The organism is Streptomyces argenteolus (genome assembly GCF_042902585.1).
Classification (GTDB): Bacteria; Actinomycetota; Actinomycetes; order Streptomycetales; family Streptomycetaceae; genus Streptomyces; species Streptomyces argenteolus.
The window spans coordinates 319,506-544,971 of record NZ_JBIBEG010000004.1 but is presented as its reverse complement, the minus strand read 5'-3'; the positions used below and the strand labels follow the sequence as shown (position 1 = coordinate 544,971).

Annotated in this window: 181 protein-coding genes, 3 pseudogenes and 1 riboswitch (1 of these 185 running past the window's edge); of the genes and pseudogenes, 111 read left to right on the top strand and 73 right to left on the bottom strand. The window is 72.0% G+C overall.

Features of this window, described 5'->3' with window-relative positions; all coding sequences use genetic code 11:
• Nucleotides 1-151: 151 nt before the first annotated feature.
• Nucleotides 152-415 (bottom strand): DUF5133 domain-containing protein, encoded by a 264-nt coding sequence (locus ACFY8O_RS18340; protein WP_387903514.1) that lies wholly within the window; start codon nucleotides 413-415, stop codon nucleotides 152-154.
• Between the two features lie 149 nt (nucleotides 416-564).
• Between ACFY8O_RS18340 and ACFY8O_RS18335 the strand changes: the two genes are divergently transcribed.
• A complete protein-coding gene (locus tag ACFY8O_RS18335) occupies nucleotides 565-1,236 on the top strand; it encodes a DUF998 domain-containing protein (RefSeq protein WP_387903511.1) in 672 nt (223 codons plus the stop codon).
• Between the two features lie 64 nt (nucleotides 1,237-1,300).
• On the opposite strand, the gene ACFY8O_RS18330 is transcribed toward ACFY8O_RS18335, so the two are convergent.
• The 7 genes from ACFY8O_RS18330 to kdpF form a co-directional block, all read right to left on the bottom strand.
• A complete protein-coding gene (locus ACFY8O_RS18330) occupies nucleotides 1,301-2,116 on the bottom strand; it encodes an SAM-dependent methyltransferase (protein WP_387903510.1) in 816 nt (271 codons plus the stop codon).
• 182 nt (nucleotides 2,117-2,298) lie between these two features.
• Complete coding sequence (locus tag ACFY8O_RS18325) at nucleotides 2,299-3,288, bottom strand: polysaccharide deacetylase family protein (protein WP_387903508.1); 990 nt, start codon at nucleotides 3,286-3,288, stop codon at nucleotides 2,299-2,301.
• Between the two features lie 124 nt (nucleotides 3,289-3,412).
• Nucleotides 3,413-4,339, bottom strand: coding sequence for a glycoside hydrolase family 11 protein (locus tag ACFY8O_RS18320; protein WP_167526270.1), 927 nt, complete (start codon nucleotides 4,337-4,339; stop codon nucleotides 3,413-3,415).
• Between the two features lie 570 nt (nucleotides 4,340-4,909).
• Entirely contained in the window at nucleotides 4,910-5,587 is a 678-nt protein-coding gene (locus ACFY8O_RS18315; protein WP_387903506.1) for a potassium-transporting ATPase subunit C, read from the bottom strand.
• A gap of 21 nt (nucleotides 5,588-5,608) precedes the next feature.
• Nucleotides 5,609-7,708, bottom strand: a complete 2,100-nt coding sequence (kdpB, locus tag ACFY8O_RS18310; protein WP_387903503.1) for a potassium-transporting ATPase subunit KdpB — start codon at nucleotides 7,706-7,708, stop codon at nucleotides 5,609-5,611.
• Nucleotides 7,705-9,369: a potassium-transporting ATPase subunit KdpA gene (gene kdpA / locus ACFY8O_RS18305; protein WP_387903501.1), complete on the bottom strand. Its 1,665-nt coding sequence runs from the start codon at nucleotides 9,367-9,369 to the stop codon at nucleotides 7,705-7,707. The genes kdpB and kdpA overlap by 4 nt, the downstream gene beginning before the upstream one ends.
• 8 nt (nucleotides 9,370-9,377) lie before the next feature.
• Nucleotides 9,378-9,467, bottom strand: a complete 90-nt coding sequence (kdpF, locus tag ACFY8O_RS18300) for a K(+)-transporting ATPase subunit F (RefSeq protein WP_145811384.1) — start codon at nucleotides 9,465-9,467, stop codon at nucleotides 9,378-9,380.
• Nucleotides 9,468-9,795: 328 nt separating this feature from the next.
• Between kdpF and ACFY8O_RS18295 the strand changes: the two genes are divergently transcribed.
• From ACFY8O_RS18295 to ACFY8O_RS18280, 4 genes are all read left to right on the top strand, one after another.
• Nucleotides 9,796-10,365 (top strand): TetR/AcrR family transcriptional regulator, encoded by a 570-nt coding sequence (locus tag ACFY8O_RS18295; protein WP_387903498.1) that lies wholly within the window; start codon nucleotides 9,796-9,798, stop codon nucleotides 10,363-10,365.
• A 50-nt stretch (nucleotides 10,366-10,415) separates the two neighbouring features.
• On the top strand, nucleotides 10,416-11,600 hold the full coding sequence (locus ACFY8O_RS18290) for a GDSL-type esterase/lipase family protein (RefSeq protein ID WP_145811388.1): 1,185 nt from the start codon (nucleotides 10,416-10,418) through the stop codon (nucleotides 11,598-11,600).
• Nucleotides 11,601-11,852: 252 nt separating this feature from the next.
• The gene (locus ACFY8O_RS18285; protein WP_387903495.1) at nucleotides 11,853-13,148 is read left to right on the top strand and encodes an MFS transporter; all 1,296 of its coding nucleotides are present in this window, start codon (nucleotides 11,853-11,855) and stop codon (nucleotides 13,146-13,148) included.
• Nucleotides 13,149-13,348: 200 nt separating this feature from the next.
• The gene (locus ACFY8O_RS18280) at nucleotides 13,349-15,511 is read left to right on the top strand and encodes a SpoIIE family protein phosphatase (protein WP_387903492.1); all 2,163 of its coding nucleotides are present in this window, start codon (nucleotides 13,349-13,351) and stop codon (nucleotides 15,509-15,511) included.
• Nucleotides 15,512-15,911: 400 nt separating this feature from the next.
• Here the strand turns inward: ACFY8O_RS18280 and ACFY8O_RS18275 are convergent, their stop codons facing one another.
• Entirely contained in the window at nucleotides 15,912-17,357 is a 1,446-nt protein-coding gene (locus ACFY8O_RS18275; RefSeq protein ID WP_145811392.1) for a glyceraldehyde-3-phosphate dehydrogenase, read from the bottom strand.
• A gap of 388 nt (nucleotides 17,358-17,745) precedes the next feature.
• On the opposite strand from ACFY8O_RS18275, the gene ACFY8O_RS18270 reads away from it, so the two are divergent.
• Nucleotides 17,746-19,476: a pentapeptide repeat-containing protein gene (locus ACFY8O_RS18270; protein WP_387903488.1), complete on the top strand. Its 1,731-nt coding sequence runs from the start codon at nucleotides 17,746-17,748 to the stop codon at nucleotides 19,474-19,476.
• Nucleotides 19,477-19,582: 106 nt separating this feature from the next.
• On the opposite strand, the gene ACFY8O_RS18265 is transcribed toward ACFY8O_RS18270, so the two are convergent.
• The 5 genes from ACFY8O_RS18265 to ACFY8O_RS18245 form a co-directional block, all read right to left on the bottom strand.
• Nucleotides 19,583-20,122, bottom strand: a complete 540-nt coding sequence (locus ACFY8O_RS18265) for a MarR family winged helix-turn-helix transcriptional regulator (RefSeq protein WP_387903485.1) — start codon at nucleotides 20,120-20,122, stop codon at nucleotides 19,583-19,585.
• 82 nt (nucleotides 20,123-20,204) lie between these two features.
• Nucleotides 20,205-20,825 (bottom strand): SRPBCC family protein, encoded by a 621-nt coding sequence (locus ACFY8O_RS18260; RefSeq protein WP_145811399.1) that lies wholly within the window; start codon nucleotides 20,823-20,825, stop codon nucleotides 20,205-20,207.
• 36 nt (nucleotides 20,826-20,861) lie between these two features.
• Complete coding sequence (locus ACFY8O_RS18255; protein ID WP_387903482.1) at nucleotides 20,862-23,243, bottom strand: xanthine dehydrogenase family protein molybdopterin-binding subunit; 2,382 nt, start codon at nucleotides 23,241-23,243, stop codon at nucleotides 20,862-20,864.
• Between the two features lie 5 nt (nucleotides 23,244-23,248).
• Nucleotides 23,249-23,785 carry a (2Fe-2S)-binding protein gene (locus ACFY8O_RS18250; RefSeq protein WP_387903480.1) on the bottom strand — a complete coding sequence of 179 codons (537 nt, stop codon included), beginning with the start codon at nucleotides 23,783-23,785 and terminating at the stop codon, nucleotides 23,249-23,251.
• Nucleotides 23,785-24,654: an FAD binding domain-containing protein gene (locus tag ACFY8O_RS18245; RefSeq protein WP_387903477.1), complete on the bottom strand. Its 870-nt coding sequence runs from the start codon at nucleotides 24,652-24,654 to the stop codon at nucleotides 23,785-23,787. The genes ACFY8O_RS18250 and ACFY8O_RS18245 overlap by 1 nt, the downstream gene beginning before the upstream one ends.
• 161 nt (nucleotides 24,655-24,815) lie before the next feature.
• On the opposite strand from ACFY8O_RS18245, the gene ACFY8O_RS18240 reads away from it, so the two are divergent.
• Nucleotides 24,816-25,925, top strand: a complete 1,110-nt coding sequence (locus ACFY8O_RS18240; protein ID WP_387903475.1) for an XdhC family protein — start codon at nucleotides 24,816-24,818, stop codon at nucleotides 25,923-25,925.
• A 48-nt stretch (nucleotides 25,926-25,973) separates the two neighbouring features.
• The gene (locus tag ACFY8O_RS18235; RefSeq protein ID WP_387903473.1) at nucleotides 25,974-27,317 is read left to right on the top strand and encodes a TetR/AcrR family transcriptional regulator; all 1,344 of its coding nucleotides are present in this window, start codon (nucleotides 25,974-25,976) and stop codon (nucleotides 27,315-27,317) included.
• 36 nt (nucleotides 27,318-27,353) lie between these two features.
• Here the strand turns inward: ACFY8O_RS18235 and ACFY8O_RS18230 are convergent, their stop codons facing one another.
• Nucleotides 27,354-28,721 (bottom strand): MFS transporter, encoded by a 1,368-nt coding sequence (locus ACFY8O_RS18230; RefSeq protein WP_145811410.1) that lies wholly within the window; start codon nucleotides 28,719-28,721, stop codon nucleotides 27,354-27,356.
• A gap of 287 nt (nucleotides 28,722-29,008) precedes the next feature.
• On the opposite strand from ACFY8O_RS18230, the gene ACFY8O_RS18225 reads away from it, so the two are divergent.
• The 11 genes from ACFY8O_RS18225 to ACFY8O_RS18175 are packed head-to-tail and all read left to right on the top strand — an operon-like array spanning nucleotide 29,009 to nucleotide 39,048.
• A complete protein-coding gene (locus ACFY8O_RS18225; RefSeq protein WP_387903470.1) occupies nucleotides 29,009-30,490 on the top strand; it encodes an aldehyde dehydrogenase in 1,482 nt (493 codons plus the stop codon).
• A 29-nt stretch (nucleotides 30,491-30,519) separates the two neighbouring features.
• Entirely contained in the window at nucleotides 30,520-31,497 is a 978-nt protein-coding gene (locus ACFY8O_RS18220) for a VOC family protein (protein ID WP_387903467.1), read from the top strand.
• Nucleotides 31,494-32,291 carry an aspartate dehydrogenase domain-containing protein gene (locus ACFY8O_RS18215; protein ID WP_387903464.1) on the top strand — a complete coding sequence of 266 codons (798 nt, stop codon included), beginning with the start codon at nucleotides 31,494-31,496 and terminating at the stop codon, nucleotides 32,289-32,291. The genes ACFY8O_RS18220 and ACFY8O_RS18215 overlap by 4 nt, the downstream gene beginning before the upstream one ends.
• Nucleotides 32,288-33,094 carry an alpha/beta fold hydrolase gene (locus tag ACFY8O_RS18210; RefSeq protein WP_387903461.1) on the top strand — a complete coding sequence of 269 codons (807 nt, stop codon included), beginning with the start codon at nucleotides 32,288-32,290 and terminating at the stop codon, nucleotides 33,092-33,094. Before ACFY8O_RS18215 ends, ACFY8O_RS18210 begins: the two co-directional genes overlap by 4 nt.
• A complete protein-coding gene (locus ACFY8O_RS18205) occupies nucleotides 33,085-33,606 on the top strand; it encodes a cupin domain-containing protein (protein ID WP_073749699.1) in 522 nt (173 codons plus the stop codon). The genes ACFY8O_RS18210 and ACFY8O_RS18205 overlap by 10 nt, the downstream gene beginning before the upstream one ends.
• The gene (locus tag ACFY8O_RS18200) at nucleotides 33,599-34,354 is read left to right on the top strand and encodes an SDR family oxidoreductase (RefSeq protein ID WP_387903457.1); all 756 of its coding nucleotides are present in this window, start codon (nucleotides 33,599-33,601) and stop codon (nucleotides 34,352-34,354) included. The genes ACFY8O_RS18205 and ACFY8O_RS18200 overlap by 8 nt, the downstream gene beginning before the upstream one ends.
• A gap of 19 nt (nucleotides 34,355-34,373) precedes the next feature.
• Nucleotides 34,374-35,162: an SDR family oxidoreductase gene (locus ACFY8O_RS18195; RefSeq protein WP_387903454.1), complete on the top strand. Its 789-nt coding sequence runs from the start codon at nucleotides 34,374-34,376 to the stop codon at nucleotides 35,160-35,162.
• A gap of 12 nt (nucleotides 35,163-35,174) precedes the next feature.
• A complete protein-coding gene (locus ACFY8O_RS18190; RefSeq protein WP_387903451.1) occupies nucleotides 35,175-36,800 on the top strand; it encodes a thiamine pyrophosphate-binding protein in 1,626 nt (541 codons plus the stop codon).
• Between the two features lie 39 nt (nucleotides 36,801-36,839).
• Nucleotides 36,840-37,775, top strand: coding sequence for a PDR/VanB family oxidoreductase (locus tag ACFY8O_RS18185; protein WP_387903448.1), 936 nt, complete (start codon nucleotides 36,840-36,842; stop codon nucleotides 37,773-37,775).
• Nucleotides 37,776-37,804: 29 nt separating this feature from the next.
• Nucleotides 37,805-38,029, top strand: coding sequence for a recombinase-like helix-turn-helix domain-containing protein (locus ACFY8O_RS18180; RefSeq protein ID WP_145811426.1), 225 nt, complete (start codon nucleotides 37,805-37,807; stop codon nucleotides 38,027-38,029).
• Between the two features lie 2 nt (nucleotides 38,030-38,031).
• A complete protein-coding gene (locus ACFY8O_RS18175) occupies nucleotides 38,032-39,048 on the top strand; it encodes a Rieske 2Fe-2S domain-containing protein (protein ID WP_387903444.1) in 1,017 nt (338 codons plus the stop codon).
• Between the two features lie 130 nt (nucleotides 39,049-39,178).
• On the opposite strand, the gene ACFY8O_RS18170 is transcribed toward ACFY8O_RS18175, so the two are convergent.
• The gene (locus ACFY8O_RS18170) at nucleotides 39,179-40,831 is read right to left on the bottom strand and encodes an FAD-dependent oxidoreductase (protein WP_387903441.1); all 1,653 of its coding nucleotides are present in this window, start codon (nucleotides 40,829-40,831) and stop codon (nucleotides 39,179-39,181) included.
• Between the two features lie 14 nt (nucleotides 40,832-40,845).
• On the bottom strand, nucleotides 40,846-41,760 hold the full coding sequence (locus ACFY8O_RS18165; RefSeq protein ID WP_145811433.1) for an AurF N-oxygenase family protein: 915 nt from the start codon (nucleotides 41,758-41,760) through the stop codon (nucleotides 40,846-40,848).
• A 466-nt stretch (nucleotides 41,761-42,226) separates the two neighbouring features.
• Here ACFY8O_RS18165 and ACFY8O_RS18160 point away from each other — a divergent pair, with 466 nt between their 5' ends.
• The 3 genes from ACFY8O_RS18160 to ACFY8O_RS18150 all read left to right on the top strand — a co-directional run bounded on the left by ACFY8O_RS18160 (nucleotide 42,227) and on the right by ACFY8O_RS18150 (nucleotide 45,431).
• Entirely contained in the window at nucleotides 42,227-43,567 is a 1,341-nt protein-coding gene (locus ACFY8O_RS18160) for an extracellular solute-binding protein (RefSeq protein ID WP_387903437.1), read from the top strand.
• Nucleotides 43,564-44,526 (top strand): carbohydrate ABC transporter permease, encoded by a 963-nt coding sequence (locus ACFY8O_RS18155; RefSeq protein ID WP_387903434.1) that lies wholly within the window; start codon nucleotides 43,564-43,566, stop codon nucleotides 44,524-44,526. The genes ACFY8O_RS18160 and ACFY8O_RS18155 overlap by 4 nt, the downstream gene beginning before the upstream one ends.
• A gap of 80 nt (nucleotides 44,527-44,606) precedes the next feature.
• Nucleotides 44,607-45,431: a carbohydrate ABC transporter permease gene (locus ACFY8O_RS18150; protein WP_387903735.1), complete on the top strand. Its 825-nt coding sequence runs from the start codon at nucleotides 44,607-44,609 to the stop codon at nucleotides 45,429-45,431.
• 46 nt (nucleotides 45,432-45,477) lie between these two features.
• Here ACFY8O_RS18150 and ACFY8O_RS18145 read toward each other — a convergent pair whose 3' ends face one another.
• Nucleotides 45,478-46,365, bottom strand: a complete 888-nt coding sequence (locus ACFY8O_RS18145; protein ID WP_387903432.1) for a UbiA family prenyltransferase — start codon at nucleotides 46,363-46,365, stop codon at nucleotides 45,478-45,480.
• 119 nt (nucleotides 46,366-46,484) lie between these two features.
• Here ACFY8O_RS18145 and ACFY8O_RS18140 point away from each other — a divergent pair, with 119 nt between their 5' ends.
• From ACFY8O_RS18140 to ACFY8O_RS18120, 5 genes are all read left to right on the top strand, one after another.
• Nucleotides 46,485-47,543: a type III polyketide synthase gene (locus tag ACFY8O_RS18140; RefSeq protein ID WP_387903732.1), complete on the top strand. Its 1,059-nt coding sequence runs from the start codon at nucleotides 46,485-46,487 to the stop codon at nucleotides 47,541-47,543.
• A 13-nt stretch (nucleotides 47,544-47,556) separates the two neighbouring features.
• The gene (locus ACFY8O_RS18135) at nucleotides 47,557-48,084 is read left to right on the top strand and encodes an isoprenylcysteine carboxyl methyltransferase family protein (protein WP_387903429.1); all 528 of its coding nucleotides are present in this window, start codon (nucleotides 47,557-47,559) and stop codon (nucleotides 48,082-48,084) included.
• Nucleotides 48,081-49,094 carry an NAD(P)/FAD-dependent oxidoreductase gene (locus tag ACFY8O_RS18130; protein WP_387903426.1) on the top strand — a complete coding sequence of 338 codons (1,014 nt, stop codon included), beginning with the start codon at nucleotides 48,081-48,083 and terminating at the stop codon, nucleotides 49,092-49,094. Before ACFY8O_RS18135 ends, ACFY8O_RS18130 begins: the two co-directional genes overlap by 4 nt.
• Before the next feature lie 207 nt (nucleotides 49,095-49,301).
• Nucleotides 49,302-49,991 (top strand): YqjF family protein, encoded by a 690-nt coding sequence (locus ACFY8O_RS18125; RefSeq protein WP_387903730.1) that lies wholly within the window; start codon nucleotides 49,302-49,304, stop codon nucleotides 49,989-49,991.
• Between the two features lie 238 nt (nucleotides 49,992-50,229).
• Nucleotides 50,230-52,932, top strand: a complete 2,703-nt coding sequence (locus ACFY8O_RS18120) for a SpoIIE family protein phosphatase (protein ID WP_387903423.1) — start codon at nucleotides 50,230-50,232, stop codon at nucleotides 52,930-52,932.
• Nucleotides 52,933-52,944: 12 nt separating this feature from the next.
• On the opposite strand, the gene ACFY8O_RS18115 is transcribed toward ACFY8O_RS18120, so the two are convergent.
• Nucleotides 52,945-53,574, bottom strand: coding sequence for a class I SAM-dependent methyltransferase (locus ACFY8O_RS18115; RefSeq protein WP_387903421.1), 630 nt, complete (start codon nucleotides 53,572-53,574; stop codon nucleotides 52,945-52,947).
• Between the two features lie 457 nt (nucleotides 53,575-54,031).
• Between ACFY8O_RS18115 and ACFY8O_RS18110 the strand changes: the two genes are divergently transcribed.
• From ACFY8O_RS18110 to ACFY8O_RS18060, 11 genes are all read left to right on the top strand, one after another.
• The gene (locus ACFY8O_RS18110; RefSeq protein ID WP_145811450.1) at nucleotides 54,032-54,793 is read left to right on the top strand and encodes a DeoR/GlpR family DNA-binding transcription regulator; all 762 of its coding nucleotides are present in this window, start codon (nucleotides 54,032-54,034) and stop codon (nucleotides 54,791-54,793) included.
• Between the two features lie 168 nt (nucleotides 54,794-54,961).
• Complete coding sequence (locus ACFY8O_RS18105) at nucleotides 54,962-56,320, top strand: ABC transporter substrate-binding protein (protein ID WP_387903417.1); 1,359 nt, start codon at nucleotides 54,962-54,964, stop codon at nucleotides 56,318-56,320.
• Nucleotides 56,317-57,282, top strand: coding sequence for a carbohydrate ABC transporter permease (locus ACFY8O_RS18100; protein ID WP_387903414.1), 966 nt, complete (start codon nucleotides 56,317-56,319; stop codon nucleotides 57,280-57,282). Before ACFY8O_RS18105 ends, ACFY8O_RS18100 begins: the two co-directional genes overlap by 4 nt.
• Nucleotides 57,279-58,157 carry a carbohydrate ABC transporter permease gene (locus tag ACFY8O_RS18095; RefSeq protein WP_145811456.1) on the top strand — a complete coding sequence of 293 codons (879 nt, stop codon included), beginning with the start codon at nucleotides 57,279-57,281 and terminating at the stop codon, nucleotides 58,155-58,157. The genes ACFY8O_RS18100 and ACFY8O_RS18095 overlap by 4 nt, the downstream gene beginning before the upstream one ends.
• Nucleotides 58,157-59,146 carry a zinc-dependent alcohol dehydrogenase family protein gene (locus tag ACFY8O_RS18090; protein WP_145811458.1) on the top strand — a complete coding sequence of 330 codons (990 nt, stop codon included), beginning with the start codon at nucleotides 58,157-58,159 and terminating at the stop codon, nucleotides 59,144-59,146. Before ACFY8O_RS18095 ends, ACFY8O_RS18090 begins: the two co-directional genes overlap by 1 nt.
• On the top strand, nucleotides 59,143-60,060 hold the full coding sequence (locus ACFY8O_RS18085) for a PfkB family carbohydrate kinase (RefSeq protein WP_387903409.1): 918 nt from the start codon (nucleotides 59,143-59,145) through the stop codon (nucleotides 60,058-60,060). The genes ACFY8O_RS18090 and ACFY8O_RS18085 overlap by 4 nt, the downstream gene beginning before the upstream one ends.
• A gap of 121 nt (nucleotides 60,061-60,181) precedes the next feature.
• Entirely contained in the window at nucleotides 60,182-62,560 is a 2,379-nt protein-coding gene (locus tag ACFY8O_RS18080) for a SpoIIE family protein phosphatase (protein WP_387903728.1), read from the top strand.
• Between the two features lie 124 nt (nucleotides 62,561-62,684).
• Complete coding sequence (locus tag ACFY8O_RS18075) at nucleotides 62,685-63,107, top strand: DUF6221 family protein (RefSeq protein WP_387903407.1); 423 nt, start codon at nucleotides 62,685-62,687, stop codon at nucleotides 63,105-63,107.
• Between the two features lie 669 nt (nucleotides 63,108-63,776).
• On the top strand, nucleotides 63,777-64,310 hold the full coding sequence (locus ACFY8O_RS18070) for a lamin tail domain-containing protein (RefSeq protein WP_387903405.1): 534 nt from the start codon (nucleotides 63,777-63,779) through the stop codon (nucleotides 64,308-64,310).
• A gap of 159 nt (nucleotides 64,311-64,469) precedes the next feature.
• Entirely contained in the window at nucleotides 64,470-64,967 is a 498-nt protein-coding gene (locus ACFY8O_RS18065) for a peptidylprolyl isomerase (RefSeq protein WP_145811467.1), read from the top strand.
• Nucleotides 64,968-65,062: 95 nt separating this feature from the next.
• On the top strand, nucleotides 65,063-65,764 hold the full coding sequence (locus ACFY8O_RS18060) for a ribonuclease H family protein (RefSeq protein WP_387903403.1): 702 nt from the start codon (nucleotides 65,063-65,065) through the stop codon (nucleotides 65,762-65,764).
• Between the two features lie 18 nt (nucleotides 65,765-65,782).
• Here ACFY8O_RS18060 and ACFY8O_RS18055 read toward each other — a convergent pair whose 3' ends face one another.
• Nucleotides 65,783-66,376, bottom strand: a complete 594-nt coding sequence (locus ACFY8O_RS18055) for an ATP-binding protein (RefSeq protein ID WP_145811471.1) — start codon at nucleotides 66,374-66,376, stop codon at nucleotides 65,783-65,785.
• Between the two features lie 241 nt (nucleotides 66,377-66,617).
• Here ACFY8O_RS18055 and ACFY8O_RS18050 point away from each other — a divergent pair, with 241 nt between their 5' ends.
• The 4 genes from ACFY8O_RS18050 (at nucleotide 66,618) to ACFY8O_RS18035 (ending at nucleotide 70,177) form a co-directional block, all read left to right on the top strand.
• Nucleotides 66,618-67,475, top strand: a complete 858-nt coding sequence (locus tag ACFY8O_RS18050) for a helix-turn-helix domain-containing protein (RefSeq protein ID WP_145811473.1) — start codon at nucleotides 66,618-66,620, stop codon at nucleotides 67,473-67,475.
• A 125-nt stretch (nucleotides 67,476-67,600) separates the two neighbouring features.
• The gene (locus tag ACFY8O_RS18045) at nucleotides 67,601-67,858 is read left to right on the top strand and encodes a WhiB family transcriptional regulator (RefSeq protein WP_145811475.1); all 258 of its coding nucleotides are present in this window, start codon (nucleotides 67,601-67,603) and stop codon (nucleotides 67,856-67,858) included.
• 41 nt (nucleotides 67,859-67,899) lie between these two features.
• On the top strand, nucleotides 67,900-68,238 hold the full coding sequence (locus ACFY8O_RS18040; protein WP_145811477.1) for a YkvA family protein: 339 nt from the start codon (nucleotides 67,900-67,902) through the stop codon (nucleotides 68,236-68,238).
• Between the two features lie 37 nt (nucleotides 68,239-68,275).
• A complete protein-coding gene (locus ACFY8O_RS18035) occupies nucleotides 68,276-70,177 on the top strand; it encodes a rhamnogalacturonan lyase (protein ID WP_387903397.1) in 1,902 nt (633 codons plus the stop codon).
• A gap of 360 nt (nucleotides 70,178-70,537) precedes the next feature.
• Here the strand turns inward: ACFY8O_RS18035 and ACFY8O_RS18030 are convergent, their stop codons facing one another.
• Nucleotides 70,538-71,269, bottom strand: a complete 732-nt coding sequence (locus ACFY8O_RS18030; RefSeq protein ID WP_387903395.1) for a VOC family protein — start codon at nucleotides 71,267-71,269, stop codon at nucleotides 70,538-70,540.
• 224 nt (nucleotides 71,270-71,493) lie between these two features.
• On the opposite strand from ACFY8O_RS18030, the gene ACFY8O_RS18025 reads away from it, so the two are divergent.
• The gene (locus tag ACFY8O_RS18025) at nucleotides 71,494-73,929 is read left to right on the top strand and encodes a GH92 family glycosyl hydrolase (RefSeq protein ID WP_387903392.1); all 2,436 of its coding nucleotides are present in this window, start codon (nucleotides 71,494-71,496) and stop codon (nucleotides 73,927-73,929) included.
• A 172-nt stretch (nucleotides 73,930-74,101) separates the two neighbouring features.
• The gene (locus ACFY8O_RS18020) at nucleotides 74,102-77,443 is read left to right on the top strand and encodes a LamG-like jellyroll fold domain-containing protein (RefSeq protein ID WP_387903389.1); all 3,342 of its coding nucleotides are present in this window, start codon (nucleotides 74,102-74,104) and stop codon (nucleotides 77,441-77,443) included.
• Nucleotides 77,444-78,147: 704 nt separating this feature from the next.
• Here the strand turns inward: ACFY8O_RS18020 and ACFY8O_RS18015 are convergent.
• Together ACFY8O_RS18015 and ACFY8O_RS18010 are read right to left on the bottom strand one after the other, a co-directional pair.
• Nucleotides 78,148-80,499 carry an AbfB domain-containing protein gene (locus ACFY8O_RS18015; protein ID WP_387903386.1) on the bottom strand — a complete coding sequence of 784 codons (2,352 nt, stop codon included), beginning with the start codon at nucleotides 80,497-80,499 and terminating at the stop codon, nucleotides 78,148-78,150.
• A 127-nt stretch (nucleotides 80,500-80,626) separates the two neighbouring features.
• Nucleotides 80,627-81,349: pseudogene (locus tag ACFY8O_RS18010) on the bottom strand (hypothetical protein); the annotation flags it as partial.
• 461 nt (nucleotides 81,350-81,810) lie between these two features.
• On the opposite strand from ACFY8O_RS18010, the gene ACFY8O_RS18005 reads away from it, so the two are divergent.
• From ACFY8O_RS18005 to ACFY8O_RS17975, 7 genes are all read left to right on the top strand, one after another.
• Entirely contained in the window at nucleotides 81,811-82,896 is a 1,086-nt protein-coding gene (locus tag ACFY8O_RS18005; protein ID WP_387903383.1) for an ABC transporter substrate-binding protein, read from the top strand.
• A gap of 100 nt (nucleotides 82,897-82,996) precedes the next feature.
• Entirely contained in the window at nucleotides 82,997-84,604 is a 1,608-nt protein-coding gene (locus ACFY8O_RS18000; RefSeq protein ID WP_387903381.1) for a sugar ABC transporter ATP-binding protein, read from the top strand.
• The gene (locus ACFY8O_RS17995) at nucleotides 84,601-85,599 is read left to right on the top strand and encodes an ABC transporter permease (protein ID WP_387903378.1); all 999 of its coding nucleotides are present in this window, start codon (nucleotides 84,601-84,603) and stop codon (nucleotides 85,597-85,599) included. Before ACFY8O_RS18000 ends, ACFY8O_RS17995 begins: the two co-directional genes overlap by 4 nt.
• A complete protein-coding gene (locus ACFY8O_RS17990; protein WP_387903375.1) occupies nucleotides 85,596-86,645 on the top strand; it encodes an ABC transporter permease in 1,050 nt (349 codons plus the stop codon). Before ACFY8O_RS17995 ends, ACFY8O_RS17990 begins: the two co-directional genes overlap by 4 nt.
• 60 nt (nucleotides 86,646-86,705) lie before the next feature.
• Entirely contained in the window at nucleotides 86,706-87,743 is a 1,038-nt protein-coding gene (locus ACFY8O_RS17985) for a LacI family DNA-binding transcriptional regulator (protein ID WP_145813427.1), read from the top strand.
• Nucleotides 87,743-88,807, top strand: a complete 1,065-nt coding sequence (locus ACFY8O_RS17980) for an aldose epimerase family protein (protein ID WP_387903372.1) — start codon at nucleotides 87,743-87,745, stop codon at nucleotides 88,805-88,807. Before ACFY8O_RS17985 ends, ACFY8O_RS17980 begins: the two co-directional genes overlap by 1 nt.
• 144 nt (nucleotides 88,808-88,951) lie before the next feature.
• Nucleotides 88,952-90,982 carry a GTP-binding protein gene (locus tag ACFY8O_RS17975; protein ID WP_387903370.1) on the top strand — a complete coding sequence of 677 codons (2,031 nt, stop codon included), beginning with the start codon at nucleotides 88,952-88,954 and terminating at the stop codon, nucleotides 90,980-90,982.
• 74 nt (nucleotides 90,983-91,056) lie between these two features.
• Here ACFY8O_RS17975 and ACFY8O_RS17970 read toward each other — a convergent pair whose 3' ends face one another.
• From ACFY8O_RS17970 to ACFY8O_RS17960, 3 genes are all read right to left on the bottom strand, one after another.
• Complete coding sequence (locus tag ACFY8O_RS17970; RefSeq protein WP_387903368.1) at nucleotides 91,057-94,071, bottom strand: carbohydrate binding domain-containing protein; 3,015 nt, start codon at nucleotides 94,069-94,071, stop codon at nucleotides 91,057-91,059.
• A gap of 909 nt (nucleotides 94,072-94,980) precedes the next feature.
• Nucleotides 94,981-95,613: a YdeI/OmpD-associated family protein gene (locus ACFY8O_RS17965; protein ID WP_387903365.1), complete on the bottom strand. Its 633-nt coding sequence runs from the start codon at nucleotides 95,611-95,613 to the stop codon at nucleotides 94,981-94,983.
• A 118-nt stretch (nucleotides 95,614-95,731) separates the two neighbouring features.
• A complete protein-coding gene (locus tag ACFY8O_RS17960; RefSeq protein WP_387903363.1) occupies nucleotides 95,732-96,748 on the bottom strand; it encodes a LacI family DNA-binding transcriptional regulator in 1,017 nt (338 codons plus the stop codon).
• A 466-nt stretch (nucleotides 96,749-97,214) separates the two neighbouring features.
• Between ACFY8O_RS17960 and ACFY8O_RS17955 the strand changes: the two genes are divergently transcribed.
• The 23 genes from ACFY8O_RS17955 to ACFY8O_RS17845 all read left to right on the top strand — a co-directional run bounded on the left by ACFY8O_RS17955 (nucleotide 97,215) and on the right by ACFY8O_RS17845 (nucleotide 126,291).
• Nucleotides 97,215-98,135: a carbohydrate ABC transporter permease gene (locus tag ACFY8O_RS17955; protein WP_145812866.1), complete on the top strand. Its 921-nt coding sequence runs from the start codon at nucleotides 97,215-97,217 to the stop codon at nucleotides 98,133-98,135.
• A 3-nt stretch (nucleotides 98,136-98,138) separates the two neighbouring features.
• Nucleotides 98,139-99,080: a carbohydrate ABC transporter permease gene (locus ACFY8O_RS17950; RefSeq protein WP_145812864.1), complete on the top strand. Its 942-nt coding sequence runs from the start codon at nucleotides 98,139-98,141 to the stop codon at nucleotides 99,078-99,080.
• A gap of 156 nt (nucleotides 99,081-99,236) precedes the next feature.
• Nucleotides 99,237-100,577: an ABC transporter substrate-binding protein gene (locus tag ACFY8O_RS17945; protein WP_145812862.1), complete on the top strand. Its 1,341-nt coding sequence runs from the start codon at nucleotides 99,237-99,239 to the stop codon at nucleotides 100,575-100,577.
• 96 nt (nucleotides 100,578-100,673) lie between these two features.
• Nucleotides 100,674-102,749: a beta-galactosidase gene (locus tag ACFY8O_RS17940; protein WP_387903359.1), complete on the top strand. Its 2,076-nt coding sequence runs from the start codon at nucleotides 100,674-100,676 to the stop codon at nucleotides 102,747-102,749.
• Nucleotides 102,750-102,932: 183 nt separating this feature from the next.
• The gene (locus ACFY8O_RS17935) at nucleotides 102,933-104,117 is read left to right on the top strand and encodes a S8 family peptidase (RefSeq protein ID WP_387903357.1); all 1,185 of its coding nucleotides are present in this window, start codon (nucleotides 102,933-102,935) and stop codon (nucleotides 104,115-104,117) included.
• A gap of 362 nt (nucleotides 104,118-104,479) precedes the next feature.
• A complete protein-coding gene (locus ACFY8O_RS17930) occupies nucleotides 104,480-108,766 on the top strand; it encodes a discoidin domain-containing protein (RefSeq protein ID WP_387903354.1) in 4,287 nt (1,428 codons plus the stop codon).
• 385 nt (nucleotides 108,767-109,151) lie between these two features.
• Nucleotides 109,152-110,564, top strand: coding sequence for an extracellular solute-binding protein (locus ACFY8O_RS17925; RefSeq protein ID WP_387903352.1), 1,413 nt, complete (start codon nucleotides 109,152-109,154; stop codon nucleotides 110,562-110,564).
• Nucleotides 110,565-110,650: 86 nt separating this feature from the next.
• Nucleotides 110,651-111,613 (top strand): carbohydrate ABC transporter permease, encoded by a 963-nt coding sequence (locus ACFY8O_RS17920; RefSeq protein ID WP_387903349.1) that lies wholly within the window; start codon nucleotides 110,651-110,653, stop codon nucleotides 111,611-111,613.
• A 15-nt stretch (nucleotides 111,614-111,628) separates the two neighbouring features.
• Entirely contained in the window at nucleotides 111,629-112,579 is a 951-nt protein-coding gene (locus ACFY8O_RS17915; RefSeq protein ID WP_387903347.1) for a carbohydrate ABC transporter permease, read from the top strand.
• 108 nt (nucleotides 112,580-112,687) lie between these two features.
• On the top strand, nucleotides 112,688-114,316 hold the full coding sequence (locus tag ACFY8O_RS17910; RefSeq protein WP_387903345.1) for a glycoside hydrolase family 13 protein: 1,629 nt from the start codon (nucleotides 112,688-112,690) through the stop codon (nucleotides 114,314-114,316).
• A 32-nt stretch (nucleotides 114,317-114,348) separates the two neighbouring features.
• Nucleotides 114,349-114,666 (top strand): cupin, encoded by a 318-nt coding sequence (locus ACFY8O_RS17905; RefSeq protein ID WP_145812845.1) that lies wholly within the window; start codon nucleotides 114,349-114,351, stop codon nucleotides 114,664-114,666.
• A gap of 120 nt (nucleotides 114,667-114,786) precedes the next feature.
• The gene (locus ACFY8O_RS17900; RefSeq protein ID WP_387903343.1) at nucleotides 114,787-115,698 is read left to right on the top strand and encodes a YihY/virulence factor BrkB family protein; all 912 of its coding nucleotides are present in this window, start codon (nucleotides 114,787-114,789) and stop codon (nucleotides 115,696-115,698) included.
• Nucleotides 115,699-115,747: 49 nt separating this feature from the next.
• Nucleotides 115,748-116,440, top strand: a complete 693-nt coding sequence (locus tag ACFY8O_RS17895) for a GNAT family N-acetyltransferase (protein ID WP_387903340.1) — start codon at nucleotides 115,748-115,750, stop codon at nucleotides 116,438-116,440.
• Between the two features lie 5 nt (nucleotides 116,441-116,445).
• Entirely contained in the window at nucleotides 116,446-117,327 is an 882-nt protein-coding gene (locus tag ACFY8O_RS17890) for an ABC transporter substrate-binding protein (RefSeq protein WP_387903338.1), read from the top strand.
• 67 nt (nucleotides 117,328-117,394) lie between these two features.
• Nucleotides 117,395-118,021, top strand: a complete 627-nt coding sequence (locus ACFY8O_RS17885; RefSeq protein WP_387903335.1) for a helix-turn-helix domain-containing protein — start codon at nucleotides 117,395-117,397, stop codon at nucleotides 118,019-118,021.
• Nucleotides 118,021-119,460, top strand: a complete 1,440-nt coding sequence (locus ACFY8O_RS17880; RefSeq protein WP_387903332.1) for an MFS transporter — start codon at nucleotides 118,021-118,023, stop codon at nucleotides 119,458-119,460. Before ACFY8O_RS17885 ends, ACFY8O_RS17880 begins: the two co-directional genes overlap by 1 nt.
• A 100-nt stretch (nucleotides 119,461-119,560) precedes the next feature.
• Nucleotides 119,561-119,824 carry a type B 50S ribosomal protein L31 gene (locus ACFY8O_RS17875; RefSeq protein ID WP_145812833.1) on the top strand — a complete coding sequence of 88 codons (264 nt, stop codon included), beginning with the start codon at nucleotides 119,561-119,563 and terminating at the stop codon, nucleotides 119,822-119,824.
• Between the two features lie 114 nt (nucleotides 119,825-119,938).
• Nucleotides 119,939-120,895, top strand: a complete 957-nt coding sequence (locus ACFY8O_RS17870) for a carbohydrate kinase family protein (protein WP_145812831.1) — start codon at nucleotides 119,939-119,941, stop codon at nucleotides 120,893-120,895.
• Between the two features lie 38 nt (nucleotides 120,896-120,933).
• On the top strand, nucleotides 120,934-122,781 hold the full coding sequence (locus ACFY8O_RS17865) for an acyl-CoA dehydrogenase family protein (RefSeq protein ID WP_387903327.1): 1,848 nt from the start codon (nucleotides 120,934-120,936) through the stop codon (nucleotides 122,779-122,781).
• A 44-nt stretch (nucleotides 122,782-122,825) separates the two neighbouring features.
• Complete coding sequence (locus ACFY8O_RS17860; RefSeq protein ID WP_387903325.1) at nucleotides 122,826-122,963, top strand: hypothetical protein; 138 nt, start codon at nucleotides 122,826-122,828, stop codon at nucleotides 122,961-122,963.
• 126 nt (nucleotides 122,964-123,089) lie between these two features.
• Nucleotides 123,090-123,276: riboswitch (cobalamin riboswitch) on the top strand.
• Between the two features lie 101 nt (nucleotides 123,277-123,377).
• A complete protein-coding gene (locus ACFY8O_RS17855) occupies nucleotides 123,378-124,376 on the top strand; it encodes an ABC transporter substrate-binding protein (RefSeq protein ID WP_387903322.1) in 999 nt (332 codons plus the stop codon).
• Nucleotides 124,373-125,455, top strand: coding sequence for a FecCD family ABC transporter permease (locus ACFY8O_RS17850; protein ID WP_145812824.1), 1,083 nt, complete (start codon nucleotides 124,373-124,375; stop codon nucleotides 125,453-125,455). The genes ACFY8O_RS17855 and ACFY8O_RS17850 overlap by 4 nt, the downstream gene beginning before the upstream one ends.
• Nucleotides 125,452-126,291 (top strand): ABC transporter ATP-binding protein, encoded by an 840-nt coding sequence (locus tag ACFY8O_RS17845; protein WP_387903319.1) that lies wholly within the window; start codon nucleotides 125,452-125,454, stop codon nucleotides 126,289-126,291. Before ACFY8O_RS17850 ends, ACFY8O_RS17845 begins: the two co-directional genes overlap by 4 nt.
• A gap of 148 nt (nucleotides 126,292-126,439) precedes the next feature.
• Here the strand turns inward: ACFY8O_RS17845 and ACFY8O_RS17840 are convergent, their stop codons facing one another.
• On the bottom strand, nucleotides 126,440-127,444 hold the full coding sequence (locus tag ACFY8O_RS17840) for a PRC and DUF2382 domain-containing protein (protein ID WP_387903316.1): 1,005 nt from the start codon (nucleotides 127,442-127,444) through the stop codon (nucleotides 126,440-126,442).
• 319 nt (nucleotides 127,445-127,763) lie between these two features.
• On the opposite strand from ACFY8O_RS17840, the gene ACFY8O_RS17835 reads away from it, so the two are divergent.
• Both ACFY8O_RS17835 and ACFY8O_RS17830 read left to right on the top strand, forming a co-directional pair.
• Nucleotides 127,764-128,411 carry an adenosylcobinamide amidohydrolase gene (locus ACFY8O_RS17835; RefSeq protein WP_387903725.1) on the top strand — a complete coding sequence of 216 codons (648 nt, stop codon included), beginning with the start codon at nucleotides 127,764-127,766 and terminating at the stop codon, nucleotides 128,409-128,411.
• A gap of 49 nt (nucleotides 128,412-128,460) precedes the next feature.
• Nucleotides 128,461-129,357: an NAD(P)-dependent oxidoreductase gene (locus ACFY8O_RS17830; RefSeq protein ID WP_387903313.1), complete on the top strand. Its 897-nt coding sequence runs from the start codon at nucleotides 128,461-128,463 to the stop codon at nucleotides 129,355-129,357.
• Nucleotides 129,358-129,361: 4 nt separating this feature from the next.
• On the opposite strand, the gene ACFY8O_RS17825 is transcribed toward ACFY8O_RS17830, so the two are convergent.
• Both ACFY8O_RS17825 and ACFY8O_RS17820 read right to left on the bottom strand, forming a co-directional pair.
• Complete coding sequence (locus ACFY8O_RS17825; RefSeq protein ID WP_387903310.1) at nucleotides 129,362-130,621, bottom strand: sulfite oxidase; 1,260 nt, start codon at nucleotides 130,619-130,621, stop codon at nucleotides 129,362-129,364.
• 272 nt (nucleotides 130,622-130,893) lie between these two features.
• The gene (locus tag ACFY8O_RS17820; RefSeq protein ID WP_387903307.1) at nucleotides 130,894-131,766 is read right to left on the bottom strand and encodes an RNA polymerase sigma factor SigF; all 873 of its coding nucleotides are present in this window, start codon (nucleotides 131,764-131,766) and stop codon (nucleotides 130,894-130,896) included.
• A gap of 446 nt (nucleotides 131,767-132,212) precedes the next feature.
• On the opposite strand from ACFY8O_RS17820, the gene ACFY8O_RS17815 reads away from it, so the two are divergent.
• From ACFY8O_RS17815 to ACFY8O_RS17805, 3 genes and pseudogenes are all read left to right on the top strand, one after another.
• Nucleotides 132,213-133,016 carry a GNAT family N-acetyltransferase gene (locus ACFY8O_RS17815; RefSeq protein ID WP_387903304.1) on the top strand — a complete coding sequence of 268 codons (804 nt, stop codon included), beginning with the start codon at nucleotides 132,213-132,215 and terminating at the stop codon, nucleotides 133,014-133,016.
• A 30-nt stretch (nucleotides 133,017-133,046) separates the two neighbouring features.
• Nucleotides 133,047-134,264, top strand: a complete 1,218-nt coding sequence (locus tag ACFY8O_RS17810) for a PP2C family protein-serine/threonine phosphatase (RefSeq protein ID WP_387903722.1) — start codon at nucleotides 133,047-133,049, stop codon at nucleotides 134,262-134,264.
• Between the two features lie 349 nt (nucleotides 134,265-134,613).
• Nucleotides 134,614-134,877 (top strand): annotated as a pseudogene (locus ACFY8O_RS17805) (ABC transporter ATP-binding protein); the annotation flags it as partial.
• On the opposite strand, the gene ACFY8O_RS17800 reads toward ACFY8O_RS17805, so the two are convergent.
• On the bottom strand, nucleotides 134,841-135,347 hold the full coding sequence (locus ACFY8O_RS17800; protein WP_387903301.1) for an NUDIX domain-containing protein: 507 nt from the start codon (nucleotides 135,345-135,347) through the stop codon (nucleotides 134,841-134,843). The pseudogene ACFY8O_RS17805 and the gene ACFY8O_RS17800 sit on opposite strands and share 37 nt — an antisense overlap.
• Before the next feature lie 206 nt (nucleotides 135,348-135,553).
• Between ACFY8O_RS17800 and ACFY8O_RS17795 the strand changes: the two genes are divergently transcribed.
• Together ACFY8O_RS17795 and ACFY8O_RS17790 are read left to right on the top strand one after the other, a co-directional pair.
• On the top strand, nucleotides 135,554-139,045 hold the full coding sequence (locus tag ACFY8O_RS17795; RefSeq protein ID WP_387903298.1) for a phosphodiester glycosidase family protein: 3,492 nt from the start codon (nucleotides 135,554-135,556) through the stop codon (nucleotides 139,043-139,045).
• Between the two features lie 16 nt (nucleotides 139,046-139,061).
• A complete protein-coding gene (locus tag ACFY8O_RS17790; RefSeq protein WP_387903295.1) occupies nucleotides 139,062-139,214 on the top strand; it encodes a cellulose binding domain-containing protein in 153 nt (50 codons plus the stop codon).
• A 219-nt stretch (nucleotides 139,215-139,433) separates the two neighbouring features.
• Here ACFY8O_RS17790 and ACFY8O_RS17785 read toward each other — a convergent pair whose 3' ends face one another.
• The 3 genes from ACFY8O_RS17785 to dhaK all read right to left on the bottom strand — a co-directional run bounded on the left by ACFY8O_RS17785 (nucleotide 139,434) and on the right by dhaK (nucleotide 141,522).
• Nucleotides 139,434-139,844 carry a PTS-dependent dihydroxyacetone kinase phosphotransferase subunit DhaM gene (locus ACFY8O_RS17785; RefSeq protein WP_145812801.1) on the bottom strand — a complete coding sequence of 137 codons (411 nt, stop codon included), beginning with the start codon at nucleotides 139,842-139,844 and terminating at the stop codon, nucleotides 139,434-139,436.
• Nucleotides 139,841-140,458, bottom strand: coding sequence for a dihydroxyacetone kinase subunit DhaL (dhaL, locus tag ACFY8O_RS17780; protein ID WP_387903292.1), 618 nt, complete (start codon nucleotides 140,456-140,458; stop codon nucleotides 139,841-139,843). The genes ACFY8O_RS17785 and dhaL overlap by 4 nt, the downstream gene beginning before the upstream one ends.
• A gap of 71 nt (nucleotides 140,459-140,529) precedes the next feature.
• Nucleotides 140,530-141,522: a dihydroxyacetone kinase subunit DhaK gene (dhaK, locus tag ACFY8O_RS17775; protein ID WP_387903289.1), complete on the bottom strand. Its 993-nt coding sequence runs from the start codon at nucleotides 141,520-141,522 to the stop codon at nucleotides 140,530-140,532.
• 236 nt (nucleotides 141,523-141,758) lie between these two features.
• Here dhaK and ACFY8O_RS17770 point away from each other — a divergent pair, with 236 nt between their 5' ends.
• On the top strand, nucleotides 141,759-142,841 hold the full coding sequence (locus ACFY8O_RS17770; RefSeq protein WP_387903286.1) for an NAD-dependent epimerase/dehydratase family protein: 1,083 nt from the start codon (nucleotides 141,759-141,761) through the stop codon (nucleotides 142,839-142,841).
• A 24-nt stretch (nucleotides 142,842-142,865) separates the two neighbouring features.
• Here ACFY8O_RS17770 and ACFY8O_RS17765 read toward each other — a convergent pair whose 3' ends face one another.
• On the bottom strand, nucleotides 142,866-143,978 hold the full coding sequence (locus ACFY8O_RS17765; protein WP_387903284.1) for a sensor histidine kinase: 1,113 nt from the start codon (nucleotides 143,976-143,978) through the stop codon (nucleotides 142,866-142,868).
• Between the two features lie 4 nt (nucleotides 143,979-143,982).
• Nucleotides 143,983-144,753, bottom strand: a complete 771-nt coding sequence (locus ACFY8O_RS17760) for a response regulator transcription factor (RefSeq protein WP_387903281.1) — start codon at nucleotides 144,751-144,753, stop codon at nucleotides 143,983-143,985.
• A 123-nt stretch (nucleotides 144,754-144,876) separates the two neighbouring features.
• Here ACFY8O_RS17760 and ACFY8O_RS17755 point away from each other — a divergent pair, with 123 nt between their 5' ends.
• Genes ACFY8O_RS17755 through ACFY8O_RS17745 form a run of 3 tightly spaced genes read left to right on the top strand, consistent with a single transcriptional unit; the run spans nucleotide 144,877 to nucleotide 147,043 of the window.
• Nucleotides 144,877-145,608, top strand: a complete 732-nt coding sequence (locus ACFY8O_RS17755) for a glycosyltransferase family 2 protein (RefSeq protein ID WP_387903279.1) — start codon at nucleotides 144,877-144,879, stop codon at nucleotides 145,606-145,608.
• Between the two features lie 8 nt (nucleotides 145,609-145,616).
• A complete protein-coding gene (locus ACFY8O_RS17750) occupies nucleotides 145,617-146,264 on the top strand; it encodes a TIGR04282 family arsenosugar biosynthesis glycosyltransferase (RefSeq protein ID WP_387903719.1) in 648 nt (215 codons plus the stop codon).
• Nucleotides 146,261-147,043, top strand: coding sequence for a class I SAM-dependent methyltransferase (locus tag ACFY8O_RS17745; RefSeq protein ID WP_145812784.1), 783 nt, complete (start codon nucleotides 146,261-146,263; stop codon nucleotides 147,041-147,043). Before ACFY8O_RS17750 ends, ACFY8O_RS17745 begins: the two co-directional genes overlap by 4 nt.
• 310 nt (nucleotides 147,044-147,353) lie before the next feature.
• Here the strand turns inward: ACFY8O_RS17745 and ACFY8O_RS17740 are convergent, their stop codons facing one another.
• On the bottom strand, nucleotides 147,354-148,625 hold the full coding sequence (locus ACFY8O_RS17740) for a molybdopterin-dependent oxidoreductase (RefSeq protein ID WP_387903276.1): 1,272 nt from the start codon (nucleotides 148,623-148,625) through the stop codon (nucleotides 147,354-147,356).
• Nucleotides 148,626-148,788: 163 nt separating this feature from the next.
• Here ACFY8O_RS17740 and ACFY8O_RS17735 point away from each other — a divergent pair, with 163 nt between their 5' ends.
• A complete protein-coding gene (locus tag ACFY8O_RS17735; protein ID WP_387903274.1) occupies nucleotides 148,789-150,201 on the top strand; it encodes a hypothetical protein in 1,413 nt (470 codons plus the stop codon).
• 182 nt (nucleotides 150,202-150,383) lie between these two features.
• On the opposite strand, the gene ACFY8O_RS17730 is transcribed toward ACFY8O_RS17735, so the two are convergent.
• Together ACFY8O_RS17730 and ACFY8O_RS17725 are read right to left on the bottom strand one after the other, a co-directional pair.
• A complete protein-coding gene (locus tag ACFY8O_RS17730) occupies nucleotides 150,384-151,580 on the bottom strand; it encodes a glycoside hydrolase family 26 protein (protein ID WP_387903271.1) in 1,197 nt (398 codons plus the stop codon).
• Nucleotides 151,581-151,690: 110 nt separating this feature from the next.
• A complete protein-coding gene (locus tag ACFY8O_RS17725) occupies nucleotides 151,691-152,977 on the bottom strand; it encodes a cytochrome P450 (RefSeq protein ID WP_387903268.1) in 1,287 nt (428 codons plus the stop codon).
• A 192-nt stretch (nucleotides 152,978-153,169) separates the two neighbouring features.
• Here ACFY8O_RS17725 and ACFY8O_RS17720 point away from each other — a divergent pair, with 192 nt between their 5' ends.
• Together ACFY8O_RS17720 and ACFY8O_RS17715 are read left to right on the top strand one after the other, a co-directional pair.
• On the top strand, nucleotides 153,170-153,715 hold the full coding sequence (locus tag ACFY8O_RS17720) for a tyrosinase family oxidase copper chaperone (protein WP_387903265.1): 546 nt from the start codon (nucleotides 153,170-153,172) through the stop codon (nucleotides 153,713-153,715).
• An 18-nt stretch (nucleotides 153,716-153,733) separates the two neighbouring features.
• Nucleotides 153,734-154,594 carry a tyrosinase family protein gene (locus ACFY8O_RS17715; RefSeq protein WP_145812767.1) on the top strand — a complete coding sequence of 287 codons (861 nt, stop codon included), beginning with the start codon at nucleotides 153,734-153,736 and terminating at the stop codon, nucleotides 154,592-154,594.
• 98 nt (nucleotides 154,595-154,692) lie between these two features.
• Here the strand turns inward: ACFY8O_RS17715 and ACFY8O_RS17710 are convergent, their stop codons facing one another.
• From ACFY8O_RS17710 to ACFY8O_RS17670, 9 genes are all read right to left on the bottom strand, one after another.
• On the bottom strand, nucleotides 154,693-154,974 hold the full coding sequence (locus tag ACFY8O_RS17710; RefSeq protein WP_145812765.1) for a chaplin: 282 nt from the start codon (nucleotides 154,972-154,974) through the stop codon (nucleotides 154,693-154,695).
• Between the two features lie 110 nt (nucleotides 154,975-155,084).
• Entirely contained in the window at nucleotides 155,085-156,248 is a 1,164-nt protein-coding gene (locus ACFY8O_RS17705) for a GNAT family N-acetyltransferase (protein WP_387903260.1), read from the bottom strand.
• Entirely contained in the window at nucleotides 156,245-156,925 is a 681-nt protein-coding gene (locus ACFY8O_RS17700) for a YveK family protein (protein WP_387903258.1), read from the bottom strand. Before ACFY8O_RS17700 ends, ACFY8O_RS17705 begins: the two co-directional genes overlap by 4 nt.
• Nucleotides 156,922-158,064 (bottom strand): glycosyltransferase, encoded by a 1,143-nt coding sequence (locus ACFY8O_RS17695; RefSeq protein WP_387903255.1) that lies wholly within the window; start codon nucleotides 158,062-158,064, stop codon nucleotides 156,922-156,924. Before ACFY8O_RS17695 ends, ACFY8O_RS17700 begins: the two co-directional genes overlap by 4 nt.
• Nucleotides 158,061-158,831, bottom strand: coding sequence for a polysaccharide deacetylase family protein (locus ACFY8O_RS17690; RefSeq protein ID WP_145812743.1), 771 nt, complete (start codon nucleotides 158,829-158,831; stop codon nucleotides 158,061-158,063). Before ACFY8O_RS17690 ends, ACFY8O_RS17695 begins: the two co-directional genes overlap by 4 nt.
• Nucleotides 158,821-160,446 (bottom strand): lipid II flippase MurJ, encoded by a 1,626-nt coding sequence (locus ACFY8O_RS17685; RefSeq protein WP_387903252.1) that lies wholly within the window; start codon nucleotides 160,444-160,446, stop codon nucleotides 158,821-158,823. The genes ACFY8O_RS17690 and ACFY8O_RS17685 overlap by 11 nt, the downstream gene beginning before the upstream one ends.
• Nucleotides 160,443-161,843, bottom strand: a complete 1,401-nt coding sequence (locus tag ACFY8O_RS17680; protein WP_387903249.1) for an O-antigen ligase family protein — start codon at nucleotides 161,841-161,843, stop codon at nucleotides 160,443-160,445. Before ACFY8O_RS17680 ends, ACFY8O_RS17685 begins: the two co-directional genes overlap by 4 nt.
• 3 nt (nucleotides 161,844-161,846) lie before the next feature.
• Nucleotides 161,847-163,301 carry a sugar transferase gene (locus ACFY8O_RS17675; RefSeq protein WP_387903247.1) on the bottom strand — a complete coding sequence of 485 codons (1,455 nt, stop codon included), beginning with the start codon at nucleotides 163,299-163,301 and terminating at the stop codon, nucleotides 161,847-161,849.
• On the bottom strand, nucleotides 163,298-164,473 hold the full coding sequence (locus tag ACFY8O_RS17670) for a glycosyltransferase family 4 protein (protein ID WP_387903244.1): 1,176 nt from the start codon (nucleotides 164,471-164,473) through the stop codon (nucleotides 163,298-163,300). The genes ACFY8O_RS17675 and ACFY8O_RS17670 overlap by 4 nt, the downstream gene beginning before the upstream one ends.
• Before the next feature lie 585 nt (nucleotides 164,474-165,058).
• Here ACFY8O_RS17670 and pgm point away from each other — a divergent pair.
• A complete protein-coding gene (gene pgm, locus ACFY8O_RS17665) occupies nucleotides 165,059-166,705 on the top strand; it encodes a phosphoglucomutase (alpha-D-glucose-1,6-bisphosphate-dependent) (protein ID WP_387903241.1) in 1,647 nt (548 codons plus the stop codon).
• A gap of 358 nt (nucleotides 166,706-167,063) precedes the next feature.
• Here pgm and rho read toward each other — a convergent pair whose 3' ends face one another.
• The 5 genes from rho to ACFY8O_RS17640 form a co-directional block, all read right to left on the bottom strand.
• Nucleotides 167,064-168,203: a transcription termination factor Rho gene (gene rho / locus ACFY8O_RS17660; RefSeq protein WP_145807560.1), complete on the bottom strand. Its 1,140-nt coding sequence runs from the start codon at nucleotides 168,201-168,203 to the stop codon at nucleotides 167,064-167,066.
• Between the two features lie 352 nt (nucleotides 168,204-168,555).
• Nucleotides 168,556-169,563, bottom strand: a complete 1,008-nt coding sequence (meaB, locus tag ACFY8O_RS17655; protein ID WP_387903238.1) for a methylmalonyl Co-A mutase-associated GTPase MeaB — start codon at nucleotides 169,561-169,563, stop codon at nucleotides 168,556-168,558.
• Between the two features lie 11 nt (nucleotides 169,564-169,574).
• Nucleotides 169,575-171,818: a methylmalonyl-CoA mutase gene (scpA, locus tag ACFY8O_RS17650; RefSeq protein WP_387903235.1), complete on the bottom strand. Its 2,244-nt coding sequence runs from the start codon at nucleotides 171,816-171,818 to the stop codon at nucleotides 169,575-169,577.
• Nucleotides 171,818-173,674 (bottom strand): methylmalonyl-CoA mutase family protein, encoded by a 1,857-nt coding sequence (locus ACFY8O_RS17645; protein ID WP_387903232.1) that lies wholly within the window; start codon nucleotides 173,672-173,674, stop codon nucleotides 171,818-171,820. The genes scpA and ACFY8O_RS17645 overlap by 1 nt, the downstream gene beginning before the upstream one ends.
• 168 nt (nucleotides 173,675-173,842) lie before the next feature.
• Complete coding sequence (locus ACFY8O_RS17640; RefSeq protein WP_387903229.1) at nucleotides 173,843-176,227, bottom strand: ATP-binding cassette domain-containing protein; 2,385 nt, start codon at nucleotides 176,225-176,227, stop codon at nucleotides 173,843-173,845.
• 481 nt (nucleotides 176,228-176,708) lie between these two features.
• On the opposite strand from ACFY8O_RS17640, the gene ACFY8O_RS17635 reads away from it, so the two are divergent.
• Nucleotides 176,709-177,203 (top strand): SHOCT domain-containing protein, encoded by a 495-nt coding sequence (locus ACFY8O_RS17635; RefSeq protein WP_387903226.1) that lies wholly within the window; start codon nucleotides 176,709-176,711, stop codon nucleotides 177,201-177,203.
• Nucleotides 177,204-177,307: 104 nt separating this feature from the next.
• The gene (locus ACFY8O_RS17630; RefSeq protein ID WP_145807548.1) at nucleotides 177,308-178,105 is read left to right on the top strand and encodes a tyrosine-protein phosphatase; all 798 of its coding nucleotides are present in this window, start codon (nucleotides 177,308-177,310) and stop codon (nucleotides 178,103-178,105) included.
• A gap of 259 nt (nucleotides 178,106-178,364) precedes the next feature.
• Here the strand turns inward: ACFY8O_RS17630 and ACFY8O_RS17625 are convergent, their stop codons facing one another.
• Both ACFY8O_RS17625 and ACFY8O_RS17620 read right to left on the bottom strand, forming a co-directional pair.
• The gene (locus ACFY8O_RS17625) at nucleotides 178,365-179,006 is read right to left on the bottom strand and encodes a hypothetical protein (protein ID WP_387903223.1); all 642 of its coding nucleotides are present in this window, start codon (nucleotides 179,004-179,006) and stop codon (nucleotides 178,365-178,367) included.
• Entirely contained in the window at nucleotides 179,003-179,578 is a 576-nt protein-coding gene (locus ACFY8O_RS17620) for a hypothetical protein (protein WP_387903221.1), read from the bottom strand. Before ACFY8O_RS17620 ends, ACFY8O_RS17625 begins: the two co-directional genes overlap by 4 nt.
• Before the next feature lie 303 nt (nucleotides 179,579-179,881).
• Between ACFY8O_RS17620 and ACFY8O_RS17615 the strand changes: the two are divergent.
• Nucleotides 179,882-180,352 (top strand): annotated as a pseudogene (locus ACFY8O_RS17615) (GNAT family N-acetyltransferase); the annotation flags it as partial.
• Between the two features lie 68 nt (nucleotides 180,353-180,420).
• Here the strand turns inward: ACFY8O_RS17615 and ACFY8O_RS17610 are convergent.
• Nucleotides 180,421-180,807 carry a VOC family protein gene (locus ACFY8O_RS17610; RefSeq protein WP_145807621.1) on the bottom strand — a complete coding sequence of 129 codons (387 nt, stop codon included), beginning with the start codon at nucleotides 180,805-180,807 and terminating at the stop codon, nucleotides 180,421-180,423.
• A 300-nt stretch (nucleotides 180,808-181,107) separates the two neighbouring features.
• On the opposite strand from ACFY8O_RS17610, the gene ACFY8O_RS17605 reads away from it, so the two are divergent.
• Nucleotides 181,108-181,680: a DUF6328 family protein gene (locus ACFY8O_RS17605; RefSeq protein ID WP_145807542.1), complete on the top strand. Its 573-nt coding sequence runs from the start codon at nucleotides 181,108-181,110 to the stop codon at nucleotides 181,678-181,680.
• A 179-nt stretch (nucleotides 181,681-181,859) separates the two neighbouring features.
• On the opposite strand, the gene ACFY8O_RS17600 is transcribed toward ACFY8O_RS17605, so the two are convergent.
• The 3 genes from ACFY8O_RS17600 to ACFY8O_RS17590 all read right to left on the bottom strand — a co-directional run bounded on the left by ACFY8O_RS17600 (nucleotide 181,860) and on the right by ACFY8O_RS17590 (nucleotide 184,074).
• Entirely contained in the window at nucleotides 181,860-182,687 is an 828-nt protein-coding gene (locus ACFY8O_RS17600) for a VOC family protein (protein WP_387903218.1), read from the bottom strand.
• Between the two features lie 103 nt (nucleotides 182,688-182,790).
• Nucleotides 182,791-183,711 carry a cation diffusion facilitator family transporter gene (locus ACFY8O_RS17595; protein WP_145807538.1) on the bottom strand — a complete coding sequence of 307 codons (921 nt, stop codon included), beginning with the start codon at nucleotides 183,709-183,711 and terminating at the stop codon, nucleotides 182,791-182,793.
• Between the two features lie 27 nt (nucleotides 183,712-183,738).
• Nucleotides 183,739-184,074: a DUF6479 family protein gene (locus ACFY8O_RS17590; RefSeq protein ID WP_145807536.1), complete on the bottom strand. Its 336-nt coding sequence runs from the start codon at nucleotides 184,072-184,074 to the stop codon at nucleotides 183,739-183,741.
• Nucleotides 184,075-184,472: 398 nt separating this feature from the next.
• Here ACFY8O_RS17590 and fdh point away from each other — a divergent pair, with 398 nt between their 5' ends.
• From fdh to ACFY8O_RS17540, 10 genes are all read left to right on the top strand, one after another.
• Complete coding sequence (gene fdh / locus ACFY8O_RS17585) at nucleotides 184,473-187,745, top strand: formate dehydrogenase (RefSeq protein WP_387903215.1); 3,273 nt, start codon at nucleotides 184,473-184,475, stop codon at nucleotides 187,743-187,745.
• A complete protein-coding gene (locus ACFY8O_RS17580) occupies nucleotides 187,742-188,656 on the top strand; it encodes a 4Fe-4S dicluster domain-containing protein (RefSeq protein ID WP_387903212.1) in 915 nt (304 codons plus the stop codon). Before fdh ends, ACFY8O_RS17580 begins: the two co-directional genes overlap by 4 nt.
• Nucleotides 188,653-189,621, top strand: a complete 969-nt coding sequence (gene nrfD / locus ACFY8O_RS17575) for an NrfD/PsrC family molybdoenzyme membrane anchor subunit (protein WP_387903209.1) — start codon at nucleotides 188,653-188,655, stop codon at nucleotides 189,619-189,621. Before ACFY8O_RS17580 ends, nrfD begins: the two co-directional genes overlap by 4 nt.
• A gap of 11 nt (nucleotides 189,622-189,632) precedes the next feature.
• On the top strand, nucleotides 189,633-190,028 hold the full coding sequence (locus tag ACFY8O_RS17570) for a hypothetical protein (RefSeq protein WP_387903207.1): 396 nt from the start codon (nucleotides 189,633-189,635) through the stop codon (nucleotides 190,026-190,028).
• 38 nt (nucleotides 190,029-190,066) lie between these two features.
• Nucleotides 190,067-190,639 (top strand): 2Fe-2S iron-sulfur cluster-binding protein, encoded by a 573-nt coding sequence (locus ACFY8O_RS17565; protein WP_387903204.1) that lies wholly within the window; start codon nucleotides 190,067-190,069, stop codon nucleotides 190,637-190,639.
• A complete protein-coding gene (locus ACFY8O_RS17560) occupies nucleotides 190,636-191,631 on the top strand; it encodes an FAD binding domain-containing protein (protein ID WP_387903202.1) in 996 nt (331 codons plus the stop codon). Before ACFY8O_RS17565 ends, ACFY8O_RS17560 begins: the two co-directional genes overlap by 4 nt.
• 40 nt (nucleotides 191,632-191,671) lie before the next feature.
• Nucleotides 191,672-193,768, top strand: coding sequence for a xanthine dehydrogenase family protein molybdopterin-binding subunit (locus ACFY8O_RS17555; RefSeq protein WP_387903200.1), 2,097 nt, complete (start codon nucleotides 191,672-191,674; stop codon nucleotides 193,766-193,768).
• Between the two features lie 152 nt (nucleotides 193,769-193,920).
• Complete coding sequence (locus ACFY8O_RS17550; protein ID WP_145807520.1) at nucleotides 193,921-194,382, top strand: ATP-binding protein; 462 nt, start codon at nucleotides 193,921-193,923, stop codon at nucleotides 194,380-194,382.
• A 141-nt stretch (nucleotides 194,383-194,523) separates the two neighbouring features.
• The gene (locus ACFY8O_RS17545) at nucleotides 194,524-195,930 is read left to right on the top strand and encodes an NADP-dependent succinic semialdehyde dehydrogenase (protein WP_387903197.1); all 1,407 of its coding nucleotides are present in this window, start codon (nucleotides 194,524-194,526) and stop codon (nucleotides 195,928-195,930) included.
• 10 nt (nucleotides 195,931-195,940) lie between these two features.
• A complete protein-coding gene (locus tag ACFY8O_RS17540) occupies nucleotides 195,941-198,328 on the top strand; it encodes a phosphoketolase family protein (RefSeq protein ID WP_387903194.1) in 2,388 nt (795 codons plus the stop codon).
• Between the two features lie 71 nt (nucleotides 198,329-198,399).
• Here the strand turns inward: ACFY8O_RS17540 and ACFY8O_RS17535 are convergent, their stop codons facing one another.
• Nucleotides 198,400-198,807, bottom strand: coding sequence for a hypothetical protein (locus tag ACFY8O_RS17535; RefSeq protein WP_387903191.1), 408 nt, complete (start codon nucleotides 198,805-198,807; stop codon nucleotides 198,400-198,402).
• Nucleotides 198,808-198,918: 111 nt separating this feature from the next.
• Complete coding sequence (locus tag ACFY8O_RS17530) at nucleotides 198,919-200,034, bottom strand: baeRF3 domain-containing protein (protein WP_387903188.1); 1,116 nt, start codon at nucleotides 200,032-200,034, stop codon at nucleotides 198,919-198,921.
• 137 nt (nucleotides 200,035-200,171) lie between these two features.
• On the opposite strand from ACFY8O_RS17530, the gene ACFY8O_RS17525 reads away from it, so the two are divergent.
• On the top strand, nucleotides 200,172-200,666 hold the full coding sequence (locus ACFY8O_RS17525; protein ID WP_145807510.1) for a DUF1269 domain-containing protein: 495 nt from the start codon (nucleotides 200,172-200,174) through the stop codon (nucleotides 200,664-200,666).
• Nucleotides 200,667-200,712: 46 nt separating this feature from the next.
• A complete protein-coding gene (gene glsA / locus ACFY8O_RS17520; RefSeq protein ID WP_145807508.1) occupies nucleotides 200,713-202,065 on the top strand; it encodes a glutaminase A in 1,353 nt (450 codons plus the stop codon).
• 4 nt (nucleotides 202,066-202,069) lie between these two features.
• On the opposite strand, the gene ACFY8O_RS17515 is transcribed toward glsA, so the two are convergent.
• On the bottom strand, nucleotides 202,070-202,891 hold the full coding sequence (locus tag ACFY8O_RS17515; RefSeq protein WP_387903184.1) for an endonuclease I family protein: 822 nt from the start codon (nucleotides 202,889-202,891) through the stop codon (nucleotides 202,070-202,072).
• A 211-nt stretch (nucleotides 202,892-203,102) separates the two neighbouring features.
• Between ACFY8O_RS17515 and ACFY8O_RS17510 the strand changes: the two genes are divergently transcribed.
• From ACFY8O_RS17510 to ACFY8O_RS17495, 4 genes are all read left to right on the top strand, one after another.
• Nucleotides 203,103-203,315: a hypothetical protein gene (locus ACFY8O_RS17510; protein WP_145807504.1), complete on the top strand. Its 213-nt coding sequence runs from the start codon at nucleotides 203,103-203,105 to the stop codon at nucleotides 203,313-203,315.
• Nucleotides 203,316-203,395: 80 nt separating this feature from the next.
• Complete coding sequence (locus ACFY8O_RS17505; RefSeq protein ID WP_387903181.1) at nucleotides 203,396-204,553, top strand: methyltransferase; 1,158 nt, start codon at nucleotides 203,396-203,398, stop codon at nucleotides 204,551-204,553.
• A 234-nt stretch (nucleotides 204,554-204,787) separates the two neighbouring features.
• Entirely contained in the window at nucleotides 204,788-205,675 is an 888-nt protein-coding gene (locus ACFY8O_RS17500; RefSeq protein ID WP_387903179.1) for an oxygenase MpaB family protein, read from the top strand.
• Nucleotides 205,676-205,710: 35 nt separating this feature from the next.
• Nucleotides 205,711-207,972 (top strand): serine/threonine-protein kinase, encoded by a 2,262-nt coding sequence (locus ACFY8O_RS17495; RefSeq protein ID WP_387903176.1) that lies wholly within the window; start codon nucleotides 205,711-205,713, stop codon nucleotides 207,970-207,972.
• A 3-nt stretch (nucleotides 207,973-207,975) separates the two neighbouring features.
• Here the strand turns inward: ACFY8O_RS17495 and ACFY8O_RS17490 are convergent, their stop codons facing one another.
• Entirely contained in the window at nucleotides 207,976-208,602 is a 627-nt protein-coding gene (locus tag ACFY8O_RS17490; protein ID WP_387903173.1) for a DinB family protein, read from the bottom strand.
• Between the two features lie 141 nt (nucleotides 208,603-208,743).
• Here ACFY8O_RS17490 and ACFY8O_RS17485 point away from each other — a divergent pair, with 141 nt between their 5' ends.
• Nucleotides 208,744-210,318, top strand: a complete 1,575-nt coding sequence (locus ACFY8O_RS17485; RefSeq protein ID WP_387903170.1) for a phytoene desaturase family protein — start codon at nucleotides 208,744-208,746, stop codon at nucleotides 210,316-210,318.
• Nucleotides 210,319-210,328: 10 nt separating this feature from the next.
• On the opposite strand, the gene ACFY8O_RS17480 is transcribed toward ACFY8O_RS17485, so the two are convergent.
• The 11 genes from ACFY8O_RS17480 to ACFY8O_RS17430 all read right to left on the bottom strand — a co-directional run bounded on the left by ACFY8O_RS17480 (nucleotide 210,329) and on the right by ACFY8O_RS17430 (nucleotide 224,272).
• Nucleotides 210,329-211,303 carry an acetylxylan esterase gene (locus tag ACFY8O_RS17480; protein WP_387903168.1) on the bottom strand — a complete coding sequence of 325 codons (975 nt, stop codon included), beginning with the start codon at nucleotides 211,301-211,303 and terminating at the stop codon, nucleotides 210,329-210,331.
• A 4-nt stretch (nucleotides 211,304-211,307) separates the two neighbouring features.
• Entirely contained in the window at nucleotides 211,308-213,710 is a 2,403-nt protein-coding gene (locus ACFY8O_RS17475; RefSeq protein ID WP_387903165.1) for a polysaccharide lyase 8 family protein, read from the bottom strand.
• An 11-nt stretch (nucleotides 213,711-213,721) separates the two neighbouring features.
• The gene (locus ACFY8O_RS17470; RefSeq protein WP_387903162.1) at nucleotides 213,722-214,891 is read right to left on the bottom strand and encodes an SGNH/GDSL hydrolase family protein; all 1,170 of its coding nucleotides are present in this window, start codon (nucleotides 214,889-214,891) and stop codon (nucleotides 213,722-213,724) included.
• Entirely contained in the window at nucleotides 214,879-215,958 is a 1,080-nt protein-coding gene (locus ACFY8O_RS17465) for a DUF1565 domain-containing protein (protein ID WP_387903159.1), read from the bottom strand. Before ACFY8O_RS17465 ends, ACFY8O_RS17470 begins: the two co-directional genes overlap by 13 nt.
• Nucleotides 215,955-216,557, bottom strand: coding sequence for a hypothetical protein (locus ACFY8O_RS17460; RefSeq protein ID WP_387903156.1), 603 nt, complete (start codon nucleotides 216,555-216,557; stop codon nucleotides 215,955-215,957). Before ACFY8O_RS17460 ends, ACFY8O_RS17465 begins: the two co-directional genes overlap by 4 nt.
• A gap of 2 nt (nucleotides 216,558-216,559) precedes the next feature.
• Nucleotides 216,560-218,545, bottom strand: a complete 1,986-nt coding sequence (locus tag ACFY8O_RS17455; protein ID WP_387903153.1) for a hypothetical protein — start codon at nucleotides 218,543-218,545, stop codon at nucleotides 216,560-216,562.
• A 3-nt stretch (nucleotides 218,546-218,548) separates the two neighbouring features.
• Nucleotides 218,549-220,336 carry a heparinase II/III domain-containing protein gene (locus ACFY8O_RS17450; RefSeq protein ID WP_387903150.1) on the bottom strand — a complete coding sequence of 596 codons (1,788 nt, stop codon included), beginning with the start codon at nucleotides 220,334-220,336 and terminating at the stop codon, nucleotides 218,549-218,551.
• On the bottom strand, nucleotides 220,324-221,088 hold the full coding sequence (locus ACFY8O_RS17445) for an SDR family NAD(P)-dependent oxidoreductase (protein WP_387903146.1): 765 nt from the start codon (nucleotides 221,086-221,088) through the stop codon (nucleotides 220,324-220,326). The genes ACFY8O_RS17450 and ACFY8O_RS17445 overlap by 13 nt, the downstream gene beginning before the upstream one ends.
• Before the next feature lie 45 nt (nucleotides 221,089-221,133).
• Nucleotides 221,134-222,039, bottom strand: coding sequence for a carbohydrate ABC transporter permease (locus ACFY8O_RS17440; protein WP_387903143.1), 906 nt, complete (start codon nucleotides 222,037-222,039; stop codon nucleotides 221,134-221,136).
• Nucleotides 222,026-222,868, bottom strand: a complete 843-nt coding sequence (locus ACFY8O_RS17435; RefSeq protein WP_387903140.1) for a carbohydrate ABC transporter permease — start codon at nucleotides 222,866-222,868, stop codon at nucleotides 222,026-222,028. Before ACFY8O_RS17435 ends, ACFY8O_RS17440 begins: the two co-directional genes overlap by 14 nt.
• Before the next feature lie 135 nt (nucleotides 222,869-223,003).
• Nucleotides 223,004-224,272 (bottom strand): ABC transporter substrate-binding protein, encoded by a 1,269-nt coding sequence (locus ACFY8O_RS17430; RefSeq protein WP_387903139.1) that lies wholly within the window; start codon nucleotides 224,270-224,272, stop codon nucleotides 223,004-223,006.
• Between the two features lie 225 nt (nucleotides 224,273-224,497).
• Here ACFY8O_RS17430 and ACFY8O_RS17425 point away from each other — a divergent pair, with 225 nt between their 5' ends.
• On the top strand, nucleotides 224,498-225,466 hold the 5' portion of the coding sequence (locus tag ACFY8O_RS17425) for a LacI family DNA-binding transcriptional regulator (RefSeq protein WP_387903136.1). 192 nt of this gene lie beyond the right edge of the window; the window shows 969 of its 1,161 coding nt (coding positions 1-969); its start codon is at nucleotides 224,498-224,500; the stop codon falls past the right edge of the window.

The following is a 225,466-nucleotide window of genomic DNA, read 5'->3' as shown; positions in this document are numbered from 1 at the left end:
TCCCCGTGGGGCGGGGGCCCCCCACCCCCCCGCCGCCGCCCCCCCCCCGGGGGGGGGGCCCCGGGGGGGCCGGGGGCCCCCCCGGCCCCCCCCCCCCGGGGGGGGGGGCCGCGCCGCCCCCCCCCGGCGCCGTGGTGTCTGCTGCGACCGCTCAGGCGGTCTGGAGGCTGTCGTCCTGCTGGGGGCCGGGGTGCGCCCGCCCGGCCGGTACGTCCTCGGGGTGCACCCCGAGCAGGGTGTCGGCGACTCTCAGGGCCTGCGCGATCTCACGCGTGCCGGTCATCACACACAGGGTGTAGGTGGCGTCCTCGACGGCGCGGGCCGTGGCGTCGGTGGACCGGCGGGCGTCCTCGATGCGGGCGTCGGCGTAGCGGGCCAGAGCGATGCGCAGGTCCTGCGGAACAGGTGTCAGCACAGCAGGTTCTCCTCGGAGTTCGATCCACATCCGGTGCGGGGGCCACGCTTCCTCGGGTGGCCTCACGCGTGTACCCGCTCACGAGCGGAGTACGCCTCCGCCTGCGTGTGCACCACGGCTCCGCGGCCCCGGCGTTCTACCGTTCTCCGATGCGATCTGTCCCCTGGTGGGTCCTTCTCTCCTCGATGTCCGCCCCCGTCCTCCTCGTCGGCGGCTGGACGGTCTCGGCCGAGCTGCAGGGACCCGGCTACGACCCCGCGACCGCGACGATCAGCATCCTCGCCGCCGACGGGGCGGGCGGCTACTGGGTGATGACGTCGGCCCTGCTCGCCCTGGGCCTGTGCCACGTGGTCACCGCGTGCGGGCTGCGCCCGGCCGCGGCCTTCGGACGGGTGGCGCTGGCCGGCGGCGGACTGGCGGCGATACTGCTGGCGCTGTTCCCGGCGCCGAGCAGCGGTGGCTCCTTCGCCCACGGGGTGGTCGTGGCGGCCGGTTTCGCGCTGCTCGCCCTGTGGCCGGTCCTCGCCGTCCCACGCCACGCCTTCGCGCGGGGGAACGTACCCGGAGGAGGGACCACGTCCTGGACGCGCCCGGCAGGACCGCCGGCGAGAGGGAGGCCGCCGTGGGGACTGCGTCCCGTGCCGTCGGCCACGGCCGCCGCGCTGATGTGGCTGGGCGGCGGCTGGTTCCTGCTGGCCCTGTTCGTGCTGGACACCGCCGGGGCGGCCGAACGCGTCATCACCTTCCTCCAGTCGTTCTGGCCGCTCGCGGTGGTCGTCTCGTGCTTCCGCCACGACGACGGCGAACGGCGCACGGCATGACCCGGCCCCGCCGTCCCGTGGAGTGCGGGAGCCGGCGGGGCCGGGTCATGCGGCGCCGCAGGAGCTACGGCTTGCGGCCCACCGCCACGTAACCCGCGCTGACCACGTCGTCCTGGCCCGGGACCGGGTCGCCGAGTTCGGGATGCCACAACTCGGCTGCCACGATGCCCGGTTCGACGATGTCGAGCGAGGTGAAGAACCGGGCGAACTGATCGCGGCTGCGGGGCGCGAGAGTGAGGGTGTTCGCCTTGTACAGCTCGTCGACCTTGCGCGCCTCCGCCGGATGGAAATCGGCGGTGAGGTGCGAGATCACCACGTGGCTCCCCGGGGCGAGCACCTCGGTGAGCCGGTCCACCAGCTCGTAGGCGCCGTCCTCGTCGCTCACGAAGTGCAGCAGCGAGATCAGCGACAGCGCGACGGGCTCGGCGAAGTCCAGCGTCTTGCCCGCACGTTCGAGGATGGACTCCACGTCCCGCGCGTCCGCCTCCACGTAGTCGATGGCGCCCTCGGGCGTGCCCTTCAGCAGCGCCTCTGCGTGGGCCAGCACGATCGGGTCGTTGTCGCAATAGACGACGCGCGTGGTGGGGTCCTTCTGCTGGGCCACCTGGTGCAGGTTGGGCTCGGTGGGAATGCCCGTGCCGATGTCGAGGAACTGGCGGATGCCCTGGCTCGTCAGCCATCGGGTGGCGCGGTGCATGAAGGCCCGGTTCACCTTCGCCATGATCGGGACCCCGGGCTCGACGGCGAGCATCTGACGGCCCATCGCCTCGTCCACCGGGTAGTTGTCCTTGCCGCCCAGGAACCAGTCGTACATCCGCGCGGGATGAGGTCTGCTGGTGTCGATGCGCAGGGCGGGGGCATCGTGCTCCGGTCGGGACATGGCGGGCTCCAGGGTGTACGCGGCAGCGGATGATCAGCTGTCGAACAGAATAGGGAACGCGAGGCCCGGAAGGGCCGGGGAGGGCCCAACTTGACTGCCGCAGGCGCGTAACGGTTCGGACCTGGCCGGGGAAGAGGGGGCGGCGGACGGGACCGCCGCCCCCTGCGGTGCGGGTGGGGGTGTCAGCTCGCGGTGCAGGTGACGGAGGGCCAGGTCCAGTTGCCGTTGGCCTGGATGGTGGCTCCCCAGTTGTTTCCGCTGCCGTTGGGTTTGGCGGTGAGTACCTGGGAGCTGGGGTAGCTCGCGCTGATGTTCCAGGTGGAGAGGATCTTGGCGGGGGAGGGGACGTTCATGGTGACGGTCCAGTTGCTGGAGCCGGTCACGGCGACGTTGAGGTTGTAGCGGTCGCTCCACTTGCCGCCGGCGGACAGGGTCGCGGTGCAGCTGCCGGTACCGCCCCCGCCGCCACCGGTGCCGCCGCTGTCGGGCGCCACGGCGCGACCGGTCTGCGGGGAGATCATGCCGGAGCAGAGCCCCCGGCTCGCCAGGCCCTGCGCGATACGCGGAATGGCGGCGAGTGTGTTGGCGGCCCAGTCGTGCATGAGAATGACCTGCCCGTCGGTCAGTCGGGCGTTGGCCTGCACGATCGCGTCCGTGCTCGCGCCGTTCCAGTCCTGGGAGTCGACGTCCCAGGTCACCTGGGTCAGACCGTGCGAGGCGGCGACGGACTGCACCGTCGAGTTGGTCTCACCGTAGGGAGGACGGAACAGCTTCGGTGTGCCTCCTCCGCCGGCGGCGACGGCTTGCTGGGTGCGCGAGATCTCGGAGTCGATCTGCGCCTGGCTCAGCTGGGTCAGATGCGGGTGGGTGTAGCTGTGGTTGCCCACCCACATGCCGGCGTCCACCTGGGCGCGTACCTGCGCCGGGTTGGAGGCCGCGTACTGGCCCTGGTTGAACATCGTGGCCCGCAGGCCGTTCTGCTTGAGGGCGTTGAGCAGCCCCGGAGTGCTGGCGGACGGACCGTCGTCGAAGGTGAGCCCGACGTATCCGTTGCAGGCGGCGGTGGAGGCCGCGTGGGTGGGCGTGGCGGCCACGACGGCCGTCGCGGTCATCGCGGCGACGGCCAGCGTGGTGACCACGGAACGTACGGAGAGGTGCGGCACGGTCTGCATGGGGGGTGGATCCTCCTCGTCCTGGTGGGGCATCGGCAGGTCGCCCTGGTCAGGGCGCCGGCAGGTCGAAGGGACCGGAGGGGGCGGAGCCGAGGCCCCGCCCCCTCCGGTGCGGGTGGGGGTGTCAGCTCGCGGTGCAGGTGACGGAGGGCCAGGTCCAGTTGCCGTTGGCCTGGATGGTGGCGCCCCAGTTGTTTCCGCTGCCGTTGGGTTTGGCGGTGAGTACCTGGGAGCTGGGGTAGCTCGCGCTGATGTTCCAGGTGGAGAGGATCTTGGCGGGGGAGGGGACGTTCATGGTGACGGTCCAGTTGCTGGAGCCGGTCACGGCGACGTTGAGGTTGTAGCGGTCGCTCCACTTGTCGCCGGCGGAGAGTGTGGCGGTGCAGCCGCCGGTACCTCCACCACCGGTGTCGCCTCCACCGCCGGTGGAACTGCCCACGGTGATGTTGGAGTTACCGCTGCTCTGGTAGCCCTCGGTCGCCATGATCATGTAGTTGAAGGTGCCCAGGTTCATCCCGTTGCGGGCCCACGCGTCGAAGTGGTTGCCGGTGGTGATGGTGCCACCGGTCCTCTTCGACTGCCGGACGCTCCAGAACTGCTTGAACGTCTTGTTGCCCTCGATGGACGGGGCGTTGACCCGGGTCGTCTCGTAGATGTCGTACGTGCCGCCGTCGCTGGTGACGGTTCCCTTGAAGGTGCCCGTGGGCCGGTAGGTGCCCCAGTTGTCGACGATGTAGTACTCGACGAGCGGGTTTGTCGACCATCCGTAGAGGGTCAGGTAGGCGTTGCCGGAGGGGTTGAAGGTGCCCGAGTAGGTCACGCTCCTGCGCCCGCCGGTGCTCCAGCCCTTGCCGGCGACGAAGTTGCCGGTGTTGCTCCACGAGGTGCTGTAACTGCCCGCGGACGCGAGGTTCATCGAGACCGTGCCGGGGCTGTCGGTCCAGAAGGAGTAGTAGTAGCCGTTGTTAGTGCCGGTCTGGTTCGAGTTCACGACCGTGTCGGCGTTGGCGGTGCCGGGCAGTGCGAGCACGGCCACGGTGGCCATCGCCATGGCGAAGGCGTTGCGGATGAACCGTCTGAAGCGACTGCTCGTACGGCTCGTCGACTGTGCGGGTGCGTCGTTCATGTGCGTGCGTTCCTCCCTGTCCTCGTGGAGCCGGTGGGTTCCGGGCAGCGCGGGACACCCTCTGTGGGGCTGACGGTGAACAAGCGATGACGGCGATCGCGCGCCGGTGACGCGGAACCCGGCCGGAGTGCCGGGCCCGAAGTGGGCCTGGATCGACAGTGGTTGAGGTCTGTCAACGGCGAACAGTGTTGATCCGGGCCCAGGGGGTGTCAATAGTTTCGTCAAGGATTACGAAAGCGTCGGCGACCTTGCGACCAAAGGAGAGTTGCATCAATGCAGATCAGAGGAGCGCATCACCCAGTCCCGACGGGGAAAAACGATGGAGTCGGCGAATGTTGCGAAGATGCGCGACGGACGCTTTCGAAAGTTTCGATGATATTTTCGGGGTGGCCGGCCGTAGGGACGGAGCGGCCCGCGCGTGCGGGGACCGGGACGGGAACGCCGAAGGCCACCGCACATGTCGTGCGGTGGCCTTCGGCGTCGTGAGTGGCCCGGCTACCGGCCCGGGTCCCGGTTCAGATCCCGGAGCGCGGTGTTGAGTTCCAGGACGTTCACCCGGGGCTCACCCATGAAGCCCAGGACGCGGCCGTCGGTGTGCTCCGCCACCAGCCGTGCGACCTGGTCGACGGCGAGGCCGTTGCGCTCGGCGACCCGGTGGACCTGGAGATTCGCGTACGCCGGGGAGATGTCCGGATCGAGGCCCGAGCCGGAGGAGGTGACCGCGTCGGCGGGCACGTCCTCGGGCCGCACCGTGTAGGAGCGGGTGGAGTTGTCCGCCACGACGGCGGCCTTGGCGTCGGCCACCCACGCGACGAGTTCCTTGTTGTCCGCGGAGCGGTTGGTGGCACCGGAGAGGATGAGGGAGTACTCGGTGTTGACGCCGTTGGTGCCCAGGCCGTTCGACGGACGGGGCTGGAACCACGTCAGGTCCGGCTCCGCCGCCTCGTCCGCGTCTTTCGCCGGCAGGTCGTAGCGCTGCCCGATCAGGGACGAGCCGACCGTCCGGCCACTCGCGTCGGTGATCTCGGAACCGTTCGCCTTGTCGCCGAGGAACGCCTGGGCGACGCCGGTGACGGCGAGCGGGTAGAGGACTCCGCAGATGACGGTCAGGACGAGCAGGGCGCGCAGGCCCGCCCCGAGCAGCCGTGCGGTGTTCGTGAGGGAGGTGTTCATGATCGGTCAGCACGTTCCTGTTCAGGCGAGCCCGGGGATGAGGGAGAGGAGCAGATCGATGATCTTGATGCCGACGAAGGGGGCGATCAGCCCGCCGAGTCCGTAGATCCCGAGGTTGCGCCGGAGCATCGTGTCGGCGCCCGTCGGCCGGTACCGGACACCCCTGAGGGCGAGCGGCACGAGGGCCACGATGATCAGCGCGTTGAAGATGACGGCCGACAGGATCGCCGACTCGGGTGACGCGAGACCCATCACGTTGAGCTTGTCCAGGCCCGGGTACACCACCGCGAACATGGCCGGGATGATGGCGAAGTACTTGGCCACGTCGTTGGCGATGGAGAAGGTGGTCAGCGCTCCCCGGGTGATGAGGAGCTGCTTGCCGATCGCGACGATCTCGATGAGTTTGGTGGGGTCGGAGTCCAGGTCCACCATGTTCCCGGCCTCCTTGGCGGCCGAGGTGCCGGTGTTCATCGCCACGCCGACGTCCGCCTGGGCGAGCGCGGGGGCGTCGTTGGTGCCGTCACCCGTCATCGCGACGAGCTTGCCCCCGGCCTGCTCCCGCTTGATGAGGGCCATCTTGTCCTCGGGGGTCGCCTCCGCGAGGAAGTCGTCGACCCCCGCCTCCTGCGCGATCGCCTTGGCCGTCAGCGGGTTGTCGCCGGTGATCATGACCGTCCGGATACCCATTCGGCGCAGCTCGGCGAACCGTTCCCGCATGCCCTCCTTGATCACGTCCTTGAGGTGGACCACACCGAGGACGCGGGCGCCCTCCGCGTCCTCCACCGCGACGAGCAGGGGCGTGCCGCCCGCCTCGGAGATCCGGGCGGCGAGCGCGGCAGCGTCGTCGGCGACGGCGCCCCCGCGCTCCCGGACCCACGCCATGACCGAACCGGCCGCTCCCTTACGGGCCTTGAGACCGTCCACATCCACCCCCGACATACGCGTCCGGGCGGTGAAGGCGACCCATGCGGCACCGGTGAGTTCGTCCCGGTGCCGCGCCCGCAGACCGTACCTCTCCTGCGCGAGCACCACGATCGAGCGGCCCTCGGGAGTCTCGTCGGCCAGCGACGACAGCTGCGCGGCTCCGGCCAGTTCCGCCTCGCCCGTTCCCCGGACCGGCAGGAACTCCGCCGCCTGCCGGTTTCCGAGCGTGATCGTGCCCGTCTTGTCGAGCAGCAGCGTGGAGACGTCACCCGCCGCCTCCACCGCCCGGCCGGACATCGCCAGGACGTTGCGCTGGACGAGGCGGTCCATCCCCGCGATCCCGATCGCGGAGAGCAGCGCGCCGATGGTGGTGGGGATCAGGCAGACCAGCAGAGCGGTGAGCACGATCATGGACTGCCTGGCGCCGGCGTGGACCGCGAACGGCTGGAGCGTCACGACGGCGAGGAGGAAGACGATGGTCAGCGAGGCCAGCAGGATGTTGAGCGCGATCTCGTTGGGTGTCTTCTGCCGGGCCGCACCCTCGACCAGGGCGATCATCCGGTCGATGAAGGTCTCACCCGGCCTGGTGGTGATCCGGACGACGATCCGGTCGGAGAGCACCTTCGTGCCGCCGGTGACCGCACTGCGGTCGCCGCCCGACTCCCTGATCACCGGGGCAGATTCCCCCGTGATCGCCGACTCGTCGACGGACGCCACACCCTCGGCCACGTCGCCGTCGCCCGGGATGATGTCGCCGGCCTCGCAGACGACGAGGTCGCCGATGCGCAGCTCGGTTCCGGGGACCTCGACCTCCTTGTCGCCGTCCAGGCGCCGGGCCGTGGCGCCGGACTTGGCCTGGCGCAGCGTGGCGGCCTGGGCCTTGCCACGGCCCTCGGCGACCGCCTCGGCGAGGTTGGCGAAGATCGTGGTCAGCCACAGCCAGGCCGTGATGGCCCAGCCGAACCAGTCGCCGGGATCCCTGAGCGCCAGCACGGTGGTGACCGCCGAGCCGACGAGCACCACGAACATGACCGGCGACGTGACCATGACGCGCGGATCGAGCTTGCGCAGCGCGTCGGGGAACGACGCGAGCAGCTGCTTCGGATCGAAGAGGCCCCCGCCGACACGGCCCGGTGCGGCGGGACCGGCGCCGGTCATGTCCTCCTGCGGGGAACGGGTGGGGGTGACGGTGCTCATGAGGCGAGCCCTTCGGCGAGCGGACCCAGCGCGAGGGCCGGGAAGTAGGTCAGACCGGTGAGGATGAGGATGGTGCCGACGAGCAGGCCCGCGTACAGGGGCTTGTCGGTCCGCAGGGTGCCCGCCGTGGCGGGGACCGGCGGTTGCTCGGCCAGCGAGCCGGCCAGCGCCAGCACGAAGACGATCGGAAGGAACCGGCCGAGCAGCATCGCGATTCCGATGGTGCTGTTGAACCACTGGGTGTCGGCGTCGAGTCCGGCGAAGGCCGAACCGTTGTTGTTGGCACCCGAGGTGTACGCGTAGAGGATCTCGGAGAAGCCGTGTGCGCCGCTGTTGGTCATCGAGTCGCCCGGAGTGGGCAGGGCCAGGGCCACCGCGGTGAAGCAGAGGACCAGGGCCGGGGTGATCAGGATGTAGCAGGCCGCGAGCTTGATCTGGCGGGTGCCGATCTTCTTGCCGAGGTACTCGGGCGTGCGGCCGACCATGAGGCCGGCGATGAACACCGCGATGACCGCCATGATCAGCATGCCGTAGAGACCGGAACCGACGCCGCCGGGCGCGATCTCGCCCAACTGCATGCCCAGCATGGTGATGCCGCCGCCGAGCCCGGTGTAGGAGGAGTGGAAGGAGTTGACCGCACCGGTCGACGTGAGGGTGGTCGCCACGGCGAAGATCGACGAGCCGGCGATGCCGAATCGATTCTCCTTGCCCTCCATCGACCCGCCCGCGAGGTCGGGTGCCGGGCCGTGGTGGGCGAACTCGGTCCACATCATGAGCGCCGTGAACGCGAGCCAGATCGTGGCCATCGTGGCCAGGATCGCGTAGCCCTGCCGGAGGTTGCCGACCATGCGGCCGAACGTCCGCGTGAGCGCGGACGGGATCAGGAGGATCAGGAAGATCTCGAAGAGGTTGGAGAACGGGGTGGGGTTCTCGAAGGGGTGGGCGGAGTTGGCGTTGAAGTAGCCGCCGCCGTTCGTCCCCAGCTCCTTGATGGCCTCCTGGGAGGCGACCGCCCCGCCGTTCCACTGCTGGGTGCCGCCGGAGAACTGCCCGACCTCGTGGATGCCGGAGAAGTTCTGGATCACGCCGCAGGCCACCAGGACGACCGCACCGATCACCGAGATCGGCAGCAGGATGCGCGTGGTGCCGCGCACCAGGTCCGTCCAGAAGTTGCCGAGTTCCCCGGTGCGCGAGCGAGCGAACCCGCGTACGAGGGCCACGGCGACGGCCATGCCGACGGCGGCCGAGACGAAGTTCTGGACCGCGAGGCCGCCCGTCTGCACGACGTGGCCCATCGCCTGTTCGCCGTAGTAGGACTGCCAGTTGGTGTTCGTCACGAAGGACGCCGCGGTGTTGAACGCCTGGTCCGGGTCGATCGACACGAAGCCGAGCGAGCCGGGCAGGTGCCCCTGGACGCGCTGGAGCGCGTAGAGGAAGAGGACACCCACCGCGGAGAACGCGAGGACACCGCGCAGATAGGCGGGCCAGTGCATGGCGGCCGACGGGTTCGCGCCGATGGCTCGGTAGATCCACTTCTCCGGCCTGTGGTGCTTGTCGGAGGAGTACACCCGGGCCATGTGGTCGCCGAGCGGACGGTATGCCAGGGCCAGCGCGGCTATCAGCGCGAGCAACTGGAGCACACCAGCTGTTACGGGGCTCATATCGGTGCTCAGAACCTCTCCGGGTACACCAGCGCGAGGACGAGGTACGTCAGCAGGGCGACGGCCACGATCAGGCCGGCGATGTCATCGGCGGTCACAGCTTCGTCACCCCCCGTGCGACGAGTGCCACCAGTGCGAAGACCGCGATCGTGGTGGCGACGAAGGCCAGATCGGCCATCGTGAGCTCCTGTGTGAAGTGAAGGGAACCGAATCGGCCGGGGTGGCCGAACTAGAGCAAACCGCGAGGTCAGCCGCGCGTCGCACCCCCTTGACGGGCTCCATACGGACCGGGCGGACTTCTTGACGCGGTCCGTACGCACAGCACGCGCCCTCCGCGAGCCGCGACTCCATCTAGTGCCCTTTGGTATTTGCCTAAGTGGCCTAGGTAAATGCATAATGGGTTCAGTCGAAGGAGAGGGAGCCGGCGTGGCAAGGGTGGGACTGACGGCGGAACGCCTCACGAGGGCGGGGGCGGAGCTGGCCGACGAGGTCGGCTTCGACAAGGTGACCGTGGCGGCGCTCGCCCGGCAGTTCGGGGTCAAGGACGCGAGTCTCTACTCGCACGTGAAGAGCTCCCAGGACCTCAAGACACGGATCGCCCTGCTGGCCCTCGAGGAGCTGGCCGACCGTGTCGCGGCGGCGCTCGCGGGGCGCGCCGGCAAGGACGCGCTGGAGGCCTTCGCGCACGCGTACCGCGACTACGCCCGGGAGTATCCCGGCCGCTACGCCGCGGCGCAGCTCCGCCTCACCCCGGACGAGGCCGCGGCCAGTGCCGGCGTCAGGCACGCCCTGATGACCCGGGCGATCCTGCGCGGCTACGACCTCACGGAACCGGACCAGACGCATGCGGTACGGCTGCTGGGCAGCGTTTTCCACGGCTACATCAGCCTGGAGAGCGGCGGCAGCTTCAGCCACAGCGCCCCCGGTACGGAGGAGACCTGGTCCAGGGTCCTGGACGCGCTCGACGCCCTGCTGCGGAACTGGCCCGCGCCCTGACACGGCCCCTGGGCCCCGCACCGACGTACAGAACCGGAGAACAGCCGAAGATGAGCACCCACCCCGCGCTGATGACCACGCCCCTCACCGGCACGCTCCTGCGCGGTGCGCTCGACCTGGAGCGGACCGCCAACGGTCTGCTGCCGCACCGGCTGCCCGCCCGCGCCCGTGCCCAGTACACCGACGGCCAGCTGGCCATGGCCGAGGCCCAGCCCTCCGGAGTGCGGCTGGCCCTGCGGACCCGGGCGACCGTCGTGGAGCTGGACACGCTGCCCACCAAGCGGGCGTACACCGGTGCCCCGCCCCGCCCCGACGGCGTCTACGACCTGCTCGTCGACGGCCGGCTGGTGGGCCAGGGCACCGTGGCCGGTGGCAACACCCTGACCGTCGACATGGCCACCGGCTCGGCCGAGCTCCTGCCCGGACCGGTGGGCACCCTGCGCTTCAGCGGGCTGCCCGCGGATCCGAAGGACGTCGAGATCTGGCTGCCGCACAACGAGGCCACCGAGCTGGTCGCCCTGCGCAGCGACGCCCCCGTGGAGCCGGCGCCCGACCGGGGCCGCCCCGTGTGGCTGCACCACGGCAGTTCCATAAGCCATGGCTCCGACGCCGCGAGCCCGAGCACCACCTGGCCCGCACTGGCCGCCTCCCTCGGCGGTGTGGAGCTAATCAACCTGGGCCTCGGCGGCAGCGCACTGCTCGATCCGTTCACCGCCCGCACCCTGCGGGACACCCCCGCCGATCTGATCAGCGTGAAGATCGGCATCAACCTGGTCAACACCGATCTGATGCGCCTGCGCGCGTTCACCCCGGCCGTCCACGGATTCCTCGACACCATCCGCGAAGGCCACCCCGCCACCCCCCTGCTGGTCGTCTCGCCCATCCTGTGCCCCATCCACGAGGAGACCCCAGGCCCGAGCGCGCCGGACTTCAGCGCGATGAGCGCGGGCCGGCTGAGCTTCCGTGCCGCCGGCGACCCCGCCGAGACCGCCGCCGGAAAGCTCACCCTGGGCGTCATCAGGGACGAGCTCGCCCGCATCGTCGCGCAACGGGCGGCCGAGGACCCGCATCTGCACCACCTCGACGGCCGCGAGCTCTACGGCGAGGCGGACAGCGCCGAACACCCCCTGCCGGACGCCCTCCACCCCGATGCCGCCACCCACCGCCGCATGGGGGAGCGCTTCGCCGAGCTGGCGTTCCGCGCCGGCGGCCCTCTGGCCTTCGTGGCCGGCTGACCGCGCGGGGCTCCCGAAACCGCTGTCGCGCCCCGCCCTCCAGGCGTACTGTCCTGTGCGGAGAGTGACCCACGAGGAGCTGAGGCATGCCCGGTAGTCCGAGCACGCGCTGACGTCTCAGGCCGTCATCGGCCCGTCATCGCGTGCTGCCCCGTTGCGCGGCACAGCGATCCTTCCTGCCCCGGACCTCCGACGGTGCCCGCCGTCCGTCCGGGACGCGGGCTCCGTTCTCCGGCGCTCCCAGGGGTGTCCATGCCGTTCACGTCCTTTGCCGCCTCCGATTCCGGTTCCGGCCGCCCGGCTCTGCCGAACCTGTGGCGGGACCGCGACTTCCGCCGGCTCTGGGTGGGCCAGACGGCCTCCCAGTTCGGCGAGCACACGGGCCTGCTGGTCCTGCCGCTCCTCGCCGTACTGACGCTCGGCGCCGACGCCGAGCGGACCGGCGCCCTCCGGGCAGCAGGGCAGACGCCTGTCCTGCTGTTCTCGCTCCTCGCCGGCGCCTGGGTGGACCGATGGCGGACCCGTACCGTGATGGTGCTGACCGACATCGGCCGCACCCTGGTGTTCGCCGCCGCGGCGGCGGCCGGATTCCTGGGTCTGCTGGGCCTCCCCGCCCTGTTCGCCGCCGTCTTCCTCGCCGGGGCCCTGTCCGTCTTCTTCGACGTGGCCTACCAGGCGTCCCTTGTCCGTCTGGTCGACCGCGACCAGTTGCTGCGGGGCAACAGCGCGCTCGAAGGCAGCCGGTCGGCGGCCCAGTTCGGCGGCCCTGCCCTGGGCGGGGCGCTGGTGTCGCTCCTGTCGGCAGCGGCCGGCGCGGCGGCGGGCGCGGCCTTCTTCGCCCTGTCCTTCCTGTCGATCAGGAGGATCCGCAGCGGCGAACCCGTTCCCGCCCACTCGCGACGGCCCGCTCGGGTGCGGCGCAGCATCCGGGAGGGCCTCGCCTTCGTGGCCGCCGACGCCTCGCTGCGGAGCGTGGCTCTCGCCTCGGCGGCCTTCCAGTTCTTCTTCGCCGCCACCATGACGGTCCAGCTGCTCTTCCTGCCGCGTGGACTGCACCTCTCCGGTGCGGCCGTCGGCCTGGCGCTGGCGGCGACGGGGCCGGGCGCGGTGGTGGGCTCGCTGCTGGCCGCGAAACTGCCCCGCCGGTTCGGGTACGGCCCCGTGCTGGTGTGCGCGGCCGGAATCGGCGACGCGGTGCTGCTGAGCGTGCCCATGCTGCACGGGCCGCCCGCCATGACGGTTCCCGTGTTGCTGGCCGTGAACGCCGTGTTCGGTGTCTTCGGCCAGCTGGTGAACGTCACGGTCATGGCGGTGCGGCAGTCCGTCACCCCGGACCGGATGCAGGGCCGGGTGGCCGCGACGATCAACTTCGCCGGACTGGGCCTCGCGCCGCTCGGTTCCCTGCTCGGCGGCCACCTCGCGCAGGAGTGGGGGCTGCGCGGTGCCCTCCTGGCGGTGACCGCGGGCATACTGCTCTCCCCGGTGCTCTTCGCGTGCTCCCCACTCGCCCGGGTGGGACGCTCGCTGCCGCGGGCAGGCACGGCGTGAAGCCCTTCGCCGCTCGCCCCGGCCGGGTGCCACCGGACTTCCACAGCGGCGTCACGGGCGAGGTGCCGGCTGAGCCAAACGGCCGGGCGGGGGAGAGGGGCGGTTGAGAGCCGGAACCCGCAAGGGCATTCTTGAACAAAGGTCGCAAAATATGTGTTCGTGGGCGACCTGCCCAGGCAGGGAGGACGAGTGATGGGCCCATGAGCATGGACGAGGCGGGCAGCGGGGGTCCGGCTCGGCCCGCGGGCGCGCGGGTGCCGGCGGAAGCCGGTGACGAGCGTCCCGTCCTTGTGCCCGCCGACGACGTCCGGTGCAGGATCCTGGACCAGCTGCCGGTTCCGGTTGCCTATTTCGGCCGGGACCAGCTCCTGGCCATGGCCAACGGGGCGGCGGCGGGCGCGGTCGGCAGGAGCGAGGCGTCGATGATCGGCCTGCTCCCGGGTGAGGTCGAGCCGGGGCTGGTCCTGGAAGGCGGCGAAGGGCTCGCCGAGGCGATCGCACGGGTGATGAGCACCGGCGAGGGCGAGCCGTACGAGACGCACCTCGTGGTGCGGAACACCGAGCACGTCTGGCAGGCCGCACTGTCGCCCGTACGCGACGCGGACGGCGAGGTCCAGGGTGTGTCCGTCGTGACGCTCGACACCACCGAACAGTTCTGGGCGCGCAGGCGTCTGGCCGTACTGACCAAGGCCAGCATGCAGATCGGCAGCACCCTCGACGTGGGGCGCACCGCCGAGGAACTGGCCGAGCTCGCCATCGAGGACTTCGCCGACTTCGTGACGGTCGACCTGCTCTCCGAGGTGCTCACCGGCGACGAGGCGCGATCCGTGCTGCACAGGGAGAAGATCTCCTTCCGGCGGGTGGCCCAGCGGTCCGTACTCGGGGACTCCCCGGAGTCCGTCGTTCCGCTCGGAGAGATCCACGACTACGACCGGGACTCGGTCGTCGGCCGCACCCTGATCCGCGGGGAACCCACGCGCTGCACGGTTGACGAGGCATCCCTGCGGCGATGGACGGAGGACCCCGCCAGAGCGCGGAGCCTTCGGGACAACAAGATCCACTCGGTCCTGGTGGTCCCGCTGCGGGCCCGCGGCGTCACCCTCGGCGCGGCGCTGTTCTGCCGGCACAGGACTCCCGGCGGATTCGCCACCGCGGACCTGCAACTCGCCGCCGAGCTCGTCTCGCGGGCGGCCGTCTGCATCGACAACGCCCGGCGCTACACCCGCGAGCGGGCCACGGCACTCGCCCTGCAGAGCAGCCTGCTGCCCCGCCGCGCCGCCCGGCAGCAGGCCGTCGAGGTCACCACGCGCTACCTCCCGAACACCGATGGCGCGGGCATCGGCGGGGACTGGTTCGACGTCATCCCGCTGTCCGGCGCCCGGGTGGCCCTGATCGTCGGTGACGTCGTCGGTCACGGCCTCCACGCCTCGGCCACCATGGGCAGGCTCCGCACCGCCGTGCGGACCCTCGCCGATGTCGACCTCGCCCCCGAGGAACTGCTCACGCAGCTCGACGACCTGGTGATGACCCTTGACCGGGAACAGCCCCCGGACAGCGCCGAAGGGGCCACGGTCGCGGGCGCGACCTGCCTCTACGCCGTGTACGACCCAGCCACCGGATGCTGCACGATGGCCAGGGCGGGGCACCCCGAGCCGCTGCTGGCGCGGCCGGACGGCACCGTCGACCGACTGCCCCTGCCCGTCGGCCCACCACTGGGGGTGGGCGGCGTGGCCTTCGAGGCTGCCGAATTCCCACTGGCCGAGGGAAGCCGGCTGGTGCTGTACACGGACGGGCTGATCGAGACGGCGGGACACGACATCGATGCCGCGCTCGCCGAACTGCGCGGACTGCTCGGGCACCCCGAGCAGTCCCTCGAAGAGACCTGCGACTCCGTCATGGACGCGATGGTCCCCGAGCAGCCGAACGACGACGTCGCTCTGCTGGTGGCCCGTACGCGCCGTCTGGACGCGGGCCACTACGCCGCGTGGGACCTGGTGGCCGACCCGGCCGTCGTGTCCAACGCGCGCAAGCGGGCCTCCGCGCAGCTGATGGCATGGGGCCTCGACGACGCCGTGTTCACCACTGAGCTGGTCGTCAGCGAACTGGTCACCAACGCCATCCGCTACGGAGGCGAGCCGATCCAGCTCCGGCTCATCAGGGGCACCGCCCTCATCTGCGAGGTCGTCGACGGCAGCAGCACGGCACCGCACCTGCGGCGGGCCCGCATCTTCGACGAGGGCGGACGCGGCCTCCTGCTCGTCGCGAGCATGACCGAGCGCTGGGGTACCCGCTACACGGCCACGGGAAAGACGATCTGGGCCGAACAGCCCCTGCCCGGCGCCGAGGAGGCCGACCTGGTCTGAGGCCGCCTGCCGTCGGTCCTGGACGTTCCGGCGGGCGGTCCTCGGCGCAGGCCCGGGAAGCGTGGTGCCGTACCGATCTCTCCGCGACGGTCCCGGGGCGGCGGCGGACGGCTCGATCGGGCGCCGTGCGGCACCGGCCGTCCGGCCCTCGTCCCCTCCGGCCCCGGCGGGGCGGGCCCTCGCGCGGCCGAACTCGCGGCGGTCACGGAGGTGCTGCGGGCGGGGCCGACCGGACCCTCGAACCGCGCGGGAACACGGACGGCCCCGCCGTCCGTGGGGACGGCGGGGCCGTGGGCACCGGTGTGTCCCGGCCCGGACCCTGTCCGGACGGCGCGGACCGGGGGCGTCCGCATGCCCCGCCGCCAGGTGGCTCCCCGCCCGGGGAGCCACCTGACGGTGATCAGGCCGCCGGTGCCGGGTAGGTCGGGTACTCCACCCCGGAGACGTGCTGGACGACCCGGACGACCTGCGAGGAGTAGCCGAACTCGTTGTCGTACCAGAGGTAGAGGATCGCGTTGTCGCCCTCCACCTTGGTGGCCCCGGCGTCGACGATCGACGCGTGGCGCGAGCCGATGAAGTCGCTCGACACCGCGTCCGGGGCGGTGATGAAGTCGATCTGGCGCCGGAGCGGAGAGGTCAGCGACACGTTACGGAGGTAGTCGAGGACCTCCTCGCGGCTGGTGCCCCGCGCGAGCTGCAGATTCAGGATCGCGATGGAGACGTCCGGCACCGGTACGCGGATCGAGCTGCCGGTGATCTTCGCCTGGAGGTCGGGCAGCGCCTTGGTGACGGCGGAGGCGGCACCCGTCTCGGTGATGACCATGTTGAGCGGTGCCGAGCGGCCACGACGGTCCGAGTTGTGGTAATTGTCCAGGAGGTTCTGGTCGTTGGTGAACGAGTGGACGGTCTCCACATGGCCGCGCAGCACGCCGTACTCGTCCGCCATCGCCTTCAGCGGCGGGACGATCGCGTTGGTGGTGCAGGAGGCGCAGGAGATGATCTGCTCGTCCGGCTTGATCGTGTCGTGGTTGACGCCGTGCACGATGTTGGGGACGTCGCCCTTGCCGGGGGCGGTCAGGACGACCTTCGCGATGCCGGGCCGCAGGTGCTTGGAGAGACCCTCGCGGTCGCGCCACCGGCCGGTGTTGTCGATGAGGATGGCGTCCTTGATGCCGTACGCGGTGTAGTCGACCGCAGTCGGGTCGTCCGAGTAGATGACCTGGATCTCGTTGCCGTTGGCGATGATCCTGCTGTTCGCCTCGTCGACGGTGATCGTGCCCTGGAACTGGCCGTGGATCGAGTCGCGGCGCAGCAGCGAGGCGCGCTTGACGATGTCCTGCCCGGCGCCCTGGCGTACGACGATGGCGCGCAGCCGCAGGCCGTTGCCCGAGCCGGTCTTCTCGATCAGGAGGCGGGCCAGGAGACGGCCGATGCGGCCGAACCCGTAGAGGACCACATCGCGCGCCTCGCGGCGCTCCGTCTTGTTCTCGCCGGTGGCACCGGCGACGGCCTCCGCGGTGAAGTCCTCCACCGACAGGCCGCGGTCGTCGGTCCGGTACGTCGCGGCGAGCATGCCGAGGTCGATCTGCGACGGGCCGAGGTCGAGCGCGGTGAGTGCGTGCAGGAAGGGCAGCGTCTCGGTGACCGAGAGCTCCTCGCCGGCTATCTGCCGGGCGAAGCGGTGGGTCTTGAGGATGCTGACCACCGACTTGTTCACCAGGGAGCGGCTGTGGAGCAGGACCGTCACGTCCCGCTCCCGGTGCAGCTTTCCGATGATCGGGATCATCGACTCCGCGATCTCCTCGCGGGTCTTCCAATTGGTGAACGAGTCCTCGGTGGCAGTCACAAGTCCATCTTTCGAGCTAGGCGGTGCTCATATGTTAACCGCACCAGATTTTGATCATGCACTCGGTGCCGTCCGTCCGGACCCGTCGGGACGGAAGCGCTTCGGTCATGTGGCCTCGCGCCCACTCGAGAGGCCGGGGCGGTGGCCGGACCTCGCGCCCCTCCGGAACCCGGCCCCGGTGCCGCCGGCTGGTGCGCATCGGGAACGCCCGGGAGAGGCGCCGCTCTGCGGCTGCGGTCGCGCAGGTCTGACCTGGCCAGGGCATCGCACAGGGGTCAGGCAACCGCGGAACCCCGCGGAACGTCATCGAGGCATGACGCCTTCGCCTTCGAACCCCGAACGACGGTATTCCTACGGCTGCGGCCGTCCCGACTGCTGTGGCACGCCCGTGACGGGTCACAGCGACTGCCTGGCACACCTGGAGTCCGCCGACCGTGCCGTCTATCTGGCATCGCTGCATCCCGGAGCCGACATCGATCACCGCGGTACCACCCTCGGCCGAGCCCTGCTGGGCGAACTGCTTCTGGCCGTGCGCGATCCGGAGAGCCGCCACCCGATCCTGGGGCGCGCCCGGTTCGAGGAGGCGGTCTTTCCCGACGGGGCCTTTTTCCACGAAGCCGAATTCTCCTCGGAGGCTCACTTCCGTGCTGCGCGGTTCCTGCGCTTCGCGGGGTTCCGCAGGACTCGCTTCGCGGGACCGGCGGACTTCGCCGACGCCTGCTTCGAGGACGAGTCGAGCTTCGTGCAGGCGCGGTTCGAGGGCCAGGCGCTGTTCTACGGAGCGCGTTTCCACGGCGAGGCCGAGTTTCTCGGCGCCCGATTCCACGACGTGGCCTGGATGGGCGGCGCGAGGTTCGGCACGGTGCAGTTCGACGGCGCAGGGTTCGACGGCGAGGCCGATTTCAACCACGTGCGTTTCGACAGCGAAACGAGCTTCACCTCTGCTGAGTTCGGGGGGCGGGCGACCTTCTCGGGGGCCCGTTTCGAGTGCGGCGTGTCATTCGGCTGGGCTCACTTCGCCATGCTTCCGGTCCTGGGGCCGCTGGTGAGCCGTCAGACGCTTTCACTGCGGAACGCGGTGTTCGACGGTCCGGTCGTCATCGAAGCGGCGGCCTCCGGTCTGGACGGCGGACGGACCCGCTTTGCCTCGACGGCGACCCTGCGGCTGCGCCATGCCGAGCTGGATCTGACCGACGCGGTGTGTGAGTACCCGGTGACGGTCGCGGCCCGGGCCACTCCGTTCGCCGTCGGCGGCTCGCACCCGCTGCCGGAGGACGGGCTCCCCGGCGACCCCGGCGTGCGGCTGGTTTCCGTGAACGGGGTGGACGCGGCGCACCTGATGCTGCACGACATCGACCTGAGCGCCTGCCGGTTCGCGGGCGCCGTCCATCTCGACCAGCTGCGGGTGGACGGCTGGTGCACCTTCGCCGTGCCCCCCACCGCTACGAGGCGGCTGTGGAGCCCTCGCAAAGTGCTGGCCGAGGAGCATCACTGGCGCGCTCGGGCCGGCCGGACGCCTGGACGAAGACGTGGCTGGACAAAGGCACCGGACGGTACCCCCGGCCTGCGGCCGGCCGCGATCGCCGCGCTGTACCGGCAACTGCGCAAGTCACTGGAGGACGGCAGGAACGAGCCCGACGCGGCGGACTTCTACTACGGTGAGATGGAGATGCGCCGCAACGACGCGAGCAGGACGATGCCGGAACGTGCCCTGCTGACCTCGTACTGGGCCCTGAGCGGCTACGGGTTGCGGGCCTCTCGTGCCCTGATCTGGCTGCTGACGGCCATGACCGGCACGCTGTTGGTGATGATGCTGTGGGGGCTGCCGGCCGATGATCCGAAGCCTCTGACCAAGGGCAGGCAGGTGGCGGTGGGGCAGGACATCGCCTTCGTCACCGAGACCCCGGACCCGGTCAACCCCGCCGGGCCGGTGGCCGGTCGTCTCACCACCGAGCGCTTCGAGAAGGCCGTGCGGGTAGTGATCAACTCCGTGGTCTTCCGCTCGTCCGGCCAAGAGCTCACCACCGTCGGCACTTACAGCGAGATGGCCTCCCGCCTCACGGAACCCGTCCTGCTGGGTCTTGCCGTCCTGGCGGTCCGCAACCGCGTGAAACGCTGACGAGGCCCCCCCTCGGTCCCGCTGCGAGCCGCCGCGAGGCCGAGGGGCGGGCGCCGGGAGCGTCGCCGGGCGCCGAGGAGTCCCCCATCTGGAAGCCGGAGCCCGGCTACTGCGCCGCGCCGGCCCGCTCCTCGTCGGCGTCGAGGATCGAGATCTCCAGCTTGCGCAGGAGCCGCGCGAGTTGCCGGCGTTCGGAAGGGGACAGCCCTGCGAGCATGCGGTTCTCGTTGTCGAGGTGCTCGACGAACGCCGTGTCCACCGTGGCGAGGCCCTTCTCGGTGAGGCGGGAGTACACCACGCGGCGGTCCTGGGTGTCGCGTTCACGCACGATCAGGCCGTCCTTCTCCAGCCGGTCGATGCGCAGGGTCACCCCGGCGGACGACACGAGTCCGGAGTCGGCGAGCTGCCCCGCCGTCAGCCGGTAGGGCTCGCCCGACCTGCGCAGCGCCGTCAGCACGTCGAAGCCCGCCACGGACAGGCCGTGCCGCTCGACGGACTCGGTGAGGCCGGTGCTGTAGCGCAGGAAGGAGCGGTGGAGCCGGGCGAGGACCTCGAGCGGGCTCGTGTCCAGCTCCGGCCGCTCCCGGGCCCAGTCAGCGACCACCTTCGCCACGGCGTCCTGGTCCGCAGGCCTTGCAGCTGCCATCTCATCCCCTCGTACGGCGCGGGCCGGCGTCCCTCCGGCTTCTCACGGTACTGAGAATCTTACCGCTGAGGCGATACGGGGATCAGCCGCGCGAGCGCCCCCGCAGCACCCTGATCAGGACGACGGCGGCGAGCACGGCGGCAGCGGGCACGGCCGCCTTCCTCAGCAGGACCGGCAGCGCGGCCGCGCCGAGGTCCACCGCCTCCGGCTCCGCCGGGAACGGCGCGGGTGCCGTGCTCGCGATGCCCTCGGGCCCGGGACCGCCGTCCCGCAGCAGATCCTCCAGGCGGCCGGCGAACTGCTGGACCAGCCGGTCCCCGACCTCGGTCATGATGCCCCTGCCGAACTGCGCGGGGCGGCCGGTGATGTCGAGATCCGTGCGTACGTGGACACGGGTGCCGTCGGCGCCCGCCGTCAGCGTCGCGGTGACCGTCGCGGACGCGGTCCCCGCGCCCCGGGTCTCGCTGCCGCTGAGGTCGAGGTGCATCGACCGCGCGGCCTCGTCACGCGTGACGGTGCCCTCCCCGCGGTAACTCATCTGCACCGCACCGATCTTGACCTTGACCCGGCCGGTGAAGGCGTCACCGTCGAGCGTGTCCAGTACGGCGCCGGGCATACAGGGCGCTACCCGGCCGAGGTCGTGGAAGAGCTTCCACGCGTCGTCGGGGTCCGCCGGAACGGTGAACGAGTGGTCGAGCTGCATGGGTTCCCATCCTGGGTTCGGGGGTGGTGGTGCGGGTCAGCCGGGCGTGACCGACGGGCGGATCAGGTCGCGCACCCGGCTCGGTGAGAGCGGGCCCCGGCGCACGACCGCGCCGAAGGGGCGCAGCGCGTCCTCGACGGCGTTGGCGAGCACGGCCTGCGGGGCGATCGCGCCGCCCTCTCCGAGCCCCTTGACGCCGAGGTCGTTCATCGGACTCGGGGTGTGGATCTCGTCCATGTCGAGGTCGGGGATCTCCGAGGAGGTCGGCACCAGGTAGTCCATGTAGGTGCCGGTCCTGGGCTGCCCGTCGGGGCCGTAGACCATCTCCTCGTACAGGGCACCGCCGATCCCCTGCGCGATCCCGCCGGTCACCTGGCCCTCGGCGATCATCGGGTTGACGATGACGCCCGCGTCGTGGACGACGACGTAGTGCAGGATCTCGACCGCGCCCGTGTGCTCGTCGACCTCGACGACCGCCGCGTGCGCGCCGCTCGCGACGGCGAAACCGGGCGGCCGGAAATGCACGGTCTCGCTGAGTTCGGTGCCGTGCCGTCCGTCGGCGGGTTCGGGTGTCCCGGGCAGTGCCGCGCGTCCGGCCAGCTCCGTCAGGTCGATCGAGGGGCCGCCCGGTTCCTTCGAGGCCACCACCCCGTCACTCAGGTCGAGGCTGCCGGCCGGGACACCGAGGCGGCGTGCCGCCGCGTCGATGATCTTCTCGCGGACCAGCCGCCCGGCCCGGTGCGTGGCGTTGCCCGCGTTGACCAGGGCCCGGCTGGCGATGGTACCGACACCGAACGGGGTGGCCTCGGTGTCGCCGCCCGTCACGTCGATGACGCCGATCGGGACGCCGAGGGCGTCGGCGGCTATCTGCGCCATGGACGTCCGGTGGCCCTGCCCCTGGGACGGGGCACCGATGGCCAGACGCACACGCCCGGTGGGGGCGATGTCGATGCGGGCCGTCTCGAACGGCCCGAGACCGGTGGCCTCGATGTACATCGCGAAGCCGATGCCGAGGTGCCTGCCGTCCCGGCCGCCCGCACGCTGCCGGGCTCGCACCCCCTCCACGTCCGCCTTCGCCACGGCGCGGCGCAGGAGTTCGGGGAAGTCGCCGGAGTCGTAGGACTGCGGGCTGCCCGAGCGGTCCACCAGACCGGTGGCGTAGGGCATCTCGTCCGGGCCGATCAGATTGCGCGCCCGGAGCTCCTCGGGCGCGATGCCCAGCTCGGCGGCGAGCCGGTCCATCGCGCGTTCCATGGCGAAGACCGTCTCCGGCCTGCCCGCGCCCCGGTAGGGCGTCGCGAAGGTGGTGTTCGTGAGCACCCCGGTCACGTCGATGTCGACGTGCGGGACGCGGTAGGGGCCGAGGAGATGGCACAGCGAGTTGTACGGCACCACGAGGCCGGTCATGTTGTACGCGCCGAAGTTCACCGTGATCCGGTCGCGCACGCCGACGATGTGGCCCTCGGCGTCCGCGGCGAGCTCGATCAGATGGATCTGCTCGCGGGCGTGCGAGGAGGCGGTGAGGTTCTCGTTGCGGTCCTCACGCCACAGCACGGGACGGCCGAGCAGACGTGCGGCGTACGGCACGAGGAGTTCCTCGACGTAGAGGATGCCCTTCTGGCCGAAGCCGCCACCCACGTCGGCCGCGATCACGTGGACCGTGTCGGCCGCGAGGCCGAGCGTGTGGGCGATCGCCTCGCGCAGCCGGTGGGGCGTCTGCGTCCCCGACCAGACCGTCAGCCGGTCGCTGTACGGGTCCACCCGGGCCGACACCGCACGGGTCTCGATCGGCGACGCCACATAGCGGTGCGCCTCGAACCGCTCGCTCACCACGGTGTGCGCGGAGGCGAAGGCGGTGTCCGGGTCGCCGACGCGGGCGTGGACGGCCACCGCCGTGTTGTCCGGGAGGTCCCCGTGCAGCAGGGGCGCCTGCTCCGTCAGCGCCTCCTCGGGGTCGACCAGTACGGGCAGCGGGGCGTAGCGGACGTCGACGAGTTCGAGCGCGTCTTCGGCGAGATAGCGGTTCTCGGCCAGGACCAGGGCGACGGGCTGGCCGACGTAGAGCACCGTGCCGTCCGCGAGGAGGGGCATCGGCGTCATCCGGACCGTCGGGTCCAGGATCGCCGCGAGTCCCGGCGGGGTGCGCAGCTCCTCCTTGTTGAGCATCGGCGGCAGGCCGGCCACGTCCTCGCCGGTCCACACCGCCACGACACCGGGCGCCTCCAGCGCCGCCTTCACATCGATGGACTCGATACGGGCGTGGGCGTGCGGGCTGCGCAGGAACGCCGCCTCGACGCCGCCCGGCAGGGCTATGTCGTCGACGTAGCGGCCGTCACCGCGCAGCAGCCGGTCGTCCTCGACGCGGGGAACGGCCCGGCCGATCCAGCGGTTGTCCTGCGGTTCACCATCACGGGACATACGGGTCACTCCCCGAAGCGCTCGTCGAGTGCCTGGCACACGGCACGGCGGATGTTGCGGTAGCCGGTGCACCGGCACAGATGCCCGCTGAGCGCGTCGGCGACCTGCTCGGTGCCGGGGCGTTCGGGCTGCTCGGTCAGCGCGGTGGCGGTCATGACGAATCCCGGGGTGCAGAAACCGCACTGCATGCCGTGGCACTCGTGGAAGGCGCGCTGGACGGGCGACAGGGGGGCGTCGCCGGGGGCGAGGCTCTCGACGGTGCGGATCACCGCCCCCTCGCACTGCACGGCCAGGGTCAGGCAGGTGCGTACCGGTTCGTCGTCGACGAGCACGGTGCATGCCCCGCACACCCCGTGCTCACAGCCGACATGGGTTCCGGTGAGGCGGAGACGGTCCCGGAGGAAGTCGCTCAGCAGAAGCCGGGACTCGACCTCGGCGGTGATCTGCTCGCCGTTCACGGTGAGCTCGATCCGGTGCCAGCCGGAGGGTTCGGACAGGGGCGGGGCCGCGGCGGTGAGGGGGGCCGTTGGACGAGGGGTCATCAGCTGCGCTCCCAGGCGGTGGTACAGGCGCGGACGAGGAGGTGGGCGGCGGTCTCGCGCCGGTGGCCGGCGCTCGCGTGGACGTCGTCCGAGGGGGTCAGTCCTGCCAGCGCGGCGCGGGACGCGGCGGCAAGGGCCTCCTTGCCGACGCCGGTGCCGATGAGGGCGTCCTCTGCGGTGTGCAGGCGTACCGGCACGGGGCCGGCCCCGCTGAAGACGACGCGCGCCGTGCGGACCGTGCCCGAGCCGGAGTCCCGTTCCAGCAGCACGGCCACCCCGACGGTCGCGAAGTCGCCGTGCCGACGGGTGAGTTCCTCGAACGCCCAGCCGCACCCGGCCGGGGGTGGGGGCACGACGACCTCCGTGAGGAGCTCGTCGGGTTCGACGGCGGTGGAGAACGTGGCCACGAAGAAATCCCCGGCGGAGACGGTACGGCTGCCACGGGGGCCGGTGATCACGAAGCGGGCGTCCAGAGCCCGGGCGGCGGTCGGCAGTTCGGCGGCCGGATCGTGATGGGCGAGGCTGCCGCAGACCGTACCGCGACTGCGGATCTGCGGATGGCCGATGCGCTCGATCGCGGCGGCCAGCAGGGGCCACCCGCGCCGGACGGAGGGATCGGCCGCGGCTCGCGCCTGCCTGACGGCGGCGCCGATGTGCAGGGCCCCGGAGGGATCGACGGTCAGTGCGGCCAGGTCCGGTATGCGGGTGATGTCCACGAGCAGCTCGGGGCGCGCGAGGCGCATGTTGAGCATGGGTATCAGGGACTGGCCGCCCGCCACGACCTTGGCGTCCCGGGCCGGATCGGCGAGGAGGGCGACGGCCTCGGCGACGGTGCGCGGGGCTGTGTAGTCGAACGGTGTGGGTTTCAATCTGCTGCCACCGGGCCTCTCGGATGGTCGTCACGCCGTGGCGCTCTGCGGATGCACGGGAGATCGACACGCACAGATCTATCTAGTACCTAAAATGATTTACACTAAAGTTTCTCGTTGGCAAGAGGTTCTCGCAGATTTCATGGCCCGAGGTGAGCGAAATGCGACATGTCATCGACCAGGCGGCGGCCTGGCAGAGGTCCGGCACCCGCTGTGTGATGGCGACCGTGGTGCGTGCCTGGGGCTCGGCCCCGCACGGCCCCGGCACCTCGATGCTGGTGGCCGAGGACGGCCGCATCGTCGGCAGTGTCTCCGGTGGCTGCGTCGAGGCCGCGGTCGTTGCTGCGGCGGAGGAGGTGTTCGCGGGCGGGCCACCGGTCGTCGAGCGCTGGGGCGTCGGTGACGAGGACGCCTTCGCGGTGGGTCTGACCTGCGGCGGGACGATCCAGGTGCTGATCCGGGAGGTACGTGCCGAGGTGCCGCTCGACCGGGTCTCGGCGGACCTCGCGGCAGGTGTCCCGGTCGCGCTGGTCACGCCTGCCGACGGGGTGGGCGCACTGGCCGTGGGGGGCGGTACCGTGAACGGCTCACTCGGAGATCCGGCCGTGGACCGGGCCGCCGCGCTCGCGGCCGAGGGCATGCTCGGCCGGGGCGAGAGCGGTCCGCTGACCGTGGGGGAGGGCCGGGCGGACGGTCCCGGCGGCGTGGCGCCGGACTGCGTCCCTGAGCGGCGGTTGCTGGTGCAGTCCTTCGCCGTCAGGCCGCGACTGATGATCTTCGGGGCCTCAGAGTTCGCGCGGCCCCTGGCGGAGTTCGGGGCGGCCCTCGGGTACCGCGTCACGGTCTGCGACGCCCGGCCCTCGTTCGCCGATGCCCGTCGCTTCCCGGCCGCCGACGAGGTGGTGCGCGACCTGCCGGACCGCTGGTTCCGGGCCCACGAGCACCTGGTCGACGCCTCGACCGCGGTGTGCGTGCTGACGCACGACCACCGCTACGACCTGCCGGTCCTGACCCTCGCGCTCCGCAGCGACGCGGGCTACGTAGGGGCCATGGGGAGCCGCCGCACGCACGAGGACCGGAGCGCGCGGCTGCTTGCGGCGGGCGTGTCCGAGGCCGAACTTGCCCGTCTGTGCTCGCCGATCGGCCTCGACCTCGGCGGCCGGGGTCCCGAGGAGACCGCGCTCTCCGTGCTGGCGGAGGTCGTCGCCGTGCGCCGTGGCGGGGGCGGCCTGCCGCTCACCGCCGGGACAGGGCCCGTGCACCGTACGTGACTCGTTTTGAACGACTGTTTTTCTGAACACCCGTTTAATCTGAGGCATGTGGATCCAGAGAGCAAGAGCGAGAAGCGGCGGCGGTCCGAGGGCCGCTCTGGGGCAGGGGTGCCCGAGGCGGGCTCACAGCGCCGCCCCGGCTCCCACGACCCGGAAGGCAACCGCAGGGCGGTGCTCGACGCGGCACGGCGCCTGTTCGGCGCACACGGCTACAGGGGGGTGGGGGTACGCGCCATCGCGGCGGAGGCGGGTGTGACGCCCGGCCTCGTGATGGCGTACTTCGGTACCAAGGACGGCCTGTTCGGCGCGGCGGTCGCCGGCGGGGCCGGGGTGGGCACAGACGTACTCGCCGCCGCCGCGGGGGCCGGGCCGGGCGCCGGGCCGGGAGATGTGCCGGGCGTGCTGGCCCGCGCCTACCTCGACCGGTGGGACCGGCTGCCCGCCGACGACCCCTGGCCCGCCCTGATCCGCTCGGCGGTCAGTCACCCGCCGAGCGCGGAGATGCTGCGCACGATCCTCGACAGGCAGGTGGGGGAACCTCTGGCGCAGGTGATCGGCACGGGGGCCGAGGCGGACGTACGGGCGTCGATGATCCGCAGCGTCCTCTTCGGCGTCATCATGGAGCGCTACGTCTTCGCGCACGAACCCGCGGCGTCCGTGCCGACGGCGGAGCTGGCGCCGGCGCTGACGGAGGTGCTGGCCGCCGCGTTCGGCGGGCCCCCCGGGGCGCCGTCGCGGAGCGACTCCACGGCGGGCGAACCGGTGGCGGGCGCTTCCGTGCCGGGCGACCCGGCGGCGGGCGCTTCGGTGCCCGGCGCATCCTGGGCAGGCCGGCCCGCAGCGGGAGATGCCTCGGGGAGGGCCCTTCCGCGCCCCGTTCCTTCCGCAGGCCCCCCACCGGCCGCCCCGCACGCCGGTGCCGGCGCACCCGCGCCCGAGCGGACGGCCGGGACGCCCCGATCCCTGTTCGCGCTGCTGAACGACTGCGCCGCGCGTCATCAGCTGGCCGTCGGACGGGCCCTGCGCGCCCACGGCGTCAGCCTGGCCGCGTACGACGTGCTGGCCGCTCTGCGGGAAGCGGGAGCGCCCTACCGGATGACGATGGGCGAGGTCGCGGCGGCGGGCGCGGTCCGCGCCGGAGGGCTCACCCAGCAGGCCGACCGGCTGGCGGAGGCGGGCCTCATCCGGCGGGAGCGCGACAGCGGGGACCGCCGGATCGTCCGGCTGTGCCTCACGGCGCAGGGCCTGGAGCTCACCGGCCGGGTGGCAGAGGTGCGGGCCGCGCAGGAGCGGGAGCTGCTGGCCGGAATGGCACCCGGGGACCGGCGGCAGCTCACCGAGCTGCTGGGGTCCCTCGGGAAAACGCTCGGGGCCGGTGGCCAGGAGCAGTGAGTACTGTCTCCGGCCGCCGGCCCCGAAGCGGATTCGTCAGGAGTTGAGCTCCTCCAAGGTCTTGCCCTTGGTCTCGATGGCGAACCAGGCGATCACCGCACCCACCGCGCCCATCACGGCGAGCTGCGCGAAGACCAGGGCGAGGCTGCCGCCCGACCCGATGATCGCGCCGACCGTCACCGGGCCCAGAATCACGCCGATCCGGTTCCACAGACCACCGAACGCCGCGCCCTTGGCCCGGTTGAACGTCGGGTACATCTCGGGGGAGTAGAGGTAGAGGCCGGCGTTGATCGCGTACAGGAAGAAGGTCGTGCAGGAGGCGAACAGGGCGACCTGGCCGCCCGAGGTCGCGCCGGCGACCGCGAGCACGCCGAGCGAGAGCACGGTGCCGACGAACGCGCCGATCAGCGCCGGCCTGCGGCCGATGCGGTCGACCAGCATGGCCACGACGAAGGTGCCCAGCAGGCCGGTGATGTTGCTGAGCAGTGTGTAGACGAGCGCGGTGGTGAGGTCCAGGTCGAACTCCTTCGTGTAGAGCGAAGGGAGCCAGGTGGAGATGCCGTGGTTCACGTAGTACGCCACGAACCACAGCCCGGACAGCACCGCCGTGCGCCGCAGGTAACGCCCCCGGAACAGGTCCATCAGGGTGCCCTTGGGCTCCTCCTGCGCGTCCGCCGAGGGGGCCGGGGCGGGGAGCTCCTCCGCGGTGGCGCGGGCGACCTGGGCCTCGATCCGGGCGATGGCGGCCTCCGCCTCGGCCGTGCGGCCACGCGACAGCAGCCAGCGCGGGGACTCCTCGACATGGCGGGGCAGCAGTGCGGCGATCAGGACCGGCAGGGCGCCGACGACGAACATCGCGCGCCAGCCGAAGGAGGGGACCACCCAGACGGCGAGCAGCGTGGCCGCCGCGAGCCCGGCCGGGAAGATCATCTCGTACAGCAGCACGAAGCGGCCCCGTTTGTCGGACCGGGCGATCTCGTTGATGTACGTCGCCGCGACCGGCACGACGCCGCCGATGCCGAGACCCTGCACGAAGCGGAAGAGCGAGAAGGTCTCGATGCTGCCCGAGAAGGCGACGGCGAGGCTGGCCGCACCCGTCACCGCGACGCCGAGGGCGACCGTGCGCACCCGGCCGATGTGGTCGCCCAGCCAGCCCGCGACCAGGGCGCCGAGCAGCATGCCGACCGAGGCGGAGGTGACGGCGAACGTCGCCTGCCCGGTGGTGAGATCCCATTCCTTCATCAGGACAGGCAGTGCGGAGGCGGCCAGGAGCTGGTCGAACGCCTCGAAGAAGGTGACGGCCCCGATGAGGAACCGGACCTTGATGTGCCAGCGCGAGTGCGGCAGCCGTTCAAGTCGTGCCGCTATGGAACCGAGTGCTGGCTTGCCGGCCACAGTCGTCATGGAGGGGATCCTTCCGCGGGCAGATGAGTTGCGGAGACAGTAGGGTCGAATACCTAAGCGGTCAATAGTTAAGAGCTTAGGAAGCTGGGCCCCTGCGACTCGGCCACCATCATCGATGCCGCGGATGCGGTGCTCAAGGACTTCCCGGCAACGATTTCACCTCGGGGTCTTGTGTCGAGAAACTTAAGCGCTTAGATTTCTAGTACTTCGGCAGTCCGGTGGTTGTCCGCAACGAGCCTGTCCGTCACCGGAGTCCACCCCATTCCGCCTCGCCCGGAGGTCCACCCGTGCAGTTCTCCACCGACATCCTGATCGCGGGCCAGTGGCGGCGCGGCGCGGGCGAGCCCGTCGACACGGTCGACCCGGCCACCGGCCGCGTTCTCGCCACCGTCCACGCCGCCTCGGCCCGGGAGGTCGACGAAGCGGTCGAAGCCGCCGCGGCGGCCGTGGCGGACCCCGCCTGGCGCGATCTGCCCGCCCACGAGCGGGCCCGGCTGCTGCACCGGATCGGCGAGCTCACCGAGCAGGCGGCGGACGAGCTCTCCGCCGTGCAGACGGCCGACACCGGCAAGACCCTCACCGAGACCCGGGCCCTCGCGCTCAGCGCCGCTGGCACCTTCCGCTACATGGCGGCCGTCCTGGAGACCGCCGAGGAATCCGTCACGCCCTCCCGGGGCGCGTACGTCACCGTGAGCACGCACGAACCCATCGGTGTCGTCGGAGCGATCAACCCCTGGAACTCCCCGGTCGCCAGCGACGCACAGAAGATCGCCCCCGCCCTCGCGGCAGGCAACGCGGTCGTCCTCAAGCCCGCCGCCTGGACCCCCCTGGTCTCCCTGGCGCTCGGGCGCCTCATCTCCCGGGCGCTCGCGGAGTTCCGGCTCCCGCCCGCCCTGCTCTCCGTGCTGCCGGGGAGCGGAAGGGTGGTGGGGGACGCACTCGTACGCCACCCCCTGGTCGGCCGGATCGGTTTCACCGGAGGTACGGAGACCGGGCGGTCGATCGCCGAGATCGCCGCCCGGAAGCTGATCCCCGCCTCGCTGGAGCTGGGCGGCAAGTCCCCGACGATCGTGCGTGCCGACGCCGACGTCGAACAGGCCCTGGCCGGAGTGCTGTTCGGGATCTTCTCGTCCAGCGGTCAGTCCTGCATCGCCGGCTCCCGGCTCTTCGTGGCGCGCGAGATCTACGACTCCTTCGTCGGTGAACTCGTCGAGCGCGTACGCAAGCTGCGGGTCGGCCCCGGCACCGACCCGGCCACCCAGGTGGGGCCGTTGGTCCATCACCGTCACCGTGACTCCGTCGCCGCCTACGTCGACCTCGCCCGATCCGAGGGCGCGCGCGTGCTGTGCGGCGGTGCGGCGCCCGAGGGTGAGCCCTACGAGGGCGGGGCGTACTACCTGCCGACCGTGCTCGACGGGCTCGCGAACACCTCGCGCACCTGTCAGGAGGAGATCTTCGGCCCGGTCCTGGTCGCCCTGCCTTACGACGACGAGGACGACCTGGTCCGCCAGGCGAACGACTCCGTCTACGGCCTGGCCTGCGGCATCTGGACCCGCGACCTCCGGGCGGCCGGGCGGCTCGCGCGCCGGATCGAGGCCGGAACCGTCTGGATCAACACGTACAAGCAGTTCAGCGCCTCCACCCCCTTCAGCGGGTGGAAGGACAGCGGTCTCGGCACGGAGAAGGGCCGCGACGCGATCCGCGCCTACCAGCGTCAGAAGTCCCTGTACTGGGGCATCTCGGACCACCCGCTTCCCTGGGCCAACTGACCCGGCACCCTGCCCGTCCTGGAGGATTCATGCACCATCCACCGCCCGGTCCGATCGCCCGGCTCCGCTCGCTGCGCTACGTCGAGCTGCACACCCCGGCCTTCACCGAGGCCGCCGGCTTCTACGAGGACGTCTGGGGCCTGGAGACCGTCGAGTCCGACACCGGCGCCCGCTGGCTGCGCGGTACGAGCGACGAGCACCACGTCCTGCACCTGACCCAGCGGGACAGGGTCGGCCTCGGCCGCATCGCCTTCGCCGTCGCGACCCCCGCCGAGGTCGACGAGGCCGCACGACGCCTGGAGGCACGCGCCCTCGTGCCCGTCGCCGGACCCGGCCCGCTGGAACAGGCCGGCGGCGGCTACGGGCTCAGGTTCACGGATCCCGAGGGGCGCCTCATCGAGATCAGCGCCCAGGTCGAGGCCGTCGCCCCACGCGGCCGGGACGGCGCCGTCCCCGTCGGGGTGACGCACGCCGTGCTCAACACCACCGACATCGACGCCGCCGTCGCCTTCTACTGCGACGTACTCGGCCTGCGCGTCTCCGACTGGTCCGAGCACCAGATGGCGTTCCTGCGCTGCAACAGCGACCACCACTGCATCGCCTTCAACCAGGCCGAGTGGACCTCGCTGAACCACGTGGCGTACGAGATGACCTCGGTCGACCACTTCATGCGGGGCCTCGGACGGCTGCGCCACCACGGCATCACCCCGCAGTGGGGACCCGGACGCCACGGCCCCGGCAACAACACCTTCTCGTACTTCACCGACCCGTCCGGGCTGGTCTGCGAATACACCTCCGAGGTCGCCCAGATCGTCGAGGACGCCTGGATCGCCCGCGTATGGCGCAGGGTCCCCGAACTGTCCGACCTGTGGGGGACGGCGGGCCCGCCGTCGAAGGAGATCCGCTGCAGCATGGCCGGCTCCCCGGACCCCGGCCCGCTCGCCCCCCTCGATGCCCAGGGCCCCGGCCCGCTCACTCCCCTCGACGCCCAGGAGGCCACCGCATGAGCACCGTACGCAAGGTCGCCGTCGTCGGCTGGGGGGCCATCGGCCGGGTCGTAGGAACCGCGCTCGCCGAAGGCCGCGTGACCGGCGCCGAACTGGTCTGCGTCGTGGACAACCGCCCGCTCGGCGAGGCCGCCCCCGTGCGCCAGGCCACCTTCGAGGAGGCACTGGAGCTCTGCGACCTGGTCGTCGAGGCCGCGGGTCAAGGCGTCGTACGCGAGTGGGGCGAGCGGGTGCTGGAATCCGGCACCGATCTGCTGGTCGCCTCCACCGGAGCGCTGACCGACGACGAGCTCGCCAAGCGGCTGCTGGCCGCGGGCCCCGGCCGGGTGTACTTCACGGGCGGCGCCGTCGGCGGCCTCGACCTGCTCCAGGCGGTGCGCACCCTGGGCCCGCTCGACGAGGTCCGGCTGACCACGACCAAGCTGCCCTCGACCCTCGAACAGCCCTGGATGGACGAGGAGTTGCTGAGCCGGATGCGCGAGGCGACCGGCCCCGTCGAGGTCATGTCCGGCACGGCCCGTGACGTGCCGGTCAAGTTCCCCAAGTCGACGAACGTGGCCGCCTCGGTCGCGCTGGCCGTCGGCGACCTGGACACTGTGCGGGTCCAGGTCGTCGCCGACCCGGCGGCCCACCACACCCGCCATGTGATCGAGGCGTCCGGCGCCCACGGCGCGTACCGCTTCGAGGTCGCGCACCTCCCCGACCCGGGCAACCCGGCCACCAGCCAGGTGGTGCCGTACGCCGTCCTGCGCAGCCTCGCCGCGCTCGCCGGCCGGACCGGGCAGATCCTGTGAGCGCCGTCCACGTCCACGTCGAGGAGGCGGGCGACCAGGGGCCCCTGCTGCTCTGCCTGCACGGCATCGGCTCCTCCTCGGCGGCCTTCGCCCCGCAGCTCGCCGAACTCTCCTCCTACGTACGGGTCGTGGCCTGGGACGCACCCGGTTACGCCACGTCGCCCGACCCCGATGCACCGCTGGGGCTCGACGACTTCGCCGACACCGCGGCAGCCCTCATCCGGGAACGTGCCACCACCGCGCACGTCCTCGGTGTGTCCTGGGGCGGAGTGATCGCGCTGCGGCTCGCGGCCCGCCATCCCGAGCTCGTCGACTCGCTGATCATCGCTGACTCCAGCCCCGGATCCGGCACCGACGAGGCCAAGGCCGCGGGCATGCGGGCCAGGGCCGCCGACCTCGCCGAGCTCGGCCCCCGCGCCTTCGCGGAGGCCCGGGGCCCGCGCCTGGTGTCACCCGGCGCCCCGGACGAGCTCGTACGCCGCGTCGTGGACACCATGGCCGCCTCGGTACGGCTGCCGGGCTACGCCTACGCCGCCGAGTCCATGGCCTCCGCGGACCTGCGCGCCGACCTCCCCTCGATCGCCGCCCCCACCCTCGTCCTCTGCGGCGAGCAGGACGGGGTCACCGGCATCGAGGCGAGCCAGGCCATCGCCGGGGCCATCCACAAGACCGCCTACGTGATCGTCAAGGACGCCGGTCACCTGGCCAACCAGGAGCAGCCGGGCCACTTCAACGCCTGGGTGCTCTCCCACCTCCGCATCACCGCCGCCATCCCCGAACAGGAGCCCTCACCATGCCTCTGACCACCGACGCGTACGACAACGGCGACGACCTCTCCGCGTACACCGACTCGCTCATCGCCACCAAGGCCTCCCGGGTCGCCGACTTCGACACCCTCTCCTTCCAGGAGAAGGCCGGCCCGCAGTTCCGCCGCGGCCAGATCCGCTACGTCGGCTCCGGCGCGACCGGCAACCACGAGAGCGACAGCCGCATCCTGCCGTCCGGCGGATTCACCTTCTCCAACATGCTGCTGCCGCCCGGTGCCGAGGGCCCGGCCCACACCCACCACGACGTGGAGGAGGCCTTCTTCGTCCTGGAGGGCGAGGTCAAGGTCGGCATCCACCGCGGCGCCGACGAGGCCGAGTACCGCACCCTCGGGTACCGCGACATGATCGTCGTCCCCGCCGGCGTGACCCGGTCCCTGAAGAACGAGGGCGACACCGACGCCCTGTTCTGCGTCGTCATCGGGACGCAGAAGCCGCAGGTGCCGACCTACCCCGAGTACTCGCCGATGCACGGCGTCACCCGTGGCTGACCTGCCCCCGGCAGGCCGGCGGACCGTCGTCGTCACCGGAGCGGGCCGTGGCCTGGGACTGGCCATGGCCCGCCGGGCGGGCACCGACGGCTTCCGGGTCGTCCTCGCCGAGCTGGAGCGTGAGCGCGGGGAGCGCGCGGCCGAAGGACTGCGCGCCGAGGGCATCGACGCCCACTTCGTACGCTGTGACGTCGCCGACCCCGCGTCGGTCGAGGCGCTCGCCGAAGCGGTGCGAGGGCTCGGCCCGCTGTACGGCCTGGTCAACAACGCGGCGCTCGCCAACGGTGTGGGCGGCAAGGAGTTCCAGGACATCGACATCGAGGTCTGGGACCGGCTGATGGCGGTCAACGCCCGCAGCCCCTGGCTGGTGTCGAAGGCGCTCCACCCGCTCTTCACCTCACCCGGCCGCATCGTCAACATCGCCTCGGACGCGGCCCTGTACGGCTCCCCGCGCCTCGCTCACTACATCGCCTCCAAGGGCGCCGTCATCGCGCTGACCCGCGCCATGGCACGCGAACTCGGCGAGAAGGGGATCACCGTCAACGCGGTGGCCCCCGGCCTCACCGAGTGCGAGGCCACCGAGACCGTGCCCGCCGAGCGGCACGACCTCTACCGCATCAACCGGGCCATCTCCCGGCCGCAGCAGCCGGACGACCTCACCGGGATCGTCTCCTTCCTGCTCGCCGAGGAGTCCCGCTATCTGACCGGACAGGTGATCGCCGTCAACGGCGGCTTCACCATGAACTGAACCGCAGGAGATACGAGTTATGGATCTGGGCCTCGCCGACCGCACCATCGTGGTCACCGGCGGCAGCTCGGGCGTCGGCCTGGCCACGGTCCGCGCCCTGCTCGACGAAGGCGCCCGCGTCGCCACCTGCGGACGCGACGCCGACCGGCTCGCCGAGGCCGCCGCCGGCCTCGGCACGGGAAGTGACCGCCTGCTCACCGGCGTCTGCGACGTACGCGACCCCGACGCCGTACGCGACTTCGTCGCACGCACCGCCGACGCGTTCGGCGGCATCGACGGGCTCGTGAACAACGCCGGTCAGTCCCGCATGAAGGGCCTCGACGACTCCACCGCCGAGGACTGGCGCGACGAGCTGGAGCTGAAGTTCGCCGGGGTCCTCCATCCCCTCCAGGCGGCACGGCCCCATCTCGCCGCGTGCGGCGCGGCGAGCGTGGTCAACATCAACGCGGTCCTCGCCAAGCAGCCCGAGACCCGGCTGATCACGACGAGCGCCGCCCGCGCCGGCATCCTCAACCTCTCCAAGTCCCTGTCCGTGGAGCTCGCCGGGGACGGCATCCGGGTCAACTCCGTCTGCCTCGGCCTCGTGGACACCGGGCAGTGGACCCGCCGCCACGCCGCGGCGGACTCCGGCCTCACCTACGAGGAATGGCAGGCGGAACTCGCCGAGGACCGGGGCATCGCGCTGCGCCGCCTCGGCAGGGCCGAAGAGGTCGCGTACGCGGTCGTCGCCCTGCTCTCGCCCCGCGCCTCCTACATCACCGGCACCAGCATCGACGTCTGCGGCGGCGTCGGCCGCTCCATCCTCTGAGGAGACACCACCATGCGTCACGACAACGGAGGCGATCTCCTCGTCACCGTCCTGCGCGAACTCGGCATCGACACCGTCTTCGGCATCGTCAGCGTCCACAACCTGCCGCTCGTCGAGGCAGTCGACCGGGAGCTGCGGTTCGTCCCCGTGCGGCACGAGGCGTCCGCCGTGAACGCCGCCGACGCCTACGGCCGCGCCCGGGGCAGCCTCGGCTGCGCCCTGACCTCCACCGGCACCGGAGCCGGCAACGCCGCCGGTTCGCTGATCGAGGCGCTCAGCGCCGGCAGCTCCGTGCTGCACATCACCGGCCAGGTGGAGAGCGAGTTCCTCGGCAGCGGACGGGGGTTCATCCACGAGACCAAGGACCAGCTCGGCATGCTCACGGCCGTCTCCGCCCACGCGAGGACCGTCCCGGACACCGAACAGGCCGGACGCGTCCTGCGCGAGGCGGCCCGCTCGGCCCTCGCCGCACCCGGTGGACCGGCCAGCGTGGAATGGCCGATCGACCTCCAGTACGCGGCGCAGACGGACGAGCCCGCCGAGCCAGGAACGGCCGCCCCCCTCGCACCCGCCGAGGCCGAACTCGCCGCAGCAGGCGCGCTCCTGGCCTCCGCCCGACGCCCGCTCGTGTGGGCGGGAGGCGGCGCGAACACCGCACGCGACGAGCTGGCCGCCCTGCTGGAGGCGACGGGAGCCGGTCTGATCACCTCGAACTCCGGTCGCGGCAGCGTGCCCGAGGACCACGGACAGGTCATCGGCAACTTCGCCACCACACCCGCCGTGCGCGCCCTCCTCGCCGACGCCGACGTCCTGCTCACCATCGGCACGCACTTCCGGTCCAACGAGACGGCCGACTACACGCTCGGGCTCCCCGCGGCCCACATCCAGATCGACGTCGACGCCGCCGCGCTGGGCCGTGTCCACCCCGCCACGCACCCCCTGCACGGTGACGCGGCGGTCACCCTGACCGGTCTGCTGGGCCACGCCCGGCCCGCCGAACCCGGCTGGACGGACCGCGTCGGCGCCGTACGCACCGAGGTGCGCGCGATCCTGCACGAGAACATCGGTCCCCAGGCCGCGATCTGCGACGCCATCCGCGCCACCCTGCCCCGCGAGGCGGTCGTCGCGCGCGACGTCACCATCCCCTCCAGCAGCTGGGGCAACCGCCTCCTGGAGATGTACGACCCCAGGGACAACGTCTTCCCGCGCGGCGGCGGCATCGGACAGGGGCTCGGCATGGGCATCGGCGCGGCGCTCGCGCGGCCCGGCGCGCCCACCGTCGTGATCGCCGGCGACGGGGGGCTCGCCGTCCACCTGGGCGAGCTCCTCACCCTCGCCCAGGAACGGCCCCGCCTGACCCTGATCGTCTTCAACGACGGCGGCTACGGAGTCCTGCGCAACATGCAGGACCACCACGGCGACCGGCGCTCGGGCGTCGACCTGACCACCCCCGACTTCGCCCTGCTCGCCCAGGCCTGCGGCCTGCCCTACGCCCGCATCGGCGCCGCGGAGGAGGCGGAGGCGGTGATCGGCGCAGCCGTCGCCTCGGACGGTCCCACGCTCGTCGAGGTCGACCTGGACGCGCTCGGCCCGATGAAGAACCCGTTCACCCCGCCCGTGCGGATCCCGGGCCAGTAGCCCGGCCGCCTTGAACTGCCGGTAAGGAGGCACCAGACCATGAGCGAGGATTCGCTGCGGCTGACCGTCCGTCGCATGACCTGGGAGGCCGAGGGCGTCCTGTCCCTCGAGCTCACCCACCCCGACGGCAAACCGCTGCCCGCATGGACCCCCGGCGCGCACGTCGACGTCCACGCCGGCGGCCAGGTCCGCCAGTACAGCCTGTGCGGCGATCCCCACGCCGCCGACGTGTACCGCATCGGCGTACTCAACGAACCGTCCTCGCGCGGCGGTTCACGCTTCGTGCACACACAGCTGCGCCCCGGTCAGCAGATCACCGTCTCCGAGCCGCGCAACCACTTCGCGCTGGAGGACGCCGAGCGCTACGTGTTCGTGGCCGGCGGAATCGGGATCACCCCGCTGCTGGCGATGGCCAGGGAGGCGGCGCGCCGGGGCGCCGAGTGGCGGATGGTCTACGGCGGCAGGAGCCGGGCCTCCATGGCGTTCACCGGTGAACTCGACGCGCTCGGCGGTGACCTCACGCTCGTCCCGCAGGACGAACACGGCCACATCGACCTCGACGCCGTACTCGCGGGGCTTCCCGAGGGCACCCTCGTCTACTCCTGCGGACCCGAGCCGCTCCTCGCCGCCGTAGAACAGCGCTGTCCCGGGGACCGGCTGCGCCTGGAGCGGTTCGCCGCGCCGGTGGTGGAGCACACCGGCGACGACGAGGCCTTCGAGGTCGAGTGCCGCACCTCCGGGGTGACGCTCACCGTCGGGGCCGGCACCTCCGTGCTGGAGGCCGCCGAGGGCGCGGGCATCTCCGTGAACAACTCCTGCCGCGACGGCATCTGCGGTTCCTGCGAGACCCGGGTGCTCGACGGCACGCCCGATCACCGCGACTTCCTGCTGAGCGAGGCCGAACGGGCCACGGGCACCACCATGATGATCTGCGTCTCGCGGTGCGCCTCCGGCCGGCTCGTCCTCGACCTGTGACACCTTTCCCCGCACCTTCAGGAGAGACCGTGAACGACACCTGGCCGTACCTGGACATCCACCAGTCCCGCACGCACGAGCCGACACCGTACGAGTACAAGCTCGCCGCGACCCTCGAGGAGGTCTTCACCCACGAGGGCCACGAGCTCACCGACGTGGTGCGCGGACTCAACGCCCGCCAGGTCCACGCCGCCGACGGCGCGCCCTGGACCGAGGAGTCCTTCCGCGCCGAGATGAACCGACTGGGAGCCTGACCATGACGCTGTCGACCTCCGCCTCCGCGGAACACATCTACGCGACCGGCCTGCGCAACCAGTGGCACCCCGTCGTCCCCTCACACTTCGTCGCCCCGGGCGCGATGCGCAAGGTGACAGCGCTCGGCGAGCAGTGGCTGCTGTTCCGGCGTTCCGACGGCGTGCTGTCCATGCTTGCCGACCGCTGCCCGCACCGCGGCGCCCCGCTGTCCCTCGGCAAACACCTCGGCGACCGGGTGGCCTGCTGGTACCACGGCGTGGAGGTCGAGTCCGACGGAACGGTCTCCTCCGTCCCCGGACTGCCCGGCTGCAGTCTGGAGGGCAAGCGGCTGGTCACCTCCCTGCCCGTGCGCGAGGCCGGGGGTGCGATCCTCGCCTACTTCGGGGACGAGGAGCATCCCGACCCCGTCGAGCTGACGCTGCCCGAACCGCTGACCGACCCCGAGGTGGACGCCTTCCTCTGCTACGCGGAGTGGAACGCGCCGTGGCGCTACGCCGTGGAGAATCTGCTCGACCCGATGCACGGGGCGTTCCTGCACCATGACTCCCACACGATGTTCGACGGCGACACGACCGCCAAGTTCCGCATCCGGGAGACCCACCGGGGCTACTTCTTCGAGAAGACCGACCAGCGTGGCGTCAACTTCGACTGGGTGGAGCTCTGCCGCACCGGCGTGGACTGGGTCGACCTCTCCATCCCCTACCCGCCGTCGGCCGGTCCCGGCGGTGCGTTCGGCATCGTCGGCATGGTCTGCCCGGTCGACGAACGCCGCAGCGGTGTCTTCTTCTGGCGCTACCGCCGGGTCTCGGACTGGCAGCGCGCGTCCTGGCGCTTCCTGTACCGGACCCTCATCGAGCAGCGTCACTGGGACGTCCTGGAGCAGGACCGGGTCATGCTGGAGGCCATGCCCGCCGACGCCGACCAGCAGGAGAACCTGTACCAGCACGACCTCGGTGTGGTGCGGTTGCGCAGGCTCTACCGCGCCGAGGCCGAGGCCCAGTCCACGGCGAAGGCCTGAGCGGCGGCCCCCCGTCCGCGAGGCCACCGGGGGAGGGGCCCCGAGACGCCGGACGGCTCCGGCCGGATCGTCATGACCCACCGGAGCCGTCCGTGACGACTGCCCAGGCCCTGGGGGCCTCACCTCGGGCTCAGCGCGCGACGCGGAGGCCCTTCGCCGCAGCGACCAGCTCGGGGACCGTGGCGAGCTTGACCCGAGGCCGTCCCGCGCGCTCCCCCAGGGCCAGTTCGGCCCGCTCTATCCGGGCCAGACCCCGCGCGTCCACGATCCGCCGGTTACGGCGCCGCACCAGCCGCTGGAACGCCTTAGCCCCCTGTACGGGCGTGGGCAGCGCTCCGGCCACGGCGTCCTCCAGGAGCGCGGTGACGGTCTCGGCGGCACAGGTCCGGTTGGCCCCTATGCCCCCGGAGGGCCCGCGCTTGATCCAGCCGACGACATACGTGCCGGGGCGGCCCGCCACGCGTCCGTCCTCGTGCGGGACGGTTCCCGTCGCCTCGTCGAACGGCAGGCCTGCGACCGGCACACCGCGCTGGCCGACGGCGCGCAGCAACAGCCCCGCGCACATCTCCACGTGCTCGGCGCCCTCGGCCCCGCCGGTCACCCGGACAGCTCGCACGCCACCGTCACCGAGCACCTCCACCGGTGCGGAGTGGAAGCGGAACACGATGCGGCGCCCCTCGGAGGGCGGCGTCCGCCAGTCCACCTCCTCGCGGGGGACGTCCTGGAGCAGGGCTGCCCGGTCACCCGGTGCCGCGGCGTCGATCACCGCGCCGGTCCGCGGATCATGGCCGTCGACGACGAGTTCCACGCCGGGCAGATGCTTCAGCGCGAGCAGTTCGGACCGGGTGTACGCCGCGTCCGCGGGCCCTCGGCGTCCCAGCAGCACCACCTCACGCACCGCGCTCGTGCGCAGGGCGTCCAGCGCGTGTCCGGCGATGTCGCCCGCCGCCAGGGCCGCCGGGTCCGAGACCAGGATGCGGGCCACGTCGAGCGCCACGTTTCCGTTGCCGACCACGACGACGCGTTCCGCCGACAGGTCCACCGCGTCCGGTGCGACGTCGGGGTGGGCGTTGTACCAGGAGACGAAGGTGGTCGCGCAGATGCTGCCGGTCAGGTCCTCGCCCGGGATGCCGAGCCTGCGGCCGGCCGGCGCGCCGACCGCGTAGATCACCGCGTCGTGGTGGTCGCCGAGCTCCTGCGGGGTGATGTCGCGGCCCACCTCCAGGCCCAGGTGCATACGCACGCGCGGATGCGTGTGGAACCTCGCGAAGGTGTCACCCGCCTTCTTCGTCGGCAGGTGGTCGGGTGCCACACCGTAGCGGATGAGCCCCCCGGCGACGGGCAGCCGGTCGATCAGTGTCACCTGGGCGCCGGTGTGCAGCAGCAGGTCCTCGGCGGCGTACATCCCCGCCGGTCCGGTGCCGACCACGGCGACCCGCAGGGGTGCGAAGTCCGCCGGCAGATTCCGGTCGAAGACCGGCTCGCCCCACGCGTGGAAGTTCGGCCCCACGGGAGCCGGGGCCGCCTCCCTGTCCGCGAAGTACGCGGCGTTGAGCGGGCCGTACTCCCGCTGCGCCGCCGGCAGCGCGTCCACCGGGAAGACCGCGTCCACCGGGCAGGCGTCGGCGCAGGCACCGCAGTCGATGCAGGAGACCGGGTCGATGTACAGCATCTCCGTCCGGCCGAAGTCCGGCTCGTCCGGCGTCGGATGGATGCAGTTGACGGGGCACACCGTGACGCACGTGGCGTCGCTGCAGCACGTCTGGGTGATGGCGTAGGTCATGTCTTCCGCTCAGATCAGATCAGATGGGCGCGCTTGTAGAAGATGAGGGCGGGCTTGGTCAGCAGGCGGGCGGAGGCCAGGAAGTCCATGAGGCCCGAACAGCTGGACCGCATCATCGCCTTGTGGTGCTCGTTCGCCTTCGCCTCGGCGATCGCGCGCTCCGCGTCGAGCCCCGCGTTGGCGTAGACACCCTTGTTCACCATGCTCGTGACGATCACGTACGAGGCGATCGCGATGACGAGCGCGTTGATCCTGCGCCGTACCGGGCCCGCGCCGCCGAGATGCCTGCGCGTCTCCGCGCGGGCGAACTTCATGTGCCGGGACTCCTCGACGACGTGGATGTTGTTGATGGTGCGGACGAAGGGCACGACCCGCTCGTCCCGCATCCAGTCGCGCTGCATGACGTCCAGGACCTCCTCCGCGACGAGGATCGCCGCGTACGCCGCCTCACCGAAGGCGAGCGTCTTGAAGGCGCGGCCCAGCTCCACCGCGAGCCGGTGCGGCCGGTAGGGAGGGGCGCCCAGTTTCTGCGCGCCGCGGGCGAACATGATCGAGTGACGGCACTCCTCGGCGATCTCGGTGAGTGCCCACTGGACGTCCGCGCTCGTGGGGTCCTTCGCGTACACATCACGCAGCACCATCTGCTGCAGGATCATCTCGAACCAGATGCCGGTGCTGGCCACCGACGCGGCTTCCTGACGGGTGAGTTCCTTGCGCTGCTCCTCGGTCAGCTCCGCCCAGTAGGCGGTGCCGTAGAGGGTGCTCCACTCCGGGCTCGCACCGTGGAAGTCCTTGTCCAGCGGGGTCTCCCAGTCGACCTCGGTAGCTGGGTCGTAGGCGAGCGTGGCGGCCGATTCGAGGAGGCGACGGGTGAGGTCGTCCTCGGGCGGCCGGTCCTGGGCATCCGGTCGAACGGTGCTGCTGGCCATGGTGCGGCTCCTCGGTTCGTCAGCGATGTTCCTTGGTGCGTTCACATTGCGTGGTTGCGGTGACGGAGTGTCAAAGAGGCTTTCACGCGCCCCTGTTGTGCAGGCAGCATGCGGAGAGGGCCGGTGTCCGACCGGCCGTGCCGCCTTCTCGCCCCGCTTGTTAGACGGAAGGTATAGCAAGGATGCCCGGCGGGCCTACCCCCCAGTAAGAAATGTGCGCGCATCCTCGCGACATCTCCTCGCTCCGATACGGGAACGGGGCTTCCGGTGATCCTCTCCACGCGCGTAGAGGGGCTCTTCGTTCGTGATGTCGAACATTGTTCGCAATTTCAGCGCGAGTCATTGACGCCGGGTTTCACCGGGCCTACGGTCCCGTCCGAAGTAGCGGGCAGGAGCCGAAATATCGAACATCCTGCCCTCCTTCGCCGCGTCCCCGCACCTCAGAGACGAGTCGAGACGAGCCGCCATGCAACCACCCCTCCTCAGCCGGCGCCGAGCCCTCGCGGGCGGCGCAGGCGCCCTGGCCGCCGCCGGAGCCCTGGGCTCCCTGTCCGGTTGTGCCGCCCCCGCCACCGCAGCAGGTCCCGGACAGACCCTGCTGCGGTTCTGGCACCTCTTCGGCGGCGGCGACGGCGTCAACATGCAGGGCATGCTGGACGACTTCCGCGCGGAGCACCCGGACATCGCCCTGGAGGCCTCGACCCTGCAGTGGGGCGCCCCGTACTACACCAAACTCGGCATGGCGGGCGCGGGGGGCCGGGCACCCGAGCTCGCCGCACTGCACCTGGCCCGGCTCGCGGGCTTCGCCCCCGGCAGGCTCCTCGACCCGTTCGACCTCGATCTGCTGGCCGAGCACGGGGTGCGCGAGGAGGACTTCCCGCCCGACATCTGGCGCCGGGGCCAGGTGGGCGGCAAGCAGTACGCCGTGCCGCTCGACACCCACCCGTTCGTCCTCTACTACGAGACCGAGGTCTGCGAGAAGGCCGGACTCCTCTCGGGAGGCCGGCTCAAGCCGATCAACGGCGCCGAGGAGTTCGCCGAGGCGCTGCGCGCCGCGAAGAAGGCGACCGGGCAGCCGGGCCTCGTCACCGAGACGCTCGGCCCCGACTGCATCACCCCGTGGCGCCTCTTCTCCAGTTTCTACGCCCAGACCGGCGGCAAGGTGCTCTCGCCGGACGGGAAACGTCTCGCGCTCGACGACGCCAAGGCGCTGAGGGTCCTGGAGTACCTCGCCCGGCTCGTCGAGGAAGGGCTGATGGTGCGCCGCGTCGACTACGCGGGATCCGTCGGCGTCTTCAACGGCGGCAAGACCGCCTTCCACCTCAACGGTGAATGGGAGATCAGCACGTTCAAGGCCACCGGGCTCCCGTTCTCCATGGCCCGCATCCCCGCGCTGTTCGGCACCGCGGCCACCCAGGCCGACTGTCACGCCTTCGTCCTGCCGCACCAGGCGGACCGGGGCGGCGCCCCCGACGAGGCGGCACACCTCCTCGTCGCCTGGATGCTCCACCACTCCGTGGCCTGGGCCGAGGGCGGCCATGTGCCCGCCTACCTGCCGGTACTCGACGACCCGGCCTACCTCGCGCTCAAGCCGCAGTCCGAATACCGCACCGTCATCGACGACGTCGCACTCGACGAACCCGCCTGGTTCGCCGGCTCCGCCTCCCGGCTGTGGATCGAGCTCGGCGCCGTGTTCTCCGGGGTCCTCACCGGCTCCAGGAGCCCGCGCAACGCCCTGACCGAGGCGAAGGCCCGGCTGCGGGCCCTCCTCGACACCCGCAACCCCCTTCCGGGAGCCGCGTCATGACCACCACCACCGCGGCGGCGACGGCACCCGCGTCGAAGCCCGCCGGGAGCCCGGCCGGACGCCCGGACCGCTCCGTGCGCCGGAAGTGGACCGAACACGGCCTGGTGTTCATCGCGCCCTTCCTCGTGGTGTACGCCCTGTTCCTGATCTGGCCGCTGATATCCGGCCTGGGCATGAGCCTGACGAGCGAGAACATCACCGGCAGTGGAGGGGAGTTCGTCGGCCTCGACAACTACGCCGAGGCGGTCCGCGACCCCGAGGTGTGGTCCTCGCTGTGGAACACCGTCTGGTTCACGGTCCTGTCCACCGTCCCCCTCGTCGTCGTCGGCCTCGTCCTGGCACTGCTCGCGCATCAGCTGCGCGTCGTGCAGTGGCTGTGGCGGCTCAGCTGGTTCGCCCCGTTCCTGCTGCCCTCCGGCGTGGTCTGCCTGCTGTTCGTGAACATGATCCTGCCGTCCGACTTCGGTCTCGCCGACCAGTTGCTCGCCTCGGTCGGGCTGACACCGGAGATCGGCTGGCTGACCGACGAGCGGTACGCCATGCTCAGCATCGTGGCCACCACCGTCTGGTGGACCGTCGGCTTCAACTTCCTGCTGTACCTCGCCGCCCTCCAGGCCATCCCGGCGCATCTGTACGAGGCCGCGGAACTCGACGGGGCGGGTGCGTGGAAGCGGCTGCTGCACATCACCCTGCCGATGCTGCGCCGGACCACCGGACTGGTCGTCGTCCTCCAGGTGCTCGCCTCGCTGAAGATCTTCGACCAGGTCTACATCATGACCGGCGGCGGACCCGACGAGTCGACCCGGCCGATCCTCCAGTACGTCTACCAGCAGGGCTTCACGGGCTACCGCATCGGGTACGCCTCCGCCGTCTCCTACATCTTCTTCGCCCTGATCCTGACCGTCTCCCTGGTGCAGCCGCTGCTGTCCCGGCGCCGAGCTGAGGAGGCCGCGAAGTGAGCGGTTCCACCACCGTCGTCCCGCCCCGTACCTCCCTGCCCGAGAAGCCCGCCCGGTCCGCCGGCGCGGGGGGCCGCCGCATGCGGTGGACCCCCGGCAGAGTCGTTCTGCTGGTCATCGCCCTGCTGCTCACCGCGGCCTGGCTCCTGCCACTCGCCTGGGCGGTCGCCACCTCCCTCAAACCGGAGGGCGACGCGGCGAAGACACCGCTCTCCTGGATCGGTTCGCGCGTCACCTTCGAGGCGTACGGCAAGGTCTGGGAGTCGGGCGACCTCATGGTCTGGCTCATGAACTCGGCGTACATCTCCGTCATGACGACGCTGCTGACCGTCGTGACCTGCGCCATGGCCGCCTACGGCTTCACCCGCACCGACTTCCGTGGCCGCCGGCTGATCTACGGTCTGGTGCTGGCCGGCATCATGGTCCCGCCCCAGGTCCTCATCGCGCCCCTGTTCCGCGAGATGGTCCAGCTCGGCCTCGTCGACACGTACTGGGGCGTGATCCTGCCGCAGGTCGCCGTACCCGCGATGGTGTTCATCCTGGTGAAGTTCTTCGAGGGGGTGCCCCGGGAGCTGGAGGAGGCGGCCTTCGTCGACGGAGCGGGCCGCTGGCGGGTGTTCTGGACGATCGTCATCCCGCTGTCCCGGCCGGTGCTCGCCGCGGTGGCGATCTTCACCTTCATCTCCACCTGGAACAACTTCCTGTGGCCGTTCCTCGTGACCACCGACCCGGGTGGCATGACCCTGCCCGTGGGCCTCGTCAGCGTCCAGTCGACGTTCGGTGTGCGGTACGCCCAGATCATGGCCTCGCTCGTGATCGCGGGGATGCCGCTCCTGATCGTCTTCGCGTTCTTCCAGCGGCAGATCGTGCGGGGCATCGCGCACACCGGTCTCGCCGGACAGTAGCGTCACCGGGCGGCCCGTATGGACGGTTCGTCGTCCGCACGGGCCGTCAGGCGATCGACGTGCCCCGCGCCAGGAGCAGAGCCACGTCCGCGGCGGCCACCGCGACCGTCCCCGCGAGCGCCGCCTTGCGCCACGTCCTGACCGGTCGTGGAGCGGCGAACGCCGTCGCCAGCACCACGGTGCACAGAGCCGCCGCGCAGAGGACAGGCACCGGGCCGGGCCCGCCTCCTGCCGGGGGACCCAGGACCAGGACCGCGGTGGCCGCCACCAGGGGGAGCGGAAGCAGTCGCCGGGTACGGGCTTCGCCCCACCGCTGCGGCAGACCGCGGATCCCCGCCCGCAGATCGGCCTCGATGTCGGGCAGTACGTCGCCCAGATGGGCCGCCACGCCGAGCAGGGCACCCGCGGCCACCGCCCACCACGCGGGCCACGGACGGCCGGGCAGGCTCAGGGCGACCAGGCACGGCAGACTGCCGAATCCGGCCGCGTACGGCAGCCAGGACAGCACCGTCTCCTTGAGCCGCAGGTTGTAGGCCCAGGCCGCCAGGACCCCCGCCAGGTGTGCCGACCCCGCGGCGGCGCCGCACGCCAAGGACAGCACGGCGCACACGGCCAAGGCGGTGAAGGCGGCGCCCCACACCGTGCCCGCCCCGACCGTGCCCCGTGCCACGGGCTTGCCGGGGCGGGCGGCGTCGGCGTCGCGGCGGGCGTCGAAGGCGTCGTTGCACCATCCCACCGACAGCTGTCCGGCCAGTACGGCCGACGCGACCAGCGCAACACACCCGGTCGTGAGGCCCGAGCTGACGCCCAGTGCGGCGGCCAGCACCGTCACCGCCGCCACCGGCCCCGGGTGGCACGACAGGAGAAGCCCGGTCAGCGGATGCGGCAGCCGTACGGTGGAGGCCTGGGATGCGAGCCGATCCGTGGTGTCCACGAGCCGATCGTAGGGACACCTGGCTGCACCAACACGGCAGCCGCGCGCCGAAGGTGCGGCGATTTGCCCCGTTCTGTGGGCAGGATGTGAGCCATGACCTCTCCGAAGCGGTGGCCAGGATGAGCCGGATCGTGGCCGTTCACGGGGTGCTGCCGCCGCACCGTCACAGCCAGCGCGAGGTCACCGACATGGTGGCGCGCACCTGTCTGCCGCAGGGCTCCGACCGTCGCGTCCTGGACCGGATCCACGGCAACGCCGGAGTGCGCAGCCGGAACACCGTGCTGCCGTTGGAGGGCTACGCCGGGCCGCACGACTTCGGGACGTCCAACGACGTGTTCATCCGCGCCGCCGTCGACCTCGGTGCCGAGGCCGTACGCGGGGCCCTGCGCAAGGCCGGACTGCTGCCGACCGACGTGGACCTGCTGATGTTCACCTCCGTCACGGGGATCGCGGCGCCCTCCGTGGACGCGCGGCTCGTCGGCCGTCTCGGTCTGCGCCCCGACGTGAAGCGGCTCCCCGTCTTCGGACTGGGCTGCGTCGCCGGCGCCGCCGGGGTGGCGCGGCTGCACGACTACCTGCTCGGGCACCCCGGCCAGGTCGCCGTCCTGCTCTCGGTCGAACTCTGCTCGCTGACCTTCCAGCGCGACGACGCGACCCCTGCCAACCTGGTCGCCACCGCGCTCTTCGGTGACGGCGCGGCAGCGGCGGTCCTCGTCGGCGGCGAGCACCCCTCGCGGGCGGGCGGCCCCGAGGTGCTGGACACCCGCAGCCGGCTGTATCCGGACACCGGGCACGTCATGGGCTGGGACATCCGAAGCTCCGGATTCACCGTGGTGCTCGACCCCGCCGTCCCCGACGTCGTACGCAGGTACCTCGCGGAGGACGTCACCGCCTTCCTCGAACCGCACGGGCTCAAGCCGAAGGACATCGCCCGCTGGGTGTGCCACCCCGGAGGCCCCAAGGTGCTGGAGGCCGTCACGGATGCCCTGGACCTGCCGGGAAGCGCCCTCGACGTGACCCGGAGGTCGCTGGCCGAGACCGGCAACCTGTCGTCGTCCTCGGTCCTGCACGTGCTGCGGGACACGATGGAACAGCGAGGCCCCGACCCCGGAAGCCCCGGCCTCCTGATGGCCATGGGGCCCGGCTTCTGCTGCGAACTGGTGCTGCTGCGCTGGTAGTCCGGAGGAACACATGATCTGGTACACCGCCCTGGTGCTCGCGGTCGCCGCCGAACGCCTTGCCGAGCTCGCGGTGGCGTCGCGCCACACGCGCTGGAGCCTGGCCCGGGGCGGCACCGAAGCCGGCCGCGGACACTACCCCGCGATGGTCACCCTGCACACCGCTCTGCTCGGCGCCTGCCTCGTCGAGGCCTGGCTCGGGAACCGTCCCTTCCTGCCCTGGCTCGGCTGGACCATGGTGGCGGTGGTGGCCGCCGCCCAAGGGCTGCGCTGGTGGTGCGTCCGTACGCTGGGGCGCCGCTGGAACACCCGGGTCATCGTCGTCCCGGGCCTGCCCCTGGTGACCGGAGGCCCGTACCGCTTCTTCCGCCACCCCAACTACGTGGCCGTCGCCGCCGAGGGAGCGGCCCTGCCGCTGGTGCACGGCGCCTGGGTCACCGCCGTCCTGTTCACCGTGCTCAACGCGGCGCTCATGGCCGTACGCGTCCGGTGCGAGGACGGTGCGCTGGCCGGTCCCGCCGGAGCGGACGCGCGCGCGTGATCGACATCCTGGTGGCGGGCGGCGGGCCGGCCGGGCTCACGGCGGCGATCCGGGCCGCCGCGATGGGCCTGGAGGCCGTGGTGGTCGAACCCCGCCCGGCGCCGGTGGACAAGGCCTGCGGCGAGGGCATCATGCCCAGCGGTGTGGCGGCCCTGCGCCGGCTGGGCGTGGCCCCGGCCGGCAGGGCACTGCGCGGAATCCGCTACGTCGAGGGCGCCCGGCGGGCCGAGGCGACGTTCCGGGACGGGCCCGGACTCGCCGTACGCCGGACCGAACTGCACGCCGCCCTGCACCGGCGGGCCCGGGACCTCGGCGTACGCCTCGTCACGGGCCGGGTGGAAGAGGTGCGCCAGGGGCACGACAGCGTCACGGCGGCGGGGATGACGGCACGCTGGCTGATCGCCGCCGACGGCCTGCACTCGCCGTCGCGCCGCGCCCTGGGCCTGGACCGGCCCAGTACCGCACCCCGCAGATACGGGCTGCGCCGCCACTACGGTGTCGCCCCCTGGACGGATTTCGTGGAGGTGCACTGGTCACGCCACGGCGAGGCGTACGTGACCCCGGTGGGGGAGGGGACGGTGGGGGTGGCCGTACTCAGCCACCACCGGCGCTCCCACGACCAGCACCTCGCCGCCTTCCCCGCGCTGGCCCGCACGCTCCGGGGTCTCGACGCCGGTCCCGTACGCGGCGCGGGCCCGCTGCGCCGGATCGCGAGCGCGCCGAGAGCGGGCCGCGTGCTGCTGGTCGGGGACGCGGCGGGCTACGTGGACGCGCTCACCGGTGAGGGAATCGCGCTGGCGACGGCGACCGCCTGGGCGGCGGTCGACTGTCTCAAGGCGGGGCGGCCCGAGCTCTACCCCGCCCGGTGGGCACGGCTGACGCGCCGGCACCGGCTGCTCACCCAGGCACTCCTGGCGGCGGCCGGACACCCGCTGACCGCCGGCCTGATCGTCCCGGCCGCCCAGCGCCTGCCACCGCTGTTCAGCGCCGCCGTACGCGCCCTGCAGTAGCCGGCCGTGCCGGCCCGACGTCGCCGGACCCGCTCCGTGACAGCCGCCGGTGCCGTTCGACGCGCCCGCGCCGCTCGACCAGCCGGCGCCCCGCCCCGAGGCACCCGCCCCGCGGCACCGCGCCCGCCCCGCGGCTGACATCCTGGCACCGTGCATCCCGACCCCCGCCCCCCGCAGGCCGTCACCCCCGACCCCCCGTACCCGGCGATGAGACCGCTGATGACGCAGTCCTGGCTGGACCTGGCGTTCCTGCACTGGGAAGCCGACCCCGCGGATGTGGCACCGCTGCTGCCGGCGGGAACCGTGCCGGACACCCTGGGCGGCGTCTCGTACGTCGGGCTCGTCGCCTTCCGCATGCACCGTGTCGGGGGGTTCGGTCTGCCCGGAGTCCCCTACCTCGGCACCTTTCCCGAGACCAACGTCCGGCTGTACTCGCGGGACGCGCACGGCAGGCGCGGGGTGGTCTTCCGCTCGCTCGACGCCTCCCGCCTGATTCCGGTGGCCATCGCCCGGAGCGTCTTCCGGCTGCCGTACGTGTGGTCCCGGATGGAGATCCGGCGCGAGGGCGACACCTTCACCTACACCAGCAGTCGCCGCCTGCCCGGGCCTCGCGGCGCCCGCAGCAGGATCGTGCTCCGCGCCGGTGAGCGGCTGGCGGCCCCGACAGAGCTGGAGCACTTCCTCACCGCCCGCTGGGGCCTGCACAGCACCTTCCACGGCCGCACGATGTACCTCCCGAACGCCCACCCCCGGTGGCCGCTGCACCGCGCCCGGCTCCTGGAGTGCGACGAGAACCTGGTGACAGCGGCAGGACTTCCCGCGCCCGTCGGGGAGCCGGTGAGCGTGCTGTACTCACCCGGGGTCGCCGTACGCTTCGGCCGCCCCGTACGCCCCTGAGCCCCGTGCCCCGGCATCGGGACCGATTCCGTGGCCGCCTGTAGCTCCCTGAGACCGGTTGCCCGCGGCATCGAAAGCGAGTCCGTCCCGCGCGTGCCCACCGGCGCCCTCGCCGTGCGGCCCACACCGGTCACCGCCCTCTTCCCGGACGCCTGACCGCGAGTCCACCGGACGTAGCCGCCCTCCCGCGAGCACGGCGGGGCGGCGAGGAAGCGGGAAGCCGTGTAGAAAGGGGGGCATGGCCGGACGCTACGGCCGCCCGCGTTCGTTTCTCCGGATGAGAAGCCTCGCTGGTCAGGTCTTTCTCCTGCAGGTGGCGATCGTGGTGTTGCTCGTCGCTGCCTCCGTGACCGCGCTCGTACTGCAGTCGCGGGCCGACAACGAGCGCGAAGCCCGCAATCGCTCGGTCGCCGTGGCCGAAACCTTCGCGAACGCCCCGGGCATGGAAGCGGCCCTCCAGAGCCCCGACCCCACCGCGGTGCTCCAGCCGAAGGCCGAGGCGGCCCGTAAGGGGTCCGGGGTCGACTTCATCGTCGTCATGAACCTGGACGCCGTCCGCTACACGCATCCGCTGCCCGACCGCATCGGCAAGAAGTTCGTCGGTGAGGTCGGCCCCGCTCTCGACGGCCGGGTCGTCACCGAGAAGGTCCACGGCACCATCGGCCCGCTGGTGCAGGCCGTGGTGCCCGTCTTCGGCGCGAACCGTGAGGTCGTCGGCATGGTGTCCGCCGGGATCACGATCAAGAGCGTCAGCGGGGTCACCGAGAGCCAGTTCCCCCTGCTGTTCGGCACCGCCGGAGGCGTCCTGCTGCTCACCATGGGCGGCACCGCGCTCGTCACCCGCCGGCTCAAACGTCAGACGCGCGGTCTCGGCCCGACCGAGATGACCCGCATGTACGAACATCACGACGCAGTTCTGCACGCGGTCCGGGAAGGCGTGGTCATCGTCGGTGGCGACGGGCGTCTCCTGCTGGCCAACGACGAGGCGCGAAGACTCCTCGGCCTGCCGTTGGACATCGAGGGGGCTCGGGTCACCGATCTCGGGCTCGACCCGGTCATCACCACCCTGCTGACCTCGGGACGGAGCGCGACCGACGAGGTGCACTCCGTGGGCGACCGGCTGCTCGCGGTCAGCCAGCGGGCCACGGACAGGAACGGCGGACCCCCCGGCAGCGTGACGACCCTGCGCGACACCACGGAGCTCCAGGCGCTCTCCGGCAAGGCCGCCATGGCGCGCGGCAGGCTGAAGCTGCTCTACGACGCGGGCACCGAGATCGGCACCACCCTGGACGTCATGCGCACGTGCGAGGAGCTGTCCGACTTCGCCACCGCGAGGTTCGCGGACTACGCCACCGTCGACGTGGCCGAGGAGGTGCTGCGCGGCGAGGAGCCCACGGCGGCCGGAGCCGCCATCCACGGCCTGCGGCGCACCGCCTTCAGCGGCTCCCGCGGCGACACGGGGCTCTCACCCCTGGGCGCCGTCATCCGTTTCCTGCCGGACACGGACATCGGCGCCGCGCTGCTCAGGGGGGAGGCCGTGCTCGACCCCGATCTGACGACGAGGTCCGGCTGGCAGCAGCCCGACCCGGCGAACGCCGACCACATCGTGGACGGCGGCTTCCACTCGCTGATAGCGGTCCCGATGCGGGCCCGGGGAGTGGTCCTGGGCGTGGCCATGTTCTGGCGGGCCCGGATGCCCGAGCCGTTCGAGGACGAGGACCTCTCGGTGGCCGAGGAACTCGTCGCCCGCGCCGCGGTGAGCATCGACAACGCCCGTCGTTACTCACGCGAGCACAACGTGGCCGTCACCCTGCAGCGCAGCCTGCTGCCGCGCGGCCTCCCCGAGCAGAGCGCCATCGACGCCGCCTACCGCTACCTCCCCGCGCAGGCGGGGCTCGGCGGCCTGGGCGGGGTCGGCGGAGACTGGTTCGACATCATCCCGCTGCCGGGCGCCAGGGTCGCGCTCGTCGTCGGTGACGTGGTCGGGCACGGGCTCCACGCGGCCGCCACCATGGGACGCCTGCGCACGGCCGTACACAACTTCTCGACCCTGGACCTGCCACCCGACGAGCTCCTGTGGCACCTGGACGAGCTCGTCGCCCGTATCGACCTCGACGAGTCGGCCGACGGCTCCGAGGGCGGCGGTGTCACCGGCGCGACCTGCCTGTACGCCATCTACGACCCGGCGTCCGGCCGGTGCACCATGGCCCGGGCGGGTCACCTCCAGCCGGTCGTCGTCAGCCCCGGCGGAGAGGCCGCCTTCGCCGACGTGCCCGGCGGCCCGCCCCTGGGGCTCGGTGGCATGCCCTTCGAGACCTACGACGTGCACCTCCCGCCGAACAGCCGGCTGGTGCTCTACACGGACGGACTCGTGGAGGAACGGCACCGGGACATCGACGAGGGGCTGGAACTGCTGCGCGAGACCCTGGCCGACCACCCCGAGCGGACCCCCGGGGAGACCTGCGAGGCCGTCCTGCGCGTCCTGGTGCCCGCCCGGGCCCGCGACGACGTGGCCCTGCTCGTCGGCCGCACCCTGCGGCTCGACCCCGAGAACGTGGCCGAGTGGGACGTGCCGTCCGACCCCTCGGCGGTGGCCCGGGTCCGTTCCGACGTGTCCCGCAAGCTGGCCGAGTGGGAGCTGGTCGAGGAGGCGTTCACCACCGAGCTGATCCTCAGCGAACTGGTCACCAACTCCATCCGCTACGCCACCGGCCCCATCCGCGTACGGCTGATCCGGGACAGGACGCTGATCTGCGAGGTGTCCGACCGCAGCAGTACCTCGCCCCATCTGCGCCAGGCGGCCAGCATGGACGAGGGCGGCCGCGGGCTCTTCCTCGTCGCCCAGCTCGCCGAACGCTGGGGCACCCGCTACACCGACGACGGCGGCAAGGTCATCTGGACGGAACAGCCGCTGCAACCGGGGGCCGACGGCCCGGCGTGAGGCGCCTCCCCCTCACCTGCGGCAGTGCAGGAAGAGGTGGGGTTCGGGCACCGCTGCCGGATGGGACGGTGTGAACACCGCGTTCTCCTCGTGCTCGACCGTGAGCCCCGCGCCGGTCGCGAGCGCCCTGAACGCCTCGGGGCCGAAGCTCGTCACCCGTACCTCCTGACCCATGAAGACGGCGCTCACGCCCTCCACGTCCAGCGGCACCGTCGCCAGGACCAGCAGGCCGCCCGGCCTGAGCGCCCCCGCCAGTCGCCTCACCAGAGCGCCCTGCTCCTCGCGTGCCATCTGCAGGAGCGAGAAGTAGACGCAGACCGCGTCGAAGTTCTCGTCCTCCAGGGACTCCTCCCGGATGTCGGCGCAGCGGAAGGACGCCCCGGGAACGCGGCGGGAGGCCAGGTCCACCATGACGGGCGAGACATCCACGCCCAGCACCTCGTGCCCCGCGTCCGCCAGGGCCTGGGCGGTCGGCCGGCCCGTGCCGCTGCCGACGTCCAGGACGCGGCTCCGCGGCGCCAGCTGCCCCAGCAGCCGGTCCAGCGACGCGCGGTGCGCCCGCGAGTCGGCGAAGGCCTCTTCGTAGTCCGCGCCGATGGCGTCGAACGCCGTGGCTGCCGGGTGCTGGTGCCCTTCGGTCATGGAACGGTCCTCTCCCGAGCGGTAGGCCGCTGTACGGATCGTCCTCTTCCGGCGACGAGCCGGAAGGCGGGGAACGGGGCATGGCGAAACCGCTCCACCTGCGCAGTCTGTCACAGCAACGCACCGGTTCAGGAAGCTCGTTGGCGGAGGAATCCAGGCGAGGCGCCCTGGAGCCGCGCCGCCCGGCGCCCATCGGCGGCCTCCGCGCGCGCCCGATGACCGCGAACGGGCGTGAAACGGGCATCCACATCGATGAAGCGGGCACCAGGAGATCGCGGCGCTGTCCGCTCCGGGCGTTTCACCAGGGAGGACACCCGAGATGAAACGGGCATGAACGGGCGTAGGCCGACGGGCGTAGGAGCTGGTCGAACAAGCGTTTCTGCTTGTACAAACAGTGCGTGGGCCCGAACGGACGCAGGGCCTCCACCGCATTCGACACACGAGCAAGGATGGTTCCGTGGGCACCGAGGAACGCCGACGAGGGATTCTGGAAGCCGCCCGGCAGGACGGTTCCGTCGACGTGAACCGGCTGGCCGAGCGGTTCCGGGTGGCCAAGGAGACGATACGGCGCGACCTTCACATCCTGGAGGAGCACGGCCTCGTACGGCGTACCCACGGTGGTGCGTACCCGGTGGAGAGTGCCGGGTTCGAGACCACGCTGGCGATGCGCACCACGCACCACGTACCGCAGAAGTCGCGGATCGCGACGGCCGCCGCCGAACTGCTCGGCGACGCCGAGACGGTGTTCGTCGACGAGGGCTTCACCCCCCAGCTCATCGCCGAGGCCCTGCCCCGCGACCGGTCCCTGACGGTGGTCACCGCCTCCCTCGCGGTCGCGACCGTCCTCGCCGACGTGGAGAAGACCTCGGTCCTCCTGCTCGGCGGCCGGCTCAGAGGCAGCACCATGGCCACCGTCGACCACTGGGCCACCCGCATGCTCGCCGACTTCGTCATCGACCTGGCGTACGTCGGCGCGAACGGCATCTCCCGGCAGTACGGGCTGACCACCCCGGACCCGACGGTGTGCGAGGTCAAGGCGCAGGCCATGCGCAGCGCACGCCGCAGGGTCTTCGCCGGTGTCCACACGAAGTTCGGAGCGGTGAGCTTCTGCCGGTTCGCAGGTGTCGGCGACTTCGAGACGATCGTCACCGACACCGGCCTGCCCTCGGCCGAGGCCCAGCGCTACTCCCTGCTCGGCCCGAACGTCATCCGCGTCTGACCCCGGCGGCGGCTCCGGACCCGCCGTCCCACCGATTCCCGGCCCCGCCCGTCTCCTCGCCCGGCGAGGAGGCCGCAGGGCGGACCCGCCGTGCCCCGGAACGTCAGGAGCTCCGAAGGCACGGGGCGCGATCCACGAGCCGCTACGACCGATACAGGAGAACTACTTATGCCCCACCAGCAACGACGCCGTGGGATCCGCGTGCGTGCGGTCGCGGGCACGGCAGCGATGGTCCTTCTCACCGCCGGGTGCGCGGGAGCGGGCGGCACCGCCTTCGGAGGAGGTGACGCGCTCAACGTCCTGATGGTGAACAACCCCCAGATGCTCGAACTGCAGAAGCTCACCGCGGAGCACTTCACCGAGGAGACCGGCATCAAGGTCCACTTCACGGTGCTCCCGGAGAACGACGTCCGCGACAAGATCAGCCAGGACTTCTCCAACCAGGCCGGCCAGTACGACATCGGCACCATCAGCAACTTCGAGGTGCCCTTCTTCGCGAAGAACGACTGGCTGCACCCGCTCGACGCGTACGCCGAGCAGGACGCCGCGTTCGACCAGGAGGACATCCTCGAACCCCTGCGGGAGTCGCTCACGGCCGAGGGCAAGCTCTACGCCGAACCCTTCTACGGGGAGTCGTCCTTCCTGATGTACCGCAAGGACGTCTTCGAGGCGAAGGGGCTCACGATGCCCCCACACCCCACCTGGCAGGAGGTGGCCGGCCTCGCGGCGGAGGCCGACGGGGCCGAGCCCGGCATGAAGGGCATCTGCCTGCGCGGGCTGCCCGGCTGGGGCGAGCTGATGGCGCCGCTCACCACCGTCGTCAACACCATGGGCGGCACCTGGTTCACCGAGGACTGGCAACCCCGGCTCACCTCACCCGAGTTCAAGAAGGCCACGCGCTTCTACGTCGACCTCGTGCGCGAGCACGGCGAGCGCGGGGCCTCGCAGGCCGGGTACGCCGAGTGCCTCAACAACATGACGCAGGGCAAGACCGCCATGTGGTACGACGCCACCGCGGGCGCGGGCTCGCTGGAGGCGGCCGGATCCCCGGTCAAGGGCAAGATCGGCTACGTGCCCGCGCCGGTGGAGAGGACCAGGAGTTCGGGCTGGCTCTACACCTGGGCCTGGGGCATCCAGAAGGCGTCCCGGAAGGCGGACGACGCGTGGAAGTTCGTCTCCTGGGCCTCCGGGAAGGAGTACGAGTCGCTCGTCGGTGAGACCAGCGGCTGGTCCGACGTCCCCGCCGGCAAACGTGCCTCCACCTACGACAACCCCGAGTACCGCAAGGCGGCAGGTGCGTTCGCGGACGTCACCGAGCAGGCCATCTCCGCGGCGGACCCCGAGAACCCGGGCACGCAGCCGCGCCCCGTGCCAGGGATCCAGTTCGTCGGAATCCCCGAGTTCACCGATCTCGGCACCCGGGTCGCGCAGGAGATCAGCGCGGCCATCGCCGGCCGTCAGTCCGTCGACAAGGCGCTGGCGACCTCCCAGAAGCTGGCCGAAGAGGTCGCCAAGGAGTACCGATGACCACAGCAGTCGGCACCACCCCCCAGTCACCACCCCGGCCAACCGCCGCCCCCGCCCGCCGACGGTCCGGCCCCCGTGCCTGGGCCACCCGGGCACCGCTCCTGCCCGCGCTCGTGTTCCTGATCGCCGTCACCCAGCTGCCGTTCGTGGCGACCCTGGTGATCTCCCTCTTCGACTGGAACTCCCTCAGTCCCGACAAGCGTGCCTTCAACGGACTCGACAACTACGTCTCCGTGTTCACCGACGCCGCGCTCCGCGACTCGGTGGTCACCACCATCCTGCTGACCGCGGGCGTCGTCGTCGCCACCGTGGTGCTCGGGCTGGCCCTCGCGCTCCTCCTCGACCGCACCTTCTTCGGCCGGGGGATGGTCCGCACCCTGCTCATCACGCCGTTCCTGATCGTGCCCGTCTCCGCCGCGCTGCTGTGGAAGCACGCGCTGTACAACCCGGAGTACGGCCTTCTCAACGGCGCCCTGAGCTGGGTCGGCGAGCTCTTCGGCGACACGAGCCCGAGCCAGCCGGACTGGATCGCCGACATGCCCCTGCTCGCCGTGATCGCCGCACTGGTCTGGCAGTGGACGCCGTTCATGATGCTGATCCTGCTCGCGGGACTCCAGAGCCGGCCGGCCGAGGTGGTCGAGGCCGCGCGGCTCGACGGGGCGAGCGCCTGGCAGACCTTCCGCTACCTGACCCTGCCGCACCTGCGCAGGTACCTCGAACTCGGGGTCCTGCTCGGGGCCGTCTACATCGTGCAGAACTTCGACGCGGTGTTCACGATCACCGCCGGCGGGCTCGGCACCGCCAACCTTCCCTACACGATCTACCAGACCTTCTACCAGGCCCACGAATACGGACTGGCGTCCGCCGCGGGAGTCGTGGTCGTGATCGGCACGATCATCATCGCCACCTTCGCGCTGCGGACCGTCTCGTCCCTCTTCAGCGAGGAGGCGAACCGCGCATGACCACCGCCACCGTCCCGCCGCCGGCCCCGTCCGCACGGCGGGTCCTGCGCAGAGCCAAACGGCGCAACACCGCGCTGGGCCTGCTGGCCTGGGCGGCAGGACTCGTCTTCTGCCTGCCCGCGCTGTGGATGCTGCTGACGTCCCTGCACGCCGAGCCGGACGCCGCGACGAACCCGCCCTCCCTCTTCGCGCCGCTCACCCTCGACGGCTACCGGGCCTTCTTCGGCGCCGACACGGGTGTCACGCCGTGGCCCCCGCTGCTCAACTCCCTGGGCGCGTCGTTCTTCTCCACGGTCCTCGTGCTCCTGCTGGCGCTCCCGGCGGCGTACGCCCTGTCCATCCGCCGCGTCCGCAAGTGGACCGACGTGATGTTCTTCTTCCTCTCCACGAAGATGCTGCCGGTCGTCGCCGGGCTCCTGCCCGTCTACCTGTTCGCCAAGAACGCCGGGATGCTCGACAACATCTGGCTCCTCGTCCTGCTCTACACCTCGATGAACCTGCCGATCGCGGTCTGGATGATGCAGTCCTTCCTCGCGGACGTGCCGGTCTCCGTCATCGAGGCCGCCCAGGTCGACGGCGCGAGGCTGCCGACCGTCCTCGCGCGGGTCGTCGCCCCCATGGCAGCACCGGGCATCGCGGCAACCGCCCTGATCTGCTTCATCTTCAGCTGGAACGAGCTGCTCTTCGCGCGGGTGCTCACCGGGGTCGTCGCCCAGACGGCGCCCGTCTTCCTCACCGGATTCGTCACCAGCCAGGGCCTGTTCCTGGCCCAGCTGTGCGCCGCGTCCGTCGTCGTGTCCCTGCCGGTGCTCGCCGCCGGTTACGCCGCCCAGGACAAACTCGTCCAGGGCCTGTCTCTTGGAGCAGTGAAATAATGCGGGCAGCGATCGTCGAAGCCCCCGGCAAGGTCTCCGTCACCACCGTCCCCGACCCCACTCCAGGCCCCCGCGACGTCGTCGTGTCCGTCGCCTCGTGCGGACTGTGCGGCACCGATCTGCACATCCTGCAGGGCGAGTTCGCCCCGAGCCTGCCGTTGGTACCCGGCCACGAGTTCGCCGGGGAGGTCGTGGGCACGGGCCGGGACGTGACGGAGCTGGCCGTCGGGGACCTGGTGGCAGTCGACCCCTCCCTGCACTGTCACGAGTGCCGCTACTGCCGCAGCGGGCGCGGCAACCTCTGCGAACGCTGGGCCGCCATCGGTGTCACGGTGTCCGGTGGCGCGGCCGAGTACGCGGTCGCCCCCGTGGCCAACTGCGTGAAGCTGCCCGGGCACATCGACGTCAAGGACGCTGCCCTGATCGAGCCGCTGTCCTGCGCGGTCCGGGGCTACGACGTACTCAACAGCACTCTCGGCGCCGAGGTGCTCATCTACGGCTCCGGGACCATGGGCCTGATGATGCTGGAGCTCGCCAAGCGCACCGGGGCCGCGGGCGTCGACATCCTGGACGTCAACCCCGACCGCCTCGCCACGGCCGGTCTCCTCGGCTGTTCCCGTTCGGCGGCGGGGGCCGACGAGCTGGACCGGCCCGGGGGATGGGACGTCGTCATCGACGCGACCGGCAACGCGGCGGCCATCCAGGACGGCCTGGGGCGCGTCGCCAAGGGCGGCACCTTCCTCCAGTTCGGGGTCGCCGACTACGCGACCACGGCGGTCATCGAGCCGTACCGCATCTACAACCAGGAGATCACCATCACCGGATCGATGGCGGTCCTGCACAGCTACGAACGCGCCGCCGCGCTCTTCGCCACCGGGGTGCTGGACCCGGCCGTCTTCATCAGCGACCGGCTTCCCCTCGACCGGTACCCGGAGGCCATCGACCGCTTCAAGGCGGGCATCGGCCGCAAGATCGTGGTCGAGCCGTGACGGGCGGGCGGCCCGGCTCCGTGCTCGTGATCGGCGAGGCACTCATCGATCTCGTACCCGTGGCCGGCGACGGGGAGGTGCGGACCGCCCAGTTCGGCGGAGCGCCGGCCAACGTCGCCGTCGGGCTGGCGCGGCTGGGGACCCGGACCGTGCTCGCCGGCGGCCTGGGCGGCGACGGCTTCGCCCGCACCGTCGAGGAGCGGCTGACGGCGGCGGGGGTCGACCTCACCGCGTGCGCACGCTCCGGTCTCCCCACGGCGCTGGCCGTCGCCGACCCGGGCACGGCGGGCACGGGCTACCACTTCCACCTCCAGGACACGGCGACCTTCCGGCTGCCGGACCTCTCCGCGCGGGCCTCCCGCTTCGGCGCCGTGTACGCGGGCGGGCTCGCGGCCGTCGTGGAGCCGGCGGCCACCGTCGTCCGGGCGACCGCGCGGGCGGCGGCCTCCGGCTCCCTCCTGGTGGTCGATCCCAACGTCCGCCGGGACCGCACCCTGGGCCCCGGCAACGGTTCGGCGGCCCTGCGCGAGCTGTGCGGCCTCGCGCACGTCGTGAAGGCCAGCGACGAGGACCTGGAGCACCTGTGGCCCGGTGTGGGCCCCGAGGAGACCTGCCGCCGGCTGGCCGCCGGAGGACGGCTGGTGGTCCTGACCCGGGGGGCCCGGGGCAGTACGGCCTACACCGCCACCGCCCCACCCGTCTCCGTCCCCGCGGTGCCCGTCGAGGTCGTCAACACCATCGGCGCCGGTGACGCGTTCGCCGCGGGCCTGCTGAGCCGTATGGGCGCCCTTGGCTCCTTCTCGGCGAATCCGGCTCCGGAGACCCTGCGGGACATGCTCGCCTTCGCCGCCGAGGCCGCCGCCTCGGTGTGCGCGCGGGCGGGCACGGAGCCCTCGGTGCCCGCCGGCGCCTGAGACGGGCGCCCGGCGTGGACATGCGCACCCGGGAAGGGGTGCGCATGCTGGCTGTGTGACCTGGAGTCCCGATGGCAGCCGAACGCCCGGCGGACTGCCGGCGGTGCTCGCCCAGGCCGTGGTGAGCGCCGTCGACGCCGGCGGTGGGTACGCCGGCGGCGTCTACCTGCGCTCGCGCACCCCTGACCTCCTGATGATGGCGGTGCTCGCGGGGCTGCCCGGCCCTCTGATGCGGCCCTGGTCGCGCATGCACGTGAACCGCCCCTTCCCGGTCGCCGAGGCGTACAGCTCCGGCGCGCCGGTGTACCTGGGGGACGCGGAGGACATCATGCGGCGTTTCCCGCAGCTGATGGCGGGGCTGCCCTTCCCCTTCGGATGCCTGTGCGTTCCCGTCCTGTGCGGGGCCGTGCCCGCCGGCGTGCTGGTCGTCCTGCGCTACGCCACCCGCGGTGTCCCCGTCGCCGCGGCCGACCGGCGCGGGATGGAGGCCGTCGCCCAGCGGCTCGGCGAGGACCTCGAAGCCCTGGAGCGGGACGGCACGGCGGTCGAGTGGGACGGTGAGCCCGCGCTGCTGCGGCTGCCCGCGCCCCAGGGCCGTCCGCTGCGGATCGGCCGCTTCGAGTGGGACGTGGGCAGCGGCGCCGTCACAGCGGACGGCGAAGCCCACGCGCTGCTCGGCCTCGGGCGCACGGCACCGCCCGCGCGCACGATGGAGGCGCTGACGGCGGGCCTGCGGCCGGAGGACGCCTTCGGACTGCTGACCCTCGGGCGCCAGGCCGCGCGGCAGGCGGAGCCCCGTGTGCACCGGATGCTTCTCTGGGGGCCCGACGGCCGCCCGCTGCTGGCCGAGCTCACACCCGTACCCGGGGAGCCCGGGGGGAGGCTGGGCGGCGTCCTGCTCGACCAGGGAGCGGAACCCGCGGTCCCGGAGAGCGCCGACCGGGTCACACGCGGCATCCTCTCCTTCGACCGGGCCTGCCGGATCACCTACGCCAACCCCCGGGCCGAGGGGATCCTCGGGCACAGCCGGGCGGAGCTGGCCGGCCGGATCCTGTGGGAGGCGGTGCCCTGGTTCGCGAACCCGGCGTACGAGGACCACCTCCGGGCCGCTCTGTTCTCCGACGACCCGGTCTACTTCCTCGCCCGGAACACCCCGACGAACTGGCTGTCGGTCGCGCTGTTCCCCGGCCGCGACGGGGTCACCGTCACCCTCAACCCGTCCGGCCGTCCCGGCGACGCACCCGAGACCGCCACCGCTGCCGCAGGTGCGTTCGGCTCGTCGGACGAGCGCACCGCCGTCCTGTACCGCCCGGTGGCGCTGGCCATCGCGCTCACGGAAGCGGTCACGGCGCGCCAGGTGTCCGCCGTGGTCACGGAGGAACTCCTTCCCGCGTTCGGCGGCAGACAGCTGGCCATCTATCTCCAGCACGAGCGGCGCCTCCACCTGGCCTGGGAGACGGGCTTTCCCTCGGGCTTCCTGGACCGCTTCGACGGGGTCGGTCTCGACGCCCGCATCCCGGGCGTGGAGACACTCACCACCGGCCGGCCGCTCTTCTTCGAGTCCATGGAGCAGCTGGCGGACGCCTACCCGGGCATCCCGATGGACACCGACGTCGGAGCGAGGGCCTTCCTGCCCCTCATCGCCTCGGGCCGCCCCGTCGGCTCGTGCATTCTCGGCTTCGACCAGCCGCGCGGCTTCAGTCCCGAGGAGCGCACCGCGCTCACCGCGCTCGCCGGCCTGATCGCCCAGGCCCTCCAGCGCGCACAGCGGTACGACACCGAGTCCGCGCTCGCGCGAGGGCTCCAGGACGCCCTGCTGCCCCACCAACTGCCCTCCGTGGAGCAGATCGGCACGATCGGGCGCTACCTCTCGGGCACCCAGGACATCGAGGTCGGCGGCGACTGGTACGACGTCATCGAGACCGGCAGCGGACTCGCCCTGGTCATCGGGGACGTGCAGGGCCACGGTGTCGCGGCAGCCGCCACCATGGGGCAACTGCGCAGCGCCGTACGCGCCTTCGCGCTGATCGGGCACGGACCGCAGGAGATCATGAGCGCCACGAACCAGCTGCTCATCGGCCTCGACCCCGGTCAGTTCGCCAGCTGCTGCTACGTGCTGCTCGACCCCGTGACGGGCGACGCCACGGCCGTACGCGCCGGGCACCCCCAGCCGGTGCTGCGGCATCCCGACGGCAGCACCGAGGTGCTGGACCTGGCCGGGGGAGTGGTGCTCGGTGTCGACCCCGGCGCGTCGTACCCCGTCACCGCTCTGAGGCTCGAGCCCGGGGCGGTCCTGGCGCTGTTCACGGACGGACTGGTGGAGAAGGCGGGCACGGACATCGACGAGGGCATCGAACGGCTGCGCAGCAGCCTGGCCGACGTGGGCCACCTGCCGCTGCCCGACGCGGCCGACCGGGTGATCGCGCGGGCGGGCCTGGACGACGACCGCCCCGACGACATCGCGCTCCTGCTGGCGGCCCGCCGGCGTCCGGCCGGCTGAACCTCGCCCCGGGCTGCGGACCCGGCCCCCGGGTGAGGCATCCTCTGCTGGTCGGGCAGAACGGGTCCGCGGCGGTGAAGGAGAATCCGCCCGCGGTCTGTGACCAAGAAGGATGCGGAACCAGATGGCAGACAACTCGGACCTCTTGGCCTTCGTGCGGGCGCGCCTCGCCGAGGAGGAGCTCATCGCGCGGGAGGCCGGGGGTGACGGCTGGCGCACTCCGGCCGAGGCACCCGGCGAGGTGCACGACCGCACGAGCGGTATCGCGTTCGTCGTACGGTCGCGCGGTTACGACCGGCACATCGCCTTCCAGGACCCCGCGCGCTCCCTGCGCCGCATCGAGACCACCCGGGTGCTCCTGGACGAGTACGAGGAGATCGCGGTCCTGGACACCGACAGGCCGGCCCAGGACTTCGCCTCGGGACGTGCGGTCGGGCTCGGGTTCGTCGTCCGTCAGATGGCCGCCGAACACGCGGGGCACCCCGACTACCGGGTGAAGTGGCTGCCGCGCTTCTCCCACTGGGGTCCGCCGTCCGAGACCGGCTGAGCCCGGCCGGAACCGGAATGAGTAGGGCCGCGGGACGGATCTGAGTATCCGGCCCGATCCCGGCACGGGCCCGTGCCGGTCGAATGGGAACCATGCTTCCCGCCGCGCCGACGCGCCCTCGACTCCAGACCCTGACCACGGCCGGCACGGCGCTGGCCGTGACCCTGCTCCCGCTGGCCGTCGGAGTCCTGCTGGCCAGGACGGCGGCGATGGATCCGATGACGTCGGTGAACGCCCTGGTCACCAGCGGCGGCCAGCGTGCCCGGATCGCGCCGTCGCGCTGGGTCCTGCGCGCTCGAACGCGTGAGCTTCTATCCAGGCGGTAATGGAATGCCTGTCCAGGCAAGCGCTCTCGCTCCTGTTACACGGATCCGCTGGTTTCGGCCACGGGCGCCCGGGGTGGTGGAGCGGGGGCGAACAGGGCGCCTCGACCAGCGGAACGGGGCCCCGAAAGGGCCGGTGCAACGATCAACGGTTGACAGGTCTACGACCGTGCTCATCCATGCCGAATGCAGTCGTGTGTGACAGAAATGTCCGTACTTCGTCACACGAAGCGGGACACCTTCCGACCACCCCGAAAGCGGGACAAAGTTTGCGTTCTCGGCACGACGCCGGGATCGGAGCACACGCCCGGAGCCCCATTCCGGGCCCGCATGATGAGGGGTTTCCATGTCCCGTTCCGCACGACGGATCACCGCCACGCTGCTCGCCTCGGGCGCCCTGCTCGGAGCAGCCGCTCTGCCCGCCACGGCCGATGGGTGGGACCACGGTCACAGCCGGCACGCCCAGCGCTCGGCGGTCGTCCTGGGCGAGATCCAGTACGAGAGCCCCGGCCGTGACAACGGCTCCAACCGCAGCCTGAACGCGGAGTGGGTCACCGTCACCAACACCGGCCGCCACTCCGTCAACCTCCGTGGCTGGACGCTCACCGACGAGAGCCGTCGCTCGTACACCTTCGACCTGCGGCTGGCAGGCCGTTCCTCGGTCCGCGTCCACACCGGTGTGGGCCGCGACACCCGGCACGACGTCTACCAGGACCGTCGCACCTACGTGTGGGACAGCCGTGACACCGCCACCCTCCGCGACAACCGTGGGCGCAAGATCGACTCCGAGTCCTGGGGTCGGCACCGTGACGGCGGCCACCGCGACGGCGGCTACCGCGATGGCGGGCACCGCGACGGGGGGCACCGGGGCAACCGCTGAACGCGGTGACTAGGGGGAAGCGGCGTTCTCCCTGAGTGACGGGCGCACCACGGCTCACCCCCGTGGTGCGCCTTCCTCGTGACCGCCCGCACACGGTTGCGCCGCCGCTCGGGCGGGGGCTGTGCAACGGGAGGCTGCCGGTGATGTCAGGATGGACTCATGACCATCAAGGCGTATTTCGACATCAGCATCGACGACCAGCCCGCCGGCCGGATCGTGTTCAACCTTTTCGACGACGTGACCCCCAAGACGGCGGAGAACTTCCGCGCGCTGGCCACCGGTGAGCACGGCTTCGGTTACGCGGGCTCGCCCTTCCACCGCGTCATCCCGGAGTTCATGCTCCAGGGCGGCGACTTCACCAACGGCAACGGCACCGGCGGCAAGAGCATCTACGGCGAGAAGTTCGCCGACGAGAACTTCACCCTGAAGCACAACAAGCCGGGTCTGCTCTCGATGGCCAACGCGGGCCCGAACACCAACGGTTCGCAGTTCTTCATCACCACCGTCGTCACCCCGTGGCTGGACGGCAAGCACGTGGTGTTCGGCGAGGTCGCCGACGAGTCCAGCATGGCGCTCGTCCGCAAGATCGAGTCGTACGGTTCGCAGTCCGGCAAGACCAAGGCGCGCATCGCGGTCTCCGGCTCCGGCGTTCTCTGACGCACCTGACGGGGCTCCCGGCCGGATCTTCTCCCGGCCGGGGCCCCGCACGCGGTCCTTCCTGCCCCGCGTTCGCGGGCTGGCATGATCGGGGCATGAACGAGCGCATCATCGCCGCGTGTGACGGGGCATCGAAGGGCAATCCGGGACCTGCCGCCTGGGCGTGGGTCGTGGCCGACGAGCAGGGCCACCTCCAGCGGTGGGAAGCCGGCCCCCTCGGTACGGCCACCAACAACGTCGCCGAGCTCACCGCCCTGCTGGAGCTGCTGAGGTCCACCGATCCCGCCGTGCCCGTAGAGGTGCGCATGGACTCGCAGTACGCGATGAACGCGGTCACCAAGTGGCTGCCGGGCTGGAAGCGCAACGGCTGGAAGACCTCGGCCGGCAAGCCCGTCGCCAATCGCGAGCTGGTCGTGGGAATCGACGCACTGCTGTCCGGGCGAAGCGTGGACTTCCGCTACGTGCCGGCCCACCAGGTGGACGGTGATCCACTGAACGCGCTGGCCGATCAGGCCGCGAGCGAGGTGGCCGTCTCACAGCAGGCGGTGGGGACGGCCCACGGCACGGCTGACCTGCCGATTCCGGCTCCCGCACGCTCGACGAAGTCCCGTGCGGGCGGTTCCCGGTCGGCCGGCTCGGCGGAGGCCGGGTCCGCCCGCCCGGGTGCGCGATCCGGTGGGACGATCAAGGCGAAATTCGCCGGCCGGTGCCAGTGCGGTAAGCCGTACGCCGCCAAGGACCTGATCGCCAAGAATCCGAACGGCTGGGGTCACCCGGAGTGCCGGGCACTCGTCTGAGGCGCACCCCCGGGACGCTCAGATGTCTGCCCAGACCAGTCGGCCGGAGACGCTGGTACGGGTGCCCCACCGTGCCGCCAGTGTGTCCACGAGCATCAGGCCGCGGCCGTCCTCGGCCACCGAGGCGAGGTTGAAGCCGTCCGGCTCGTCCGTACCCTCGCGCCCGGTGACGAGTGAGGGTCCCGGGCCCTCCAGGCCGTCGGCCACACCCATGGTGCGAGACCACGACGTAGTGGTGCCGTGCGGGGCGGTGGCACTCCCGTCACGGTGCGTGTGCGGCCCCTTGGCGGGGACCCGAGGCCCGGGCAGTGACGGCTCGTGCCGCAGCCGGCGGTTCCACACGCAGATGCGGACCCGGCCCGATGTCCGCAGCAGGCGGCACCGGACCCGCCGGCCCGCGGTGTGCTCCACCGCGTTCGTGACCAGCTCGGTCACGACCAGGGCGGCGGTCTCCACGCGGTCGTCGGGCTCTCCCCAGCTCCGCAGTGCTTCCTGCACGCGGTGCCTTGCTTCGGGGACGCCCCGGGGGAGGCGGGGGATCCACCAGCTCTGTGCGTTGCGCCCGCCCGAGCTCTCCGGGGCGAGACGCACGCACGCAACTATTTCCGACATGTACGTACTCTCCGTGTAAAGGGCATACTTTGCAAGAGACAGAATGAACGAATAATTCCGATTATGTTCATCGGTGCAACGTCCACCCGGAACCCGCACCCTCCAGGAAGCCGCTCCGGAGCCCGCTCCGATCCGTGAAGACCGTCCTGTACCGAGAGCCGCGCCCGCGCAGGAGGCCTCCGTACAGGGCCCCCGTACAGGAGGACCGCTCCGTACAGGAGCCCGCGAGGAAGGCACGTGGATGAGGCCCCGCTCCGGACCCACGGTCGAGCACCGCGTCCTGGCGGCGCGCCTGCGGATCCTTCGGGAGCGCGCGGGCGTGACTCTCCAGGCGGCTGCCGTAGCACTGGGTGCCCATCCCGCCACCGTACGGCGCATCGAGCGGGCCGAGACCGGGCTGGACGCCCACCAGGTCCGGGTGCTCCTGGAGCGCTACGGGGTGCCCGCCGCCGAGGCCGAGCCGATCATGGCGGGGCTCGCCGCGGCCAATCTGCCCGGCTGGTGGCATCGCTGGCGGGACACGATGGAACCGTGGCAGATGGAGGTCATCGGCATCGAGTCGTCCGCCCGGCTCGTACGGACCTGGCACCCCGCGCTCGTTCCCGAACTGCTGCGTACCCCCGCCTACGAGGCCGCGCTCTGTCACACCCTGTACCCCGACGAGCCGCCCGCCCGGCGGGAGAGGCGCGTGGAGCTGCTGATGGAGCGGCAGCGTCGCCTCCGGGAGAGCGGAGCGGTGCTGTGGGCCCTCTGCCCCGCCGCGGCCCTGCACACCCGCGTCGGCGGACCCGCGGTGATGAGTGGGCAGCGGGTGCTCCTCGAGGAGGCCGCGCAACGGCGTCACCTCACCGTGCAGGTGGTGCCCCTCGACTTCCCGCCCCACCCCATGAGCGGCGTCCCGGCCCTGCACCTGCTCCGGGTGGCGGCCCCGGAGATCGGTGACCGGGCGGTCCTGGAGATCCCCGGGAGCAGGGTGGACATCATCGACGAACCCGGCGTCGTCATGGACTACCGCATCCGGCTGGACCGTGCCTGTGCGGGTGCCCCGCACCCGGGCACCCCCCTGCCGGCCGGAGACGCGAGCGCCGGAAACCTCTGAAGAACGGGCCTGTTGGGGTTTCGAACCGCCTGGGACGGTCACGCGACACAGTGCGGAACCCGTAGCACCCAAGCGCAATCCACCGCGACCGGCGGGACCGTCCCGCTCGACAGGGAGTGAGAGAGATGGACAACTGGCGCACACTCGCGGCGTGCCGCGAAGAGGACCCCGACCTGTTCTTCCCCATCGGCAGCAGCGGCCCGGCCCTCGTGCAGACCGAGGACGCCAAGGCGGTCTGCAGGACCTGCCCCGTCCAGGAACGCTGTCTGGACTGGGCCCTGGAGAACGGCCAGGACGCGGGCGTCTGGGGAGGCATGGACGAGAACGAACGGCGTGCCCTGAAGCGCCGCCGGTCCCGGCGTCAGGCCAGGAGCCACGGATGAGGCCCGTCGGCTCCGGCCGCCCCGCCGGGAGAAGATGAGCCATGGACACCTGGGTATGGCTCGGCCTCGGCGCGCTCGTCCTCCTGCTTCTGGCGGGTGTCGCCGTCGTCCTGCTGGTGCGCGTGATCCGCGCCCGGAAGCTGCTCGTCGACGCGGGAATCCCGTTCCGCGGCAAGGCCCTGGTCTGGGCAGCCGTGATCTACACGATCTCGCCCGTCGACCTCCTGCCGGACCCCGTGTACCTCGACGACATCGGCTTCCTGCTGCTCGCCCTGCGCTCGCTGCACGCCGCTGCGCACGCGGCCGGCGCGGGGCGGGGAGGCCGTAAGGACACACCGACGGAATCCGGCGGCAACCTTTCGGTGTCCGGGAGCAACTGAGGGGGCGTAAGCCGTCCCCTGCCAGAAGGTGCCTCTCGTGGAGCCTCTGCTTCCCCGCCCCGTCTCCCGCCCCCGCCGCAGACGCCGCACCACCCGCACCCGCGCGCTCGTCGGAGCCGTCGCGGCCGGGCTGCTCGCCGCAGGCGGGCTCGTCGCCCTCAGTCCGGCCTCGCAGGCCGCCACCGCCCGGCAGGCGGAGGCGCTCGACCGCGGGGTCGTGAGCGTGCACACGGACGCCGGGAACCTCGTCAGCTGGCGCTGGCTGGGTACCGACCCCGACAACGTCTCGTTCAACGTCTACCGTGCGGGCACCAAGGTGAACGCCTCCCCGGTCACGGCGTCGACGAACTACTTCCACTCCGGCGCTCCCGCCACCGCCGACTACACGGTGCGCGCGGTCGTCGACGGGGTGGAGCAGGCCGACTCGGTGCACGCGATCCAGTTCCGCGCCGGCTACAAGGACGTGCCCATCAGTCCGCCCGCCGGAGGCACCACGCCCGACGGGGTGGCGTACACCTACGAGGCCAACGACGCGTCCGTGGGTGACCTGGACGGCGACGGCGCCCTCGACTTCGTACTGAAGTGGCAGCCCACCAACGCCAAGGACAACTCGCAGTCCGGCTACACGGGCAACACGATCATCGACGGGGTCCGGCTCGACGGCACCAGGCTCTGGCGCATCGACCTGGGGCGCAACATCCGCTCCGGCGCGCACTACACGCAGTTCCAGGTGTACGACTACGACGGTGACGGCCAGGCCGAGGTGGCGATGAAGACCGCCGACGGCAGTGTCGACGGGGCCGGCAAGGTCATCGGGAGCTCGTCCGCGGACTACCGCAACTCCTCCGGCTACATCCTCTCGGGCCCCGAGTTCCTGACGATGTTCAACGGGAGGACGGGCGCCGCGATGGGCAGCGTCGACTACGTCCCCGCGCGTGGCACGGTGTCCTCGTGGGGAGACTCGTACGGCAACCGGGTCGACCGCTTCCTCGCGGGCACGGCCTATCTGGACGGCGCCCGGCCGTCCCTGATCATGGCGCGCGGTTACTACACGCGCAGCGTCATCGCGGCCTGGGACTGGCGGGGCGGTGCCTTCACACGCCGCTGGACCTTCGACACGAACAGCTCGACCAACACCGGCAAGGGCTACGCCGGCCAGGGCAACCACCAGCTGTCCGTCGCGGACGCCGACGGTGACGGCAAGGACGAGATCATCTACGGGGCGATGGCCGTGGACGACAACGGCAGCGGCCTGTGGACGACGAAGAACGGCCACGGTGACGCCATGCACGTCGGGGACCTGGATCCGTCCAGGGCGGGCCTGGAGGAGTTCAAGGTCGACGAGGACAGCTCGAAGCCGTCCTCGTGGATGGCGGACGCCAGGACCGGCCAGATCCTGTGGTCCACCCCCGCCGGCGGGGACAACGGGCGCGGGGTCTCCGCAGACATCTGGTCCGGCAGCGCCGGCGCCGAGTCCTGGTCGTCCGCCGTCTCCGGCGTGCGCGGCCCGAAGGGCGACGTCGTCAGCAGCCGTAAGCCGTCCAGCTCGAACTTCCTGTCGTGGTGGGACGGCGACACCACCCGTGAACTCCTCGACGGCACCCACATCGACAAGTACGGCACGGCGTCCGACACCCGTCTGCTGACGGGAGCCTCGGTCCACTCGAACAACGGGACGAAGGCCACGCCCGCCCTCTCCGGCGACATCTTCGGCGACTGGCGCGAGGAGGTCGTCTGGCCGACCACCAACAACACCGCCCTGCGGATCTACTCCACCCCGCACGAGACCGGTACGAAGATCACCACACTGCTCCACGACACCATGTACCGCACGGCGCTGGCCTGGCAGAACACTGCGTACAACCAGCCCCCGCACCCCAGCTTCGCCATCGGCAGCGGCATGGCGAACGCGCCGCGGCCGAACGTCACCACGCCGTAGCCGGCAAAGCAACGGTTGTGCGGGGCACGGAGCGGCGGCTTCGAGATGACTCCTCGGGCCGTCGTTCTGACCGCACGCCGGCGCGGCACTCGACCGCGCGTTCGGAGCCGCGGTCGCGGTTACCTCCTCGGCGCAGCCGGAGCGGCCGAAGCCGGACCGCCCGAGGGAACCGGTGCGTACCAGGCCGCAGGTGCCCCCTGCCCGGCCGAGCACCGCCGCGTGCGCGGCGGGCACGGTCTGGTCACCGGCGGCCCGCATCCCGGCGAGCGGTGCCTCCTCGAACCAGCGCCCGGCTTCGCCTGGTGACGGTTCCGGCTCGTGCGCGTGGCGTGCGAACCGGGCCGTCGTGGTGGCGGGGACTTATTCGCCCGTGTCGGGATCGCGCCCGGTCAGGCAGTAGACACCCCCTGCGGGATCCCGCATCACCGTCCACATGTCACCGTCGCGTACGAACTCCGCGCCGTGCCGCTCGTGCAGGATCCGTCCTGCGGCCAGGTCCGAGCAGGCCAGGTCCGGGTGGGCCGAGACCGCGCGGGGCTCGTCCAGGCGCTGGACGAGCAGGCGGACCGGCACACCGAGGGGCGGGCGGAGCACATGGAACTCCGCGTGCGCGCCGGGGCGCGAGTCCCAGCCGGTCAGCTCCGTCCAGAAGGCGACCTCGCCGTCGAACGCGGCCGGCGACACATCCAGGCAGAGCTGGTCCAGCCTGCTCCTCACGCCCCCGGGATGGGTGAGGACCGGCGGCCGGGTCCGCTGCCCGCGCCACGGGACGACGCAGAACGCCTGGCCCGCGGGGGAGCGCATCACGGTCAGCTCCGGACGCGTGGGCCCCGTCGTGGCGCCGAGACGCTCCGCACGGTCGGTGAACGCGGCCATGTCCTCCACCGCGAAGTCCGGATGGGCGCCGCCGGGCCCTCCGACCGCCTGGGACACCAGGCAGGCATCCGCCCCGTCCGGTGACAGCGTGGTGAACTCGCCCCGCTCGCCCCAGGGCGCCGAGGGCCGGGTGCCCGTCACGTCGCCCCAGAACGCGGCGGCGCGTCCGGCAGCCGGGGCGGGGTGGTCGACGAAGAGGTACGTCCAGCGGATCACGATGTTCCTCCAGCGATGGCTCGGCCTGTTCCTGCAGGTCACATCGTGTCAGGAGGACGTCCGGCGGGGTGCGTTCATTCCCCGTTCACCGCTCCGCACCGTCGAGGGCATTCCCCGGAGCGCCCGGGGGATCTACGCTCGGCCGCAATCGATCAACGTTGTCCAGGTCCTGCACCGCATGGTCTTGACAACGTTGTCCCCCGCTATCGGAGGTATCCGCGACCATGCCCTCCAGACCGTCCGTGGCCCGGGCGTTCACCGCACGGGCCGCCGCTCTCGTCCTCACAGGTGCCCTCGCGGGTGCCGTCCTGCCCCCCGCCGCGCAGGCGGCACCGCTCGTCACGCACCCCACGGCCTACGTCGACCCGATGATCGGCACGGCGAACGGCGGCAACACCTACCCCGGCGCGGTCCGCCCGTACGGGATGATCGCCTGGTCGCCCACCAGCACCACAGGCGACCAGACGAGCACGGGGGCCGCCAACGGTTACGAGTACGGCGTGACCCGCATGCGCGGACTCAGCCTCACCCACGTCAACGGCGCCGGGTGCAACCCCGGTGCCGCGGGCGACGTGCCCATCATGCCGTTCGTGGGGGATGTCACCTCCTCCCCGTCCGCCGACTCCAAGGACGCGGTCTACGCCTCCGGCTTCTCGCACGCGGACGAGCGCGCCGTGCCCGGCCGCTACACCGTCGGGCTGGACTCGGGAGCCACCGCCGACCTGGCCGTGAGCGAGCGTGCGGGTGTGGCCGACTTCAGCTTCCCGGCCGACAAGCCCGCCAACCTGCTCTTCCGGGTGTCCAACTCCCTCAACGGCAGCGAGGACGCCGAGATCGAGATCGACACCGCTCACCGCAAGGTGACCGGATCGGTCCTGACCGGCGCGTTCTGCGGCCGGCGGGCCAACGGAGGCACCAACAACCGCAAGAGCTACTACCGGCTCTACTTCAGCGCCTCCTTCGACCGCGACTTCGCCTCCACCGGCACCTGGCGCGACGGCACGCTCGCACCGGGCGCGACCCGTGGCAGCGGCGGCGAGGGCTACGCCACGGGCGCCGACCGCGCCGGACGGGGATCCGGCGGCTGGGTCGGATTCGACGCTTCGGACGACTACGACGTCCGCATGCGGATCGGGATCTCCTACGTCAGCCAGGCCGGGGCCGAGGCCAACCTCCGCAAGGAGATAGCTCCCGGAAAGAGCGTCGACGACGTGGCCCGGGCAGGAGCCGCAGCCTGGGACCGGGAGCTCGCGTCCGTGCGCGTCGGAGGGGGCAGCGACGCGCAGCGCACCTCGTTCTACACCGCGCTGTACCACTCGCTGATGCAGCCGAACCTGATCAGTGACACCGACGGCCGTTACCCTGGGATGGACGGGAAGCCGCACCGCGTCACGCGCGGCCAGAAGGCCCAGTACAGCAACTTCTCCGGCTGGGACCAGTACCGCGCCCAGATCCAGCTCCTCGCGCTGCTCAAGCCCAGGATCGCCGGCGACTTCGCCCAGTCCCTGTACAACTTCGCCCGGCAGAACGGCGGCGTCTGGGACCGCTGGGTGCACATCAACGGCGCCACGCACGTCATGACCGGTGACCCCACGGCCGCCACCCTCGCCACGTTCTATGCGATGGGCGTACGCAACTTCGACTACGAGGGCGCCTTCGAGTCCCTGGCCCGCCAGGCCACGGTGCCGCACCCCGACGGCTTCTCCGACGCGGGCTGCCCGGGGCAGTGCACCGGCCAGCGGCCCAACCTCGCCCAGTACCTGGAGTCCCACTACGCCGCCCACGACGTCTGCCACTGCTGGGGCGGCGCGGCCGAGACCCTGGAGGACGCGGTCGCCGACGCGGCGCTCGGCCGGTGGGCCCGCCTCCTGGGGCGTGACGAGGAGGCCGCGGCCTTCGAGGAGCGCGGCACCTGGTGGCGCAACGTCTTCAACCCCGAGGCCGGGGACGGCTCCGGCACCACCGGCTACATCCAGGCGCGCGACCTCGACGGCTCCTGGGTGACACCGTTCAGCCCGGGCAGCGACCGGGGCTTCGCCCAGGGGACCAGTGCGACTTACACCTGGATGGTCCCGCAGGACGTCCAGGGACTGGCCGAGGCCATGGGCGGCCGGGACGTCGCGGCGAAACGGCTGGACGCGTTCTTCCACAAGCCGGACGGCTCCTGGTCGGTCAAGGGGGGCGACGCGCTGCGCTACGACCCGACCAACGAGCCGGGCATCCACGCCCCGTGGCTCTACAACGCGCTCGGGCAGCCGTGGAAGACGCAGGAGACCGTACGCGAGATCGTCGCCACGGTGTACGGAACCGGTCCGCGCGGCCTGCCCGGCAACGACGACCTCGGCACGATGTCGGCCTGGTACGTCTTCTCCGCCCTGGGGCTCTACCCCCGGACCCCCGGCAGCGCCGGCCTGCTGCTCGGGGCGCCGCTCTTCCCCTCGGCCGTGCTGGACCGGCCCAAGGGTGGCGACATCACCATCAGCGCTCCGCAGGCTGACGCGACACATCCGTACATCGACGCGGTGGAGGTGAACGGGCGTGCGAGCGACCGGTCGTGGACGGACGCCCGGCTGGTCACCGGGGGAGGTGAACTGACCTACCGCCTCGCGGATCGGCCGAACACCTCCTGGGCGACTCGACCTGCTGATCTCCCGCGGTAGCACCTCGACCGAGCCCGGCCCGGCACCCGGTGAGCGGCATCACGCCGCTCGCCGGGTCCGGCATGCCTGGCGCCGGGCGGGAGGGAGGTCCCCTTTTTCTATCGTTGAAAATTCTGCGTGCACGACCGTTGTCAGGTGTTTGAGGCTGTGGCTCAATGTTCGACTATGTGCAGTGCTTCGCGGTTCGGAGCACTCCGGCTTCTTCGACGAGGACGACGCCTTGATACGACAACTAGCCCGCCCACGCACGCTTTTCAGAACGCTCGCCTGTACGGCGGCCCTGCTGATGCCCGTCGGGGCCACCCTGGTCCCGACCGCCGCGTCCGCCGCCCCCGCCGCCGCTCCCGCCGAAGGGGCCCGTGCGGCCTCGGCGTTCGTGAAGGACGATCCGTCCACCGAGGTGCACGGTCTCAAGGGCGAGTACTTCGCCATGTCCGCCCCGGGGGCCCGCGACTTCGCCGAGCTCGGTGCGACCGCGCTCGATCCGGAGATCAACTTCCCGGGACTGACCGGGGCGTTCGAGTCGGCCACCGGAAGGACCGAGCACACCACCGCTCGCTGGACGGGACAGATCGCGGCGCCGGAGGACGGCGACTACACCTTCTCCGCGATCGGTGACAACGGCTTCCGGCTCTTCATCGACGACAAGCCGGTCATCGACCACTGGGTGCCCGACTGGGACAAGGAGCAGACCAGCGCCCCCGTCGCCCTGAAGGCCGGTGAGCAGCACACCTTCCGGCTGGAGATGTTCCAGGACATCGGCGGGGCCAACATGTTCCTGCGCTGGTCGAGCGCGAAGCTCGCCAAGCAGATCGTGCCCGAGTCCGCCTTCACCCCGCCCGCGGACTTCGAGGTCTACCCGGTCGCGCTGAGCGTCGCCGGGAACGGCCTCGCGGTGCAGGCGACCTTCGACCACGAGCTCAGCGGTATCGAGGGCGTGAAGGACCACCTCGAGGTCGAGGCGGACACGACGCCGATGCCCGTCAAGTCGGTCGTCAGGGCGTCGGACAACGACAGGGCGCTGGTCGTCACGTTGGACGCGGCCGTCCAGAAGGGCCAGCAGGTCCGGATCGCCTACGACGGCCAGGGCGGCCTGAAGAACGGCGAGGAGACCGTCCCGGAGATCAGCCGCAGGGCGAAGAACCTCTCCACGCACCGGCTGACCACCCCCTGGGGCGACAAGGTCGACCGCGACAACCCGCTGCCCGAGTACCCCCGGCCCCAGCAGGTCCGCGACGACTGGAAGAACCTCAACGGCCAGTGGGAGTTCGCGGGAGCCGACGCCGGTGAGCAGCCCGTCTTCGGCAAGAGGCTCGGCGAGCGCATCACCGTGCCCTACCCCGTGGAGTCCCAGCTCTCCGGTCTGGAGCGCCACGAGGACCACATGTTCTACCGCAAGCTCGTCACGGTGCCCAGGAACTGGTCCGTCGGCAAGCGGAGCGGCGACGACCGCCTGAAGCTCAACTTCGGAGCCGTCGACTACCACGCGCGGGTCTTCGTCAACGGCAAGCAGGTCGCCGAGCACACGGGCGGTTACACCGCCTTCAGCGCGGACATCACCGACGCGCTCAAGGGCGGCGGCCCCCAGGAGATCGTCGTCGCGGTCACCGACACCACCGGTGCCGACCAGCCCACGGGCAAGCAGTCCGCGAACCCGAGCGGCATCTTCTACACGGCCTCCTCCGGTATCTGGCAGACCGTCTGGATGGAACCCGTCGCGCCCGCCGCCGTCGACTCGCTCACGACGACGCCGGACATCCACAAGGGCCGGCTCTCTCTGAAGGTCAACTCGGAGAACGCGTCGGGCTCCGCCCGGGTCACCGCCGTCGCCCGCGACAGGAAGGGCAAGGTCGTCGGGACCGTCACCGGTCCGGCCAACGGCGAGCTGAGCCTCCCGGTCGCCAAGCAGCACCTGTGGACGCCGGACGACCCGTACCTGTACGACCTGGAGGTCACCCTCAAGGACGGCCGCTCCAAGGACACCGTCGACAGCTACTTCGGCATGCGTTCCTTCGGCGTCGCCGAGGTCGGCGGCTACCAGAAGCTCGTGCTCAACGGCAAGCCGTTCTTCTCCCTCGCCCAGCTCGACCAGGGCTTCTACCCCGACGGCCTGAACACGGCGCCCAGCGACAAGGCCCTGGTCTTCGACCTGAAGGCTCAGAAGGAGCTCGGCTTCAACTCCGTCCGCAAGCACATCAAGGTGGAGCCGGCCCGCTGGTACTACCACGCCGACCAGCTCGGGCTGCTGGTGTGGCAGGACTTCGTCTCCGGCAACATCACCGGCGAGAAGGGCCAGAAGGCCTTCCTCGACCAGGGTGCCGAGATGATGGAGCAGCTGCACAACTACCCGTCGATCGGTGCCTGGATCGTCTTCAACGAGGGCTGGGGCGAGTGGGACCGCACCGAGACCGGCAAGATCACCGAGAAGGTCCAGGCCGCCGACCCCTCGCGCGTCGTCAGCGCCCACAGCGGTGTCAACTGCTGCAACTCCAAGGGTGACTCCGGCAAGGGCGACATCATCGACCACCACGACTACAACAACACCGACCCGGCCTTCCCCGACGAGACGCGCGCCGCGATGGACGGTGAGCACGGCGGCTTCACGCTGCGCATCCCCGGCCGCATGTGGCCCGGTGCCCCCACCGCGATCTACAGCGGTGTCGCGGACAAGGACGCGCTGACCGCGAAGTACGTCGACAACACCCGCACGTACTACCTGGAGGCGGCGGGCGCAGAGCTGTCCGGCTCCATCTACACCCAGGTGACCGACCTGGAGAACGAGCTCAACGGTCTCTGGACGTACGACCGCCGGGAGATCAAGGTCGACGCCGCAAAGGTGCGGAAGATCAACCAGGAGGTCATCGCGGCCGGGGCCGCCGCGGGCGAGCGCGACGAGGTCAAGGGCGGCGGCGCCTGGTCCCTGGACGAGAACCAGGGCACCACGGCGGCCGACAGCGGCCCCAACCACAAGGACCTCACCCTCTCCGCGGGCACGTCCTGGACGCCGGGTGTGAGGGGCTCGGCGCTGAAGTTCGACGGCCAGGGCCAGTACGCCCAGACCGACGGGCCGGTCGTGGACACCACCGGTGACTACACCGTCTCCGCCTGGGCGTCGCTCGACGCGCTGCCGGGCAACTACGCCACCGTTGTCAGCCAGGACGGCCGGCGCCAGGAGAACCCGTTCTACCTCCAGTACGGACAGGGCGGGTTCGCCTTCTCCACCCCGGGCGCCCACCGCGCCCGGCTGGAGATCAAGCCCGAGCTCGGCCGGTGGTACCACCTCGTCGGCGTACGCAGCGGTGACGAGATCAAGCTGTACGTCGACGGCAAGCTCGCCTCCACCGCCGCCGCCGGCACCGCCGACGTGAGCACGGGCGCGCTGTCCGTGGGCCGTGCCAAGTGGGGAGGCTCGAACACCGACTTCTGGAACGGTTCCGTGGACCAGGTGAAGGTGTACGACAAGGCGCTCACCGATCAGGAGGTGACCGCGCTCCACGACGGCGAACAGCCGTAGGCCGCAGCCGGCCTCCCGGAACCGCTCCCGGCAGTGCGTGGTGAACCCCCGCGCTGCCGGGAGCGCGCCTGCGGGTGGCTCCCGGCGCGGGCGGCTCAGCTCCGCAGTTCTGCGCGGTCCTCGTCCGTGAGCACGGGACCGCTCGCCCCGACTCCTCCGGATGGCTCAGCGAGCCGGTACCCGCCACCGACGGTCCGGCCGCCGGAGCCGCGGTCCTCACCTGGGCGACGCTCGCCCCGAGCCGGGCCGCCACCGTGCCGGGCCGCTGCGGGGCGAGAGGCCCGAGGCTGCCGCCGAGCGGGAAGTACGGCACGTGGGCGAGGCCGGCGCACGCTTCCGCCGGGGTGCGGGCGGGCGAACCGGGCTCTTGCGTTGACGCCGCGTTCCGGGACAGGAACACGGGCCACGTCCGGGCCTGAGCCTCGTGGGCCGGACCGCTGAGCCCGTACGCCCGGGACGCCGTGTCCGTGCGCACGCCCGTACTTCCGACTCAGACTCCGCATGCCCGGGACGCCGTGTCCGTGCGCACGCCCGGGAGGCCGGGTCCGCGCGACCGCGACCTCCGGATGGGTACGTCCGGGCCCCGTGTCCGCACGTCCGGGATCTCCGGGCGGACACGGGGCCGGCCCGGGGCGCGGTGGCGACGGTCCCCGTCGTCACCGCACCCCCCGGGGTGCCCGGGACCTTTGGCCCCGGGCCTCAGCTCACGGTGCCCAGGGTGCCTCCACCGCCCACGTGGTGTCCTCGGTGAAGGTGGCCGCGTTGTCCCAGGCACGACCGCCGCCGGGGGTGGCCAGCCACACCTCCGAGTCGATGTGGCGCAGATAGCTGCCGGGCAGATTGGCGCTCGACAGCCGTACCCCGCCCGAACCCGCGACCGCGCACCAGGTGGCGTCGGCCTTGAAGAGCGCCGAGCCGTCGCTCGCGTCGCGACGGACCCGGAAGTCCCGGTGACGCAGGTACTCACCGGGGTAGTTGCGGGACTCGAACGAGTAGCAGTTGCTGTTCGCCAGGCCCGTGACGACCTTCCAGGTGGCGTCGTTCTTCAGCAGCGCGCTGCTGCCGCTGTCGACGACCGCGGTGTACGCGAGTGCCTCGGAGTGGCGCAGGTACTTGTTCGTGTGGCCGGCAGTGGTGACCCGGAGGGACTTGTACTGCCCGGTGGGCAGGGTGACCGGTGGCGCGGGGGTCTTCGACGCCTGGATGAGGTCCTGGTTGGCGGCCTTGACCCGGGCGGTGTCCACCTTGACCACCTGGCGGTCGTAGGTGAGGAGCCCGTTCGCCTCGTTCTCGACGTCGGTGATCTCCGTGTAGACCGAGGCGGAGAGCCCTGCCGGCAGCTGGCCGATCCGGATGGCGTCGAGAAGTCCCACGAAGCGGTTGTTCAGCGCGGCGATGCTCGCCTGGTCCTCGTAGCTGAAGCCGCCGCCGGGGTACCACTCGTGCCCCGAGACCTTGTGGCCCAGCCCGCCGAACTCGCCGAGTACCGCGGCGCGCGTCGCGGTGGGCGCGGTGTTGCCCGGCCCGACGTAGATGTGGTGGTCGACGACGTCGCCGTTGCCGCCGTCGACGGAACCGCAGCAGTTCACCCCGCTCATGTTGTTCACCAGCCGGGACGGGTCGTACGCCTTCACCTCGTCGGCGATCCTGGCCTGGTCGTACTGCCCCCAGCCCTCGTTCTGGTTCACCCACATGACCACCGAGGGCGAGCTGCGGTGCTGGTCGATGATCGCGTGGTACTCCGCCTCCCACTGGGTCCGCGCCGCGCTGTCGGGCGTCTTGCCGGTGTCCATCGCCGGCATGTCCTGCCAGACGAGCAGGCCCAGCTTGTCCGCCCAGTAGAACCAGCGCTGCGGCTCCACCTTGATGTGCTTGCGGACCATGTTGAACCCGAGGTCCTTGTGCGCCTGGAGGTCGGACCTCAGTGCGGCGTCGGTGGGCGCCGTGTAGATGCCGTCGGGCCAGTAGCCCTGGTCGAGCGTGCCGGTCTGGAAGACGAACTTCCCGTTGAGGACCGGGCGCAGGACGTTGTCGACCTTGGCCACGGCGATGGACCGCATACCGGCGTAACTGCCCACCGAGTCCACCACGGCCGTCCCGTCGAGCAGTTCGGCGCGTACGTCGTAGAGGAACGGGTCGTCCGGGCTCCACAGCCGTGGGTTCGGCACGGGCACCGCGATCTCGCTGCCGGGCGCCCCGGTGGCCGTACCCACGACGGTGCCGCCGCCGGACACGGTGACGCGCGCGGTCCGGCCGCCGGCGGAGGCCGCCTGCACCTTCACGCGCAGGGTGCTGTTGCCGAGGTTCGGTGTCATGTCCAGCCGTGTGACGTGCGCGGCTGCCACGGGCTCCAGCCAGACCGTCTGCCAGATGCCCGAGGCCGCGGTGTAGAAGATGCCGCCGCCCGCGTGCGGGTTCACGTCGTTGATGCGCTGTTTGCCGACGGCCTGGCCGCCGGTCTGCGTCGGGTCGTACACGGAGACGACGACGGTGTTCGTGCCGCCGTTCAGCTGGGGTGTGATGTCGTACGAGAACGAGTCGAAGCCTCCCTTGTGCGCGCCGACCTGGGCGCCGTTGACCCAGACCGTGCTCTGCCAGTCGGAGGCGCCGAAGTGGAGCACGACCCGGCGGCCGTTCCAGTTCGACGGAACGGTGAAGGTGCGCTTGTACCAGAGCTTGTCGTTCTCGGTGATCTTCCGCTTGATGCCGGAGAGCGAGGACTCCGCGACGAACGGGACCCTGATCTGCTCGGAGAACGACGCCGGCTGCCCGGCGTCGCGGCCGGTCACCGCGAAGTCCCAGATGCCGTTGAGATTGGCCCAGTCGGGGCGGGTGAGCTGGGGGCGGGGGTACTCGGGGAGGGGGTTGTCGACGGGCACCTGGGCGGTCCAGGGTGTCGTCATCGGTGCCGGCTTCGGTGTCCAGGCAGCCGGTGCGGCGGCGGCCGGGGAGGTGCCGGCTCCCACCAGTGCGGTGGCGAGCAGTGCCAGCAGGCCGGTGCCGGCGGTCAACCGTCTCCACCAACTGCGCGGACGTGGTGCGGGTGCGGATGTCATGACGGGATCTCCTCGACGGAGGGCAGAACCTCCCCCGCCGGAGCGGCGCGGGAGGTGTCCATGGGGGCGTCTCTCAGATCAGCTGCCAGAGGTGGTCCGCCGTGCCGTTGTCGTCGTACTGGACGACGTGGGCGCTGTCGGCGGTGGACATCAGGTCGACGCCGAGGACCTTGTCCGAGTTGCGGTTGCGGTACCAGCCGTCGCCCCAGCGCAGCGCGATCCAGCTGGTGTCGAAGGCGCCGGCGCCCTGGGCGTTCATGCACCGGAAGAACCGGCTGAGGAACGGGATGACCCGGGTGTCGCCGTCGTACTCCTGCCAGCATCGCAGCGCCTGGATCAAGGGGAGGAAAGGCCAGAAGTCCGGACCGCCGTTCAGCGAGGTCCGCAGGGACCTCGGGCCGAAGAAACCGTCGGACTGCTGGGTGGCCAGGATCGCGTCGATCCATCGGCGCGTGGCGGCCGGCGCGTCCGGGTCCCCGGTGACGACGGCGAGGTCGGTGTACCCCCTGAGCCAGTAGGGGACCTCCTCCCAGCCTCCCCGGTCGGGGCGGATCCAGCCGGAGGACTCGAAGTCGAGGACGTGTGAGAACTCCTCGTACCGGCCGCAGAGTCCTTCCAGCTGGAGCCTGAGCTGACCGGCGAGCCAGCCGCGGGCGGTGACCTTGCCCGGCGGCAGCTTCGGGAAGGCCGTCGGGTGCAGGGGCGACGCGTTGGGGGCGTAGTGGCCGCCTCGCGCCGGGGCCGCCACACCGTCAGCGGCGGTCGTCGTGGTGGCCCAGCGGCCCGCCGTGGTGGCCTCGGTGGCGGTGATCAGCGCGCCGGTCACGAGTTGTCTGCGGTTCAGGGGCATCGTGGGGGCTCCGCTTCTCTTCCGGGCGGGAGAGGCCGCCGGCCCTCGCCGGGCCGGCCCATGACGAAGGTGGGCGCCGCGGTCGTACCCGACGACGCGGCACCATGCTTCCAACGTTGCAAAACTGATGTGGCGGTATGACAGCACGCGGTCAAGTCGCTGTCCAGGGGTGGCGCACCACCTGTTGCCGTGCGGGACCGCGCCGGGCTCACCCGGCGTGCGACACATTTTGGAAACGCGGCGACAACTCTCTTGCCGCTTCCGCCACCTCGCCTATATAACGTTGTAAACCGAGCCGCCGAGAGGCCGTACAAGGCCCTCATGACCGAAGTTTCCGCAGCTGGAAGCGGGGTCGTGAGGGATTCAGCGTCACCCGCCGCCGAGCGGCTGACGTGTCGTCCCGCCATGCCTGGCCGCACGCCGAACGGTGTGCCGTCACCTCGCCAAGGAGCGTCCCGCGCATGATGACCCAGCGTCGATCCCGTACCCTCGCCGCGGCCTGCCTGCTCGCCGCCACCGCCACGCTGGCCGTTTCCGGCTGCTCCAAGTCGGAGACCACGAACAGCGCGGGCGGTGACAGCAGCCAGGGAGCCCAGGCGGCCAAGTCCCCCGAGGCCGCCTCGGGCCCCGGCTGTTCGCTGCAGAGCTACGGCGCGCCCAAGATCGACCTCAAGGACGCGGTGGTCGGCTTCTCCCAGTCGGAGAAGGAGGCCAACCCGTTCCGCATCGCCGAGACCCAGTCCATCAAGGACGAGGCCGCCAAGATCGGCGTCAAGAAGCTGCTCACCACCAACGCCCAGTCGCAGCTGTCCAAGCAGATCAGCGACATCCAGGACATGCTCTCCCAGGGCGCGCAGTTCCTCATCATCGCCCCGCTGAACTCCGACGGCCTGGAGCCCGCGCTCAAGGCCGCCGCGGCGAAGAAGGTGCCCGTCCTCACCATCGACCGCAAGGTCAACTCCAAGGCCTGCGAGGACTACGTCGCCTTCCTCGGCTCGGACTTCGTCGAGCAGGGCAAGCGGGCGGCCGACGCGATGATCAAGGCGACCGGCGGCAAGGGCAAGGTCGCGATCCTCCTCGGCGCCTCCGGCAACAACGTGACCACCGACCGGACCAAGGGCTTCGTCGACCAGATCGCGGCGGAGGCCCCCGGCATCGAGATCGTCGCCCAGCAGACCGGCGAGTTCGCCCGCGACAAGGGCCAGCAGGTCATGGAGCAGCTCATCCAGTCCAAGCCCGAGATCACCGCCGTTTACGCGGAGAACGACGAGATGGGCCTCGGCGCCGTCACGGCGCTGAAGGCAGCCGGCAAGAAGCCCGGCAAGGACGTCAAGATCGTCTCGGTCGACGGGACCCGTAACGCCGTCCAGGCCCTGGTCAACGGCGAGTACAACGCCGTCATCGAGTCCAACCCGCGCTTCGGGCCGCTCGCCTTCGCCACCGCCCGGAAGTTCTACGGCGGCGGGGAGATCCCCGAGAACGTCATCATCTCCGACCGCGCCTACGACGAGACCAACGCCAAGGAATCGCTCGGCGGGGCGTACTGATCCGCTCCTGAACCCACGGCCCCGCCGCCGTGACCGCCCGTTCCGGGCCCACGGCGGCTCCGGGCCCTCCCCCTTGGACAGCGGAAGGCCAAGAAGACCCATGGCACCACCCGAAGCAGTACCTCAGGCACCCGCGGAGGCCGCGGTCACGGCCTCCGCCGTGCTCGAAGCCCGCTCGGTGAGCAAACGGTTCCCCGGCGTCGTCGCCCTCGACGACGTCTCCTTCACCCTGCGCGCGGGGGAGACCCACGCCCTGGTCGGCGAGAACGGCGCGGGCAAGTCCACCCTCATCAAGGTGCTGACCGGCGTGTACCGGCCGGACGGGGGAGAACTGCGGATGGCCGGCGAACCCGTCAGGTTCGCCCGGCCGTTCGAGGCGCAGCAGGCCGGGATCTCCACGATCTACCAGGAAGTCAACCTCGTCCCGCTCATGAGCGTGGCGCGCAACATCTTCCTCGGCCGCGAACCCAGGAACCGCGTCGGTCTCATCGACTTCACGCGCATGCACAGGGAGACGAGCGAGCTGCTCGACGGCTTCGGCGTACGCGTCGATCCGCGCCGCCCGCTGCACACCCTCGGCATCGGCACCCAGCAGATGGTCGCCCTCGCCCGGGCCGTCTCCGTCAACGCCCAGGTCGTCATCATGGACGAACCCACCTCCTCGCTCGAACCGCGCGAGGTGGAGACCCTCTTCCGGGTCATCGGGAACCTGCGCGACCAGGGCATCGCCGTCCTCTACGTCAGCCACCGCATGGACGAGCTCTACCGGATCTGCGACCGGGTCACCGTCCTGCGCGACGGCCGCCACATCCACACCGGCGAACTCGCGGACCTCGACCGGATGCAGCTGGTGTCGATGATGCTCGGCCGGGATCTGTCCGAGGTGCGCCGTTCGGGTGTCACCAACTTCGCCTCGGAGGGCCACGAAGCCGCCCGTACGCCCGTCCTCACCGCGACCGGGCTCACCAGCCGGCTCCAGCTCCACGACATATCCGTGTCGCTGTACGCGGGCGAGGTGCTCGGCCTCGGCGGGCTCCTGGGCTCCGGCCGCAGCGAGACGGCGAAGGCGCTGTCCGGCGCTCTGCGCCTGGACGCGGGCGAACTCGCCGTGGACGGCACCCCGCTGAAGCGCCTCACCCCGGCCGCCGCCATCCGGGCCGGCATCAGCCTGCTGCCCGAGGACCGCAAGGCCGAGGGCATCGTCCCCGGTCTCTCCGTACGCGAGAACATCGTGCTGGCCGCCATGCCCCGCTTCTCCCGGGCCGGAGTCGTCTCGCGCGCCAAGCAGGACCGGATCGTCGACATCTTCATGAAGCGGCTGCGCATCAAGGCTTCGAGCCCCGAGCAGAAGGTCGGCGAACTCTCCGGAGGCAACCAGCAGAAGGTCCTGCTGGCCCGCTGGCTCTGCCTGGAACCCAAGGTCCTGCTGCTCGACGAGCCCACCCGGGGCATCGACGTCGGAGCCAAGGCCGAGGTCCAGAGCCTCATCGACGACCTCGCCCGCGAGGGCCTGGCCGTCCTGCTCATCTCCTCGGACATCGAGGAACTCATCGAGGGCGCCGACCGGATCGTCGTCCTGCGCGGCGGAGCCGTCGCCGGTGAGCTGTCGGGCGACGACGTGGCCGAGGACCGGCTGCTCGAAGTGCTCGCCGACCACGCACCACAGCCGGCGGACGGGGCCCCGGCCGCCCAGGAGGACTCCCGATGACCCAGACCGCCGTCGCCCCGCCCACGAAGGGCGACACCCCCCGGAAGCCGGTGAACCACCTGGCCCGGCTGCGTGATCCCGCCTGGTACCAGCGGTACGGCGTCTATGTGGCCGTGGCGGTGGTACTGCTCTTCAACGCGCTGTTCACCGATCACTTCATGACCGCCGACAACTTCCGCACCCAGCTCGTCCAGGTCGCCCCCATCGTCATCGTCGCCCTGGGCATGGCCCTGGTCATCGGCACCGAGGGCGTCGACCTGTCCGTGGGCTCGACCATGGCGCTCGCCGCCGCGTTCCTCCCCCTCTACCTCGGATACGGGCTCGTACCCGCGCTGGTCGTCGCGCTGCTGGCAGGCGCTGTCGTCGGAGCGGTCAACGGCGCGCTGGTCTCCCTCGTCGGCCTCCAGCCCATCGTCGCCACCCTCGCGCTGTTCGTCGGCGGCCGCGGCCTGGCCCTGGTGATGGCCGACGGCCAGCTCAAGCAGATCGTCAACCCCGACCTGCTCTCGCTGGGCACCGGTTCCTTCCTCGGAGTGCCGCTGGTCGTCCTGATCGCCGGTGTCCTCGCGGTCGCCGTCGCCTTCCTGGTGCAGCGCACCACGTTCGGCCGGCAGATCGTCGCCATCGGAGGCAACCGCTCCGCCGCCGCACTCGCCGGGCTTCCCGTCAAGCGGGTCCTCATCGGCGTCTACGTGCTCTGCGGGGTGCTCGCCGCGCTCGCCGGAATCCTCGCCACGGCCAGGCTCACCGCGAGCGACCCCTCCTCGCTCGGCACCCTCATGGAACTCTCCGCCATCACGGCGGTCGTGGTCGGCGGCACGCCCCTCAACGGAGGCTCCGTCCGGGTCCTCGGCACCGTGGCGGGCGCCCTGCTCATGCAGTTGCTGCGCGCCACCCTCGTCAAGCACGACCTGCCCGACTCCACCGCACAGATCGCCCAGGCGGCCATCATCATCGCCGCCGTCTACGTCGCCCGGGAGCGTCGGTCCCGATGAACGAAACCAAGCCCGTCACCGTCGCCCCGGCCCCGGCCCCGGCGCCGCGGAAATCCACCGCGCCCCGCCCTTCGGACGGATCCGAGCAGAGCGGCCGGCGGCGCGTCACCGAACTCCTGCAACGCCAGGGCGTCCTCGCGGTCCTGCTGACCGTGGTGATCGCCGCCTCGTTCATCTACCCGACCTTCGCCACCCTGGACAACGCACGCGGCGTGACCATCCAGGCGTCCTTCCTCGCCGTGGTCGCGCTCGGCATGACGATGGTCATCATCACCGGTGGCATCGACCTGTCCGTGGGGTCGGTCTTCGCCCTCGGCGGAGTCCTCGCGGCCTGGGCCTCGCAGTACGGCTTCCTCGCCGCCCTGCTGCTGCCCCTCCTCGTCTGCGGAGCGATCGGCCTGCTCAACGGCCTTCTGATCGCCCGGGGCAACATGGCGCCCTTCATCGTCACCCTCGCCACCCTGCTGGGAGCACGTGGCCTGCTCCTCGCCCTCACGGACGAGGGCGCCACCACCTACCTGGTACCCAAGGGCTCCGCCTTCGGCGACCTCGGCCAGGGCAGCGTATGGGGATTCGGCCACCCGATCCTGATCGCCCTGGTGCTCTTCGGGGCCGGCGGAGTCGTCCTCCAGCGCACCTCGTTCGGACAGACGCTCTTCGCCGTCGGCGGCAGCAGCGACGCCGCCACGCTGATGGGCCTGCCCGTGGCCCGTACGAAGATCCTCGTCTACACCCTCAGCGGGCTGCTCGCAGGCCTCGCGGGCGCCCTCAACGCGGCCAGGCTGTCCTCCGGCGTCACCATCGTCGGCGTCGGCATGGAACTCGACGCGATCTCCGCCGTCGTCATCGGCGGCACCCTGCTCATCGGCGGAGCCGGGTCGATCAGCGGCACCCTCTGGGGCGTCCTGCTGCTGGCCGTCATCCAGAACCTGATCAACCAGATCGGCTCGCTCAACTCCTCGTACCAGTCGGTGGTCAGCGGAGGCTTCCTTATCGTTGTGGTGGTGGCCCAGCGCTATCTGGCGCGCAGTCGCAGAAGCACCTGACGGCAAGTCGCCCGTCGAGGGCCGGACCACAGACCAAGCCGAGCCGAACCAAGGAGTGCCGTGGGCGTCAGCCTCAAGGACGTTGCACAACGGGCGGGCGTGTCCATCAAGACCGTGTCGAACGTGGTGAACAACTATCAGCACGTCACACCGGCGATGCGCGCCAAGGTGCAACAGGCGATCGACGAGCTCGGCTACCGGCCGAACCTCACCGCCCGCCACCTGCGCAAGGGCCGCACCGGCATCATCGCCCTCGCCGTCCCGGAATTCGGCAACCCGTACTTCGCGGAGCTGGCCGGCGCCGTCATCGACGCGGCGGCCCGCCACGACTACACCGTCCTGGTCGACCACACCGCCGGCCTGCGGGAGAAGGAACTCCTGGTCAGCCAGGGGTTCCGGTCGCACGTGATCGACGGCCTCATCCTCAGCCCCATCCACCTGGAGACCGAGGACCTCATGGCGCGCACCGAGACGGCGCCCCTGGTCCTGCTGGGCGAGCGCGAGTACGAGGCCCCGTACGACCACATCGCCATCGACAACGTCGCGGCGGCCCGCGCGGCCGTGCGCCACCTCGTCGGCCAGGGCAACCGGCGGATCGCCTTCCTCGGTTCGCGCACCGGCCGCGAACGCCAGCCCGCGCACCTGCGGCTGCGCGGCTGGCGCGAGGAACTCACCGCCGCCGGGATCACACCGGACGAGTCCCTCGTCGTCGTCACCGACGGCTACGGCCGCGAGGACGGCGCCACCGCGATGGCGGAGCTCCTGGACCGGGGAGAACGCCCCGACGCCGTGTTCGCGTACAACGACCTCATCGCGATCGGCGCGATGCGGACCATCGGCGAACGCGGGCTGCGCATCCCCGAGGACATCGCCGTCGTCGGTTTCGACGACATCGAGGAGTGCCGCTACACCTCCACCACCCTCACCACCATCGCCCCGGACAAGGAGGCCATCGCCCGCCTCGCCGTCGACAGCCTCGTCGAACGGCTCTCGGGCGAAGCCGTGACGGAACCGCGCAGGCCGCGCCCCGGCTACCGCCTCGTCGTCCGCGAATCCACCATGCCCGGGCCCCGCTCCGGCCCCACAGAGGATCTCTGATGCCGCGCCCCACCGTGCACAGCACCCCCTTCGGCTCCGTCCAGGGGGTCCCGGTCCACCTGTGGACCCTCGACAGCGGTACGGGAGTCCAGGCCGACGTACTCACCTACGGCGCCTCCCTGCACCGCCTCGCCGTCCCCGACACCACGGGCGCCACCGCTTCCGTCACGCGTTCCCTCGCGACCCTCGACGACTACACCGCCAAGCACCCGTACTTCGGTGCCGTCGTCGGCCGTTACGCCAACCGCATCGCGCACGGCCGCTTCACCCTGGACGGCACCGAGTACCACATCCCCGCCAACGACCGGGGACACGCTCTGCACGGCGGACCGGAGGGCTTCCACACCAAGGTGTGGGACGCCACCGAGGGACGTACCGGGGACAGCGTCTCCGTCCGGCTCACCCTCCACAGTCCCCACGGCGACATGGGCTTCCCCGGGGCGCTGGACAGCACCGTCACGTACACCCTCGACACCGCCGGGACCCTGGCCGTCGACTACGCCGGCGCCACCGACCGGCCGACCGTCGTCAACCTCACCAACCACGCCTACTTCGACCTGGCCGGCCACGGCGACGTCCTCGGCCACAGCCTGGAGGTCGAGGCCGACACCTATCTGCCGGTCGACGGGGACGGGATCCCCCTGGGGCCGCAGGCCGAGGTCCGCGGCACGCCCTTCGACCTCACGGCCCCCCGCGTCCTGGGCGAACGGCTCGGTCACGACGACGAACAACTGCGCCGCGCCGGAGGGTTCGACCACTGCTGGGTGCTGCGGGGCCCCGGCGGTGAACTCCGCCGTGCCGCACGGCTCACCGCTCCGGACGCCACCCGCGTCATGGAGGTGTGGACCACGGAACCCGGCATCCAGGTCTACACCGCCAACCAGCTCGACGGCTCCTTCACCGACGCCACCGGCCGCCGCCACGAGCGCCACGGCTCGGTCTGCCTGGAGACCCAGCACCTGCCCGACTCACCGAACCGGCCCGAACTGCCCAGCACCGTGCTGCGCCCCGGAGAAACCACCCACAGCCGCACCGAACTGCGCTTCGCGCACCTGCGGAACTGAGGCCGTCCCTTATTCGATTGCCGCCCCGTGCGGCCGGCTGCTGTAATCCCCGCACCAGCCGATCCACGAGGGAGATGTCCGTGCGCCGAGCTTCTGTGTCCACCCAGACAGGAATTCACCCCTATCTCGAGGACCTGAAGCTCAGTGCACACAGTGAACCTGGGAATCCTGGCGCACGTCGACGCCGGTAAGACGAGCCTGACCGAGCGGCTGCTCCACGCCGCCGGAGTCATCGACACGGTCGGCAGTGTCGACGACGGCAGTACCCGGACCGACTCCCTCGCCCTGGAACGGCAGCGAGGGATCACCATCAAGTCCGCGGTCGTGTCCTTCGCCGTCGACAACGTCACCGTCAATCTCATCGACACCCCCGGTCACCCCGACTTCATCGCGGAGGTGGAACGGGTCCTCGGTGTGCTCGACGGTGCCGTCCTCGTGGTCTCCGCCGTGGAAGGCGTGCAGGCGCAGACCCGGATCCTGATGCGGGCCCTGCGCCGGCTGCGGATCCCCACGCTGGTCTTCGTGAACAAGACCGACCGTGGGGGCGCCCGCCACGGGAGCGTCCTGGAGGAGATCGCCGCACGGCTGTCCCCCGCCGTCGTCGCCATGGGGCGGCCCGGCCGGCTGGGGACCCGGGAGGCACGCACCAGGGCGTTCACCTCCGGTGATCCCGCCTTCGTCACCGCGCTGACCGATCTGCTCACCACGCACGACGACGACCTCCTGGCGGCGTGCGTCGAGGACGGGGAGATCCCGTACGCCCTGCTCCGCGCCCGGCTCGCGGCGCAGACCCGGCAGGCGCTGGTGCACCCCGTGTACTTCGGCTCGGCAGCCACCGGCGCCGGGATCGCGGAACTGACCTCAGGAATCACCGAGTTCCTCCCCGTCACGGGTCAGGAAGCCGACGGCCCGGCGGCGGGCACGGTCTTCAAGGTCGAGCGGGGCCCGGCGGGGGAGAAGGTCGCGTACGCCCGCATGTTCACGGGGACGGTGCGCACCCGCGAGCGCGTCCGGTTGCGGGGCGAGGGTGACGAGCGGGCCCGCGAGGGCAAGATCTCCGCCATCACCGTCTTCGACAGCGGCACCGACGTGCCCGGGCCCTCGCTCCGTGCCGGGCGCATCGGCAGGCTGCGAGGGCTCCACACCGTGCGCATCGGAGACCGGATCGGTGAAGCCGCCCCGGCGCCGGCCCGCGTCCACTTCGCGCCGCCGACCCTGGAGACGGTCGTCACCCCCTGCCGCGCCGAGGACCGCGGGGCCCTGCACCAGGCACTCGGCCACCTGGCGGAACAGGACCCGCTGATCGGCGTACGCAGCGACCCCGTCCGGCAGGAGGTCTCGCTCTCGCTCTACGGCGAGGTGCAGAAGGAGGTCATCCAGGCCACGCTGGCGCAGGAGTACGGCATCGAGGTGGGTTTCCGGGAGACCACGACCATCTGCCTGGAGCGGCCCGCGGGAACGGGCGCCGCCGTCGAATTCATCGACAAGGAGCCGAATCCCTTTCTCGCCACCGTCGGACTCCGGGTGGAGCCCGCCGCATTCGGCAGCGGGGTCGAATTCCGCCGGGAGGTGGAGCTCGGTTCGATGCCCTTCTCACTGATGAGGGCGGTAGAGGACACGGTGCGGGACACGCTCGCCGAGGGAATGCACGGATGGCGGGTCACCGACTGCGCGGTCACCATGACGCATTCCGGATACTGGCCCCGGCAGAGCCATGCGCACGCCGTCTTCGACAAGAGCATGTCCAGCACGGCCGGCGACTTCAGGAACCTGACGCCGCTGGTACTGATGGAGGCGCTCAGGGAGGCCGGAACCACGGTGTACGAGCCCATGCACCGCTTCCGCGCCGAGATCCCGGCGGACGCCCTCGGCCCGCTGGTGCCCGGTCTCCTGCGGCTGCGCGCCGTGCCGGGAACACCGGTGACGGTGGGCGGCCTCTGCACGCTGGAGGGGGAGATCCCGGCCGCCCGTGTCCACGCGCTCCAGCACCTGCTGCCCGGGGTGACGCGGGGCGAAGGGGTGGTGGAGACCGCGTTCGAGCGCTACCGGCCGGTCGAGGGCCCGGTTCCGCACAGGCCCCGGACCGACCGGGACCCGCTGAACCGCAAGGAGTACCTCCTGCGCACCCTGCGCCGGGTCGGCGCGGGTGGCGACGGCCGTGGCCCCTCGTCCTGAGCCGGCAGGGCCTGATCCGGACGAGGGGGCCCGGGGTGACGGACGCGCGAGCGGCGCGTCCGTCACCCCTGAGCTCACTTCAGATACGGACCGGCCGCGCCGATCTTCCCCGGGGCCGCGTTCTCGCCGCCGAGATCGAGGACGTAGACCCGCAGGTTGCCCTTGCCCGGTGCCGGGACGGTGAGGGTGCCGCCCGTCACCACCTTCGTGTCCCCGGTGACGGCGTCCTTGTAGGTGCCGTTGGGGATGCCCGTGTACGTCGCGCCGCCCGTGACCGTCACCAGCGCGAAGCTGTCGGTGCCACTCGCCGCGTCGGTGTAACGGCGCTTGTACGCCATCGAGCCGGAGATGCCCTCGGTGGAGTACTGCCCCATCTGGAGGGCCGGGACGGCGCGGCGGATCTGGTTGAGCCGCTGCACGTGCTTGACCAGCGGCTTCGCCAGGGTGTCGGCCACCGCGCCGGTCGCGGACTCGACCGTGCCGAAGCCGGACGCCTTCACGTCACCGGCGAGATGGGCCCCGTAGTACGCCCGCCCCGTCGTCGCCAGGGGGCAGCTCGGCCCGCAGTCGATCTTCTTGCCTGCCTGGAACTCGATCTCGGAGCCGTAGTACAGCGTGGGGATGCCCCGGAAGGTCCACATCAGCGACATGTTCTCGGCCCAGGCGTCGGTGCCGCCCGCATACCGCTCGCTGCTCTTGTTGGGGCCGTAGTCGTGGCTGTCGACGTACACGACGTTGTACGTGGCGTCGTTGTAACTGTCGTCCGAGTCCTTGCCGTTGCCGTACGCGTTGTTCGCGTCACCGAAGTTCATGTGCATGCGCATGTCGATGACGTTCATCCCGGAGAACCGGCTGTGGTCCGGGGTGTGGTAGGCGTTGCCGTCCAGGAACGCGTTGGTGGACGTGGGCTGGGATCCGGTGCCCTGCTGCTGCTCGTAGTCGTACATCTCCAGGGCGGCCTTCGCGTCGTCCGCGCTGTACTCCTTGCGCTCCTTCCAGGTGTAGAACTGGGCGGAGTGGTTCACCGAGCCGCGGTTCCACTTGTCGTTGACGAAGGCGGCCACCTCTCCGAAGACGAAGAAGTTCTTCGCGGCCTCGGCTCCGAACTGCTGGGTGACCCGTTCCTGGATGGCGGGCAGGAAGCGGCGGTTCCAGGTGGTGCGGGGGATGTGTACGGCGGTGTCGACCCGGAATCCGTCGACCCCCATGTCGATGTACTTGTCGTAGGCGCCGATCAGATAGTTCTGCACGGGCGCGCTCTCGGTGTTGAAGTCGGCGAGATCCTCGTGCAGCCAGCAGCTGCGGGAGTCCTCTCCCTCCCAGTTGCCGATCCAGCAGTTGTGGTAGTACGCCTTCGGGAACATGCCCGACGTGGGGTTCGGCCACTGGCAGTTGTAGATCCGGTAGCCCTCCGGGGAGGTGGCCCCGGTGGGGGTTCCCCAGTTGACGCAGGTGTTGCCGGACGGCTCGGCCGTGGACCAGAGGTCGCCGTTGTAGTACGACTTCCCGGACTTGGTCTCGACGGTCAGGCCGTCGTACTCGAAGCCCTCGTTCCTCTCGTCGTAGTACCAGCTCCACTGGGTGTCACGGACGCCGTAGACCTTGGGGGTGAACAGGCCCTTGGCGCCCCAGCGGGAGGAGTGGTTGTAGACGACGTCCTGGTAGATCTTCATGCCCTTGGCGTGGGCCGCGTCGATGAGATCCTGGTAGGAGGCCCCGGCGGACTCCAGCCGGGAGTCGACCTCGTAGAAGTCATAGCCGTGGTAGCCGTGGTAGTCGTAGTCCGACCGGTTGAGCACCACCGGCGTGATCCAGATCGCCGACATCCCGAGCCCCTTGATGTAGTCGAGCTTGTCGACCAGGCCCTTGAAGTCGCCCCGGAACATGGGGTCGTCGTTGGCCGCGTTGCCCGACTTGGTGTGCTGGCTGCCACCTCGGTTGTTCGTGCTGTCGCCGTCGTTGAAGCGCGCGGTGAGCACGAAGTAGATCGGGTCCCTGCGCGGGTCGGTGCCCAGCGGGCGGCCGGAGGCCGGTGCGGTGGGCTTCTCTCCGGTGGTCGCGGTCGCGGCGGCCGACGCCGCCGACACGTTCCCCGCCGCGTCCACGGCCCTGACGGTGTAGCGGTACGCCGTCTTCGCCTCCAGCCCCGTGTCGGAGAAGACGGTGGAGCCGATGTCGGTCACCACCGTGCCTTTGGTGCCACCTGTGCGCGTGACCTGGTACTTCGTCACTCCACGGTCATCGGTGGAGGGTTCCCAGGTCAGCACCACGGAGACGCCGTCGGCGCTTGCGGCGACCTTCGTGGGGGTGCTGGGCGCCTGGGTGTCCGGTGCCGCGGCCTCGCACGGATCCGCGGCGCCGGCGGTGACCTTCCCGCCCCGCACCGTGGAAAGCCCGTCGGGGATCGTGTAGTTGCTGCCGCCGTTGTTGTCCCAGACCCCGTTGCCGTTGTTGAAGGCGGCCGTCATGGAGGTCGCCGTCCCCAGGTCGACGGACTTCTTCATCCAGCCGGTACAGGCGGTCTCCATGCCCACGCCCGGCACGGTGGTCCAGGCACCGCCGGCCGGCCGGTAGTGCAGGTTGGTGGTCGTCCAGCCGACCGTCGCGGTCGAGTAGTAGACCGAGGCGCTGTGCGCCTCACCGGGCTCCGGATCCGTCCCCGAGCCCGCGCACGGGTCGCTGTGGGCCACCACTCCGTCCTTGACGGTGATGGTGCCGGTACCCAGGTCGTAGTTGTTGCCGGCGTTGTTGTCCCACACGCCGGAGCCGTTGTTGAACGTCGCGGCCAGGCCGGAGGCGCTGCCCAGGGTGACGGTCCGCTTCACCCAGTCCGTACAGGCGGGTTCCATGGCCACACCGGGCACGGACGTCCAGGAGCCGCCGTCGGGTGCGTAGTGCAGCCAGTACGCGGACCAGTTCTTGGTCTTCGTGTAGTAGAAGATCGTCGCGGTGGATTCCGAGGCGGCGGCGGGGACGGCCGACCCCGCTCCGGGGGGCGCGGGTGACGGGGTCAGAAGTCCCGTCAGCACCAGGGCCGCCGCGGCCGCCGCTGACAGGCGTCCGAGCAGCCGGAAAGGCGTGCGTCTCATGCGTGTGTCTCCAGGGGAGGGCCGCGGGCGGGGTGGACCGCGGCTGCCGACAGCACAGCCGTTCCGGGAGCGGCTGTGAGGATCCCGCCGGGGAACCCGGACGCGCCTCAGGGTTCGGGCGAGCAGTGCGCCCTGACAGAAATTCCTGTCAGAACCTTGCTGCAATCTCTTGCATGCCGGAAGTTACCTGGGCATGACAGCTGCGTAAAGAGGCCGTGCACACCGCGGGCGAAGAGAAATGCGGGACGGGGCCGGAGTGTTGGGGCGTCGACGGGCCGTTTCGCGATGTCACGGTCCGGATCCGCCCACCGGCGGGCGGGGGAGGCGCGACCGGGTGGTCCGGCTCCACGGCGCGGAACACGCCCGGTGACGGCCGCCGTGCGGGGCGGGGCGGGGCCCGCCTCGCGGAGGGTCCCGGCCCCCCGGCCGGTGCCCGCGACGGGGAACCTCCGGGTGCCTGGAAGTGTCCTGCACCGCACGGTGGTCGAGCGCGGAGCGGGTCGCCGGCCGGCGGCGTACTATCTGCGCGACGGCACCGTCCCCGCCCTCGGCCGCGCTCACGGTGGCGGCCGTCCCGGCGAGGCGTTCGCCGGCGTCTGGACGCGGGAGCAGCTGGTCCCTGAGCCTGCACGACGTCATCCGCGACTACGCGCGCGCCGAGGCCGGGCTCCACGCCGCGCTGGTGGACGCGGTCCAGGCCGGGCTGCGCCCGGCCGCCCCCTCACCCCCACCGCACCGCGCCTCCCTGCCGCCTGGTGAGAACTGACCGACTCCTATCCGCTCGCCCACGCCCTCACCCCTCTCCTGGCCGCCTGCCGCACCGCGGCGGCCGAAGCCCTCGGCCCGTCCCGGACCGCTTCCGGCGTCGCGCCGTCTGCGCCGGCCCTCGCCGGGTCCGGTCCGGCCGGGTCAGCGCACCGGCTCGCCCGCCGCCAGCTTCGCCGTGACGCGTACGAGGCGGGCGGCTCTCACCTCCGGCGTCCGCGCCGTCATCAGCTGGAGGAGCACGAGGTAGCGGTCGGACCTGCTGAGCTGCTCGAAGCGGTCGGCGGCCCCGCGATCGGCGGCCAGCGCCGCCGCCAGGTCCTCGGGCACGGTGGCCTTGCTCTGCGACGGGTACGCCGCCGCCCAGCGACCGTCCGTCTGCGCCGCCCGCACCTCGGCGAGACCGGACTCCCGCATCCTGCCGTCCGCCGTCAGAGCCTCGACCTTGCCCACGTTGACGAGCGACCAGCTGCTGCCACGGCGGCGGGGTGAGATCCTCTGCAGGTAGTACACGTCGTCGAGGGACCGGCGCTGACCGTCGATCCACCCGTGGCAGAGCGTCACGTCGACGACCTCGGACGCGGTGACGGACTCGACGCCCGAGCCCTTCTTCGCGATCTTCAGCCAGAGTTCGGTGCGCTCCGCGTGATGTCTCTCCAGCCAGGCGTCGAGCAGGGCCGCCCGCTCGAAGAGCCGCGCCTGTGGGTCCGCTCCACTGCCGTCCGCCTGCCCGTTGCGTGCCATCGCGGTGCCCGTCCTTGTCGGCGATGAGGTCATTCGTCCACGCTAGACGGCCAACAGGACAGTTCGTGTCCTGTACTGCCCGCCCGAGCCGGGTGCTGCCTCGTGAGGTCGAGGTCTCGCGAGCGGGGAGAGCACATCCCGCCGTCGCGCGTCACTCCGCAGGCGGTGGGGCGGTGCTGGCCCGGACGATCAGCCGTGTCGGGACCAGGGTCGTGCCCCGCTCCGTCGTCTCGTTGCGGATCTGCCGCAGGACGCCGTCCACGCACAACCGGCCGATCTCGGCGAAGTCCTGATGGACCGTCGTCAGCGGTGGCAGGAACGAGGCGGAGTCGGCGATGTCGTCGAAGCCGACGACGCTGACGTCCTCGGGTACGCGCCTGCCCTGTTCCTGCAGGGCCCGCAGGACCCCCAGCGCCATCTGGTCGTTGGCCGCGAAGACCGCCGTACAGGACGGATCGGCCGCCAGGGCGAGGCCCGCGCGGTATCCCGACGCCGCCGACCAGTCGCCCCCCACCGGAGGCGGAACCGGGCACCCGGCCTCCTCCAGGGTCTGCTGCCAGGCATGTGCGCGGCGCTGGGCGGCGAACGACTCCGCAGGACCGGCGACATGCACCACGGTGCGGTGCCCGAGGTCGAGAAGGTGCCGCACCGCCGCCCTCGCGCCGCCGGACTGGTCGGTGTCCACGACGCTGTAGCGGTCGCCCGCGTCGGAGTCGGCCACCACCACGTGGGTGTGGGGCGGCAGGGAGATGGCGGCGTCGAGCAGGCGGACTTCCATGATCACGATGATTCCGTCCACGACCTGCTCGCCGAGCACGGTCACGGCCCCCCGGACGCCGGTGCTGGTCGGTGTCGCCACCGGCAGCAGGGTGATGGCGTAGCCCTCGTCCGCCGCGGAGGCGGAAATGGCCTCCAGCGTGCGGACGTTGCCCGTCGTGGCCAGGGTGAACAGGATGACGCCCAGGGTGCGGAACTTCCCGCTCTTGAGCGCGCGGGCGGCGCTGTTGGGCCGGTAGTTCAGCTCCTTCATCGCGGTCAGGACGCGTTCACGGGTCTCCTCGGAGACCACCGCGTGACCGTTGGAGACACGGGAGACCGTCTGCGAGGAGACGCCGGCCAGGCGCGCGACGTCGGCCATCGATGCCTCCTTGCGCGGAGGGCGGTCCATGGCCTCTTCCTGTCCGTGCACTTCGTAGCCTCCGTCGTGTTCGCGTGAGCCTTTCGCCGTAGGGGGGCGCTGGTCCGGCCGCGCCGGGCCGTCTTCCTTCGCGCGTCCCTGGGGTGTGTCCCGGTCGGTACCCACGCTGTCTCCGCCGCGCGTGTGGCTCGTGTCGCGTGCGGACCGTGGGCTCGGGTCACCGGCATTTCTACCACCCCCGCGAGGTGCCGCCGACACACGGGCGCCTGCGCGTCGCCGCCGGCCGGGGAGCGGGTCCCCACTCGTCCGCCTGACAGGAGATCCGAGCCTTGACCGACGAGGAACAGCCGTGTAGACATCACCTCACCGATAAATGTTTACGTAAACATCAGTACGTTCACGTGGGCATCGGCACCCTCAAGCACAGCGCCTCCACGATGTCCGGTGTCTCCATCCGGCCGGGGCCATGCTCACCGCCGGAACAACAGGAGTACCCATGACGGCCGTTACGCCGCTCACGACCGGACGCCGCCCACCAGCCGGAAGATCACGCTCCGGGCGAGGCCGGGCCGGGTGGCTCTTCGTGGGCCCGTTCATGGCCGTCTTCGCCCTGGTGTTCCTCGCCCCGATCGCCTACTCCCTGTATCTGAGCTTCTTCCGGGACCAGTTGATCGGGGGGACGTCCTTCGTCGGCCTGGACAACTTCCAGCGGGCCTTCCAGGACGACCAGTTCTGGGACGCCGTGGGCCGTGTGGCCCTCTTCCTCGTGGTGCAGGTGCCCGTCATGCTCGGCCTGGCGCTCCTCGTGGCCCTGGCGCTCGACAGCGGCAGGCTGTACGGGAAGAGCTTCTTCCGGATATCGATCTTCCTGCCCTACGCCGTCCCCGCCGTCGTCGCCACGCTGATGTGGGGCTTCATCTACGGCACGCGGTTCGGGCTCGTCGCGAACATCAACGACGCCCTCGGCGTGACCCTGCCCGACCCGCTCTCGCCCTCCCTGGTGCTGGCCAGCATCGGCAACATCGTCACCTGGGAGTTCATCGGCTACAACATGCTGATCTTCTACTCGGCCCTGCGCGTCATCCCCGCGTCCCTCTACGAGGCGGCCGAGATCGACGGAGCCGGACAGTGGCGGATCGTCACCGCGGTCAAAATCCCCGCCATCCGGGGGGCCCTGGTGATCGCGACGATCTTCTCGGTGATCGGCAGCTTCCAGCTCTTCAACGAGCCCAGCATCCTGCAGAACCTGGCGCCCAACGCCATCACGACGTACTTCACGCCGAACCTCTACACCTTCACGCTGTCCTTCTCCGGCCGGCAGCAGAACTACGCGGCCACGGTCTCCCTGATCATGGGCGTGGTCACGATGATCATCGCGTACGCGGTCCAGCTGCGCGGCATGCGAAAGGAGGCCTGAGCGATGAGCGCCCCTTCCTTCACCGCCGAGCAGACGTCCCGGCGAGCCACGCACCGAGCCCAGGCCCCCCGGCGCGTCACGCGCAGGCGCCACTCGCCCGGCCGGCCCCGCCGCAGCGTCCTGCTCACGGCGCTCATGGGACTCACCACGGTCTACGCGCTGCTGCCCCTCGCCTGGCTGTTCATCAACGCGACCAAGACCCAGAAGAGCCTGCTGGACTCCTTCGGGCTCTGGTTCAGCGGGGACTTCGCCCTCTGGGACAACATCACCCAGACACTCACCTACGACGACGGCATCTTCGTCCGGTGGCTGCTCAACACCCTGCTCTACGTGGTCGTCGGCGCCGGCGGCGCCACCTTCCTCGCGGTGCTCGGCGGATACGGCCTGGCCAAGTTCGACTTCACGGGCAAGCGCGCCGTCTTCGCCACCGTCATCGGAGCGGTGGCCGTGCCCGCCACCGCGCTGGCCGTCCCCACCTTCCTCATGTTCAGCAAGATGGGCCTCACCGACACACCGTGGGCCGTCATCATCCCCTCCCTGATCTCCCCCTTCGGGCTCTACCTCATGTGGGTGTTCGCCGCGGAGGCGATCCCCACCGAACTCCTGGAAGCGGCCCGGGTGGACGGCTCGGGGGAGCTGCGGACGTTCTTCACGGTCGCGCTCCCGCTGCTGACACCGGGCATCGTGACCGTCCTGCTGTTCACCATGGTGCAGACCTGGAACAACTACTTCCTGCCGCTGATCATGATCAAGAACCCTGACTGGTACCCCCTGACGCTGGGGCTGGACGCCTGGAACGAGCAGGCCTCCACCGCGGGCGGCCAACCGGTCTTCCACCTGGTCATCACCGGCTCCCTGCTGACCATCGTGCCGCTGATCGCCGCCTTCCTGCTGCTCCAGCGCTACTGGCAGTCCGGTCTCGCGGCGGGCAGCGTCAAGGGCTGACGCCCCCGCCCCGCAGGCCACCCGACCCCCGTGCCCCGCGGCCGGATCACCCCGGCCACCGGCCCGCACGGTGTTCCACCCCTCACCACCCCGCACCGCACGGTGCGGGCGCCCGACGGTTCGTGAACCACCCTCACCACAACGGAGTGAAGCGATATGAGAACCATGACCAGACGCGCGATGCGCGGCGTAGGCCTGCTGTGCGCGGCTGCGCTGAGCCTGACCGCGTGCGGGTCCTCCGACGAGTCGGCCTCGGACAAGGCGGTCACGGGCGGTGAACTCCGTGCCGCCCTCAAGAAGGGCGGTTCGATCACGGTGTGGGCGTGGGAACCGACGCTGAAGCAGGTCGTCAGCGACTTCGAGAAGGAGTACCCGAAGGTCAAGGTGAAGCTGGTCAACGCCGGTACGGGCAACGACCAGTACACCGCCCTGCAGAACGCCGTGCAGGCCGGATCCGGTGTGCCCGACGTCGCACAGATCGAGTACTACGCCCTCGGGCAGTTCGCCCTCGGCAAGTCCCTCGAGGACCTGAGCCGCTACGGCGCGAAGGACTTCAAGAACGACTACTCCCCGGGCCCGTGGAACTCGGTCGCCCTGGACGAGGCCGTGTACGCCCTGCCCATGGACTCCGGCCCGATGGCCCTGTTCTACAACAAGAAGGTCCTGGACAAGCACGGGATCGCCACGCCCACCACCTGGGACGAGTACCTCGAGGCGGCGCGCGCCCTGCACGCCGCGGACCCGAAGGCCTACATAGCCAACGACACGGGTGACGCCGGGTTCACGACCAGCATGATCTGGCAGGCCGGCGGCACCCCGTTCAAGACCCGCGACACCGATGTGACGGTCGACCTCACCAAGGACAAGGGTGTCGTCGCCTTCACCAAGGTCTGGCAGCAGCTGCTCGACGAGAAGCTCCTCGCTCCCATCACCAACTGGAGCGACGAATGGTATAAGGGCCTCGCGGACGGCACCATCGCGACCCTCGCCACCGGAGCGTGGATGCCCGCCAACTTCGTCACCGGTGTGGAGTCGGCCGCCGGTGACTGGCGCGCGGCGCCCCTCCCGCAGTGGGAGAAGGGCGGCGAGGTCAGCTCCGAGAACGGCGGCAGCTCCCTCGCGGTGATGAAGGACGGCAAGAACAAGGACCTCGCGTACGCCTTCAACGAGTACGCGAACCACTCGGACGGCGTCCAGGCACGCATCAAGGGCGGCGCCTTCCCCGCCACCACCGCGGACCTGTCCTCGCGGACGTTCCTCGACACCAGCTTCCCGTACTTCGGCGGGCAGAAGGCGAACGAGATCTTCGCCCGCTCGGCGAGCCAGGTGCCGGACACCTGGTCCTACCTGCCCTACCAGGTGTACGCGAACTCCATCTTCAACGACTCCGTGGGCAAGGCGTACGTCTCCTCCACCACCCTGGCCGAAGGGCTGGAGGAGTGGCAGAAGGCCGCCGTCACCTACGGCACGGACCAGGGCTTCAGCGTCAACAAGTGACGCCTCGCCGCTGACCCGGCACAGGGGCGGCCGCCCGTCCGTCCGGCGGGTGGCCGCCCCTGTGCGTACACGCACCTCCGCATCCAAAGGATCATCATGACCTCCTCCTCCGACTCCTCCGGGCGCCCGTGGCTGCGCCCGCTCACCGGCGGCGGTCCGGCGCACCTCGCCTACGGCGCCGACTACAACCCGGAGCAGTGGCCGCGCGAGGTCTGGAAGGAGGACGTCCGGCTGATGCGCGAGGCCGGGGTCACCGTCGTCTCCGTCGCGATCTTCTCCTGGGCCCGTCTGCAGCCGGCCGAGGACCGCTGGGACTTCGCGTGGCTGGACGAGGTGCTCGACCTGCTCCACGACAACGGGATCGCGGTGGACCTCGCCACCGCCACGGCCTCACCGCCTCCCTGGCTCACCACCCTGCACCCGGAGATCCTGCCGGTCACCCGGACCGGTGAGACGCTCTCGCAGGGCGCGCGGCAGCACTGGCGGCCCACCTCGCCCGTCTTCCGAAGGCACGCCCTGCGGCTGGTGGAAGCCATGGCCACCCGTTACGCGGACCACCCCGCGCTGGTCGCCTGGCACATCTCCAACGAGCTCGGCTGCCACAACATCTACGACTACTCCGACGACGCGGCCCGGGCCTTCCGCGACTGGCTGCGCGCCCGCTACGGCACCCTCGACGAGCTCAACCGGGCCTGGGCGACCTCCTTCTGGTCCCAGTACTACGGGGAGTGGGAGCAGATCCAGCCGCCCAGACTCGCCGCGAGCCACGCCAACCCCACCCAGCAGCTCGACTTCAAGCGCTTCTCCTCAGACGCGCTGAGGGACTACCTCAGGGCCGAACGCGAGATCCTGCGCCGCATCACCCCCGAGATACCCGCCACCACCAACTTCATGGTGATGAGCGGGACCAAGGGCATGAACTACCCGGAGTGGGCCCAGGAGATCGACTTCGTCTCCAACGACCACTACACCCGGCCCGGGCCGCAGCGCCTGGACGAGCTCTCCTTCTCCGCCGGCCTCACGCACTCCATCGCCCAGGGCAGGCCCTGGTTCCTGATGGAGCACTCGACCAGCGCCGTCAACTGGCAGCCCGTCAACGTCGCCAAGGGCGAGGGGGAGCTCGCCCGCGACTCCTTGCTCCACGTCGCCCACGGAGCCGATGCGGTCTGCTTCTTCCAGTGGCGCCAGTCCGCCGCCGGCGCCGAGAAGTACCACTCGGCGATGGTGCCCCACGCGGGAGCGGACAGCGCGGTGTTCCGCGCGGTGAGCGCCCTCGGCAGGACTCTGGAGGCACTCGCCCCGGTCGCGGGCTCCGTGCGCGAGCCCGCGCGCGCGGCGCTGGTCTTCGACTGGGAGTCCTGGTGGGCCGTGGAACGCGACTCGCAGCCCTCCTCGCTGCTGGACTACCGGCAGGAGGTCCTCGACTGGTACTCCGCGTTCCTGGCGCTGGGAGTCCGGGTGGACGTCGTCACGACCACGGCCGACCTCGGCGTCTACGACTTCGTCGCGGCCCCCCTGCTGCACGTCGTCCCGCAGACGCTCGCCGGCCGCCTGGGTGCCTACGTGCGCGGCGGCGGCCACTTCGCCACCACCTACTACTCGGGCATCGTCGACGAGAACGACCACGTGCACCTCGGTGGGTACCCGGGCGCGCTGCGGGACCTGCTGGGCATCCGCATCGAGGAGTTCGGCCCGCTGTGCGACGGCGAGGAGGTGACGCTCGACAACGGCCTGTCCGGCACTCTGTGGACCGACCGGATCGACCTGACCGATCCCGGTACCGAGGTGCTCGCGCGGTACACGTCCGGCGACCAGGCGGGCCGGCCCGCCCTGACCCGCTGTGCCCGGCCGGACGGCGGGTCCGCCGCGTACGTCTCCACCCGTCTGGACGGCCACGGGCTCACCGAGGTGCTGCGATCCCTGCTGTCCGCCGCGGGTGTGGCCGGCGAACTGCCCGCAGGGGCGCGGGGGCTGGTGGAGACGACCGTACGCACCGACGGCTCCAGCGCCTACTGGTTCCTCGTCAACCGCACGGACGGGGACGTCGCCTGCGGGGCGGTGGCAGCGGAGGTCCTGACGGGGCCGTCGCCCGTTGCCGGGGAGAGCCTGGTGCTGCCGCCGCGGGGCGTCGCGGTGCTCCGCGTGCCGGCCGGGGCGACTCCCTTCGCCTGAGCGGCCGGGCCCGGCACGCCTCCGGGCGTGCCGGGCCGAATGGGCGTGCGCGTGTACCGATCGTTGCGCTGTCCGGCTGACGCCGCTCAAGGCCCGCCCCGGATGTGGACGAAGGGACAGGTGTTCGCACGTCACGGGCCTGACGCGGTCCGTGACCCGCTCCTCCGTCTCAAGGGAGAACGCATGCGCCTGCGCGCCCGCTGGGCACCAGCCGCTCTACTGCTGATCGCCCCCCTGATCGGCACCACCCCGGCCACGGCCGACACCGGCGAGACTCTCGTGCCGGTGCAGAAGTCGGCCCGGGCCGTGCCCGGGCAGTACATCGTCACCCTCTCGCCCGATCAGAAGCCGGCCGCCACGGCCGAGCAGCTCGGGGTCGACACCCTCTTCACCTACAGCACGGTCCTGCACGGTTTCGCGGCCTCCCTCACGTCCGCCCAGCTCGAGAAGGTGCGTGGCGCGGCGGGTGTGCAGACGGTCGAGGAGAACAGCGAGGCCTCCGTGTCGCCGCCCGCGGCCAGGAAGGGTGCCAAGAGCCGCGCCGTGGCCGCGAGCTGGGGACAGGACCGCATCGACCAGCGCGCTCTGCCGCTGGACGGCGCGTACGACGTGGCGGGTACCGGCCAGGGCGTGACGGCGTACATCCTCGACACCGGCATCGAGTCGGCGCACGCCGAGTTCGGCGGCCGGGTGGGCGCGGGGTACGACGCGATCGGCGACGGCCGGGACGGCGAGGACTGCAACGGCCACGGCACCCACGTGGCCGGGACCGTGGCCGGCGCGACGCACGGCGTGGCCCGTGCGGCCTCCCTGGTGCCGGTACGGGTCCTCGACTGCGAGGGATCGGGCACCTGGGCGGGCATCATCGCGGGCCTCGACTGGATCGCGCAGAACGCCCAGCAGCCCGCCGTCGTCAACGCCTCCCTGGGCGGGCCCGCCTCGTCGGCGGTGGACGACGCCTTCGACGCCCTGGCGGCCGAGGGCACCCTGCCCGTCGTCGCGGCGGGCAACGAGAACCAGGACGCCTGTGACGTCTCCCCGGCGCGTGCCGCGGGCGTGATCGCCATCGGCGCCAGTGACGACCAGGACCGGCAGGCGACGTTCAGCAACTGGGGCACGTGTGTCTGGCAGTACGCCCCGGGCGTGGACATCGTGAGCGCGAAGCTCGGCGGGGGATCCACGACGCTGAGCGGGACCTCCATGGCCAGCCCGCACGTCGCCGGCGTCGCGGCCCTCTACAAGGAGCAGAACCCTGACGCCTCCCCGCAGGAGGTCGCCGACTGGCTCGCCGCGGAGGCGACCCCTGAGGTCCTGACGGGTCTGGGCACCGGTTCGCCCGACCTCCTCCTCCACACAGGCGGCCTCTGACCCGTTCGAGCCGTACGGGAGCGGGGCCCGCAGCACGCGGGCCCCGCTTCGCCATGTCGTGGAGCAGGCACTTTCCGGAACCTTGCAGCTCCGCGCAAATAACTTACGTAACCTTCCGGACGTGTCATTGCGGGGACCGGTCCGCGAATCAGGCCCGGATGGTTGTCTTTCGGGTTCTCACGGCGCGAGTTCCGGCGTTCCGGTTTCTGTCCCAACGGTGGACGCTCTCGCCCTTCTCTGCAACTCTCTGACAGCTATACGCAAAAGACCGCTCAGGGTGTGCAGGAAAAGGCTGCCCAGGGCGGTCCAGTCAGAGCCGCGCCCTCGGCGCGCCCCGTGCCGAGGCCGAAGATCGGGGACATATGAGAGCCCAACGCTGGAGATGGCGGGCCCTTTCCGCCGTGGTCACCACCAGTCTTCTGATGATCGGATGGCCGTCGCTCACCGCCGCGGCGGCCGACGGGCCCAACATCGCCGCGGGCCGGACCGCGGCGGCGAGCAGTGCCGGCGAGTACGCCGCCCGCAACGTGACGGACGGCAACCAGGCGACGTACTGGGAAGGTTCGGGCGGCGCGCTGCCGCAGTGGGTCCAGGCCGACCTCGGCACCACCGCCCGGGTGGACGAGGTGACGCTGAAGCTTCCCGCGGGGTGGGAGACCAGGCAGCAGACCCTCTCCGTCCAGGGGAGTGCCGACGGCACCAGCTTCTCGACCCTGAAGAGCTCGGCGGCGTACACCTTCAGCCCCGGCACCTCCAACGCCGTGAAGATAACCTTCCCGGCCACCCAGACCCGGTTCGTGCGGGTGAACGTCACGGCCAACACGGGGTGGCAGAACGCGCAGCTCTCCGAACTCGAGGTCAGGGCCGCGGGCGAGTCCTCCGTCAACCTCGCGGCGGGCAGGACGCTCAAGGCGAGCAGCTGGACCGAGACGTACACGGCCTCGAACGGCAACGACGGCAACCGGGCCAGCTACTGGGAGAGCAGGAACAACGAGCTCCCGCAGTGGATCCAGGCCGACCTCGGTGCCTCGGTCCGGGTCGACCGGGTCGTGCTCCGGCTGCCCGACGGCTGGGAGCAGCGCACCCAGACCCTGAAAATCCAGGGCAGCGCCGACGGCACGGAGTTCAGCGACCTGACCGCGTCCAAGGCATACACCTTCAACGCAGCGGGCGGGCAGTCGGCGACGATCTCCTTCGACGCGACCACGGCCCGCCACGTGCGGGTGCTCGTCACCGCCAACTCCGTCCAGCCGGCCGCCCAGCTTTCCGAACTGGAGATCTACGGCCCGGCCACCGGTGACACGCAGGCGCCCACCGCGCCGTCCGGTCTGGCCTTCACGCAGCCGGCCACCGGCCAGATCAGGCTGACCTGGTCGGCGTCCTCGGACGACACCGGCGTCACCGGCTACGACGTCTACGCCGACAACACGCTGCTGACCAGCGTGGCAGGCGGTGTCACCACCTTCACCGACACCCGCCCGGCGAGCGAGACCGTCTCCTACTACGTCAGGGCCAAGGACGCGGCGGGCAACCAGTCGGCCAACAGCAACACCGTCACCCGCACCGGCGACTCAGGTGACACGCAGGCGCCCACCGCGCCCTCGGGTCTCGCGTTCACGGAGCCGGCCACCGGGCAGATCAAGCTGACCTGGTCGGCGTCCTCGGACAACAAGGGCGTCACCGGCTACGACGTCTACGCCGACAACGTGCTCCGCAAGAGCGTGGCGGGCGACGTGACCACGTACACCGACACCCAGCCCGCCGCCGCGACCGTCAGTTACGTCGTGCGGGCCAAGGACGCGGCGGGCAACGTCTCCGGCGCCAGCAACACCGTGACACGGAACGGGTCCACGAGCAGCGCCTCCAACCTCGCCGTCTCCAAGCCGATCACCGCCTCGTCGGTCGTCCACACCTTCGTCGCGGCCAACGCCAACGACAACTCCCTCAGTACGTACTGGGAGGGCGCCGGCGGCAGCTACCCCAACACCCTGACCGTCAGGCTCGGGGCGAACGCCGACACCGAGAGCGTGGTCGTCAAGCTCAACCCCGACAGCGCCTGGGGAGCCCGCACCCAGAACATCCAGGTGCTCGGACGGGAGCAGGACGCCACCTCGTTCACGAGTCTGGCCGCCGCCAAGGACTACGCGTTCAGTCCGGCGACGGGCAACACGGTGACGATCCCGGTCACCGCCCGGGTGGCCGACGTCCAGCTGAGGTTCACGGCCAACAGCGGATCCGGCGCCGGTCAGGTCGCCGAGTTCCAGGTGCTGGGCGCTCCGGCCCCCAACCCGGACCTCCAGGTCACGGCGGTCGCCGCCTCACCCTCGGCCCCCGTCGAATCGGACGCCATCACCCTGTCGGCCACCGTCCGCAACTCCGGCGCGCTCGCCGCTCCCGCCGGCAAGCTGGACTTCGAGCTCGGCGGATCCAAGGTCGCCACCGCCTCGGTGGGCGCACTCGCCGCGGGTGCCTCCACCCAGGTCACCGTGTCCGTGGGCGCGCGTGACGCGGGCAGTTACACGCTCGGAGCCGTCGTCGACCCGGCGGACGCGATCATCGAGCAGAACGAGACGAACAACCGCTTCACCAGCGGCACCCCGCTGGTGGTGAAGCCCGTCTCCAGCTCCGACCTCGTGACGAGCGCGGTCACCACCTCCCCGTCGTCCCCCTCGAACGGCGACACGGTCACCTTCTCCGTCGCCGTGAAGAACCAGGGCTCCGTGGCCTCCGCGAGCGGCAGCCACGGGATCACCCTCAGCCTGATCGACTCCAAGGGCGCCACGGTCAAGACCCTCACCGGCGCGCACAACGGCGCCATCGCCGCGGGTTCCACGACCGCACCGGTCTCCCTGGGCACCTGGACGGCCGCCGACGGCTCGTACACGGTGAAGGTGGTGCTCGCCGACGACGCCGCGGAACTGCCGGTGAAGCGCGCGAACAACACGAGCACCGAGTCGCTCTTCGTCGGACGAGGCGCCGACATGCCCTACGACATGTACGAGGCCGAGGACGGTGTCACGGGTGGCGGGGCGAAGGTCGTCGGCCCCAACCGCACCGTCGGGGACGTCGCGGGCGAGGCGTCGGGCCGCAAGGCCGTCACCCTCGGCAGCACCGGCACCTACGTGGAGTTCACCACCAGGGCCGCCACCAACACCCTGGTGACGCGGTTCTCCATCCCGGACGCCCCGGGCGGCGGCGGCATCGAGTCGAAGCTGAACGTCTACGTCGACGGCACCTTCCTCAAGGCGATCGACCTCACCTCGAAGTACGCCTGGCTGTACGGGAACGAGACCGGGCCGGGCAACGACCCGAGCGCGGGCGCGCCCCGCCACATCTACGACGAGGCGAACGTCCTGCTGGGCCGGACCGTACCGGCGGGCAGCACGATCCGCCTGCAGAAGGACGCGGCCAACACCAGCACCTACGCCATCGACTTCGTCAGCCTGGAACAGGTCTCCCCGGTGGCCAACCCGGACCCGGCCACCTACACCGTGCCGGCGGGCTTCACCCACCAGGACGTCCAGAACGCCCTCGACAAGGTCAGGATGGACAGCACGGGCACCCTCAAGGGCGTCTACCTGCCGGCCGGAGACTATTCCACCGCCGGCAAGTTCCAGGTCTACGGCAAGGCCGTGAAGGTCGTCGGCGCAGGGCCCTGGTTCACCCGGTTCCGTGCTCCGTCCACGCAGGACAACACCGACATCGGGTTCCGTGCGGAGGCCAGTGCGAAGGGCTCGTCGTTCTCGAACTTCGCGTACTTCGGCAACTACACGTCCCGCATCGACGGGCCGGGCAAGGTGTTCGACTTCTCCAACGTCTCGGACATCGTGATCGACAACATCTGGAACGAGCACATGGTGTGCCTCTACTGGGGCGCCAACACCGACGGCGTCACGATCAGGAACGCGCGGATCCGCAACATGTTCGCCGACGGCATCAACATGACCAACGGGTCCACGGACAACCACGTGACCAACAACGAGGCACGGGCCACCGGCGACGACAGCTTCGCGCTGTTCTCGGCGATCGACGCAGGCGGCGCGGACATGAAGAACAACGTCTACGAGAACCTCACGTCCCTCCTCACCTGGCGGGCCGCGGGTGTGGCCGTCTACGGCGGTTACGACAACACCTTCCGCAACATCCTCGTCGCCGACACCCTGGTGTACTCCGGGATCACGGTCAGCTCACTCGACTTCGGCTATCCGATGAACGGTTTCGGCACCGGTCCCACGGCGATCGAGAACGTCACGGTGGCGCGGGCGGGAGGGCACTTCTGGGGGAGTCAGACCTTCCCCGGGATCTGGCTGTTCTCGGCCTCCAAGGTCTTCCAGGGCATCAGGATCTCGCACGTGGACATCGTCGACCCGACGTACAGCGGGATCATGTTCCAGACCAACTACGTGGGAGGACAACCGCAGTTCCCCATCAAGGACACGGTCCTCACCGACATCTCGATCTCCGGGGCGCGCAAGAGCGGTGACGCCTTCGACGCGAAGTCGGGCTTCGGACTGTGGGCCAACGAGATGCCGGAGGCGGGACAGGGCCCTGCCGTCGGCGAGGTCACGTTCAACGGGCTGAAGCTCAGCGGCAACGCCCAGGACGTCAGGAACACCACCTCCACCTTCAAGATCGGCATCAATCCGTAGGCATCGCCCCACCGTACGAGCGTGGCCCCGCGCCGGACCGGCGCGGGGCCACGCCGCGTTCCCGCCGTCGGTCCGCGCAGAGCCCGTGTGCCCTTTGCAGGAGGAAGTCTGTCTCTTGCGGCCTTTGCCGCGCACGATCGGCGTGGAGGGCTCCGGGGGCGGCCGGTGGGGCCGCTCGATGGGGTCCTGAAGGCGCCTCGCGGAGCGGCGTTGTCGAGGCGCCGAGGCGCTTCCGCCTGACGCTTCCTCACCTGCGGGACACTGTCAAACTTTTACGAAAACTGCGCGAGATATTGCGATCGCATGAGGGCGGTGGTTGAGTGTGCCGCGCCCCGGCAGAGAGTCGGCCGAGGTCTTCCGTGCTCATGCCCGAAGGGGATCACCGATGAGAAGTGCTGGGTTCCGCCGTACCCGCCGTGCCTCCGCCGCCGCCGTCGTCACCGCGCTCGCCCTGACCGCCCTCGCCTCCTGCGGCACGAGCAGCAGCGGTGGAGGGGAGGACAACTCCGGTGGCGGCTCGTCCGATCCGTCGGCACCGCTCGACCCGAAGACCAAGGTGACGCTGACGATCGACTGCATGCCTCCGGCCGCGAAGGCCGCGGAACGGCGTGAGTGGAACGAGGACGTCAAGACGTTCAACAAGAAGTACCCGAACGTCAAGATCGACGGCAGGTCGACGCCGGGCCAGTGCCTGGAGCCCCCGCGCTTCACGGCGATGCTGAAGGGCAAGTCCCAGCCTGACGTGTTCTACGCGTACTTCACCGACCTGCAGCAGGTGCTGGACAACGACGGCGCCGAGGACATCTCCGCCTACGTCGACGACACGTCCGTACCGGCGCTCAAGGACATCCAGCCCCAGGTCCTCGACGTCGCCCGCAAGGACGGCAAGCTCTACGCGCTTCCGACCAGCAACTACACCATGGGCCTCATGATCAACCGGAAGCTCTTCACGCAGGCCGGCCTGGACCCGGACACCCCGCCGGCGACCTGGGACGAGGTCCGCGCGGCGGCCAGGAAGATCGCCGCGCTCGGCAAGGGCATCGCGGGCTTCGGCGAGTACAGCGCGGGCAACAACGGAGGCTGGCACTTCACCGCCACCCAGTACGGCCTGGGCGGCGACGTCGTGGACGCGAGCGGGAAGAAGGCCGCCTTCAACGATGCCAAGGGCAAGCAGGTCCTCCAGCAGCTGCACGACATGCGCTGGGAGGACGACAGCATGGGGCAGACCCAGCTGCTGAAGTGGGGCGACCTCCAGAAGCAGATCGCCACCGACAAGCTCGGCATGTTCCTCGCCGCACCCGACGACATCACGTACATGGTGCAGCAGCTCGGCGCGGAGTACGCGAACTTCGGGATGGGCCCGATCCCCGGGGGCGAGGCCACCCTGTTCGGCGGCAACAACTACATGATCAAGAAGGGCAGTTCGCCCGACAAGATCAAGGCGGCCGTGGCCTGGCTGAACTTCCAGAACCTCACTCCGAAGAAGGGCCAGTTCGACTGGGGCCGCAAGAAGGCGGACAACCTGCCCGTCGGGCTGCCGCAGCCCAACTTCTTCGTCGGTGCGAGCAAGACGGCGGACGACGCCGAGCGGGTCGCCCACGCCACCATGCCCGTCGAGAACTTCAAGGCGTTCATGGACAACCCCGTGCAGGGCAAGGCCGAGCCGCCGAAGGCCCAGGAGATCTACAAGATCCTCGACAACGCGATGTCCGCGGTCCTGACCAACGAGGACGCCGAGATCGACAAGCTGCTCGACACCGCCGAACAGCAGGTCGACCAGGTACTGGCCAACCAGTGACGCAGGCGCGGGGCCTGGTCGTGCGACCCGGCCCCGTGCCCGGACCGTCCGAACGCGAGCGACCGCACCGGCACCGAGGAGAGACCATGTCGGCCCCCACCCTGTCCACCGGGAAGACGAGCGCAGCGCCGCCCCGTAGCCCCCGGCCCGCACCCGGACCGGGATCCGGCCGTGAGGAGTTCGTGCGCGCCGTGCGCCGCAACCTCTCGGCGCACGGCTTCCTGATCGGAGCGGTGCTCTGCTTCTCGTTCTTCTCGTGGTATCCGATGGTCCGGGAGTTCCTGCTTGCCTTCCAGAAGACCGAGGACGGCAGGACCACGTGGGCCGGCTGGTCGAACCTGAGCTACGTGCTCAACGACCCGGCGTTCGGCCAGGCCTGGCGCAACACCCTGCTCTTCACCCTCCTGGCGCTCCTGCTGGGCTTCGCGGTCCCGTTCGCCGTCGCCGTCGTGCTCAACGAGTTCCGGCACGCGCAGGGATACCTCCGCCTGCTGGTCTACCTCCCGGTCATGCTGCCGCCGGTCGCCTCCGTGCTGCTCTTCAAGTACTTCTACGACCCCGGCTACGGACTCTTCAACCGCGTCCTGGAGTTCCTCCACCTGCCCGCCCAGCAGTGGCTCCAGGACCCCGGCACCTCCATGCTCTCCGTGGTCATCGCCTCCACCTGGATGAACATGGGAGGGGCCACCCTGATCTACCTCGCCGCCCTCCAGGGCATCCCCGGCGAGCTGTACGAGGCGGCCGAACTCGACGGCGCCGGGCTGCTGCGCAAGATCTGGCACGTCACCATCCCGCAGACCCGGCTCATCCTGTCGCTGCTCCTGCTGATGCAGATCATCGCCACGATGCAGGTCTTCACCGAACCGTTCCTGCTCACCAACGGCGCGGGCCCGGAGGGCTCCACCACGACCGTCGTCTACCTCATCTACCAATACGCCTTCAACTTCAACAACTACGGCGGAGCGGCGGCCCTCGGCCTCCTCCTGCTGGTCGTCCTCGCGGGCTTCTCCGCGGTGTACGTACGCCTCAGCCGCAGCAGCGAAGACTAGGACGGGAGCACCACGATGGCATCGAGCACCCTTGTCTCCCGGCAGCGGGCCGGCGGCGGACGCAGGGCCCGCCGCCGGGAGGAGGAGCAGGGCCGCCAGCGGACCCTGATCTCACCGGCCCAGCTCGGCCGGCCCCGGGGGAGGGCGGTCTACTGGATCGTCTTCGCCCTGGTGATGGCAGCCTTCACCATGGTCTTCCTCGGGCCCCTGTACTGGATGGTCACGGGCGGCCTCAAGACCACCCAGGAGGTCGTCCAGAGTCCGCCCACCGCCTTCCCCTCCTCGGTCCACACGGAGAACTACTCCCAGGCGTGGGACGTCATGAATCTGGCGCGGCTGCTCTTCAACACCCTCTACTACGCGCTGGGGGCACTCGTCTTCCAGCTCGTCCTCGACGTGGCCGCCGCCTACTCGCTCTCCAAGCTGAGACCGGTCTTCGGCAAGGCCGTCCTCGCCATGATGCTGGCCACGCTGATGATCCCGGCGACCGTGCTCGTCGTACCGCAGTACCTCACCGTGCTCGACGTGCCGATAGTCGAGCGCAACCTGCTCAACTCGCCGTGGGCGATCTGGCTGCCGTCGGTGACCAATGCCTTCAACATCTTTCTGCTGAAGCGGTTCTTCGACTCCATCCCGGGCGAGCTCCTCGACGCCGCGGCCATCGACGGTGCCTCGCCCCTGCGCACCCTGCGCTCCGTCGTCCTGCCGATCTCCCGGCCGATCCTCGGAGTCGTCTCCATCTTCGCGGTCGTCGGGGTCTGGAAGGACTTCCTCTGGCCCATGCTCACCCTCCCGGACCCGGCGAAGCAGACCCTCAACGTGGGCATCTACTCGCTGTCCAACGGGGTGCCGCAGAACGTCCTCATCGCGGCGCTCACCATCGCGTCCGTCCCGACGCTGCTGATCTTCCTGCTCTTCCAGCGCAACATCATGAGCGGTCTCACCGCGGGCGGTCTGAAGGGCTGACACCGGCCCGGCCACCGCCTCCCGCCAGCACTCCGCCGCCGGCCCACCGATGCAACGCCCCGCGTCAGGGCCGGGGACGGAGTACCTCCTGCCCGAAAGGAACGCCCCGTGGCAGCCATCCGTCCGACCGAGGCCACCGCACCCTGGTGGCGCGACGCCGCCATCTACCAGATCTACGTACGCAGCTTCGCCGACGGCGACGGAGACGGCACCGGCGACCTCGCGGGAGTACGGGCCAAACTGCCCTACCTGGTCGAACTGGGCGTCGACGCCCTCTGGTTCACCCCCTGGTACCTCTCCCCGCTGGCCGACGGCGGCTACGACGTGGCGGACTACCGGGTCATCGACCCCGCCTTCGGTCATCTCGCCGAGGCCGAGAAACTCATCGCCGAAGCCGGCCAGCTGGGCATCCGCACCCTCATCGACATCGTGCCCAACCATGTCTCCGACCGGCACAGCTGGTTCCGGGCCGCGCTGGCCGCTGCCCCCGGCAGCCCGGAGCGCGAGCTCTTCCACTTCCGCGAGGGGCGCGGCGCGAGCGGCGAGATCCCGCCCAACGACTGGGTCTCCGAATTCGGCGGCACCCCCTGGACCAGACTCCCCGACGGCCAGTGGTACCTCCACCTGTTCGCCCCCGGCCAGCCCGACCTCAACTGGGCGCACCCCGCCGTCCGTCAGGAACACGAGGACGTCCTGCGCTTCTGGTTCGAGCGCGGGGTGGCGGGCGTACGGATCGACTCCGCAGCCCTGCTCGCCAAGGACCCCGCCCTCCCCGACTTCACCGAGGGCGCCGACCCCCACCCCTACGTCGACCGCGACGAACTGCACGACATCTACCGCTCCTGGCGCACCATCGCCGACCGCTACGACGGGATCTTCGTCGGAGAGGTGTGGCTCCCCGACTCCGAGCGCTTCGCCCGCTACCTGCGCCCCGACGAGCTGCACACCGCCTTCAACTTCACCTTCCTGGCCTGCCCCTGGGACGCCGGTCTCCTGCGTTCGGCGATCGACGACACGCTCGCCGAACACGCACCCGTGGGGGCACCCGCCACCTGGGTGCTGTGCAACCACGACGTGACGCGCACGGTCACCCGCTACGGGCGCGAGGACACCGGCTTCGACTTCGCGGCCAAGGTCTTCGGCACCCCCACCGACCTGGAACTCGGCACCCGCAGGGCCCGCGCGGCGGCTCTGCTCTCGCTGGCCCTGCCCGGCGCCGTCTACCTCTACCAAGGTGAGGAGCTCGGCCTGCCGGAGGCCGACATCCCGCTCGACCGGATCCAGGACCCCATGCACCTGCGCTCCGGCGGCATCGACCCCGGACGCGACGGATGCCGGGTGCCCCTCCCGTGGTCCGCCGGCCGGCCGCACGCGGGGTTCGGCTCCGAAGCCGAACCGTGGCTCCCGCAGCCAGCGTCCTGGCCCTCGTACGCCGCCGACGCGCAGGCCGCCGACCCGGGCTCCATGCTCAGCCTGTACCGCCGGGCGCTGCGGCTGCGCCGGGAGGAGCCGGGATTCGCCGAGCCCGCCGACGGGGCGGGCGGCCTGAAGTGGCTGCCGTCGCCGCCGGGCGTCCTCGCGTTCGCGCGGACCCACGGGCTGATCTGCGTCGTCAACCTCTCGGGAAACCCGGTTCCGCTCCCGGACCACGACGGCATGCTGCTGACCAGCGGCCCGCTGGACGCATCGGGCCTGCTGCCCGACGACACCGCGGCCTGGCTGCGCGTGACGCGATAGCGGGGGAGGGGAGGCTGCGGCAGAGTGGTCGTATGGATGATCTCAACGCCCTCGCCGACGAGCACCTGGCCGCGGCCCGCGCTCACGCGCACGGGCGCAGCGCGCACCTGCTGCTGCGCCAGGAGCCACTGCGGCAGACGGTGATCGCGCTCACCTCGGGATCCGCCCTGGACGAGCACAACGCTCCGCCCGCCGCCTCGCTCCAGGTGCTGCGCGGAGCCGTCCGGCTCACCGCGGAGTCCGGGGACGTGGACCTGACGGAGGGCGGGCTGCACCCCATCCCCCAGGAGCGGCACGGGCTGCTCGCGCTCGAGGACGCGGTGGTGCTGCTCACCGCCGTGAACGACTGAGCCCACCTGGAGTAGGGCCGCGGGTTCGAGGCATGAGAGAAAGGGAGGCGACCGGGGCGCCGTGTCCTCACGGACGGCGTCCCGCCTCCCCGCCCGTCCTTCGTCCCCCGGAGACTCCGCGTGCCCAGCAGTACCGACATCCCCGCCGCGGAACGCACCCCGCCCCGGGACGGCCCCACCGGCGCGAAGCGGCGCTGGGGCGCCGCCCTGCGCCGTACGCCCCTCTCGGTGTGGAACGACGACCTCTCCGACTGGGCGGCGGCGCTCACCTACTACGCCATCCTGGCGCTGCTCCCGGCGCTCCTGGTCACCGTCTCCGTCATCGGCCTGGCCAACCCCGACGCCACCAGCGCCCTGATCGCCGACATCACGGCGTTCGCGCCGGCCGAGTCCGGAGCGGCGCTGCGCCGCCCCCTGGAGGCGGCCACCCAGGAGCGCACCGCCGTCTGGCTGCTCGTCGCCACCGGGAGCGTGAGCGCCGTGTGGTCGGCCTCCAGCTACCTCGCCGTCTTCCGCAGGGCGATGCATGCCATGCACCAGGTGAAGGACACCCGGCCGCCGCTGCGCCAGGCGCACATCATCGTCCTCTCGGCCGTGGGGCTGCTCGTCCTGCTGATGGCCAGCGCCTTCGCCCTCGTGCTCACCGGGCCCCTGGCGCGCTGGCTCGGACGCAGGGTGGGCCTCGCGCACGCCGGGGAGACACTGTGGGCGGCCCTCAAGTGGCCCGTGCTGCTCTGCCTGGTCGCCTGCCTGATCGTGGTCCTCTTCAGCACGGGTCCCCGCTCCGCGCGGAGCCCGCGGCGTGCGCTGCCGGGAGGGGTGCTCGCCGCCTTCCTGTGGCTGGTCGCCTCGGCGGGGTTCGCGCTCTACGCCACCCACGTCGCCAGCTACAGCCGGCTCTACGGGTCCCTGGCGGGGCTGGTGGTGTTCCTGATCTGGGTCTGGTTCACCAACCTGGCACTGCTGACAGGCGCCCAGTTCAACGTGGAACTCGCGCGCACACCGGACCGGACCGGCCGGGAGGTGACCTGAAGGGCCCTCAGGCCTTGTGGGAGCGCTCCCAACTGTGAAGGATGAGGTGATGACAGAGACCGCGCACGTGCGTTCCTACCGGCCCGGCGACCGTGAGGCCCTCGCGGACATCTGCGTCCGCACGGCCGACAACGGCGGTGACTCCAGGCATCTGTACCCGGACCCGGGGCTGATGCCGGCGCTGTTCGCCGAGCCCTACGCCCACCTCGAGCCCGAGCTGACCTTCGTCCTGGACGACGGCTCCGGGCGTGCGGTCGGATACGTCCTGGGCACCGCGGACACACCGCGGTTCGTGGACGCGTTCCGCCGGGTCTGGATCCCCCGGGTGTCCGGTCGGTTCCCCGAGCCCGAAGGGGAGCCCGGGACGCTCACCGAGGCGATGACGGCCCTCATCTACCGCCCCGAGCGCATGATCCTGCCCGAACTCGCCGCATACCCGGCGCACCTGCACATCGACCTGCTGCCGCCGTGGCAGCGCAAGGGGTACGGCAGGGAGCTGATGGGCGTCTTCCTGGACGCGCTGCACGCCCGGGGGATCCCGGCCGTCCACCTCTCCATGCTGACGGCCAACACCCCGGCCCGGGCCTTCTACGACCGGCTCGGCTTCGGGGTCATCGACGTACCCGACCCCGGTCCGCTCACCTATCTCGGCCGCTCCACGGGGGGTGTGGGGCCGACCCGATGGGCAGGTAGTGAGGGGCGAGCCCGGGCGAGGGCCGAGGCCGCACATACGGAGGGGTGAGGAGAATGACCGACCGGAGCACGTGGAGTTTCGCGGACGACCGGGGGCGGCCGGCGGCTGCGGACAGGCGCCCGTCCCGGGTGCTCGCGTACATCCAGGCGGGAGCGACCCTGTGGGACCACGGGATATGCCCGGAGGGCATCTTCGGTTCCGGCCACGACGGGGCGGAGCCGGACCGGGCGAAGACCGGCGCGCTCCCGCTGGACGCCGTGGACTACCGGGGCGCCGGTGACGGCCTGGACGTGGAGACACTGCTGCGCGGCGCGCCCGACCTGGTCGTCGCCGTCAGCTACGGGCACGGCCAGCTCTACGGACTGGACACGGAGACCGCCAAGTACCTGGAGGAGCGCGTCCCGGTCGTCGTGATCGACGTGGGTCAGGCACGCACCCTGGACCAGGTGTCCAGGCGTTTCGCCGAGCTCGCGCAGTCGCTCGGCGGCGCGCGGGAACCGGACGCGACCAGTGGCCTGGACGCCGCCCGCAGGCGTCTGCGTGCCGTCGCGGGCACCCGGCCCGAAGGGCTCAGGGTGGTGGCACTCTCGCCCGCGGACCAGGAGCAGGCCTACATCGCCCGTCCCCAGATGTGGCCGGAGCTGCGGGTGCTGGCCGAGCTGGGAGTCCGCCTGGTGTCCCCGCCCGACGGGGCGGGGGTCAACTGGGCGACCGTCGGCTGGGCGGACGCCGCGGCGCTGGAGCCGGACATCGTCCTGACGGACGTCCGGGCCCATGCGGTCCCGCTCGTCGAGATCGCCGCCCCCGCCTGGCAGGAGACGGGGCGCCGGGCGCGGACCGTGCCGTGGAATCCGGAACCCCTGTGCAGTCCGCAGGCCCATGCGCGCTTCCTCGGCCTGGTCGCGGACGCCGTCGAAGGGGCGGCGGGCGACTGAACGAGTTTCCCAAATACATTCTGCAAAAACTATGTGGCAAAGTGCCGTCGCGCTCTAGGCTGCCGTCATGGACAGCGACTCGACCCGCCGCGTGCTCGACCCAGGGCGCGACGTCGCCGCCCTGAAGGCACTCACCCACCCTCTGCGTCTGAAGCTGCTCGGCCTGCTGAGGGTGCACGGTCCCGCGACGGCCAGCGAGCTGGCGGTCAGCACGGGGGAGTCGTCCGCCTCGACGAGCTACCACCTCCGGGTGCTGGCCAGGTACGCCTTCGTCGCCGAGGCTGAGCACCGCGACGGACGCGAGCGGCGCTGGAAGTCCGTCCACTCCGTCACCTCGGCGGACAACGCCGCCATGCTGGCCACCCCGGCGGGCCGGGCGATGCTGGTGATGGGCCGGCGCCGCCAGATCGAGCACCTGCAGCAGGCGATGGAACAGCACGAGGCGGACATCGACGAGGGCCGGCTCGGCGAGGAGTGGCACGACCCCTCGGGGATCGACGACCTGATGCCACGGCTGACCCCGGAATCCCTCAGGGAACTCCGCGACGCCTTCGCTGCCAAGCTCACCGAGCTGACCGCGCGTGACGAGCACGACCCCACGGCCCGGCGGGTCGTGCTCGTCACCGCAGGGCTCCCGCTCGCCACGGACCTCCCCGCCACCCCCGCGGCCCCGGACGCCGGGGACGGCGGGTGATGCCGGCGCGGGGGGACGGCGGACGCCCCGTCGACGAGACGCGCCGGGGCGAGGACGCGCGCAAGGGCGGGCCCCACCAGGGCGAGGCGGACACGCGGAAGGCCCAACCGCATCCGGACGAGGGCACGCCGGCCACGGGGCCGGACGAACGCACCGCGCGCCGCAGATACGTCACCGTGTCCTTCCTCTTCTGGCTTCCGGCGGGCCTCGCCCTGGCCCCCATGGTGCTGCTCCTCACCGAACGCGGCCTGGCCCTCGCGGCCGTCGCCGGTGCCTTCGCCGCACACTCCCTGACCGCCGCCGCCCTGGAGCTTCCCACCGGCGGCCTCTCCGACGTCGTCGGCCGCCGCGTGGTCCTGGCCTGGGCCGGAGTGCTCAACGCCTGCGCCCTCATGCTCGTGGGCCTCGGGTCGGCCCCCTGGGTGCTCGCCCTGGGAATGGCTCTCATGGGCGCGGGCCGCGCCCTGTCCAGCGGGCCCGCCGAAGCCTGGTACGTCGACACCGTGCGCGCCCGCTCGGGACCCGACGCCGATCTCCGTACGGGACTGGCACGCGGCAGCGCCGCGGCGTCCGGCGCGATCGCGCTCGGCACGCTCCTGGGCGGCGGCCTGCCCTGGCTGCTCGGCCTAGGCCCGGACCCGGGAGACTGGCTGCGCCGAGCCACCTCGGGGCTGGTCGTGCCGCTCTCCGTGCCCGCGCTCCTGGGCGTCGCCGTCCAGATCGTCTTCGTCCTCCACGTCCTTCGCGCCCTGACCGAGCCGCGCCGGCCCACGGCCGTGACCGCTCGCGCGATCGTGGGGACCGTCCCCGGCACCGTCGCCGCGGGGCTGCGGCTCGGCGCGCGGGACGCGCTGGTCCGCCGCGTCCTGATGACCGCGGGCGCCGCCGGCACCGCGCTGGCGGCCCTCGAACTCCTCACCCCGGGACGTGCCGCCGCACTGACCGGGACGGCGGAGTCCGGCGCCGTGCTCTTCGCCGGTCTCGCCGCCGCCGGATTCATCTGTTCCGCGCTGGGCAGCCACCTGGCGCCTCTCGTCGCCCGGCTGGCCGGGAGCGGCGAGCGCGCGGTCCTGACGAGCCTCGCGGTGAGCGCCGCCGGGCTGCTGACGCTCGGCGTCACCGTGTCCGTCACCGGTGCGCCCGCCACGGCCGTGGCCGCCGCCGGATACGGGCTGGTCTATCTGGGCCTCGGTGCCGCCGGCCCCAGCGAGAACGACCTGCTGCACCGGCGCGTCGACGACTCGGGCCGCGCCACGGCCCTGTCCGTACAGTCACTGGCCCAGCAGCTGGTGGGGGCGCTGGCCGGACTGGCCGTCGGCCTCCTGCCCGCGGGCCCGCTGCCCTGGCTGCTCGGCGCCTTCGTGCTGCTGGGCGGAGCGCTGCTCTGGATCAGGCGCACCGCCGCCGTTCCCGTCCCGGAGATGGGCGGGGCCGCCTGATCCGCTGCTCCGTACGGACGCCCCCGATCGCGCTCGCCCCCGCCGTTGGGGAGGCTGGTCCGGAGCGGACGCGAGTTCCCCGTACCCCCAAGGAGCAGGCATGCAGCAGGACAAGCACCCGTCGTACCGCCCGGTGGTCTTCCGTGACCGTTCCGCCGGGTACGCCTTTCTCACCCGGTCCACCGCCTCCAGTGAGCAGACCATCGAGTGGGACGACGGGAACAGCTACCCGGTCATCGACGTGGAGATCTCGGCCGAGAGCCACCCGTTCTTCACGGGCAAGGCGCGCGTGGTCGACACCGAGGGCCAGGTCGCCAAGTTCGAACGTCGCTACGGCGACGAAGGGCGTGAGGGCGCCTCCTGAACCCCGGGTCGCGGCGACCACCGCGCACCGGGCAGAATCGGCGGCCGGGTCGCCCGCCCCGGGCGGAGCTCCCACCGGCCCGTCCCGCCCGCGCCTCCCAGGAGACCCGCCCCCGTGCCCGAAAGCCCCGCTCTCCTGGTCATCGGTGAATGCGTCGCCGACATCGTCCGCCGCCCCGGTGAGCCGGACCGCACCCATCCCGGCGGCAGCCCCGCGAACGTCGCCTACGGTCTGGCCAGGCTCGGCCGCGACACCACCCTGATCACCCAGCTCGGCCCGGACGCGAACGGCCGGCTGATCGCCGGCCATCTGGCCTCCGCCGGGGTGCGGGTGCTGACGGACGGCGGTGCGGCGCCCACCCCCGCCGCCACGGTCGACCTCGACGATGAGGGGCGGGCCACCTACGGCTTCGAGATCACCTGGACACTCGGCCCGGTGCGACTGCCGGACCCCCCGCCCTCGCACGTCCACACCGGCTCCCTCGCCACCGGCCTGGAACCGGGGGCGGACACGGTCCTGGAACTCGTCCGGGCGCTCCGGGCCACAGCCACCGTCAGCTACGACCCCAACGTGCGGCCCGGACTGATGGGGGACCACACCACCGCCGTGCGCCGCGCCGAGCGGTGCGTGGCACTGAGCGACGTCGTCAAGGCGAGCGACGAGGACCTGCGCCGGCTCTACCCGCGAGATGCCCCGGAGCAGGCCGCCGAGCGGTGGCTGCGCTCCGGTCCCGCCCTCGTCCTGGTCACCCGGGGCGCCCGGGGGGCGTCGGCGTTCCTGCCCGGTACGGTCGTGGACCTGGGCGCGCCGCCCGTCCAGGTCGCCGACACCGTGGGCGCGGGCGACGCCTTCATGTCGGGCACCCTGCACGCCCTGGCGTCGCACCGACTGCTCGGCGCCCAGGGCCGCGCGCGGCTGCGTTCCCTGGACACGCCCACGCTGACCGACGTGCTGCGCCACGGAGTCGCGTCAGCCGCCGTGACCGTGCGGCGGGCCGGCGCCCTGCCGCCCGGCGATGAGGAGCTGGCGAACGCGCTGACCAGCGCGCCTTTCCCCGAGCCATCAGGGTGACAGGGTGTCCTCGCCCGTCCCCCTGTCGTTCAGTTCGTATGACCGTGACCCTTACCGACACCGCCCCACCGACCACCACCGAACTGCTGACCGGCGTCCTCCTCGGTCCGGAACACCGTCGCGAGCACGGCTTCTGGCAGCGCCTGATCAGCACAGAACCGTTCCGCCGCCGCGCCGGCGGGACGCCCGAAGAGCGACTGGACCTCGCCTACGACCGGTTGCGGGTCCTCAACCTCTCCCTCGACAGCGGGGCGCGCCTCGCCGCCGACCCACGCGCCCTGGCCGCCCTGCACGCCTGGCTCGGCCCGGTGGACCCGGCGCTGACCACCGTGGCGGGCATCCACTACAACCTCTTCCTCGGCAGCCTCCTCGACCACGACCGCTCCGGCCGCCGGGACCTGTCGGACTATCTGTCCATGCGGCGCATCGGCACCTTCCTGTGCACGGAAGTGGCCCACGGCAACAACGCCGCCGCCATGGAGACCACCGCGACGTACGACCGCGAGCGGGACGGCTTCGTCCTGCACACCCCGAACGCCGGCGCGCAGAAGTTCATGCCCAACACCAGCCCGGCGGGCGGACCCAAGTCGGGCCTGGTCGCCGCGCGTCTGGTGGCCGACGGCTCGGACCACGGCGTGCGGCTCTTCCTGGTGCCGCTCACCGACGCCGAGCGCGCGCTGCCCGGCATCCGGGTACGGCGGCTGCCCGCCCGGATGGGCAGCCCCGTGGACCACTGCCTGACCTCCTTCGACCAGCTGTTCGTGGGGCGTGACGCGCTGCTGGAGACCGACGAGCCGGACGGTCCCCCGGGCGAGTTCCGGACCGGACCGGGGGACAGGCGCCGACGCTTCCTGACGTCGATCGGACGGGTCACCCACGGCAGGGTCTCGATGAGCGCCTGCGCGGCGGGCTCCGCCCGCGCGACCCTGGCGGTCGCCGTACGGTACGGCGGCCACCGGATGATCTCCGGCTCCTGGCGCACGCCGCCCGTGCCGGTCAACGCCCACCGGACCCACCACGGACCGCTCGCCTCCGCCATGGCCATGGTCTTCGCCATGAGCCTGCTGCACCGCCGGGCCCAGGAGCGGTGGGAGAGCTGTACCGAGGGGGCCGCCCGGGCGGAGGCGGGGAGACTCGTCGACGTCGCCAAGGCCTGGATCACCTGGCGGGCCCGCGAGGTCATCGTCGAGAGCCGTGAACGCTGTGGTGCGCAGGCCCTGCTGGAGAACAACGGCATGACCGAACTCGTCACGGGCGTGGAGGGCGCGATCACGGCGGAGGGGGACAACATCGCCCTCTACACCAAGGCGGCGGCCGACCTGCTGCTCGCGGACGGGCCGGCCCGCGAGCACGCCGGCCCCGGAGGGGAACCCGGGGACCTCGCCGACCCGCGCTTCCTGGTCCGGCTGCTCACCGCGATCGAGGACATCTGGTTCACCCGGGCGAGGGCGCGCGCGCTGCGGGTGCCCGGCACCGACGCCCTCGGGCAGTGGAACGCGGCCTCCGGGCCCGCACTGCGCGGCGTGGAGGCCTACGCCTACCGCCACGCCGCGGAGGCCTACGCCGAGGCCCGCGACGCCCTGCCCGAAGGGCCGGCCAGGGAGCGGCTCGGGGAGCTGGAGCGGCTGTTCGCCGTCCAGTGGGTGGCCCGCAACAGCGGCGACCTGCTGGCGGCGGGCCTGCTGAGTGGCGATCAGACCGAGGCACTGGCAGAGATCACCGAGGAACTGATCGCGGCCGTCGCCGCGCACGCATCCGAACTGGCCGACTCGTTCGCCCTGCCGGCCGAACTGCTCGCCGACTGGCCGATCGCCGGACCCGGTTACGCCGACGCGTACGACGATCCCCAGGGTCCGTGGCACACCTCCCTGACGGACCTTCGATGAGCGCCCCGCACGGGGCACGCGGTGGGCGGCCCGCAGGCGCACGGGTGACGGAACGCCTGGAGGTCCTGGGGCTGCGCGCCGTGCTGCTCGCGTACTGGGGCACGGTGTCCGTGCTCTCCGTGCTCGCCCCTGGCGGCAGGCCCCCGGTGGACAGCGGCGAATCGGTTCGCCCCAAGGGCTGACCCGCCTGACGGCCCGCACGCAACGGAGATCACCACCCGGAGCCGCGGTACGGGACGGCCGGTACGGAGGGGGGCGGGCACCCCCGCCGTACCGGCCACGGCCCCGCGAAGGGCCGCAGCGCCGCGTGATAGCTTGCAGGCGCCAGTCACACTCCACGTGGAGTCAGGGAATCCGGTGCGAATCCGGAGCTGACGCGCAGCGGTGAGGGGGACGGGCGGGGCCACGGCCACTGGGACACCCTCGGGTGCCCCGGGAAGGCGCCCCGTCCGGACGAACCCGAGTCCGAAGACCTGCTGGCACACCGCTTCCGTACCGGGAGCGGAACTTCGTACCGGGCTCCGCGCATGAGCCCAGAGACGCCGAGGGACTCCGTGCCGCCCATAGCCAGCACCGTACGCCGAACCACCCTGCTCATGACCGCACTTGTCCTGCTGACCGCCTGCGGCGGCACCGGTCCCACCGGAGCCACCTCGGACGGGAGCGGCTCCGGCCGTCCGGTGACGCTGAAGAACTGCGGACGCACCGTCACCGTCGACTCCCCTCCGCGCCACGCGGTCTCCCTGGACCAGGGATCGACCGAGATCCTGCTCTCCCTGGGGCTCGCCGACCGGATCGCCGCCACCTCCACCTGGACCGACCCGGTGATGAAGGGCCTGGAGAAGGAGGAGGCGAAGATCCCGCGCATCGCGGAGAACCGCCCCTCCTCGGAGAAGGTCCTCGCCCAGGAACCCGACTTCGTGAGCGCCTCGTTCGCCTCGACCCTGGGCAAGGGCGGCGTCGCACCCCGCGAGCAGTTCGAGGACCTGGGAGTGCCCACCTACGTCTCGCCCGCCGACTGCACGGCCAAGGACAACAGCGGCGGTGGCGACGGCTCCCGTACGAAGCCCCTCACGATGGACGGCGTCTACACCGAAGTGAGAGAACTGGCGAGGGTGTTCGGCGTGCCCGAGCGGGGTGACGCACTCGTCGCCCGCCTCGAGTCCCGTATCACCGCGGCGACCGACGGCATCGACGCCTCCGGCACCACGCTGCTCTACTGGTTCGCCAACTCCGAGGCCCCCTACATGGCGGGCTGCTGCGGAGCGCCCGGCATCATCACCCGGGAGCTCGGCGCGAGGAACGCCTTCGACGACACCCGCGAGGAGTGGCCCCAGATCAACTGGGAGACCGTCGCCGACCGTGACCCCGACGTCCTGGTCATCGGCGACCTGACCCGGAAGTCGCAGACGGCGGAGAGCGCCGCGAAGAAGATCGCCTTCCTGGAGTCCAACCCCGCCACGAAGAACATGGACGCCGTCCGGCACAAGCGGTACGTCCTGCTCAGCGGGCAGGCCATGAACCCGTCCATCCGGACCGTGGAGGGCGTGGAGCGCGTCGCCGCCGGTCTGCGCTCCTTCGGGCTCGCCGGGTGACCGGCACCGCTCAGACCCCGGCCGTCCGCACCGGGCCGTCCCTCCCGGCCGGGGCGCCCGGCGCCCGCCTCGTGCGCCAGGGTCTCCTGTGGACCGCGGGGACGGCCCTCCTGCTCCTGTCCGTCGCGGTCGCCGTGACGATCGGTCCCGCCCGTATCTCCGTGTCCGACGTCTGGTCCGCCGTCGGCTCGCACCTCGGTCTCACCGGCGCACGGCTGACCCCGATCCGCGACGGCATCATCTGGAACCTGCGGATGCCCCGCACCCTGCTCGCGGCGGTGTGCGGGGCCGGGCTCGCGGTGTGCGGCACGGTCATGCAGTCGCTGCTGCGCAACCCGCTCGCCGACCCGTTCGTCCTCGGCGTCTCGTCCGGGGCGTCCACCGGCGCGGTCGTGGTCGTCGTCCTGGGTGCCGGAGGGGGAGCGGTGTCGATCTCGGCCGGAGCGTTCGCCGGGGCACTGTGCTCCTTCGCCCTGGTCCTGCTGCTCAGCCACACCCTCGGCGGCTCCACCGACCGTGTCGTCCTGTCCGGAGTCGCGGCCATGCAGCTCTTCTCCGCGCTCACCTCCTTCGTGGTGATGACCGCGGCCGACGCCGAGCAGACCCGGGGCGTGCTGTTCTGGCTGCTCGGCTCGCTGAGCGGGGTCGGCTGGGCAGACGTGTGGACCTGCTCGGCCGTCCTGGCCGTGACCCTGCTGATCTGCCTGGGCCACGCCCGGACCCTCGACGCCTTCGCCTTCGGCCAGGACGCGGCGGCAGCCCTCGGGGTGCACGTGGCCCGCACCCGGCTCGTGCTGCTCTGCACGACCGCACTGCTGACGGCGGCTCTGGTCAGCTCGGCAGGGGCGATCGGGTTCGTCGGTCTCGTCCTGCCGCACGCCGCGCGGGCGCTCGCCGGTTCGGGGCACCGGCGGCTGCTGCCGCTGACCGCCCTGGCCGGAGCCGTCTTCCTGGTCTGGGTCGACACCCTCGCCAGGACGGTCCTCGACCCGCAGGAGGTGCCGGTCGGGGTGGTGACCTCGCTCATCGGGGTGCCCGCCTTCGTGCTGATCCTCCACCGCACCCGGAGGAGCGCGTGAACCGGCGGCAGCACCCGGCCCCGCCCCGGCCCCTCGGGGCCGGGCCCGGCGAGGGCCTGCGGGCCTCCCGGGTCGGGAGGGAGGCCGGGGGACGGATCGTCCTGGACGGGGTGAGCATCGCGCCGCCGCCCGGTTCCACGGTCGGACTCCTCGGCCCGAACGGCTCCGGCAAGACGACCCTACTCAGGGTGATGGCGGGCGTGCTCGCCCCCGGCCACGGCGTCGTCACCCTCGACGGCCGCACGCTCGCCGAAACGGGTCGCAGGGGCGTCGCGCGCCGGGTGGCGGTCGTCGACCAGCACGCCGTGACCCAGGTGGAGATGAACGTGGCGGACGTCGTACGCCTCGGCCGCATCCCGCACCGGCGCGCCTGGGCCGCTCCGGGGCCCGAGGACGAGGACACCGTACGCGAGGCGCTGGCGCGCACCGGGCTCGCCGACCGGGCCGGGCAGTCCTGGCACACCCTGTCCGGCGGGGAGCGCCAGCGCGTGCAGATCGCGCGGGCCCTGGCCCAGCGGCCCCGCGAACTCCTGCTGGACGAGCCGACGAACCACCTGGACATCCAGCACCAGCTGGAACTGCTCTCCCTGATCACCGCGCTGCCCGTCACCGCGGTGATCGCGCTGCACGACCTCAATCTGGCTGCGATGTTCTGCGACCGGGTCACGGTGATGAAGGACGGGCGGGTGGTGGCCGGCGGAACGCCCTCGGACGTGATCACCGAGGAACTCATCGCCGACGTCTACCGCGTCCGTGCGGTGGTGACACCCGAAGGACCGGAGGGCAGGCCCTCGGTGCGGTTCCTCCCGGGCGAAACCGCGCCCGGCCGGTTCTGACAGGCCCGTCGGCAGCCGGACAGGCCCTGAGGAGCAGGACCGTGGGCCCACGGAGGCACGCGGGTACGGCACACGAGAGGGCGGGCCCGTGACCGACCGGGACCGCCCCTCGCTGATGTCGCGCGGCCTGCCGCCGCTGGGTGAGGGGTCAGCGGCGGCGTCCCCGGCCGAACTCGCCGCCCATGTCCTTGCCGCTGCCCGTGTCCTTGCCGTCCGCGTAGTCGATCTTCTCCTTGCGGAGCTCGGCGGAGACTTCCTTCTGCTCGGTGACCTTGCTGGTTTCGAGACGGACCCGCTCCACCGGGACCGCCTCCTTGCGGACGGTGGCGCGTTCGGCGTGCAGGGTGACCTCGACGTCCTGTTCGCCGAGCTCGCTCGTGCCCTTCGCACCCGTGGCCCGCTCGCCCGGCTGCAGAGGTTCGCGCACCACGCGCACCTCCTCGTGGGACACGGGCACCGTGCGCGTGACGTTCTCGGTCACGACGTACTTGTGCAGGCGCGCGCGTCCGCTCTCGTACTCCTCCGTACCGACCTGGAGCTGTTCCTCGGACCGGATCATCTCCTCGCGGCCTCCGGCGCCCGCGGCGGACCGCTCGGCTCCGGCTCCGGCGAGCGGGCGGGACGTGGAGGAGGTGTCCATGTCGCGGTGCCTGCCCGCCCCGGCACCGGTGGTGCCCATGCCGGCGGTCGTGCCAGAGGATTTCGCCTGGCCGGCCGAGGTGGTGCGAGCGGTACCCGCGGCACCGGCCGCGCCGGCTGCTCCCATGGCTCCCGTTCCGGTCCCGGACGTCGTGCGCGCGTCGCCGCCCGCTCCGGCGTGACCGGTGGTCTTCCTGGTCATCCCGTAGTGCCGGTAGAGCTCCTCCTCCTCGGAGACGGAGAGGTGCGCGTCGGCGTCCACCCGGGGGGCTTCCTTGACGCGGTCCTTCGGGTGCGAGACGTGCAGGTCGGAGCCCACGCGGCGGGCTCCGGCAAGCGGTACGAAGCTCTCCTTCATGCCGAACATGCCGGTCTTGACCGTGATCCAGTCGGGCTTGCCGGTGTCGTCGTCGACGTACACCCGTCCCACCGTGCCGACCTTCTCGCCGTCACTGTCGTAGACGGTCAGACCGTCGAGTTCGCCGGAATCCGTGAAACCGTCAGCGGCTCCCATGGCCGATTCCTCCTCGCCCGGGCGCGTCCTGTGGGTGGGTCCACCTGGGGTGGCGCGTCCGGATTCCATCGCGCCTCACCCGGATGGTCGGTGCAACCTCCCGGCCGGGGCGGCGAGCGGCCGAGGCCACCCGGGAGGGGCGGTTGACCCCGCTGCGCGCGGCTGTCGCCCCTTCGGACGCGTTACGCCATTCGGGTGAGCGGCCTCCTGGATGCGGCGTGGGGGCGCCCCGGGGCCGCCCGTATGATCGACGCGCCGTTGCCGACCGTCGGCAGGCCCGTTCACCGGGGGGTACGCCATCGCCACCACAGGCCTCCGCCTGCCCGCGCAGCGCGGCGAGCTCCTCGCCCGGCAGGAGGACGGCCTCGGCCTGCACCACCTGGTCTGGCGGCTGGGACCCGGCTGGCGGGTGTGCAGCAGTGCCGTGCTCGGCGGGGGGATCGGCCCGCGCACGTGGATCCTCAACGCCCAGGTGCCGGGCGGCTACCCCCGGCTCGACCCGGGTCGCCACCTCACGGAGATCGCCGCGGCCGAGGCGCTCCGAGGCCCCGGGGCCGGTCTGATGACGGCAGCGGACGTCACCGCGTACACCGTCGCGGAGGACGGCGGCGTGACCGCGACCGTCACCAGCGGTCTCGGTGTACGGGGCTGGGCCGCCGCTCCCGCCGAAGGCTCCGAAGGCCCCCTTCCCCCGGGCACCGTGAACATCGTGGTGACCCTCCCCGTCGCCCTCTCCGACGCCGCCCTCGTCAACGCGGTGGCGACCGCCACCGAGGCCAAGGTGCAGGCCCTGGTGGAGGCCGGACTCGACTGCTCGGGTACACCGACGGACGCGGTGTGCGTCGCCGCGCCGGAGCCGGGGGACGGGCCCGGCGAACCGTTCGCGGGTCCGCGCTCACTCTGGGGCGCACGACTCGCCAGAGCCGTGCACGCCGCCGTTCTGGAGGGTGCCCTGCGGCAGTCTTGAGACCCACCCGGTCCTGAGACCGCCCCGCACCGACGAAGGGAACCTCCCCATGACCACCGCATCCTCCGCGGACGCCGCCCCCGGCACGCCGACCGTCGCGGTCCTCGGCACCGGGATCATGGGATCCGGTATGGCCCGCAGCCTGCTCAGGGCGCAGCTCCCCGTGCGCGCCTGGAACCGTACGCGGGCCAAGGCGGAGCCTCTGTCAGCCCACGGTGCCACCGTGACGGACACGGCCGAGGAGGCGGTGCGGGGAGCCGACGTCGTGCTCACCGCGCTGAACGACGGCCCCTCCGTGGCCGAGACCCTCACCGCGGCGGCTCCCGGTCTGCGCCCCGGGCAGGTCTGGCTGCAGAGCAGCACCGTCGGACTGGACGCCACGACCGATCTGGTCCACCGGGCCGCCGGGATGGGGCTCGTCTACCTCGACGCCCCGGTCCTCGGCACGAAGCAGCCGGCGGAGCAGGGCACTCTCACCGTGTTCGTCTCCGGCCCGTCGAGCGCCCGCGCCGCGGCGCTGCCCGTCCTGGACGCGATCGGGCAGCGGACCGTGTGGGTGGGCGAGGAGCCCGGGGCCGCCACCCGGCTCAAACTCGTCGCCAACACCTGGGTGATCAACCTGGTCAACGGCGCGGCGGAGTGCCTGAACCTCGCCGAGGGTCTGGGGCTCGACCCGCAGCTGTTCCTGGACTCGATGAAGGGCGGCCCGCTGGACACGCCCTATCTCCAGAACAAGTCGGCGGCGGTGCTCTCCGGCGATCTCACCCCCAGCTTCGCCCTCTCCACGGCGCTCAAGGACTCACGGCTGATCCTCGAGGCCGCCGAGTCGGCCGGTGTGCGGCTCGACCTGGTCGCCGCCTCCGCCGAGCGGTTCAGCCGGGCCGAGGCGGCCGGACACGGCGGCCAGGACATGATCGCCACGTACTACGCGGGCCGTTCCGCATAGTCGCTCAGACCACGGTCACCGGGTGCCGCACCACCGCGTCGAAGAGGTAGCCCTGCGTGTTGTGGGCGGTCGTCGCGGGCTGGGTGCGGCCCGACCGGTCCGTGGCCCGGGCGAGCAGCACCGCGGGACCCACCGCCGCCGGAACCCAGTGGGCCGTCCAGCGGACCCAGCTCCCGGCCCGGGGCTCGTCCCGCAGCCGGGCAGGACGCCAGGTGCCGCCGCCGTCCGTGCTGACCTCGACCGAGCGCACCGGCGCGCCCCCCGACCACGAGCGGCCGGTGAGCAGGTGCCCGCGGTGGGCGGTGAAGGTGGCACCCTGGGCCAGCTCGAACGCGCTCTTGAGCGTCTGGCGGCTGAGCGGGGCGCTGCCCTCGGGCGGGTAGCCGGGCCCGAACAACCGGTACAGGCCGGTGTTCCAGGGGCTCAGCAACGGCTCCGCGCTCACCTCGATGTCGCCCACCCACTTGATGTTGGCGATGCCCACCCAGGACGGCACGATCAGCCGGACCGGAGCGCCGTGGTCGGGCGGCAGGGGCTCGCCGTTCATCTCGTAGGCGAGGAGTACGTCGTCCAGGGCCTTCGCCACCGGGAGAGGTCGGCGGACCCGGCCCAGATTCGTGCCGTCGCTGACCACCTCGGCATCCAGTCCGCGCGGCAGCACGTCGACCGCGTGTCTGCCGATCCCCGCCCGGCGCAGCACGTCGGCCAGCCGGACCCCGCGCCACCGCGCGGTCCCGATCGCGCCGAGCGTCCACGCCGTGCCGCCGACCGGCTGGTTCTGCTGCGTGGTGAAGAAGCTCCGGCCGTTGCCCGCGCACTCGACGAAGGCCGTCCGGGTGACGGACGGCAGCGCGCGGAGCGCCTCGTAGGTGAAGTCGGCCGGGGCGCCCGTCAGCCCGCTGCCCCAGACGGTCAGCTTCCAGCTGTCCGGATCGAGGACCGGTGTCGAGGTGTGGTTGCGGACGAAGAAGCGGTCGGCCGGAGTGAGCAGGCCGGTGTCCCGCAGTGCCGCGAAGTTCGTCTCCGCGTTGGTGCCACGGATGGTGAACAGCTCAGGGGGCAACGGCTTCACCACCCCCGCCAGGGACTGTGCCGCGCGGGCGGGGGAGGCGGCGGCAGGTACGAGCGGGGCGGCCACCGAGGCCGCGGCGACCAGTTTCAGCAGGTCACGCCGGTCGATCCCGGCCGATCTCGCGCGACCGCGGGACCACTGCCCCAGCCGCAGCCGGTCGTACACGGCTTCGGACGGCGGTACGGACGTCATGGGCGCTCCAGGGGATGAGGCCGGGGGAGGCGCCCGGCGACCGGGCGGTCGGGCCCGCCCCGCGCGGCCCGCGACGGCGGCCGGGCGGATACCGCCGACGCCGGCCCCCGGCGTTCGGCGGCTGCTGGTCAGTGACCGTAGACGGCGCCCGGGGCCGTACGGAAGCGACGGGGGCACGTGGCCACGAAGCTGCAACGCCGCCGCAACACACGGCGTGGGACCGCTCCCGGTGGTCCGGGGGCGGTCCCACGCCTTCTGCCGCGGAGGCTCGCTCAGTCCTGCGTGAACATGCCGCTGCGCAACGTGCGCAGGATGCGGCTGAGCAGCCGTGAGACGTGCATCTGCGAGATGCCGAGCTCTTCACCGATCTGAGCCTGTGTCATCTCCAGGCCGAACCGCATGTCGATGATGCGGCGCTCCCGTGCGTCCAGCTCGCCCAGCAGCGGGGCGAGCGTATGGAGGTTCTCCACCGACTCCATCGCGGGATCCGGTTCACCCAGCACGTCCGCGTAGGTCCGCGCGCCGATCGCCCGGCCCGCGGGCTCCGCCGAGTCGGCCGGCATGTCCAGCGAGCCGGCCGTGTAGCCGTTGGCCGCGACGATGCCTTCGGTGACCTCTTCCTCCTCCAGTCCGAGGTGCTCGGCGAGCTCCCGCACGGTCGGGTCCCGGTCGAGGCCCGCCGCGAGCCTCTCCTTCGCCTTCGCCAGGTCCACCCGCAGCTCCTGCAGCCTGCGGGGCACATGGACCGACCAGGTGGTGTCGCGGAAGAAGCGCTTGATCTCGCCGACGATGTACGGCACCGCGAACGACGTGAACTCGACCTCGCGGGAGAGGTCGAAGCGGTCGATGGCCTTGATCAGGCCGATGGTGCCGACCTGGACGATGTCCTCCATGTCGCCACTGCCGCGGTTGCGGAAGCGCCCCGCGGCGAACCGTACGAGGGAGAGGTTCATCTCGATCAGCGTGTTCCGGGCGTACTGGTACTCGTGCGTGCCCTCGTCCAGAGTCTGCAGACGGTCGAAGAACAGCTTCGACAGCCGGCGCGCGTCCTGCGGCGCGACCTGCCCGGCGTCCTCGATCCAGGGAAGCCCGTCCGAGACGCCTGCCCGTTCCGCAGCCGTGGTCCGTGCGATGTCCGCCGTCATCACGTCACGCTCCTCAGGTCGTGGGCGTCGAGGACAGGCGCCTGCCCGATGGAGGCCAACTCATGCACGCGAAAGCCGTTTTGAGCCAGAACCGCCGCGTCATTGGCCGGGAATCGTCGAGAGCGTCCCCGGGGCCCGGGACTGCGAGGTGCTCCTGTGTGCGAGAGCGCACAGGACCGCCCCACCGGTACGGGGGAGCCCGGTGGGGCGGCCGTATCCAGAGTGCCACAGCCGGGGGCTCGTTGGGGCCGTATCCGGATCAGTGGGTGCACGATTCGCCGTCCCCGTCCGGGTGCCCCGGCCGGTGCCCCCGCACGCGTGGGCCCCGACGCCGGGCGCGCGCTCGGATTGCACGTTTATGAACAGAGGGCGACCCGGGAATAGGTACGGGGCGCAGCTGGCTTTCACCCCTGTCGCCGGCCGTCGATGCCACCCGGAGAGAGCCCATGCCCGAGGCCACACCACTGCCCGCCCCCCTGTCCGCGCACGGGCCCGGAGGTGAGCAGGCCCATCCCCTGGACAACCCCTCCTGGTCCTCGCTGACCGGCCCCCACGCCCACTTCGCCGAGCGGCGCGGGCGCATCCTGCGCTATCCGCCCGACGTCACCCCCTGGCTCGCCCTCCCGGAACGGCCGGACGCCCAGGACTGGGCCGACGTCGCCGCGCTCTCGGGCCCCGGGGCGTCCGTCGCCATCACGGCCTTCCAGGAGCCCCCGCCGGCCGACTGGGAGATCGTCTTCCACGCGGAGGGCGTGCAGATGGTGGACCAGGACGTCGACGCGGCGCCCGACCCCCAAGCGGTCCGCCTCGGCCCCGCCGACGTGCCGGAGATGCTGGAGCTGGTCGAGCGCACCAGGCCAGGCCCGTTCCTGCCGCGCACGGTCGAACTGGGCACGTATCTCGGGATCCGCCGCTCCGGGGTCCTGGTCGCCATGGCCGGGGAACGGCTGCACCCGACCGGGTGGACCGAGATCAGCGGTGTCTGCACCGACGACTCCGTACGGGGCCAAGGGCTCGCGAGCCGGCTCATCAGGGCCGTCGCCCACGGCATCAGGGAGCGCGGCGAGACCCCCTTCCTGCACGCGGCGGCCTCCAACACCGGCGCCGTCCGGCTCTACGAGAACCTCGGCTTCGCGCTGCGCCGCAGGACCTCCTTCCTCGGCGCCGTCGTCCCGGCCCGCACCGGGGCGGACGGGGACGCCAGGACCCCGGACCGGGGGACGGGTAGCTTGGAACAGGTGGGACGGTAGGGACGGACATGCGGGAGGCGCGGCGTGGTCATGGGGCTCCGGCGCCGGTCTGCGGCGCGCAGCGCGTCTCCGCCCGGGGCGGCCCCGGGCGAGGCGTCCGCGGGCGCCTCGCGGATCGGGAACTGGGCACTCGCCCTCTGGCTCCTCCTGCTGACCGTCGCGGTGGTCCTGCTCGACAGTCTCACCGGTAACGACCTCCCCCTCATCCCGCTGCTGGTCGTGCTGCCCGCACTGGCCTCGGTGTTCTGCACCGTCCGCCAGACCACCGCCGTGGCGGTATGGGTCATGCTGATCGTCGTGGGGTCCCGCATCGTCTCGACCGAGGCGTTCTGGGACGTGGTCTTCCTCCTCGGCTTCACGGCCCTCGCCAGCGCGCTGGGGGTGGTGGCGTGCGCCGCGCGCATCCGGCACGCGACGGAGGTGGCCAGGCTGCGCACGGCCGCCGTGGCGCTCCAGCGCCAGATCCTGCGCCCGCTCCCGATCGTCACGCGGCAGATCTGTGCCCACGGCCTCTACGCGCCGATCGAGGAGGACCGCTTCGTGGGCGGCGACATCTACGAGGTGGTCCAGTCGCCCCACGGGACACGGGTGATCATCGGAGACGTGCAGGGCAAGGGGCTTCAGGCGATCGGCGCGGGTTTCGCCGCCCTGGGGGCGTTCCGGGAGGCCGCCGTGCGGGAGCACGAACTCACCGCCGTGGCCGACGCCGTCGAGGACGCCGTCGTCCGGCACAACGCCTTCTCCGCCGAGACGGGCGAGACCGAGCGCTTCGTCACCGCCCTGGTCCTCGGTTTCGACGACGGCGACCGCGTCCAGGTCGTCAACTGCGGCCATCTCCCGCCCAGAATGCTGCACGACGGGCGGGCGACACCGGTCACCCTGCACGAGACGTCCGTACCCCTGGGCATCGGGGGGCTCAGCGGCGAGGCGCGCGTCGCCGAGACGTTCGCGCTCCCCGACGGCGCCGCCCTGATGGTCTACACCGACGGGGTGACCGAGGCGCGCGACGCGAACGGAGCCTTCTACCCCTTCGACGAGCGGCTCGGCACCTGGTCGGCGTGCGAGCCACCGCAGGTGCTGGAGGCGCTCCTGGCGGACCTGGAGGAGTTCTCCGGCGGGGTGCGGCGTGACGACGTCGCCGTCCTTGTGCTCAGCAGACCTCCCAAGGACGACAGCCCGGCGCCGCCGCCCGGGGCCGGGGCCGGGGCCATGGAGAGTCCCACGAGGCCGGGCCCGCACCGCTCTTGACGCATCCCGGTCCCTCCGGAACGCTCAGGGCGCTGCCGCAGGCAAAGGCATCGTGCCCGCGCCTCCTGGCAGGCGGCGTCGAGAGCGCCACCGGTCTCCGCGCCTACGCCTCGGACCACCGGTCCGAGGCGTAGGCACCTGGTACGTCACCTGATCTCCTCCTGTCCCGCCCACGTCGGCAAGGGCGGTCACAGCGCGGACTGCCCCGACCAGGCGTGGCCGCGCACCGGCGCACAGTCCTGTCAGGGCACCCCCGTCGGCACCCATCCGGCCCGCGTGAAGCACGTCGTCACCGGCTCCGGCCGCGACGGCAGGCCGGCCTGGACCGCGCCCGTGGCCGCCTCTCGCCGGGCAGCGGCGCGGGCTCCTCCCGGCACGGCTGGTCACCCGCCCGGCGGCCGTGCTGGTCCTGGACGAGCCGATCAACCACCTCGCCCCGGCCGCGGAGCTGGAGGCCGCGCTCGGACGGCACCGGGGGCGGTCGTGGTCGTCTCGCACGACCGCGGGCTTTCGCGCCCGCTTCACCGGCGACCGCCTGGAGATCCGGCCGGACCGGGTGGTGGCGGCCCGCGGGGCCTACGCCCCGGGGCCCGGGAGGCCGCCGCGTACGTGAGCGAGGAGCCGCTCCACGAAGACCCGCTGGCCCGCCACCAGCCGTTCGAGGGCTTCGTCCGGCGTGCACCAGGCGAACCGGTCCATCTCCGGGAACTCCCGCAGCACACCGGACCCCTTCGGCCACTCCATGGTGAACGTGCCGGGGACGGCGCCGGCAGGGTCGAGATCGGCCTCCACGGCCCAGACGGTCACCGTCTTGCCGCCCGACTGCCGTGACTCGCCGAGGGCGACCCACTCGCCCTCGGGAAGGGGCAGGCCGAATTCCTCCCCGAACTCCCGGCGGGCGGCGGCGGCAGGCTCCTCGCCCGGTTCGTACTCGCCCTTGGGGACGGACCAGGCCGCCGCCTCCCGGTGGGCCCAGAAGGGTCCGCCCATGTGGCCGATCAGCACCTCGGCGTCCGGCCCGCCGTCGGCGCCGGGGACGACGCGGAAGAGCAGGATCCCCGCACTGCGCTTGACTGTCGACATGTCGTCAAGTGTGCCGCCCGGTCCGGCGCGAGGCCACCCGTCCGGCAAGCAGAACCGCTGAGACGAGGCGCGCCTAGGGTCACTCCATCGCCGCACACTGTTCCTCCTGATGTCCCCGTTGCCCTCTGGTGCGTCCCCCCTCGCGCGGTCATGCTGTCGGCCGACAGCGCGATTCGCGCGCAATCCGCTCCGCACCAGGAGGATTTGTGGGCCCAGGCACCTTCCGCAGCACGCTGCGTCCCCTCGTGCTGCTGGCGACCGTGGCCGGGCTGACGGCCGGAGCCGTCGTACCCGCCGCCGCCGACACGACTCCGGACCCCCGCCCGTACACCACCGCCGAGATCCTCAGACCCGTCGCCCCGCCCGCCGCGAGCGGGCCCTCGGCTGAGGCGAAGTCCGTCCTGGACGGTGACGGCATCGAGACGGCCCGCACGTCCCGGCCCGTCGCCCCCGGCGTCCGCCTGAGCTCGTACGACCGTCTGGAATCGGACAAGTGGCTGCGGGTCGACACCCTCTCCGTCGACCTGGACGGCAGCGACGTGCGCGCCGACTACCTCTCCTCGGGCAAGGTCGCGGACCGGCACACGGTCTCCGAGCTCGCCGCCGGGCACGACGCCGGCCGGGGCCGTCGCACCGTCGCGGCGATCAACGCGGACTTCTTCGACATCAACCAGACGGGCGCGCCCCAGGGCCCCGGCATCGAGGACGGCGCTCCCGTCCACTCGCCGGCCCCGGGCGTCAACCGGGCGGTGGGCATCGGGCCGGAGAACGCGGGCCGGATCCTCGAGCTGTACTTCGAGGGCACCCTGACTCTCCCCTCGGGTGCGCATCCGCTGGCCGCTTACAACGCCGCGAACGTACCGGCGCAGGGTGTCGGCGCCTACACGCCGGCCTGGGGGAGCGCGGACCGCGCGCTGACCGTCGACGCCGCGCAGCCCGTGGCCGAAGTGGCCGTACGCGACGGCTCGGTGGTCTCCGTGTCCGGCTCCCCGGGGTCGGGGCCCGTGCCGGAGGACACCGTGATCCTCGTCGGCCGTGAGGCGGGGGCCGCCCTGCTGCGCGCGCTGGAGCCCGGCGACCCGGTCTCGCTCGAGTACCACGCGCGCACCGACGGCGGGCCGGTGCCGCGCACCGCGGTGGGCGGGCGGGAGCTGCTCGTCGTCGACGGCGTGGCGCAGAACCACGACGGCGAGGGCAACAACACCGCGGCGCCCCGCACCGCCGTCGGGTTCTCAAAGGACGGCCGCACCATGCAGGTCGTCACGGTCGACGGCCGCCAGGCCGACAGCGGCGGTGTCACCCTCACCGAACTCGGCGAGATGATGCGTGGGGCAGGCGCGTACAGCGCCCTGAACCTCGACGGAGGAGGCTCCTCCACCCTCGTCGCCCGTGAGCCGGGCACCGACGCACTCCAGGTCGAGAACAGCCCTTCCGACGGCAGTGAGCGCACCGTGCCCAACGGTCTCGCGCTGACGGCCCCCGACGGCAGCGGCCGGCTCGAAGGGTTCTGGGTCGGCACGCGCACGCCGGCCGGCGCCGCCCCCGGCGACGACCCGGTGACCGGCGGCCACCCCGAGCGGGTCTTCCCCGGCCTGACCCGGTCGCTCACCGCGGCCGGTCACGACGAGACGTACGGTCCAGCCGCGGGCACCCCGCGCTGGCGTGCCGTCAGCCCGGCGATCGGCGGCGTCGACCAGGACGGGACGTTCACCGCACGCCGCGGCGGAACGACCGCCGTGCGGGCCGAACGGGCGGGAGCCCACGGCGAGACCCGGCTCACGGTCCTCGGCCCGCTGGCGCGGATCCGGCCCACCACCCCACGGGTCGGACTCGCGGACGGGGAGGCCACCGGCGTCTTCGGCGTCGTCGGCTTCGACGCCCACGGCACGAGCGCCCCGATCGAACCAGGCGACCTCACCCTCGACTACGACCACGCGCTCTTCGCCGTCGAGGACGACGGCAAGGGGTCCTTCACCGTACGGTCCCTCACCGGCACCGGAGCGGGACGGATCGAAGCCACCGTGGCGGGCGTCAGCACCACCCTCGCGGTGAGCGTCGGCCTCACCGACCGGACGGTCGCCGGGTTCGAGGACGCGGCATCCTGGAAGTTCAGCCAGGCACGCGCCGAGGGTTCGCTCGCCGAGACGCCCGACGGGCACACCGGCACCGGACTCCGGCTCACCTACGACTTCACCCGCTCCACCGCCACCCGCGCCGCATACGCGGCCCCGCCGCAGCCGATCGTGGTGGCGGACCGGCCGCAGTCGTACGCCCTCTGGATCAAGGGCGACGGCAACGGCGCCTGGCCGACGCTGCACCTGAAGGACGCGGCGGGTTCGGACCAGCTGCTGCGCGGGCCCTACATCACCTGGACGGGCTGGCGGCAGGTCACCTTCGCCGTGCCGGCGGGCGCGCCCACCCCGCTGTCCGTCCACCGCTTCTACCTCGCCGAGACCGCGGCCGCCCGCCAGTACACCGGCGAGATCGTCGTCGACGACCTGTCCGCCCAGGTTCCGCCCCGCGTCGAGATCCCTGAACAGCCCCTGCCGGCGGATCCGCTGATCGACTCCGCGGCGACGACAGAGGGCAGGGACTGGCAGTTCGCCGTGATGTCCGACGCACAGTTCGTCGCGCGTGCCCCCGACAGCCCCGTCGTCCAGCAGGCCCGCCGGACCCTGCATGAGATCAAGGCGGCGCGGCCCGACTTCCTGGTCGTCAACGGCGACCTCGTGGACGAGGGATCGCCCGCCGACCTCGCCTTCGCCCGCCAGGTCCTGGAGGAGGAGCTGGGTGACGGGCTTCCCTGGTACTACGTCCCCGGGAACCACGAGGTGATGGGCGGCACGATCGGCAACTTCGTCACCCAGTTCGGCCCCGCGCAGCGCACGTTCGACCACGAGGGCACCCGCGTCATCACGCTCGACACGTCGAGTCTCAGCCTGCGCGGGGGAGGCTTCGCACAGATCAAGGAGGTGCGCGCCCAGCTGGACGCGGCGGCGGGGGACCGGTCCGTCGGCTCGGTGATGCTGATCGAACACGTACCGCCCCGCGACCCGACCGTGCAGAAGGGCAGTCAGCTGAGCGACCGCAAGGAGGCGGCGCTCGTGGAGCGGTGGCTCGCCGACTTCCGCCGTACGACGGGCAAGGGCGCGGCCCTGATCGGCAGCCACGTGGGGGTCTTCCACGCCGCGCACGTCGACGGCGTCCCGTACCTGGTCAACGGCAACTCGGGCAAGGCACCGGCAGGCCCCGCGGACGAGGGTGGCTTCACTGGCTGGAGTCTGATCGGCGCCGACCGCGTGTCGCCCGTGGAGCAGGCGGCGGCGCGCAGGCAGCCGTGGCTCGGCGGCCCCGACTGGGTCTCGGCCCAGACCCGCGCCCATGTCGACGAGCTGTCCCTGGACGCGCCCGCCACGCTGGTCGCGGGTCAGCGCACACGGATCGAGGCGCGCGTCGTCCAGGGAGCGCGGGCCGTGCCCGTCGCCTTCCCGCTCAGCGCGGACTGGACCGGCTCCCCCGATCTCCACATCGGCGCGGCGGACCGGGCCCGGGGCCGGCACGTCGCGACGCTCGACCCGGTCACGGGCACTCTCACCGCGCTCCGGCCGGGCACCGTCACCCTGGCGGTGACCGTCAACGGCACCACCCGGCAGGTACGGATCGGGATCACGGCCGCGGCGGTGGCGCCCGCGGCCTGACGCGTGGGCGCGCACCGTGGCCGCCTCGACCGCGCGGCTCCCGGACCGTCCCGGGAGCCGGATCGAGGCGGGCGGCAGCCAGTACTTCGGCTTCCAGGGTGCCTACACCGGCACCCACGCCAAGGCCGCCCCGTTCACGCTCAACGGGGCCACCCGCACGGTGGCCTGAGCCCTCGTGGCGCCCCGGGCCGGGCGGCTGCTCCGCCGTGCGTCCTGCCCGGGACCCACGCCCGGCAGGCCCACCGCGGAGCCCGGACCCGGGCCGTGCCCGGCAGGGCGTGCGGCGCGTCCCGCCCCGAGCCGTGTCCGCCGGCGCCCTGAGCCGCGCGCCCGGCAGACGCGCGCCGGCCGTCCCTCCCCGCGGGGGCGGCCGGCGCGGCTGCAGCGCTCAGGTCTTCCGGTATCCGTACGCGTCCGTGGCCGCCGCCTCCACGGTGTCCAGATCGCCCCCGGCCGACGCCGTGACCAGTGCGGCCACCGCGCCCTCGACGAAGGGCGCGTCCACCAGCCGTGCCCCGGGCGGGAGTTCGTCGCCGTCCGCCAGCATGGACTTCACCGTCAGCACCGCGCTCCCGAGGTCGACGAGCAACGCGACCCCGGCGCCCCGGTCGACCGCCCTGGCCGCCTCGGCGATCAGTTCCGTACTCGTCCCCAGGCCTCCGGCCGAGGTCCCGCCGGCCGCTGCCACCGGTGCCGTCGCACCACCGGCCGCCAGCCCCTTGGCCAACTCGGCCACGGCCTGCGCCACCGGCGCACTGTGCGAGACCAGCACGATCCCGACCTGCTCCTCGTCGGTCATGCCGCCCCTTCCCCGCCCGGCTCCCCGGCCTCCGCGAGCGCCCCGACCAGCAGGGCGGCCGAGGCCGCCCCCGGATCCTGGTGCCCGATGCTGCGCTCGCCCAGATAGCTCGCCCTGCCCTTGTGCGCCCGCAGCGGAACGGTCGCCAGCGCCCCCGCGAGCGCCGCGTCACCGGCCTCCCCGAACGAGGATTCCAGTACCTCGACGGCCGGGAGCAGGGCGTCCAGCATCGTCTTGTCCCCGGCCCGCGCGCCGCCGAGCTGTGCCACCGCCGCGACACCCGTCCCGAGAGCCGCCGCCAACTGGCCGACGGTCACCTCCGCGTCGTCGCCCAGCGCTTTGCCCGTGCGGCGCAGCAGGGTTCCGTACAGGGGACCGGACGCGCCGCCGACCGTGGAGATCAGCTGACGCCCGGCCGACGTCAGTACGGCGCCCGGCGTGGCGGGTTCCTCCTTCTCCAGTACCTCGCACACCGCGTTGAAGCCGCGGCGCATGTTCATCCCGTGGTCGGCGTCCCCGATCGCGGCGTCGAGCTCCGTCAGCCGGTCCGCCTCCCGGTCGACGGCTGCCGCGGTGGCGCTCATCCAGCGGCGGAAGAAATCGGTGTCGAGCACAAGAACTCCTGTTCCTCGGACGGTGGTTCCTCGCGCGGTGCTTCTCACGGCCAGGGGCGGGCAGGCCCCCCTCACCGGCCCCAGCGGAGGGCGGGTGTCTCCACCGGGGAGTCCCACAGGCGCAGCATCTCCTCGTCCACCTGGCAGAGCGTCACCGAACAGCCCGCCATGTCGAGCGACGTCACGTAGTTCCCCACCAGGGTACGAGCCACCGACACGCCCCGCTCGGACAGCACCCGCCGCACTTCCGCGGTGAACCCGTACAGCTCCAGCAGCGGGGTCGCGCCCATCCCGTTGACCAGGACCAGCACGGGCCCGCTGGGCCGCAGGTCCTCGAGCACCGCGTGGACGGCGAAGTCGGCGATCTCGCCGGAGGTCATCATCGGGCGGCGTTCCCGGCCGGGCTCGCCGTGGATGCCGATGCCCAACTCCATTTCACCGGACGGGAGATCGAAGATCGGCGAGCCCTTCGCCGGTGTGGTGACGGAGCTGAGGGCGACCCCGAAGCTCCGGGAGGACTCATTCACCCTGCGCGCCACGGACTCCACCCGCTCCAGCGGCGCGCCCTCGTCGGCCAGTGCGCCGGCGATCTTCTCGACGAACAGGGTCGCCCCGGTGCCCCGCCGTCCCGCCGTGAACGTGCTGTCCGCCACCGCGACGTCGTCGTCGACCACGACCCGGGCGACCTGGATTCCCTCGTCCTCGGCGAGCTCGGCGGCCATCTCGAAGTTCAGCACGTCGCCCGTGTAGTTCTTCACGACGAACAGCACCCCCGCGCCGCTGTCGACAGCGGCGGCGGCACGCACCATCTGGTCGGGCACCGGCGAGGTGAAGATCTCGCCGGGACACGCGGCCGACAGCATGCCGGGCCCGACGAACCCCGCGTGCAGCGGTTCGTGCCCGGACCCGCCACCGGAGACCAGCGCCACCTTTCCGGGGACCGGGGCGTCACGGCGGACGACGAGACGGTTCTCGGGGTCCACGACCAGCTCGGGGTGGGCCGCGGCCATTCCGCGCAGTCCGTCCGCGACGACGGTCTCCGGCACGTTGATGAGCATGCGCAACGGTTCCTCCTGGGGAGAGCTCCGGCCGTCCGGTCGGGCCGGCCGTCAGCGTGAATCCGGTCCTCGTGTCTCAGCTGCGTACGCCCCCCAGTATCGAAGACGGCCGCGTGATCGGGAAGCGACGCGTCGGGGGCCGCCCCCGCCGCGTCGCCTCCGCCACCGGCCGTGTCTTACGGTCCGGTGACGTGGGCGCGCCGCACCGTCCCGCGCTCTCCGGGCGGCCTAGCGTGGCGGCCATGCGTGTACTGGTCACCGGCGGAGCCGGGTTCATCGGGTCGTCCATCGTCCGGACGCTCGCCTCGGGCGGGCACGAGCCGGTGGTCCTCGACGCACTGCTGCCCTCCGCGCACGGGCCCGCCGGGCCCGGGCGCTCCGTGGACGACCCCCTGCCGTCAGGTGTCCGGACGATCGTGGGGGACGTACGGGACCGGGACACGGTGGCCGGAGCGCTGGCCGGGGTGGACGCCGTCTGCCACCAGGCGGCCATGGTCGGCCTCGGCAAGGACTTCGCCGACGCCCCGGAGTACGTCGGCTGCAACGACCTCGGCACCGCCGTGCTGCTCGCCGGGATGGCGGCGGCCGGGGTCCGGGACCTGGTGCTCGCCGGCTCGATGGTGGTCTACGGCGAAGGGCGGTACGACTGCCCCCGGCACGGTGCGGTCAGGCCGGGTCCCAGGGCTGTCGCCGACCTCGACGCCGGACAGTTCGAGCCGCGCTGCCCGGCGTGCGGCGCGGAACTGGTGCCGGGTCTGGTCACCGAGGACGCGGCGGGCGACCCGCGCAACGTCTACGCGGCGACCAAGCTGGCACAGGAACACCTCGCCGCCGCGTGGACACGCGCCACGGGCGGGCGGGCCGTCGCGCTGCGCTACCACAACGTGTACGGGCCGGGGATGCCGCGGGACACCCCGTACGCCGGGGTCGCGTCCTTCTTCCGTTCCGCCCTGGCACGCGGCGAGGCCCCCCGGGTGTTCGAGGATGGCGGTCAGCGGCGCGACTTCGTGCACGTGCGGGACGTGGCCTCGGCCAACGCCGTGGCACTCGCGGCGCTGCGGGAGCGCGAGCCGGGCACCTTCGACGCCTACAACACCGGAAGCGGCACACCGCACACCATCGGCGAGATGGCCCGCGCCCTGGCCGCGGCCCACGGTGGTCCCGCCCCCGTCGTCACCGGTGAGTACCGGCTCGGCGACGTCCGCCACGTGACCGCGGACTCGCGCCGCCTGCGCGACGAGCTCGGCTGGAAGCCGGAGACGGACTTCGGCGAGGGGATGCGGGAATTCGCCACGGCGCTCCTGAGGGCACGGGCGGACCGGTGACGGAGGGCCGGGGGCGGCCCCGGCTCAGCCCCGCGCGGCGGGGAGAGTGACTTCGAAGCAGCAGCCGCCGGCCACGTTCCGCACGTCCGCCCGGCCGGAGTGCGCCTCGACGATCCCCCGGACGATGGCGAGGCCGAGGCCCGCCCCGGCGGGCGGCGTGCGGGCCGGGCTGCCCCTCCACCCCGTGTCGAACACGCGCGCGAGGTCCTCCTCGGGGATCCCGCCGCAGCCGTCGGTCACCGAGAGCACGAGACCGTCGGATGAGCTCTGCGCGGCCACCGCGACCGTTCCGTCGGCGGGGGTCCGCCGGATCGCGTTGATCAGGAGGTTGCCCAGGACCCGGCTCATCTCCTTGCTGTCCACCTCCACGGGCACGGCGTCCACCCGGTCACCGATGAGACGGACCCCGTGTTCACGGGCCAGCGGATGGGCCCCGGCCAGCGCGTCGCCGACCAGGTCGTGGGCGGACACCCGGGTGGGAGCCAGGGTGAGTGACCCGGCATGGATCCGGGAGAGTTCGAAGAGATCGCCGACCATGTCGTTCATGCGCTCCACCTCCCTGCGAATCTGCCGCAGGTAACGGCCGGAGTCCTGGGCCAGGCCGTCCTCCAGGGCCTCGGACATGGCGCGCAGCCCGGTCAGAGGAGTCCGGAGGTCGTGCGAGATCCAGGCGACGAGCTCGCGGCGCGACCGCTCCAGGGCGCGCTCGCGCTCCCGGGAGCTCTCGAGCTTCGCGCTCGTCGCCGCCAGTTCACGGGTGAGCGCGTCGAGTTCGGCGGTGGACTGCCCCTCCGGCGCCGCGAACGTCCCCCCTTCCCCGAAGTCGCGGGCGGCCATCGTCAGGTCCCGGCTCCTGGCGGCCACCCAGCGGCCCAGCAGCATCGCCGTCGCGAGGGAGACGACGGCGGCCATGGCGACGACGGTGGTCACCACCGTCAGGTCGTGCGGGGAGAGGAACATCGCCCAGGCCACGGCCAGGGTCCCCGCCAGCATCGCCGTGACGGCCACCGCGGCGACCACGGTCAGGGAGACCACCAGGGGGCGGTGCCGGAGCAGCCGCAGGGCCAGGGCGCCCAGCAGCCCGGCCGTGACGGCGCCGAGAAGGGCGAGGAGGGCGATGAGCAGCAGGTCGGTCATGTGATCAGTTCCCGGGTACGTCGTCGTCCGGCAGGTCCAGGCGGTACCCCACGCCCCACACCGTCCGGATCAGAGCGGGACGGGCGGGGTCGGTCTCGACCTTGCCGCGCAGCCGGCGCACATGGACCGTCACGGTCGAGAGGTCGCCGAAGTCCCAGCCCCAGACCTCCCGCATCAGCTCCTCACGGGTGAAGGCCTGGCCCGGGTGGCTCAGGAAGAACACGAGCAGATCGAACTCCCGGAGGGTGAGAGCGAGGTCCTTCCCGTCACGGGTGGCGCGCCGGGCGAGCGGCTCCAGGCAGAGCCCGGCGCCGCTCAGCCGGGCGGGCGAGGACAGGTCCGTCCGCCGGCCCCGGCGAAGCACGGCCTCCACGCGCAGCACGAGCTCACGTGGGCTGAAGGGCTTGGTCACGTAGTCGTCCGCACCGGTCTCCAGACCGAGGATCCTGTCGTCCTCGTCCCCCCGCGCGGTGAGCATCACGACGGGCACGGGCCCCTGCGCGCGCATGCGCCGGCACACCTCGAAGCCGTCCATGCCGGGCAGCATCAGATCGAGCACCACCAGGTCGGGCCGCAGCGCCGCGAAACGCTCCAGGGCGGCGAGGCCGTCGCCCGCCCGCTCGACGTCGTAGCCCGCGCGTTCCAGGTATCCCGCGGCGACCTCCGCGACCGTCGGATCGTCGTCCACGACGAGGACGCGGCCGTGCGACACGCCGGGCCCGCGGCCCCCCGGTGAGGCGCCCCGGACGTTCGCGGGGGAGGGGGTGTTCTGCATGGTGCCACTGTGGCATCACCGGGCGTCCGTCCGGATGCCCCTGGGCGGCCACACGGTCGACGTCCACGTTTCGTAAGAACCTGAAGCCCGAAATGCCGGATTTCGCTCCGTAGGGTGATCGACGTGACCGACTCAGCACCGGCGGACCCCGCCCACCCCATCCGAGCCGACATCGTCCTGCCCTGCCTCGACGAGGCCGAGGCCCTGCCCCGGGTCCTGGCCCGCGTTCCCGAAGGGTGGCGGGCCATCGTCGTCGACAACGGATCCACCGACGGCTCGGCGGCCGTCGCGCGCTCGCTCGGTGCGACCGTCGTCCACGAACCGCGCCGTGGCTTCGGATCCGCCTGCCACGCCGGACTGCTCGCCGCCGAGGCGGAGTACGTCTGCTTCTGCGACTGCGACGGCTCGCTCGACCCGGCCCTGCTTCCCGGCTTCGTCCGGCGGATCGCCGAGGGGGAGAGCGACCTCCTTCTGGGCCGGCGCCGCCCCACGGCCTGCGGCGCCTGGCCCCTGCACGCCAGGCTGGGCAACATCGCGCTGTCCGGCATGCTCCGCCGCCGTACCGGTCTGCGGTTGCACGACCTCGGGCCGATGCGGGCCGCACGCCGCGAAGCGCTGCTGGCGCTCGACCTGACGGACCGTCGCAGCGGCTACCCGCTCCAGATGGTGGTGCGCGCCTCGGACGCCGGACTGCGCGTCGCCGAGACGGACGTGCCGTACCTCCCCCGGACGGGGAAGTCCAAGGTCACCGGTACCTGGCGGGGCACCTGGCACGCGGTGCGGGACATGCGGGCGGTGCTGCGGCAGCCCCGGCCCCCGGCCCCGTGGGGCGTCGCGGCGGAGGTGTCCCGGTGAGCGCACGGATGCCGGCCGCCGGCACGACGACGCTGCTCGTCATCGCCAAGGAGCCGGTCCCCGGCCGGGTCAAGACCCGGCTCACGCCGCCCTTCACTCCCGGCGAGGCCGCGGAACTCGCCGCCGCGGCGCTCGAGGACACCCTGCGGACCGTGCTCACCCTGCCCGCCCTGCGACGGGTCCTGGTCCTCGAAGGGCGCCCCGGCCCCTGGACGCCGTCGGGTTACGAGGTGCTGCCCCAGTGCGCAGGCACCCTCGACGCACGCATCGCGGCGGCCTTCGGCACCTGCACCGGACCGGCCCTGCTCATCGGCATGGACACCCCGCAGATCACCCCGTCGCTGCTGGCGCCGGCGCTCTCACCGGGCGGCTGGGACGGCTGCGACGCATGGTTCGGGCCGGCCGAGGACGGAGGCTTCTGGGCTCTGGGCCTCGCGGTCCCCGACCCCGGCCTCGTACGGGGCGTACCGATGTCCCGCCCCGACACGGGCGAGATCCAGCGGGCGCGCCTGACCGGCGCGGGCCTCGCCGTGCGGAACCTGCCCTCCCTGCGCGACGTGGACACCGCCGAGGACGCGCTGCACGTCGCCGCCGCCGCGCCCCGCGGCCGGTTCGCCGACACCCTCACCCGCCTCGGCGGGGCGGCGGTCCGATGAGCACGGTACTGCCGCCGGCGGGGCCGTCCTACGCTCCCTGGGGGGCCGATCCGTACGCGCGCGCGCTGACCAGCGGTCACGGCCCGCTCTTCCTCCGCCGGACGGACGGGTGGCTCCTGCCGCTGGACGTCGAACGCTGGTGCGCCGACGCCGATGCCGCCGATCTGTCGGCGCTCCGCCGCAGCGAGGGGCCGGTCATCGACATCGGCTGCGGCCCCGGGCGGCTGGTGGCGGCGCTGGCCGCGCGCGGGCACCGCGCGCTGGGCATCGACGTCAGCGAAGCCGCCATCGGACGCACCCAGCGGATGGGGGGTTCGGCGCTCCGCCGCAGTGTGTTCGAGCCGCTGCCCGGTGAGGGCCGTTGGGGTACGGCCCTGCTCATCGACGGCAACATCGGGATCGGCGGTGACCCCCGCGCCCTGCTCCGCCGGGTCGCCTCCGTGCTGGCCCCGGGCGGACTGCTCCTCACCGAGGCCGCGCCCCACGACGTGGACGAGCAGGTCCAGGTACGCATCGACGACGGCCGGGAGCCCGCTGGTGCGGCGCCCCCCTTCCCCTGGGCCCGCGCCGGGGTGTCCGCGCTGCTGGCGTACGCCCGGGCGGAGGACTGGAGGCCCGTCGATCAATGGGAGGCCGACGGCCGCCCGTTCCTCGCCTTCCGCCGCGCCCGGACGGTCCGGACGACCAGCCAGAGCGCCGACACGGCGAAGAGCGCGGCCGTGATCAGCAGCCAGTTCCCCAGGAACCTGTCGGGGGACATCCCGGCGGCAGGCTCGTAGCGCTCCGCGTGACGCGTGATCAGCGGGAACCACATCAGCAGGAGCAGCCCGGACAGCAGGAGCGGGACCCGTACGAAGTTCACCAGCGACGGCCGCCGGGCGAGAGGGATCCGCAGCGCCCGGTCGGCCGCAGAGTACAGCGGCACCAGCACGAGGTCGTGCAGGAGAGCGGCGCCCAGGAACCACACGAGGATCATGAGTGTGTCCCCGTCGAGCAGCCGCACCCCCGCGTAAGCCGCGAGGGCCGACGACGAGACCATCAGCAGCAGGTGCAGAGGTCCTTCCCCGTACCAGCGGCGCAGCACCCGCATCACAGCTCTCCGAACGTCAGGCGGTTCACCCATTTGGTGTTCATCACTCCGGGGGCGGCCGGGACGATGACGCGCGCCGGGTAGCCGTGATCCGGTGACAGGGGCTCACCGTTGACGCCCAGCGCCAGCAGGGAGCGCGGGTCGCGCACCTGGTTGTCCCTGAGCGCCACCCTCCTGAACGGCCCGCTGCGCTGGAGCGACTCCACCAGCACCCCCGGCGGGCCGTCGGGGAAGCCGGCGAGCGCGGCCAGATCCCGCAGAGGGACCCCGCGCCACCACTGGTCGGATGTCGACCAGCCCTCCACACAGGCGATGGGCAGGGCCGCACTGTGCTGCTGCATGTCCAGGAGGTCCGCCCGGGACAACCGGATCTCCCCGGCCGGCCCGACGACGGTGAGCCGCCAGCGTTCCCCCGTGGCGGCCGGAACGATGCCCACCTTCGCGGCGGTCTTGTTGATCTGGAAGCCGTTGGGCCCCTGGCCGGGTTCGGCACCACCGCGCGGCGTCAGCAGGGCGGTCCGCCGCAGCCCGCCGTCGAAGCTCCGGCCGGCGGAGGTCACGAGAAGGAGCAGCGACCCCGCCCCCACGACGGCGAGGGCGCCGCGCCGCGAGACGGTGGGCGGGGCGGGGCGCGACGACGCGAGTTCGTCGCTCTCCCCCGTGGGAAGCCCGTGGCGCAGGACCCGTAGCGCCCGGGGGAGCTTGAGACACGTATGGGCGAGGAAAGCGGCGAAGAAGACCCACGCCCCGTAGAAGTGCAGGGGGTAGAACGATCCGGGGAAGAGGTACTCCAACTGGATGTTGAGCAGTCCGGTGACGCATTCGAAGAGCGCCCCGCCGACGAGCAGCATGAGCGACAGGCGCTCCAGGGCATGCGCGGCAGATCTCACGGGCGGCAGCGTGAACAGCTTCGGGATCACCGACCACAGCTTGGCCAGGAGCACGGGCACGATGACGATCCCCAGGGTGACGTGGACGCCCTGGGTCAGCCGGTACAGCCAGTGAGGGCCCGTGGGCCAGTCGAAGAGGTAGAAGCCCAGCCACCCCTTGCCGGGCGTCTTGTCGTTCACGGCCGCGAGGTCCGGGTTGTACGCCGCGTACGACAGAAGGCCCGTGACGAACAGCAGGGGCATGCCGACGAGGAGCACCAGGCCGAGTACGGCCGTGAACCGCACCCCGCGCACCGGACTGCGCCAGAAGGCGGGCTCGGTGGGGAGAGGGAGCCCGGGGGAGGGGAGGCGTGCACCGGTTCGCCGGGGTCTGTCGCGCATGTGCCGACGTTATGCCGTGGACGCCGCTCCCAGGTGCGTACGACTCCTGACGAAAGTCTGACGTCACGCTCGGGGGTGCGTCACCGGCCGCAGAATCTGACGGTTGTGTGACGCGGCGGCGTCGCACCGGCCGCCGGACCTCTTCGATGCGTAGCGTGCGTGCGTGACGACCGAGGAACGCAGCGACCGGATCCGGCCCCCCGAAGAAACCGGGCCGGCCCCCGCCGACGGGTCCGCCGACCGCCGGGCCGACCTGACGGCAGCCGCGGCGGGAGCCCTGCTGGTGGCCGTGGCCATAGCGGTCGGATGGGTGATCCAGGAGGGCGACGGCAGCCTGCAGGTCCACTGGCCGCCCCTCCTCGCCTCCTGGGATCCGCACGTCGGCCCTGGTACCCCGGCTGCCGTGGCGGTGGCGGTGGCGGTCGTCGCCCACGGGCCGCAGCTCGCGGCTCGGCTCCCCTGGAGGCGGCTGCTGCTCACCTGCTGGACCGGCTCGGTGGCGTGGATCCTCTCGCTCGCCCTCATCGAGGGCTGGTACCGGGGGATCGCGCGCAGGCTGACCACCAAGCACGAATACCTGCGCGTGATCGACCGCTTCGACGACATCGGCGCCGCCCTGCGCGGTTTCACCGACCACATCGTGATCGGGCCGCCGGGCAACTGGCCCGCCCACGTCGCCGGCCACCCACCGGGAGCCACGCTCACCTTCGTCGGTCTGGACCGCGTGGGACTCGGGGGCGGCGCATGGGCGGGCATGTGGTGCATCGTGCTCGGCGGCTCGGCCGCCGTGGCCGTCATGGTCGCGCTGCGCGCCCTGACGGGGGAACACCTGGCGCGGCGCGCGGCTCCCTTCCTCGTCCTCGCCCCGTTCGCCGTCTGGACCGGCACCTCGGCGGACGGCTACTTCGCCGCCGTCGCGGCGTGGTCCGTGGCGCTGCTGGCCCTGGCCGCGACGCGCACGGCCCGGCACCCGGCAGCCGCCGCGCTCGGATCCGGACTGCTGTTCGGGTTCACCTGCTACCTGAGTTACGGCCTGACCCTCATCGCGGTCCTGGCGGCAGCCGTGCTCGTGCTGGCCCGGACCGCGCGCCCGCTCGGCCCCTTCCTGCTCGGCGCACTCGTCGTCCCCGTGGCCTTCACCCTGGCGGGCTTCCACTGGTGGGAGGCCTACCACCTGCTCGTCGAGCGCTATTACCAGGGCGCGGGCGGAACCCGTCCCTACTCCTACTGGGTCTGGGCGAACCTCGCCTGCACGACTCTCGCCGCCGGACTCGCCACCGTCGCCGGCCTGCGCCGCGCGGCGGTGTCGGCCCCCGCCGCCGTACGCGCACTGCGTCCCGGCACCACGACCGCTTCCCAGCGACTCGCGCTTCTCACCCTGGCCGCGCTCCTGGCCATCGCCGCCGCGGACCTGTCCGGGATGAGCAAGGCGGAGACGGAACGCATCTGGCAGCCGTTCGTCGTCTGGCTGATGCCCGTTGCCGCTCTGCTTCCGGACATCGGCACGCGTCGCCGGCTCGCCGCCCAGGCCGTCCTCGCCCTTCTCGTCAACCACCTGCTGTGGACCGGGTGGTGAGCGACGGAGGGGCAGCCCCCGGCGGGCTGCCTCCTGTCATGCGCACCGTGCCACCGTGCGGGCGAGCCACGCCTCGAAGGTCTCCGTGCCCCGGGGACCCGGACCGGCCGGCGAACTGGCCGTCCCTCGTGCGGTACGCCGGCGCGTCCCGGGAACGCGTTCCCGGGACGCGCCTCCTGCCCTCAGTCGCGCAGGCAGAACTCGCGCTCGCCCAGCCACTGGCCGAACCAGTCGCTCAGCGGGACGGTGAAGCACCACCCGTCCTCGTTCGTGTCCGGCAGGGGCGTCGTGGGCGTGGGCTTGTCGGGCTTCGGGGTTTCCGGTGTCCCGCTCGGGTCCGGTGCGGGAGCCGAGGGCCCGGTGGCGTCCGGCAGTCCGCTCAGCATCTCGCGGAACACCCGTGAGGACTCGGGGTTCTCGGAGCACTGCCACACACCGTGCGGGCAGTAGTCCGTGATGGTCTGGTAGAGCGGCTTGTGCCGCTCCATCCACTCCAGCATGCGGCGCATGTACTCGGGGTTGTCGCCGTTGCGGAAGAGGCCCCACTCCGGGAAGGAGATCGGCTTGCCGTGCTCGGCCGCGAAGTCGACCTGCTTCTGCAGGCCGTACGGTTCGTTCACCTGCTCGTCGAAGGTCCGCGCCGGGGGCTGGTCGTAGGAGTCCATGCCGATGATGTCCACGACGTCGTCACCCGGGTAGCACTCGGTCCAGGGCACCGCGTCCCGCCCACGGCTCGGCGCGAAGTCGAAGCGGAACTCCTGGCCGGCCACGGACCGCATGGTCGTGACGATGCGGTTCCAGTACGCCTTCCACGCCACGGGATCGGGACCGCACCGGTGTGTGTAGGTCGTCCCGTTCATCTCCCACCCGAGGACGATCACCGTGTCCGGCACGCCCAGCAGGACCAGCTTCTCGGCCAGTCGGCGGAAGTGCTCGTCGAACTCACCTTCGGCGCCCGCACGCAGGAGCGTCCGCACCTCGCTGTCGGGGACGCGCTCCTCGTTGCGTTCCAGCATGGGTGTGTTGAGGACGAACATGCGGTCGTCGGCGCCCTTGCGCCAGGCGGCCCACGCGGCGAGGAAGCCGGGGCGGCCCTCGATGTTCTCCCAGAGGTCGCCCGGCAGATAGCTGTGCCCGACGCGCAGCTCCGTGCCGCCGAGCCAGCGTGACAGCTCCTGCATCCGCTGGACGCCCTGCGGGCCGTAGTCCAGGTAGGCGCCGACGGCGGTGGTCGCGCCGGCGCCGGGCGGTGCCGGCGCGGCGCCCTTTCCGGACTGGGTGCCGCCGCCGTCATGGTCCGTGACGAGCGCGCCACCGACGAGAAGGCCGAGCACGGCAGCCCCGATGCCGGCATTGATGAGACGGCGCTGTGCGGGCACGGCTCCTCCTTGGGTTGCGCCTGTATCCGACGCTTCCGACCTTAAGGAGAAGAATTCGACTACGGGCGATGGGACGGCCCGCGGATAGACCATTCGCGACACGCGCGGAATCAGCGCGGCCCATTTGGGTGAAGGAATTCGAAGGTGAAGGGGAGCGAGCCGACGCGATTGTCGAAATTCGAGTCGACGAGGCCCGGTTCACCCACGGCGTGGAATTTCGCCCGACGGGTGAGCATTTCCCGCAGGAGGGCCTTCATCTCCAGCTTGGCCAGGTGGGCCCCCAGGCAGTGGTGCGGGCCTCCGCCGCCGTATCCGAGGTGCGGGTTGGGTGACCGGGTGATGTCGAAGGCGTCGGGATCCTCGAAGACCGAGGCGTCCCGGTTGGCGGAGGCGTAGAGGAGCACGACCTTGTCCCCGGGCACGAAGGTGTGGCCGCCGAGTCCGCACTCGGCCACCACCGTCCGGCGGAACTGGATGATCGGTGTGGAGTGCCGGACGATCTCGTCGACCGCGCTGTCCGCGTAGCGGTCGAAGTCCGACTCCAGCAGGGCACGCTGCTCCGGGTGTGTGGTCAGCAGGACCAGCCCGTGCGCGATCGCGTTCCTGGTCGTCTCGACGCCGGCCACCAGCAGCAGGGAGAAGAACGCGCCGAGCTGACGTGAGGACAGGGCCTCGCCGTCGACATCCGCGGTGACGAGCGCCGAGATCACGTCGTCCGCCGGAGCGCGCCGCCGTTCGCGCGCGACGGTCGCCATGTCGAACTGCATGAGCGCCAGGGAACGCAGGCCGCGCCCGGGCACCCGGAGTCTGGCCCTGCCCCTGCGCTGGACCCCGACGTACTCGGACGCCCGGTCGATGCGCGCGGCGATCCTGGCACGGCGGTGCGCGGGCACCCCCATCAGGTCGCAGATGACCTCGAAGGGCATACGGGCGCCCGCCGACCGCATGAAATCGCCGGGACCCCCGGCCACCGTCTCGTCCACCAGCCGCCGGGCGACAGCGACGATGTTCTCCTCCGCCGCGGCGAGCAGCCGCGGGGTGAAGGCCCGGGAGATGGTCCGGCGCAGGGCCGCGTGCTCGGCACCGTCCATGTGGACCATGGAGTTGCCGAACACCGCCTTGGCCCAGCGCGCCGGCTCCGGAGTGGTGACCCCGGGTGCACTGGCGAAGACCTGGGGCTGTCTGCTGGCCGCCCGCACGTCCGCGTGCCTCACCAGCGCGTAGAACGGCGCCGCTCCCGTACGCGGGGTGAAGCGGACCGGTGCGTCGAGTTCGCGCAGCCGGGCGAACGCCGCCAGCCGCTCGGAGCGGGGCAGGCGCCAGAACCCGGGATCGGCCGGATCCGCGGGAACCCCTGCCCGCACGCGGTCCGTGGGTACCTGTGTCGTCGCGTTCATGCACAACCTCCGGGAGCTCGGACGGCCATGCTGTCCCGGTGGGCGGCGCCGCACGGCCGACGCGGCCGGGTCCCGTGGCGAATTACCACGGTCGCGTGAGGCCCAACGGATGAGAACCGTTCGCGTCCCGTCTCGTTGCCCCTCAAGAGCGAGACATCTCGCACGTGCGGACGAAAGGCAGGTACACCCATCATGAACCCGACCACCGGCGCGAGCGGGGAACCGGCCCGCGCCACCGGCCCGGCCCGCCGCGCCGTCCTGCGCACCGCTTTCACCGTGGGCGCCGTCGCCGCGACCGGCGGCGCGCTCGCCCCGGTCCTCCTCGGGAAGCCGGACGGCCGGTCCGGTCCCCAGGACCGCGACGCCGTGGGCCCCGAGCGCTTCTCCGAGCTGTACAAGGGCCGCGACATCCGGGGCACGGTCACCGCCGTCGTACCGGCCGGCGAGCAGCCGGACCCCGGGACCCGGCCCTGGAGCGGCACACAGCCCCATGCGGGTGCGCAGGCGTACGCCGGTACGCAGCCGCACCCGGGGCAGAGCGGACCGGCCGCGGCGGACGGCCACCTCGACGTCCGCATCGACGGCCGGCCCCTGCACGTGATGCGGCGGGCCGACGGCAGCTACCTCAGCGCCGTCAACCACTACGAGTCGTTCCCGACGCTCCTGGAGACGGCCCGCGCGGCGGTCGACGCGCTCGGCACCGCGCAGCTGTCGGCCGTCCCCCCGCACACCATCTGAATCCCAGGAGGAGCACGGGTGTACGCCCGCAAGAACCAGCGCGATCTCACGCGCACCGAGAAGAAGCGACTGGTCGACGCGATCCTGGAGCTGAAGCGCTCCGGACGCTACGACGAGTTCGTCGCCCTGCACCGCCAGTACTACGTGACCGACGCCGAGACGGGGCCGCGTCCCGCCCACATGACCCCGTCCTTCTTCCCCTGGCACCGCCGGTACCTGCTCGAGTTCGAGAGGGCGCTCCGGGCCGTCGACCCCCGCGTCTCCATCCCGTACTGGGACTGGACCCGGGACAACACGGCGGGCGCCTCCCTCTGGGCCGAGGACTTCCTCGGCGGCAACGGCAGGCCGGGCGACCGCCAGGTGATGACGGGGCCGTTCGCCTACCGGCGGGGGAACTGGCGCATCCGTGCCGGCGTCACCGACGACCCCTTCCTGCGGCGCAACTTCGGCCGGCCCTCCGCCCCGGTCACGCTGCCCCGCGCGGCGGACGTCGACCGCGCCCTGCGCGACCCCGTCTACGACGCCGCCCCCTGGAACAGCGTCAGCACCACCGGTTTCCGCAACCGCATCGAGGGCTGGGGCATCAGGGGCGGTCGCGGCGTGGCCAACCACAACCAGGTGCACCGCTGGATCGGCGGTTCGATGGCGGGCGCCGCCTCACCCGACGACCCGGTCTTCTGGCTGCACCACGCCTTCATCGATCTGCTCTGGGCGCGCTGGCAGAAGGCGCATCCGCGCTCCCGCTACCTCCCCGCCCGTGCGCTCCCCGCCGCCGACGCGCAGAGGGACAGGGTGTTCGCGTACGACCGCCCGATGCCGCCCTGGGACGTGGCCCCCTCGCAGCTCATGGACCACACCGGGATCTACCGCTACGTCTGAGGGAACCCCGTTCCGGGCCCATCCGCCCGGAACGAGGTCAGGGCCTCTCCACGCGCCGTGCGGCGCGTGGAGAGGCCCTGACGGTCCCGCAGGGGGAGTCAGTGGCCGTAGCCGTACTCGCTCTTCTCCTCGTGGCTGTCCGACACATTGGCGCAGGTGTTGCCGAACGCCGGGTTCAGCAGCGCGATCACGTTCACCGTGTTGCCGCAGACGTTGACCGGGACGTGCACGGGCACCTGGACGGCGTTGCCCGAAAGGACGCCGGGGGAGTGGGCCGCGACGGCCTCCGCGCCGGAGTCGGCGGTGGCCAGGCCGGCACCGCCGGCGATCAGGGCACCGGTACCCGCCATGACGGCGGCCACCTTCGAGATACGCGACATCAGTTCTCCTTGAGAAGGGGTAACCGGCCGCCGGGGAGGCGACCGCTCTGCCCTGACAACGCGTAAGTCCCCATACGGTAACGGATCACCCGAAAAGTCATCATCCAGGATCAACTTCGTCCGGCCGGGGCGCGCACGGCCGACGGGAGCTCGCTCAGTACGCCGCGCCAGTCCCGCGCGGCCGGGAAACGGGACTTCACGCTCGCCGCCGCCCGGTCCCGCGCGAGGATCTGTGCCTCACGCAGCCGCAGCACGGGCGCGAGGGAGGAACGGGCCAGCAGCAGCCGCTGATTGACCACCGGCACAGGAGCCCAGTGACTCTTGTACTGCTCCGAGCCGCGCAGCAGGCTCAAGCTCCCCCGGGCCGGGCGTGCCGCCTCCCGTGCCAGCTCGCGCAGCAGCATCGAGGAGACGTCCACCCGCTTCCTGAGCCCGGGATCGACGCCGTAGAGGTAACCACCCGTCAGCTGTGGCGAACGCAGCGACAGGTCGGCGGCCACCACCTGCCCGTCGAACACGAACTCCCTGAGCGTGGCCTCGTCGTCGCGGACCATCCTGCGGGTGGAACGCACCAGGTGGGCGCAGAACCGGGACCGCAGGTGCTCCGGGTTCACCCCCCGCCCCGTCCACTGCAGTTCGTGCAGCCGCAACAGGTTGCCGATGGCGACGGCCACCCGGGGGACGGGCACCTGCCGGCACTCGATCCCCATCTTGTCGATCTTGCGCAGCTTGGCCCGAACCCGCTGCGCACGCGGTCCGGTCATCCGCCCGATCAGCAGGTCGATGGGTTCGGCGGGCAGTTCCAGGCAGGTGGAGTCCGTGAGGCTGCTCCGCGCGCCGGACCACGCCTCGGCCAGCAGGTGCGCCGAGGCGCCGGGCCTCACCTCGCGCAGGTCCAGGACCGTGTGCGTGGCGGCGGCGTGGAGCCCGCGCTCCAGAGCCGTGACCGCACCCCGCAGGTCCTCGCCGTCCACCAGGACGTCGAAGTAGTCCGTGATCGCACCGCCCATCGGCACCAGCAGCGGCATGGGGCGGTGCGCGAGCATCAGCGGGGCCGCACCGATCAGCCGCCCGTTCCGCCGTGCCAGGACGACCCGGAGCCGGCCGGGCGTCCCGTAGGAGAGCCACCACGAGTGCAGCCAGGCGTGGCTCTGGAACGGTGTGGCGGTGGGACAGCGGCGGTGCAGCGCGTCCCACTCGGCGGCGAGTCCGGTGAACTCCGCAAGGTCCCGGCAGAGGGTGACGGTGAGCCGTCCTCGGAGGTCCGCCCTCATCGCGCGAGCTCCCGTTCCCCGGCGGGTGCGGCGGCCACGCCGCCCTGGGCGGGACCCGGCACCTGGGCGGTGGAGTCCCGGCGGCCGGCCCGGGGCCGCACGAGCAGGACCAGCCCGCCGGCCAGCCCGCCCGCGCTCGCCCCCACGGCGGTGCCCAGGGGCACGGAGGGCGAGGCCGGATCGCCGGGCGGCACCGCATGGGAGAACTTGATCAGTTTCACGCCGGTCTCCTTCGAGACGTGCCCGCTGCTGACCACCAATGCCTCGGTCACGGCGTTGGCGATGTCCGCGGCACGGTCCGGGTCGTGCGACGTACCGGTGACCGCGATCATGGGCGAGTCGGGGGAGGTCTCGGAGAGCACGTGCGTGCGCAGTTCGCGCACCGGCTCCCCGGCCGCTCCCTTGGCGTAGCCGAGCGTGGCGTCGCTGGTCGCCAGGCGGCCGTAGGACTGCGCGTACCCCAGGGCGGCGGCCGGGTCGACGTCCTTGCCCGCGGTGACCATGGCGTAGCCGGTGGCCGCGTACTCGGGCGTGGCGAGCATCCCGTACGAGAATCCGCACGCTGCTCCGAGCAGCACGCAGGCGGGCAGGGGCCACCAACTGGGGCGTGCGAAGGCGGGGCGCAGCCTGCGGAGCCGTCCGGGGACGGCCGACTGCTGCGCGGGGGAGTCGGTCATGGGTGTGCTCTCTCGGTCGGGGTGACGGGGGCGGTGGCGTGTGCGTAGACGTCCATGAGGCGCCGGCTGCTGAGCCTGATGTCGTAGTGGTCGAGGGCGGACGGCGGAGGCAGCCGGCGGGTGCCGCCCGCCCGCAGACGCCGCAGCGCGGCCGTCAGTTCGTCCGTGGGGTCCCCGGCCGCCGAGCCGGACCCGATACGGATCGCGCCCGGCACCCGGGCCGCCAGGTCCTCGATGGCGGGGCAGGCCGCGTGCACCACGGGCAGCCCGGAGGCCAGGGCCTCGACGGCGGCCAGCCCGAAGGACTCCTCCCGGGACGCCGAGACGAACGTGTCCATCGCGCCCAGCACGGCCGGGACACCAGGCGCCGTGGCCCCCGTGCCGCACTCGCCGAGGAACCGGACCCGGGCCGTCACGCCGAGCCGCGCGGCGAGGGCCCGCAGGGGACCGGCCTCCGGGCCGTCCCCGGCCAGGACGAGCCAGGCATCCGGCAGGGCGGCGACGGCCCGCAGCGCCACGTCGAAGCGCTTTCCGGGGACGAGCCGGCCGACGCCGCCGGCCACGAAGGCGTCCTCGGGGATGCCCAGCCGGGCGCGGGTGGCGCGGCGCCCTCCGGCGTCGAAGCGGAACGCGGCCATGTCCACGCCGTTGGGCACGGTGTGGATGCGCGCGGCGGGGACTCCCCAGGCGCGGAGCCGGCCGGCGACCGTCTCGGACACGGCGACCGTCGCCGCGCCGAGCCGTTCGGTGCGCAGGTACAGCTCCTGGGTGCCGCGGGTCAGCGGGCGGCCCTCGATCTCCGCGTGCCCCAGGGAGTGTTCCGTCGACACCACGGGGGTGCCGGCGAGCCGCGCGGCGATCCGCCCGTAGACGCACGCCCGGTACAGATGCGTGTGGACGAGGTCGTACGAGCCCCGGCGGATCAGCCGGGCCAGTCTGGGTACGGCGGCGAGGTCGCGGTTGCTCCGCATCCCCAGGTGCAGGACGCGGACGCCGTCGGCCCGCAGCCCCTCCGCGACGGCTCCCGGGTTGGTCAGCGTCACGACGTCGCAGCGCACCGGCAGATGGCGCACCAGCAGCCGCAACTGCTGCTCGGCCCCGCCGACCCCGAGACCGGTGATGACGTGCAGCGCCCTCACCGGGCTCCACCTGCCCCGGCGGGCGCGGCGGAGCGGGACCGCAGCCGGTGCCGTACCTCCTTGGCCCGCAGCCGGGCACCCCGGTCCGCCTGGCTGACATGGGTGCGGGGAAGGGCCAGCGGTCCGGCCAGGGAGCCGGGGACGAGGGCGCAGCCGTACGCGTATCCCGCCTCCCGCACCGCGCCGACGACCCGCCGGTCGGCCGTCCCGTACGGATAGCAGAAGCCCGCCGGGGCCTGCCCGGTGATTCGGGCGAGCGCCTCCCGGCTGCCCTGGGTCTCCTCGCGCAGTTCGTCGTCGGACAGCTCCGTCAGATCCCGGTGGAGCAGGCCGTGCGAACCCACCTCCATCCCCGCGGCGGCGACCGTGCGGATGCCCTCCTCGGTCAGCAGCGGCCTGCGCGGGCCCAGTGGATCCCAGGTGTTGGAACCGCCCGGCCTGCCGGGCAGGACGAAGACCGTCGCGGTGCAGCCGTGGGCGAGCAGGACCGGCAGCGCGTCCTCCAGGAAGTCGGCGTACCCGTCGTCGAACGTCAGTCCGACCAGACCTCGTCGGCCGGCGGCCCGCTCGCGCAGCAGTTCCGAGACCCCCACACCGGTCAGTCCCCGGCGCCGCAACCAGGTCAGCTGCTCGTCCAGGCGGCGGGCGGAGACGGTGATGCCGTACGGGTCGTCCGCCGGATCGCTCACCGAGTGATAGGTGAGGATCCACGGCGGGGAACGCCGGGGGAGCGTACGGGCGCGGGGTGGCGAGGTGTCAGCGGCCATGGGGGAACCTCTGTCGGACGAGGGCCAGCAGATGCAGGGCTTCGGGGGCTCTGAGGACGAGGGAGACGAGCAGGAAGGCGACGGGGACGACCAGGCAGCCGGCCGCGAGGCCCGGCAGCGCCCCCGGGACGAGGCCGGCGGCCGACAGCCCGGCCGCCGCGGCCACCGCCGCCGACGCCGCCGGACGGAGAAGGGAGAGGACGACCGCCCCGGTACGGACCGCGACCGCCCGCGACCGCAGCCCCAGGAGCATCGCCAGCGCCGCCGTGCTGATGCCCACCGCGTTGGCGGCGGCGATACCGGCCACGCCGAACGGGGCGGTCAGGACGGTCCCGGCGCCGGTGGTCACGAGGAGGCCCGCGCCCATCGCGCCGAGCGGGTACCAGGTGGGCCTGCCCGTCGAGAAGAACGGCCGGCACAGCGCACCCACCAGTGTGTGGCCGAGCAGCCCGAGGGCGTAGACCCGCATCACGCCCGCCGTGGCCGTCGTGTCCGCCGCGTCGAAGGCGCCCCGCTGGAACAGGACTTCGACGATCTGCGGAGCGCAGCCGAACACCACGGCGGTGCCCAGCAGCACCACGGTGGCGGCCAGCGCCAGGTCGCGTTCGACCCGCCGCCGCGCACCCTCGCGGTCCCCGGACGCCATGGCCCGGGCGACCACGGGGAAGGTCACCGTGCAGATCATCATCGACAGCACCATCGGCAGCTGGGCGACCTTCTGCGCGTAGTTGAGGTGCGAGATGGCCCCGTCCGGCAGGGACGAGGCGAGGAACCTCTCGACGAGCACCTGCGACTGACGGCTCACCACGAACAGGACGACCGGTGCCAGAACCGTCGCGCCGAGCAGGGCCGGGCCCGGCTCCCGCCGCCCCTTCCCTTCGACCCGCCCGCGCGCGGCAGGTACCAGCCGCACGAACGTGGGCAGCAAGGTCACGATCATGAGCACGCTGCCCACCGCCACACCGGCGGCAGCGGCGCGCACCCCCCAGACGGAGTGCAGCGCCAGCGTCATCCCGATGATCCCGGCGTTGTACGCGATGTAGACGCCCGCGGGCGCCAGGAAGCGGCCGTGCGCACGCAGAGCCGCGCTGAAGTAGCCCGTGAGACCGAAGGTCAGCACCGTGACGGCCGTCAGACGGGTGCAGTCCACGGCGAGCCGCGGATCGTCCAGCCCCGGGGCCAGGACGGCGACGGCCCAGGGGGCGCCCCAGACCAGCAGGGCGCCCGCGCAGGCGAGCACGGCCGACAGCCGGGGAAGGGTCGCCGCCACCAGGGCGCGGACGGGGTCCCGCACCTGACCGCCGTCGCCGCGCCGGGTCAGCGCCAGGCTGAACGCCGGCACGAGCAGCAGCGCCATGCCGTCCTCGATCAGCAGCGTGGCCGCCATCTCCGGTACGGTCCAGGCGATCAGGAAGGCGTCGCTGGCGTGGCTTGCGCCGAAGAGCCGGGCGACGGCCTGGTCCCGGACGAGGCCCATCAGGGCCGCGACGACGGTCAGTCCGGCCGCGCCGCCCGCCGCCCGGGCCAGGAGACGCCCGGGAGCCGCCGGCGCGTCAGGCGTGGGCGGGGTGGGGCCCGTCGCCTCCGTGGCCGAACCCGGGGCGGTGGTACTCACGCAGCGGCCGTCCTCTCCGGCTCGGCGAGGGCCCACCACGCGGCCAGGCCGAGCACGATCCCGGTCAGCACGGTGGAAGGGCCGCCGATGTCCGCGTACAGGAAGTCGACGGTCTGCCAGGTCATCAGCCCGACGGCGGCGAGACCGCAGTCCACGGCCTTGGCGTGACCACCACCGCCCCCCGCGCGGGCGGCCGACAGCCTGCGTACGCCTGCGGCCAGGAGCGCCGCCCAGGATCCGGCCAGCAGGGTGAAGCCGACCATGCCTTGCTCGCTGAGCACCAGCAGGTACATGTTGTGGGGGGAGAGGAGCGGCTGCTTGCGGAACTCCTGCCCGGCCCCGGCGGTGTCGCTCCCCGCAGAGAGCCCGATCGAGGCGTGGGCGTCCCGGTACGCGGGGAAGCCCTTCAGACCGACCCCGGTCGCCGGGTGCTCGCGCCACATGCCCTCCGCCGCGGCCCACATCGTGTAGCGGTCGCTGACCGACCGGTCCGGCGCGCTCGTCACCTCGGTGATGCTGGTGAGGCGCTGCGCGATCATCTCGGAGCCGACGCCGAATCCCCCGACGAGCACCACCGCGGCCGCGCCCAGCACGGCCAGCGAGCGCAGGGCCTGCCGGAACCCGGTCAGCGCGATGACGACGAGGACGCCGGCCGCGGTGGCGATCCAGGCGCCCCGGCTGAAGGACAGCGCGAGCGGGACGAGCAGCAGCGCGGCGGTCACCGGAGCCCAGGGCCTCAGCCACCGGGGGGCGCCCGCAGGGGTGCGCAGCGTGCACGCCACCGCCACGAGGAGCCCGTAGCCCACCACCGTGGCCATGCCCATCACGTCACCGGGGCCGAAGGTGCCGACCGCCCGGACGTCCTCGCCCATGTACGAGGCCCCGGAGCCGGTGGCGTACTGGTGGACGCCCGTCGCACCCTGGACGACGGCCAGCAGGACGAGCGCGCCGGCGAGGACCCGGAAGTCCCGCGCGTCCCGCACCAGCAGCAGGACGGCGGCCGGTACGAGGACGAAGACCTGCAGGTGGCGCACGAATCCCGGCAGCGCCGCCGCCGGGTCCCCGGCGCACACCGTGGCCAGGGCGAGGCCGAGGGCGGGCAGCCCCAGTACGAGCGCTGCGGCCGGGGTGAGCGGACGCCGCCGCAGGAACAGCAGGCGTGCCGCGCAGACCAGGACGGCCACACCTGACACGAGATCGGCCGCTGTGGCGCCGCCGAGTACGCTCCCGCCCTCCGGGCCCTCGGAGGGGAGGGCGACGAGCAGGACGGTCGCGACCAGCGGCAGCAGCGGCCATCGGTCGCGCCAGGTCCGGCGGAGCGCGGTCGCCCCGCCCGGAGTCCCGGGCGGCTGCGGGGCCGCCCGGGGGGCGGGGGGCGCGGTCACGGTGAGCGTCACGGTTCAGCTGCCCCCGAGGCGGAACACCGAGCCGGCCGTGCGAGCGAGCACGCACATGTCCTGCCACAGCGACCAGGTCTCGATGTACCGGTTGTCGAAGCGCGCCCGGTCCTCGATCGAGGTGTCGCCGCGCAGGCCGTGGACCTGTGCGAGACCCGTGATGCCGACGGGCATCCGGTGGCGGGCCCGGTAGCCGGGATACGCGCGGCTGAACTGCTCGACGAAGTAGGGGCGCTCGGGGCGGGGCCCGACCAGGCTCATGTCACCGCGCACCACGTTCCACAACTGCGGCAGTTCGTCGAGTGACGTCCGGCGCAGCATCCTGCCGACACGGCTCATGCGCCGGTCCTCCGACACGTTCCACCGGGTGGCCGACTCGTGCGCGTCCGCGGGCCGCAGGGTGCGGAACTTCAGCAGGACGAACGGCCGCCCGTCCCGGCCGATGCGCTCCTGCCGGAAGAGCGTGCCGGGCCCGTCGCACAGGCGTACGGCGAGGGCACACGCGGCCATCACCGGGGCGGCCACGACCAGGGCGATCGCCGCCAGCGCCGCGTCCATCGCCCGCTTCACCCGGAAGCCCACCGGCCGGTGCGGTCCGGCCGCCAGCGGGTGTACCGCGAAACCCCATACATGGTCGGGCCGGGCCGTGCTCCTGAACCGCGCGGCGGTTCCCTGATCGGTGATCAGCCATAGCTGGCAGCCGTGCCGGGTGAACAGGGCGAAGAGCTCCTCGCCGTCCGGCGCCGCCTCGGGCGCGACCGTGAAGACCACGTGCCGCACCGAGTTCTGGATCACCGCACGGCCGGCCTCCTGCACCGAGGTGAGGACGGGCAGCGGGGAGTCGTCGGCCGGTCGGGCCCCCACCCGGCCCACCGGCCGCATCCCGTAGCGCGGATGCTCCTGCAGCACCGCACCGAGCCGGCCGGCCACCGGCCCGTCACCCACGATCAGGGTGGACTGCGGATCGCGGGCGGCCGAACGGATCCGGGTGCGGTGCACGAGGGCGCGCACGGCGCAGCTCAGCAGCGTCTGCCCGAGGACCGCGCCGCCCAGGGCCGCCCAGCCCGGCGCGTACCGGGAGCCGGACACCGCCATCACCTCGGCGGTGGCGTACCACTGCACCAGCGCGAGACCGGACAGCGCGGGCAGCTCGGCCAGGACGGACGGGGACAGCCCGGTCCTGTACAGCCCCCGGTAGGCGTTCAGGGCCACCTGGCCCATGGCCTGGAGGAGGAGCACGAGCGGGAGCCACGGCCACGGGACGGCCAGCGCCGACGCGAGTCCGAGCGCCAGGCAGTCGCCCGCCACCAGCGCCACCGGCGCCGCCCGGCGCCTGCGGCCCGCCAGGGCCGGGACGGGCCCGCCGCTTCCGCTGCGTGGCGGGCGGATCGCGGACGCCGCACGCCGGACGGCGGTCGCCTGGGCGGCTCGGGGAACGGGTGCACTCTCCGTCGTCATCGCTCGGTGCGCTTCCTCGTCATGGGGCGGGACTGGCCGACAAGTTCCTGGTAGAGGCGCAGGACCGCTCCGGCGGTCTTCGTCACGTCGAAGACGGAACGGGTGCGGCTCTGTGCCGTGCGGCCCAGCTCGGCCCGCCGCGCCGGGTCGGTCAGCAGGGCGGTGAGCGCCGCCGCGAGAGCGGCGGAATCCTCCGGCGGCACGAGGCAGTGGGGCGCGTGCCCGGGCGGCAGGCTCTCCCTCGCCCCGTTCACGTCGGAGAGCAGGACGGGAACGCCACAAGCCATGGCCTCCAGGGGAGCCAGCGCCATCCCCTCCCAGCGTGAGGGCAGCACCAGCAGGTCCGCCGCGTGGATCCACGTACGCACCTCCGCGCTGGCCCCGGCGAACAGCACCCCGGGGGGCGCGTCACGCCGCAGCCGCTCCCCGTACGGTCCGTCGCCGACCAGCACCAGCCGGGCGTCGCGCACGGACGCCGACCGCCAGGCCCGAAGCAGGACGTCCTGGCCCTTCTGGCGGCTCAGCCGACCGACGCACACGACGAGCGGCGCGTCCGCCGGGACAGCGGCGAGCGCCGGGAGCGCGGCGCGGGCCGCCGTCGAGGCGCCCGCGCCGCGCGGCCGGAACCGGGTGAGGTCGATCCCGTTGTGGACCACCGACCACCGCGCGGTGATGCCCGCGCGCAGCCCCGCCTGACGCTCCGCCTCGCTGACGCAGAGGATGCGGTCGCTCCACCGTGCCGCCAGCCGCTCCCACGCCCTCGCCCGTCCGGCCGCACCGCCCTCCAGGGCCTCGAACGACCAGGCGTGCGGCTGGAACACGGTGGGGACCCGGCCGCGCACCGCCAGCCGGCCGGCGAGCCCGGCCTTCGAACTGTGGGCGTGGACCACGTCCGGGGCGCACGCACGGATCAGACGGCTCGCCGTCGCGATCTCCCGGACCAGCCCGGGACCGGGAGACCGCTCCGCCGGCCAGTCCAGGACGCGGGCTCCGGCGGTCGCCGCCCCGTCCGCCAGCGGCCCGGCCGCCGGGCAGGCGACCACGGGCTTCAGCCCTGCCCGGACCTGGGCCGCGACGAGGTCGGTGACGACCCGGGCGACTCCGCCCTCCACGGGCTGGACCAGATGAAGGACCGTCAGCCGGCCTTCTTCGGAACAACTCTTCTGCAGCACGCACAGCTCGCTTTCACATGCCCCCGAAGAGCCGGTTCGGTCACACCGGCGATAAGGAATATGGCGGCGGAGATCAAGTGGGTGAAACCGAAACGCACTGTGACAGACCATGGGTGGGAAAACACGTACGACTCGCGCTCGTGTCCGCAGGGATTGCCCTTGTGGGGGGCCGTGGCCGGCGGCTCCGGAATTCTGCGGCGTGTCAACCCACGATGACCACATGTGCTCCCGAAGGTGACGCATGATGGCATTGCCGTCCGCCCCGCACGGTTACCGGGTACCTGGTGACGGGACGCTCCGTAAAGGGTGCCGATTTCCGTCGAGTTGATCCCGTGAATTCCGCCGGCCGGCGTTTTCCGCTGCCCGCTGCGGCATGTGTGGCCCGCACCGTGTTCCGGCGTGCTTTCCGCGCGAACCGGCCGATCCCGTCGATACGCCCTTGGCTCCACGGCGCTCTGGATGTACTGCTGGTTCCGTCCGCGTGCCGCGCGGGGCGGCCGACGAGGCAGTATCGGGGGTACACCTCGTGATGATCGTCCGCCCCGTGGCGGTCCGCGAAAGGCCGATGAGGACAGAGGAGAAGCGATGGTTCACGAACGGGCCGGTCAGCCGGCGCAGCCCGGAGACCTGGTGGACGTGGCACGGCTGGTGACGGCCTATTACACCGTCCACCCCGACCCGGCGGAGCCGGACCAGCGCGTGGCCTTCGGCACCTCGGGCCACCGCGGATCGGCCCTCGGGGCGGCCTTCAACGAGGACCACATCGCCGCCACGACCCAGGCCATCTGCGACTACCGGACCCGTCAGGGCACCGACGGGCCGCTCTTCCTCGGGGCCGACACCCACGCGCTGTCCGAACCCGCTCGGATCACCGCCGTGGAGGTGCTGGCCGCGAACGGGGCCACGGTCCTGATCGACACGGACGACGGTTACACCCCCACCCCGGCCGTCTCGCACGCGATCCTGACGTACAACCGGGACCGCACGGCCGGGCTCGCCGACGGCATCGTGGTCACGCCCTCGCACAACCCGCCCGCCGACGGCGGCTTCAAGTACAACCCGCCGCACGGCGGCCCCGCCGGATCGGACGCGACCTCCTGGATCCAGGACCGGGCCAACGCCCTCATCGAGGGCGGGCTCAAGGAGGTCCGGCGGATCCCGTACGCCCGCGCGCTGGCCGCCGGTACCACCGGGCGTCACGACTTCCTGACGGCCTACGTCGACGACCTCCCGGCCGTCCTCGACCTGGACGCCGTACGTGATGCCGGGATCCGCATCGGAGCGGACCCCCTCGGTGGCGCGTCGGTCGCCTACTGGGGGCGAATCGCGGAACGCCACCGGCTCGACCTCACCGTGGTCAATCCGCTCGCCGACCCCACCTGGCGGTTCATGACGCTGGACTGGGACGGCAAGATCCGGATGGACTGCTCGTCGCCGTACGCCATGGCCTCCCTGATCGAGCAGCGCGACGCCTACACCATCGCCACCGGCAACGACGCCGACGCGGACCGGCACGGCATCGTCACGCCCGACGGCGGGCTGATGAACCCCAACCACTACCTGGCCGTGGCCATCCGCTATCTCTACTCCCACCGGGAGAGCTGGCCCGCCGGCACGGGCATCGGCAAGACCCTGGTCTCCTCGTCGATGATCGACCGGGTCGCGGCGGACCTCGGGCGGCGCCTGGTCGAGGTCCCGGTCGGCTTCAAGTGGTTCGTCGACGGGCTGTTCGGCGGCACTCTGGGCTTCGGCGGGGAGGAGTCCGCCGGGGCCTCGTTCCTGCGTCGCGACGGACGCGTCTGGACCACAGACAAGGACGGCATCCTGCTCGCGCTGCTGGCCTCCGAGATCACCGCCGTGACCGGCTCCACCCCCTCCCAGCACTACGCGGAACTCACCGCGCGCTTCGGCGATCCTTCCTACGCCCGCGTCGACGCGCCGGCCAGCCGTGAGCAGAAGGCCGTCCTGGCCCGGCTCTCCCCGGAGCAGGTCACCGCGGACACCCTGGCCGGCGAGCCGATCACCGCGGTGCTCACGGAGGCGCCGGGCAACGGCGCGGCCGTGGGAGGGCTCAAGGTCTGCACCGAGAGCGCGTGGTTCGCGGCCAGGCCGTCGGGCACGGAGGACGTCTACAAGGTGTACGCCGAGAGCTTCCAGGGCGCCGAACACCTGGCCAGGGTCCAGGACGAGGCCCGCGCGCTGGTCTCCGACGCGCTGGGCGACGTGGGCTGACAGCCCGGCGCGGCGGACCTCGGCACCGGGGTCCGCCGCGCCGTCGGCGTCGGAGGAGGCTCAGGTCGGGCGCGGCGCTCGTCTCCCGGTCGGCCGGCGTCTCCAGCGCCACGAGCGTCCCGGCGTCGAAGACGAAGGCGATAACGGCCCGGGGACGGCCACCGGGCGCCGACACGAGTCCGGGGACCCCTTCGGCGGGAGCTGGCTGCGCCGCCTCGGCCCGCCCCACGAACGGGCCCGCCACGGCGGAGGCGCTGCGGCGCCCCGCTCGCGCCTGCCACGGGGTGGCGAGTCAGCCGCCGAGGGGTCTCTGTCCCTGAGACGTCTACGCGGGCGAGCCGCAGCCCCGTCCTGCCCGTCAGGCCTCCGGGACGGTCTGCCTGACCTGCCGGAGGAAGGCGGCGTTGTCGGGGGTCCTGCGGATTCTGTCCAGCAGCGCTTCGAGCATCGCCTGCCCGTCCCGTGACCGCAGGGCCCGCCTCAGCGCCCGTACGGCTGCCAGTTCCGCCGTGGGCAGGAGGAGTTCCTCGCGGCGGGTACCGGAGGGGGCGATGTCGACCGCCGGGAAGACCCGCCGGTCGGCCGAAGCCCGGTCGAGCCGCAGCTCCATGTTGCCGGTGCTCTTGAGCTCCTCGAAGAAGAAGTCGTCGGCCCGTGACCCGGTGTCCACGAGCACGGTCGCCAGGATGGTGAGCGAACCGCCCTCCTCGGCCGCGCGGGCGGCACCGAACAGCTGCTTGGGACCGATGAGCGCCGACGCGTCCACACCGCCGCTCAGGGTGCGCCCGCCCGCCCCGGCGCTGGTGTTGTGGGCGCGGCACAGCCGGGTGAGGGAGTCCAGGAGGACGACGACGTCCCGGCCCTGCTCGACCAGGCGCTTGGCGCGTTCGACGGCCAGGCGCGCGAGCGCGATGTGCTCCTTGGCGGGCCTGTCGAACGTGGAGGAGTACACCTCGCCCCGCACGGAACGGCGCATGTCGGTGACCTCCTCGGGCCGCTCGTCCAGCAGGACCACCATCAGGTGGCACTCGGGGTGGTTGGCGGCGACCGCCGCGGCGATCTGCTGGAGCAGGACGGTCTTGCCCGTCTTCGGAGGCGCGACGATCAGGCCGCGCTGCCCCTTGCCCACGGGTGCCACGAGATCGATGACGCGCGGTGCCGGGCCTCCGCCGGGCGTCTCCAGGCGCAGTCGCTCCCGGGGGTGCAGCGGGGTGAGATCCCGGAAGTGCGGCCGGCCCCGCAACTCGTGCGCCGCGCGTCCGTTGACCGACTCGACGAGGGACAGCGCCCGGGGCCGTGCGCAGACGCCTTCGACCACGTCGCCCGTGCGCAGGCCGTGCTGCCGGATCAGCGAGGGCGGCACCTGGATGTCGCCCGGGGAGGGGTGGCCGCCGTCGGTCCGCAGTACGCCATGTCCGTCGCCCGTGGTGTCGAGGACACCGATGGTGCGGACGGGCCGGCTCTGTGGGGTGACGGGGCGTTCGAGTGTGCTGGTCATGAGAGGTCCTTTCGCGGACATGGCGCATGAGAGGTCCGGCGAAGGCACGGCGAGGCGGCGGAATCACGCCTCGTGCGAACGGGCGGAGAAAGAGCCCGGACCGGACGGAAGAGGTGAAGCGAGAAGCTGGACAGCCGGTCGTCGAAGGACGGGCGGGACAGCTGAGGAGAAGCACAGGCGCCCGGAAAGGGCGTTCACGTGTGCTGGTCGGACCATAACACGACTGGGTCCGGTGTGGGAAGAGCCTGAAGGGCGAGAGGGCGAGAGGGCGAGAGGGCGCGAGGGCCAGAACGCACCGAAAGGCTTCTCCCCGCCGACGAGCGGGGAGAAGCCCTTCAGGTGTCGGCGTGGGTCAGCCGCCGCCCGGTCCGCGCGCGCCGCCGCGGAACGCGTCGAGGATCTGACCGGCGGCCAGCGTCGGGGTCAACTCGCCTCCGCGCACCAGCCGTTCGAGCTCCGGGGTGAGCGTACGCACCGCAGGATGGGTCCGCAGTCCCTCCAGCAGTTCGTCGCGGACCATTGCCCAGGTCCAGTCCACCTGCTGCTCGCGGCGCCCGGCCGCCAGCCGGCCGGTGGACTCCATCAGCGTGCGGTGCTGTTCCAGCCGCTCCCACAGGGTGTCCAGGCCCGTCGACTCCCTGGCGCTGCAGGTGAGGACCGGCGGGGTCCAGGCCGCGTCCGCCGGGTGCAGCAGCCGCAGCGCCCCGGCCAGCTCACGCGCCGCGGAGCGCGCGTCGCGTTCGTGCGGACCGTCGGCCTTGTTGACCGCGATGACGTCGGCGAGCTCCAGCACGCCCTTCTTGATGCCCTGCAACTGGTCGCCGGTGCGGGCCAGGGTGAGCAGCAGGAAGGTGTCGACCATGCCGGCCACCGCCGTCTCCGACTGCCCGACACCGACCGTCTCCACCAGTACCACGTCGTAGCCCGCCGCCTCCATCACCACGATGGACTCCCGGGTCGCCTTGGCGACACCGCCGAGCGTCCCGGCCGTGGGAGAGGGCCGTACGAACGCCCGCGGGTCCACCGCGAGGCGCTCCATCCGGGTCTTGTCACCCAGGATGGAACCCCCCGTACGGCTGGACGACGGATCCACGGCCAGGACCGCCACCCGGTGCCCGAGCCCGGTCAGCAGTGTGCCGAGCGCGTCGATGAACGTGGACTTGCCCACGCCGGGCACCCCGCTGACGCCGATCCGTCTGGCCCGCCCCGAATGGGGCAGCAGCTCGCTCAGCATCCGCTGCGCCAGCACCCGGTGATCGGGGCGGAGCGACTCGACGAGGGTGATCGCGCGGGCCACGAAGGCCCGCTTCCCGTCGAGGACGCCCCTGACGTACGCGTCGGTGTCGATGTTCCGCGCCATCCGTCAGCGGCTCACAGCTCGTGGCCGAGCGCGGCACCGAGCCGCGTGACCAGGTCGTGGGCGGCGTCCGGGATGACGGTGCCGGGCGGGAACACCGCGGCGGCCCCCGCCTCGTGCAGCGCCTCGACGTCCTGCGGCGGGATCACCCCGCCCACCACGATCATGATGTCCTCGCGCCCCTCGGCGGCCAGTTCCTCACGCAGCGCCGGTACGAGCGTGAGGTGACCGGCGGCCAGCGACGAGACGCCCACGATGTGCACGTCCGCCTCGACCGCCTGCCGGGCCACCTCGCCCGGCGTCTGGAAGAGCGGGCCGACGTCGACGTCGAAGCCCAGGTCGGCGAAGGCCGTCGCGATGACCTTCTGGCCACGGTCGTGGCCGTCCTGGCCCATCTTCGCGACCAGGATGCGCGGGCGCCGCCCCTCCGCCTCCTCGAAACCGTCGACGAGCTCACGGGTGCGGTCCACGGACGGGGACTCTCCTGCCTCTTTGCGGTACACCCCGGAGATCGTACGGATCTGGCCCGCGTGCCTCCCGTACACCTTCTCCAGTGCGTCCGAGATCTCCCCGACCGTGGCCATCGCCCTGGCGGCGTCGACCGCCAGCGCCAGAAGATTGCCTTCGAGGCCCGGCCCGGGGTCCCGCCCCGCCGCCTCGGTCAGCGCGCGGAGCGCCGCCCGGCAGGCATCCTCGTCGCGCTCCTCGCGCAGCCGGCGCAGCTTCTCGATCTGCTGGGCGCGCACCGAGGAGTTGTCGACCTTGAGCACATCGATCTTCTCGTCGGTGCCCACACGGTACTTGTTCACGCCGATGACGGGCTGGCGCCCCGCGTCGATCCGCGCCTGGGTGCGGGCCGCGGCCTCCTCGATCCGGAGCTTGGGGATGCCCGCGTCGATGGCCTTGGCCATGCCACCCGCGGCCTCGACCTCCTCGATGTGCTGCCAGGCCCGCCGCGCGAGGTCGTGCGTCAGCTTCTCGACGTAGGCGCTGCCGCCCCACGGGTCGATGACCCGGCAGGTGCCCGACTCCTGCTGGAGCAGCAGCTGGGTGTTGCGCGCGATGCGCGCCGAGAAGTCCGTCGGCAGGGCGAGCGCCTCGTCGAGGGCGTTGGTGTGCAGCGACTGGGTGTGGCCCTGGGTGGCCGCCATCGCCTCGACACAGGTGCGGGTCACGTTGTTGAAGACGTCCTGAGCGGTCAGCGACCAGCCGGACGTCTGCGAATGGGTCCGCAGCGAGAGCGACTTAGGGTTCTCCGGTCCGAACTCCTTCACCAGCTTCGCCCACAGCAGCCGGGCGGCGCGCAGCTTCGCGATCTCCATGAAGAAGTTCATGCCGATCGCCCAGAAGAAGGAGAGCCGTGGAGCGAAGGCGTCCACGTCCAGGCCCGCCGCCTGGCCGGCGCGCAGGTACTCGACCCCGTCGGCCAGCGTGTACGCCAGCTCCAGATCGGCCGTGGCACCGGCCTCCTGGATGTGGTAGCCGGAGATGGAGATCGAGTTGTAGCGCGGCATCTTCTGCGAGGTGAACGCGAAGATGTCGGAGATGATCCGCATCGAGGGACCGGGCGGATAGATGTACGTGTTGCGGACCATGAACTCCTTGAGGATGTCGTTCTGGATGGTCCCGGCCAGCTTCTCGGGCGCGACGCCCTGCTCCTCCGCGGCCACGATGTACAGCGCGAGCACGGGCAGCACCGCGCCGTTCATCGTCATCGACACCGACATCCGGTCCAGCGGGATGCCGTCGAAGAGCTGCCGCATGTCGTAGAGGGAGTCGATGGCCACACCGGCCATGCCCACGTCACCGGTCACCCGGGGGTGGTCACTGTCGTACCCCCGGTGCGTCGGCAGGTCGAACGCGACCGACAGCCCCTTCTGTCCCGCCGCCAGGTTCCGCCGGTAGAAGGCGTTCGACTCCTCGGCCGTGGAGAACCCGGCGTACTGACGGATCGTCCAGGGCTGGTTGACGTACATCGTCGGGTACGGGCCGCGCAGGTAGGGCGCGATCCCCGGGTAGGTCCCGAGGAAGTCCAGGCCCTCCAGGTCGCGTCCGGTGTACAGCGGCTTGACCTCGATGCCCTCCGGGGTCTCCCAGAGCAGTTCCTCCTCCGGGCGGCCCGCCGACTCCTTCACCGCGGCACGCCACCGGTCCTCGGTCACCTCGGCCGGGGCGGGCCCGGCCAGCGGCACGTCGGAGAAGTCCGGCACCACCGGCGCGGGGGTCTCACGGGACCCGGGGATCTCAGGGCTCTGCATCACGCCACTCCCATGCGGTCGAGTTCGGAGGAGAGGACGGCGACGACATCGCAGCCGGCGAAGACGTGGACGTCCGCCCCGGCGAACGCGTCCGGCCGTCCCGCGAGGAAGATCCGCTCGGCGCCGGCCGTCCGGAGGGCCGCGGCCACCCCTTCGGCCCGCTCGGCGTAGAGCGCGTCCGTCGAGCACAGGCACGCGATGGTGGCACCGCTCGCCGCGAAGGCCGCTGCGGCGGTGGACGCGTCGACCGAGACCGGCTCCTGGACCGGCTCGACACCGCCCGACAGGAAGAGGTTCGCCGCGAAGGAGGCCCGCGCCGTGTGGGCCGACGCCGGTCCCAGCGCGGCGAGGAAGACCCGGGGGCGGCTGCCGGTGGCCGCCAGGTGCCGGTCGGAGCGTGCGCGCAACGCCTCGAACGCCTCGTCGCGCCGGACCCGGGGCAGCCCTCCGTCCACCACGACGGCGGGCGCCGGCACACGCTCCACGGGCCGCTCCGCGAGGGACGGGAACTCGCTGACGCCGGTGACGGGTTCCTTCCGCCGCGCCAGGTCCCTGCTCCGGGCCGCCCAGGTGTCCGCGATCCGCTCCCGCACCATTCCGGAGCGCAGCGCGGCGGCCTGACCGCCCGCCCGCTCGATCTCCTGGAAGAACGACCAGGCAGCGGAGGCGAGTTCGTCGGTCAGCCGCTCGACGTACCAGGAGCCGCCCGCCGGGTCGGTCACCCGGGCGAGATGCGACTCCTCGATCAGGATCGTCGAGGTGTTGCGGGCGATCCGCCGGGCGAAGGCGTCCGGCAGGCCGAGCGCGTGGTCGAACGGAAGCACGGTGACGGACTCGGCGCCGCCGACACCCGCACCCAGGCAGGCCAGGGTCGTGCGCAGCATGTTCACCCATGGATCGCGGCGGGTCATCATCACGGACGACGTCACGGCGTGCTGCCGCTGCGCCCCGGCGTCCGGAGCCCCGCAGACCTCCGCCACGCGGGCCCACAGCCGCCGGGCCGCACGCAGCTTCGCGATCGTCAGGAACTGGTCCGCCGTGGCCGCGTACCGGAACTCCAGCTGCGCGCACGCCTCCTCGACGGAGAGTCCGGCCGCCGTCAGGGCGCGCAGACAGGCGACGCCCGTGGACAGCGAGAGACCGAGCTCCTCGGCCGCTGAACCGCCCGCCTCGTGGTACGGCAGGGCGTCCACGGCGAGCGCCCGCAGGCCGGGGTACTCCCCGGAACAGATCCGTGCCCAGTGCACGGCTTCGCTCAGCTCCGGTTCCGCGCCCGTGCGGGCCGCGTTCCCCAAGGGGTCCAGGCCGAGGCAGCCCCGCACGGACTCCTTCGCGAGGCCCCGGGTCTCGCAGAGGCCGAGCAACTCCCGTACGGCGGGCCCGGCGTCGGTCCCCGCATCGAGCACCACCGGTGCGAGATCGAGGTGGACGCCCTCCAGCGCGCGGGCGAGGCCGGACACCGGCACCCCGCCGGGGCCACCCACCGCCAGCCACAGCGAGGTGACACCGTTCTCCAGGTCACCGAGCAACGCCTCGTTCAGGCGTACGGGATCGGTGAGCGCGTGACGCTGGCGCACGTCCCAGCCGTCCGTGGTGTTCCCCGCGGCCCTGCTGCCCCGGGTGAAGGGGGCGAAACCGGGCAGGCCGGGGTCCGCCGACACGTCGGCGGAGGTGTACAGGGGACGGGCGGTGAGCCCGTCCCCGAGTGCGGTGGACAGTGCTTCCTCGGCGGCCGTACCCGTCACTTCCCTGCCGGACCTGCGCAGTACGCCTTCGACAAGGCTCTGCCACTGGTCGTGGGAAGGGTCGGGGAACTCGGCGGCCAGAGGGAGCCCGTCAGCAGGCAGGACCGTCATGCTCAGATGCTAGGTCAGCGCTCCGAGGAGCAGCAGAGCCACCAGCTGTGACCTTGCACTCGCCGAATTGTGCGGGATCTCTGCTTGGAGCGGCCTTGTCCGTCCCCCTCGGGAAGGCCGTGACGCCAACACCCTTACCGCGCAAGGATGCTGGCGCCACACTCCCGGTCAGGCGCCGACGTAGCCCGCGAGATGCTCTCCCGTGAGGGTGGAACGGGCCGCGACCAGATCGGCGGGCGTCCCCTCGAAGACGATCGTGCCGCCGTCGTGACCGGCGCCGGGGCCGAGGTCGATGATCCAGTCGGCGTGCGCCATGACCGCCTGGTGGTGCTCGACCACGATGACGGACTTGCCGGAGTCCACGAGCCGGTCCAGCAGGCCCAGCAGCTGCTCCACATCGGCGAGATGGAGCCCCGCGGTCGGCTCGTCCAGTACGTACACCCCGCCCTTCTCCGCCATGTGGGTGGCCAGCTTCAGCCGCTGGCGCTCACCTCCGGACAGCGTGGTGAGCGGCTGGCCGAGGCTGAGGTAGCCCAGCCCGACGTCCACGAGCCGGCCGAGGATGCGGTGTGCGGCGGGCGTCGCCGCCTCGCCGGAACCGAAGAACTCCTCGGCCTCGGTGACCGGCATCGCGAGCACCTCACTGATGTCGCGCCCGCCGAGGTGATACTCCAGGACCGCCGACTGGAACCGCTTCCCCTCGCAGTCGTCGCAGGTCGTGGCGACGCCCGCCATCATCCCCAGGTCGGTGTAGACGACCCCCACGCCGTTGCAGGTGGGGCAGGCGCCCTCGGAGTTGGCGCTGAACAGCGCGGGCTTCACGCCGTTGGCCTTCGCGAACGCCTTGCGGATCGGGTCCAGCAGCCCGGTGTAGGTGGCCGGGTTGCTGCGCCGCGAGCCACGGATCGCACCCTGGTCGACCGAGACCACGTTCTCGCCCGCCGGGATCGACCCGTGCACGAGCGAGCTCTTGCCCGAGCCGGCGACCCCCGTGACGACGGCCAGGACGCCGAGGGGGACGTCGACGTCGACGTCCCGCAGGTTGTGGGCCGTCGCGCCGCGGATCTCCAGAGTGCCCGTGGGCGTGCGTACGGTCTTCTTGAGCGCGGCCCGGTCGTCGAAGTGACGGCCGGTGACGGTGCCCGCGGCCCGCAGCCCGTCGACCGTTCCCTCGAAGCAGACGGTGCCCCCCGCCGTACCCGCGCCGGGGCCGAGATCGACCACGTGGTCGGCGATCGCGATCGTCTCCGGCTTGTGCTCCACGACGAGCACCGTGTTGCCCTTGTCCCGGAGCCGCAGCAGCAGGCCGTTCATCCGCTGGATGTCGTGCGGGTGCAGGCCGATGGTGGGCTCGTCGAAGACATAGGTGACGTCGGTGAGCGAGGAGCCCAGGTGCCGGATCATCTTCACGCGCTGCGCCTCGCCGCCGGACAGGGTGCCCGAGGGGCGGTCGAGCGCCAGATAGCCGAGGCCGATCTCCACGAACGAGTCGAGGGTCCGCCCGAGCGCGGTGAGCAGGGGCGCCACCGCCGGCTCGTCGAGACCCCGTACCCATTCGGCGAGGTCGCTGATCTGCATCGCGCACGCGTCGGCGATGCTGATACGGCCGATCTTCGAGGACCTGGCCTCCTCGCTGAGCCGGGTGCCCTCGCACTCGGGGCAGGAGGTGAAGGTGACCGCCCGCTCGACGAACGCCCGGATGTGGGGCTGCATCGCGTCCTTGTCCTTGGACAGGAACGACTTCTGGATCTTGGGGATCAGCCCTTCGTACGTGAGGTTGACGCCCTCGACCTTCACCTTGACCGGCTCGTGGTGGAGGAAGTCCCGCATCTCCTTCTTGGTGAACCTGCTGATGGGCTTGTCCGGGTCGAGGAAGCCCGACTCGGCGTAGAGCCGCACGGTCCAGAAGCTGTCCGACTTCCAGCCGGGGATGGTGAACGCGCCTTCGGAGATCGACTTGGAGTCGTCGTAGAGCTGCGTGAGGTCGATGTCGGAGACCGAGCCCCTGCCCTCGCAGCGCGGGCACATGCCGCCGGTGCGGTTGAAGGTAGCCTTCACCGTCTTCTTGGCACCCCGCTCCACGGTGATCGCGCCGCTGGCGCGCACCGAGGGGACGTTGAAGGCGTACGCCCCGGGCGGGCCGATGTGCGGCTCGCCCAGCCGGCTGAAGAGGATGCGCAGCATCGCGTTGGCGTCGGTGACCGTGCCGACGGTCGACCGGGGGTCCGCGCCCAGCCGCTGCTGGTCGACGATGATCGCCGTCGTCAGCCCGTCGAGCACGTCGACCTCGGGACGTGCGAGCGTCGGCATGAAGCCCTGCACGAAGGCGCTGTAGGTCTCGTTGATCATCCGCTGCGACTCCGCGGCGATCGTGCTGAACACCAGCGAGCTCTTGCCCGAACCGGAGACGCCGGTGAACACCGTCAGCCGGCGCTTCGGGATCTCCACGCTGACGTCCTTGAGGTTGTTCACCCGCGCGCCGTGCACGCGGATCAGATCGTGGCTGTCGGCAACATGCAGTGGGGGCGACTGCGTGTTCGTCCTCGTGGCCATGCTCGTCGTGTCTCCATCTGTTACGCGGGCCGCCTTCGCGGTCACCTGCTGCGTCGCCGGCGGGCGCGGCGACGATCGTTGTCTACCAGATCGGTTGTGCGGAACGGGATGTTCTGCGGAACCGGGCCGGCTGCCGCGCCGCACGTCGCCCGCGGGGTGAGGGACCGCGCGGCGGCGGAGGTTGCACGGCTGGTCGCGGGGCCGCTACGGCACTCCGGCGGTGACGCGTCGCACGCCCACGACCCTCACGCGTTCGCGCACGTCCGCTCCGTGGGGGGACGTGCTCCCTCGTGTCCGTCGACGGAGTCGAAGCCCGCCGGGCGTGTGATGTCCATGCGGTGCACGCTACGGGCGGAGTCCCGGCCGTGCTTCTCGATTCCTGACCGGCTCCTCAGCGGTTCGTCAGAATTTCTCACAGTGCGTCACGGAATGACCGAAGTTAAGCTTCAGTCGACCCAGTACCGCAGGGGAAGGACGCACCGTGGCCGTGGGACCCGTGGAGTACCTCGTCGTCACCTTTCCCGGGGGCCGCTTCGCCGACGCGATCGCGCCCGTACTGGCTGACGCCGTCGCCTCGGAGGCGGCGCGCATCCTCGATCTGACGTTCGCCCGCGGAGCCACCGGCGGCGCTCTCGAACGCGTGGACCTGCGCGAGATGGACCCGCAAGGGCTGCTCTCGTTCGAGCCGGCCGGGAGCGGACAGGCCGGACTGCCGCAGATCACGGACCTGAACGTCCTCGAACGCCTGCCGGAGGGGGAGTCCGCCGCACTGATCGTGTGGGAGGACCTCTGGTCGGTCCCCCTCACCCGTGCGGTCCAAGAGGCGGGCGGGCGCCTGCTGGCCCACGAGCGCGTCCCGGCCGACGGCGGGGACGACGTCATCACCCTCCTCGAACGGCTCGCCGCCCTGAGGCAGCAGGGTGTGCTGACCGAGGCGGAGTTCGCCGCCCAGAAGACCAGGATCCTCGCCGACTGATTCCTCGTCGGCCACCAGCTCGCTTTTCCTTCGTCGATGCGCCGCACGCCGTGCGACGTCGATTCCGACCTGCAGTCTGTCTGTCGGGAAAGAGGCATGTCATCGTGCAGACCGCCCGGGCCGTCCCCGCAGCCACCGTCGTCAACCTGCGCGATCTGGGCGGTATCGCCCTGGGGCGCGACCGCCGCCTGAGGCAGGGAATCCTGCTGCGCTCGGCCCAGCTGAGCGATTTCGACGCCGATCACGACATGGCGGTGGCCGCCCTCGGCATCCGTACGGTCGTCGACCTGCGGACCGCGGACGAACGCCAGTGGGCCCCCGACCGGCTTCCACCGGGAGCCAGGCTCTTCGTCGCCGACGTCCTCGGGGACAACCCGGGAGTCGCCCCGGCGCGGCTCAGGGCCCTGCTCGGTGACCCGGACGGAGCAGCGAGCCTGCTCGGCGGGGGCAAGGCCGAGGAACTGTTCGCCCAGACCTACCGGAAGATGGTGCTGTCACCGGGGGCCGCGGCGGCCTACCGGGCCTTCCTGGACACCGCGGCGGATCCGCGCGCGAGGCCGCTGCTTTTCCACTGCGCCACCGGCAAGGACCGCACGGGCTGGGCCACCGCACTGCTGCTGATGACGGCGGGCGCGTCCCGCGAGGTCGTACGCGCGGAGTTCATCGGCGTGAACCGGGCGGTGCGCGCCGCCTTCGGACCGGCGGTGCGGCGCTTCCTCGACGCGGGTGGGGACCCGGACATCGCGTCCGCGGTCGTCGACGCCCGGCCTCGGTACCTGGAGGCGGCCCTGGACGCGATGGACGAGCGCTGGGGAGGGCTCGACGGGTACCTGACCAAGGCGCTGCGCCTGCCCCCGGCCGTGGCCGAGCGGCTGCGCGCGGATCTGACGGTGCCGGCCTGATGCGCGCCGGTCTTCGTCGGCCTGCCGCTCGACGGACCGGTGATCCGGCGGCCTGCTGGTCCGACGGCCCGGTGTTCCGATGGTCTGCCGGTCTGCCGGTCTGCTGATCCGATGGGCCGACGGAGCGGCGATCCCACAGTCTGATGATCCGACGGTCTGCTGGTCCGATCCGGCGCTCCGTCCGGTCTCGGACGCGGGCCGGCCCGGGGCGCAGTCCTGGGGACTCCGCACCGGGCCGGCGTACGAGGGGCCGTGCCGCTCAGATCTTCAGCAGGTGTTCGCTGATGTCGCGGTAGTGCTGGAGCGCCACGCGCAGCTCCTCGGTCTGTGCCTCCGTGTCCTGCTCCCGCCAGCTCGCCCGCAGGACGCGCTTGCGTTCCGCGAGGGCGTCGGTCAGGCCGGCGATGATCTCGTCGAACGTGCTCTCCGCCTCCTCGACCGCCCGGCGCGGGTTCTCGACGAAGTCGGTGACCGCATGCCGCATGCGCCGGGACAGTTCGTCCTGGTGGTCCTGGGGGACCAGGGACGTGCCGGCCTGCGCGGGCTGCGGAACGTCGGGAGTCTTCCGGGGGGCGGGCGCGACGGCGGTGCCGTGCGTGTCCACGTCCCTGGGCTTGCGGTCCCGCTCACCCTCGGACGTACTCCTGGAGGTCGTCGCGGAGGTCTTCTCAGGTGCGGTTCCGGCGGCCGTGGTGCGGGGGCTGCCCGTCTCGGGCGCGGTTCCGGCGGCCGTGGTGCGGGGGCTGCCCGTCTCGGGCGCGGTTCCGGCGGCCGTGGTGCGGGGGCTGCCCGTCTCGGGCGCCGTCCCGGCTGCCGTGGTGCGAGGGCTTCCCGTCTCGCCGGGGCGCCGCGGCTTCTCGGCGGAGAGGTGGTCGGTCGTGTTTCCGATGCGGTCCGTCATGCTGATGCACTGCCTTTCGCCTCGTGCCGGCCGGTGATGGCCGGCGCATCCGGTGCGTCCGCGAGCAGTACGTCGAAGAGCGCGCGGGACTCCAGCAGAGCCTTCCGCATCTCCTCGGTACCGCCCTGGCCGCGTACGGCCGTGTGCACCTTTCGGTAACCCCCGACCTGCTCGGCGTGATGGACCGAGAGGGCGGCCGTCTGTTCCTCGAAGTCGGCGCCGTCCGGGAATCCCCGGTCGCGAGCCAGCTGCGCCAGAAGCGCGTCCGCCTCGACGACCGCGTCCCTGGGCGAGTCGATGAACTGCTCCCGCACCTCGGCCCAGCGGCGGGCGTACGCCTCGCGGGCTTCGGGGGACAGGGGCCGCTCCGACAGGGACCCGTGCAGCTTCACCCGCTCGGACAGCTCGTGCTCGGCCGCCTTCGTGTCCCCGTCGTGACGGGCCACCACGCGGTCGTACTCGGGGCCGAAGCGGCGTCGGAGACCATGCCCGCCGGTCCCTCGGCCGCGCACGAGGAAGAGGGCGAGCGCCGCCACGAGGACGACGGCAACGATGATCACCACGGTTGTCATGGCTGGCACTCCCGTCGGTACGCGGTCGGTGCGTCGTGCTGTTCCACTCCCGTCAACTCCTTCCGTCCAGCGCCCGGTCCGACCTGCCGCCGGGCTGTCTGCACCAGCCGTGTACCCCCTCGAAGCCGTTCGAGGCAGTCATGCCCGCCGGTAACGCGGAGTGACCGACTCCGGAAGCTCGACGGCGCCGCCCGAGCCCGGCGTCGGCGCGCGGTGGGGGAGTGGCGCCCGGGGCACACCCCCGGGCGGAGGCGCGGTCGGGCGGATATGTGCCGGGCTCCCGGAGTGGGTGATACTCGCCCCATGAGAGCGAGTGTGAGCAGAGGCCGGGGCGGCGAGGTGCGGGTGCGACGGGCCGTGGCCCGGGACGCCAAGCGGCTCACACGCCTGGTGACCTCGTCCGGTGCCTACGAGGGCCCGTACGCTCCGATGGTCGAGGGGTACAAGGTCGGCCCCGACTACATCGAGGCGCACGCCGTTCACGTGGCCGTCGACGACGAGCGAATCCTCGGCTTCTACGCGCTGGTCCTGTCCCCACCGGAACTCGACCTGATGTTCGTCGCGGACGACGCCCAGGGCCGGGGTATCGGGCGCCTGCTCATCGCTCACCTGTGTGAGGAGGCACGCCGCGCGGGCCTGGACGCCGTCCGTGTCGTCGCGCACCCGCCGGCCGAGGGCTTCTACCTCGGCGTGGGCGCGGAGCGCACCGGCACCGTCGCCGCCCGGCCGCCCGCGGTGATGTGGGAGCGTCCCGAGCTGCGCCTCAGGGTCGGCGGCGCCCCTGAGCCGTGTGGCCCGGCCGGAGTTCCGGCCGGCCCACACGCGGTGGGGGAGGGCGGAACCTACGCCCAGCCACCGTACGGGCGGGTGATGATCTCCATCCCGTGACCGCTGGGATCGGGGAAGTACACCCCGCGCCCGCCGTCGTTGTGGTTGATCTCGCCGGGGTGCTTCCCGTGGGGATCGGCGTAGTACGGGAGTCCCTGTTCCCGGATCCGCTCGAAGGCGGTGTCGAACTCCGCCTCCGAGATCAGGAACGCGTAGTGCTGCGCGGTGATCGACTCGGCGGGGACGGTCGCGAAGTCCAGCGTGACGCCGTTCGCGAGGACGACCGGAATGAAGGGGCCCCATTCGGTTCCGGTGGTGAGACCCAGGACGTGGGCCAGGAAATCCGCGGACTCCCGGTTGTCCCGGCAATGGACGATGGTGTGATTCAACTCGACGGACACGGTGGAATGCCTCCAGAAGGCACTCACGGGCTACCTCCACGCCTCACCCAGCCGGTGACCGACGCGCGATGCCGTACGACGAGCCTAGGCGAGACGTCACGAGGCGTCGAGGGCTCGACCCCGGGGCGGCCGGTGCCCCTCGCCCCTCCCACCGGTGATGTGGTGGATTTCCCGGCTGCTGCCACCATGGAGTGGATCGGTGGCCGCAGTGCTCGGCGACCGCCCGGGAACACGAGGATCCACGATTCACCACGGCTTCTCGGGGCACAGGTACCACCTCGACGAGGTGGGGAGGCATCGATGGGACGGACATCGGCGGACGACGGCAAGGACGAGGGCTGGACGAATCCGCGCAGCGGACGCCAGGAGACGCAGGAGGAGCGCGCGGACCGGCAGTGGGGCGACCTCCTGCAGGAACTCCGGGTGGCTCAGACCGGTGTGCAGATCCTCTTCGGATTCCTGCTCGCGGTGGTCTTCCAGCCCCGCTTCGCCGACCTCTCCACCGTGGACCGGAACATCTACGTGGTGACCGTCATGCTGGGGTCCGCGACCGCGGCTGCGCTGATAGGACCCGTGTCGTACCACCGGCTCCTCACCGGCCGCCGGATGAAACCGCAGACGGTCACCTGGGCCTCGCGCCTGACGAAACTGGGGCTCGGGCTGCTCTTCTGCACGATGTGCAGCACGCTGTTGCTCATCCTCCGGGTGGCCCTGCACAACGTGGTGGCGCTCTGGCTGGTGGGCGCCATGGCCCTGTGGTTCCTGGTCTGCTGGTTCGTCTTCCCGCTCTGGGCCATCGCCCGCCGGGACGGCCGTCGTCCCGCTGACGCCCCCGAACCGCCGGACGCCGAGGACCCGGGCAAGCGTTCCTGACCCGGGGAGCCGGGAAGGGGGGCCGTTCGCCCGCAGCGGTTCAGTCGCCGCCGTCGACCGACAGCAGTTCGGTCGACGGCGGCGTCGTTCGGCGGGGTGTCGTTCGGCCGTCGGCGTTCGGCCGGTCGGCGCGTCATCCGGCCGAGAGGGTCAGTCGTCGGCGTTCGGCCGGGAGCGGTTCAGTCGTCGTCGGCGTTCGCGGGGCTGCGTACGTCCGTCACGGTGAAGAGGGCGCCGTCGGGGTCCCGCAGCGTCGCCTCGCTGCCCTGCGGAACGTCGCGCCGCTCCATCAGGCGCCCTCCGTGCCGCTCCGCGGCGAGTACCGTCTCCTCCACGTCGGCGACCGGGAACTGCACCTGCCAGTGCGGGCGCACCTGCGGGTCGGGGGCCGACTCCACCGCGCCGGAGCTGATCCGGGCCAGTGGACGGCCGTTGCAGCGGACGAGCACCTCTTCCTTGACGTACGCCACCTCGCAGCCTCCGGACTCCCCGCTCTCCCAGCCGAGCACCTCGCCGTAGAAGATCGCCGCGTCGAAGGCGTCCCTCGTGCGCAGCCTGAGCCAGGCGTGGGCGCGGTTCCCGGCCGGTGCGAGGGTCGAGGCGCGCCCTGTCCATTCCCAGATGCCGAAGGACGCGCCGTCCCGGTCGGCTGCCAGGACAGCGCGGCCCTGCCCGATCGTGAGCGGCCCCACGGCCACCGTGCCGCTGCGTTCGCGGATACGGCCGGCCACGAGATCGGCGTCCGGTACGGAGAAGTACGGCATCCAGGCCACGGCCACCTGGTAGGCGGAGGCGACCGCGCCGATCCCCGCAGCCGGCACTCCGTCGGAGCGCGCCATCACGAAGTCCCTGCCCAGCGGGCCGCGGCGGAACGTCCAGCCCAGGACGGCCCCGTAGAAGCGCTGCGCGTCATCGAGGTCGCGGGTGACCAGGTGGACCCAGCACGGAGCGCTCACACCGCTCAGCACTGCCGGTTCCGGCACGGTCCGCGGTTCGCCAGGGTTCATGGTCCACTGCCTTATCGGTTCTGCGGCATGACTTCTTCGGTGCCGCGCGGCCAGGACCAGCCTCATGTGCCCCGGCCACTTCCGCAACACGCGGGCCGTGCGATCAGGCCCCGCCCCGGGGTGGCGCGTTCGTGATGTCGAGGAAGACGTGCTCGGCCTCCGGCCAGCTGCGGGCGATCGATCCCTTGAGCCGCACGGAGACCTGTTCCACCTCTTCGCTGTCGATGCCTGGTGCCAGGTCGACCCGGGCCGCGACCAGGACCGAATCCAGGCCGAGCCCCATGGTGAACAGGGCCGCGACGTTGTCGATCTCGGGCTGGGAGGTGAGGAACCGCTGCACGCCGTGACGGAGCTCGGGGTCGGCGGACTCCCCGATCAGGCGGTCCCTGGCGTCCTTGCCGAGGCGGAAGGCGACGTAGACCAGCAGCAGACCGATTCCCAGGGAGGCCGACGCCTCCCACACGACGTCCCCCGTGACCAGGTGCAGCACCATGCCGGCCATGGCCAGCAGGACACCCAGTACGGCCGTGCTGTCCTCGGCGACGACCGTCCGCAGCGCGGGGTCGCGGGCGGCTCCGGAGCCCCGCTCGGCGCGGAGCTGCATCAGTGCACGGACCAGCGAACCGCCCTCGGCGAGAAACGCGACCCCGAGGACGACGAGACCCACCGTGTAGCCCTCGGGGGACTCGTGCTCGTCCCGGCTCAGTGCCTCGAAACCCTGGAAGAACGAGAAGCAGCCGCCCACGACGAAGATGCCGACGGCGGCGAGCAGGGACCAGAAGTAGCGCTCCTTGCCGTACCCGAAGGGGTGACGGGCATCGGCGGGGCGGCGGCTGCGCCGCAGAGCGGCCAGCAGGAAGACCTCGTTCACGCTGTCCGCCACGGAGTGGGCGGCTTCGGACAGGAGGGCGGGGGATCCCGAGAGGAATCCCCCTACCCCCTTGGCCACGGCGATGACGAGGTTGGCGGCGAGCGCGACCAGGACCGTTGTCCGGGTCCTGTGATCGGACTTCGACCCGTTCATGTACCCCCCATCAAGATGGCGCCGACCTCAGTCGCGCGGTCGCTCGGTGTCGGGCGGGATCACCTCATTACCGTGGCTTCCGAGTTCGTACGGTGACAACGCGTGACCGTTCTCGGGGAAGCTGTCCGAGCCGTGCTTGCCACTTTCCTGGATCTCCGTCCGGTGGTCCGGACGCGGCGGCTGCTCGTCGGGGCGCGGGGGCGGTGACTCCTTGTCCCGGCGCCTCATCCCGAACCAGAAACCACCGATCAGCAGAAGCACCACGGCCAGGCCGACGATGCCGATGATCACACCCACCGCACCCGGGCCGCCGCCTCCGCCGGTGCTGGCGAGCGATTCCCATGCTCCGTTCGTTACGTCCATGCATGGCGCATACCCCGGGGAAACGATCGCAGACAGCCATTGACATGAATTCATGTTTTATGGCGATGTCCTGGTAAATGTGTTTCATATGGTTCACATCGGCTAGGTGATGATGACCGAGCAGGCTCCTGTCGTGGACGCGGCCCCACGGAACGGTGCAGGCCGCCCCGTCTCCGGTCACCACGCCCCCGGTCGGCTTCCCGGCGATACGCCCCGCATGCCTGCTCCGTGCCGGTCGGCCGAGGACACCCCCCCGTCTCCACGTTTCCGCCCGGCACATCGGGTAGGCGGCTCGCTGAGGTTCCTCCCGCGGAGCCGGATCCGGTGGTGTTCGTGTCGCCGACGGGCGGTCGTGGGGTGAGCCTGGAGTCAGTCACCGGACCGCTGGAGGAAACGCGATGGGAGTACGCAACTCGCTCGGCCGCTGGCCTGCGTTCCGGCAGCTGACCGGCGGTGATCCTCTGGGCCGAGGGCGCGCGGTGATGTCGCCCGGGACCGAGGCGACCACGCCGCGCACGGCCACGGCGGACCGCGTCGTCAGATCGGTCTGCCCGTACTGCGCGGTCGGCTGCGGACAGCAGGTCTACGTCAAGGACGACAAGGTCGTCCAGATCGAGGGCGACCCCGATTCGCCGGTCAGCCGAGGCAGGCTGTGCCCCAAGGGGTCCGCGACCCTCCAGCTCACCACCGGGACGGCCCGTCGCCACCAGGTGCTCTACCGGCGCCCCTACGGAACCGACTGGGAGCCGCTCGATCTGGAGACGGCGATGGACATGGTCGCGGACCGTGTCGTCGAGACCCGGCGCCGCACCTGGCAGTGGGAGCACGACGGCCTCCGTACGGCACGGACCCTCGGGATCGCCAGCCTCGGCGGCGCCACGCTGGACAACGAGGAGAACTACCTGATCAAGAAGCTCTTCACGGGTCTCGGCGTCGTCCAGGTCGAGAACCAGGCGAGGGTCTGCCACAGCTCCACCGTGGCGGGCCTCGGCACCTCGTTCGGCCGAGGCGGAGCGACCACGTTCATGCAGGACCTCCAGCACTCCGACTGCATCGTCATCCAGGGGTCCAACTTCGCCGAAGCCCACCCCGTCGGCTTCCAGTGGGTGATGGAGGCGAAGGCCCGGGGCGCCCGGATCATCCATGTGGACCCCCGCTTCACCCGCACGAGCGCTCTCGCGGATCTTTTCGTGCCCATCCGCGCCGGCAGCGACATCGCGTTCCTCGGCGCCGTCATCAACCACGTCCTGACGGAGGGGAAGGACTTCCGCGAGTACGTCCTCGCCTACACCAACGCCGCCACGCTGGTCGGCGACGACTTCCAGGACACCGAGGACCTCGACGGAGTCTTCTCCGGCCTGGACGAGGAGCGGGGCCACTACGACCCCCGCAGCTGGCAGTACCGCGACGCCGAGGTGCAGGCGCCCGCCGGGGACGTCGACGAGCAGTACGAGGACAGGACGGACGACGGAGCGGCACACGAACGGGTCCACGCCGCCGCCCCGTCCGAGGCGCACGGCTCGGGCGGCCCGCAGGCCGGTGCCTGGCCGCCGCGCGACGAGACGCTGACGGACCCCCGGTGCGTCTACCAGATCCTCAAGCGCCACTACGCCCGCTACACCCCCGAGATGGTCGAGGAGATCTGCGGGGTGAAACGGGAACAGTTCCTGGAGGTGTGCGAGGCGCTGACGGCCAACTCCGGCCGGGACCGCACCTCCGCCTTCGTCTACGCCGTCGGCTGGACCCAGCACACCACGGGAGCCCAGTGCATCCGCGCAGCCAGTGTGCTCCAACTGCTCCTCGGCAACATCGGGCGACCCGGCGGCGGCATCCAGGCGCTGCGCGGACACGCGTCGATCCAGGGCTCCAGCGACATCCCCACCCTCTTCAACCTGCTGCCCGGCTACCTGCCGATGCCCCACGCCCACGCCCACGAGAACCTGGACGCCTTGATCCGGGCGAGCCGCACCGACAAGGGCTTCTGGGGCGACATGCGGGCCTACTTCGTCAGCCTGCTCAAGGCCTACTACGGTGACGCGGCCACCGCCGGGAACGACTACTGCTTCGACCACCTGCCCCGGCTCACCGGCTCTCACGGGACCTACGAGACGGTGATGGCGCAGCTCGCCGGCGAGTGCAAGGGCTACTTCCTCATGGGCGAGAACCCGGCCGTGGGCTCCGCCAACACCCGGCTCCAGCGGCTCGGCATGGCCCAGCTCGAATGGCTGGTCGTCCGCGACTTCTCCCTCATCGAGTCCGCCACCTGGTGGCAGGACGGCCCCGAGACGGAGACGGGGGAGATGACCACGCAGGAGATCGGCACCGAGGTCTTCTTCTTCCCGGCCGCGGCGCACACCGAGAAGTCCGGCTCCTTCACCAACACCAACCGCTGGCTCCAGTGGCACCACGCGGCCGTGGAACCCGAGGGTGACGCGCGCAGCGACCTCTGGTTCACCTACCACCTGGGCCGCCGCATCAAGGAACGCCTCGCTGGGTCCACCGATCCCATGGACCGTGCCGTGCAGGACCTCACCTGGGACTATCCCGTCGACGGACCGCTCGCGGAACCCGTGGCGGCGGCGGTACTGGCGGAGATCAACGGCCACGGCCCTGACGGCGCCCCGCTCTCCGCCTACACCGAGCTCAAGGACGACGGTTCGACCAGGTGCGGCTGCTGGATCTACTGCGGGGTGTACGCGGACGGCGTCAACCAGGCCGCCCGCCGCAAGCCCCACACCGAGCAGGACTGGGTCGCGGCGGAGTGGGCCTGGGCCTGGCCGGCCAACCGGCGCATCCTCTACAACCGTGCCTCCGCCGCCCCGGACGGCGCGCCGTGGAGCGACCGCAAGGCGTATGTCTGGTGGGACGAGGCCGAGGGCCGCTGGACGGGCCACGACGTCCCCGACTTCGTGCCCGACCGCGCCCCCGGCCACGTACCGGACCCGGGTGCCAGGGGACCCGACGCGCTGCGCGGTGACGACCCGTTCATCATGCAGGCCGACGGCAAGGGCTGGCTCTACGCCCCGGCAGGGCTCGAGGACGGCCCGCTGCCCACGCACTACGAACCGCAGGACTCGCCCTTCACCAACGCGCTCCACCCTTCCCGGTCCCGCTCACCGGTGCGCAAGCTGCATCCGCACGAAGGCAACCGCTACCACCCGAGCGGCGACGAGCCCGGCGCGGACGTCTACCCGTACGTCGTCACGACCCACCGGCTCACCGAGCACTTCACGGCGGGCGGGATGAGCCGCTGGTCGCCGTACCTGTCGGAACTTCAGCCGGAGTTCTTCTGCGAGGTGTCGCCGCAGCTCGCCGCGGAACGAGGGCTGGAGCACGGTGGCTGGGCGACCGTCGTCACGGCGCGCAGCGCCGTCGAGGCCCGCGTCATGGTGACCCGCCGGATCACACCCCTCACCGTGGGGGGCCGGACCGTGCACCAGATCGGCCTGCCCTTCCACTGGGGGCCCAACGGGGTCGCCACCGGCGACGCGGCCAACGAACTGGTGGCCGTCGCGCTCGACCCCAACGCGCTGATCCAGGAGGACAAGGCGCTCACCGCCGACATCCGGCCCGGACGCAGGCCCCGGGGCCCCGCACTGCTCGAACTCGTCGCGGAGTACCGCCGCCGCGCGGGGATCACGGAGACCACCGGAACGCGGGAGGAGACATGAGGAGCCGCTTCTTCAGCGGGCCCGAGCCGGACCCGGCGGGCGACGCGGGGCACGAGGACCATCCGCCGCGCGCCGGATTCTTCACCGACACGTCCGTCTGCATCGGCTGCAAGGCCTGCGAGGTCGCCTGCAAGGAGTGGAACGCCCTCCCCGAGGACGGCCTCTCGCTCACCGGCATGTCGTACGACAACACCGTCGGCCTCGGCGCCTCCACCTGGCGGCACGTCGCCTTCGTCGAGCAGCCGGTACCCGAGGGCCGCACCAGCCTGCCTCTCGTCGAACCCGGGCCCGGCACGCCGGACCCGGACGCTGCCGACGGCACCGGAATGCGCTGGCTGATGTCCTCGGACGTCTGCAAGCACTGCACCCACGCCGCCTGTCTGGACGTGTGTCCCACCGGCTCGCTGTTCCGCACGGAGTTCGGCACGGTCGTCGTCCAGGAGGACATCTGCAACGGCTGCGGATACTGCGTGCCCGCCTGCCCGTACGGGGTCATCGAGCAACGCCCCTCCGACGGCCGGGCGTTCAAGTGCACCATGTGCTACGACCGGCTCGGGGCGGGGCAGGAACCCGCCTGTGCCAAGGCGTGCCCCACCGAGTCCATCCAGTTCGGCCCGCTCGACGAGCTCAGGGAGCGTGCCGCGCTCCGGGTGGACCAGCTCCACACGGCCGGAGTCACCGAGGCGCGGCTGTACGGCCACGATCCGGACGACGGGGTCGGCGGGGACGGTGCGTTCTTCCTCCTCCTCGACGAGCCCGAGGTGTACGGACTGCCCCCGGAACCCGTGGTTACCACCCGGGATCTGCCCGCCATGTGGGCCCACGCCGGCATCGCCGCCCTGTCGCTGGCCACCGGCGCCGCCCTGTCCTTCGCACTACCCGCGCTGACCCGAAGGAGTGGGCGGACATGAGCCCCCGGACGACCAGGCCCGGCAAGGACCGCGAGGAGTTCGTCTCGTACTACGGGCGCCCCGTCATCAAGGCCCCTTCGTGGTCCGCGCAGGACATCGCCGGCTACTTCTTCCTCGGCGGGCTCGCCGGCGCCGGGTCCGTCCTCGCCGCCGGCGCCCAGCTGACCGGCCGAGGCACCACGGCGACGGCCCTGAAGGTGTCCTCGCTCGCGGCCGTCGGCCTCTCCGCGGCCGCGCTCGTCCACGACCTCGGCAGGCCCTCGCGCTTCGCGCACATGCTCCGCGTCTTCAAACCGACCTCCCCGATGAGCATGGGCTCCTGGCTGCTCTCCGCCTACGGCCCCGCCGCCGGTACCGCCGCGCTCAGCGCGGTCACCGGCCGGCTGCCCAGGACCGGGGCGGCGGCCACCGCTGCGGCGGCAGTGCTGGGCCCCGGCCTGGCCACGTACACCGCCGTCCTTGCCGCCGACACGGCCGTACCCGCGTGGCACGGCGCGCACCGCGAACTCCCGTACCTCTTCGCGGCCTCGGCGACCGCGGCTGCCGCCGGAATGGCGCTGGTCACCGGGCCCGTCCACGAGAACGCTCCGGCCCGCCGCGCCGCCGCGCTCGCCGCCGTCGCGGACCTCACCGCGAGCCGGGCGGTGGAACGGCGGCTGGGGAGCGTCGCGGTGACGTACCGGGAGGGCCGGGCCGGCACGCTCCTGCGCACCGCGCGGGGACTCACCGCCGCAGGGGCCGCGGCGGCCCTCGTGCTCGGGCACCGCAGCCGTCCCGCGGCGGCGGGGGCGGGTCTCGCGCTGCTCGCGGGCTCGGCCTGCACACGCTTCGGGGTGTTCGCGGCGGGCGTCGCCTCGGCCGAGGACCCCGTACACACGATCGCTCCCCAGCGGGAGGCGGCCCGCCGGCGCGCGGAGCGCGCACAGCAGACACAGGACGCGGAGCGCTCCGAGCGCTCCCGGTGAAAGGAACCAGGGTGAACAGCACGCAGGGACAGACACACGAACACCAGGAGAGCGGTGACGTCGTCGTCGCGGTGACCGGATGCCCGAAGGAGGACGCCCGCACCGTGTTCGACGTACTGCGCCATTCGTTCGAATCCGACCGCCCGGCCGGCGACGCGCCCGAGGACGCGTCGGCGACACGCCCCACCGTGTGGACGGCGACCGTCGACGTCAGCGAGACGAAGGCCGGGGCGGGCCCCGCACGGCTGTCGGCACCCGTGACCGTCGAGGCGCAAGGCGGCTACTGGGCGGTCGGCCGTCTCCGGGAGCACCTCGCGGACGCCTTCGCCGTCCGCGTCGTCGGCACGGCGGCCGGCGACCAGGAGCAGGAGATCCGGCTGCGCCTGGAGAGTCACCGCACCGCCTGACCCAGGCCGCACCACCCGAACCCGGAAGGTACGCGTACATGGATGCCACCCCCGGGACCGTCGACGCGGACACGGCACGGATGCCGGCTCCCGACGACCGTTCCACCCTCACGCTCCACGTCAACGGCACGGAACGGACCCTGACGCTCGACAACCGCACCACCGTGCTGGACGCGCTGCGCGAGCACCTCGGGCTCACCGGCGCGAAGAAGGGCTGCGACCACGGCCAGTGCGGCGCCTGCACGGTGCTCGTGGACGGCCGGCGCGCCAACAGCTGCCTCCTGCTGGCCGTCGCCCAGGACGGCGCCCGCCTCACCACGGTCGAGGGACTGGCCGAGGGCGAGCGGCTGCACCCCCTCCAGGCGGCGTTCTTGGAGCGGGACGCGTTGCAGTGCGGCTACTGCACCCCGGGCCAGCTGTGCTCGGCCGTCGGCATGCTCGGCGAGGCCCAGGACGGCCATCCCTCCCACGCCACCCCGCGCGCGGCCCTCGCGGGCCAGGGGCCCGCCCCGCTCGGAGCGGACGAGATCCGCGAACGGATGAGCGGCAACCTCTGCCGCTGCGGCGCCTACCCCCACATCGTCCAGGCGATCGAGGACGTGGCCCCGTGAAACCCTTCGCCTATCTGCGCCCCGGATCCGTCGCCGAAGCCGTCCGCGCCTGCGCCGCCGATCCCGCCGCCCGGTTCCTCGGGGGCGGTACCAACCTCGTGGACCTGATGAAGCTCGGCGTGGAGTCGCCGGGGCTGCTCATCGACGTCAGCCGGCTGCCCCTGGACCAGGTGACCCGCACCGAGGACGGAGGGCTCCGCATTGGTGCGACCGTACGCAACAGCGACCTGGCCGCCCACCCCGGCGTGCGCGGCGACTACCCCGCGCTGACGCAGGCTCTGCTGTCCGGGGCGTCCGGGCAGCTCCGCAACACCGCCACCACCGGCGGGAACCTCCTCCAGCGCACCCGCTGCCCGTACTTCCAGGACGTCTCCAAGCCCTGCAACAAGCGTGCGCCGGGCTCCGGCTGCCCCGCCCGTGAGGGTGCCCACCGCGACCTCGCGGTCCTCGGCCACTCGCAGGACTGCGTGGCCACCCACCCCTCGGACATGGCGGTCGCCCTCGCGGCCCTCGACGCCACCGTCGTGCTGCACGGGCCCGAGGGCGAGCGGACCGTGCCCGTCACCGGTTTCCACCGGCTGCCCGGCGACAATCCCGACCAGGACACGGTGATCCGCCCCGGAGAACTGATCACCGAGGTGGTGCTGCCGCCTCCCGCCGCCGTCGGCCCCTCGCTCTACCGCAAGGCACGCGACCGTGCCTCGTACGCGTTCGCGCTGGCCTCGGTCGCCGCCGTGCTCCGCGTGCGCGAGGGCCGGGTCGAACACGCCGCGCTCGCCTTCGGCGGGCTGGCGCACCGGCCGTGGCGGGCGCGTGCCGCCGAGGACGTGCTGCGCGGAGGACCCGCCACCGAGGAGGCCTTCGCCCGGGCGGTGGACGCGGAGCTCGCGGCCGCACGGCCGCTGCGCGACAACGGATTCAAGGTGGACCTGGCCCGCAGACTGGCCTCGGGCGCCCTGGCCGAACTCACCTCACAGGCAGCAGCGGTCTGATCCGCAGGCCCGCACACCACGACGAACCGAGGACACCGTCATGAGCGAATCCCCCCAGGCACTGGGCGCGCCCGTCGTCCGCCGCGAGGGCCGGGACAAGGTCACCGGCACCGCCCGCTACGCCGCCGAGCACCCCGAGCCCGGCTGCCTGTACGGCTGGATCGTCCCGGCGAGCGTCGCGAGCGGGCGCGTCACCGCGATCCGTACGGCCGACGCGCTCGCCCTGCCCGGGGTGCACACCGTCCTGACCCACGACAACGCACCGCGGCTCGAGGAGCCCGACGACCCGATCCTTTCCGTCCTCCAGGACGACCGGGTGCCGCACCGGGGCTGGCCGGTCGCCCTCGTGCTCGCCGAGAGCCTGGAGTCCGCACGGGCGGGGGCCGAGGCCGTGCACGTCGAATACACCACCACCGGCCACGACGTCGTCCTGACCGCGGGCCACCCGGGCCTCTACACCCCCGAGGAGGCCAACGGCGGGTTCCCCGGTCTCCGTGAACGCGGTGACGCAGCCCGCGCGTTCGACGCCGCTCCCGTGCGGATCGACGCGACCTACACCCTGCGGGGCCTGCACAACCACCCGATGGAACCGCACGCCTCCACCGCCCGCTGGGCCGACGGGCACCTGACCGTGCACGACTCCAGCCAGGGCTCCACCACCGTCCGCGACAGTCTCGCCAAGGCCCTGGGCCTCGACCGCGACCGCATCACCGTCGTGTCGGAGCACGTGGGCGGCGGCTTCGGCTCCAAGGGCACCCCACGCCCCCAGGCGGTGCTCGCCTCGATGGGTGCGCGTCACTCCGGGCTCACCGTCCAGCTCGCCCTGCCCCGTCGCTACATGGCGGCGATCGTGGGCCACCGGGCACCCACCGTGCAGCGGGTCCGGCTGGGCGCCGACCGCGACGGGGTCCTCTCCTCGGTCTCGCACGAGATCGCCACGCACACGTCGAGGCTCAAGGAGTTCGTCGAACAGGCCGCCGTACCGGCCCGGGTCATGTACGCCTCACCGCACAGCCGCACCGAGCACCGGGTGGCGGCCCTCGACGTGCCCAGTCCGTCCTGGATGCGCGCACCGGGGGAGGCGTCGGGCATGTACGCCCTGGAGTCGGCCATGGACGAGCTGGCCTGCGTCCTCGGGATCGACCCGGTCGAACTGCGCCTGCGCAACGAACCGCAGACCGAGCCGGACAGCGGACGACCCTTCAGCAGCCGTAACCTCGCGGCCTGTCTGAGCGAGGGCGCCCGCCGGTTCGGCTGGTACGACAGGGACCCGCAGCCCGCCACCCGCGAGGAGGGGCCGTGGCTCCTGGGTACCGGCGTCGCCTCCGCCACCTACCCCGTCCTCCTGTCGAAGTCCGCCGCGTCGGCACACGCCGCGCCGGACGGCACCTTCCGCATCGAGGTCAACGCCACGGACATCGGCACCGGCGCCCGCACGGTCCTCGCGCAGATCGCCGCGTCAGTCCTGGACGTGCCCCAGGAGCGCGTCACGATCGCCATCGGCAACAGCGACCTGCCCACCGGGTCCGTGGCGGGCGGCTCCTCGGGCACCGCCTCCTGGGGAACGGCCGTGCACAAGGCGGCCACCGTCCTCGCGGCCCGGCTCGCCGACCACCCCGGGCAGCTCCCGGCCGAGGGGATCACCGCCACCGCCGACACCGGCGAGGAGGCGGCGCAGGAGTCCCCGTACGCCCGGCACGCCTTCGGCGCGCACTTCGCCGAGGTGGCGGTCGACTCCCTCACCGGCGAGGTGCGGGTGCGCAGGCTGCTCGGCGTGTACGCCGCCGGACGCATCCTCAACCCCCGTACGGCACGCTCCCAGTTCATCGGGGGCATGGTCATGGGGCTCGGCATGGCCCTCACCGAGAGCAGCACCATGGACCCCGTCTTCGGAGACTTCACCGAGAGGGACCTGGCCTCCTACCACGTGCCGGTCTGCGCGGACGTGCCCGACATCCAGGCCCACTGGATCGACGAGGAGGACCCGCACCTCAACCCCATGGGCAGCAAGGGCATCGGGGAGATCGGGATCGTGGGGACCGCCGCCGCGATCGGGAACGCCGTACGGCACGCCACCGGTGCCCGGCTGCGCGAGCTGCCCCTCACCCCGGACAAGCTGCTGCCCTACCTGCCGTGACGTCCGGTGACCGGAGGCATCGGTTGCGCGACCGGCCCACTCGGGTCACCCTGATGAGTGACCCAGAAGTGACAACTGCTCACGCTTCGTGTTCGGGGGTCGTTGGTCAGACGGGGTGAAGCATGTGGGCCTCGTGGTGAGGAGCCTCGACGATGACCGTTCCACTCGACCGGCACTATCTGGTCGAACTGCAGGTGTCGGCAGAGCGCATTTCCCAGCTGCGGCGCATCGTCGCCGCACACCTTCGTCACTGGAGCCTCGATCTGCACGTCCGGCCGGTGTGCCGGGCCGCCGATGAGCTCCTGACGAACGTCCAGCGTCATGTCGGCGACGAGAACCGCTGCGTCGTCGAGCTCCGCTGGACCGGCCGGCACCTGACGGTGTCCGTGGCCGACAACGATTCCCGGATGCCCCGGCTGCTCGACGGCGGTGGCGGCGGCCTGAGCCGCGTCATGGCCCTGAGCGACAGCTGGGGAACCTGCCGGACCGCCGATGGCAAGGTCGTGTGGTTCACGCGCTACGCGGAGACGCCGTGCCCCACGGAACTGCTCCCGCGTACGCCGCTCCCCGGCGGGCGTACGTTCCTGGGAGCTCCGGTCGCCGAACTCGTGTGACCCAGTGGTCCCCGGCCGGTGCGGACGGCGTGTGCCGAACACGCATGATCCGCGCCGGCCGGGTACGTGTGCGTGGGGGGCCGCGTTGCGCGCCGCGGCACGGCGCGGCACGGTCGAAGAAACACGCAAGGAGGCACTGCCATGCCCATCGCGACGGTCAATCCCGCGAACGGCGAGACGCTCAGGACATTCGACGCACTGGACGAGCAGGAGATCGAGCGCAGGCTCGCCGCCGCCCACCGGGCGTTCCGCCACCACCGCACCACGGACTTCGCCCAGCGCGCCCGCCTCATGAACCGGGCGGCCGATCTCCTGGACGAGGACCAGGACGAGATCGCCCGCACGATGACCGTGGAGATGGGCAAGCCCGTCAAGGCCGCCCGCGCCGAGGCGGCCAAGTGCGCCAAGGCGATGCGCTGGTACGCGGCCAACGCCGAGCGCCTGCTCGCCGACGAGCACCCCGACGACACGGACGTCGAGGACTCCGGAGCCTCGCGCGCCCGCGTGCACTACCGCCCCCTGGGCGTGATCCTCGCCGTGATGCCGTGGAACTTCCCGCTCTGGCAGGTCATGCGTTTCGCCGCACCGGCGCTCATGGCGGGCAACACCGGGCTGCTCAAGCACGCCTCGAACGTCCCGCAGACGGCTCTGTACATCGAGGACCTCTTCAGCAGGGCCGGCTACCCCGAAGGGTGCTTCCAGACGCTGCTCATCGGTTCGGGAGCCGTCGAGGCGGTGCTGCGCGACCCCAGGGTCGCGGCGGCCACCCTCACCGGCAGTGAGCCCGCCGGCCGCGCGGTCGCCTCCGTCGCCGGTGACGAGGTGAAGAAGACGGTCCTGGAGCTGGGCGGCAGCGACCCGTACGTCGTCCTGCCCTCCGCGGACATCGAGAAGGCCGCCGCCACCGCGGTGACCGCCCGCGTGCAGAACAACGGGCAGTCCTGTATCGCGGCCAAGCGCTTCATCGTGCACACCGACGTGTACGACGCGTTCGCCGAGCGGTTCACCGCCGGGATGCGGGCCCTGACCGTGGGCGACCCCCTGGAGGAGTCCACCGACGTGGGGCCGCTCTCCAGTGAGCAGGGCCGCGCCGACCTGGAGGAACTCGTCGGCGACGCCCTGGGCCAGGGTGCCACCGCACTGTGCGGGGGCGGGCGGCCCGAAGGGCTGGACCGCGGCTGGTTCCACGAGCCCACCGTGCTCACCGGAATCACCCCCGGCATGCGCATCCACCGCGAGGAGACCTTCGGCCCGGTCGCGACGCTCTACCGGGTGGCGGACCTGGACGAGGCACTGGAAGTCGCCAACGACACGCCCTTCGGGCTCAGCTCCAACGTCTGGACCCGTGATCAGGGCGAGATGGACCGCTGTGTACGCGACCTGGACGCGGGCGGGGTCTTCTTCAACGGGATGACGGCCTCGCACCCCGCGCTGCCCTTCGGCGGGGTGAAGCGCTCCGGATACGGACGCGAGCTTGCCGGGCACGGCATCCGGGAGTTCTGCAACGCCACCACCGTCTGGTACGGCCCCGACTCGGACGCCCGCTAGGAGAGCCCTCATGACCGACGCCCCCTCGCCGTCCGCGGCATCCGTCCTGTCCGACACCGAGCTCGCCGCGCTCGACGCCCACTGGCGGGCGGCCAACTACCTGGCGGTCGGTCAGATCTACCTGATGGCGAACCCGCTGCTGGACGAGCCGCTGGCCCCCGAGCACATCAAACCGAGGCTCCTGGGTCACTGGGGCACCTCGCCCGGGCTGAACCTTGTCCACACCCACCTGAACCGGATCGTCAAGGCGAGAAGGCGGAAGGCCCTGTGCGTCTGGGGGCCGGGGCACGGCGGGCCGGCCGTCCTCGCCAACTCCTGGCTGGAGGGCAGCTACTCGGAGACCTACCCCGACGTCAGCCGCGACCGCGCCGGGATGGGCGTGCTGTTCAGGCAGTTCTCCTTCCCCGGTGGTGTGCCGAGCCACGTGGCCCCGGAGACCCCGGGCTCCATCCATGAGGGCGGGGAACTGGGGTACGCGCTCACCCACGCCTACGGCGCCGCCTACGACAACCCGGACCTGCTGGTCGCGTGTGTCATCGGGGACGGGGAGGCGGAGACCGGGCCCCTGGCGGCGTCCTGGCACTCCAACAAGTTCCTCGACCCCGTGCACGACGGGGCGGTCCTGCCGATCCTGCATCTCAACGGCTACAAGATCGCCAATCCCACGGTTCTCGCCCGGCTGCCCGAGGACGAACTCGACGCCCTCCTGCGCGGATACGGCCACGACCCCCTCCACGTCGAGGGGGACGACCCCGCCACCGTCCACCGCGCGCTGGCGGCGGCCATGGACCGCGCCGTCGACGCGATCGCCCGGCACCAGCAGGCCGCCCGGTCCGGCGGCGCTTCCGGACGCCCCCGCTGGCCGATGATCGTGCTGCGCACTCCCAAGGGCTGGACCGGGCCGGCGGAGGTCGACGGCCTGCCGGTGGAGGGCACCTGGCGTTCCCATCAGGTCCCGCTGCCCGGCGTCCGGGACGACCCCGCCCATCTGCGCATGCTGGAGCAGTGGATGCGCTCGTACCGGCCCGAGGAACTCTTCGACGCCGACGGCCGGCCCACCGCCCAGGTCCTGGACTGCGTCCCCGAGGGCGCGGCACGCCTCGGTTCCACCCCGCACGCCAACGGCGGGCTGCTGCTGCGTGACCTCCCCCTGCCGCCCCTGGAGGACCACGCGGTGCGGGTCGACAAGCCCGGGACCGTCCTGCACGAGCCCACCCGGGTCCTGGGCGGGCTGCTCGAAGACGTCATGGCGGCCACCGCCGAGCGCAGGGACTTCCGGGTCGTCGGCCCCGACGAGACCGAGTCCAACCGTCTCGGCGCGCTCTACGGCGCCACCGGCAAGGCCTGGCAGGCAGAGATCCTGCCCACCGACGAGCACCTGGCACGCGACGGCCGTGTGATGGAGGTGCTCTCTGAACACCTCTGCCAGGGCTGGCTGGAGGGGTACCTCCTCACCGGTCGGCACGGCCTGTTCTCCTCGTACGAAGCCTTCGCCCACATCGTCGACTCGATGGTCAACCAGCACATCAAGTGGCTGCGCACCTCGCGGCGGCTGCACTGGCGCGCGCCCATCGCCTCGCTGAACTACCTGCTCACCTCGCACGTCTGGCGGCAGGACCACAACGGTTTCTCGCACCAGGACCCGGGGTTCGTGGACCACATCCTCAACAAGAGCCCGGAGGTCGTCCGTGTCTATCTGCCGCCGGACGCCAACACGTTGCTGTCCACCGCGGACCACGTGCTGCGCAGCCGGGACTACGTGAACGTCGTCGTCGCGGGCAAGCAGCCGGGCTTCGACTGGCTCACCCTCGACGAGGCCCGCGCGCACTGCGCCCGCGGGGCCGGCGTCTGGGAATGGGCGGGCACCGAGGACGGCAGCCGCGAGCCCGACGTCGTGCTGGCCTGTGCGGGGGACGTGCCCACGCTGGAGACGATGGCGGCGGCCGGACTGCTGCGGCGGCACCTGCCGGAGCTCGCCGTGCGCGTGGTGAACGTGGTCGACATGACGCGGCTGCTGCCGCACGAGGAGCACCCGCACGGGATGCCGGACGCGGAGTACGACGCCCTGTTCACCCGGGACAAGCCGGTGATCTTCGCCTACCACGGCTATCCGTGGCTGGTGCACCGCCTGGCCTACCGGCGGGCGGGCCACGCCCACCTGCACGTCCGCGGCTACAAGGAGGAGGGGACCACCACCACGCCGTTCGACATGGTCCTCCGCAACGACCTCGACCGCTACCGGCTGGTCATGGACGTGGTCGACCGGGTGCCCGGGCTGGGGGTGCGCGCCGTCGCCGTACGCCAGGCCATGGCGGACGTCCGCGCGAGGCACCACGACTGGATCCGGGAGCACGGCACGGACCTTCCCGAGGTGGCCGACTGGGTCTGGGAGGGCTGACCGCCGCGCTGCCACGCACCTCGGCCGGCCTGCTTCCTCGCAGGCCGGCCGACGCGCAGGGTGACGACTCGTCAGTTCACTGTCGTGCGGACGACGGGTGAGACGGCGCCGCCACCGGTGATCCGGAGGGCGTTCTCCCCCTTGATGCCCAGCTTCACCCGCAGGCTGTACTCACCGCTGCGGGCGGTCTTCATCGTGGCCGGGAGGGACACCCAGCGCTTGCCCTGCTTCTGCTGGAGGGTGACCGGGGTGCCGGGGGTGATGTTCCGCGCGGAACCGTGGACGCGGAACTCCTCCCACGCGCCGACACTCCGCGCGGTCGCGTGGGCGGAGAGGGCCGGCCGGGTCGCCAGGTCCTGCGCGCTCGCCCCGGACGGCGGTGCGGGGACACCGGACGAGGCCACGGCCCCGCCCACCGCGCCGGCCAGTGCCACCGCTGTCAGCAGGGCTGCCGCCGAGGCGCGCCTGAATCGGTCCATGAATGGCTCTCCTTCGTGCACGGCGCGACCGGGGAGGGGCGGCACCGTGAGATCGACTTCGGAGCGCCAAACCTAGACATACTTCACATAATCCTCACGCAGGACACGCGGTCAGAAACGCAGAACCGCTGCGATGCGTCCGTGGACCGCGAGGGAGTCGTCGGCGACGAAGGACACCTCGCAGCCGTTGTCCAGCGCGGCCTCGACGAGTTCGTCGACGATGTCCTCGCGGACCTGGCCGTCCGTGTCCGGTGTGGCGTCCGGCCCGGCCGGCTCCAGATGCCCGTCGGTGACCCTGACCGTCGTGGCGAAGTGCTCCTCGATCGCGATCAGGCCCGCCCGGCCCTCCCGGACGGCCAGCCACACCTCGTCGAGACCGCCCGCGAAGGAGCGGCTGCTGCGGGCGTTGTCGAACCTGCTCCGGATCTCGGCGGCGGCCTGCGCGCGCCAGTCCTCCAGTGCCGGGCTCACCTCCTTGAGCAGCTCGGGCGCCGTGGTGTCGGCGGTCGTGCCCTTCGCGACCCGGCCGACGGCCGGCTTCGCGCTCTCGCCCACCTCGTCGAGGAGAGAGAGCGCCTGCGGGAGGCCGACGAGGAAGAGCGGGCGAGGGTCGGCGGCCATGACCCCGCGCAGCGCCTCGTCGACCGTGCGCAGGAAGTTGCGCGTGTCCTCGCTGCTGTACGTGCTCGGGGTGTCGCCAATCCGTTCCTCGCGCTGCGGATTGGGCTCCTCGTGCGGGGCGGAGAGGGGGAAGCCGCCCCGCTTCTCGGCGCGCAGCCCCTCGTTCGTGCCGGAGAACAGCGTGGCGTGCTCCGCGGAGAAGCCGAGGACCCAGAAGAGCCTCGCCCCGGCCTTGGCGGCGACGAGGTTGCGGGTCAGGTAGCTGTCGCTGAGGACCACCCGTTCGGGGGCGGTGCGTGGCAGCTGCCAGATCTGGTACTCGTCCGCGTCGGCGAGGATGACCAGGGAGTCCAGGGCCCGGCGCTGGTCCACCTCCTCCACCGCCCGGTCGAGCTGGGCCTTCACCGCCGCTCCCGCCTCGCGGGTCACCCGGGGGTCGGACTCCAGGCGGTTGCCCGCCTCGGCCACGAGGTTGCGCAGCCGTACGGCGTCCTGGGCGTTGTCCGGCGCCTTGCGGTGGGTCGGCATCGTCAGGGACAGGGCCGGATAGGGCCGGTTCCTGCGAAGGTCCTGCAATAGGCCGGGGGTCAGGGCGTCCGTGTCCATCGTTGTCTCCCGGAGGGGTCGGGGTCCGTGGTGCTGGGGCCGCCCCCAAGGCGCGGAGCGGGTCGTTCGACGAGTCAATTCATACCTTTTGATCCTAATATGGGCGAATTATTCCGTTCTCTCCGGAGGTGCATGCGATGTCCACGCTCACTGTGTGGAAGTTCCAGTCGGCCGAGGGCGCCGAGAACGTGGAGACCGCGCTGAAGTCGCTCCAGAAGGAGGGGCTGATCAAGATCCTCGACGCCGCCGTCGTGACGTGGCCGGCCGAGCGCTCGAAGCCCAGGACGAAGCAGCTGATCAACCTCGTCGGCGCGGGTGCGCTCAGTGGCACCTTCTGGGGCATGCTCTTCGGGCTCATCTTCCTGATGCCGCTGCTCGGCGCCGCAATCGGGGCAGCGGCCGGGGCGCTCGGCGGAAAGCTCGCCGACATCGGCATCGACGACGACTTCATCGCCGAGGTCAAGGAACAGGTGACGCCGGGGACTTCCGCGCTCTTCCTGCTCACCACGGACGAGGTGCCCAGCCGCATCAGCGAGTCCCTGCCGGGCGGCGGCGCCGAGCTCCTGCACAGCAACCTCGACACGGGACGCGAGGCCAAGCTCCGCGAGATCTTCGGCGACGAGTCGGAATGACGGGTGCTCGCGCGGCCGGACCCGGGCGGCGCCCGCCGGGCCGCTGATGGCCGCCAGCGAAGCCGTCACGGACGCGCTGCGCGAGCTCCACGCGCGCTACGCCGGCGTCCGGGGCGGCCGGCGCGCCGACTACATCCCGCAACTCGCGCGGTCCGATCCCGACGCCTTCGGGATCGCCCTCGTCAGCATGGACGGACACTGCTACAGCGCCGGTGCGGCGGACGCGGCCTTCACCCTCCAGTCGGTGTCCAAGCCCTTCGTCTACGCGCTCGCCCTGTCCACGCTGGGGCTCGACGAGGTGAGCCGCTGGGTCGGTGCGGAGCCCAGCGGCGAGGCGTTCAACGCCATCAGCCTGGAACCCCGTACGGGTCGGCCTGCCAACGCCATGGTCAACGCCGGCGCCATCGTGACCACCGCGCTCGTCCCGGACCGTGCGGCCGTCCCCGCCTTCACGGCCGTCCTGAGCTGTCTGAGCCGCTTCGCCGGGCGGCGCCTCGACGTCGACGAGGACGTGTACCGCTCCGAGGCGAGCACGGGGGACCGCAATCGGGCCCTGGCCTACCTCCTCCGCAGCACCGGGACCCTCCCGGTGGATCCGGTCGCCGCCGTCGACACCTACTTCCGGCAGTGCGCGGTGCGCGCCACCGCCGTCGATCTGGCCGTGATGGCGGCGACCCTCGCACACGGCGGGGTCAATCCGGTCACCGGCGAGACCGTCGTGTCGACGGAGGTCGCGGCGCAGGTGCTCTCCGTGATGGCCACCTGCGGGATGTACGACGCCTCCGGTGAGTGGCTGCTGCGGGTGGGGCTGCCGGCCAAGAGCGGGGTGTCCGGCGGGCTGATCGCCGCGGGACCCGCGCGCTTCGGCCTGGCCACCTACAGCACACCCCTGGACGCGGCGGGCACATCGGTGCGCGGGAGTGCCGCGATCGGCGCGCTCTCGGAACGGCTCGGGCTCCACCTCATGCGGAACCCGGCGCTGCCCGGCTCCACCGTCACGCTGGTCACCACCGCCGACGTCCTCCCCTCCGCGCCCTCCGGACGGCGCGAGCGGGCGCTGCGCGAGCGGGTCGGGGTGGTCGCGGCGCAGGGAGCCCTCGACTGCACGGCCGCCGAGCGTGTGCTGTACGCGCTGGACGAGACCGGCCCGGAGCGGGCGGGCGCAGTGGTGCTCGACCTGCGTGAGGTGACCGGCGCCGACTCCGTGGCCCTCGCGCTGCTGCACGCGGGCCTGGCCCGGCTCGCGCAGGACGGGCGGCGCGCGGCCGTCGTCGATCCCGGCGACCGGCTCGGCCCGCCGGACCTGGTGAGGGAGCGTACCGGCCAGGACCTGCCGCGCTTCGGCTCCCGCGAGGAAGCCGTCGAGCGCTGCGCGCAGGCCGTGGCCGGACCGGGCTGAAGTCCTACCAGATGGCCTCGACCCACTCGGGGTGGTCGATGAACGGGTTCCGGTTGTGCTGGAACCGGTCGAATATGATCTCGTTGCGGTTCTGCTCGAAGCTGTCCGGCGGGTCCTCCTGGCTCCACTGCTTCAGCACGGACAGCCGCCCGATGTACGGCGCCGAGCCGTTGGAGACGCTGTCGTTCGGTTCGAGGTCGGCGAAGGCGTCGTCGCCCTCGTAGCGCACGGCCATGTAGAGGATCATGCGGGCGACGTCGCCCTTCACCGCGTCGCGCGGCTCGAAGGAGTTGCTGTCGGTGTAGTTGCCGGGCGCTCCGGACACGGCGCTGCCGCCGTTGTCGAAGTCCTTGTTGCCGCGGATGGAGTTGACCTGGACGTCCTCGGGGCGCAGATGGTGGATGTCGGTCCCCGGGCCTGTCGTGGTGCCGAAGTCGCCGTGGGACTTGGCCCACACGTGCTCCCGGTTCCAGTCGCCGACGTCGCCGCCGTTCTCGCTCTTGGACTGGGAGCGGCCGGTGTAGAGGAGGATGACGTTGGAGGAGTTGGACGGGTCCTGGTCGGTGACCTTCAGCGCGTCCCAGACCTGGCTGTAGGAGAGCTTGGTCTGGTCACTGATGATCGTGTGCAGGGAGCTCTTGAGCGTGGCGCCGGTCTTGCCCAGCGCGTCCTGGTAGTAGGTGTCGTCGAGAGCAGCCGCCGGGGACACGGTGCGGTCGGTCGCGGGGGTGGCGGCGGGAGCGGTGGCCGTGACACAGGTGAGCACGGCGATCGAGGCGGCTGTCGCGAGAAGTGGACGCGCGTAGAAACGGCGACGACTGGACATGTGGGGTGTCCTCTCCGGGGCGGCGAACGGGGGTGTGACGGCCCTGCGGGTGCCTGTTCGCTCGGGAGCCTTCCACACGCACGGTGCCGGTCGTGTGAACGTTGCGTATTTATCATGTGCAAGTCAAGTGACGTCTCGTCCGGGCCCTCGCGGCATCGGATGCGGCGACGCCGCGGCGGCGCGAGAATTACCGCAAGGACGAGGAGGCGGTATGAGCGAAGAGTCCGAATCCGTATCCGTATCCGTACCGGAGGTCCGGGGGGTGACTCCGGACCGTCTGCTGCACGCCGGCGGGGACGACCAGCCCTCCGCGGAGGATCTGGTGCTCGCCTCCGGGCGGGACGTGACCCCCGAGAGTCTGGAGTGGGCGCGCCGGAGGCTGTCCGAGGAGGGCCGGTCGGCGCTGGACAAGCGGCTTCCGTAGGCCCCGCGGGGCCGTCAGGGGGCAACCGGGGCGGGGAGCGTGCAGGGCGCTCCCCGCCACTCGGTTAGCCTGAACGCAATATGAACCGTTTGACGACGTCACAGGGCGAATTCGATCTCGCCCGCTTTCCCGAGAACCCGCGCGATCCCCTCCGTGCGTGGGACGCCGCCGACGAGTATCTGCTGAACCGCCTGGACGGCGGTGACGGCGGCGAGCCGGTGCGCCCCTCGGGCACCGTGGCCGTGGTGGGCGACCGCTGGGGTGCCCTCGCCACCGCGCTGGCCGCGCACCGCCCCGTGCAGATCACCGACTCGTACCTCGCACGGCAGGCCACCCGCGCCAATCTGACGCGCAACGGCCTCGACCCGGACGCGGTCCGGACGCTGTCGGTGCGGGACACCCCGCCGGAGCGCGTCGACCTCCTGCTCGTACGGGTGCCGAAGAGCCTCGCGCTCCTGGAGGACCAGTTGCACCGGCTCGCCCCGGCCGTGCACGAGGGGACCGTGGTCATCGGCTCCGGCATGGTGAAGGAGATCCACACCTCCACCCTCAAACTCTTCGAGCGGATCATCGGGCCCACCCGCACCTCCCTCGCGGTGAAGAAGGCGCGCCTCATCTTCTGCACCCCCGACCCCGCGTTGCCGAGGACCCCCAGCCCCTGGCCGCTGCGCTACGAGCTGCCCGGCGACGTCGGCGCCGTCTCGGGCCGGACGGTCACCAACCACGCCGGGATCTTCTGCGCCGAACGCCTGGACATCGGCACCCGCTTCTTCCTGAAGCACCTCCCCACGCGCAAGGGCCCGGACCACGTTGTCGACCTGGGCTGCGGGAACGGCGTCGTGGGTACCTCCGCCGCGCTCGCCAACCCGGACGCGACCGTCACCTTCATCGACGAGTCCTACCAGGCCGTGGCCTCCGCCGAGGAGACGTTCCGGGCCAACACCGGACCGGACGCCGACGCGGAGTTCCTGGTCGGCGACGGCCTGTCCGACGTGCCTCCGGCCAGTGTGGACCTGGTCCTCAGCAACCCGCCGTTCCACTCGCACCAGGCGGTCACCGACGCCACCGCCCGGACCATGTTCCACGGGGCACGCGCCGCACTGCGTCAGGGCGGTGAGCTGTGGGTCGTCGGCAACCGGCACCTCGGCTACCACACCCAGCTGCGCCGGATCTTCGGCAACTGCGTGACCGTGGCCGGTGACCCGAAGTTCGTGGTCCTGCGGGCCGTCAAGCGCTGAGCCGCGCCGGAGGGTGCCGTCCGGACCGAGCCCGGACGGCACCCTCCGATCCTTTTTTCCTCCGGTGTGGGCGCCCGGCGCCCACACCTCCCCGTACGGCGCACGGTTGGGGTATGCCTGGAGGAGCACGAAGACCCCGTACCCCGAGTGACGATCTTCCCGGCACGACCACGCCCCGGCACGAGACCCGGGCCACGGCCCTGGCTCCGCCGCCGACCGGAAGGCACGAGCCCGATGAACGACGCAGACCCGGGACTGTTCGGCCCCCGCTCCGTCACCTGGCAGATGCACGGGGACCCCATGATGTGGGTGGCCGGTGTCCGTGCCCTCTACCTCCAGGCGCTGCACCCCCGCGCCGTCCGCGGCGTCACACAGAACTCCGACTTCCGCGAGGACGCCTGGGGTCGGCTGCTGCGCACGGCCGACTTCGTCGGAACGCTCACCTACGACACCGTGCCGGCCGCCGAGAAGCACGGCGCACGCGTACGCAGGATCCACCGGCTCCTCAAGGCCACCGACCCGGTCACCGGCGAGGTCTACGGCATCGACGAACCGGACCTGCTGCTCTGGGTGCACTGCGCGGAGGTCGACTCCTACCTCCAGGTGGTGCGCCGCTCCGGCTACCCCCTCGGCGAGACCCAGGCCGACCGGTACGTCGACGAGCAGCGGGTGAGCGCCCGCCTCGTCGGCCTCGACCCGGCAGCCGTTCCCGCCACGACCGGGGCCCTCGCCGCGTACTTCGACGAGGTCCGCCCGCAACTCGCCGCCGGCGCCGAGGCCGCTGACGTCGAGGCCTTCCTGCGCAAGCCGCCGGTCCATGCCCTGCTGACCCCCGCGCGTGCGCTGCTGTGGCGGCGCGTGGCGGCACTGGCCTACGACTCCCTGCCCCCGTACGCCCATGAGCTGTACGGCAGGCCGGCGCCGCCCCGGGCGTCGGTCGACCACCGCCTGCGCGCCACGGGAACTGCCCTGCGCGCCGTCCCCGCCCGCCTGCGCTGGCGGCTGCCGCCCGGGCACATCGTGAAGGCGATGGCCCGGCTGGGCCCCGGCAGCAGGCCCGCCCCGTACACACTCCGCAGACAGGCCGCCATACTGGACGGGCCGGGGAGGGCACAGCTGTAGGCGGGACGCGAAGCAGACGGGGGCGGCAACAGGCGATGGCGGAAACCAGGCTGATCCAGAGCCGGTACCGGCTGCTCGATCTCATCGGGCGGGGCGGCATGGGAGAGGTGTGGCGTGCCCGGGACGAATCGCTGGGCCGGCAGGTCGCCGTCAAGTGCCTGAAACCGGTGGGACCGCAGCACGACCGGGACTTCATCCGCATCCTGCGCGAGCGGTTCCGCCGCGAGGCGCGGGTGGCCGCCGCACTCCAGCACCGGGGCGTCACCGTCGTCCATGACTTCGGCGAGTCGGAGGGCGTCCTCTACCTCGTCATGGAACTCCTGGAAGGGCGCAATCTCAGCCAGCTCCTGGAGGACAACAAGCAGCACCCCCTGCCGGTGCCGGACGTCGTCGACATCGCCGAGCAGGTCGCCGACGCCCTCGGTTACACCCACCAGCAGGGCATAGTGCACCGCGACCTGAAGCCCGCCAACATCATGCGGCTCGACGACGGGACGGTGAAGATCTGCGACTTCGGCATCGCCCGGCTCGGCGCCGACATCGGCTTCACCTCGCGCCTCACCGGTACCGGAATCGCCATGGGCACCCCGCACTACATGTCGCCGGAGCAGATCAGCGGCGGAGAGGTCGACCACCGCAGCGACCTGTACTCCCTGGGCTGTGTGCTGTACGAGATCGCCACGGGAGTACCGCCGTTCGACATGGACGACGCCTGGGCCGTCCTGGTCGGCCATCGCGACACCGTGCCCGAGCCGCCGCGCACCCACCGGGCCGAGCTGCCCGGCTTCTTCGACCGTGTCGTCCTGGACCTGCTGGCCAAGACTCCCGAAGGGCGGCCGTCCGACGCGGGAGACGTGAGGGCACGCATCGCGCTCGGGCGCACCGGGGAGCAGCCGCAGGCCGGCCGGGTCAGGCTCGCCCCGCCCGTGCCGTTCGAGCACCCGGCCCGGCGCCCAGGAGGACAGCCGCCCCGACTTCCCTCCTGGACACGCGACATGACCACCGGTCACAAGGCCCGCAGCGCCGCGTACTCCGGGACGGCCGCCATCGACCAGGCACTCGCACTCACCGGCGCGTGGACCACGGGGGCGGTGGGCCCGCCACGCACCGGCGCGTTCCCGCCCGCCGGAGCCGGCCGGCCCACCCCGTCCCCCGAACTGCTCGCGACCCTGGCCAGCCGGCACAGCGCCGGACTCAACCTGGGCCGCCTCGGGCACTGGGAGGAGGCGGGCGAGGCCCATCGCGCGGTCGCCGCCGAGCGCGCGCTCGCGCTCGGCCCCGACCACCCCGACACGCTCGCCAGCCGGTACGAGGTGGCCTTCACCCTCAGCCGCACCGGACGGGCCGCCGACGCCCTGCGTGAGTTCGGCCAGGTCGCCGAGGGCCGCGAACGCACGCTGGGACCCGACCACCCGGAGACCCTCGCGGCCCGGCAGGAGACGGCCTACGTGCTCGGGCAGCTCGGCCGGCACTTCGAGGCCCACCAGGTCTACGCCGCGGTGCTCGCCTCGCGTGAGCGCTCCATGGGACCGGACCACCCCGACACCCTGCGCTGCCGCCACAACCTGGCCTTCAGCCTGAGCCGCCTCGGCCGGCTGGAGGACTCCTACCGCATGGCCCGCGAGGTGGCGGACGCCCGAAGCAGACTGCTCGGCGCCACCCACCCCGACACACTCGTCACGCTCTACGAGGTGGCCTACACCCTCGGCAGGCTCGACCGCTGGACCGAGGCCCTGCAGACCTACCGCGAGGTGGCGCAGGCCCGCGCCGTCACGCTCGGCGCCCACCACCCCGACACCTTGTCCGCACGCTACGAGACGGGCATCAGCCTCGGGCGCCTGGGCCGCAGCGCCGAAGCCCTGGAGCTCTACCGCGCACTGGCCGACGACCGCACCCGCGTCGCCGGGCCCGAGGACCCGGAGACTCTCCGCGCCCGCCACGGCCTCGCGGTCAACCTCGGGAGGATGGCGCGCTGGGACGAGGCACTCGCCGAGTCGCGCGAGGTGTGCGCGATCCGGGAGCGCACGCTGGGACCCGACCACCCCGACACCCTCGTGAGCCGCCGGGAGGTGGCCGTGGGGCTGGGCTGGCTCGGCCGCTGGGCCGACGCCCTCAGCGGCTACCGTGCGGTCGCCGACGCCCGCGAACGGGTCCTGGGCGCCGACCACCCGGACACTCTGGCCAGCCGCAACGACGAGGCTCACTGCCTGGAACAGCTCGGCCGCGGCCCGGAGGCGGTCGACCTCTACCGCCGGGTCGCCGACCTGCGCCGGCAGCGCGGCATCCCCCCGCACTGACCGTCAGGCGAGGCCGCCCCGCGCACGGTGGAGGTCACGCAGCAGCGCGATCTCCGCCCCGTGGTGCAGCAGCTCCTGGTTGACCCACCAGACGACGTCGAGAAAGCGTTCCTCGGGGTCGCCGCCGTACGGGTAGGTGCAGTGGCCGACCCTGTCGAGTGCGGCATCGTCGGCGTCGAGCAGCGCCGCACGCCACGCCGCCGCCGAGGCGTCGAAGTCCGCCACGGCACCGGCCGCGTCCCCCACGATCCGGTGGTCGTCACGGGTCAGCGCGTGGCTCCCCACCGTGTGGTCCGCACGCAGGGCCAGCAGCTCGCTGAGATGACTCAGGCGCCACGCGAGGGTCGTGAACGGCGGCGGCGAGGGATGCGGGTACGGCGCGGTGTCGCGCCCCCAGTCACCCGCACCGGTCAGGGCACTCGCGCCGGGGCCGGGGCCCGCGCTCCTGCGGCGCACCGACCAGCACGACGGCACAGGCTCCCACAGATACTCCTCGTCCGTGAGCGGCGGGACCTCCACGTCCGTTCCGTTGCCGCTGTCCACGGACGGGCCGGCCAGCCGCCTGGTGAGCCGTTCGCGCGCCCAGTCGAACTGCTCGAGCAGGGGCTGGAGGCGTGCGGGTGTGTCCATGGAAGCTCCCGGGCCGGACGGATGGGGTGAGGTCCGCGAGAACCCTGCCACAGCGGCGGCCACCCGGCTCCCGCATTTTCGGAGCCCCCGCCACGAACCGCGCCCCCTGTGCCGGGAGATCGACCCGTGCTACGAAGGGGCATGCCCGCAGACGAGACGGCCTCACCCGGCACACCCGCCCGCTCCCACTACGACGCGGTGATCGTCGGAGGCGGCCACAACGGCCTGGTGGCCGCCGCCTACCTCGCGCGCGCCGGGCAGTCCGTCCTCGTCCTGGAACGCCTGCCCGCCACCGGGGGAGCGGCCGTGTCGAGCCGCCCCTTCGACGGGGTCGACGCCCGGATCTCCCGCTACTCCTACCTCGTCTCGCTCCTCCCACGGAAGATCGTCCGCGAGCTCGGCCTCGACTTCGCCGTACGCAAGCGCACCGTCTCCTCGTACACCCCGGCCGTACGCGGCGGGCGGCACACCGGACTGCTCGTCGGCGCAGACGCGACCCGCGACTCCTTCGCCGCGCTCACCGGGGACGACCGGGAGTACGACGCGTGGCAACGCTTCTACGGGATGACGCGGCGGGTCGCCGAACGGGTCTTCCCCACGCTCACCGAACCCCTGCCCGCCCGCGCCGCCCTGCGCGACCGGATCGACGACGCGTACGCCTGGCGCACCCTGTTCGAGGAGCCCATCGGCGTCACCGTCGAGGAGACCTTCGCCGACGACCTCGTCCGTGGAGTCGTGCTCACCGACGGGCTGATCGGCACCTTCGCGGACGCCCACGATCCCTCCCTGGTCCAGAACCGCTGCTTCCTGTACCACGTGATCGGCAACGGCACGGGTGACTGGGACGTCCCCGTCGGCGGCATGGGCGCACTCACCGACGCGCTGGCCGGTGCGGCGCGCGCGGCGGGCGCCGAGATCCGTGTCCGGCACGAGGCGACCCGTGTCGAGACCGACAACACCCGTGCCGAGGTGACCGTCCGGTCACCGGGCGGGGAACACGTCGTGGGCGCCCGCCGGGTGCTGGTCAACGCCTCTCCCCAGGCGCTGGCCGCACTCCTCGGCGAGGAACCGCCCGCCCCGGCCGAGGGCGCCCAGCTCAAGGTGAACATGCTGCTGACGCGGCTGCCCCGACTGCGTGACCGCTCCGTGGACCCGCGCCGGGCGTTCGCCGGGACGTTCCACATCGCCGAGGGCTACGGGCAACTGGCCACCGCCTACCGCGACGCGGCGGCGGGCCGCCTGCCCGCCGCTCCGCCCTCGGAGATCTACTGCCACTCCCTGACGGACCCCTCGATCCTCGCCCCCGGGCTCGCGGCCCGCGGCTACCAGACGCTCACCCTGTTCGGACTGCACGCCCCGGCCCGGCTCTTCGCGGAGGACCACGACGCCAGACGCGCCGAACTGCTCGATGCCACCCTGGCCGAACTCGACGCCCATCTCGAGGAGCCGATCGCCGGCTGTCTGGCGCTCGACGCCGACGGCAGGCCCTGCATCGAGGCGAAGACGCCTCTCGACCTGGAACGCGAGCTGCGCCTGCCCGGCGGGCACATCTTCCACCGGGACCTTTCCTTCCCCCACGCCACCGGCGGGACCGGCCGCTGGGGCGTGGAGACCGCCCACGCCAACGTGCTGCTCTGCGGGGCGGGCGCGGTGCGCGGCGGCGGCGTCAGCGGGGTGCCCGGCCACAACGCCGCCATGGCGGCGCTGGGCCGGTGACTCCCACCTCCTACCGGCCGAACACCCCGCGCAGCGCCCCGAGCTTGCGCGGCAGGTCGTACTCCGCCCCTCCCTCGTGACCGTTGTACGTGAACACCTCCAGCTCTGCGGGGCCCGCGTACGCGTGGTACGCCGCGAACACCGTCGACGACGGGCAGATCCGGTCCATCAGACCCACCGAGAGCCATGCCGGGGCCGTCGCCCGGGCGGCGAAGTTGACCCCGTCGAAGTACGAGAGGGTCCGCATGGCCTCCTCGACCCTGAAGCGGTGCCCGGACAGCCAGCGGGCGATCTCCGCGTACGGTCCCGAGTCCGTGATCTGCGAGGCTCGCCGGAAGTGGCAGAGGAACGGCACATCGGCGACGGCCGCCGCCACGTCGTCCCGCAGCCCGGCCACGGCGAGCGCGAGGCCGCCTCCCTGGCTGCCGCCGAGCACCGCGACCCGGGAGGGGTCCACCGCCTCGTGGGCCCTGACCGCGTCCACCGCGCGCACGGCGTCGGTGATGAGACGCCGGTAGTAGTGCCGGCCGGGATCCTCGATGCCCCGGGTGAGGAAGCCGGGGGAGGAGGAGCCGTGACCGTCCGGACCGATGTCCGGAGTGTCCGCGGTGTTCTTCCCGCCGCCGCCCTGGCCCCGGTTGTCCATGACCAGATGGGCGTAGCCGAGCGCGCTCCAGGTCAGCCAGGAGTACGGGATGCCCCGGCCGCCGTTGTAGCCGATGTACTGCACCACCGCCGGGAGCGGGGCCGAGCGGACGCGCGGCAGCAGCAGCCAGGCCTTCACCGGCTGTCCGCCCCAGCCGGTGAACGTCACGTCGAGGACGTCCACCGTCGCGAAGCCGGCGTCGTAGGGGACGAACGCGGCGTCCAGACCGTGCCGTGCCGCCTCCGTGAGGGTCTTGTCCCAGAACGCGTCGAAGTCGGCGGGCTCCTCCGGCTCCGGCCGGTACTCCCGCAGCCGCTCCAGGGGCATGTCGAACAGCAAGGGTCTAGCTCCTCTTCAGGGTGAGGGTGAGGGTCGCGCCGTGCAGGCCCGCCGTGTCGGCGGTGATCCGCAGGCCCCGCCGCGTGGCGGCCGTGCGGATGCCCGGGTCCGCGGTGTCGACCGTGAGTCCCGGCCTGGACAGTTCCAGCACCACCGAGGAACGCAGCTGCGTCGGATCGGACAGGGCGACCGTGACCTTCCCGTCCCGCGGGCGCACCATCACCGAGGCGGGGCCGTCACAGGTCAGTTCCCGCACCGTGCCGGCCGTCCAGAAGTTCGCGGCGAGCAGCCCGTCCGCTGCCCGGCGCACGGCGTGCACCGCGGTCGAGCGGGCCACCAGGTCCACGGGGGGCGCCGCCGACCACTGCCGGGTCCGGGCGGCGGAAGCCGTGGGGGCCTGGAGCCAGAAGTAGCCGGCATCCGTGGGAGCCGCCCCGTGGTCCTGCCACAGCGTCAGGTAGGGGCGGGTGACCGGGGTGTCCGTGCCGTACTTGAGGTTGATCTCCCGCCAGGTGGCCGTGCGCTCCTCACGCAGGCCGCGCAGGGTGACGGGTTCAGGGAAGACGTACCCCCCGGTCCCGTCGAGGTGCAGCCAGCGCACCTCGGACAGCCCCGCCGACCAGTCCGTGCCGGCGGGCGCGGGGCTGCCGTCGACGAGCAGCGCGGCGGCCGGATCGCGCAGCTTGCGGTTCTCGACGACCGTCTCCACGGTGCCGTCCTCCGCGGTGATGCCCGACCCGACGCACGCGATCACGTCGTCCAGGCAGAACCAGCTCTTGAGGCCGCGCAGCGTGCTTCCGTGGGCCCGCAGTTCCATGCCGTAGGCCCCGAGCGTCGTGCCCGGCAGGGCGGTGCCGCCCGCCCAGTCGGCGGTGCTCGTCGTGCGCTGGCCCGCGGCGTCCGCCGGCCGACCGGCGACCACCGTGGTACCCGGCAGCCGGGTGGGATCGACGGTCGGCCAGTAGTCCTCGCTGTAGTGCCCGAGATCGTCGGTGTACAGCAGCACCATGCCGTCGGAGAGGTGCCAGCCGTGCAGATTCTCGTTCTGGATCGACTCGTAGTTGTAGATCCGGCTCGAGTAGGCCGAGATGCCGAGGGCGAACGACGGTCTGTGGTGCGCCGCCTTGTCCATCCGGGGGTGCTGCTTGTGGGCGACCAGAGGCCCGCGCGCGGGCACGGGTGAGTCCATGACGCGCAGCGCGGCCACGAGCGAGGCCGGGTCGGTGACGGCCAGGAAGTCCCGGTAGGTGTCCTCCGCGATCCACTGCTTGACCAGTGCCGTGAACGTCTCGGCGGTCTCGCCGGTGGAGGCGGGGATGAGCCGTAGCACGGCCTCGACGACCGTCTGCGCGGAGGCGTGGCCCTGCTTGCTGGGGCGCGCGATCTCGCGTCCGCACACCGACGCCATCACGTCACCCCGCACCAGCAGCGGGTCGAAGCCGTCCAGGACCCATCCGCGGATGTTGTCGAGATCGGGGTCGGTGACCGCCCAGTCGGTGCCTCCGAGCAGATTCAGCAGCCGGGAGAGGCTGTTGAGCAGCTCCTTGCCGTACCCGCCGTTGTACGGATGCCTGTAGTGCTGGAGGAACGAGCCGTCGGAGTAGAAGCCCTCACCCGTGCCCGCCGTGCCGTCGGTCCGGTCGTTGAAGGCCAGGACGCTGTTGGCACCCGAACCCTCGACGTCCGAAAGAGCGTCACGCACCCGGGCCAGGGAGTCGCCGTCGTCGCGCAGGACCGCGTTGACGGCGACCACCGTGGACACCCACACCCGGTTGGCGCCCGTCGCGATCTGGCGGTCGGCGCGCCACAGGTTCGGATCGGGTGTGTAGTGCCGCACGGCCGAGGTGATCCGGCCCAGCCGCTCGGCCCCCAGGACGTCGTACAGGAGGACGGCCGTGTCGTTCAGCGCGAGCGCCGAGCCGATCTCCCAGTCCCAGTCGTTGTCGAAGCGGGTGTGACCGGGCCCGTAACGGTTCGTCAGCATCCAGTCGACACCGGCCAGGAGCAGGTCGCGCAGGGGGGCGTCCCCGTACTGCGGTGTGCCGGGGACGGCCCACGCGGTCGCGATCGTGGCGAGGCGCTTGAAGGAGGTGGTGACGTGGTTGGAGAGCGCCGTGCTGGTCAGGTCGGCGAACAGCCCGTCCGTACGGGAGGGGTCGAGCCCCTTGGCCGCGGTCGTCGCGGCCCGGCCGGTCCTGGCGACGGCCGCCGCCGTCCGCGCGTCGTCCGGATCGAGACCGGGGCCGCCGGTCAGCAGGGTGTGCCAGCGGGACCGCAGCGTGGCCGAGTCACCCACGGCGGCGTGGGCGGTCCCGGGTGCGAAGGTCAGGGGCAGGGTGACGGCCGCGCCGAGCGCGGCCGCCCCGGCCAGGACTGTGCGGCGCGTCGCGCCCGTGCCTGGGTTCATGGGTCGGGTCCTCACAGCAGTGTTCGGCGGTCGACGGCCGCGGCGAGCGCGGCGTGACCTGAGGGATTGGGGTGCAGACCGTCGCCGCTGTCGAACGCGGGCAGCAGCCGCGACGGCCGGGCGGGGTCGCGCAGGGCGGTGTCGAAATCGGCGACCGAGTCGAACAGCCGGCCCGTGCGGATCACGCGGTTGATCCGCTGCCGCACCTCGTCGAGCTCCGGCGTCCAGCGGGTCCAGCCCTCGAACGGGGTGACGGTCGCGCCGACGATCCGCAGCCCGGCGTTCCGGGCGCGCAGCACCAGCTGGCGGTACCCGTCGAGGACCCGGGCGGGGTCCGTCTGGGACGGCGGCTGCTGGAGGTCGTTGACGCCCAGCTGGACCAGCACGGTGCGCAGCCCCGGAAGTGAGAGGACGTCACGGTCGAACCTGGCCTGGCCGCCGGGACCGAACCGGGCGTCGTCCAGCAGCAGCCGGTTGCCGCTCACCCCGAGATTGGCGACGGCCGAGCCGGGAAGACGCCGCGCCAGCTGGTCCGGCCAGCGCAGATCCGCGTCGTCGGGCGTGCCGACGCCCTCCGTGACGGAGTCCCCGAACACGGCGACGACCGGTCCGTACGCCCCGGTCACCTCGACCCCGGTCAGGAGGAACACGGAGGTGGTGCGCATCCCGTCGACGCTGTGCGAGGCGTGGGTGTTGCGGTGGAAGGACAGCGGCCCGGTGGGGCCCGGCAGCCGGGTCTCCACCGTCAGCGCTGACCCCTCCGGCGCACGCAGCCCGCCCACGGGGTCACTGGTCAGCGAGGCGCCCGCAGCCAGCCATGCCTGCTGCCGCCCGCCGAAGGTCACGGCCCGCCCGCCGGCGGTCACCGGACCGATCAGGACGGGTACGGTCCCGAAGGCGTTCCCGTACCGCAGACGCACTCCGCCCCCGGCCGTAAGGCGCACGCTGGCCGAGACCCTCCCGTCGGTCAGCCCGGTGGCGGCCACGGTGTCCGTGGCGGTCGGCGCGGTCTGCGCCGTGGCCCAGGAGGTGACCCACGAGCCGGCGCGCCCCGGCCCGCCCGGTCCGTCGGACTGCGCCGCCCGGGCGGCGGCGGGGGCCGCCGCCGCGACGGCGACTCCCGCCGCGGCGGCCGTCAGGATCCCGCGTCTCGCGGGCCCTGCGGCGGTCACTGCGGGCACGCCCCGGTCGGGTCGTACTCGCTCGCGTACGTACCGACCGCGTCGCCGCCGGTGTTGCCGCTCATCGTGTTGGTGCACACCGGGCCCTGCGGGGTGCGCATGAACTTGATCCCGCCGCCCGCGTTCGAGGTGATGGTGTTGCCGTAGACACTCGTGTCGATGCCGTCGGTCGCGGTGTCACCACCGAGGCGGATGCCCGCGCCCACGTTGTCGTGCACCGTGTTGTACCGGAAGATGTTGCCGCTGCCGCGTGCGTCGAGCCCGCCCGAGCTGGAGTCCTTCTGGCCGCTGCAGTCGTTGTACTCGACGTAGTTGTTCGTGGAGTTCTCCTTCACGTCCACGCACTCGTTGCCCAGGGTGACGATGGTGTTGTGGTGGATCCGGTTGTTCCTGCTGACGTCGGCCGCCGCGTCGGGAGCGCCGTTCGCACCCTGCTGCTCGGGCGCCGTGCCGAGGTAGATGCCCTCGCCGTTCTTGCCCCCTCCACCGAACTTGAAGTCGGCCACCCCGCAGTCCGTGATGGTGTTGTCGTCCACCTCCGCTCCGGTGACCAGATAGCGCAGCCGCAGGCACTCGTCCGCCGCGTTCTTGAGCGTCATCCCGGTGATGCGCAGGGCGCCCACCCCGTTCCCCGGGGTCGCGCTCATGACGTAGACGAGCTTGAGGCGGTAGCCGGACACGTCGGCGGACGAGCCGTGCAGCCCGTCGACGGTGAAGCCGCTCAGGGTCGTCGAGTCGTGCCGCACCTGGATGATGCGGCTGTCTCCCGCGCCCTTGACCACGGCGTTCGAGGGACCGGTGATCGTGACCCCGGCGCGGGTGGTGACCACGTCCTGGCGGTACGTGCCGGCCGCGAGGTTCACCACCGCACCCGTGGGCGCCAGGTCCAGGGCCTTCTGGATCGTCGCGAGCGGCGCCCCCGCCGACGTACCGGACGCGGCGTCGTCGCCGCTCGGTGAGACGTAGTAGGCGGTGGCCGCCTCGGCGGCCGAGGAGGGCGGGGAGAGGAGCAGCGGGGTGCCGGCCGCGAGCGCGGCGACGAGGGCGATGCGCAGTGAACGGCTCATGAGGTGTGCCTCCTGGGATCTGCGAAGGACAGGGCGAGCAGTACGGGAACACTGGGGCCCAGGAGCAGCGGGCCCAGCGGTACGACGAGGGAGAGCAGCGCCGCGGAGACCACGGCGCCGAGCAGCGCGGTCCCCCTGGCGGGGGAGCCGAAACCGAGGGCCAGGGCGCCGGCCGACCAGCCGCGCACCGAGCCCTCACGGACCCGCCCCGCCTCGGCGGCCAGGGCCACGTGATGGATGACGAACGCGGCCCCGATGCCCACCTGGGCGGCGAGCACGACGAAGGCCCAGGGCTCGGAACGGCCCAGCAGATGCACGGTGTTCGCGACGAGGACGACCGCCGCGGCGGTGGAGAGCAGGCCGTGCCGCCACAGCGCGCGCCAGTAGCGGGGGAAGGCCGCGAAGGAGTTGGCGAACACGCGGCTGTCGCCTTCGGTACGCCAGAGCTGCAGGGCGTGGGCCATGGCCGCGAGCGCGGGCAGCCAGGTCACGGCACCCAGCGACAGCACGGTGCACGCCGCGCCCGCGGCCGCGGGGTAGGCGATGAACTCCAGGCGGCGCAGCAGCGCCGTCCCGCCGGACGGGAGGATTGCCTGCATGGTCAGCCGACCTTTCCTGTGTGCGGCTCCGGCGTGTCGAGGAGCACGCGCCCGTCGACCTCCAGCCGTGTGCACGCCACGACGTACGGAGCTCGGCCGGCGCGGAGCAGCACCGCCGCGGCGTCCGCGCCGACGGTCTCCGTCCGGATGCGCCGGCCGGCCGGGGAGAGGAGCACGGTCTCCCCGGCCCCGGCGAAGGCGACCCCGTGCCCCTGCGCGCAGGCGACCCGCTCACCGCCGTCCGTCGTGCCCGGGGTGAGGGCGGTGAGGAACAGGCCCTCGCGGGCCCGCGCGGTCGTCGCGCGGAGGGTGTGCAGCGTGCGGGTCAGACGCAGCTCCGGAGTGCTGGACGTCGGATTCGCCTCGACCTCGGTGACCTCGCTGTGGACCGAGGCTCCGGCCGGAGCGAACCGGCGCACGAGCGCGGTGGCGGCCCCCGACCTGATCAGCCTGGAGCCGTCGGGCTCCGCCCGGGTCGGGCGGTCGGTCTGCAGCAGGAAGGTCCACTCCCGTTCCTCCTCCGCCTCGGCGAGGTCGAGGAGGACGAGCCGCCCGGACGGGGTGGACACCAGGGTCCGGTCCAGACGCCGCACCCCGAGGGCGGGGTCGTACATCGCGGCGATCTCCGCGGTGGCGTGCGCCCAGCCGCCCTCGCCGTCCACCAGGACGTCACGCTGGCGGGCCTGCCGCTCGTACGGGATCCCCTGGTAGACGTGGTAGCGGTCCTCGTCCGCGTACCCCTGGCCGTCCACCAGCAGCAGGTTGTGGTGCGCGGCGCGCTTGCGGTTGCTGTAGCCCTCGTCCACGGCGAGGAAGGCCCCCTGCGAGACCAGCACGAACGAGCCCGAATCGGGGTGGTGGTGCCCTTGGTTCAGGGTCTCCCAGCCCCGCTCCGCCCGGTGCTTCGCCGAGGTGTCCCACGCCGTGTGCCCACCGCCCGGGCTCGCCTTGAACGACACCAGCGTGGCGTCGTCGTCCCAGCCGGTCCGGGCCGTGAGCAGTCCCAGGTCCGGGAAGTAGGCGTGGGTCTCGGACGGCCGGGCCGCGGCCACGGACGGGTCGTACCAGAGGTACTCCAGATAGGCCTCCGGCAGGATGCCCGGACGCACCCCGCTCTCCGCGGCCTCCTGCCACAGCAGTTCACCCGAGACGAGATCGCCCATCCACTGGGCCTCGGGCAGGCCGTACTGCGCCGCGAGGCGGTAGTAGAGGCCCGCGCTGTGGCCGCTGCGCCGGTCGTGGCAGTCCCCGTGGTCGACGTTGAACGCGAAGCCGGGCGCGGTCTGGTGGAGCCGGTAGCGGAAGGTCGAGGAGAGGAAGCCGCCCCGCCCCCACCAGTCGATGCCCTCGGCCTCTTGGAGCAGGTCCAGGTGGATCGCGAGGAACGGCACGCCGTAGCGCCAGTACACGACACCCTCGGCGTGCGAACCGTCCTGCGGCATCAGGTCCAGGACGGTGCCGAGGTTGTCCTTGGCCCGTTCGGTCCACTCCTGCTTGCCCAGCACGTAGCCGGCCGTGGCCAGGCCCGCGTAACAGATCCAGTTGTGGTTCTGCCAGTACGACGACGACCACCAGCTGCCCTCGCCGGCCACCGCGAACTCGTACATCCTGCGTCCCTGCAGCAGCAGCTTGTACCGCAGCAGCGCGCGCACCTCGTCCGGCAGGTCGTCACCGATCCACCGGTAGGCGAGCGAGAGATGGTGCAGCAGCCAGCCCGCGTCCAGATCGTGGTCGGGCATGTGCGCCCGGCCCCAGTGCGGCAGCCGGACCGCCGACTCGATCCAGCGCCGGCTCTCGTCCAGATGCGCCCGGTCGCCGGTGACGCGGTACGCCAGCGCCGGGTTCGACGCCGCGGGGCCCAGCCACGTGATGCTGGCGAGCGGGTGTGTACGGGGCGGGGTGAGGCCGCGGTGACGGGCGGCCTCCTCGCACAGCCGGAGCTCCCGACCAGGGCGGGGGCCGGGCGGAGGGGTGGCGGAGAGGAGCACGGATCAGCTCCCCGTTCCGAAGCGCGCGGCCGAACCGTCCGCCAGTTCCACCGTCAGCTCCTCGCCGTCGAGCCGTACGCCGGTCACCGCGGGGCCCGCGGACGCCGCCTGGTATACGGAGGCGAACGTGATCCGCTCCGTCAGTGCGGTGAAGTCGACCCAGGTGCGGGTGCGCTGCGGATCGTCCGCGGGGCCGGGGCCCGGCCGCGCGAACGCACGCACCTCGGCTCCGGCGGTGTGGGTGTGCCAGCCGTGCAGGGTCTCGTCGCCGTACCAGGTGGTGCGCACCGGCCCGGTCGCCTGCTGCTGGATGTCCAGGGCCGTCCCCGGGCGCAGCTGGGCCGTGAAACGGCGGGCCTGCCGGCCCGTCACGGTCAGCAGGTCCACCAGGTAGCAGTCACCCGCCACCACCCTGCGCACCGCGCGCACCCCCTCGTACGCGGTGGTGACCTCCGCGGTCACCGAGACGCCGTCCGAGGCCAGGAGCTCACCCGCGCACTCCGCCTGCTCCGCGCCGTCGGCCCGGAAGGCGGGATGCGCCCGTGTGGACGCGTACAGCTCGCGGAACTCCGCGTGCGCGTAGGGCACCTGGCCGGGATCCGGCTGCCACGGGGTGGTGTCCCCGTACAGGTAGAGCGACAGCTTGTCGCGGTGCCCGTGCGAACCGCCGTGCGGGCCGAAGTCCAGCAGCGCGTGGATGCCCGCCGCACGCACCACCCCGTAACCAGCCGCCGGGAACACGGTGACCGCGGCTGGTTCCGCGCGCCGGGCCAGCGGCGGCCCCGCGAACCAGCCGGCCAGCTCACGGTCCAGCCCGTCGTCGTACGGGCCGAGCTCGTCCCGGGCCCGGGACGCCACCGCGTCGAGGCGCGCGGACGGCACCAGCTGCTGCGCCAGGGCTATGAGTTCCAGCCACTCCAGGGCCAGGGGATGCCGCAGGTACGGGCCGTCGTGCAGGGCAGGCAACAGCCCGCCCGGCGTCGCGATCGACGCCAGCACGTCCGTCATCCCGGCCAGCACCGCGGCCACGTCGGCCGGGAGCGACGCCGGATCCGTGGCACGCAGCGCCAGCAGGGCGGCCCGCAGGACGAAGCCGTGGTAGTAGGTGCTGCCCTCCCACTCCCAGCCGTCCCCGGCGACGGCCACCCGCAGATGCGCGTACAGCCCGTGCTCGCCCTCCAGCCACTCCTTCGCGCCGTCCCACTCCAGGCCGCGCGCCGCCGAGGCGGCGCGGCTCGTGGCGGCACCCGCCGCGTTCAGCCAGGCCGTGTAGTTCGAGGCCAGGTCACCCCGGCCGGTCAGGACACCCCGGGCCTCAAGCGCCGCCCGCTCCAGCTCGTCCAGCAGGGGCAGCACGCCGGCCAGATCCTCCGTGCCCGTCCCGGCCAGCGTGATCACGGTGTGGCCGATGTTCACCGCCCAGATCGCGTCCGTCAGCGCCTGGTGGAAGAGCCGGCCGCGCAGCATCCAGCCCTGCGCCTCGCCGTGCCGGTCCGTGGCGAGCGACGCGTACACACCGGCGTACTCGACGAGCCGCGCCACCCCCTCCGCGCGATCACCCCGGTGTGCGAGCACCCTCAGGTGCCGCGCCCACGCCTGGTGGGACAGCACCACCCAGGCACCGCGCACCGCGTCCGTGTCCACGCGGCAGCCGTGCGGGCACCGCGCACCGCCCTCGGGGAACACCCCGGCGAGCAGATCACCGTGATCGAGTTCCACGCCGTGCGCCGGGCAGACGTACGCGTGCCACCAGCCGCCCCGCTCCCCGGGGATCCGCCTCAACGCGGCCATACGCCACCGTCGATGTCCACCGTGGTGGCCGTGAGGAAGCCCGAGGCGGGCGAAGCCAGATGGACGACCGCGTGGGCGACGTCCTCGGGCGTGCCGGCCCGGCCGACCGGGATGCCGGCCTCCATCGCCTCCTGCGCCGGAGCGGCCGTGAACGTGTCGTGGAAGGCGGTGCCCTTGATGAACCCGGGGGCGACGCTGTTGACCGTGATGCCGGTCCCCGCGAGCTCCTTGGCGAGACCCTTGGTGAAGCCCCGTACGCCCGCCTTGGCGGCGGCGTACGCCACCGAGCCGGGGCCGCCCCCGTTGTGCGCGGCCAGCGAGGACATCGTGATCACGCGCCCGGCAGCGGACTCCTTCAGATGCGGCAGGGCGGCCCGCACGGTCCTGAACGTGGAGGTGAGATTGGTGGAGACGACCCGCTCGAAGTGGTCGTCGGTCATGTCCGCGATCTTTTCGCGGCCGATGAGGTGGCCCGCGTTGCAGACGAGGACGTCCAGCCCGCCGAGGAAGCCCGTGGCCTCCTCGACCAGGAGGTCCACCTCGCCGGTCACGGTCGCGTCGGCCTTGAAGGCCTTGGCCCTGCGGCCCAGGGCCTCGATCGCGGAGACGGTCTTCGCCGCCTCGTCCGCGGAGGAGTGGTAGTGGACGGCGACGTCGGCACCGGCCTCGGCCAGGGCGACGGCGATGGCGCGGCCGATGCCGTGTCCCGCCCCCGTGACGAGCGCGCGGGAGCCGTGGAGATCAGCAGACATGGGTGATGCCCTTTCGGTGACCGGCCCGCGGGGGGCCGGAACCGGTCACTTGAGACCGGCGGTTGCGAAGCCCTGCACGAAGTAGCGCTGGCCGATGAGGAAGAGGACGACCATGGGCAGGGTGGCGAGCGTGGTGCCCGCCATCAGGAAGTGCCACTGGGTGCCGTTCTCCGTCTTGAAGACGGAGAGCCCCACCTGGATCACCCGCAGGCTGTCCGTGTGGGTCACCAGCAGCGGCCAGAGGAAGTTGTTCCAGGAGGACTCGAAGGTCAGCAGGGCGACCGTGATGAACGCCGGCTTGACCAGCGGCGACATGATCCTGGAGTAGATCCGGAACTCGCCGAGCCCGTCGAGCCGGGCCGCTTCCTCCAGCTCCACCGGCAGGTCCAGGTAGAACTGCCGGAAGAGGAACACCGCGAACGGGGTGACGGCGCCCGGGATGATGAGAGCCCACCAGCTGTCCAGCCAGCCGCTGCCGCCCTGGCCGAAGAGGTCGTTCCCGCCCGCCAGTGGCATGAAGCGCACGATCAGGAACTCGGGCAGCACCTTGGTGTAGGTGGGGATCATCAGGGCCGCGATGAAGAGGTAGAAGATCATCTCGCTGCCGCGGAACCTGATCCGTGCGAGCGCGTACCCGGCCATCGACGCGATCAGCACGTTGAGCACGGTGTGGCTGAGCGCGATGACGAAGCTGTTCCGGGCGTACGTGGCGAAGGGCGCGGCCTTCAGCGCGTCCACGTAGTTGCCGAACTCCCACTGGTCCGGGAGCAGTCCGGCGTCCTGCGACGCGATCTCCACCGGTGTCTTGAGCGAGGTGATCACCATCCAGGCGAACGGCACCACCATCAGCAGGGAGACGACCGACAGCGTCACGTAGAGCGCGATCCGGCCGACGGGCAGGGTCCGGGTCCGCGGCGCGGGAGCCGGCTTCAGCAGCTCAGTTGTGGCCACGTGTGCCTCCCATGATCCGCTTGTTGACCAGGGTGAAGCCCATCAGCAGCACGAAGAGCACCAGGGACTGCGCGCTCGCGTAGCCGACGCGGAACTCCCGGAAGGCGGACTTGTAGATCTCGTACGTCATCATCGTGGTGCTGTTGGCGGGACCGCCGTCGGTCAGGATGTAGATCTGGTCGAAGGACTGGAAGGCGCTGATCATCGAGGTGATGAGCACGAAGAACGTCGCGGGCTTCAGGAGGGGCAGCGTGATCGAGAAGAACTGCCTGGCCTTGGAGGCCCCGTCCACCGACGCCGCCTCGTACAGCTCCTTCGGAAGGGACTGCAGCGCGGCGAGGTAGATCAGCATCTTCATCCCGATGCCCTGCCAGATGCCCACGAGGATCACAGAGGGCAGGGCCCAGCCCGTCGAGGAGAGCCACGCCGGGCCGTCGATGCCGAGGAACGCCAGCAGGGTGTTGAGCAGGCCGTTGCCCGGGTTGTAGATCCACAGCCAGACCAGCGCGATCGCCACGGTCGCGGTGACCTGGGGCAGGAACACGGCGGTACGGAAGACGCCGCGCGCCTTGAGCCCCGTGTGCAGGGCGAGGGCCACCAGGAGGCCCAGCGCCATCCCGAACGGCACGGTGAAGAAGGTGTAGAGCAGGGTGTTGAAGACGGACTTGCGGAAGACCGCGTCGTCCAGCATGTCCCGGAAGTTGGCCAGGCCCACGAACTCCGGCGCGGTCAGCACGTCGTACTTGGTGAAGGCCAGGGCCACCGAGACCACGACCGGCAGGCCGATCCACAGCGAGGCGTGCAGCAGCGCGGGCGCCACCATGAGCATGCCCGCCCTGCGCCGGCGGCGTCCCGGGCCCGTGGGGGCCCGGCGCGCCCGCCGCGGTGCCGGGGTCTCAGGAGGGGAAGGCGGCCGGGCGGGCCTGGCCTTCACTACGGTTGTCGCTCCCATGGTGACGTGCCCTCACATCCGGCCGATGGCGGCCTCGGCGAGACGGCCGAGCTCCGCGATGGCGTCCTTCGCGGACTGACCGCCCACGACAGCGGGCTCCAGCGTCGGCTTGATCTTCTCGCGGATCTCCATCCAGGCGGCGGTGCCGCCTTCGGAGACGGCGTGCTGGAGGTTCTGGAGGGAGAGGTCGACGAACTGGTTCTCCTTGACGTATCCCGTGTCGTTCAGGTCGCGCAGACCGGGCACCGAACCGCGCTGCTCCGCCGCTCCGAGGATCGACTCGGGCGTCGCGAGGTACTCGACGAGCGCACGTGCCGCCGCCGGGTGCTTGGAACGCGCGGACTGCGTGACGAGCGTGCCGCCCTGCAACATCGCCGGTTTGCGGTTGGCCAGGACGAACGAGCCGAGCTTGTCGTCCGCGATGAGATCCGGATTCTGGTCCTGGACCTGGTTCCACAGGGCGCTGGTCGTCATCATCATCGACGCCTTGCCTGTCTGTACGTTCGACGGGGCGCCCGCATCCGTCTTCCTGGCGTAGTCCGCCGAACCGTCCTTGACCAGGTCCTTGAAGAACTGCAGGGCCTCGACCCCACGGGCGTCGGTGAAGAGCACCTTCTTGCCGTCCGCGCTGAACAGCTGCCCGCCGTTGGCGAAGAGGAAGGTCTCCCAGCACTGGCGAAGATCGATGGAGAACGGGTCGAAGCCGAGACGTACCCCGCCGGTCAGCTGCTTCGCGACGGCCCGCAGTTCGGCCCAGTTGGCGGGTGTCTTCCTGATCCCGGCCTCGGCGAAGTGATCCTTGCGGTAGACGACGATGCGCGTGTCGAGGACGACGGGCAGGGCGTAGAGCTTGCCCTCGTAGCGCGAGGGCTCCAGCACCCGCTCCTCGTAGTCGTGTGCCGAGGCGAACTTCTCCGGCAGCTCGGCGATCGCCCCCTTCGCGGCGAACGGCGGGATCCAGCCGACCCCCATCATGAGTACGTCCGGCAGCAGCCCGCCCGCGAGACCGGTGGTGATCTTCTCGTTGAGCTGCGCATACGTGGTGTAGTCGACGTTCACCTCGACGTCCGGATACTTCTTCCGGAACCCGCCCAGGATCTTCTGCTCCAGCAGCGTCTTGCCGTCGGCGCCTTCGTAGATGGGGGTGAGCAGCGTGATCTCACCCTTGGCGGGGCCGTCGGCCGAGCCTGCGGACGACGCGCCGCCGCCACAGCCGGCGAGAGCGGCTGCGGCAGTGCCCGCACCGATGGCAGCGAGCACGGACCGTCTGTTGAGTTCCATGGGACACCCCTCTTGAGGTGAAGTCGGTGGATCGATCCAGCTGGGACGGCCCAGCCATGGCTGGGAAGCGCTGGTAAATCGATGCAGTGATGCTAAGAACGCTCCGAGAGTGGCGTCAACAGCTTGTGCACAATATTTTTCGGGGATGTAAACGGGTGTACCGGTAGAGCGAGTTCAGTAAATCGGTACACTAACCTCGGCAGTGCGTTCCGAACCGGAGGTGGCATGAGCGGGGTAACGATCCATCAGGTCGCGGAGGCCGCAGGCGTCTCCGCGAGTACGGTCTCCAACGTCCTCAACGGGCGTACGGACCGTATGCAGGCGGCCACCCTGGCTCGCGTGGAACAGGCGATCGAGCAGCTCAACTACCGGCCCAACCGGGCCGCCCGCATGCTCCGCACCGGGCGGATCAAGGTGATCGGCCTGATCGTGCCGTCGGTCGCCAACCCCTTCTGGGGGGCGCTCGCCAGGGAGCTCGAAGCCATCGCCCTGGCGGAGGGCTATCACGTACTGCTCTGCAACAGCGAGCGCGATCCCGCCCGAGAGCTCAAGTACGGGGAGGAACTGCTCGCCGACGGGGTGAGCGGGGTGGTGCTGTGCTCCTCGCTGCCCTCGCTGGACCACATGGCGCCGCTGCTGAGCCGGGGGCTGAAGATGGTGGCCTTCGACAGGACCGCGCAGGCCGGGGACCCGGCGTCACTGGCCAGCATCAGCGTGGACAACGCGATGGGGGCCGAGCTCGCCACCCGGCATCTGATCGAACTGGGCCACCGCCGGCTCGCCTTCGTCTCCGGATCGGTCAGCAGCGTCAACCGCCGCGAGCGTCTGCGGGGATTCCGGTCGGCCCTGGAGGAGGCCGGACTCGACCCGGCGGACGCGATCGTATGGCCGGGCGCGGACACCACGGAGTTCGGGGACAAGGACGCGGCGGAGCTGGGCCGGAACGCGGCCAGGGAGCTCCTGACGCGGCCGGATCCCCCCACCGGCTTCGTCGCGATCAACGACATGTGCGCGATCGGGATCTGCCGGGGCGCCAAGGACGCCGGACGCAGCGCGGGCCGGGACGTCTCGGTGGTCGGCTTCGACGACATCCTGCTCGCCGATCTCTTCGAGCCGCCCCTCACCACGGTCCGCCAGCCGCTGCCGGAGATGGCGGCCGAGACCTTCCAGCAGTTGCGGGCGCGGATCGACTCC

What these genes read in the sequence shown, in the direction of transcription:
- ACFY8O_RS17620 (WP_387903221.1), bottom strand. Translation starts at nt 179,578, where the DNA reads ATGACAACCGTGGTGATCATCGTTGCCGTCGTCCTCGTGGCGGCGCTC.
- ACFY8O_RS18190 (WP_387903451.1), top strand. Translation starts at nt 35,175, where the DNA reads ATGCGTCACGACAACGGAGGCGATCTCCTCGTCACCGTCCTGCGCGAA.
- ACFY8O_RS17580 (WP_387903212.1), top strand. Translation starts at nt 187,742, where the DNA reads ATGAGGAGCCGCTTCTTCAGCGGGCCCGAGCCGGACCCGGCGGGCGAC.
- ACFY8O_RS18195 (WP_387903454.1), top strand. Translation starts at nt 34,374, where the DNA reads ATGGATCTGGGCCTCGCCGACCGCACCATCGTGGTCACCGGCGGCAGC.
- ACFY8O_RS17700 (WP_387903258.1), bottom strand. Translation starts at nt 156,925, where the DNA reads ATGACCGACTCCCCCGCGCAGCAGTCGGCCGTCCCCGGACGGCTCCGC.
- ACFY8O_RS18320 (WP_167526270.1), bottom strand. Translation starts at nt 4,339, where the DNA reads ATGGCGATGGCCACCGTGGCCGTGCTCGCACTGCCCGGCACCGCCAAC.
- ACFY8O_RS17445 (WP_387903146.1), bottom strand. Translation starts at nt 221,088, where the DNA reads ATGTCTGCTGATCTCCACGGCTCCCGCGCGCTCGTCACGGGGGCGGGA.
- ACFY8O_RS17545 (WP_387903197.1), top strand. Translation starts at nt 194,524, where the DNA reads ATGCCCATCGCGACGGTCAATCCCGCGAACGGCGAGACGCTCAGGACA.
- ACFY8O_RS17800 (WP_387903301.1), bottom strand. Translation starts at nt 135,347, where the DNA reads ATGTCGACAGTCAAGCGCAGTGCGGGGATCCTGCTCTTCCGCGTCGTC.
- ACFY8O_RS18120 (WP_387903423.1), top strand. Translation starts at nt 50,230, where the DNA reads ATGGCCGGACGCTACGGCCGCCCGCGTTCGTTTCTCCGGATGAGAAGC.
- ACFY8O_RS17990 (WP_387903375.1), top strand. Translation starts at nt 85,596, where the DNA reads ATGAACGAAACCAAGCCCGTCACCGTCGCCCCGGCCCCGGCCCCGGCG.
- ACFY8O_RS17510 (WP_145807504.1), top strand. Translation starts at nt 203,103, where the DNA reads ATGAGCGAAGAGTCCGAATCCGTATCCGTATCCGTACCGGAGGTCCGG.
- ACFY8O_RS18215 (WP_387903464.1), top strand. Translation starts at nt 31,494, where the DNA reads ATGAGCACCGTACGCAAGGTCGCCGTCGTCGGCTGGGGGGCCATCGGC.
- ACFY8O_RS17955 (WP_145812866.1), top strand. Translation starts at nt 97,215, where the DNA reads ATGACGGCCGTTACGCCGCTCACGACCGGACGCCGCCCACCAGCCGGA.
- ACFY8O_RS18325 (WP_387903508.1), bottom strand. Translation starts at nt 3,288, where the DNA reads ATGCAGACCGTGCCGCACCTCTCCGTACGTTCCGTGGTCACCACGCTG.
- ACFY8O_RS17450 (WP_387903150.1), bottom strand. Translation starts at nt 220,336, where the DNA reads ATGGCCGCGTTGAGGCGGATCCCCGGGGAGCGGGGCGGCTGGTGGCAC.
- ACFY8O_RS18240 (WP_387903475.1), top strand. Translation starts at nt 24,816, where the DNA reads ATGCGACATGTCATCGACCAGGCGGCGGCCTGGCAGAGGTCCGGCACC.
- ACFY8O_RS17600 (WP_387903218.1), bottom strand. Translation starts at nt 182,687, where the DNA reads ATGAACCCTGGCGAACCGCGGACCGTGCCGGAACCGGCAGTGCTGAGC.
- ACFY8O_RS17705 (WP_387903260.1), bottom strand. Translation starts at nt 156,248, where the DNA reads ATGAGGGCGGACCTCCGAGGACGGCTCACCGTCACCCTCTGCCGGGAC.
- ACFY8O_RS18095 (WP_145811456.1), top strand. Translation starts at nt 57,279, where the DNA reads ATGACCACCGCCACCGTCCCGCCGCCGGCCCCGTCCGCACGGCGGGTC.
- ACFY8O_RS18005 (WP_387903383.1), top strand. Translation starts at nt 81,811, where the DNA reads ATGATGACCCAGCGTCGATCCCGTACCCTCGCCGCGGCCTGCCTGCTC.
- ACFY8O_RS17890 (WP_387903338.1), top strand. Translation starts at nt 116,446, where the DNA reads ATGACCGACCGGAGCACGTGGAGTTTCGCGGACGACCGGGGGCGGCCG.
- nrfD (WP_387903209.1), top strand. Translation starts at nt 188,653, where the DNA reads ATGAGCCCCCGGACGACCAGGCCCGGCAAGGACCGCGAGGAGTTCGTC.
- ACFY8O_RS18160 (WP_387903437.1), top strand. Translation starts at nt 42,227, where the DNA reads ATGCAACCACCCCTCCTCAGCCGGCGCCGAGCCCTCGCGGGCGGCGCA.
- ACFY8O_RS17490 (WP_387903173.1), bottom strand. Translation starts at nt 208,602, where the DNA reads ATGGACACACCCGCACGCCTCCAGCCCCTGCTCGAGCAGTTCGACTGG.
- ACFY8O_RS17995 (WP_387903378.1), top strand. Translation starts at nt 84,601, where the DNA reads ATGACCCAGACCGCCGTCGCCCCGCCCACGAAGGGCGACACCCCCCGG.
- ACFY8O_RS17940 (WP_387903359.1), top strand. Translation starts at nt 100,674, where the DNA reads ATGACCTCCTCCTCCGACTCCTCCGGGCGCCCGTGGCTGCGCCCGCTC.
- ACFY8O_RS18255 (WP_387903482.1), bottom strand. Translation starts at nt 23,243, where the DNA reads ATGTCCCGTGATGGTGAACCGCAGGACAACCGCTGGATCGGCCGGGCC.
- ACFY8O_RS17930 (WP_387903354.1), top strand. Translation starts at nt 104,480, where the DNA reads ATGAGAGCCCAACGCTGGAGATGGCGGGCCCTTTCCGCCGTGGTCACC.
- ACFY8O_RS17625 (WP_387903223.1), bottom strand. Translation starts at nt 179,006, where the DNA reads ATGACGGACCGCATCGGAAACACGACCGACCACCTCTCCGCCGAGAAG.
- ACFY8O_RS18105 (WP_387903417.1), top strand. Translation starts at nt 54,962, where the DNA reads ATGCCCCACCAGCAACGACGCCGTGGGATCCGCGTGCGTGCGGTCGCG.
- ACFY8O_RS17760 (WP_387903281.1), bottom strand. Translation starts at nt 144,753, where the DNA reads ATGCAGAACACCCCCTCCCCCGCGAACGTCCGGGGCGCCTCACCGGGG.
- ACFY8O_RS17430 (WP_387903139.1), bottom strand. Translation starts at nt 224,272, where the DNA reads ATGGAACTCAACAGACGGTCCGTGCTCGCTGCCATCGGTGCGGGCACT.
- ACFY8O_RS17785 (WP_145812801.1), bottom strand. Translation starts at nt 139,844, where the DNA reads ATGACCGACGAGGAGCAGGTCGGGATCGTGCTGGTCTCGCACAGTGCG.
- ACFY8O_RS18280 (WP_387903492.1), top strand. Translation starts at nt 13,349, where the DNA reads ATGAGCATGGACGAGGCGGGCAGCGGGGGTCCGGCTCGGCCCGCGGGC.
- ACFY8O_RS18165 (WP_145811433.1), bottom strand. Translation starts at nt 41,760, where the DNA reads ATGGCCAGCAGCACCGTTCGACCGGATGCCCAGGACCGGCCGCCCGAG.
- ACFY8O_RS17645 (WP_387903232.1), bottom strand. Translation starts at nt 173,674, where the DNA reads ATGACGGTCCTGCCTGCTGACGGGCTCCCTCTGGCCGCCGAGTTCCCC.
- ACFY8O_RS17530 (WP_387903188.1), bottom strand. Translation starts at nt 200,034, where the DNA reads ATGGACACGGACGCCCTGACCCCCGGCCTATTGCAGGACCTTCGCAGG.
- ACFY8O_RS17540 (WP_387903194.1), top strand. Translation starts at nt 195,941, where the DNA reads ATGACCGACGCCCCCTCGCCGTCCGCGGCATCCGTCCTGTCCGACACC.
- ACFY8O_RS17935 (WP_387903357.1), top strand. Translation starts at nt 102,933, where the DNA reads ATGCGCCTGCGCGCCCGCTGGGCACCAGCCGCTCTACTGCTGATCGCC.
- ACFY8O_RS17555 (WP_387903200.1), top strand. Translation starts at nt 191,672, where the DNA reads ATGAGCGAATCCCCCCAGGCACTGGGCGCGCCCGTCGTCCGCCGCGAG.
- ACFY8O_RS17915 (WP_387903347.1), top strand. Translation starts at nt 111,629, where the DNA reads ATGGCATCGAGCACCCTTGTCTCCCGGCAGCGGGCCGGCGGCGGACGC.
- ACFY8O_RS17640 (WP_387903229.1), bottom strand. Translation starts at nt 176,227, where the DNA reads ATGGCCACGAGGACGAACACGCAGTCGCCCCCACTGCATGTTGCCGAC.
- ACFY8O_RS17495 (WP_387903176.1), top strand. Translation starts at nt 205,711, where the DNA reads ATGGCGGAAACCAGGCTGATCCAGAGCCGGTACCGGCTGCTCGATCTC.
- ACFY8O_RS18150 (WP_387903735.1), top strand. Translation starts at nt 44,607, where the DNA reads ATGCGGTGGACCCCCGGCAGAGTCGTTCTGCTGGTCATCGCCCTGCTG.
- scpA (WP_387903235.1), bottom strand. Translation starts at nt 171,818, where the DNA reads ATGCAGAGCCCTGAGATCCCCGGGTCCCGTGAGACCCCCGCGCCGGTG.
- ACFY8O_RS17960 (WP_387903363.1), bottom strand. Translation starts at nt 96,748, where the DNA reads ATGGACCGCCCTCCGCGCAAGGAGGCATCGATGGCCGACGTCGCGCGC.
- ACFY8O_RS17525 (WP_145807510.1), top strand. Translation starts at nt 200,172, where the DNA reads ATGTCCACGCTCACTGTGTGGAAGTTCCAGTCGGCCGAGGGCGCCGAG.
- ACFY8O_RS17690 (WP_145812743.1), bottom strand. Translation starts at nt 158,831, where the DNA reads ATGGCCGCTGACACCTCGCCACCCCGCGCCCGTACGCTCCCCCGGCGT.
- ACFY8O_RS17605 (WP_145807542.1), top strand. Translation starts at nt 181,108, where the DNA reads ATGGGACGGACATCGGCGGACGACGGCAAGGACGAGGGCTGGACGAAT.
- ACFY8O_RS18070 (WP_387903405.1), top strand. Translation starts at nt 63,777, where the DNA reads ATGTCCCGTTCCGCACGACGGATCACCGCCACGCTGCTCGCCTCGGGC.
- ACFY8O_RS17815 (WP_387903304.1), top strand. Translation starts at nt 132,213, where the DNA reads ATGCCCGAGGCCACACCACTGCCCGCCCCCCTGTCCGCGCACGGGCCC.
- ACFY8O_RS18040 (WP_145811477.1), top strand. Translation starts at nt 67,900, where the DNA reads ATGGACACCTGGGTATGGCTCGGCCTCGGCGCGCTCGTCCTCCTGCTT.
- ACFY8O_RS18155 (WP_387903434.1), top strand. Translation starts at nt 43,564, where the DNA reads ATGACCACCACCACCGCGGCGGCGACGGCACCCGCGTCGAAGCCCGCC.
- ACFY8O_RS18090 (WP_145811458.1), top strand. Translation starts at nt 58,157, where the DNA reads ATGCGGGCAGCGATCGTCGAAGCCCCCGGCAAGGTCTCCGTCACCACC.
- ACFY8O_RS17590 (WP_145807536.1), bottom strand. Translation starts at nt 184,074, where the DNA reads ATGGACGTAACGAACGGAGCATGGGAATCGCTCGCCAGCACCGGCGGA.
- rho (WP_145807560.1), bottom strand. Translation starts at nt 168,203, where the DNA reads ATGACCAGCACACTCGAACGCCCCGTCACCCCACAGAGCCGGCCCGTC.
- ACFY8O_RS18065 (WP_145811467.1), top strand. Translation starts at nt 64,470, where the DNA reads ATGACCATCAAGGCGTATTTCGACATCAGCATCGACGACCAGCCCGCC.
- ACFY8O_RS18055 (WP_145811471.1), bottom strand. Translation starts at nt 66,376, where the DNA reads ATGTCGGAAATAGTTGCGTGCGTGCGTCTCGCCCCGGAGAGCTCGGGC.
- ACFY8O_RS17965 (WP_387903365.1), bottom strand. Translation starts at nt 95,613, where the DNA reads ATGACCTCATCGCCGACAAGGACGGGCACCGCGATGGCACGCAACGGG.
- ACFY8O_RS17710 (WP_145812765.1), bottom strand. Translation starts at nt 154,974, where the DNA reads ATGTCGCGTATCTCGAAGGTGGCCGCCGTCATGGCGGGTACCGGTGCC.
- kdpB (WP_387903503.1), bottom strand. Translation starts at nt 7,708, where the DNA reads ATGAGCACCGTCACCCCCACCCGTTCCCCGCAGGAGGACATGACCGGC.
- ACFY8O_RS17750 (WP_387903719.1), top strand. Translation starts at nt 145,617, where the DNA reads ATGCCGGCCGCCGGCACGACGACGCTGCTCGTCATCGCCAAGGAGCCG.
- ACFY8O_RS17980 (WP_387903372.1), top strand. Translation starts at nt 87,743, where the DNA reads ATGCCGCGCCCCACCGTGCACAGCACCCCCTTCGGCTCCGTCCAGGGG.
- ACFY8O_RS18330 (WP_387903510.1), bottom strand. Translation starts at nt 2,116, where the DNA reads ATGTCCCGACCGGAGCACGATGCCCCCGCCCTGCGCATCGACACCAGC.
- ACFY8O_RS17675 (WP_387903247.1), bottom strand. Translation starts at nt 163,301, where the DNA reads ATGACGACGGAGAGTGCACCCGTTCCCCGAGCCGCCCAGGCGACCGCC.
- ACFY8O_RS17880 (WP_387903332.1), top strand. Translation starts at nt 118,021, where the DNA reads ATGCCGGCGCGGGGGGACGGCGGACGCCCCGTCGACGAGACGCGCCGG.
- fdh (WP_387903215.1), top strand. Translation starts at nt 184,473, where the DNA reads ATGGGAGTACGCAACTCGCTCGGCCGCTGGCCTGCGTTCCGGCAGCTG.
- ACFY8O_RS18115 (WP_387903421.1), bottom strand. Translation starts at nt 53,574, where the DNA reads ATGACCGAAGGGCACCAGCACCCGGCAGCCACGGCGTTCGACGCCATC.
- ACFY8O_RS17770 (WP_387903286.1), top strand. Translation starts at nt 141,759, where the DNA reads ATGCGTGTACTGGTCACCGGCGGAGCCGGGTTCATCGGGTCGTCCATC.
- ACFY8O_RS17460 (WP_387903156.1), bottom strand. Translation starts at nt 216,557, where the DNA reads ATGCAGGCAATCCTCCCGTCCGGCGGGACGGCGCTGCTGCGCCGCCTG.
- ACFY8O_RS18285 (WP_387903495.1), top strand. Translation starts at nt 11,853, where the DNA reads ATGCCGTTCACGTCCTTTGCCGCCTCCGATTCCGGTTCCGGCCGCCCG.
- ACFY8O_RS17550 (WP_145807520.1), top strand. Translation starts at nt 193,921, where the DNA reads ATGACCGTTCCACTCGACCGGCACTATCTGGTCGAACTGCAGGTGTCG.
- ACFY8O_RS18100 (WP_387903414.1), top strand. Translation starts at nt 56,317, where the DNA reads ATGACCACAGCAGTCGGCACCACCCCCCAGTCACCACCCCGGCCAACC.
- ACFY8O_RS17885 (WP_387903335.1), top strand. Translation starts at nt 117,395, where the DNA reads ATGGACAGCGACTCGACCCGCCGCGTGCTCGACCCAGGGCGCGACGTC.
- ACFY8O_RS18075 (WP_387903407.1), top strand. Translation starts at nt 62,685, where the DNA reads ATGGCAGACAACTCGGACCTCTTGGCCTTCGTGCGGGCGCGCCTCGCC.
- ACFY8O_RS18315 (WP_387903506.1), bottom strand. Translation starts at nt 5,587, where the DNA reads ATGAACACCTCCCTCACGAACACCGCACGGCTGCTCGGGGCGGGCCTG.
- ACFY8O_RS17925 (WP_387903352.1), top strand. Translation starts at nt 109,152, where the DNA reads ATGAGAAGTGCTGGGTTCCGCCGTACCCGCCGTGCCTCCGCCGCCGCC.
- ACFY8O_RS17435 (WP_387903140.1), bottom strand. Translation starts at nt 222,868, where the DNA reads ATGCTCATGGTGGCGCCCGCGCTGCTGCACGCCTCGCTGTGGATCGGC.
- ACFY8O_RS18260 (WP_145811399.1), bottom strand. Translation starts at nt 20,825, where the DNA reads ATGCAGCTCGACCACTCGTTCACCGTTCCGGCGGACCCCGACGACGCG.
- ACFY8O_RS17840 (WP_387903316.1), bottom strand. Translation starts at nt 127,444, where the DNA reads ATGGGAGCCGCTGACGGTTTCACGGATTCCGGCGAACTCGACGGTCTG.
- ACFY8O_RS17895 (WP_387903340.1), top strand. Translation starts at nt 115,748, where the DNA reads ATGACAGAGACCGCGCACGTGCGTTCCTACCGGCCCGGCGACCGTGAG.
- ACFY8O_RS17970 (WP_387903368.1), bottom strand. Translation starts at nt 94,071, where the DNA reads ATGAGACGCACGCCTTTCCGGCTGCTCGGACGCCTGTCAGCGGCGGCC.
- ACFY8O_RS17745 (WP_145812784.1), top strand. Translation starts at nt 146,261, where the DNA reads ATGAGCACGGTACTGCCGCCGGCGGGGCCGTCCTACGCTCCCTGGGGG.
- meaB (WP_387903238.1), bottom strand. Translation starts at nt 169,563, where the DNA reads ATGGCGCGGAACATCGACACCGACGCGTACGTCAGGGGCGTCCTCGAC.
- ACFY8O_RS17740 (WP_387903276.1), bottom strand. Translation starts at nt 148,625, where the DNA reads ATGCGCGACAGACCCCGGCGAACCGGTGCACGCCTCCCCTCCCCCGGG.
- ACFY8O_RS18250 (WP_387903480.1), bottom strand. Translation starts at nt 23,785, where the DNA reads ATGACCCCTCGTCCAACGGCCCCCCTCACCGCCGCGGCCCCGCCCCTG.
- ACFY8O_RS17875 (WP_145812833.1), top strand. Translation starts at nt 119,561, where the DNA reads ATGCAGCAGGACAAGCACCCGTCGTACCGCCCGGTGGTCTTCCGTGAC.
- ACFY8O_RS17905 (WP_145812845.1), top strand. Translation starts at nt 114,349, where the DNA reads ATGGATGATCTCAACGCCCTCGCCGACGAGCACCTGGCCGCGGCCCGC.
- ACFY8O_RS17515 (WP_387903184.1), bottom strand. Translation starts at nt 202,891, where the DNA reads ATGTCCAGTCGTCGCCGTTTCTACGCGCGTCCACTTCTCGCGACAGCC.
- ACFY8O_RS17725 (WP_387903268.1), bottom strand. Translation starts at nt 152,977, where the DNA reads ATGAACGCGACGACACAGGTACCCACGGACCGCGTGCGGGCAGGGGTT.
- ACFY8O_RS18185 (WP_387903448.1), top strand. Translation starts at nt 36,840, where the DNA reads ATGAGCGAGGATTCGCTGCGGCTGACCGTCCGTCGCATGACCTGGGAG.
- ACFY8O_RS17950 (WP_145812864.1), top strand. Translation starts at nt 98,139, where the DNA reads ATGAGCGCCCCTTCCTTCACCGCCGAGCAGACGTCCCGGCGAGCCACG.
- ACFY8O_RS17595 (WP_145807538.1), bottom strand. Translation starts at nt 183,711, where the DNA reads ATGAACGGGTCGAAGTCCGATCACAGGACCCGGACAACGGTCCTGGTC.
- ACFY8O_RS18125 (WP_387903730.1), top strand. Translation starts at nt 49,302, where the DNA reads ATGAGACCGCTGATGACGCAGTCCTGGCTGGACCTGGCGTTCCTGCAC.
- ACFY8O_RS18000 (WP_387903381.1), top strand. Translation starts at nt 82,997, where the DNA reads ATGGCACCACCCGAAGCAGTACCTCAGGCACCCGCGGAGGCCGCGGTC.
- ACFY8O_RS18290 (WP_145811388.1), top strand. Translation starts at nt 10,416, where the DNA reads ATGAGCACCCACCCCGCGCTGATGACCACGCCCCTCACCGGCACGCTC.
- ACFY8O_RS17830 (WP_387903313.1), top strand. Translation starts at nt 128,461, where the DNA reads ATGACCACCGCATCCTCCGCGGACGCCGCCCCCGGCACGCCGACCGTC.
- ACFY8O_RS18015 (WP_387903386.1), bottom strand. Translation starts at nt 80,499, where the DNA reads ATGACATCCGCACCCGCACCACGTCCGCGCAGTTGGTGGAGACGGTTG.
- pgm (WP_387903241.1), top strand. Translation starts at nt 165,059, where the DNA reads ATGGTTCACGAACGGGCCGGTCAGCCGGCGCAGCCCGGAGACCTGGTG.
- kdpA (WP_387903501.1), bottom strand. Translation starts at nt 9,369, where the DNA reads ATGAGCCCCGTAACAGCTGGTGTGCTCCAGTTGCTCGCGCTGATAGCC.
- ACFY8O_RS17505 (WP_387903181.1), top strand. Translation starts at nt 203,396, where the DNA reads ATGAACCGTTTGACGACGTCACAGGGCGAATTCGATCTCGCCCGCTTT.
- ACFY8O_RS17500 (WP_387903179.1), top strand. Translation starts at nt 204,788, where the DNA reads ATGAACGACGCAGACCCGGGACTGTTCGGCCCCCGCTCCGTCACCTGG.
- ACFY8O_RS18170 (WP_387903441.1), bottom strand. Translation starts at nt 40,831, where the DNA reads ATGACCTACGCCATCACCCAGACGTGCTGCAGCGACGCCACGTGCGTC.
- ACFY8O_RS18050 (WP_145811473.1), top strand. Translation starts at nt 66,618, where the DNA reads ATGAGGCCCCGCTCCGGACCCACGGTCGAGCACCGCGTCCTGGCGGCG.
- ACFY8O_RS17945 (WP_145812862.1), top strand. Translation starts at nt 99,237, where the DNA reads ATGAGAACCATGACCAGACGCGCGATGCGCGGCGTAGGCCTGCTGTGC.
- ACFY8O_RS18205 (WP_073749699.1), top strand. Translation starts at nt 33,085, where the DNA reads ATGCCTCTGACCACCGACGCGTACGACAACGGCGACGACCTCTCCGCG.
- ACFY8O_RS17565 (WP_387903204.1), top strand. Translation starts at nt 190,067, where the DNA reads ATGGATGCCACCCCCGGGACCGTCGACGCGGACACGGCACGGATGCCG.
- ACFY8O_RS18025 (WP_387903392.1), top strand. Translation starts at nt 71,494, where the DNA reads ATGCCCTCCAGACCGTCCGTGGCCCGGGCGTTCACCGCACGGGCCGCC.
- ACFY8O_RS18135 (WP_387903429.1), top strand. Translation starts at nt 47,557, where the DNA reads ATGATCTGGTACACCGCCCTGGTGCTCGCGGTCGCCGCCGAACGCCTT.
- ACFY8O_RS18335 (WP_387903511.1), top strand. Translation starts at nt 565, where the DNA reads ATGCGATCTGTCCCCTGGTGGGTCCTTCTCTCCTCGATGTCCGCCCCC.
- ACFY8O_RS17485 (WP_387903170.1), top strand. Translation starts at nt 208,744, where the DNA reads ATGCCCGCAGACGAGACGGCCTCACCCGGCACACCCGCCCGCTCCCAC.
- ACFY8O_RS17810 (WP_387903722.1), top strand. Translation starts at nt 133,047, where the DNA reads ATGGGGCTCCGGCGCCGGTCTGCGGCGCGCAGCGCGTCTCCGCCCGGG.
- ACFY8O_RS17820 (WP_387903307.1), bottom strand. Translation starts at nt 131,766, where the DNA reads ATGACGGCGGACATCGCACGGACCACGGCTGCGGAACGGGCAGGCGTC.
- ACFY8O_RS18060 (WP_387903403.1), top strand. Translation starts at nt 65,063, where the DNA reads ATGAACGAGCGCATCATCGCCGCGTGTGACGGGGCATCGAAGGGCAAT.
- ACFY8O_RS17825 (WP_387903310.1), bottom strand. Translation starts at nt 130,621, where the DNA reads ATGACGTCCGTACCGCCGTCCGAAGCCGTGTACGACCGGCTGCGGCTG.
- ACFY8O_RS18220 (WP_387903467.1), top strand. Translation starts at nt 30,520, where the DNA reads ATGCACCATCCACCGCCCGGTCCGATCGCCCGGCTCCGCTCGCTGCGC.
- ACFY8O_RS18175 (WP_387903444.1), top strand. Translation starts at nt 38,032, where the DNA reads ATGACGCTGTCGACCTCCGCCTCCGCGGAACACATCTACGCGACCGGC.
- ACFY8O_RS17855 (WP_387903322.1), top strand. Translation starts at nt 123,378, where the DNA reads ATGACCGCACTTGTCCTGCTGACCGCCTGCGGCGGCACCGGTCCCACC.
- ACFY8O_RS17720 (WP_387903265.1), top strand. Translation starts at nt 153,170, where the DNA reads ATGAACCCGACCACCGGCGCGAGCGGGGAACCGGCCCGCGCCACCGGC.
- ACFY8O_RS17475 (WP_387903165.1), bottom strand. Translation starts at nt 213,710, where the DNA reads ATGAACCCAGGCACGGGCGCGACGCGCCGCACAGTCCTGGCCGGGGCG.
- glsA (WP_145807508.1), top strand. Translation starts at nt 200,713, where the DNA reads ATGGCCGCCAGCGAAGCCGTCACGGACGCGCTGCGCGAGCTCCACGCG.
- ACFY8O_RS18265 (WP_387903485.1), bottom strand. Translation starts at nt 20,122, where the DNA reads ATGGCAGCTGCAAGGCCTGCGGACCAGGACGCCGTGGCGAAGGTGGTC.
- ACFY8O_RS17535 (WP_387903191.1), bottom strand. Translation starts at nt 198,807, where the DNA reads ATGGACCGATTCAGGCGCGCCTCGGCGGCAGCCCTGCTGACAGCGGTG.
- ACFY8O_RS17865 (WP_387903327.1), top strand. Translation starts at nt 120,934, where the DNA reads ATGACCGTGACCCTTACCGACACCGCCCCACCGACCACCACCGAACTG.
- ACFY8O_RS18140 (WP_387903732.1), top strand. Translation starts at nt 46,485, where the DNA reads ATGAGCCGGATCGTGGCCGTTCACGGGGTGCTGCCGCCGCACCGTCAC.
- ACFY8O_RS17765 (WP_387903284.1), bottom strand. Translation starts at nt 143,978, where the DNA reads ATGACCGACCTGCTGCTCATCGCCCTCCTCGCCCTTCTCGGCGCCGTC.
- ACFY8O_RS17465 (WP_387903159.1), bottom strand. Translation starts at nt 215,958, where the DNA reads ATGAGCCGTTCACTGCGCATCGCCCTCGTCGCCGCGCTCGCGGCCGGC.
- ACFY8O_RS17920 (WP_387903349.1), top strand. Translation starts at nt 110,651, where the DNA reads ATGTCGGCCCCCACCCTGTCCACCGGGAAGACGAGCGCAGCGCCGCCC.
- ACFY8O_RS18045 (WP_145811475.1), top strand. Translation starts at nt 67,601, where the DNA reads ATGGACAACTGGCGCACACTCGCGGCGTGCCGCGAAGAGGACCCCGAC.
- ACFY8O_RS18230 (WP_145811410.1), bottom strand. Translation starts at nt 28,721, where the DNA reads ATGACGACTGTGGCCGGCAAGCCAGCACTCGGTTCCATAGCGGCACGA.